The sequence below is a fragment of the Litorivita sp. NS0012-18 genome (assembly GCF_040371945.1).
In the GTDB taxonomy this organism is placed as follows: domain Bacteria; phylum Pseudomonadota; class Alphaproteobacteria; order Rhodobacterales; family Rhodobacteraceae; genus Litorivita.
Map to the genome: position 1 here is coordinate 1 of NZ_BAABWS010000003.1, position 225,843 is coordinate 225,843.

209 protein-coding genes, 2 tRNA genes and 3 pseudogenes are annotated in these 225,843 nt (G+C 61.8%); 94 read left to right on the forward strand and 120 right to left on the reverse strand.

Features of this window, described 5'->3' with window-relative positions:
- The first annotated feature begins 603 nt into the window (after nt 1–603).
- The 6 genes from ABWV64_RS13050 (at nt 604) to ABWV64_RS13075 (ending at nt 6,492) form a co-directional block, all read left to right on the forward strand.
- Complete coding sequence (locus ABWV64_RS13050; RefSeq protein ID WP_353345971.1) at nt 604–1,518, forward strand: hypothetical protein; 915 nt, start codon at nt 604–606, stop codon at nt 1,516–1,518.
- A gap of 638 nt (nt 1,519–2,156) precedes the next feature.
- On the forward strand, nt 2,157–3,977 hold the full coding sequence (locus ABWV64_RS13055; RefSeq protein WP_353345973.1) for a cation:proton antiporter: 1,821 nt from the start codon (nt 2,157–2,159) through the stop codon (nt 3,975–3,977).
- A gap of 244 nt (nt 3,978–4,221) precedes the next feature.
- Nucleotides 4,222–4,926 (forward strand): 3-oxoacid CoA-transferase subunit A, encoded by a 705-nt coding sequence (locus ABWV64_RS13060; RefSeq protein WP_353345975.1) that lies wholly within the window; start codon nt 4,222–4,224, stop codon nt 4,924–4,926.
- Nucleotides 4,923–5,594 (forward strand): 3-oxoacid CoA-transferase subunit B, encoded by a 672-nt coding sequence (locus ABWV64_RS13065; RefSeq protein WP_353345977.1) that lies wholly within the window; start codon nt 4,923–4,925, stop codon nt 5,592–5,594. The genes ABWV64_RS13060 and ABWV64_RS13065 overlap by 4 nt, the downstream gene beginning before the upstream one ends.
- On the forward strand, nt 5,591–6,019 hold the full coding sequence (locus ABWV64_RS13070; RefSeq protein ID WP_353345979.1) for a PaaI family thioesterase: 429 nt from the start codon (nt 5,591–5,593) through the stop codon (nt 6,017–6,019). The genes ABWV64_RS13065 and ABWV64_RS13070 overlap by 4 nt, the downstream gene beginning before the upstream one ends.
- Nucleotides 6,016–6,492, forward strand: coding sequence for a PaaI family thioesterase (locus tag ABWV64_RS13075; RefSeq protein ID WP_353345981.1), 477 nt, complete (start codon nt 6,016–6,018; stop codon nt 6,490–6,492). Before ABWV64_RS13070 ends, ABWV64_RS13075 begins: the two co-directional genes overlap by 4 nt.
- Here ABWV64_RS13075 and ABWV64_RS13080 read toward each other — a convergent pair.
- From ABWV64_RS13080 to ABWV64_RS13100, 5 genes are all read right to left on the reverse strand, one after another.
- Entirely contained in the window at nt 6,489–8,780 is a 2,292-nt protein-coding gene (locus ABWV64_RS13080; RefSeq protein ID WP_353345983.1) for a xanthine dehydrogenase family protein molybdopterin-binding subunit, read from the reverse strand. The two genes, ABWV64_RS13075 and ABWV64_RS13080, sit on opposite strands and share 4 nt — an antisense overlap.
- An 89-nt stretch (nt 8,781–8,869) precedes the next feature.
- Nucleotides 8,870–9,880 (reverse strand): NAD(P)H-dependent flavin oxidoreductase, encoded by a 1,011-nt coding sequence (locus ABWV64_RS13085; protein WP_353345985.1) that lies wholly within the window; start codon nt 9,878–9,880, stop codon nt 8,870–8,872.
- Between the two features lies 1 nt (nt 9,881).
- The gene (locus tag ABWV64_RS13090) at nt 9,882–10,676 is read right to left on the reverse strand and encodes an enoyl-CoA hydratase/isomerase family protein (protein ID WP_353345987.1); all 795 of its coding nucleotides are present in this window, start codon (nt 10,674–10,676) and stop codon (nt 9,882–9,884) included.
- A 3-nt stretch (nt 10,677–10,679) separates the two neighbouring features.
- Nucleotides 10,680–11,825: a thiolase family protein gene (locus ABWV64_RS13095; protein ID WP_353345989.1), complete on the reverse strand. Its 1,146-nt coding sequence runs from the start codon at nt 11,823–11,825 to the stop codon at nt 10,680–10,682.
- Between the two features lie 3 nt (nt 11,826–11,828).
- Nucleotides 11,829–12,233, reverse strand: coding sequence for a Zn-ribbon domain-containing OB-fold protein (locus ABWV64_RS13100; RefSeq protein WP_353345991.1), 405 nt, complete (start codon nt 12,231–12,233; stop codon nt 11,829–11,831).
- Between the two features lie 127 nt (nt 12,234–12,360).
- On the opposite strand from ABWV64_RS13100, the gene fabG reads away from it, so the two are divergent.
- A complete protein-coding gene (gene fabG / locus ABWV64_RS13105; protein ID WP_353345993.1) occupies nt 12,361–13,110 on the forward strand; it encodes a 3-oxoacyl-ACP reductase FabG in 750 nt (249 codons plus the stop codon).
- 69 nt (nt 13,111–13,179) lie between these two features.
- On the opposite strand, the gene ABWV64_RS13110 is transcribed toward fabG, so the two are convergent.
- From ABWV64_RS13110 to dctP, 10 genes are all read right to left on the reverse strand, one after another.
- On the reverse strand, nt 13,180–14,151 hold the full coding sequence (locus ABWV64_RS13110) for a Bug family tripartite tricarboxylate transporter substrate binding protein (protein WP_353345995.1): 972 nt from the start codon (nt 14,149–14,151) through the stop codon (nt 13,180–13,182).
- Between the two features lie 11 nt (nt 14,152–14,162).
- Nucleotides 14,163–15,692, reverse strand: coding sequence for a tripartite tricarboxylate transporter permease (locus tag ABWV64_RS13115; protein ID WP_353345997.1), 1,530 nt, complete (start codon nt 15,690–15,692; stop codon nt 14,163–14,165).
- Between the two features lie 3 nt (nt 15,693–15,695).
- Nucleotides 15,696–16,175, reverse strand: coding sequence for a tripartite tricarboxylate transporter TctB family protein (locus tag ABWV64_RS13120; RefSeq protein WP_353345999.1), 480 nt, complete (start codon nt 16,173–16,175; stop codon nt 15,696–15,698).
- Complete coding sequence (locus ABWV64_RS13125; protein ID WP_353346001.1) at nt 16,172–17,263, reverse strand: CaiB/BaiF CoA transferase family protein; 1,092 nt, start codon at nt 17,261–17,263, stop codon at nt 16,172–16,174. Before ABWV64_RS13125 ends, ABWV64_RS13120 begins: the two co-directional genes overlap by 4 nt.
- On the reverse strand, nt 17,260–19,386 hold the full coding sequence (locus ABWV64_RS13130; RefSeq protein ID WP_353346003.1) for an acetate--CoA ligase family protein: 2,127 nt from the start codon (nt 19,384–19,386) through the stop codon (nt 17,260–17,262). The genes ABWV64_RS13125 and ABWV64_RS13130 overlap by 4 nt, the downstream gene beginning before the upstream one ends.
- A 10-nt stretch (nt 19,387–19,396) precedes the next feature.
- Complete coding sequence (locus tag ABWV64_RS13135) at nt 19,397–20,545, reverse strand: acyl-CoA dehydrogenase family protein (protein WP_353346005.1); 1,149 nt, start codon at nt 20,543–20,545, stop codon at nt 19,397–19,399.
- Nucleotides 20,545–21,702 (reverse strand): iron-containing alcohol dehydrogenase family protein, encoded by a 1,158-nt coding sequence (locus tag ABWV64_RS13140; protein WP_353346007.1) that lies wholly within the window; start codon nt 21,700–21,702, stop codon nt 20,545–20,547. Before ABWV64_RS13140 ends, ABWV64_RS13135 begins: the two co-directional genes overlap by 1 nt.
- 3 nt (nt 21,703–21,705) lie before the next feature.
- Complete coding sequence (locus ABWV64_RS13145; protein ID WP_353346009.1) at nt 21,706–23,022, reverse strand: TRAP transporter large permease; 1,317 nt, start codon at nt 23,020–23,022, stop codon at nt 21,706–21,708.
- The gene (locus tag ABWV64_RS13150) at nt 23,022–23,582 is read right to left on the reverse strand and encodes a TRAP transporter small permease subunit (RefSeq protein ID WP_353346011.1); all 561 of its coding nucleotides are present in this window, start codon (nt 23,580–23,582) and stop codon (nt 23,022–23,024) included. The genes ABWV64_RS13145 and ABWV64_RS13150 overlap by 1 nt, the downstream gene beginning before the upstream one ends.
- 118 nt (nt 23,583–23,700) lie before the next feature.
- The gene (dctP, locus tag ABWV64_RS13155; RefSeq protein WP_353346013.1) at nt 23,701–24,738 is read right to left on the reverse strand and encodes a TRAP transporter substrate-binding protein DctP; all 1,038 of its coding nucleotides are present in this window, start codon (nt 24,736–24,738) and stop codon (nt 23,701–23,703) included.
- 231 nt (nt 24,739–24,969) lie between these two features.
- On the opposite strand from dctP, the gene ABWV64_RS13160 reads away from it, so the two are divergent.
- The gene (locus tag ABWV64_RS13160; RefSeq protein ID WP_353346015.1) at nt 24,970–25,584 is read left to right on the forward strand and encodes a TetR/AcrR family transcriptional regulator; all 615 of its coding nucleotides are present in this window, start codon (nt 24,970–24,972) and stop codon (nt 25,582–25,584) included.
- Nucleotides 25,585–25,607: 23 nt separating this feature from the next.
- Here ABWV64_RS13160 and tcuB read toward each other — a convergent pair whose 3' ends face one another.
- The 11 genes from tcuB to ABWV64_RS13215 form a co-directional block, all read right to left on the reverse strand.
- Nucleotides 25,608–26,711: a tricarballylate utilization 4Fe-4S protein TcuB gene (gene tcuB / locus ABWV64_RS13165; RefSeq protein ID WP_353346017.1), complete on the reverse strand. Its 1,104-nt coding sequence runs from the start codon at nt 26,709–26,711 to the stop codon at nt 25,608–25,610.
- Complete coding sequence (tcuA, locus tag ABWV64_RS13170) at nt 26,701–28,086, reverse strand: FAD-dependent tricarballylate dehydrogenase TcuA (protein WP_353346019.1); 1,386 nt, start codon at nt 28,084–28,086, stop codon at nt 26,701–26,703. The genes tcuB and tcuA overlap by 11 nt, the downstream gene beginning before the upstream one ends.
- A gap of 3 nt (nt 28,087–28,089) precedes the next feature.
- A complete protein-coding gene (locus ABWV64_RS13175) occupies nt 28,090–28,971 on the reverse strand; it encodes an NAD(P)-dependent oxidoreductase (RefSeq protein WP_353346021.1) in 882 nt (293 codons plus the stop codon).
- The gene (locus tag ABWV64_RS13180; RefSeq protein ID WP_353346023.1) at nt 28,968–29,918 is read right to left on the reverse strand and encodes an SMP-30/gluconolactonase/LRE family protein; all 951 of its coding nucleotides are present in this window, start codon (nt 29,916–29,918) and stop codon (nt 28,968–28,970) included. The genes ABWV64_RS13175 and ABWV64_RS13180 overlap by 4 nt, the downstream gene beginning before the upstream one ends.
- A 142-nt stretch (nt 29,919–30,060) precedes the next feature.
- The gene (locus tag ABWV64_RS13185; RefSeq protein WP_353346025.1) at nt 30,061–30,834 is read right to left on the reverse strand and encodes an IclR family transcriptional regulator; all 774 of its coding nucleotides are present in this window, start codon (nt 30,832–30,834) and stop codon (nt 30,061–30,063) included.
- Nucleotides 30,835–30,948: 114 nt separating this feature from the next.
- Nucleotides 30,949–31,800: a carboxylating nicotinate-nucleotide diphosphorylase gene (gene nadC, locus ABWV64_RS13190; RefSeq protein ID WP_353346027.1), complete on the reverse strand. Its 852-nt coding sequence runs from the start codon at nt 31,798–31,800 to the stop codon at nt 30,949–30,951.
- On the reverse strand, nt 31,797–33,362 hold the full coding sequence (locus tag ABWV64_RS13195) for an L-aspartate oxidase (protein WP_353346029.1): 1,566 nt from the start codon (nt 33,360–33,362) through the stop codon (nt 31,797–31,799). The genes nadC and ABWV64_RS13195 overlap by 4 nt, the downstream gene beginning before the upstream one ends.
- A 7-nt stretch (nt 33,363–33,369) precedes the next feature.
- Nucleotides 33,370–34,419: a quinolinate synthase NadA gene (gene nadA, locus ABWV64_RS13200; RefSeq protein WP_353346031.1), complete on the reverse strand. Its 1,050-nt coding sequence runs from the start codon at nt 34,417–34,419 to the stop codon at nt 33,370–33,372.
- A gap of 95 nt (nt 34,420–34,514) precedes the next feature.
- Entirely contained in the window at nt 34,515–37,397 is a 2,883-nt protein-coding gene (locus tag ABWV64_RS13205) for a cellulase family glycosylhydrolase (protein ID WP_353346033.1), read from the reverse strand.
- A 494-nt stretch (nt 37,398–37,891) separates the two neighbouring features.
- A complete protein-coding gene (locus ABWV64_RS13210) occupies nt 37,892–38,317 on the reverse strand; it encodes a GlcG/HbpS family heme-binding protein (protein WP_353346035.1) in 426 nt (141 codons plus the stop codon).
- A gap of 1 nt (nt 38,318) precedes the next feature.
- Nucleotides 38,319–40,457 (reverse strand): malate synthase G, encoded by a 2,139-nt coding sequence (locus ABWV64_RS13215; RefSeq protein ID WP_353346037.1) that lies wholly within the window; start codon nt 40,455–40,457, stop codon nt 38,319–38,321.
- Nucleotides 40,458–40,597: 140 nt separating this feature from the next.
- On the opposite strand from ABWV64_RS13215, the gene ABWV64_RS13220 reads away from it, so the two are divergent.
- The 5 genes from ABWV64_RS13220 to pseI all read left to right on the forward strand — a co-directional run bounded on the left by ABWV64_RS13220 (nt 40,598) and on the right by pseI (nt 45,859).
- A complete protein-coding gene (locus tag ABWV64_RS13220; protein WP_353346039.1) occupies nt 40,598–41,371 on the forward strand; it encodes an IclR family transcriptional regulator in 774 nt (257 codons plus the stop codon).
- 207 nt (nt 41,372–41,578) lie between these two features.
- Nucleotides 41,579–42,415 (forward strand): lysophospholipid acyltransferase family protein, encoded by an 837-nt coding sequence (locus ABWV64_RS13225; protein WP_502902670.1) that lies wholly within the window; start codon nt 41,579–41,581, stop codon nt 42,413–42,415.
- Nucleotides 42,416–42,496: 81 nt separating this feature from the next.
- A complete protein-coding gene (gene pseF, locus ABWV64_RS13230) occupies nt 42,497–43,201 on the forward strand; it encodes a pseudaminic acid cytidylyltransferase (RefSeq protein WP_353346043.1) in 705 nt (234 codons plus the stop codon).
- 3 nt (nt 43,202–43,204) lie between these two features.
- Nucleotides 43,205–44,797, forward strand: a complete 1,593-nt coding sequence (gene pseG / locus ABWV64_RS13235) for a UDP-2,4-diacetamido-2,4,6-trideoxy-beta-L-altropyranose hydrolase (RefSeq protein WP_353346045.1) — start codon at nt 43,205–43,207, stop codon at nt 44,795–44,797.
- Nucleotides 44,798–44,809: 12 nt separating this feature from the next.
- On the forward strand, nt 44,810–45,859 hold the full coding sequence (pseI, locus tag ABWV64_RS13240) for a pseudaminic acid synthase (RefSeq protein ID WP_353346047.1): 1,050 nt from the start codon (nt 44,810–44,812) through the stop codon (nt 45,857–45,859).
- Between the two features lie 3 nt (nt 45,860–45,862).
- Here the strand turns inward: pseI and ABWV64_RS13245 are convergent, their stop codons facing one another.
- The 6 genes from ABWV64_RS13245 to ABWV64_RS13270 all read right to left on the reverse strand — a co-directional run bounded on the left by ABWV64_RS13245 (nt 45,863) and on the right by ABWV64_RS13270 (nt 52,383).
- Nucleotides 45,863–46,948, reverse strand: a complete 1,086-nt coding sequence (locus ABWV64_RS13245) for a glycosyltransferase family protein (protein WP_353346049.1) — start codon at nt 46,946–46,948, stop codon at nt 45,863–45,865.
- Nucleotides 46,941–48,086 carry a UDP-4-amino-4,6-dideoxy-N-acetyl-beta-L-altrosamine transaminase gene (gene pseC, locus ABWV64_RS13250; protein ID WP_353346051.1) on the reverse strand — a complete coding sequence of 382 codons (1,146 nt, stop codon included), beginning with the start codon at nt 48,084–48,086 and terminating at the stop codon, nt 46,941–46,943. The genes ABWV64_RS13245 and pseC overlap by 8 nt, the downstream gene beginning before the upstream one ends.
- Nucleotides 48,086–49,084: a UDP-N-acetylglucosamine 4,6-dehydratase (inverting) gene (gene pseB / locus ABWV64_RS13255; RefSeq protein WP_353346053.1), complete on the reverse strand. Its 999-nt coding sequence runs from the start codon at nt 49,082–49,084 to the stop codon at nt 48,086–48,088. The genes pseC and pseB overlap by 1 nt, the downstream gene beginning before the upstream one ends.
- A gap of 119 nt (nt 49,085–49,203) precedes the next feature.
- Nucleotides 49,204–50,253 carry a putative sugar O-methyltransferase gene (locus tag ABWV64_RS13260; RefSeq protein WP_353346055.1) on the reverse strand — a complete coding sequence of 350 codons (1,050 nt, stop codon included), beginning with the start codon at nt 50,251–50,253 and terminating at the stop codon, nt 49,204–49,206.
- 54 nt (nt 50,254–50,307) lie between these two features.
- A complete protein-coding gene (locus ABWV64_RS13265) occupies nt 50,308–51,591 on the reverse strand; it encodes a 3-deoxy-D-manno-octulosonic acid transferase (RefSeq protein WP_353346057.1) in 1,284 nt (427 codons plus the stop codon).
- A 102-nt stretch (nt 51,592–51,693) separates the two neighbouring features.
- Nucleotides 51,694–52,383 (reverse strand): tyrosine-protein phosphatase, encoded by a 690-nt coding sequence (locus tag ABWV64_RS13270; RefSeq protein ID WP_353346059.1) that lies wholly within the window; start codon nt 52,381–52,383, stop codon nt 51,694–51,696.
- 322 nt (nt 52,384–52,705) lie between these two features.
- Between ABWV64_RS13270 and ABWV64_RS13275 the strand changes: the two genes are divergently transcribed.
- The 3 genes from ABWV64_RS13275 to gph all read left to right on the forward strand — a co-directional run bounded on the left by ABWV64_RS13275 (nt 52,706) and on the right by gph (nt 55,771).
- Nucleotides 52,706–53,659: an NAD-dependent epimerase/dehydratase family protein gene (locus tag ABWV64_RS13275; protein WP_353346061.1), complete on the forward strand. Its 954-nt coding sequence runs from the start codon at nt 52,706–52,708 to the stop codon at nt 53,657–53,659.
- A gap of 3 nt (nt 53,660–53,662) precedes the next feature.
- On the forward strand, nt 53,663–54,955 hold the full coding sequence (locus ABWV64_RS13280) for a flavin-containing monooxygenase (protein WP_353346063.1): 1,293 nt from the start codon (nt 53,663–53,665) through the stop codon (nt 54,953–54,955).
- 159 nt (nt 54,956–55,114) lie between these two features.
- Nucleotides 55,115–55,771, forward strand: a complete 657-nt coding sequence (gene gph / locus ABWV64_RS13285; protein ID WP_353346065.1) for a phosphoglycolate phosphatase — start codon at nt 55,115–55,117, stop codon at nt 55,769–55,771.
- Nucleotides 55,772–55,928: 157 nt separating this feature from the next.
- On the opposite strand, the gene ABWV64_RS13290 is transcribed toward gph, so the two are convergent.
- The 15 genes from ABWV64_RS13290 to ABWV64_RS13360 form a co-directional block, all read right to left on the reverse strand.
- Nucleotides 55,929–58,820, reverse strand: coding sequence for an ATP-binding protein (locus ABWV64_RS13290; protein ID WP_353346067.1), 2,892 nt, complete (start codon nt 58,818–58,820; stop codon nt 55,929–55,931).
- Between the two features lie 179 nt (nt 58,821–58,999).
- Nucleotides 59,000–59,392: a response regulator gene (locus ABWV64_RS13295; protein ID WP_353346069.1), complete on the reverse strand. Its 393-nt coding sequence runs from the start codon at nt 59,390–59,392 to the stop codon at nt 59,000–59,002.
- Nucleotides 59,393–59,850: 458 nt separating this feature from the next.
- A tRNA-Phe gene (locus ABWV64_RS13300) sits at nt 59,851–59,925 on the reverse strand.
- 80 nt (nt 59,926–60,005) lie between these two features.
- Nucleotides 60,006–60,200, reverse strand: a complete 195-nt coding sequence (locus ABWV64_RS13305) for a DNA gyrase inhibitor YacG (protein WP_353346071.1) — start codon at nt 60,198–60,200, stop codon at nt 60,006–60,008.
- Nucleotides 60,197–61,243, reverse strand: coding sequence for a ribonuclease E/G (locus ABWV64_RS13310; RefSeq protein WP_353346073.1), 1,047 nt, complete (start codon nt 61,241–61,243; stop codon nt 60,197–60,199). The genes ABWV64_RS13305 and ABWV64_RS13310 overlap by 4 nt, the downstream gene beginning before the upstream one ends.
- Entirely contained in the window at nt 61,240–61,818 is a 579-nt protein-coding gene (locus tag ABWV64_RS13315; protein WP_353346075.1) for a Maf family protein, read from the reverse strand. The genes ABWV64_RS13310 and ABWV64_RS13315 overlap by 4 nt, the downstream gene beginning before the upstream one ends.
- Before the next feature lie 63 nt (nt 61,819–61,881).
- Nucleotides 61,882–62,100 (reverse strand): translation initiation factor IF-1, encoded by a 219-nt coding sequence (gene infA, locus ABWV64_RS13320; RefSeq protein ID WP_085311012.1) that lies wholly within the window; start codon nt 62,098–62,100, stop codon nt 61,882–61,884.
- A gap of 78 nt (nt 62,101–62,178) precedes the next feature.
- Complete coding sequence (locus tag ABWV64_RS13325; protein WP_353346078.1) at nt 62,179–63,066, reverse strand: carbon-nitrogen hydrolase family protein; 888 nt, start codon at nt 63,064–63,066, stop codon at nt 62,179–62,181.
- 67 nt (nt 63,067–63,133) lie between these two features.
- Nucleotides 63,134–63,589 carry an arsenate-mycothiol transferase ArsC gene (locus ABWV64_RS13330; RefSeq protein ID WP_353346080.1) on the reverse strand — a complete coding sequence of 152 codons (456 nt, stop codon included), beginning with the start codon at nt 63,587–63,589 and terminating at the stop codon, nt 63,134–63,136.
- A 2-nt stretch (nt 63,590–63,591) separates the two neighbouring features.
- Nucleotides 63,592–64,071: a UPF0262 family protein gene (locus ABWV64_RS13335; protein WP_353346081.1), complete on the reverse strand. Its 480-nt coding sequence runs from the start codon at nt 64,069–64,071 to the stop codon at nt 63,592–63,594.
- 7 nt (nt 64,072–64,078) lie between these two features.
- Nucleotides 64,079–65,383, reverse strand: coding sequence for a histidinol dehydrogenase (gene hisD / locus ABWV64_RS13340; RefSeq protein WP_353346083.1), 1,305 nt, complete (start codon nt 65,381–65,383; stop codon nt 64,079–64,081).
- 226 nt (nt 65,384–65,609) lie between these two features.
- Entirely contained in the window at nt 65,610–66,119 is a 510-nt protein-coding gene (locus ABWV64_RS13345; RefSeq protein WP_353346085.1) for an anthrone oxygenase family protein, read from the reverse strand.
- A gap of 70 nt (nt 66,120–66,189) precedes the next feature.
- Entirely contained in the window at nt 66,190–66,663 is a 474-nt protein-coding gene (locus tag ABWV64_RS13350; protein ID WP_353346087.1) for a DUF2948 family protein, read from the reverse strand.
- Nucleotides 66,660–67,928, reverse strand: a complete 1,269-nt coding sequence (gene murA / locus ABWV64_RS13355; protein WP_353346089.1) for a UDP-N-acetylglucosamine 1-carboxyvinyltransferase — start codon at nt 67,926–67,928, stop codon at nt 66,660–66,662. The genes ABWV64_RS13350 and murA overlap by 4 nt, the downstream gene beginning before the upstream one ends.
- Nucleotides 67,929–67,949: 21 nt before the next feature.
- The gene (locus ABWV64_RS13360; protein ID WP_353346091.1) at nt 67,950–68,135 is read right to left on the reverse strand and encodes a hypothetical protein; all 186 of its coding nucleotides are present in this window, start codon (nt 68,133–68,135) and stop codon (nt 67,950–67,952) included.
- A gap of 99 nt (nt 68,136–68,234) precedes the next feature.
- On the opposite strand from ABWV64_RS13360, the gene ABWV64_RS13365 reads away from it, so the two are divergent.
- Nucleotides 68,235–68,309 (forward strand) — tRNA-Thr (locus ABWV64_RS13365).
- A 360-nt stretch (nt 68,310–68,669) separates the two neighbouring features.
- Here ABWV64_RS13365 and ABWV64_RS13370 read toward each other — a convergent pair.
- The gene (locus tag ABWV64_RS13370; RefSeq protein ID WP_353346093.1) at nt 68,670–69,179 is read right to left on the reverse strand and encodes a hypothetical protein; all 510 of its coding nucleotides are present in this window, start codon (nt 69,177–69,179) and stop codon (nt 68,670–68,672) included.
- Between the two features lie 327 nt (nt 69,180–69,506).
- Here ABWV64_RS13370 and ABWV64_RS13375 point away from each other — a divergent pair.
- Nucleotides 69,507–70,135, forward strand: a pseudogene (locus ABWV64_RS13375) (tyrosine-type recombinase/integrase); the annotation flags it as partial.
- Nucleotides 70,136–70,258: 123 nt separating this feature from the next.
- Here ABWV64_RS13375 and ABWV64_RS13380 read toward each other — a convergent pair.
- From ABWV64_RS13380 to ABWV64_RS13400, 5 genes are all read right to left on the reverse strand, one after another.
- Entirely contained in the window at nt 70,259–73,642 is a 3,384-nt protein-coding gene (locus ABWV64_RS13380; protein ID WP_353346095.1) for an error-prone DNA polymerase, read from the reverse strand.
- The gene (locus ABWV64_RS13385; protein ID WP_353346396.1) at nt 73,639–75,117 is read right to left on the reverse strand and encodes a Y-family DNA polymerase; all 1,479 of its coding nucleotides are present in this window, start codon (nt 75,115–75,117) and stop codon (nt 73,639–73,641) included. The genes ABWV64_RS13380 and ABWV64_RS13385 overlap by 4 nt, the downstream gene beginning before the upstream one ends.
- A complete protein-coding gene (locus ABWV64_RS13390; RefSeq protein ID WP_353346097.1) occupies nt 75,059–75,613 on the reverse strand; it encodes an ImuA family protein in 555 nt (184 codons plus the stop codon). The genes ABWV64_RS13385 and ABWV64_RS13390 overlap by 59 nt, the downstream gene beginning before the upstream one ends.
- Nucleotides 75,614–75,822: 209 nt before the next feature.
- On the reverse strand, nt 75,823–76,170 hold the full coding sequence (locus ABWV64_RS13395; protein ID WP_353346099.1) for an antibiotic biosynthesis monooxygenase family protein: 348 nt from the start codon (nt 76,168–76,170) through the stop codon (nt 75,823–75,825).
- Entirely contained in the window at nt 76,167–76,490 is a 324-nt protein-coding gene (locus tag ABWV64_RS13400) for an NIPSNAP family protein (RefSeq protein ID WP_353346101.1), read from the reverse strand. Before ABWV64_RS13400 ends, ABWV64_RS13395 begins: the two co-directional genes overlap by 4 nt.
- 74 nt (nt 76,491–76,564) lie before the next feature.
- On the opposite strand from ABWV64_RS13400, the gene ABWV64_RS13405 reads away from it, so the two are divergent.
- A complete protein-coding gene (locus ABWV64_RS13405; protein WP_353346103.1) occupies nt 76,565–77,248 on the forward strand; it encodes an ArsR/SmtB family transcription factor in 684 nt (227 codons plus the stop codon).
- A gap of 197 nt (nt 77,249–77,445) precedes the next feature.
- On the forward strand, nt 77,446–77,604 hold the full coding sequence (locus tag ABWV64_RS13410; protein ID WP_353346105.1) for a hypothetical protein: 159 nt from the start codon (nt 77,446–77,448) through the stop codon (nt 77,602–77,604).
- 387 nt (nt 77,605–77,991) lie between these two features.
- Here ABWV64_RS13410 and ABWV64_RS13415 read toward each other — a convergent pair.
- From ABWV64_RS13415 to mutM, 15 genes and pseudogenes are all read right to left on the reverse strand, one after another.
- Nucleotides 77,992–78,102: pseudogene (locus ABWV64_RS13415) on the reverse strand (IS3 family transposase); the annotation flags it as partial.
- Nucleotides 78,093–78,206, reverse strand: a pseudogene (locus tag ABWV64_RS15980) (transposase); the annotation flags it as partial. The pseudogenes ABWV64_RS15980 and ABWV64_RS13415, both read right to left, overlap by 10 nt.
- A 91-nt stretch (nt 78,207–78,297) precedes the next feature.
- Nucleotides 78,298–79,854 (reverse strand): polyamine aminopropyltransferase, encoded by a 1,557-nt coding sequence (locus tag ABWV64_RS13420; protein ID WP_353346107.1) that lies wholly within the window; start codon nt 79,852–79,854, stop codon nt 78,298–78,300.
- Nucleotides 79,855–79,938: 84 nt separating this feature from the next.
- A complete protein-coding gene (locus ABWV64_RS13425; RefSeq protein WP_353346109.1) occupies nt 79,939–80,526 on the reverse strand; it encodes a hypothetical protein in 588 nt (195 codons plus the stop codon).
- A gap of 37 nt (nt 80,527–80,563) precedes the next feature.
- On the reverse strand, nt 80,564–81,856 hold the full coding sequence (locus ABWV64_RS13430) for a rhomboid family intramembrane serine protease (RefSeq protein ID WP_353346111.1): 1,293 nt from the start codon (nt 81,854–81,856) through the stop codon (nt 80,564–80,566).
- Between the two features lie 6 nt (nt 81,857–81,862).
- Entirely contained in the window at nt 81,863–82,261 is a 399-nt protein-coding gene (speD, locus tag ABWV64_RS13435) for an adenosylmethionine decarboxylase (protein WP_353346113.1), read from the reverse strand.
- A gap of 212 nt (nt 82,262–82,473) precedes the next feature.
- Nucleotides 82,474–84,891 carry a DNA topoisomerase (ATP-hydrolyzing) subunit B gene (gene gyrB, locus ABWV64_RS13440; protein ID WP_353346115.1) on the reverse strand — a complete coding sequence of 806 codons (2,418 nt, stop codon included), beginning with the start codon at nt 84,889–84,891 and terminating at the stop codon, nt 82,474–82,476.
- A gap of 183 nt (nt 84,892–85,074) precedes the next feature.
- Nucleotides 85,075–85,695 (reverse strand): LysE family translocator, encoded by a 621-nt coding sequence (locus ABWV64_RS13445; protein ID WP_353346117.1) that lies wholly within the window; start codon nt 85,693–85,695, stop codon nt 85,075–85,077.
- A complete protein-coding gene (recF, locus tag ABWV64_RS13450) occupies nt 85,692–86,807 on the reverse strand; it encodes a DNA replication/repair protein RecF (protein ID WP_353346119.1) in 1,116 nt (371 codons plus the stop codon). Before recF ends, ABWV64_RS13445 begins: the two co-directional genes overlap by 4 nt.
- Nucleotides 86,808–86,884: 77 nt before the next feature.
- A complete protein-coding gene (gene dnaN / locus ABWV64_RS13455) occupies nt 86,885–88,003 on the reverse strand; it encodes a DNA polymerase III subunit beta (RefSeq protein ID WP_353346121.1) in 1,119 nt (372 codons plus the stop codon).
- A 197-nt stretch (nt 88,004–88,200) separates the two neighbouring features.
- Complete coding sequence (gene dnaA / locus ABWV64_RS13460; protein ID WP_353346123.1) at nt 88,201–89,610, reverse strand: chromosomal replication initiator protein DnaA; 1,410 nt, start codon at nt 89,608–89,610, stop codon at nt 88,201–88,203.
- Between the two features lie 582 nt (nt 89,611–90,192).
- Nucleotides 90,193–90,456, reverse strand: coding sequence for a 30S ribosomal protein S20 (gene rpsT / locus ABWV64_RS13465; protein ID WP_353346125.1), 264 nt, complete (start codon nt 90,454–90,456; stop codon nt 90,193–90,195).
- A gap of 216 nt (nt 90,457–90,672) precedes the next feature.
- Complete coding sequence (locus ABWV64_RS13470; protein WP_353346127.1) at nt 90,673–93,447, reverse strand: outer membrane protein assembly factor BamB family protein; 2,775 nt, start codon at nt 93,445–93,447, stop codon at nt 90,673–90,675.
- A gap of 95 nt (nt 93,448–93,542) precedes the next feature.
- A complete protein-coding gene (locus ABWV64_RS13475; protein WP_353346129.1) occupies nt 93,543–94,319 on the reverse strand; it encodes an enoyl-CoA hydratase in 777 nt (258 codons plus the stop codon).
- Nucleotides 94,320–94,395: 76 nt separating this feature from the next.
- Nucleotides 94,396–95,247 carry a bifunctional DNA-formamidopyrimidine glycosylase/DNA-(apurinic or apyrimidinic site) lyase gene (gene mutM / locus ABWV64_RS13480; RefSeq protein ID WP_353346131.1) on the reverse strand — a complete coding sequence of 284 codons (852 nt, stop codon included), beginning with the start codon at nt 95,245–95,247 and terminating at the stop codon, nt 94,396–94,398.
- Nucleotides 95,248–95,380: 133 nt separating this feature from the next.
- Here mutM and ubiE point away from each other — a divergent pair, with 133 nt between their 5' ends.
- The 7 genes from ubiE to ABWV64_RS13515 all read left to right on the forward strand — a co-directional run bounded on the left by ubiE (nt 95,381) and on the right by ABWV64_RS13515 (nt 105,281).
- Nucleotides 95,381–96,124, forward strand: a complete 744-nt coding sequence (ubiE, locus tag ABWV64_RS13485) for a bifunctional demethylmenaquinone methyltransferase/2-methoxy-6-polyprenyl-1,4-benzoquinol methylase UbiE (protein ID WP_353346133.1) — start codon at nt 95,381–95,383, stop codon at nt 96,122–96,124.
- Entirely contained in the window at nt 96,125–97,675 is a 1,551-nt protein-coding gene (ubiB, locus tag ABWV64_RS13490; RefSeq protein ID WP_353346135.1) for a 2-polyprenylphenol 6-hydroxylase, read from the forward strand.
- A 144-nt stretch (nt 97,676–97,819) separates the two neighbouring features.
- Nucleotides 97,820–99,919 carry a YjbH domain-containing protein gene (locus ABWV64_RS13495; protein WP_353346137.1) on the forward strand — a complete coding sequence of 700 codons (2,100 nt, stop codon included), beginning with the start codon at nt 97,820–97,822 and terminating at the stop codon, nt 99,917–99,919.
- Nucleotides 99,920–99,951: 32 nt separating this feature from the next.
- Nucleotides 99,952–100,650 carry a YjbF family lipoprotein gene (locus ABWV64_RS13500; protein ID WP_353346139.1) on the forward strand — a complete coding sequence of 233 codons (699 nt, stop codon included), beginning with the start codon at nt 99,952–99,954 and terminating at the stop codon, nt 100,648–100,650.
- A 263-nt stretch (nt 100,651–100,913) separates the two neighbouring features.
- Nucleotides 100,914–103,013, forward strand: a complete 2,100-nt coding sequence (locus ABWV64_RS13505) for a 3-hydroxyacyl-CoA dehydrogenase NAD-binding domain-containing protein (RefSeq protein WP_353346141.1) — start codon at nt 100,914–100,916, stop codon at nt 103,011–103,013.
- Nucleotides 103,014–103,016: 3 nt separating this feature from the next.
- Nucleotides 103,017–104,207, forward strand: coding sequence for an acyl-CoA dehydrogenase family protein (locus ABWV64_RS13510; protein ID WP_353346143.1), 1,191 nt, complete (start codon nt 103,017–103,019; stop codon nt 104,205–104,207).
- A gap of 3 nt (nt 104,208–104,210) precedes the next feature.
- Nucleotides 104,211–105,281, forward strand: a complete 1,071-nt coding sequence (locus tag ABWV64_RS13515) for an acyl-CoA dehydrogenase family protein (RefSeq protein WP_353346145.1) — start codon at nt 104,211–104,213, stop codon at nt 105,279–105,281.
- A gap of 166 nt (nt 105,282–105,447) precedes the next feature.
- Here ABWV64_RS13515 and ABWV64_RS13520 read toward each other — a convergent pair whose 3' ends face one another.
- The 10 genes from ABWV64_RS13520 to ABWV64_RS13565 form a co-directional block, all read right to left on the reverse strand.
- Entirely contained in the window at nt 105,448–106,476 is a 1,029-nt protein-coding gene (locus ABWV64_RS13520) for an NADP-dependent oxidoreductase (RefSeq protein ID WP_353346147.1), read from the reverse strand.
- A gap of 108 nt (nt 106,477–106,584) precedes the next feature.
- Entirely contained in the window at nt 106,585–106,998 is a 414-nt protein-coding gene (locus tag ABWV64_RS13525) for a PaaI family thioesterase (protein ID WP_353346149.1), read from the reverse strand.
- Between the two features lie 74 nt (nt 106,999–107,072).
- A complete protein-coding gene (locus ABWV64_RS13530; RefSeq protein WP_353346151.1) occupies nt 107,073–108,107 on the reverse strand; it encodes a phosphotransferase family protein in 1,035 nt (344 codons plus the stop codon).
- A gap of 15 nt (nt 108,108–108,122) precedes the next feature.
- Nucleotides 108,123–108,791: a histidine phosphatase family protein gene (locus ABWV64_RS13535; protein ID WP_353346153.1), complete on the reverse strand. Its 669-nt coding sequence runs from the start codon at nt 108,789–108,791 to the stop codon at nt 108,123–108,125.
- An 88-nt stretch (nt 108,792–108,879) separates the two neighbouring features.
- A complete protein-coding gene (locus ABWV64_RS13540; protein WP_353346155.1) occupies nt 108,880–110,082 on the reverse strand; it encodes an acetyl-CoA C-acyltransferase in 1,203 nt (400 codons plus the stop codon).
- A gap of 37 nt (nt 110,083–110,119) precedes the next feature.
- Nucleotides 110,120–111,049 (reverse strand): SDR family NAD(P)-dependent oxidoreductase, encoded by a 930-nt coding sequence (locus ABWV64_RS13545; RefSeq protein ID WP_353346157.1) that lies wholly within the window; start codon nt 111,047–111,049, stop codon nt 110,120–110,122.
- Nucleotides 111,046–111,513, reverse strand: a complete 468-nt coding sequence (locus ABWV64_RS13550) for a MaoC family dehydratase (protein ID WP_353346159.1) — start codon at nt 111,511–111,513, stop codon at nt 111,046–111,048. Before ABWV64_RS13550 ends, ABWV64_RS13545 begins: the two co-directional genes overlap by 4 nt.
- A gap of 2 nt (nt 111,514–111,515) precedes the next feature.
- Nucleotides 111,516–112,334: an SDR family NAD(P)-dependent oxidoreductase gene (locus ABWV64_RS13555; RefSeq protein WP_353346398.1), complete on the reverse strand. Its 819-nt coding sequence runs from the start codon at nt 112,332–112,334 to the stop codon at nt 111,516–111,518.
- A gap of 12 nt (nt 112,335–112,346) precedes the next feature.
- The gene (locus ABWV64_RS13560; RefSeq protein WP_353346161.1) at nt 112,347–113,480 is read right to left on the reverse strand and encodes an acyl-CoA dehydrogenase family protein; all 1,134 of its coding nucleotides are present in this window, start codon (nt 113,478–113,480) and stop codon (nt 112,347–112,349) included.
- 19 nt (nt 113,481–113,499) lie between these two features.
- Nucleotides 113,500–114,714: an acyl-CoA dehydrogenase family protein gene (locus tag ABWV64_RS13565; protein ID WP_353346163.1), complete on the reverse strand. Its 1,215-nt coding sequence runs from the start codon at nt 114,712–114,714 to the stop codon at nt 113,500–113,502.
- 142 nt (nt 114,715–114,856) lie between these two features.
- Between ABWV64_RS13565 and ABWV64_RS13570 the strand changes: the two genes are divergently transcribed.
- From ABWV64_RS13570 to ABWV64_RS13590, 5 genes are all read left to right on the forward strand, one after another.
- Nucleotides 114,857–116,092 (forward strand): branched-chain amino acid ABC transporter substrate-binding protein, encoded by a 1,236-nt coding sequence (locus ABWV64_RS13570; RefSeq protein ID WP_353346165.1) that lies wholly within the window; start codon nt 114,857–114,859, stop codon nt 116,090–116,092.
- 72 nt (nt 116,093–116,164) lie between these two features.
- Entirely contained in the window at nt 116,165–117,097 is a 933-nt protein-coding gene (locus ABWV64_RS13575; RefSeq protein ID WP_353346167.1) for a branched-chain amino acid ABC transporter permease, read from the forward strand.
- 5 nt (nt 117,098–117,102) lie between these two features.
- The gene (locus ABWV64_RS13580; RefSeq protein ID WP_353346400.1) at nt 117,103–118,365 is read left to right on the forward strand and encodes a branched-chain amino acid ABC transporter permease; all 1,263 of its coding nucleotides are present in this window, start codon (nt 117,103–117,105) and stop codon (nt 118,363–118,365) included.
- Nucleotides 118,362–119,135 carry an ABC transporter ATP-binding protein gene (locus ABWV64_RS13585; protein ID WP_353346169.1) on the forward strand — a complete coding sequence of 258 codons (774 nt, stop codon included), beginning with the start codon at nt 118,362–118,364 and terminating at the stop codon, nt 119,133–119,135. Before ABWV64_RS13580 ends, ABWV64_RS13585 begins: the two co-directional genes overlap by 4 nt.
- Complete coding sequence (locus ABWV64_RS13590) at nt 119,132–119,854, forward strand: ABC transporter ATP-binding protein (protein ID WP_353346171.1); 723 nt, start codon at nt 119,132–119,134, stop codon at nt 119,852–119,854. The genes ABWV64_RS13585 and ABWV64_RS13590 overlap by 4 nt, the downstream gene beginning before the upstream one ends.
- 72 nt (nt 119,855–119,926) lie before the next feature.
- Here the strand turns inward: ABWV64_RS13590 and ABWV64_RS13595 are convergent, their stop codons facing one another.
- The gene (locus ABWV64_RS13595) at nt 119,927–120,427 is read right to left on the reverse strand and encodes a PaaI family thioesterase (RefSeq protein WP_353346173.1); all 501 of its coding nucleotides are present in this window, start codon (nt 120,425–120,427) and stop codon (nt 119,927–119,929) included.
- A gap of 63 nt (nt 120,428–120,490) precedes the next feature.
- Between ABWV64_RS13595 and ABWV64_RS13600 the strand changes: the two genes are divergently transcribed.
- A complete protein-coding gene (locus ABWV64_RS13600; RefSeq protein WP_353346175.1) occupies nt 120,491–121,006 on the forward strand; it encodes a MarR family winged helix-turn-helix transcriptional regulator in 516 nt (171 codons plus the stop codon).
- A gap of 85 nt (nt 121,007–121,091) precedes the next feature.
- On the opposite strand, the gene ABWV64_RS13605 is transcribed toward ABWV64_RS13600, so the two are convergent.
- Nucleotides 121,092–122,726, reverse strand: a complete 1,635-nt coding sequence (locus ABWV64_RS13605) for a long-chain fatty acid--CoA ligase (RefSeq protein ID WP_353346177.1) — start codon at nt 122,724–122,726, stop codon at nt 121,092–121,094.
- A gap of 237 nt (nt 122,727–122,963) precedes the next feature.
- On the opposite strand from ABWV64_RS13605, the gene ABWV64_RS13610 reads away from it, so the two are divergent.
- A complete protein-coding gene (locus ABWV64_RS13610) occupies nt 122,964–123,947 on the forward strand; it encodes an NADPH:quinone oxidoreductase family protein (RefSeq protein ID WP_502902660.1) in 984 nt (327 codons plus the stop codon).
- 212 nt (nt 123,948–124,159) lie between these two features.
- Here the strand turns inward: ABWV64_RS13610 and ABWV64_RS13615 are convergent, their stop codons facing one another.
- The 4 genes from ABWV64_RS13615 to ABWV64_RS13630 form a co-directional block, all read right to left on the reverse strand.
- Nucleotides 124,160–124,984 (reverse strand): IclR family transcriptional regulator, encoded by an 825-nt coding sequence (locus tag ABWV64_RS13615; protein WP_353346179.1) that lies wholly within the window; start codon nt 124,982–124,984, stop codon nt 124,160–124,162.
- A 115-nt stretch (nt 124,985–125,099) separates the two neighbouring features.
- Nucleotides 125,100–126,785: a long-chain-fatty-acid--CoA ligase gene (locus ABWV64_RS13620; protein ID WP_353346181.1), complete on the reverse strand. Its 1,686-nt coding sequence runs from the start codon at nt 126,783–126,785 to the stop codon at nt 125,100–125,102.
- A 24-nt stretch (nt 126,786–126,809) separates the two neighbouring features.
- Nucleotides 126,810–127,586 (reverse strand): SDR family NAD(P)-dependent oxidoreductase, encoded by a 777-nt coding sequence (locus ABWV64_RS13625; protein WP_353346183.1) that lies wholly within the window; start codon nt 127,584–127,586, stop codon nt 126,810–126,812.
- A 207-nt stretch (nt 127,587–127,793) separates the two neighbouring features.
- Complete coding sequence (locus tag ABWV64_RS13630; RefSeq protein ID WP_353346185.1) at nt 127,794–129,347, reverse strand: class I adenylate-forming enzyme family protein; 1,554 nt, start codon at nt 129,345–129,347, stop codon at nt 127,794–127,796.
- Nucleotides 129,348–129,552: 205 nt separating this feature from the next.
- Here ABWV64_RS13630 and ABWV64_RS13635 point away from each other — a divergent pair, with 205 nt between their 5' ends.
- The 4 genes from ABWV64_RS13635 (at nt 129,553) to rpe (ending at nt 133,561) form a co-directional block, all read left to right on the forward strand.
- Nucleotides 129,553–130,308 carry an SDR family NAD(P)-dependent oxidoreductase gene (locus ABWV64_RS13635; protein WP_353346187.1) on the forward strand — a complete coding sequence of 252 codons (756 nt, stop codon included), beginning with the start codon at nt 129,553–129,555 and terminating at the stop codon, nt 130,306–130,308.
- 287 nt (nt 130,309–130,595) lie between these two features.
- The gene (locus tag ABWV64_RS13640; RefSeq protein ID WP_353346189.1) at nt 130,596–131,555 is read left to right on the forward strand and encodes a class 1 fructose-bisphosphatase; all 960 of its coding nucleotides are present in this window, start codon (nt 130,596–130,598) and stop codon (nt 131,553–131,555) included.
- A 159-nt stretch (nt 131,556–131,714) separates the two neighbouring features.
- Entirely contained in the window at nt 131,715–132,776 is a 1,062-nt protein-coding gene (gene fba / locus ABWV64_RS13645) for a class II fructose-bisphosphate aldolase (RefSeq protein ID WP_353346191.1), read from the forward strand.
- Between the two features lie 95 nt (nt 132,777–132,871).
- Nucleotides 132,872–133,561, forward strand: a complete 690-nt coding sequence (rpe, locus tag ABWV64_RS13650) for a ribulose-phosphate 3-epimerase (RefSeq protein WP_353346193.1) — start codon at nt 132,872–132,874, stop codon at nt 133,559–133,561.
- 54 nt (nt 133,562–133,615) lie between these two features.
- On the opposite strand, the gene ABWV64_RS13655 is transcribed toward rpe, so the two are convergent.
- Nucleotides 133,616–134,185 (reverse strand): LuxR C-terminal-related transcriptional regulator, encoded by a 570-nt coding sequence (locus ABWV64_RS13655; protein ID WP_353346195.1) that lies wholly within the window; start codon nt 134,183–134,185, stop codon nt 133,616–133,618.
- Between the two features lie 139 nt (nt 134,186–134,324).
- On the opposite strand from ABWV64_RS13655, the gene ABWV64_RS13660 reads away from it, so the two are divergent.
- From ABWV64_RS13660 to ABWV64_RS13720, 13 genes are all read left to right on the forward strand, one after another.
- Nucleotides 134,325–135,644 (forward strand): acetylornithine deacetylase/succinyl-diaminopimelate desuccinylase family protein, encoded by a 1,320-nt coding sequence (locus ABWV64_RS13660; protein ID WP_353346197.1) that lies wholly within the window; start codon nt 134,325–134,327, stop codon nt 135,642–135,644.
- Between the two features lie 5 nt (nt 135,645–135,649).
- Nucleotides 135,650–137,137, forward strand: coding sequence for an ABC transporter substrate-binding protein (locus ABWV64_RS13665; RefSeq protein ID WP_353346199.1), 1,488 nt, complete (start codon nt 135,650–135,652; stop codon nt 137,135–137,137).
- Nucleotides 137,138–137,238: 101 nt separating this feature from the next.
- Nucleotides 137,239–138,189 (forward strand): ABC transporter permease, encoded by a 951-nt coding sequence (locus ABWV64_RS13670; RefSeq protein WP_353346201.1) that lies wholly within the window; start codon nt 137,239–137,241, stop codon nt 138,187–138,189.
- Nucleotides 138,190–138,251: 62 nt separating this feature from the next.
- A complete protein-coding gene (locus ABWV64_RS13675) occupies nt 138,252–139,082 on the forward strand; it encodes an ABC transporter permease (protein WP_353346404.1) in 831 nt (276 codons plus the stop codon).
- Nucleotides 139,079–140,686 (forward strand): ABC transporter ATP-binding protein, encoded by a 1,608-nt coding sequence (locus tag ABWV64_RS13680; protein WP_353346203.1) that lies wholly within the window; start codon nt 139,079–139,081, stop codon nt 140,684–140,686. The genes ABWV64_RS13675 and ABWV64_RS13680 overlap by 4 nt, the downstream gene beginning before the upstream one ends.
- Before the next feature lie 24 nt (nt 140,687–140,710).
- On the forward strand, nt 140,711–142,174 hold the full coding sequence (locus ABWV64_RS13685) for an aldehyde dehydrogenase family protein (RefSeq protein ID WP_353346205.1): 1,464 nt from the start codon (nt 140,711–140,713) through the stop codon (nt 142,172–142,174).
- 3 nt (nt 142,175–142,177) lie between these two features.
- Complete coding sequence (locus ABWV64_RS13690; protein ID WP_353346207.1) at nt 142,178–143,335, forward strand: winged helix-turn-helix domain-containing protein; 1,158 nt, start codon at nt 142,178–142,180, stop codon at nt 143,333–143,335.
- Between the two features lie 77 nt (nt 143,336–143,412).
- Entirely contained in the window at nt 143,413–144,156 is a 744-nt protein-coding gene (locus ABWV64_RS13695) for an SDR family oxidoreductase (RefSeq protein WP_353346209.1), read from the forward strand.
- A 61-nt stretch (nt 144,157–144,217) separates the two neighbouring features.
- A complete protein-coding gene (locus tag ABWV64_RS13700; protein WP_353346211.1) occupies nt 144,218–144,979 on the forward strand; it encodes an energy-coupling factor ABC transporter ATP-binding protein in 762 nt (253 codons plus the stop codon).
- Entirely contained in the window at nt 144,960–145,568 is a 609-nt protein-coding gene (locus tag ABWV64_RS13705) for a CbiQ family ECF transporter T component (RefSeq protein WP_353346213.1), read from the forward strand. Before ABWV64_RS13700 ends, ABWV64_RS13705 begins: the two co-directional genes overlap by 20 nt.
- A 149-nt stretch (nt 145,569–145,717) precedes the next feature.
- Nucleotides 145,718–146,257 carry a biotin transporter BioY gene (locus ABWV64_RS13710; RefSeq protein WP_353346215.1) on the forward strand — a complete coding sequence of 180 codons (540 nt, stop codon included), beginning with the start codon at nt 145,718–145,720 and terminating at the stop codon, nt 146,255–146,257.
- Nucleotides 146,258–146,571: 314 nt separating this feature from the next.
- Entirely contained in the window at nt 146,572–147,594 is a 1,023-nt protein-coding gene (locus tag ABWV64_RS13715) for an aspartate-semialdehyde dehydrogenase (protein ID WP_353346217.1), read from the forward strand.
- Nucleotides 147,595–147,700: 106 nt separating this feature from the next.
- Nucleotides 147,701–149,359, forward strand: coding sequence for a DUF4139 domain-containing protein (locus ABWV64_RS13720; protein WP_353346219.1), 1,659 nt, complete (start codon nt 147,701–147,703; stop codon nt 149,357–149,359).
- A gap of 129 nt (nt 149,360–149,488) precedes the next feature.
- Here the strand turns inward: ABWV64_RS13720 and ABWV64_RS13725 are convergent, their stop codons facing one another.
- Nucleotides 149,489–150,133, reverse strand: a complete 645-nt coding sequence (locus tag ABWV64_RS13725; RefSeq protein ID WP_353346221.1) for a carbonic anhydrase — start codon at nt 150,131–150,133, stop codon at nt 149,489–149,491.
- Nucleotides 150,134–150,350: 217 nt separating this feature from the next.
- On the opposite strand from ABWV64_RS13725, the gene ABWV64_RS13730 reads away from it, so the two are divergent.
- From ABWV64_RS13730 to ABWV64_RS13740, 3 genes are all read left to right on the forward strand, one after another.
- Nucleotides 150,351–150,716, forward strand: a complete 366-nt coding sequence (locus ABWV64_RS13730; protein ID WP_353346223.1) for a hypothetical protein — start codon at nt 150,351–150,353, stop codon at nt 150,714–150,716.
- 98 nt (nt 150,717–150,814) lie between these two features.
- The gene (locus ABWV64_RS13735) at nt 150,815–152,221 is read left to right on the forward strand and encodes a leucyl aminopeptidase family protein (RefSeq protein ID WP_353346225.1); all 1,407 of its coding nucleotides are present in this window, start codon (nt 150,815–150,817) and stop codon (nt 152,219–152,221) included.
- Entirely contained in the window at nt 152,218–153,045 is an 828-nt protein-coding gene (locus ABWV64_RS13740) for a C40 family peptidase (RefSeq protein ID WP_353346227.1), read from the forward strand. Before ABWV64_RS13735 ends, ABWV64_RS13740 begins: the two co-directional genes overlap by 4 nt.
- Before the next feature lie 39 nt (nt 153,046–153,084).
- On the opposite strand, the gene ABWV64_RS13745 is transcribed toward ABWV64_RS13740, so the two are convergent.
- Entirely contained in the window at nt 153,085–153,438 is a 354-nt protein-coding gene (locus ABWV64_RS13745; RefSeq protein ID WP_353346229.1) for a DUF2794 domain-containing protein, read from the reverse strand.
- Between the two features lie 241 nt (nt 153,439–153,679).
- Between ABWV64_RS13745 and pcaF the strand changes: the two genes are divergently transcribed.
- Entirely contained in the window at nt 153,680–154,873 is a 1,194-nt protein-coding gene (pcaF, locus tag ABWV64_RS13750) for a 3-oxoadipyl-CoA thiolase (RefSeq protein ID WP_353346231.1), read from the forward strand.
- 100 nt (nt 154,874–154,973) lie between these two features.
- On the opposite strand, the gene ABWV64_RS13755 is transcribed toward pcaF, so the two are convergent.
- Complete coding sequence (locus ABWV64_RS13755; protein WP_353346233.1) at nt 154,974–155,345, reverse strand: I78 family peptidase inhibitor; 372 nt, start codon at nt 155,343–155,345, stop codon at nt 154,974–154,976.
- A 165-nt stretch (nt 155,346–155,510) separates the two neighbouring features.
- Between ABWV64_RS13755 and ABWV64_RS13760 the strand changes: the two genes are divergently transcribed.
- The 3 genes from ABWV64_RS13760 to ABWV64_RS13770 all read left to right on the forward strand — a co-directional run bounded on the left by ABWV64_RS13760 (nt 155,511) and on the right by ABWV64_RS13770 (nt 157,967).
- On the forward strand, nt 155,511–156,623 hold the full coding sequence (locus ABWV64_RS13760) for an S-(hydroxymethyl)glutathione dehydrogenase/class III alcohol dehydrogenase (RefSeq protein ID WP_353346235.1): 1,113 nt from the start codon (nt 155,511–155,513) through the stop codon (nt 156,621–156,623).
- A gap of 157 nt (nt 156,624–156,780) precedes the next feature.
- A complete protein-coding gene (locus ABWV64_RS13765) occupies nt 156,781–157,164 on the forward strand; it encodes a SecDF P1 head subdomain-containing protein (RefSeq protein WP_353346237.1) in 384 nt (127 codons plus the stop codon).
- A 71-nt stretch (nt 157,165–157,235) separates the two neighbouring features.
- A complete protein-coding gene (locus tag ABWV64_RS13770) occupies nt 157,236–157,967 on the forward strand; it encodes an NYN domain-containing protein (protein ID WP_353346239.1) in 732 nt (243 codons plus the stop codon).
- 9 nt (nt 157,968–157,976) lie between these two features.
- Here ABWV64_RS13770 and ABWV64_RS13775 read toward each other — a convergent pair whose 3' ends face one another.
- Entirely contained in the window at nt 157,977–158,615 is a 639-nt protein-coding gene (locus ABWV64_RS13775; protein WP_353346241.1) for a TetR/AcrR family transcriptional regulator, read from the reverse strand.
- 94 nt (nt 158,616–158,709) lie between these two features.
- Between ABWV64_RS13775 and mbfA the strand changes: the two genes are divergently transcribed.
- The 7 genes from mbfA to ABWV64_RS13810 all read left to right on the forward strand — a co-directional run bounded on the left by mbfA (nt 158,710) and on the right by ABWV64_RS13810 (nt 164,470).
- Nucleotides 158,710–159,684, forward strand: coding sequence for an iron exporter MbfA (mbfA, locus tag ABWV64_RS13780; RefSeq protein ID WP_353346243.1), 975 nt, complete (start codon nt 158,710–158,712; stop codon nt 159,682–159,684).
- Nucleotides 159,685–159,737: 53 nt separating this feature from the next.
- Nucleotides 159,738–160,670: an AEC family transporter gene (locus ABWV64_RS13785; protein WP_353346245.1), complete on the forward strand. Its 933-nt coding sequence runs from the start codon at nt 159,738–159,740 to the stop codon at nt 160,668–160,670.
- A 19-nt stretch (nt 160,671–160,689) separates the two neighbouring features.
- Nucleotides 160,690–161,409, forward strand: a complete 720-nt coding sequence (locus tag ABWV64_RS13790; RefSeq protein ID WP_353346247.1) for a nitroreductase family protein — start codon at nt 160,690–160,692, stop codon at nt 161,407–161,409.
- Nucleotides 161,410–161,413: 4 nt separating this feature from the next.
- The gene (gene fghA / locus ABWV64_RS13795) at nt 161,414–162,244 is read left to right on the forward strand and encodes an S-formylglutathione hydrolase (RefSeq protein ID WP_353346249.1); all 831 of its coding nucleotides are present in this window, start codon (nt 161,414–161,416) and stop codon (nt 162,242–162,244) included.
- Nucleotides 162,241–162,690: a YaiI/YqxD family protein gene (locus ABWV64_RS13800; RefSeq protein ID WP_353346251.1), complete on the forward strand. Its 450-nt coding sequence runs from the start codon at nt 162,241–162,243 to the stop codon at nt 162,688–162,690. The genes fghA and ABWV64_RS13800 overlap by 4 nt, the downstream gene beginning before the upstream one ends.
- Before the next feature lie 60 nt (nt 162,691–162,750).
- Complete coding sequence (locus ABWV64_RS13805; protein ID WP_353346253.1) at nt 162,751–163,371, forward strand: HAD family hydrolase; 621 nt, start codon at nt 162,751–162,753, stop codon at nt 163,369–163,371.
- Between the two features lie 181 nt (nt 163,372–163,552).
- Complete coding sequence (locus ABWV64_RS13810) at nt 163,553–164,470, forward strand: alpha/beta fold hydrolase (RefSeq protein ID WP_353346255.1); 918 nt, start codon at nt 163,553–163,555, stop codon at nt 164,468–164,470.
- Between the two features lie 6 nt (nt 164,471–164,476).
- On the opposite strand, the gene ABWV64_RS13815 is transcribed toward ABWV64_RS13810, so the two are convergent.
- Entirely contained in the window at nt 164,477–165,718 is a 1,242-nt protein-coding gene (locus tag ABWV64_RS13815) for an MFS transporter (protein WP_353346257.1), read from the reverse strand.
- A gap of 173 nt (nt 165,719–165,891) precedes the next feature.
- Between ABWV64_RS13815 and ABWV64_RS13820 the strand changes: the two genes are divergently transcribed.
- Nucleotides 165,892–166,890, forward strand: coding sequence for a hypothetical protein (locus ABWV64_RS13820; RefSeq protein WP_353346259.1), 999 nt, complete (start codon nt 165,892–165,894; stop codon nt 166,888–166,890).
- 70 nt (nt 166,891–166,960) lie between these two features.
- Nucleotides 166,961–168,022, forward strand: coding sequence for a cell division protein ZapE (gene zapE, locus ABWV64_RS13825; protein WP_353346261.1), 1,062 nt, complete (start codon nt 166,961–166,963; stop codon nt 168,020–168,022).
- A gap of 187 nt (nt 168,023–168,209) precedes the next feature.
- Here the strand turns inward: zapE and ABWV64_RS13830 are convergent, their stop codons facing one another.
- The 7 genes from ABWV64_RS13830 to ABWV64_RS13860 form a co-directional block, all read right to left on the reverse strand.
- The gene (locus tag ABWV64_RS13830; RefSeq protein ID WP_353346262.1) at nt 168,210–169,097 is read right to left on the reverse strand and encodes a LysM peptidoglycan-binding domain-containing protein; all 888 of its coding nucleotides are present in this window, start codon (nt 169,095–169,097) and stop codon (nt 168,210–168,212) included.
- Between the two features lie 56 nt (nt 169,098–169,153).
- The gene (locus ABWV64_RS13835) at nt 169,154–169,909 is read right to left on the reverse strand and encodes a rhodanese-like domain-containing protein (RefSeq protein WP_353346264.1); all 756 of its coding nucleotides are present in this window, start codon (nt 169,907–169,909) and stop codon (nt 169,154–169,156) included.
- A 206-nt stretch (nt 169,910–170,115) separates the two neighbouring features.
- Nucleotides 170,116–171,417, reverse strand: coding sequence for a bifunctional folylpolyglutamate synthase/dihydrofolate synthase (locus ABWV64_RS13840; protein WP_353346266.1), 1,302 nt, complete (start codon nt 171,415–171,417; stop codon nt 170,116–170,118).
- A complete protein-coding gene (locus tag ABWV64_RS13845; RefSeq protein ID WP_353346268.1) occupies nt 171,414–171,833 on the reverse strand; it encodes a hypothetical protein in 420 nt (139 codons plus the stop codon). Before ABWV64_RS13845 ends, ABWV64_RS13840 begins: the two co-directional genes overlap by 4 nt.
- Before the next feature lie 6 nt (nt 171,834–171,839).
- Entirely contained in the window at nt 171,840–172,832 is a 993-nt protein-coding gene (accD, locus tag ABWV64_RS13850) for an acetyl-CoA carboxylase, carboxyltransferase subunit beta (RefSeq protein ID WP_353346270.1), read from the reverse strand.
- A 139-nt stretch (nt 172,833–172,971) separates the two neighbouring features.
- Nucleotides 172,972–173,937, reverse strand: coding sequence for a CPBP family intramembrane glutamic endopeptidase (locus ABWV64_RS13855; RefSeq protein WP_353346272.1), 966 nt, complete (start codon nt 173,935–173,937; stop codon nt 172,972–172,974).
- On the reverse strand, nt 173,934–174,845 hold the full coding sequence (locus ABWV64_RS13860; RefSeq protein WP_353346274.1) for a CPBP family intramembrane glutamic endopeptidase: 912 nt from the start codon (nt 174,843–174,845) through the stop codon (nt 173,934–173,936). The genes ABWV64_RS13855 and ABWV64_RS13860 overlap by 4 nt, the downstream gene beginning before the upstream one ends.
- A gap of 220 nt (nt 174,846–175,065) precedes the next feature.
- Here ABWV64_RS13860 and ilvD point away from each other — a divergent pair, with 220 nt between their 5' ends.
- The 5 genes from ilvD (at nt 175,066) to ABWV64_RS13885 (ending at nt 180,316) form a co-directional block, all read left to right on the forward strand.
- Entirely contained in the window at nt 175,066–176,793 is a 1,728-nt protein-coding gene (ilvD, locus tag ABWV64_RS13865; RefSeq protein ID WP_353346276.1) for a dihydroxy-acid dehydratase, read from the forward strand.
- Between the two features lie 115 nt (nt 176,794–176,908).
- Nucleotides 176,909–177,730 (forward strand): hypothetical protein, encoded by an 822-nt coding sequence (locus ABWV64_RS13870; protein WP_353346278.1) that lies wholly within the window; start codon nt 176,909–176,911, stop codon nt 177,728–177,730.
- A gap of 125 nt (nt 177,731–177,855) precedes the next feature.
- On the forward strand, nt 177,856–178,668 hold the full coding sequence (locus ABWV64_RS13875; RefSeq protein ID WP_353346280.1) for a DUF6478 family protein: 813 nt from the start codon (nt 177,856–177,858) through the stop codon (nt 178,666–178,668).
- A gap of 62 nt (nt 178,669–178,730) precedes the next feature.
- Nucleotides 178,731–179,108 (forward strand): hypothetical protein, encoded by a 378-nt coding sequence (locus ABWV64_RS13880; protein ID WP_353346282.1) that lies wholly within the window; start codon nt 178,731–178,733, stop codon nt 179,106–179,108.
- Between the two features lie 302 nt (nt 179,109–179,410).
- Nucleotides 179,411–180,316, forward strand: coding sequence for a LysR family transcriptional regulator (locus ABWV64_RS13885; protein ID WP_353346283.1), 906 nt, complete (start codon nt 179,411–179,413; stop codon nt 180,314–180,316).
- A 147-nt stretch (nt 180,317–180,463) separates the two neighbouring features.
- On the opposite strand, the gene ABWV64_RS13890 is transcribed toward ABWV64_RS13885, so the two are convergent.
- The 4 genes from ABWV64_RS13890 to ABWV64_RS13905 are packed head-to-tail and all read right to left on the reverse strand — an operon-like array spanning nt 180,464 to nt 183,629.
- Nucleotides 180,464–181,558 carry an OmpA family protein gene (locus ABWV64_RS13890; protein ID WP_353346285.1) on the reverse strand — a complete coding sequence of 365 codons (1,095 nt, stop codon included), beginning with the start codon at nt 181,556–181,558 and terminating at the stop codon, nt 180,464–180,466.
- Between the two features lie 37 nt (nt 181,559–181,595).
- On the reverse strand, nt 181,596–182,162 hold the full coding sequence (locus ABWV64_RS13895) for a peroxidase-related enzyme (protein WP_353346287.1): 567 nt from the start codon (nt 182,160–182,162) through the stop codon (nt 181,596–181,598).
- Between the two features lies 1 nt (nt 182,163).
- Nucleotides 182,164–182,907, reverse strand: a complete 744-nt coding sequence (locus ABWV64_RS13900; RefSeq protein ID WP_353346289.1) for a GNAT family N-acetyltransferase — start codon at nt 182,905–182,907, stop codon at nt 182,164–182,166.
- Entirely contained in the window at nt 182,904–183,629 is a 726-nt protein-coding gene (locus ABWV64_RS13905) for a competence/damage-inducible protein A (protein WP_353346291.1), read from the reverse strand. The genes ABWV64_RS13900 and ABWV64_RS13905 overlap by 4 nt, the downstream gene beginning before the upstream one ends.
- Nucleotides 183,630–183,675: 46 nt before the next feature.
- Here ABWV64_RS13905 and sfsA point away from each other — a divergent pair, with 46 nt between their 5' ends.
- The 3 genes from sfsA (at nt 183,676) to ABWV64_RS13920 (ending at nt 186,642) form a co-directional block, all read left to right on the forward strand.
- Nucleotides 183,676–184,395, forward strand: a complete 720-nt coding sequence (gene sfsA / locus ABWV64_RS13910) for a DNA/RNA nuclease SfsA (RefSeq protein ID WP_353346293.1) — start codon at nt 183,676–183,678, stop codon at nt 184,393–184,395.
- A gap of 94 nt (nt 184,396–184,489) precedes the next feature.
- Nucleotides 184,490–185,299 (forward strand): type I methionyl aminopeptidase, encoded by an 810-nt coding sequence (gene map / locus ABWV64_RS13915; RefSeq protein ID WP_353346406.1) that lies wholly within the window; start codon nt 184,490–184,492, stop codon nt 185,297–185,299.
- 296 nt (nt 185,300–185,595) lie between these two features.
- Nucleotides 185,596–186,642 carry a TRAP transporter substrate-binding protein gene (locus ABWV64_RS13920; RefSeq protein ID WP_353346295.1) on the forward strand — a complete coding sequence of 349 codons (1,047 nt, stop codon included), beginning with the start codon at nt 185,596–185,598 and terminating at the stop codon, nt 186,640–186,642.
- Between the two features lie 57 nt (nt 186,643–186,699).
- Here ABWV64_RS13920 and rsmD read toward each other — a convergent pair whose 3' ends face one another.
- Nucleotides 186,700–187,260: a 16S rRNA (guanine(966)-N(2))-methyltransferase RsmD gene (gene rsmD / locus ABWV64_RS13925; RefSeq protein ID WP_353346297.1), complete on the reverse strand. Its 561-nt coding sequence runs from the start codon at nt 187,258–187,260 to the stop codon at nt 186,700–186,702.
- Nucleotides 187,257–188,468: an NAD(P)/FAD-dependent oxidoreductase gene (locus ABWV64_RS13930; protein ID WP_353346299.1), complete on the reverse strand. Its 1,212-nt coding sequence runs from the start codon at nt 188,466–188,468 to the stop codon at nt 187,257–187,259. Before ABWV64_RS13930 ends, rsmD begins: the two co-directional genes overlap by 4 nt.
- Nucleotides 188,469–188,564: 96 nt before the next feature.
- Here ABWV64_RS13930 and ABWV64_RS13935 point away from each other — a divergent pair, with 96 nt between their 5' ends.
- On the forward strand, nt 188,565–189,053 hold the full coding sequence (locus ABWV64_RS13935; protein WP_353346301.1) for a peroxiredoxin: 489 nt from the start codon (nt 188,565–188,567) through the stop codon (nt 189,051–189,053).
- An 88-nt stretch (nt 189,054–189,141) separates the two neighbouring features.
- On the opposite strand, the gene ABWV64_RS13940 is transcribed toward ABWV64_RS13935, so the two are convergent.
- The 8 genes from ABWV64_RS13940 to ABWV64_RS13975 form a co-directional block, all read right to left on the reverse strand.
- Nucleotides 189,142–189,747 (reverse strand): VPLPA-CTERM sorting domain-containing protein, encoded by a 606-nt coding sequence (locus tag ABWV64_RS13940; RefSeq protein WP_353346303.1) that lies wholly within the window; start codon nt 189,745–189,747, stop codon nt 189,142–189,144.
- Between the two features lie 169 nt (nt 189,748–189,916).
- Nucleotides 189,917–190,771, reverse strand: a complete 855-nt coding sequence (locus ABWV64_RS13945; protein ID WP_353346305.1) for a mechanosensitive ion channel family protein — start codon at nt 190,769–190,771, stop codon at nt 189,917–189,919.
- A 2-nt stretch (nt 190,772–190,773) separates the two neighbouring features.
- On the reverse strand, nt 190,774–191,070 hold the full coding sequence (locus ABWV64_RS13950; RefSeq protein ID WP_353346307.1) for a 4a-hydroxytetrahydrobiopterin dehydratase: 297 nt from the start codon (nt 191,068–191,070) through the stop codon (nt 190,774–190,776).
- Nucleotides 191,067–192,260, reverse strand: coding sequence for a GNAT family N-acetyltransferase (locus ABWV64_RS13955; RefSeq protein ID WP_353346309.1), 1,194 nt, complete (start codon nt 192,258–192,260; stop codon nt 191,067–191,069). Before ABWV64_RS13955 ends, ABWV64_RS13950 begins: the two co-directional genes overlap by 4 nt.
- Before the next feature lie 72 nt (nt 192,261–192,332).
- Nucleotides 192,333–193,103 (reverse strand): glycerophosphodiester phosphodiesterase family protein, encoded by a 771-nt coding sequence (locus ABWV64_RS13960; RefSeq protein WP_353346311.1) that lies wholly within the window; start codon nt 193,101–193,103, stop codon nt 192,333–192,335.
- Nucleotides 193,100–193,564: a RidA family protein gene (locus ABWV64_RS13965; protein WP_353346313.1), complete on the reverse strand. Its 465-nt coding sequence runs from the start codon at nt 193,562–193,564 to the stop codon at nt 193,100–193,102. The genes ABWV64_RS13960 and ABWV64_RS13965 overlap by 4 nt, the downstream gene beginning before the upstream one ends.
- Before the next feature lie 111 nt (nt 193,565–193,675).
- Nucleotides 193,676–194,938, reverse strand: a complete 1,263-nt coding sequence (locus ABWV64_RS13970; RefSeq protein ID WP_353346408.1) for an HlyD family type I secretion periplasmic adaptor subunit — start codon at nt 194,936–194,938, stop codon at nt 193,676–193,678.
- 158 nt (nt 194,939–195,096) lie between these two features.
- On the reverse strand, nt 195,097–196,833 hold the full coding sequence (locus ABWV64_RS13975; RefSeq protein WP_353346315.1) for a type I secretion system permease/ATPase: 1,737 nt from the start codon (nt 196,831–196,833) through the stop codon (nt 195,097–195,099).
- Nucleotides 196,834–197,022: 189 nt separating this feature from the next.
- Here ABWV64_RS13975 and ABWV64_RS13980 point away from each other — a divergent pair, with 189 nt between their 5' ends.
- From ABWV64_RS13980 to ABWV64_RS13990, 3 genes are all read left to right on the forward strand, one after another.
- On the forward strand, nt 197,023–197,796 hold the full coding sequence (locus ABWV64_RS13980) for an MlaA family lipoprotein (protein ID WP_353346317.1): 774 nt from the start codon (nt 197,023–197,025) through the stop codon (nt 197,794–197,796).
- A gap of 57 nt (nt 197,797–197,853) precedes the next feature.
- Nucleotides 197,854–198,462, forward strand: coding sequence for an MlaC/ttg2D family ABC transporter substrate-binding protein (locus ABWV64_RS13985; protein WP_353346319.1), 609 nt, complete (start codon nt 197,854–197,856; stop codon nt 198,460–198,462).
- Nucleotides 198,463–198,592: 130 nt separating this feature from the next.
- Nucleotides 198,593–199,288: a VPLPA-CTERM sorting domain-containing protein gene (locus ABWV64_RS13990; protein ID WP_353346321.1), complete on the forward strand. Its 696-nt coding sequence runs from the start codon at nt 198,593–198,595 to the stop codon at nt 199,286–199,288.
- Nucleotides 199,289–199,415: 127 nt separating this feature from the next.
- Here ABWV64_RS13990 and ABWV64_RS13995 read toward each other — a convergent pair whose 3' ends face one another.
- Nucleotides 199,416–201,578, reverse strand: a complete 2,163-nt coding sequence (locus ABWV64_RS13995; RefSeq protein WP_353346323.1) for a transglycosylase domain-containing protein — start codon at nt 201,576–201,578, stop codon at nt 199,416–199,418.
- Nucleotides 201,579–201,837: 259 nt separating this feature from the next.
- On the opposite strand from ABWV64_RS13995, the gene ABWV64_RS14000 reads away from it, so the two are divergent.
- Together ABWV64_RS14000 and ABWV64_RS14005 are read left to right on the forward strand one after the other, a co-directional pair.
- Nucleotides 201,838–202,176, forward strand: a complete 339-nt coding sequence (locus ABWV64_RS14000; protein WP_353346325.1) for a P-II family nitrogen regulator — start codon at nt 201,838–201,840, stop codon at nt 202,174–202,176.
- Nucleotides 202,177–202,202: 26 nt separating this feature from the next.
- Complete coding sequence (locus tag ABWV64_RS14005; protein ID WP_353346327.1) at nt 202,203–203,540, forward strand: ammonium transporter AmtB; 1,338 nt, start codon at nt 202,203–202,205, stop codon at nt 203,538–203,540.
- 167 nt (nt 203,541–203,707) lie between these two features.
- On the opposite strand, the gene ABWV64_RS14010 is transcribed toward ABWV64_RS14005, so the two are convergent.
- Nucleotides 203,708–204,619, reverse strand: a complete 912-nt coding sequence (locus ABWV64_RS14010; RefSeq protein ID WP_353346329.1) for a LysR family transcriptional regulator — start codon at nt 204,617–204,619, stop codon at nt 203,708–203,710.
- A 104-nt stretch (nt 204,620–204,723) separates the two neighbouring features.
- Here ABWV64_RS14010 and ABWV64_RS14015 point away from each other — a divergent pair, with 104 nt between their 5' ends.
- The 3 genes from ABWV64_RS14015 to ABWV64_RS14025 all read left to right on the forward strand — a co-directional run bounded on the left by ABWV64_RS14015 (nt 204,724) and on the right by ABWV64_RS14025 (nt 209,136).
- Complete coding sequence (locus ABWV64_RS14015; RefSeq protein ID WP_353346331.1) at nt 204,724–205,947, forward strand: urate hydroxylase PuuD; 1,224 nt, start codon at nt 204,724–204,726, stop codon at nt 205,945–205,947.
- A 106-nt stretch (nt 205,948–206,053) separates the two neighbouring features.
- The gene (mutL, locus tag ABWV64_RS14020; RefSeq protein ID WP_353346333.1) at nt 206,054–207,964 is read left to right on the forward strand and encodes a DNA mismatch repair endonuclease MutL; all 1,911 of its coding nucleotides are present in this window, start codon (nt 206,054–206,056) and stop codon (nt 207,962–207,964) included.
- Nucleotides 207,961–209,136 carry a DNA recombination protein RmuC gene (locus ABWV64_RS14025; protein ID WP_353346335.1) on the forward strand — a complete coding sequence of 392 codons (1,176 nt, stop codon included), beginning with the start codon at nt 207,961–207,963 and terminating at the stop codon, nt 209,134–209,136. The genes mutL and ABWV64_RS14025 overlap by 4 nt, the downstream gene beginning before the upstream one ends.
- A 112-nt stretch (nt 209,137–209,248) precedes the next feature.
- Here ABWV64_RS14025 and ABWV64_RS14030 read toward each other — a convergent pair whose 3' ends face one another.
- From ABWV64_RS14030 to ABWV64_RS14040, 3 genes are all read right to left on the reverse strand, one after another.
- On the reverse strand, nt 209,249–209,800 hold the full coding sequence (locus ABWV64_RS14030; RefSeq protein WP_353346337.1) for an ankyrin repeat domain-containing protein: 552 nt from the start codon (nt 209,798–209,800) through the stop codon (nt 209,249–209,251).
- A gap of 148 nt (nt 209,801–209,948) precedes the next feature.
- Nucleotides 209,949–210,620: a ChrR family anti-sigma-E factor gene (locus tag ABWV64_RS14035; protein WP_353346339.1), complete on the reverse strand. Its 672-nt coding sequence runs from the start codon at nt 210,618–210,620 to the stop codon at nt 209,949–209,951.
- Nucleotides 210,617–211,123 (reverse strand): sigma-70 family RNA polymerase sigma factor, encoded by a 507-nt coding sequence (locus ABWV64_RS14040; protein WP_353346410.1) that lies wholly within the window; start codon nt 211,121–211,123, stop codon nt 210,617–210,619. The genes ABWV64_RS14035 and ABWV64_RS14040 overlap by 4 nt, the downstream gene beginning before the upstream one ends.
- Nucleotides 211,124–211,592: 469 nt before the next feature.
- Between ABWV64_RS14040 and ABWV64_RS14045 the strand changes: the two genes are divergently transcribed.
- The 4 genes from ABWV64_RS14045 (at nt 211,593) to ABWV64_RS14060 (ending at nt 214,876) form a co-directional block, all read left to right on the forward strand.
- The gene (locus ABWV64_RS14045; RefSeq protein WP_353346341.1) at nt 211,593–212,888 is read left to right on the forward strand and encodes an NAD(P)/FAD-dependent oxidoreductase; all 1,296 of its coding nucleotides are present in this window, start codon (nt 211,593–211,595) and stop codon (nt 212,886–212,888) included.
- A 33-nt stretch (nt 212,889–212,921) separates the two neighbouring features.
- The gene (locus tag ABWV64_RS14050) at nt 212,922–213,689 is read left to right on the forward strand and encodes a DUF1365 domain-containing protein (RefSeq protein ID WP_353346411.1); all 768 of its coding nucleotides are present in this window, start codon (nt 212,922–212,924) and stop codon (nt 213,687–213,689) included.
- Between the two features lie 16 nt (nt 213,690–213,705).
- On the forward strand, nt 213,706–214,467 hold the full coding sequence (locus ABWV64_RS14055; RefSeq protein ID WP_353346343.1) for an SDR family NAD(P)-dependent oxidoreductase: 762 nt from the start codon (nt 213,706–213,708) through the stop codon (nt 214,465–214,467).
- A gap of 85 nt (nt 214,468–214,552) precedes the next feature.
- Nucleotides 214,553–214,876 (forward strand): DUF3775 domain-containing protein, encoded by a 324-nt coding sequence (locus ABWV64_RS14060; protein WP_353346345.1) that lies wholly within the window; start codon nt 214,553–214,555, stop codon nt 214,874–214,876.
- Nucleotides 214,877–214,891: 15 nt separating this feature from the next.
- Here the strand turns inward: ABWV64_RS14060 and ABWV64_RS14065 are convergent, their stop codons facing one another.
- Nucleotides 214,892–215,962, reverse strand: a complete 1,071-nt coding sequence (locus ABWV64_RS14065) for a saccharopine dehydrogenase (RefSeq protein WP_353346347.1) — start codon at nt 215,960–215,962, stop codon at nt 214,892–214,894.
- Between the two features lie 204 nt (nt 215,963–216,166).
- Here ABWV64_RS14065 and ABWV64_RS14070 point away from each other — a divergent pair, with 204 nt between their 5' ends.
- Nucleotides 216,167–217,399, forward strand: coding sequence for a hydantoinase/carbamoylase family amidase (locus tag ABWV64_RS14070; RefSeq protein WP_353346349.1), 1,233 nt, complete (start codon nt 216,167–216,169; stop codon nt 217,397–217,399).
- Here the strand turns inward: ABWV64_RS14070 and ABWV64_RS14075 are convergent.
- The 3 genes from ABWV64_RS14075 to ABWV64_RS14085 form a co-directional block, all read right to left on the reverse strand.
- Nucleotides 217,381–217,611 (reverse strand): WGR domain-containing protein, encoded by a 231-nt coding sequence (locus tag ABWV64_RS14075; protein WP_353346351.1) that lies wholly within the window; start codon nt 217,609–217,611, stop codon nt 217,381–217,383. The genes ABWV64_RS14070 and ABWV64_RS14075 overlap by 19 nt on opposite strands.
- Before the next feature lie 88 nt (nt 217,612–217,699).
- Nucleotides 217,700–218,407 (reverse strand): response regulator transcription factor, encoded by a 708-nt coding sequence (locus ABWV64_RS14080; RefSeq protein WP_353346353.1) that lies wholly within the window; start codon nt 218,405–218,407, stop codon nt 217,700–217,702.
- Nucleotides 218,404–220,386, reverse strand: coding sequence for a PAS-domain containing protein (locus tag ABWV64_RS14085; protein WP_353346355.1), 1,983 nt, complete (start codon nt 220,384–220,386; stop codon nt 218,404–218,406). The genes ABWV64_RS14080 and ABWV64_RS14085 overlap by 4 nt, the downstream gene beginning before the upstream one ends.
- A 248-nt stretch (nt 220,387–220,634) precedes the next feature.
- On the opposite strand from ABWV64_RS14085, the gene ABWV64_RS14090 reads away from it, so the two are divergent.
- From ABWV64_RS14090 to ABWV64_RS14110, 5 genes are read left to right on the forward strand one after another with little or no spacing between them, the layout of a single operon-like run.
- Entirely contained in the window at nt 220,635–222,608 is a 1,974-nt protein-coding gene (locus ABWV64_RS14090; protein WP_353346357.1) for an AMP-binding protein, read from the forward strand.
- 26 nt (nt 222,609–222,634) lie between these two features.
- Nucleotides 222,635–223,453 (forward strand): ABC transporter ATP-binding protein, encoded by an 819-nt coding sequence (locus ABWV64_RS14095; protein ID WP_353346359.1) that lies wholly within the window; start codon nt 222,635–222,637, stop codon nt 223,451–223,453.
- 13 nt (nt 223,454–223,466) lie between these two features.
- On the forward strand, nt 223,467–224,468 hold the full coding sequence (locus tag ABWV64_RS14100) for a branched-chain amino acid ABC transporter permease (RefSeq protein ID WP_353346361.1): 1,002 nt from the start codon (nt 223,467–223,469) through the stop codon (nt 224,466–224,468).
- A gap of 2 nt (nt 224,469–224,470) precedes the next feature.
- A complete protein-coding gene (locus ABWV64_RS14105; RefSeq protein WP_353346363.1) occupies nt 224,471–224,698 on the forward strand; it encodes a hypothetical protein in 228 nt (75 codons plus the stop codon).
- Nucleotides 224,699–224,704: 6 nt separating this feature from the next.
- Nucleotides 224,705–225,781, forward strand: a complete 1,077-nt coding sequence (locus ABWV64_RS14110; protein WP_353346365.1) for a branched-chain amino acid ABC transporter permease — start codon at nt 224,705–224,707, stop codon at nt 225,779–225,781.
- Nucleotides 225,782–225,843: the final 62 nt, after the last annotated feature.

The window sequence follows — 225,843 nt, forward strand, 5'->3', positions numbered from 1 at the left end:
AGTGGTGCTACGCTGGAAGCAGAATGGAAACAGGCAGAGCGAAGCCGCGAGGCGGAAAGTGGAAAGAAAGACCGGAAGCGGAGTGAATTGCCCTTAGATGTGTAGACGCTTTGCTTGGTGTTTTTGGAACCAAGGAGAGACGGATATGAATAAGGGAATACGGTCTACCGACGAGTTCAAGCAGGAACATGTAGCGCAGGTTGTCGAGCGTGGATATGCGGCCAGTGAAGTTTGGGGGCAAGCGCCAAATCGCTTTACACTTGGACGGCCTAATTTGCGACGATCATCTGGATGATTTCTCCGTCGGTGAAGTCGTCTTCAATGGTCCGTCCTTCAGATGATCGGACTCGGCACAAATCGAGAGGAGCTTGGGAGGTCAGGCCAATGACAGAGGCGTTGGGGGCATATGCGAAGGCATTCAACTCAAATTGATCGCGGTTCTCATCTTAGCGTTAAGTAATTGCTTTCACATATATATTCCGATCCGCAGAGCATTGCGTGGGCTCCGGTTGGCGCGTGCCACAGATCCGACTTAATTGAAACGCTTTTGCGCCCAACTCCGCATTCACCTTGTGCGCCAGCATCACAAACAAGGGACCTCCAATGAACACGATGTATTTTGAGATTACCGACGGCGCGGTCAAAGTGGGCGTCACGATTGCCGAACAATCGGACGGCTCGCTGCTCTTCGATTTGGACGTGTTGGACGACACCGGAGTCATCGGCGATCTCAACGGGTTGTTTTTCGATCTGGCCGACGATTCAATCACCGATAACCTGTCCGTGACCGGCGCAGATTTGACCGGCGAGAACCTCGATGCCAACTCGGTGACGAAGGTGGATGGCTACAACAACGTCAACGGGGAAGTCGTCAAGGAAGATGGCAAGTTCGACATTGGCGTGCAGTTCGGCACGGCGGGCATTGGCGCAGATGACATCCGGTCCACGTCTTTTTCCCTGTCGACTTCGGATGGATCACCTCTGGCAATCGCAGATGTCTTGGGACAAGACTTTGCTGTGCGTCTGACCTCCGTGGGAGAGATCGACGGAAATCGCAATGGCTCCGTCAAGATCAGCGGCACTTCCGATCCCATCATCACCGAGCCGCCCGAGCCAACAAACATCGCCGCGAACGATACGATGACGGTCACCACCGATGAGACCTTCAGCGATTTCGGAATTCCCGATCCGCTTGATAATTTGGTCTTCAGCCTGCTTGAGAACGACACCACCGCGGAAGGGCAGCCCTATGCGGGCGATGTCACCTCCGTAAATGGCGCGGCCTTGGACGAAAGCACGATCTATGCTGGCTCGAACGGCGGGTTGCTCATCGTCTATGCGGACGGAACGGTCGATTTCTCTGCCAATAACGAATTTGATCACCTCGGCGAGACGGAAACCGCGCATACCCAATTCACCTATGGGATTGAAGGGGGCTCAACCGCAACTCTGGACGTCGAGGTGTTCGTTTTCGATGGCGGTGGCGGTGGAGGCGGCGAAGAACTCTTCGTGATCTAACCGCCTTCAAACCTGAACGGGCGCCAACTCGATCCACGCGCAAGGGATCGGGTTGGCGCTTGCCGTTCGGCTGCTTGACGCCAGCAGCCAGCGGGGCCGTTCTTGACGGCATGAAAACGGCGGATTTTGGCGCGTCTTAGCCCCCAAGGCGGGCGGTCAGGCGAGAAATCGGAACGCACGCCGCAGACATCCGCCTCGGCGCCCGAACCCAACATTGGGCACACGAGGAGAACAAGGCCGCGCCGAAGGGCGTTAGGGCGCGAGGGCAAAATTTCCGCGCCGCGCCGCCGCACAGGCCATGCGCAAAGCCTTTCCTCGAGGCGCACAACGAGTTCTCGAACCCCAGCGCAAAACTCTTTCCCGAACTTCTGACCTGCCGGATCGGGATTGCCACTTCGCAGCTTGCCGATCAAACTCCTTCGAGCGCGGATGTGACACGGGCCGCGCGGCGCGTGGCTGCGCGGAGGCGGCGACAGATAACAATTTGAAATCGCGCAATTTTCCGCGCCTCTCATGGGGGGCTGGCCGGCCCTTTCTATTTGCCTCGGGTTTTTGACGCGCGTGGGGCGTCTACACAGCATATTGCCATTCCACCGCGAAGTTGAGACATTCGCAGCGCGAAACAGGAGAACCTCATCATGGCAATTGCAGAAACACAGGGTGCTTTGGACCCAATGATGGCGATTGCCTTGGTGGGTGCCTTGGGCGTCGGCTCACAATGGCTCGCGTGGCGGCTCAACATGCCAGCAATTGTATTGATGCTGGTGTCCGGTTTGATCATCGGTCCGGCAACCGGAATATTTGATCCTGTGCGAGACATCGGGGCGCTTACGGGGCCGATCATCTCGCTGGCTGTCGCGGTGATTTTGTTCGAGGGCGGTTTGACCTTGAACCGGAGCCACCTGCTCGACGCCGCGGACGGGGTCAGGCGATTGGTATTCATCGGCGCGCCCTTGGGGTGGTTGGTATCGACATTGGTGCTGCATTACGGCGCTGGACTGGGCTGGGAAAGCTCGGCGGTTTTCGGCGGCATCATGATCGTCACAGGGCCGACCGTGATCGCGCCGATGCTGCGCCAAGCGCGGTTGCCGCGGCGTCCCGCGGCGCTGTTGCAATGGGAAGCGATCGTCAATGACCCGATCGGCGCTTTGGCGGCGGTTCTGGCCTATGAAGTCGTGTTGGTCTTGCGTGCGACAGAAACGCTTTCCAGCGCCCTTGGCCAGCTTGCGGTTGGCATCGTCATTGCGTCGGGGCTGGGTATTTTGGGCGGCTGGGGCATCGCGGTGGCCTTCAAACGTGGCTATGTCCCCGAATATATGAAGGTGCCGATCCTTTTCACCGTGCTGATCGTGGTCTTCGCGATCTCCGACCAAGTGCTGCATGAAAGCGGGCTTTTGGCCGTCACGGTCATGGGGGTCTGGATCGCCAATGCGCGCTTGCCGTCCTATGAGGAGCTGCGCCGCTTCAAAGAACATGCGACGGTTTTGCTCGTCTCCGGCGTGTTCATCTTGCTTGCGGCATCGATGAAATTCCAACTGCTGACACAACTGGATTGGCGCGCGGCGGTGTTTGTGGCGCTGGTCGTTCTTGTGGCACGGCCCTTGACCGTTCTGGTGTCGCTTGCCGGATCTGACCTGCCTTGGAACGAACGCGTTCTGGTTGGCATGACGGGGCCGCGCGGGGTGGTCTTGGTCGCGGTTGCCGGCCTGTTCGGGGAGCGTCTTGGCGCAATCGGGGTCGAAGACGGCGCGTTGATTGCCCCCTTGGCCTTTGTATTGGTGGCAGTCACTGTGGTGCTCCATGGCTTTACCTTGATCCCCTTCGCGCGGTTGTTGGGGTTGGCCGACGGCGAAGAGCCGGGGTTATTGCTGATTGGTGGGTCAAAGTTTTCGATTGCTTTGGGCAAAGCCGTCACCAAAGCGGGCCTGCCGGTGCTTGTGACGGATCCTAACCTTAGCCGTTTGCGGGGCGCGCGCGCCGAGGGCTTGCCTGTATACTACGGCGATATCCTGTCCGAAGCTGCCGAACATTCCGTCGAGATTATCTCTTATGGGACGGTGATCGCCGCCACGGACAATGATGCCTACAACACGCTGGTCGCCACCGATTTGTCGCCGGAGTTCGGGCGCGCGAATGTGTTTCAGTTGGGGCGCCAAAAGAGCGACAGCGCCCGCCACGCATTGCCCAAAACGCTCGGCGGGCGCAATTTCGGCGGGGCTGAAACCTTGGACGAGTTGAACGCCAAACTGGCGGCGGGGTGGCGCATCGCTTTGACTCGTTTGACCGAGGAATTCGGCGCGAAAGAGTGGCGCGAGACAAACCCCGAGGCAAAGTTGCTCGGCTGGGTGACCGCAGCCGGAGAATTGAAAATGGTGCGCAGCGATGACCCCATAAACGGAGCCCCAGACACGCGTCTGATCGCGCTTCTCCCCGCCGAAGAGCCCGAGCAGGCCAACTAACACTCCGTTTGAAGCGGGCCGCGCCGAGGTGGCCGCCTCGTTTCTTCCCCCCTCGTTCCTATGCGGCAAGGTGGCCAACGCGCCACCGCGATGCCCTGCTGCGCCCAGCGGGCAGCTTGTCTCTTGCACCTTTGCACGGGCGCAGCAACGCGCGCGCGAAGACCTGACGACAACGGCATTGACGCATGGGTAGAATTAATGAACACTTGGAACAATTTTATGTGACCCGCGCGAGGGAGGGGCCATGCTGGACCGCAGATGTGAAGATATGGCGCAGGCGCTGGACGGCGTGCAGGATGGCGCCTGTATAGCCATCTCGGGCTTTGGCGAAAGCGGACGCCCGAACATGTTGATCAAGGCCTTGCTCGACCGCGGCACCCGCGACATCACGCTGATCTCCAACAACGCAGGTGAAGGCCATATGGGGCTTGCCTCCTTGCTTTTGGCGGGGCGGGTGCGGCGGCTGATCTGCTCCTTCCCGCGAGGTGCGATGCAGGGCGAGATCGAGCGTCTGGTGCGCGCGGGCGTGCTTGAGCTTGAGGTCACACCGCAAGGCACATTGGCCGAACGTCTGCGCGCGGGCGGTGCGGGAATACCGGCGTTTTTCACGCCCACGGGCTTTGGCACATTGATCGCCCAAGGCAAGGAAACCCGCGAGTTTGACGGGCGCGGCTATGTGATGGAACGCGCTTTGACCGCCGATTTCGCCTTGGTCAAAGCGCATCGCGCCGATCGTTGGGGCAATCTGACCTATCTCAATCTGGCGCGTAATTTTTGCCCGCTCGTTGCGGCGGCGGGGCGGCGCACGATTGTCGAAGCCGATGAGATCGTCCCCTTGGGCGCCATCCCGCCCGAACAGGTCATCACACCGGGCATCTACACCGATGTATTGATGCAATCACAGCCCGTGCCCGACGCCGCATGGCCAACGCCGGAGAAGGCCGCATGAGCCGCCTCGGGCGCAGCGCCATTGCCGCGCGATTGGCCCGCGACATCCCCGAAGGCTGGCACGTCAATTTGGGGATCGGCATTCCCGAACTGGTCGCCGACCATATCGGCGCGCGCGAGGTGGTGTTTCACTCGGAGAACGGGATTTTGGGCATGGGTCCGGCCGCCGCCGAGGGCGAGGAGGATTGGACGTTGATCAATGCTGGCAAAAAGCCGATCACCGCGCTCAAGGGGGCGAGCTTTTTCAACCACGCCGAAAGTTTCGCAATCGTGCGCGGCGGGCATCTCGACCTGTGTGTCTTGGGCGCCTATCAAGTGGCGGCCAACGGCGATATCGCCAATTGGTCGCGCGACGCCGACGATATCTTGCCCGCGATTGGCGGGGCGATGGACCTCGCCGCAGGGGCGCAGCGGATTTGGGTTTTGATGAGCCATACGGAAAAGTCGGGCGCGCCGCGCATCTTGGAGCGCTGCGCCTACCCCCTGACGGGGGCGGGGGTCGTGAGCCGCATCTACACCGATCTTGCGGTGATCGAGATCGGGCCGCAGGGGCCTTTGGTGACCGACATGGTTGCCACCGAAAGTCCCGAAAGCTTGCAGGAAAAAACCGGCGCGCAGCTTCGTTTCGCGCCAAAGGTGGCGACGCTTGAGGATATCGCAGATCGATGACGCCCTATAATCCGGTGACCGCCGACCCCTATCTTTTGCAAAGCACGCTGGGCTATCGCGTGACCGAATGGGAGGTCGGCCGCGCGGTGATCGAATTGCGGCTCACGCAGCTGCACAAGAACCGCAACAACATCCCCCACGGCGGGATCTACGCGCTATTGCTCGATTCCGTTTGCGGCTTTTGCGGCACCTGTCAGGGGCCCGATATGGACAGCCGCACCGCCGTGACCCTCTCTTTGGATTGCAAATTCATCTCTTTGCCCAAGGGTGACATCTTGATCGCCACCGGGCGCAAATTGGGCGGCGGCGCGCGCAGCTTTTTCGCTGAAGGGATGGTGCATGACGAAACCGGACATCTGATCGCGACGGGGCAGGCGGCCTTGCAATACCGTGCGCGACCCTCATCATCGGAGGCAAAACCATGACCAAGACCGAACCAAAGACAAGCGCCCAGACGGCGCGCGACAACCCTGCAAAATACGACCAAGGCGGATTTCACCGGCTGCTCGGTTTTGACATGATCGAGCGCGAAAAAGGGCGCATCGTCGGCGAGATCAAGATCGACGAGCGCCATTGGAACCGCGCGGATATCGTGCATGGCGGGGTCTATGCCACGATGCTGGATTCGGCCTGTTCGGGGGCGGGGCTATATTGCCCGCATGAGGGCCGCGTGCGCCAAGCCATCACCTTGTCCTTGACGGTGAACTACACGGGCAAGGTCAAATTCGGCACCTTGCGCGTGGTCGGGCGGGTCACCAATGCGGGATATAAAATCTATCACTCCGCTGGCGAAATACACGACGACAAAGGCCAGCTTATCGCCCATGCCGTCGGCACCTTTCGCTTTTTGCCAGGCAGCGAGAGCGAGGACGGCATCGAGGCGGCGGTCAAGCTTTAGCCGCGCGCCTCATGGATCGCCTGCCACACCCGTCCGGGGGAGGCGGGCATATCAAAGCTCTGCACCCCCAACTGTCGCATCGCATCGCGCAGGGCATTGAACCCTGCCGCCAAGGCGCCGACCGTTCCCGCCTCGCCAACGCCCTTTGCGCCCAAAGGGTTGACCTTGGTGGGCACCGGCTCGAAACCGGTGGTCAGAAACGGCACATCAGAGGCGCGCGGCATGGCGTAATCCATGAAGGAGCCGGACAATAGCTGCCCCTCTTGGGGCGAGAGGCGGATTTCTTCGCAAAGGATCTGCCCAAGCCCTTGCACGACGCCGCCGTGAATTTGCCCTTCGGCCAATTGGGCGTTGATCACCGTGCCGATGTCTTCGATGCCCGTATAGGACATGATTTCGCATTTGCCGGTTTCGGGGTCGATCTCGACCTCGCAGATATGGCATCCGTTGGGAAAGGTCGGCGCCGCGGGGGCAAAGCTGCCCTCACCGCGCAGTCTTATGCCGCGCTCGGCGGCGGTTTGCGCGAGGGCTTGCAAGGTGACCGCGCGGTCGGTGCCATCAATGCGAAAGGCGCCGCTTTCATAAACGATATCGCGGGTGTCGGCCTCCAATACATCGCAAGCCAGCGCGCGCGCCGCCTCAAGCGCCTTGGCCACGCCGTCGCGCAGCGCAGGCGCGCCTTGCGGCATCGCCGCCGATCCGCCCATGCCTTTGCCATGGTCCAAAATATCGGTATCGCCTTGGCGGTAGGTGATCCTTTCGGGGGCGATTTCCAAGGCGGTGGCGGCCAGATCGGTCAATGAGGTCTCAAGCCCCGATCCGGCGGAAAACGTGCCGACATCAAGGGTGACCGAACCGTCGGCAAGGAATTCCACATTGGTAAAATCCTGCCCCGGATTGCCGAAAATCCCGCCTGCAGTTTCAATGCAAAGCGCAATCCCGCGCCCGCGCACCTTCCCGCGCGCCGCGGCCCGCGCATGGCGCGCCGCGAAGCCCTCCCAATCGGCGCGCGCCAGCCCCTTATCCATCACGCGGGCGAAATCGCCGCAGTCATAGTCAAAGATAAACGGGCTTTTCCACGGCATCTCCTCGGCGCGGATCAGATTTTGGCGTCTAAGTTCGACGGGGTCAAAGCCGCATTGATGCGCGGCGGCGTCAATCAAGGCCTCGACCGCGAGCGTCGCCTCGGGCCGGCCCGCGCCGCGGTAAGGGGCGGTGGGCACCGTATGGGTCAACCATGCCGACATTCGCCCCGCGATCAGCGGCGTGCGGTAAACCCCCGCAACGCCGCCAAAATTGCTCACCATTACGATGGAGCGCAAAGAGGCATATGCGCCGACGTTGAATTCGGCGTCAAATTGCATCGCGGTGAATTCGCCCGTTTCGCTTAGGCCCAAGCGGCAGGTAAAGCGCATGTCGCGCCCCGCCTCGTCGATCAGGAAATCTTCGCTGCGTGTGGCGCACCATTGCACCGCACGGCCCAGCCGCCGCGCCGCCCAAAAGATCAATAATTCCTCGCGCAGCGGGCCGGATTTCATCCCGAAGGCGCCGCCGACATCGCCCGCGTGGCATTGGATCTGCGCGGGCTCCATATCAAACGCGGCGGCAACCGCCCCGCGCAATGCGATGGGGTTCTGGTGGCTGCAGTATAGCTCGAAGCGACCCTCACCCAAAGGCGCGGCATAGGCGTTGCGCGGCTCCATCGCGACCGTTGTTACCCGCGTGATCGGCACGGTGATCGAGACCTGATGCGCCGAGGCGTCGATCGCACTGCCTGCTGCCTCCCAATCGCCGTGCGCCCATTGGGCGCATAAATTTCCAGCGCGGCCCTCATGCACAAGGGCCGCGCCTTCGGCTCTGGCCTCATCCAAAGTGGTCACGGCGGGCAGGTCATCGAGATCGGCGGTGACGGCCTCGGCGGCGTCCATTGCCGCCGCGCGGGTCTTGGCGATGACCAATGCCAAAGGCTCGCCCACATGGCGAACACGGTCGGTGACCAGCAAGCTGCGGTCCGTTGATGTCCATACGCGGCCGTCCGGTCCGTCCATCTTGAACGGGACCTGCACCGGCCCGACGCCGTCGGCCGCCAGATCCGCGCCGGTCAAAACGGCGATCACCCCCTCCATTTCGCGCGCGCCCGATGTGTCGATGCCGCGCAGCAGCGCCGAGGCCATATCGGAGCGTACAAACACGCCGAAAACCGCATCGCCCTTGGGCCTATCATCGCCGTAGCGCCCCGCGCCGCGGGTGAGCCGTGCGTCTTCGATCCGGCCTTTGCGGTGTGCCATGTGATTGTCCTTTATGTTCGGCCATGCGCCTGAAATCGAGGCCACAGGCGGGCGGCGCTGCACCTATCTTAGAACGGCTATTGCCAAGTTCAAGCGCGCTGCGTTGCGGCGCGGTCGGCAATCCGGCACTGCGCCAAGCCGCGCCAAGCCGCCTCCATTTCCTGAACCAAAGTGGCGATGATCTGCTCGGCGCTTTCGACCTCTCGCGCCTGCGCTGCTCCGGCCGACATGGACATCAAACCGGTCTCGGCATCGCCGCCGATATAGGCATGGCGGCGCCCGTGGTCACCGCGCACCATATCGCCGAAGTCAGAGTGTTTCGCCGCGTCCCCAAGCTCTTTTTCCATCCGTTGGATGAGCTTGGCGGTCCGGTTGTTGAGCACGCGCCATGTGTCCTTGATCGAATGGAGCACGGCCACCGTATCATCCATCTGCGCCTCGACAATGCGGGCCTTGTAGTTGGGATGCGCGTCGATCTCGGCGCTGGCCAGAAAACGGCTGACCACGACAGCGGCATCGGCGCCCTGCGCCAATGCGCCGAGCACTTGGCGCCCCGTTCCAATCGCCCCGCCCATGGCCAAAGGAACATCGGTTTGCTCCAGAGCATTGGCCAAAATCACATGGCTGGGGTGCGGATTTGTGCCCGGATGTCCGCCCGCTTCCATCCCCACGATCGTCACCGCATCAACGCCCGAGCGCGCGGCCTTGAGGGCGTGGCGCAATTGCGTGGATTTATGGATGAGCACACCGCCGCCATCATGAATGCGCTCGATCATCTCGCCAGGGTGGCTGCCAGCGGTTTCGAACCGCGTGATGCCGTGGGATTGTGCGATTTTGAGGCATCGGTCGTTGATTTCATTGGACCTAAAGCGCGAGATTGAAAAATTCACACCAAAAGGCGCGCCCTCGGCCAACTCGATGCAGCGGATCAAATCCGCCTCGAAGCTTTCGGGATCGGGGTGGCTTTTGGGGGTCAGAAACGCCATGGCGCCCGCGCGCGCGCAGGCGGCGACAAATTCGGATTTGGAATGCCACATCATGCCGCCGACGATGATCGGATGGCGCATCCCGAAAAGCTCTGTCAGGCGCGTTCGAAACATCTTAGCGCCCCGTGAAGTTCGGTTTACGCTTTTCGAGGAAGGCGGCCATCCCCTCCTTGCGATCATCGCTGTCGATGAGCATGGCCGCGCCAAGGCGTTCATATTCCAGCCCTGCGTCCATCCCGACCTGCATTCCCGTATTGATCGCGTTCTTGATAAAGGCGACCGATAGGGGCGGTTTGTCGGCGATGTCGCGCGCGAGGGTCATGGCGGTCTCCATCAAATCCGCCTGCGCGGCGATCTGGCTAACCAATCCGCAACCAAGCGCCTCTTCGGCGCCCATCATCCGGCCCGTATACATCAGTTCTTTTGCCTTGGATTCGCCCACGATGCGCGGCATCCGCTGTGTGCCCCCTGCGGCGGGCAATACGCCAAGCTTGACTTCGGGCAGGCCAAAGCGCGCATGATCGGCCGCGATGCGAATATCGGCGCATAGCGCGATTTCCATGCCGCCGCCCAAGGCCACGCCATTGATCGCGGCAATTACGGGGCGTTCAAAATTCTCGATGGTGCGGGTCAGCTCATGGGTGAATTTTTGCCGCGCGAAATATTCGGCGGGTGGCGGGCGGTTGCCCGCGCGCTCCTTGATATCGGCCCCCGCGCAAAAGGCGCGATCCCCCGCGCCAGTCAGGATCACACAGCGGATCGAACGGTCGTTGAGCATCCGGTCGGTGAAGACATGCCACAGGTCCTGTTTCATCGACCCGCCCAAAGTGTTCATCCGGTCCGGCCGGTTCAACGTGACGGTGGCCACGCCATTTTCGGCGGAATACAGCAGCGTTTCGTAATCGCTCATCACTCAATCCTTTTGCAAAATATGGGCAATCGAGATCGACCCGAGGCCGATCATATGGGCCATGCCGATCTTGGCATCGGGCTGTTGCCGCTCGCCGTTCTCACCGCGCAATTGGCGTGTGATTTCATGGATTTGGCCAAGGCCTGTGGGGCCAAGAGGATGGCCTTGCCCGATCAGCCCTCCCGATGAGTTTACACAGCATTTCCCGCCGATCGCGCTGCCGCCATCGCGCAAGAAATGCTGTCCTTCGCCCTTGGGAGCGAGGCCGAAGGTTTCCGTGTAGAGGATTTCCTCGATGGCAAAGGCGTCATGCAATTCGACCACATCCAGCGCATCGGGAGTGATCCCTGCCTCGGCATAGGCCATTTCGGCAACCCTTTGCGCCAAGGTGACCGAGGGGATTTCGCGCCCCACTTGCGGCCGCTCCGATTGCAGGACCGATGCGGTGACGCGGATCGGTTTGTCGCCGTTGATCCCGAGGCGGTGGATCGCATCCTCGCTGGCGACAATCGCCGCGGCGGCCCCGTCTCCGCGCGGGCAGCACATCAAAGAGGTCGTCGTGCCCGCCACAAGGGTCGAGGCCAAGACCTGCTCTACGCTGCGCGGCTTTTGGAACTGCGCAAACGGGTTTTTCGAGGCATTGGTGTGGTTCTTGGAGGCGACACGCGCGAGATCTTCGGCGCTCAGCCCTTTTTTCTTTTTGAGGTATTCGGCCATGATCGCATATTTGACCAAGGGAATGCTCGCCGTGTCGGACAGCCGGTTCACCTTTTCCTTGGCGACGGCACGGACCTGATCGCCGTATTTGTCCACGCCCACGGCCAAAGCCACATCGCGCCGTCCTGCAGCAACCTCAAGCACCGCCATCTGGAAGGCCGAGGAGCCGGAGGCCGAGGCGTTTTCCACCTGCGTGCAGGCCAGTCCGGTTGAACCCAGATGGTTGAACATGATCCGCCCCGCGGCCATGCCAATGCCGGTGCACCCGATATGGGCGCTCTCGATCTGGGGGAACTCTATGCCCGCATCCGACAGCGCGCCGCGCACCGCCGTCAGGCCCATGTCGATATAGAGCGTGTCAGAGGCAAATTGGTATTTATGCATGCCAACACCGATCACATAGACAGGGCGCATGTCATTGAGGGTTTGCATGATCTAATCCTCCGCCGGTGCGAAACGGCAGGCCAGAACATTGCGCTCGCCGCGCGTGACCTCATGGGCCACGGCCTGAAGCGCCATGCCGTCGCGGTATTGCTCTGCCGCGCCCAAGAGCATGACCTCTTCGATCATTCCGTCGGCGATTTGCGCCTCTCCCACGATGCACGGCACCTCCAAAGTGGGCACGAGCTTTGCGTGCAAGGTTATGAAGGTCAAAAGCGTTGCGCGCCCCTCGCCAAGTTCGGAGCGGACATGTTCGGGCACCGCGCCGCAATTGGGACAGCCATAGCCGGTTTTCGGGAAATGATGCTTTTCACATTGCGTGCAGTGGCCCATAATCAAATGCAGCCGCCGACCGTCGTCCGCCAAGGTGTATAGGTCGGGTTTTTCCAACTCCGGCATTGCTTCTCCTCCGATTTTCTACTCAAGGGTAGAAATTTTTTACCCGCCATACAACTGCAATAATTGCATTGGGTGGGGTTAAGTGCAATAAATTTACTCATGAGTAAGTTTCATGGAGGGAAGGGCAATGGATTTAGGTCTGACAGGGCGCACGGCATTTATCACCGGCGGTGGCGGCGGCATCGGGCGCGCCACGGGCAGGATGCTGGCGGGCGAGGGGGCTTTGATCGCCTTGCTCGATATTTCGCAAGAGGCGCTTGATTCAGCGCGCGAGGACATCCTCAATGCGGTGCCACAAGCCAAGATCTGGACCGGCGTGGTGGACATCACCGATAAAGCGTCGGTCAACGCGGTATTCGCCGAGGCTGCACAGGCCTTGGGGCCTTGCGACATCTTGGTCAACAACGCCGGATTTGCGCGCGATAAATATATGCTCAAGATGGATGAAGACGATTGGGATGACGTTCATAACGTCGTGCTCAAGGGCGCGTTTCATTGTTGCCGCGCGGTGATGCCCGCAATGATGGAGCGCAAATGGGGCCGCATCATCAACATGTCGTCGATGGCCTATCTGGGCAATAAGGGGCAAACCAACTATAGCGCCGCCAAGGCCGGTTTGATCGGCTTTACCAATGCTTTGGCGCGCGAAGCCGGAGCGTTCAATATCACCGCCAATGCGATTGCTCCGGGATTGGTGGCAACGCCGCGGCTCAAGGCGCGGGCCGATTATGAGAAGCTCAAGCAACGCTCGTTGACTTTCACACCCATGCCGCGTCTGGCCGAGGCCGAGGATGTCGCCAAAGCGGTGACCTTCTTTGCCTCCAACCTCGCCGATATCGTCTCGGCGCAGCTGGTGGGCGTGACCGCAGGACGCTAAACCGCCTGACATGGAACGAAAAAGGGGGCCCAATAAGCAGGCCCCCTTTTGCATGTGCTGCGACGAGACCTAGCGTTTCTCGATCCCGGCTTTTTCGATGATCATGCTCCAGCGATCACGCTCTGCGGCGATGAAGGTGCCCATTTCTTCGCCGTCCATATCGACCATCTGGCTTTGAACGCGGGCCATTGCCTCGACCACAGGTGCGGATTTCATTGCCGTGTCAAAAGCGTCGATCAAGATTTTGATCCGCTCGGGCGGTGTGCCCGCAGGGGCCATGATGCCCGACCACGAACCGGTCGTGGCCTCGGGGATGCCCGCTTCGATCATGGTTTTCGCATCGGGGAAAAGATCGAGCCGCTGCTCCGAGGTCACGCCCAAGACTTTGACCGAACCGGATTCGACATGCCCCGCCGTCGAGACCGCATAGTCAAAAGCAATATCGAGCCGCCCCGCGATCAAATCATTGAGCATGGGCGCGGACCCCTTATAGGGCACCTGCAAGAATTCGACCCCCGCCGCATTGGCAAACAGTTCCGACGCCAAATGCGTCCCCGTGCCGATCCCCGCCAAACCGACGGTCACCTCACCGGGGTGCTCTTTGGCATAGGCGACCAATTCTTCGGGCGTATTATAGGGCCGGTCCTTGTAAGCGATCAGCGTATTGGGCGACAGGGCCATCATATGGATCGGGGCGAAATCCTTGACGCTGTCATAGCGCAGGGTCTTGTAAAGCGAGGGCGCCGCGGCGAAGGTGCCCAAAGAGCCATAGATGATCGTGTAGCCGTCGGGATCGGCGCGCGAGACATACTCAACCCCCAAAGTGCCCCCCGCACCGGGTTTGTTTTCGACGATCACAGTTTCGCCCAAGGCTTTGCCGAATTCATCCGCGATCAACCGCGAGCGCGTGTCGGTGATCCCGCCCGGAGTATAGGGCACGATCCATGTGATCGGCTTGCTGGGGAAATCGTCGGCGTAGGTCGCGGTGGCGGACAATACAAGCGCTCCGGCCGCGATGTGTTTCAGAAAGGACTTTAGCATTCTCTCTCTCCCTAGATTTGACCGCTCTGGGCCATTTGCGCGGCGATGATTTGCCGCCTTTTGCGCAGCGAACTGCGAATGGTGGAGGCCACGATGATCACTGCCACGGCCAAGAGACCCGCGCTGATCGGTTGCGTGACGAAAACAGTGGCATCGCCGCGCGACAGCAATAGCGAGCGGCGGAAATGCTCTTCGGCCATCGGGCCGAGAACGAGCCCCAAAAGCAGCGGCGCGGCGGGCAGTTGCAGCAGTTTCATGCCGTAGCCCATCAGCCCGAAGAAGATCACCAGACCGATATCAACCGGATTGCTGCGCGCCGAATAGGCGCCGAGGCAGATGAAGAACAAGATGCACGGATAGAGGATATGATAGGGGATCATCAGCATCCGCACCCATATCCCGATCAGCGGCAGGTTCAGCACGAGCAGCAGCAGGTTGCCGATCCAGAAACTGGCGATCAAGCCCCAAAACAGCTCTGGGTTGGTCGAGATCACCAAAGGCCCCGGTTGCACCCCGTGGATCAAGAGCGCGCCAAGCAAAAGCGCCATGGTCGCCGATCCGGGGATGCCAAGGCTCATGGTCGGGATAAAGGCGGCTTGGGCCGCCGAATTATTCGCCGTCTCCGATGCGGCGAGACCCTCGATTGCGCCATTGCCAAAGCGCTCGGGCGTTTTCGACATCTTCTTCTCGACCGAATAGGCGACGAAAGCCGCGATGGCCGCCCCCGCGCCGGGCAAGATGCCGATCACAGCGCCGATCACCGAGCCGCGGGTCATAGAGCCGGAGGTGCTTTTCCATTCCTTTTTGGTCGGCCACATCGCGGCCCATGAGGTGTCGACTTTTTGCCGTGTGGTGGCGAAATGCATCGAGGTGAAATTGACCAAAATTTCGGACACCCCGAACAGCCCCATCGCCAGAACCACCAAAGAAATCCCGTCAAGCAATTCGCGGCTGCCGAAGGTAAACCGCGCCACCCCCGATTGGATGTCGGTGCCCACCAGACCGAGCAAAAGCCCCACGACGACCATCGCAATGCCTTTGACCGGCGAGCCTTGCGAAAGCGTGGAGGCCGCCAGCAGCCCAAGGATCGTCATGGCGAAATATTCGGGGCTGCCAAAGCTTTGCGCCACGGCGACAAGCGGCGCGGCAAAGGCCATCATCAACACAATCGAGAAACAGCCGCCGATGAACGAGGCCAAGGTCGTCATCGCCAAGGCTTTGCCGGCCTCGCCCTTTTGCGCCATCGGGTAGCCGTCAAAACAGGTCACCGCCGAGGTCACCGATCCGGGCAGGTTGAGCAAAATCGCCGCCGTCGATCCGCCATAGATCGAGCCGTAGTAAATGCCCGCAAGCATCACAATCGCATCGGTCGCCGATTGGCCGAAGGTCAGCGGCATCAGCAAAGAAATCCCCGCCAAGGCCCCGACACCTGGCAAAACGCCGATGAACGTGCCCAGCGTCACGCCAATGAAACAGGCCCAAAGGCTCGACCACGAGACCGCCACCGCAAAGCCAAGCGACATATTGCTCCAAAGTTCCATTCGTCAGCCTCCCGGCAAAAGGTCCATATTCACCATCCCGCGAAAGCCGAAGACCAAGGCGGTGACAAAGCCGCACAGCGACAGGGCGATAATCAGCAAGGTCAGCGGCCGGAAGGTTTTGTCAGCCAGTCCGGCCAAAAAGATCAGCGCGAAAATCGCCGCATAGGCTCCGGCGCGGTCGATCAGAAATGCAAAGGCGCCAAGCGCGGCGCAGATCGCAAACATCGCGCGCCACGGCACTTTGGGCGCAACGGCCAATGAAACGCGGCCTTCAAAAATGATCGCCAGCCCCAGCGCCGACATCACAAAGCCGAGCAGCATCGGGAAAATCCCCGCGCCCACATTGCGCAAGCTGCCCATCGGATAGGTCATGCTCTCGGCGCTTACGATAACGCCAATGGCCAGAACCACGGCGCCCGCCGCAAGTTCAAGCACATTGAACCCCGCCAGCATCGGCGGTTTGGGAGGCTCTTCGGGCGTCATGAGGGCGCTCCTTTCATTGCGCCGAGCGCAGGCGCTGGCGGCATGTCGCGGCGCATCCCTTCGAGTTGCACGGGGAAGGGCGTCGCCGGCCCTGCTTTGGTTTGCGTGATCAGGCCGCGGGCTTTGAAATGTTCTGAGGCGGCGGCTTCATCGACGCTCAAAACCGGACTGGCGGGGACGTCATGCGCCTCCATCGCCTGCATGGCCTGCGCGCGTGTAAGCGGGGCGATGGCCTTGGCAATCGCGGCATTGATCGCCGCCGGTTCGGCGCGCCGCGCGGCCAAGCCGTCATAGGCCGCATCCGCATAGGCGCCCAAATCAATCGCTTGGCACAGGTTTTTCCAAAAATGCCCCTCCAGCGCGGCAATCGAGATGGCCCCATCCGCGCAGGCAAACACGCCATAGGCCGGACGGACCAAGGCGATTTGCCGTTGCTGGGCCAAATCGTGGACGGCGCCCGCGTTAAACACCCCGCGGCGCGGATTGACCCAATGGGCCAGACAGTCGGCAATCGACAGGTCGATAAACTGACCGCGCCCCGTGTTGGCGCGTTGCAAGAGCGCGGCATTGACCGTGGCCAGACCGTAAAGCGCCCCGCCCAAATCCGCGACCGGCAAGCCGAACGTATGATCCGGCGCCCCGTCGGGCGCGCCGCAAAGCGAGGTCACACCTGCCAGCGCGAGATAGTTCAAATCATGCCCCGGTGCGCGCACCATCGGCCCGCTCGCGCCGTATCCCGACATGGAGATATAGACCAGCTTCGGGTTCAGGGCCGCCATGGCCTCATACCCGAGGCCCAGTTTTTGCATCACGCCAGGGCGAAAGCCTTCGACCATCACATCGGCGCTTTTGACGATCTCGATGGCTTCGCTGCGCCCCGCCGCGTCTTTCAGGTCGAGCGCCACCGAGGCCTTGCCGCGATTGACGATCTCGAAGGTGCCTGGCGAGGTGTGGCGCAGGCTGTCGCCGCCCGGACGTTCGATCTTGATCACATCCGCGCCCATTTCGGCCATGGCCCCTGTCATAAACGGACCAGGGAGCAACTCGGAGAAATCGGCGACCGTTATGCCGTGCAGCGGGCCGCTCATGTCTCGACCACGATCACAGCGTCGAGCGCCATGACCCCTTCGCCTTCGGTGCCGACCCAGACCGGATTGATATCCATTTCGGTCAATGCAGGGGTGGCCATCACGAAATCGGATACTTTGACGATCAAATCGGCCAAGGCGGCCGTGTCGCGCTTGGGTTGCCCGCGATAACCGCTCAGCAGCTTTGACGAGGTCAGCGCCCCGATCATCTCTTGCGCCGCCATCGGGGTGACCGGCAACATGCGCCGCGTGACATCGGCGAAAATCTCGACGTAGATGCCGCCAAGGCCAAAGGTCATGACCTGCCCGAAAACCGGATCGCGCGAGACGCCGACGAAGGCTTCAAGCCCGCCTGCGGGGGCCATCGGCTCGATCAACACACCGTCGAGCGTCGCCTTCGGCGCAGCGATCTTGGCATTGCTCATGATCACGTCAAAAGCGGCGGCGGCCTCATCGGGTGCGACGCCCAATTTGACGCCGCCAATGTCGGATTTATGAGTGATCTGCGCGCTGACGATTTTCATCGCAACCGTGCCGCCCATTTTGGCCGCGATGGCTTTGGCCTCATCGGCGCTGCTTGCCACTTCGGGGGCGGTGACGGGCACGCCTGCGGCGGCCAGCGCGCGCTTGCCCTCGGCCTCTGTCATGGTGCGCGCCTCGCCCGCCTCGCCGCTCGAGCCTTGCGCGATGATCGCGGGGGACCAAGCATGATCGGCGGTGTTGAGCCATTTGCCATAATCGATCCAGCGCCGCACCGCCTTGCGCATGTTGCGCAGGCTGCGGAAGGGCACATGGCCCGATTTGGCCAAGGCCTTATAGCCATCGCCTTGGCGCTCGGACATCCAGATCGGCACAATCGGCACTTGCGATTGCGCCTGCGCGGCGGCGAGCGATTGCGCGTTGATCACCGAATACTGCCCGTAGTCCATCGGCAGAGGCGCCAGAACGATGCCGACATTTGCATCCTGCGCCACTGCCGTCAGCGCCTCGCGGTAGGCTTCGGGGTGGGAGATCGAGATTGAGGTCGTATCGACAGGGTTGGTCATCCCCGCATAGGCGGGCAGCGCATCAGCCAAGCGTTTGGCAGTTTCGGGGGTGAACTCGGCCATTTCGAGCGCGCTAATCCCGACATTATCGGCGCAAAGCGACGCCGCGCCGCCAGAGCTGGCAAAGACCGCGATCTTCTCGTCGCCCTTGGGCATCTTGCGGGTGAACAACATGGCCACATCCATCATCTCGTCGATGTCATCGACTTCGACCACGCCCATTTGGGCAAAGACGCATGAATTGACTTCGGCCGATCCGGTGATCGAGGCGGTATGGGAGGCGGCGGCTTTGGCGCCGTATTCCGACCGGCCCACTTTGAGGCCGACCACCGGCTTGCCCTGCCGCGCCGCTTCGGCGCAGGCAGCCGCAAAACGCGCACCGTCCTTGAAGCCCTCAATCAGGCAACAGATCACCTTGACCGCCGGATCGCCTGCCATGTGATGCACGAAATCTGCGACTTGCAGATCGCATTCATTGCCCGAAGACGACCAATTGCCAAACCCCATGCCGCGCACGTTGTGTTGGATCATATTGCGGCCCAAACCGCCGCCTTGGGTCGCAAGTCCGATCACGCCAGGGGCAATGTCATCCTTGAAAGCGGGGGAGAAGGTCATGCCCAGCGGCATCGTCAAATTCACCAAGCCAGGGCAGTTGGGGCCATAGATGCGGATGCCGGTGCGCTGCGAAATCTCGACCAGCTTGGCCTCTTCCTCGCGGCCCCAATCATCGGCCTCCGAAAACCCAGAGGTCAGGATCACCGCAAAGCCGCAGCCTTTTTGCCCTGCCTGCTCCACCGTCTCGCGCACGAAAGGCGCAGGGATGACCACCACCACTACATCGACGGCCTCGGGCAGCGAGGCCATATCGGGATAGCATTTGATCCCCATCACGCTGTCTTGCTTGGGGTTCACCGGATAGAGCGTGCCAGCGAATTTGGAATGCTCCACGATGTTTTTCATCGCGTGGTTGCCGATCGAATGCTCCTTTTCGGACGCGCCCACAACGGCGATCGAGCGCGGCGCAAACAGATGCGTCAAATCGGGGAACTGATAGGGGGTATAGGCGTCTTTGGGCATGGGTGCGTCCTCAGGTAATGGCGTTCAGGCCAAGAATTTCGCGGCCTGCGATCAAGGTCTGGATTTCGGATGTGCCTTCGGGGATCATCCCGCCGCGCGTGTCGCGGAAAATCCGCTCGATGGGGTATTCGGTAGAATAGCCAAGCCCGCCATGCACTTGCAGCGCCATATCGGCGACTTCAAAGGCGGCTTGGGTGGCGTAAAGCTTGGCGATAGAGCAATCCTCGCGCGCTTCCTCGCCCGCATCGAGCCGCGCCGCCGCGCTATAGGCCAGCGCGCGCGCCGCTTTGGTGCGAATGGTCATATCGACGATATGCTTCTGGATCAGTTGAAAGCTGCCGATGGGTTTGCCGAACTGCTTGCGCGTCTTGGCGTATTCGACCGACAGATCGAGCGCGCATTGCGCTTGGCCGACCGCGCCCATGGCGATATTCACCCGCGCGGTGTTCAGCCCCGCCAACGTGCCCGACAAGGCCGTGCCCTCATCGCCCAAACGGTTTTCCACCGGCACGATGACGTTATCGAATTCAAGCTCCGAGGTGCCCGTGGGGCGCAGGGTCATTTTCGACACCCGCTTGGCGGAAAACCCTTTGGATTTGGTCTCGACCACAAAGGTCGAAAGCGCCCCGTCGGTGCCGTTGCCAAAGCTGCGCGCCACCAGAAGGCAGATATCGGCATTGACCCCGTTGGTGATCCAAAGCTTGCGCCCGTTGATCACATAGTGGTCGCCCTTGAAATCGGCCCGCGTCTCGATCCCGCGCACGTTGGAGCCGACATTGGGTTCGGACAATCCGGTGCAGGTGCGGATTTGATTGGCCAAGAGCGGTTTGAGCCAGCGGTCCTTTTGCTCGGGCGTGCCAAAGCGCGACAGCTTCTGGATCGTACCATTGGTGATATTGACGATGGTGCGAAGGCTTCCCCAACAATAGCCCGCGCTTTCCATCAACATCCCCCATGTCATATAGGGCAGATCGAACCCGCCATCGGCTTCGGGGATTTTTCCACCCAGATAGCCGAACTCCTTGAGGTCATCGAGGATTTCGAACGGAAAGGTGCAATTTGCCTCATGCTCGGCGATCAGCGGGGTCACATTCGCGGCGAGCCATTTGTCGACATTGTCTTTGAGCATGCGCTGCTCGGCGTCCAATACTGCACTCATCAGATCATAGCCTCGTAAAGTTTGGTGATATCGGTTGCACCCATCGGGCGGCCGTTGCGCTCGGTGGCTTGGGACAACAGCGCCATTTCGGTCAGGCGCGGAATATCGCCCGCTGTGATGCCATAGTCGGTCAGTTTCTCGGGCGCGCGCGTGAGGGCCGACAGCTTGAGCGCCGCCTCGAAGAGCGCATCGCGCGCGACCTCGTCCTCGGGCGCATCGCTCAATCCCAAGCGGCGCGCGGCTTGCGCATATTTCGCCGTCATGGTCACCGCATTAAACCGCAAGATATGGGGCAAGATGGTCGCAAGCCCTTGGCCGTGAATGGTGCTGACCACGCTCTCGACCGGCGTGCAAAGCCCGTGGATCGCATCAACGCCCTGTTGCCCGATACAAAACCCCGCCAGATACGACGACATCATCACGCCCGCCCGCGCCTCGAGGTTTTGCGGCTCGGTCACAGCGGTTTCCAGATGCTCGAAGATCAGCCGCATCGACGCCAAGGCCATTTCATCGGCAATCGGGTTCACGACCTTGTTGGTATAGGCCCCGATGGCATGGGCAAAGGCGTCAAAACCGGTGCAGGCCGTCATCCCCGCAGGCAAGGACAGCGTCAGTTCGGGGTCCATGATCACGGTTGCGGGTTGCAACAATCTGCCGCGAATGACGAATTTGCGCTCGGGGGATTTGAGCACCGCGCCAAGCGAGCATTCCGATCCGGTGCCCGAGGTCGTCGGCAGCGCGTAGAACGGCGGCACAGCGGTCTTGGCGCTGTCCACATCGCGGCCAAAGCTGGCAAATGCGTCTTCGCCGGTGAGCAGCTCGGCCATCACGCCCTTGGCCGTGTCAATCGACGAGCCGCCGCCAAGCGCGATCAACGCGTCAAACGAGCCAGCCTGCCACATCTCGCGGGCCTGCGTGACATTGGCGGTGGTCGGATTGGGCAAGACGCCGCGATAGGCCGAATGCCGCACACCCGCACCGTCCAGCGCGGCCTCGATCCGGCCCAGAACGCCGGCTTCGGCCAACCCTTGATCGGTGACGATCAAGGCCGACAGCTGCCCGCGCGCGGCCAGTACGGCCCCAAGCTCGTCGCAGCGCCCCGCGCCGAACAGCGCATTTCCAGGCCAGTTGAGGGTGAATTTATCTGCCAATGACATGGCCTAGCCTCCGTAAAAGTAATTGGGCAGGAACAGCGCGATCTGCGGGAAGAGGACGATCAAGAACAGTCCGACCAGCGTGACCAAAACATATGGGATCACCGAGCGGTAAATATCGCCCATCGAGATTTCGGGCGGTGCCACGCCTTTGAGGTAGAACAGGTTAAACCCGAAGGGCGGCGTCATATATCCGACCTCCATCATGATGACGAAAAGGATGCCGAACCAGATCGGATCAAAGCCATAGGAATTCACAATCGGCAAAAATACCGGCAAGGTGATGAGCATGATCCCCACCGGATCAAGCACCATGCCGAGCAAGAACAAGATCAGCATCATAAAGGCCAAGGCGCCCCATTTTCCGCCAGGGATCAGGCTCATCAGGTTCTCGATCAGGCTTTGCGCGCCAAGCGCCGTATAAGCGGTGCTGAAGGCATGGGCGGCAAAGAGAATCCACATGACCAACGCCGTCAGCTTGAGCGTATCAATCGCCGCCGAATGCAGCCCGCTCCAATTGAGTTGTCCGTTGACCAGCGTTGCGACCAGCGCGCCGAAAACGCCCACGGCGGCGGCCTCGGTCGGGGTGGCATAGCCGCCGAAAATTGCGCCCAGAACAATCGCCACGATGAAGATCGGCAAGATCACCGCTCTGAGCGAGGCGAATTTCGCGCCCCATCCGGCGCGCTCTTCCTTGGGCAGGGCGGGGCCAAGCTCGGGCTGGATCCAGCAGCGGATGCCGATGTAGAGCGAGACCAGAGCGAACAGCGTCAAACCTGGCCCCACCCCCGCCGCAAACAGCCGCCCGACGGAGACTTCGGACAAGAGCGAATAGAGCACCATCAGGATCGACGGCGGGATCAAAATGCCCCAACCGCCGCCTGCGTTGATCGCCCCGACGGCAAGCCGCTTGTCATAGCCGCGCTCGAGCATCCGCGGCAAGGCGATGGTCCCCATGGTCACAACGGCAGCGCCGGAAATGCCGGACATGGCCGCGAAAATCGCACAGATTGCCACCGTGCCAATCGCCAAGCCCCCGCGCAGCCCGCCCCACCAGATATGCATCATCTTGTAAAGATCGTTGGCCACGCCGGATTTTTCCAAAAGGATCGCCATATAGACAAACAACGGGATCGCCATCAGCGTCGAGGATTGCATCGTGTCCCACATTTTTGTGGCGACAAGGAAAAAGCCCAAAGGCCCCATTTCGAAGAACAAGAAGATGACCGACACGCCGCCCAGAACGAACACCAAAGGCGTTCCGATCATGACAAAGGTCAAAAGTCCGCCGAAGAACAGGAGGGTGAGAAGTTCTACGCTCATTATCGGGCCTCGATTTCGCTGTGATCGGCTGGATCGGCTTGTTTGCCGAAGATCGCCTCGTCGACGGGCAGGCCCATGAGAATGCGGATATCACCCGTCAGACGCACAATGCCTTGAAGTAAAAGAAGAACGGCAGAGACCGGAATCATGCATTTGACTGGCCAGATGTAAGGCTTCCAAACCGAATTGGACCGCTCCCATCCCTCGACGGCTTCTGCGGCCAGAGACAGGCCCTGCCAAAGCAATACGCCGATAAAAAGCAAGAAGAGGAAGAATGTGGCGATATCCACCGTCGCTTTGCGCCGTTTGGAGAAGCTGCCATAGATGATGTCAACGTTGACATGGCCGCGCTCGGCCAACAGGTAACCGCCGCCGATGATCGCATAGACGCCAAAGATCATCGTCGCGAGTTCGGCCGACCACGTCGCGGGCCGCCCGACCAGATACCGCATCACAACATCCGCCAACAAAAGCGCGAATATCAACAACACCGCAAGCGATGCCCAACGCCCGATCCAACGGTTCAGTCGCGTGACCCCGCCAAGAAAACCTAACCACATTGTCCATACTCCTCCGGTGCGGCGCATGAACGCCGCCCGAGCCACTCTTCGCGGTGGCTCTGGTCTTTTGTGTCAAAAGGATGGGTCGGGGCCGTCGGCCGGCCCCGACGCGCCGACCTCAGAGGTATCCGAGATCGCGCATCAGCCCCGAGTAAGCCGCGGCCGCTTTTTCGGCCAGCGGACCGCGCGCGGCCTCTTTGGCGAGGATGTCGGAGGAGGCCGCGACAAGCATTTGCGAGACCTCTTCGGGCAGGTTGATCACCTCGACGCCGTTTTCCGCCCGTCCGGCGGCAAGCGCGATGGCCTCTTTGTGCAAATACTCAGCAGACCGCCGCCAGAACCGCTCTTCAAGCAGCGATGTCAGCAAGAGCTGCATATCATCGTCGAGCTTTTCAAGCTCCTTGATGTTGACGATGAACCCGTCGCCCGTCAGGCCAAGCGGGGGTTTGACGTGGTATTTTGCAACCTCCCAAAGCGACATGGATTTTGCGCCAATCGCGGCGCCCCAATGCGCGCCGTCCACAACGCCGGAGCTGATCGATTGATAAAGCTCGGCCCCCGCGATGTATTGCGGCGCGGCCCCTGCGGCCGCCAGATAATCGAGCATCGTGCCCGAGGAGCGCAGCTTGAGACCGGCAAAATCCGCGGCGGTTTCGATCTTCTTCGAGACGACCAACTCGGTCGGATAAACCTTTTCCGTCATGTAAAGCACGCCGGTCGGGTTCATTTGCTCGTTCATCAAATCCTCGATGCCGAGGTTCTTGATCGCATGTTGAAGCTGCCACGATTCGCGGAATGTGCCAGGGATGCCATAGCCGAAGCTGGCGGCCTCGACCTCGTCTTGAAAGTAGGACGGCGAGCAGGTGCCCATCGGCAGAACGCCGCGTTTGATCAATTGGTAGATGTCTTTGCCCTTACCGAATTCGCCGGCACCGAAGAGTTCGAGCTTGAACGCCCCCTCGGAGCGCTTTTCCAGCTCGGCAGCCAGAACGCCCAAGGAATCGTTGAAAGAGCCGGACGCTTTGGGCCAATGCGATTGGACGCGCCATGTGACGGCGCCCGCTGCGATGGCTTTGCCGATAAAGGCGGGTGCAGCAAGGGGCGCCAGCATGGCACCGCGCAAAAGTGCACGCCGGTTGGTCAGTGATTTTGTCATATTATCCTCCCTAAGCGCCGAAACGGGTCCGGCGACATTCCTCCTGTTATTGGATGTAACGGGGCGGCTCGGTTAACGATTATATGCCCTCGATACTTAGCAGAACATTTTTTTACTCATGCGTCAATAAAATACCCGTGTCGAATATGCGCGGTTGCGAGGCTTGTGATTTGACCCGATCCGTGAAACGATTTAATGCCGCAATGCGGCAAGACACGAGGAGCCCAGAGAATGGCAAACTGGAACGGCGCCGTTGCGAGCCGCGAAGAAGTGCGAGAGTTGAAACGGCGCGCGGCCCTGCGCGTTGCTGCACGCATTTTCAACGAGAAGGGCTACCATGCGACCTCCCTTGACGAGGTCGCCGAAGAGATCGGCGTAACCAAAACCGCGCTCTATTATTACTTTAAAAACAAAGAGCAACTGCTCTATGAGTGTTTGAAGCTGACCTATAACTGCGGGCAAACCGCGCGGCTTGAGGCCGAAGGTTTCGACGGCAGCGCTTTTGACAAGCTGAGTTTTTTGTACAAACGCTTCATGGAGCTTTTGATGGAAGAGCGCGGGGCCTATACGACGATGGCCAATATCCGCGCGTTGCCCGAAGAGGCCCAAGAGGAGCTGATCGACCGGCGCCGCCAATTGGACCGCTATTCGCGCATGCTGATCGAGAAGGCGATCCAAGAGGGGGCGTTGCGACCCGTTGATGTGCGCATCACGTCGAATTTTTTCTTGGGTGCCGTGAACTGGATTTTGCGCTGGCATACCGAAGATGACGCCATGTCGCCCGACGAGGTCTCGGCGCATTTTCTCGACCTGTTCATGAACGGGATCGTCGCCAAAAAGGCATAAGCGGATATGGCCCTGCGCGCGGCTCATGAGGTGCCTCCGCCGTGCCGGCGGTCGCGGGCGTATCGGGCCAACGCCAGATAGCGATAGAGCCCGTGCACGAATTTGCCGTAGGGCAGGGTGAGGAAAAACGTCAAAACCGCGCCAAGATGCAGCGCCAGAAGCGAGCCAAGCGCGGGCGTATGCCCTGCGGCGCGCAGGGCCAAACCGCTTGCGCCGGTGAGCAGCAAGATCGCGATGAACCCGTATTCCATGCCGCGAAACTCTTGCGCCTTGAGCGCGCCGAGCCGCGCCGCCTTGGCGCGGAGCAACCCGAGGCACCCGATCACGAGGCCGATGCCGCCGGCGATGCCCAAAAGCGGCGGCAATTGCCACCATGCATAGGGCGCTTTTGCGTCAAACCCGTAGTGGTAGAGCGTCGCAAGCGAGGTCGAGGCAAGGCAGAGCAAAAAGCCGTAGAACACCAGATGGTGCCACATCCTGCGCCGGTCCGTCGGTGCGTCGTCCTCATTGAAACACCCCATCCCGCCGCCATCCAGGTAGGTCAGCCGCGCCGCATCATGGCTGGCGCGAAGATGATCGCCCGCGCCCAAATCCCGCGCGCCGCAGTCTTTCCAAAAGGCCCGCGCGCCCATGAAAACCGCCACGAGCATCCACAAGAAAGCCGCGCCGAAAACCGCCACCATCGCGCCATGCGGCATCAGTGCGTAGAACCGCCCCGCCTCCAGATGCGCGGACCAAATCACACCGGGCGCATGTGCCGCGATAAACCCGAGCAAAAACAGCGCAAAGAAAACCGTGCATCCCAAGGCCAGAGCCAGCCCGTGTTTGTCAAAGATCGGCCGCGCCGCCGCAGGCCATGCGTAATGCCCATAGCTTTTGGACCTCACGCGGGCGAGGCTTTGCGGCAGGTTCACCGCAAATTCATGCGGCGGCGCGAATTGGCAATCGTGATAGCAGGCGCCGCATCCATGGCACAGGTTCGCCAGATGATTCAGATCACCGTCCGAGAATGCCCGCTGCATCTCCATCGCGGGAAATACGGCGCAAAGCCCCTCGCAATAGCGGCAAGAGTTACAGATCGTCATCAATCGATCCGCCTCGGTGAGGGCCGCAGTGCTATGAGACATGACGCGCCGCCTGCGTTCCTGCGATTTTGCCAAAGACCGCGCCGATGGTCATGCCGATGCCCGCCGCATAGCCTTGACCCAATATATTGCCCGCCATGATTTCGCCCGCTGCAAAAAGGTTCTCGGCGGGGGTGCCATCGGCCATGATCATCCGCGCATCCATGCCGGTTTTGACGCCCAGATAGGTGAATGTGATGCCCGGCTTGACCGGATAGGCATAGTAGGGCGGGGTTTCGATACGCTGCGCCCAATTGGTCTTATTAATGCGCAGCCCGCGCGTGGCATTGCCGTCCAAAACATTGGTGTCCAGCGGCTTGCCGCCGACCACGGCCGCATTAAAACCGTTGATCGTGGCGTCGAGCCGCGCTGGATCAAGGCCCAGCTTGCCCGCCAGCTCTGCCACGCTGCCTGCCGATATGGGCGGGTAGGGCGAGGGCATGAAGCGGGCGATATTGGGGGCGTCAAAAATGATATAGGCGGTTTGATCCGGTTGATCGGCGACCAAACGGCCCCAAATCGCATAGCGTTTTGGCCAGAGGTCTTCGCCTTCGTCATAAAACCGCTCGGCCTTTTTGTTGACCACGACGCCCAAAATCACGCAATCGAGCCGCGTGATGATCCCGCCGTCATAGCGCGGTGCGCGTGCGTCGATCGCGACGGCGTGGCATTGGCTGGCATCACCGATCTGCATCACACCATGATCAATCAACATGCGCGTGACCGTGCCGCGATTGAAGGGCGTGCCGCGTATAAGGAAGTTTTCGGCCCGCTCGCCCCATCCCTTCTTGAGCCAGTGGATATCGGCTTGAAACCCGCCGCAGGCGGCGACGAAAGCGCCCGCCTCGATGTCGGTTTCGCCGTCGGGGCATCGCACGCGGGCGCTGCGAAACCGTGCGCCGCGGATATCCAATCCGGTCACCTCATGCTCATATCGCACCTCCACCTTGAGGCTCTCGGCGGTGCGGTAAAGCGCGTTGAGCATCGAGCGCCCGCCGCCGAGGAAAAACGAATTGGTGCGGCCAAGGTTGATCGTGCCGCCCAAAGACGGTTGAAACCGCACCCCTTGCTCTTGGATCCAATCGAGCATCGGTTTTGATTGTGCGATCATCATTCTGGACAGGGGCTTGTCGGTGTTGCCCGCCGTCACGCGCAGCAAATCGTCGTAGAATTCCTCTTCGCCGTATGGGCCGGTGAGCGTATCGGTGGCCGCATCATGGGCGCAGCGCATGTTGCGTGTGTGGCGCGTATTGCCGCCGCGATAGAATTTCGGCGCGGCCTCAAGGATCACGACCCGCCGCCCCGCCCGCGCCGCCGCGATGGCCGCGCAAAGCGCCGCATTGCCGCCGCCCGCGATCAGGACATCGACCCGCTCCATCCGTCAGACCCGATCCGTCACCCGCGCAAGCACGGGGAAGTAAGCATCGGAAAATCCAGCCTCTTTGGCCTTTTGCATCCGCGCTTTGGCCAATTCGGCGCCTTGGACCTTGATCTTGCAAGAGGCCGCGAGATCAAGCGCATAGCCGACGTCCTTGAGCGCATAATCGGTCGGGAAGGCTCCGTCAGGAAAGGCATCCGCCAGCATGGCTTTGACCCCGTGATTGCGCAGGGCAAAGCTGTCGGCGGAGCCTTTGGACAGCGTGTCGAAGAGTAGCGCCGGATCCATCCCCGCCGCCTTGCCCAAGGCCAACGCTTCGGACAGCGCCACGACCGTCTCGAACAGCACCATATTGTTGAGGATTTTCACCACCTGCCCGCAGCCCACGCCGCCGCAATGGGTGATGTCGCTTGCCGCATGGGCCAAAAGCGGGCGAATGGCGGCAAAGATCCGATCATCCGCGCCCACCATGATCGACAGGCTGCCCTCTTCGGCGGCTTGGCGGGTGCGCGCGACGGGGGCATCGGCGAAGGCGATGCTCTTGGCCGCCAGCTTTGCCGCCAGATCGCGGGTCAAAACGACCGGTGCGGTGGACATATCCACCACCACCAGACCCGCCCGCCCATGAGCCAAAATCCCGTCCTCGCCAAGGATCACCGCCTCGACCTGCGCCCCGCCCGGCAAGGAGAGAAACAAGATATCCACCTTGGCGGCCAGATCGGCGAGGCTTGGCGCAAGCTGCGCGCCATGCTCGCGCATACGCTGGGCAGGGGCGGGGTCGAGATCAAACACATGCATGTCAAAGCCCGACTTGACGCGCATATTACGGCAAATCGGCTCGCCCATCACGCCCAGCCCGATGAAACCAAGGACCGGCGCGCTCATTGCGCCGCGCCTTGGCCGGTTGCAAAGGTCAAAATCGAGGTGCCGCAGAGCGAGCCGAGATATCCTATGTGACCATCGTGCGAAAACGCGATGCTGGCGATATTGCCCAAGGAGCTTTTGCCCGTGCCGTAAAAATGCTCGCGCCCCATATGTCCTGCGGCCAAGGCGCTCTCGACGGTTTGCACCCATTCGGGATCGCAATCCTCGATCACCAATTCCTTTTGCCCGTCCGGCGCGATACGCCACAATCGGTTCGACACGATACAGGTCACCCAAAGATAGCCCGCAGCATCAAACCGGATACCATCGGGGAAATCGCCTTGGCCAAAACTTGCAAAGACCCGCCGGTTGCTCAGGCCCTGATCGCCCAGATCGAAGCGCGTTACGGCGCGTGCAAATGTCTCGGTGACCAACAGCCCGCGCCCGTCGGCGGTCAGGCGGCATTCATTGGCAAAGCAGATATCATCGGCCAGTATCCGAGGCCCCTTGGCGTCCACCATGACGATCATCCCGTCGCGGACCTTGTCCGAATAGGCGTTGAAGCGCGGCAGGCTGAGCGTGCTGACGGTGATGAAATGTCGCCCCTGCGCATCCGTCATCACAAAATTCGCCGCCGCCAAAGCGACCCCGTCCACCTCCATCAGGTAGGGCGTCAGTTCCCCTTGCGCGGACAGCCGCCATATCCCGCCGCCCTCGCCGATATTGGCGATCAAAAAGCTGCCGTCCGCTTGCAGGGCGATGCCGTTGGGGATGAGCTCCGATCCGCCCGCCATCGCGGGGGAGGGGCCAAGCGTGCGGACCTCGCCCTCGGCGGAAATCATGCTGATGCCGCGCCCACGGTGCGATACGGCGAGCGATCCATCGGCGTAAACATGCACGGATTCGGGGCGTGCGAGGCCATGTCCCAAGGGGTGCAGGGCGTCTAGCGATAAGCGGGGCTGGGTCATCAGATCTCCTCTTCCCTTGAAAATAGACCGATAATTCTGTCACGCGCAACAAATGTTTCGCAGAGCCCCGAAATCCACGACAGGACGGGTGCACCCTTTGGGGGTGACCGAGCGGGAATAGGGAAATGTCGGGTAACTGCGGTTAGAGCGGATAACACGCGCCAAGGGCCGCGGATATCTCGCGCGCGGCGCTCAAAAGCTGCGGCGTCATGCGGGCGATATCCTCGGGGGTGAAGCGCTCTTTGGGGCCCGAAAAAGACAGCGCCCCGACAAGGCGGTTGGCACCGGAAAACACCGGCGCCGCGATCCCCGCGCAGAGCGGATCGCGCTCGCCAAGCGACAGGGCAAAACACGCGCGCCTGATGGCGGCCAATTCGCGGTGATCCGCACCCTCCGGCGCTCTGTCTGGCGCACTGTCTGGCCCGCCGCCCGCATCAAAGGCCAGCAAGACCTTGCCCGCCGCCCCGCGCTGCATCGGCAGGCGGTCGCCCGCATGCACACGGTCCAAGGTTGAATGGGTCGAGTTCACCCGAAACAGGCACAACCGCTCGCTCGGCGTCTGGCGCACATGAAAGGACGGGCTTTCGGTGCCCAGATCCACCAGCCTCTCCAGCACCGGCAGGATTTGGTGGCGCAACGGATTGGTGCGCTCATAGGCCAGCCCCAATTGCAGGATGCTGGGGCCGAGGGCGTATTTGCTCTCTTCGACGCGCACCACATATCCGGCGTCTTGTAAGGATTCCAAAATCCGCAGGATGGTGCTTTTGTAAAGACCCGTCGCGCGCGCGATTTCCGACAGGTTGCGCGGCATGCTCGCCGCTTCGATCGCGCCGATGATCGCCAAAGCGCGATTGACGGCGGCAACGCCGCGCGCGCCTTGCTCTGTGCTGTCAGCGGGATGGTTTTGCGACGTCACGGCGGGCCTCTTTATCGTTGGCGGGGCGGCGAAATTGCGCCCTGCCTAGCGCGAAAGGCGCAAAAATGCACCTCTAATCAATCTGCCCAAGCGGCGGATCGGGCGACGGGGCGCTTAAAAATCAAGCCCCAAATCCACAGTGCGCACCGAATGGGTCAAAGCCCCCGAGGAGATGTAATCAACCCCTGTCGCGGCGATCGAAGCAATGCGCGAGGCGGTCACATTGCCGCTGGCTTCGGTTTTCATCCGCCCGCCCACCATGGCGACAGCGGCGCGCAGCATCTCGTTGTCCATATTATCAAGCAAGACCACATCTGCGCCGCCGACCTGCAAAACCTCTTCAAGCTGGTCCAAACGGTCCACTTCGATCTCGACCGTGGTCATATGCGATCCATGCGCTTTGGCGGCCTCGAGCACGGCGCGCACGCCGCCGGCGGCTGCGATATGGTTGTCCTTGATCAAAATCGCATCGGAAAGCGAATAGCGGTGATTGAACCCGCCGCCATGCAGCACCGCCAGCTTTTCCACGCTGCGCAAACCGGGCGTGGTTTTGCGCGTGCAGGTGACCCGCGCCTTGGTGCCTTTGGCTTGCGCCACAAACTGGGCGGTTTGCGTGGCAATTCCGGTCAAACGGCCAGCGAAATTCAGCGCGACACGTTCCGCCGAAAGGATCGAGGCCGCCGATCCGTTGATCTGCATCAGCGTGTCGCCCTTTTTGCAGGCCGATCCATCGGCGCGCAAGGTCACCACCTCCAAGGCCGGATCGATCAAGCGAAAGGCCATCGCGGCGATTTGCATGCCCGACACCACCGCGTCTTCGCGCGCGTTGATCCGCGCTTCATAGGTCACCCCCGCAGGGATCACCGCGCGGGTTGTCACATCGCCATAAGCGCCAAGGTCTTCCATCAGCGCGCCGCGCACCATGGGCTCCAGAACCAGATCAGGCAGGCTTTGATGGGCCGTCATCGCGTATCCTCGCAAGCTTGGGCGCGCAGGGCGCGCGCCTCGGTCAATGTCATCATCGAACGTTTGCCGACCCCTGCGTGCATATCGGGGTAATCGGCGCGTTCATGCGCGCCGCGGCTTTCCTTGCGCACCCATGCACAGGCCGTGATCAAGGTGGCGGTGGCGCACATATTGGCGAAATCGGGGCTGTCGCCGTGGGCCTGTTCGAGCGCGGCAATCTCGCGCAGCGCGCTGCGCAATCCGGCATCGGTGCGCACCACGCCGACATTGGCCGTCATCGTAGCGCGCAGCTTGGCCACGGCGCTCGGGTCGGGGGCGCGCCCGCCCTCCTCGAACGCGAGGGTGATCTCGGGGGCGGCATTGGGCGCGACGCGTTCCGCCATATCGGCGGCGCAGATGCGCGCATAGACCAGCGCTTCGAGCAGCCCGTTCGAGGCGAGGCGGTTGGCTCCGTGCAACCCGGTCGAAGAGGCCTCGCCGCAGACCCAAAGATTGCCCAAGGAGGCGCGACCAAACACATCCGTGGCGATCCCGCCCATGTGATAATGCGCCGCCGCCGAGACGGGGATCGGCATGGTCGCGGGGTCGATGCCATTGCGCGCGCAGGCGCTGGCGACCGAGGGGTAGAGGGTTTTGATCCGCGCGCCGAGCGCGGCGCGCGTGTCGAGCATCGGGCGCTTGCCGGCTTGGGTTTGGGCATAAATCTCGCGCGCGACCACATCGCGCGGGGCCAGTTCGGCGTCGGGATGCACGCCGGTCATAAACCGCTCGCCCGCCGCATTGATCAAAATCGCTCCCTCGCCGCGCAGGGCCTCGGTGGCCAAAGGCGCAGGGTCTTCGCCCACGTCCATCGCCGTGGGGTGGAATTGCACAAATTCGGCGTCCGCAATCACCGCGCCCGCCCGCGCGGCCATGCCGATCACCTGCCCGCGAATGCGCGGCGGGTTGGTGGTCAGCGCATAAAGCCCGCCCGAGCCGCCCCCCGCGAACAGGTAGGCCGCCCCGCGCAACATCACCGGCGCAGAGCGCGCCTCGCCCGAGGCTTGGATTTCGATGCCGGTCACATCGCCGTCGCGGGTCTCGATCCCCAAGGCCATCGTGCCTTCGAGCACCTGCACCGAAGGCGCGGCGCGCACCTGTTCGATCAAGGCCGCCATGATCGCCGCGCCCGCCTGATCGCCCTTGACGCGCACAACGCGGGCAAAGCTATGGGCCGCCTCGCGCGACAGCACATAGTCCCCCGCGCCCGAGCGGTCGAAGGGCGTGCCAAGGTCGGTCAGCTCCAGAATATGGTTGCGCGCCTCATTGGTCACCAATTCGGCCACCTCGGGCACCACGATCCCAGCGCCGACACGGATGGTGTCGGTGGCGTGGGAGGCGGGGCTGTCCTTATCGGCCATCGCCGCCGCAACGCCGCCCTGCGCCCAAGCCGAGCTGGCCCCCTCGCCGAGCGTCTCGGGAGAGATCATCACAACGGGCAAAGGCGCAAGTTCGAGCGCCGCATAGAGCGCACCAAGCCCCGCGCCGATGATGACGATCCGGTCGGTTTTGATCTCTTTCATGATCGGATCACAGGCCCAGCTTGCGCGACAGATCGATCATCCGCTGCACCGAGATGCGCGCCTTGGCGGCGACCTCTTCATCGACCTCGACCTGATTGTCGAGCGTGTGCAGCACATAGAGAATTTTTTCCAGACTGATTTTCTTCATGAAGGGGCACATGTTGCACGGTTTGGCAAATTCCACCTCGGGCAATTCATCGGCAATATTCGACGCCATCGAGCATTCGGTCACCAACATCGCCTTGGCCGGTTTATTCTCATGCACCCAATTGATGATGCCGCTGGTCGAGCCGGTGAAATCGGCTTCGGCCACCACGGCGGGAGTGCATTCGGGGTGGGCAATGATCTTGACCTGCGGATCGCTCTCGCGGTAGGCGCGCAAATCCTCGGCGGTGTAAAGCTCGTGCACGATGCAAGAGCCCGCCCAATAGACGACCTTTTTCTTCGACAGGTTCGCGACGTTCTGTGCCAAAAACTGGTCCGGCGTCATGATGACCGTGTCGCTCTCCATCGCATCGACGATCTGCACCGCATTCGACGAGGTGCAGCAGATGTCGGAGGCGGCTTTGACCTCGGCGGTGGTGTTGACGTAAGAGACCACCGGAGCGCCAGGGTATTTGGCGCGCATCTCGGCCACGCCCTCGGCGGTGATGGATTCGGCAAGGCTGCACCCTGCCGCCATATCGGGCATGAGCACCATTTTTTCGGGGCTGAGGATCTTGCTGGTTTCGGCCATGAAATGCACGCCGCCCTGCACGATGATATCGGCGTCCACATCCGTGGCCTTCATCGCCAGTTGCAAACTGTCGCCAACGAAATCCGACACGCCGTGGAAGATTTCGGGGGTCATGTAATTATGGCCCAAAATCACCGCGTTTCTTTCGCGTTTGAGATCATTGATCGCTTTGACATAGGGGGCATAGATCGCCCAATCGGCGGGCGAGACAACCCTGTCCATTTTCTCATAGGTGCTTTGCATCGAAGCGGCCAAATCGACATTCGGCGCGAGGTCGTAGGTCTCGGCCAAAGTGGCGCGAAGTTTCGGCATATCAAGCATGGGTCGCCCTTTTCGATAAACGTGCGGTTGCGCAACTCTATCAAGCTTGCAAAGGGGTTAAAAGCGCCGACGCGGCGTTGCGCGCGGCCCTGCGCCTAGCGCAGCATCGAAAAATGGCTCAGTTCGATGAAATGGATCGGGCCTTGCAGGCGCGAGACGTCAATCGCCCCGCGCAGGCGGCGGCCCAAGAAAACCTCGGCCGCGGTGCATAGATCAGCCTCGAAGATCACGTTATCGCGCGCATCCAGACAGGTTAGACGCACCATGCCTGCCGCTGTGGTCAGGCGGAGCTCGCAAAATCCGGTCGGGTGGTCGGTATGGGCCTCGCCAACGGGCTTCATTGCGGCCTCGCACGTGCCAAATTCAAAGGCCAAGGCGCCGCTGCGGCCAACGATTTTTACCCGCAAGAACAACCCGTTTTGCGGATCGGCCAAGTTCAGGATCTGAAAACCCAGACCCATCATCTGGCTTTCTTGGTCAATCGGTTTGATGCGAAACCTGAGCCGCGCAGTCAGCTGGTTGCTCCGGTCGGCGGCCAAATGGCGTTTGGTTTCGATGCGAAAACGGCTGCCGAGCGCGCGCCCCGGAGAGATCAACAGCGCGCTGCCGTCGCCTGCGTTTGTATGTGCCGGTATCGCATAGGCGAAAGGTTCGGTTTTCTCGACGCTCCAGAACGAGGCGTCGACGCTATTGCAGTGCAACACCGCACCCGCGCCGAAATCGTCTTGCAAGCTGCGCAGCGCATCGGGCGCGGTGTAATCCAGACACCGCCGCCGGAAGCTGTAATAGGCGGGTTTTTTACGCCCTTCGTGATCCACAAGGCCAAAGGATTTTTCCTGTTTCAAATCCCAATCTTCATCGCGGTATTTATACCAAAATACCTTTTGTATGGCGCTGTCATGGGCGGCGTCGCCCATGAAGCTGCTGACGAAATCGGCCTGTGTCATCGCATCAAAATCATAGTTCTGCGCCAGATCGAGCGAACGCGCGCCAACTTCGGTGATCCATAGCGGCAGTTCGCCCAATCCCGCCTGCGCTGCCGCGCCGCGAAAGGCTTGGGTCAATTGCCAGCTATGGGCGGCAAACCCGTCGGGCGCCTCGCCGAAATAGGGGTAGGGGTGGAGGCCGATGGCGTCAAATGCCATGTCGCTGCGGTCGGGATCGCGCGCCGCAATGGCGGCGAAGACCTGTTTGGCGAAATCGGGAATGAAGTAGAACCCGTCGTGACCGGCATTATCGGAAAACTCGGCGGCAAATTCCTCGCGATAGTCGTGCAGCGTGTTGGCAAAGGCGGGGCGGGTGCGCGCATCATGGCCGACAAGGCCGTTCTCGGCAAAGCTTACGCCGCAAATCTTGCCAGCAAAGCCCACCGCCTTGAGGCTCTGCACGCCAGGGCGTAGCACCATGTCAACATATTCGGCGCCGGTCCACGGGCGATGGGTGCCGTCCTCTGCCTTGACGGAGACGTAGAAATCCGAGGCATTGGGCTCGTTCCAAAGCTCGAAATCGTCGATAAACCCGAAGGTTTGGGCCAAAGCCGTGACATATTCAGCGTATTTTTGGGAAAAATCCACCTCGCCCAGATAGGTCCATCGGGCCACCTCCGGATGGCAATTCATGATCACCGCCGTGATCTGGATATGTTTGGGCAAGAGCGCGACGAAGGCATGGTAATGATTGACCAGCCCCTCGTTGAGAACCATGTCGCCGCGGTCGGAGTATTGCACCAGATGCCGCCAATAAAACGGCAACCGGATCGCATTGAGCCCGCATTCGGCGATCACATCCATATAGGTCGCCATCCGGTCGGGATCGTCGAGCAATTTGCTGATGGTTTCGAAATTCAGCCCGATCTGCTCGATATTGCCTTGCTCTGGCGCGCCGCGTAGGGACGCGGGAGCCGTCTTGGCGGCTTGCGGCGCGGGGCGCGGCGGGGGGGAGTGATGGGCTTTGGTCTCGTCGGCGGGGGCGGGCGCAGAGGCCTCGCTTTGCGTGCGCGCGGCCATGATCTGCTGTATCAATTCAAGGCTGCGTGCGGCGCTGGGCGGGGTGGCCTCTACGGCATGGACCGAGGCCGCGGCAGCATGCGGATCGGCCAGCCACCTTGTGGTCGCATGAGGGATAAACCGCGCGCGCAAACGGGCGTTCGAGGCGGCGTAATGCGCCATAATCCGCCGCCGCGCCTCGGTGCCGAGCAGGTTTTGCCCGCGCTGCTCGCGCGCAACGGCGCGGTTGACCTTCCAGAAGGCCCCGCGCAGCGCCAGCTTTTCCTCGTCCGGCAAAGTTGCGTCGAGCATCCGCCGCACGGTGACGATTTCGGGCGAAAAGCTGACGTTTCGCGGCCCGCCCGCAGGCTGAGGTATCTTGATCCCGAGGGCTTTGCCAAAGCGGTCCACCGCATCGATCCCGAAAGCCGGATCGTCGTAGGGAATGGCCAGAACCCGCTCTGCGCCGACCAAATCCGCATAGCTCGCGATCAAGCGCTCGTAATCGGCGGGCAGCGGGGCGCGCAAGTCGACGCCTTTGAAATCGCTGAATATCAATAACGGGTCGCGGCGCAGGACAGCGTCAACAAACTCCTCCGGCTCGAGCGCGCAATAGGAAGATTTGCAAAGCTCGCGATACATGCTTTCGATGTAGTCGTCCTGCCGGCGCAGCAGGCACACCACAGTGGTTTCATAGCGATCCGCGAGCGCCGCGATCTGCGCGGGATCGATCACCGACAGCAATTCGGTGCTCACGATCACCGTGTCGGCCGGCGAGGCGTCGATGGCTTGGATCAATGCGCGATGCGGCGCGGCGGCCTCTGCGGATGGCTCGAGCACCATGAAATGATGGCCGGGGTTGTTGGGGTTGGCATAGAGCGGCGGGTAGAAGACCCCTTGCCGCGCCAAAGCAACATCAGCCCGCGCCAAGGCATACTGGATCGAGGTCGTCCCAGTCTTATGCGTGCCGATATGCACAAACAGCCGTTTCATTGCGCCCCTTCAAAGGCTTGGGTCATGGGTTGACACGTCCGGCTTAACCCAAGCACAGCGCCGCATCAATCAATGCAGCAGGCGGCGCGGCGCATCGTGCAAAGCCGGACGGGTCCGGCATAGGTCCGCGCGCGTTAAAGTGGCGTAAAACTGATGCTTGGGCAGGACGGCGCAAGCGGCGGCGTTGCGGCGCGATCTATGCGCGATGGTGGCGGGGTTTAATGCGGGCCGCTTTGAGGGTCTCCGTGATGCGATGCGCTGGGCCTCAGGCGGGGCAAAAGAAAACAAAAACAACGGGATGTCCCAAAAGTCCATGCAGTTTGAGGCGGCCCGAGGTCCGCTGCCGATTGAGGGCAGGGCGCATTTTGCCGCTGGGCGCGCACGCATGTCTCGCGCGATAAATGCTAAACCTTGAAGCAGTTTTCCAGAGGGCAGAGGGCAGAGGGCGCTGCGCCGATCTGAGACCGCGCGCCGCGCCCGAGCCGCCGGTTGGATCAGGCCAGCGCCGCAAGCAGGGCATCAATCCCTGCCTGCGCAACCTCTTGATCTTGCGCGGGCGTGCCCGAGCTGACCCCGATACCGCCAATCACATCGCCGTCAAAGGTCACGGGCAAACCGCCGCCGACCACCATCAGCCGCCCGCCAATGGCCGAGGAAATCCCGTAGGCCGGCGATCCGGGCTGGCTGGCAGCGCCATATTCATGGGTGGCCTTTTTGGCCGCCGAGGCCGTGTAGCTTTTGTCGATGGCGATGGTCGTCGAGGTGACCTTGCCGCCATCCATGCGCTCGAAGGCAACGAGGTTGCCGCCTTCGTCGGTGATGGCGATGCACATGGGCACGCCGATCTCGGCCGCCTTGTCGCGCGCTCCCGCGATCAATATCCGCGCCTCGGAAATATCCAGTCGTTTGATGGTCAACATCTTATGCGCCTTTCTGGGCTTTGGCCGCGCGCCGCGCCGCGTGAAGAAGGGGTTCGGTATAGCCGGAGGGTTGCTCGATCCCTTTGAAGATCAAATCGCGCGCCGCGTGAAAGGCGATCCCGTCAAAGGCCGGAGCCATAGGCACATAGGCCGGATCAGAGGCGTTTTGCGCGTCGACCTTCGGGGCCATCCGGCGCAGGGCGGCGTCGATCTCGTCGCCCGAGCAAATTCCGTGCAGCATCCAGTTGGCCAGATATTGCGAGGAAATCCGCAAGGTCGCGCGATCCTCCATCAATCCGACATCATTGATATCAGGCACTTTCGAGCAGCCGACGCCTTGATCGACCCAGCGCACCACATAACCAAGGATCGATTGGCACGCATTGTCCAATTCGCGCGTGACCTCGGCATCCGACAGGTTGCGGCCATGCATCAATGGCGGGGTCAAAAGCGCCTCTTTCGATGCTTTCTCGCGCGATTTGAGCTGCTGCTGCAATGCGGCGACATCGACCTGATGGTAATGCGTGGCATGCAGGGTCGCAGCCGTGGGCGAGGGCACCCAAGCGGTATTCGCACCGGCTTTCGGGTGGCCGATTTTCACCTCCAGCATCTCGGCCATCATGTCGGGTTTGGCCCACATGCCTTTGCCGATCTGTGCCTTGCCCGACAGGCCCGCGGCCAGACCAGTATCGACATTGCCCGCCTCATAGGCTCCCAGCCAAGGCGCGGCCTGCATCTCGGCTTTGGGGATCACTGCGCCGCCCTGCATCGAGGTATGGATTTCGTCGCCGGTGCGGTCCAGAAAGCCGGTGTTGATGAAAACGCAGCGGTTTTTGACGGCCTTGATACAGGCGGCAAGGTTGGCCGAAGTGCGGCGCTCTTCGTCCATCACGCCCAGTTTCACCGTATTGGCGGGCAGGCCGAGGATCGTCTCGACGCGGCCAAAGAGCGTGTCGGCAAAGGCCGCTTCTTCGGGGCCATGCATCTTGGGTTTGACCACATAGACCGAGCCTGCGCGCGAATTTTTGGTGTCGCTGCGCGCCAGATCATGCATCGCGGCCGCAACGGTCACGGCGGCGTCGAGCATCCCTTCGGGGGTTTCCTTGCCGCCCATCATCACCGCATCGGTGGTCATCAAGTGCCCCACGTTGCGCACCAAAAGCACCGCGCGCCCCGCATGGGTGACCGCATTGCCTTGCGGATCGGTATAGCGCACATCGGGGTTCAAACGTCGGGTCACCTCGCGCCCGCCCTTTTCGAAGGTCTCGCTCAAGGTGCCATCCATCAGGCCAAGCCAATTGGCATAGACGGCGCATTTGTCTTCGGCGTCCACCGCCGCGACACTGTCCTCGCAATCCTGAATCGCGGTCAGGGCGCTTTCGAGGCGCAGATCGCTGATGCCTGCCGGATCGCTCTTGCCGATGGCGCTTTCGCGGTCCACGACCACCTCGATCAACAGCCCGTTCTTGCGCAGCATAAGACCGCCGCCCGCCGTGGTTCCGGCAAATTGCGACGGATCGGCAAGGCCGGTTTCCAACCCTTTGGTGGTGATCAACACCGTCTCGCCCGTCGGCACGATCGCCTCGACATCGGCCCAGCTTCCGCCCGCCAAAGGCGCGACCTTGTCCAGATGCGCGCGCGCCCATGCGATGACTTTCGCGCCGCGCGCCGCGTCATAGCCTTTGCCCTCGGGCGTGCCCGCGATGGCATCGGTCCCGTAAAGCGCATCATAGAGCGAGCCCCAACGCGCATTCGCCGCATTGAGCGCAAAGCGTGCGTTCATCACCGGAACGACCAATTGCGGCCCTGCGATGGAGGCGATCTCTGCATCGACATTCTCGACCGGGATCTCAAAGGGGGCGGGTTCGGGCTGCAGATATCCGATCTTTGTCAGGAAGGCGCGGTAGTCCGCCGCGTCGATGTCCTGCCCCTTGCGCGCCAGATGCCACGCGTCGATCTGCGCCTGCAACTCATCGCGCCGCGCCAAAAGCGCCGCATTCACCGGCATCAAATCACGCAGCATTTCGGCATAGCCGGACCAGAACGCATCGGGCGTGACACCTAAAAGCACTTTGTTCTCAATCAGATCGGCAAGCGGGGCGGCGACCGAAAGGCCGAAGCGGTCAACATAATTTGTCATGGCACTCTCCTGTGTTGGGCATGTTGTAGGGCAGGGCTTGCCGGACTTCCCGTTTTGGGAATAAGTTTTTCACGATGCGGAAAGCTGCGCGCCGGCCGCCGCCAAACCGCCGCACAAACCAGCAACACGAGGTCACGATCATGCCAAGCCAGAAATCCGAAGGGGTGCAATCGGTGACGCGCGCCTTGCGCCTTTTGACGCTGCTGAGCCAATCGGACGAAGGCCAAAGGGTCAGCGATCTGGCGCGCGAGGCAGATTTGGCGGTCTCGACGGCGCACCGGCTTTTGACCACGCTGGAGCAAAGCGGCTTTGCGCAATTTGCCCCTGATGATGCGCTTTGGCATGTCGGGCGCGCGGCCTTTTCGGTGGGCGCGGCCTATACGCAGCGGCGCAACTTTATCGCGCCGGCCTTGCCGTTCTTGCGCCGTCTGCGCGACGAGACGCGCGAGACCGCCAATTTGGGGATTCTGGACGAGGATCAATTGGTCACCGTCTCGCAAGTGGAAAGCCGCGAGATCATGCGCGCCATCTCCCCTCCGGGCGGGCGGGTGCCGGTGTTTTGCTCGGGCATGGGCAAGGCGATTTTGGCCACATGGCGCGACGATCAAATCGCCGCATTCGCCGCGCGCACAGGGTTTCACCCGCTGACCTCGCGCTCGCATCGCGCGCTGCCAGCGGCCATGGCGGATATCGCGCGGGTTCGGGCCTGCGGCTATGCGGTGGATGACGAGGAGCATGTCACGGGACTGCGCTGCGTTGCCGCCGCCGTGCATGGCCCGCAAGGCGATGCGGCCTGCGCGATCTCGGTCTCGGGTCTGGCCGCGCGGTTGACGCCCGCACGGATCGAAACCATCGGCGCGCAGGTCGAACGCGCGGCGCAGGATTTGACGGCGGCCTTGGGCGGCGCGCGCTAGGCCTTAGCCGCAGGGGTCACCGAATTATATTTTCGCTTGGGTCGGGCCGGATTTGCCGCCATATAGGCTGCGATTGTGCGGCCCAACGGCCGCCGCGCCGCCCTCACAAACACCCGAGACCCGATGCCCGAGCAAAGCAAGAACCGCCCCAAACCAAGCCCCAAACAGCGCCTCGCAGCATTGGGCGAACGGCTGTCGGGTGCCGTCATGGTGGGCTTGGTCGATCTGATCCGCCTGTTGCCCTACCGCTGGCGTATCCCGTTCGGAGGGTGGTTTTTCTCGCGGGTTCTGGCGCCGCTGGTGGGCTATCGCCGCCGGATCAAGAATAACCTGCGCCTGACGGGGATCGACCTGCCGCCCGATGAAATCAAACGCCTCGCGCGGGCCGTGCCGGACAATATGGGCCGTTCGGTGCTGGAAATTTTTTCGCCCGAAAACCTGCATGACGTGACGCTTGCAACGCCCTTTGAGGGCGAAGGCATGTCGGCGGTCGAGGCGGCGCGCGCCAAGGGCCAGCCGGTGATCTTCGTCTCGGGGCATTTTGGCAATTACGATGTGATCCGCACCGGATTTGCCGCCCGCGGATTTCCGCTCGGCGGGCTCTACCGGCGCATGAATAACCGCTATTTCAACGACCGCTATGTCGCCGCGATTTCGGCGGCGGGCAGCCCCTTGTTCGAACGCGGGCGCAAGGGCATGGCGCAGATGGTCAAACACCTCAAAGAGGGCGGATCGCTGGCGCTGTTGATCGATCAACATATGGGCGCGGGCGAGCCGCTGACCTTCTTTGGCCAAACCGCCTATACGGCGCTCTCGGCGGCGCAACTGGCGCTCAAATATGACGCTTTGGTCATCCCGTGCTATGCCATTCGCCAACCCGACGGGATGAGCTTTCGGGTCGAATTGGAAGCGCCGATCGCCCATAGCACCGCAGCCGAGATGACCCAAGCGCTCAACGACAGCCTCGAGCGGCGGGTGCGCGAGAATATGGGGCAATGGCTTTGGGTGCACCGGCGCTGGAAAGGCGCGGGGCGCAAAGCCTGACGGCTGCGGCTTGCTCCTGCTTGGCGGGCTGGTAAACTTGCGCAAAACCATGGGGGCGCGGGCCTTCGCGAAAGGGATCACATGAGCGATAATCTACCCTCCGACGCGGTTGCGATTTTGCCTGCGCGCGGCGGCTCCAAACGCATCCCCCACAAAAACCACCGCCCCTTTGCGGGGCGTCCGGCGATGGGATGGCCCTTGGCTGCGGCGCAAGAGAGCGGATTGTTCACGCGCATCATCGTCAGCACCGATGACGCTGAAATTGCCCAGACGGCCAAGAGCTTAGGCGCCGAAGTGCCCTTCATTCGCGATCCTGCGCTCGCGGATGATTTTACCGGCACCACCGAAGTGATCCGCGATGCGGTCACGCGGCTTGGCCTCGCGCCCGATGTGCCGGTCTGTTGCCTTTATCCGACGGCGTTTTTTGTCACGCCCGAGGACCTCAGCGAAGGGCTGGACCTGTTGGCGGGCGGGGCGCGCTGGGTTCTGGCGCTGGGCGAATACCGCACCCCGATCCAGCGCGCCTACCGGCGCAGTGGCAGCGGGGCCAATGTGGCGGCCATGGACGCCGCGATGATGCCCAAACGCTCGCAAGACCTCGAAACCGCCTATTTCGACAGCGGGCAGTTCTATTGGGGCCGCGCCGAGGCGTGGTGCGACGGGCAGGCGCGCATTTGGGACGGTGCGGCGGGCGTGATCTTGCCCGCTGACCGCTGCGTCGACATCGACACGATGGATGATTGGCATTTCGCGGAAAAACTCTTTGCCCTGCGCGAGAAAGCCTAGGCCATGCGGCTGTTGATCCGCGCAGATGGCGATGGCCGGATCGGCGGCGGGCATATCATGCGCTGCCTGTCCTTGGCTGATGCGGCGCGCGCGGCAGGTCATGAGGTGACCTTTTTGATGATCGACGCGGGCGGCGGCATGGCCGATTGGGTGCGCGCGGCGGAGCATGGTTTGATCTTGATGCCAACCCAAAGCATGCCAGCGCAAAGCGCCGCCGATGCGGGGGGGGGTGGCGGCGCGGCGGGTCCTGATGGCTATGCCGACTGGCTGCGCCAGCCGTGGCAGCAGGACGCCGAACGCAGCGCTCTTGAGGCGTTGCGCGTGCAAGCCGATTGGGTGATTTTGGATCACTACGGGATCGACCGGCGCTGGGTTGCGGCGCTGCGCGCGCGGGTGCCGGAGGTGCGGTTGATGGCGTTTGACGATCTTGACGACCGTGCGCTTGGGGCGGATCTGCTGCTGGACCAGACGCGTTTGGGCGCCGCGCCGCGCCGCCATCGGGCCTTGGCGCGGCTCAGCGGGCCGCATTTCGCGCTATTGCGTCCCGAATTTGCAGCCGCGCGCCCTGCCGCTTTGGCGCGGCGCGGCGGCGAGATCGGGCGTATCCTCATCGCACCGGGGATGATGGACGCGGCAGGGCTTGCGCCGCTGGCGCTGGACGCTGTGGCGCGCTGGAACGTCCGAACGCGCGCGGCGCCGCTTCGGGCCGAGGTGGTGATGGGATCGGCGTCGCAAAGCCGCGAGGCCGTAGAGGCGCGCGCGGCGCAGGAGCGCGATTTTTGCCTGACGCTGGACGCAACCGATATGGCGGCACGCATGGGCGCGGCGGATCTGTGCATCGGCGCGGGGGGCACGACAAGCTGGGAGCGCTGCTGCCTCGGCCTGCCCACCCTGACCATCGCGGTGAGCGACAACCAACGCCCTGGCGTTGCGGCTTTGGCCGAGGCGGGGGCGGCGGTGGCGCTCTCGCTCGAGGACGCGCGCGATCCGGCGCGGCTCGATGCGGCACTGGCCGAGGCGATCAGCCGCTCGGCGACGCTGGCCGAGGCGGCGGCGCAAATCTGCGACGGGGGCGGCGCGGCGCGGGTGGTGGCGGCGCTCGGCGGGGCGCTGCGCCCCTTGAGGGCCGATGATGCCGAGCAGCTTTTCGCATGGCGCAACCAGCCCCATATCCGCGCCGCCAGCCTGAGCGCCGACCCGCTTGAATGGGACAGCCATGCCGCTTGGGTCGCCCGCGCGGCGCAGCGCGAGGACGCGGTGTATTGCATCTATAGCGAAGCGGGCCGCGATCTGGGGCTGGTCTCGGCGGTGCAGCGCGCGCAAGGCGATTGGCATTGGAGCTTTTACATCGGAGCAGCACAGGCGCCAAAGGGCGCGGGCGGGCGGATGCTGGCCGCCTTTTTGCGCCAGATGGCCGCCCGCCGCGATGTGCAGGCGCTCACCGCCGAGGTTTTGCCGCAAAATACCGCCTCGCTACGCTTGCACGAGACCTTGGGATTTACCCCTACCACAGCGGCGCCAGACAGCCGCGCGCTTGCCTTTCGCCTGCCTACATGGGATGTGCGAGACAGGCTGGCGCTGCCCGCCGCCAATTGAGAGGATGTCAGCATGAGCGCAGAATTCCACATTGCCGGACGCCCCATCGGGGCGGGTCATTCGCCCTATATCATCGCCGAATTGTCAGGCAATCATAACGGCGATCTGGCCCGCGCCTTGGCGCTTGTGGATGCCGCCGCCGAAACCGGCGCGGATGCGGTCAAATTGCAAACCTATACCGCCGATACGATCACCATCGACGCCGATAGGCCCGAATTTCGCATCAGCGGCGGGCTTTGGGACGGGCGCAGCCTCTATGAGCTTTACCAAGAGGCCAGCACGCCTTGGGACTGGCACGCGGCGCTGTTCGAACGCGCGGCGAAACACGGGCTGCATTGCTTTTCCTCGCCGTTTGACCATACGGCGGTGGATTTTCTCGAAGGGCTGAACGCGCCCGCCTATAAGATCGCCTCGTTCGAATTGGTCGACACGCCGCTGATCCGCAAGGCCGCGCGCACCGGCAAGCCGCTGATCATGTCGACGGGCATCGCCAATTACGCCGAGATCGAGGAAGCGCTCAAAGCGGCGCGCGAGGGCGGAGTGGCTTGCGTCGCGCTGTTGCATTGCATCTCGGCCTATCCGGCCAAACCCGAAGACATGCGCCTGCAAACCATCGAGGCTCTGGCGGCGGCCTTTGGTGTCACGGTGGGCCTGTCGGATCATACGCTCGGATCGGCGGTGACCGTGGCCAGCATCGCGCGCGGCGCGTCGATCATCGAAAAACACCTGACCTTGGCGCGCTCTGACGGCGGGCCGGATGCGGATTTTTCGCTCGAGCCGCATGAGTTCAAGCAATTGGTCGATGATGCGCGCATGGCCCATGCCGCGATGGGCGCGCCGCGCTATGACCGCGCCGGTGTCGGCGGGGCGAATGCGCAATTCCGCCGCTCGCTTTATGTGGTGGCCGATGTGGCCAAGGGCGCGGCGCTGACGGCTGAAAATATCCGCTCGATCCGTCCTGGTCACGGGCTTGCGCCCAAACATTACGAGCGCGTTTTGGGACGCACCGCCGCGCGCGATCTCAAACGCGGCGAGGCTTTGGCGTGGGATATGCTGGGCTAGAGCCTAGGCGCCCAGAACTTGGCGCTCGATGATCTCGGCGGCGCGGGTCAGGTTGCTGTCGAAGTTGCCGAACCGCGCGCGCACCGCGTCCATCACCGGATTGGGTTTGCCGATCGAGGCAACAAAAGCCTCCAGTCCCGCGAGATCGCCGATCTGCGGCAATTCGGAAAACACGCTGACGTTTTCGGCAAAGACCGCCGCCGGTTTGCCGCAATAGATGCAATCGAGCACCGTGGTCGAGGTGGGAGAGACCATCGCGTCGCATAGATCAATCGCGTCATGGATCGTCGCCTTGGCCAAAGGGCCGGAATAGTAATGCGAAAACATCACGTTGGGGTGTTTGTCGGCCAAGGCTTTGTCGAGCGCGCGGTGGTTTTTGCGCACCTTGCCGCGATGCGAGCGAATGATGATCCCGAGGTCCGGATGACGGGTCAGCATCGCATCCATCAGGTCATAGAAATGCTGGATATGATCGGCGCTATAGCGCCCGCCGCCCCAGCGAAACGATTGGCACACCAGCAGGCGGCGCGGATAGCGCGAGGCCCAATCAGCAAGCTCCGGCCCCCATGTCGCGGGCGGCAGGATGTTTTGTTTGGTGAAGCCGCAGACCTCGATTTTCTCGGGCACATCGGGGGTGAACAGGGCGCGGTTCTCGCCCAAAGGCTCCCAGAACAGCAGCTTTTGCGAATAGTAATTTTGCGGGTGATCGACCAGCGGTCCGTTCACGCCCAGCTGATAGGCGCCGTGCTGCAGGTAAATGCACTGCTGCCCGATCTTGCGAATATAGCTGCCGCGTTGTTTGCGCGTGGTGGTGTCCCAAAAGGGGTCGGCGATGGTCAAAACCGCACCGGCGCGGCGAATGTCGCGTTGATAGAGCAACTTCATGCGCAGTTTCGAGGCGGGCTGCGGCATGAAGCCATGGGCCTTGAAGGCCTCGGTGAGCCGCCGTTCCTTGCGCAGCAGTTTCGAATAGACCAAGGCTTTGACCTTGAGCCGCCCGCGCGCATGCACCCGCGCTAGCACCGGATAGGTGCTTTCGACATCCGGCATCCCGTTGAGATAGGCCAGAAGGGTCGGGGTCTCAGCCATCAAGCGCAGCCTTCAAAACCGCTTTCACCTCGTCCTGATCGGCCTCGGTCAAACCGGCATAAAGCGGAATGCTGATGGCGCGGTCGTAATAGCCTTCGGCATTGGGAAAATCGCCGCGTTTGAAGCCGAGATCGCGATAATACGGCTGCGTATGGACGGGGATATAATGCACGTTGACCCCGATGCCGCCCGCGCGCAGACGGGCAAAGACATCGGCGCGGCTTTCGACTTGGATCGGGTAGAGGTGATAGGCCGAATAGCTGTCGGTGCTTTGCGCGGGCAAGGTGATGGGCAGCGCCGCCAATATGTCGTCATAGCGCGCGGCCAGCGCATTGCGGCGGGCGACAAAGGCGCCCAAGCGGTCCATCTGGCTGACGCCCAAAGCCGCCTGCATTTCGGTCATGCGGTAGTTGTAGCCAAGCGCGACCTGCTCGTAATGCCATCCGCCTTGGCCCTGCGCGCAGGTCATCAAATCGGGCGAACGGGTGACGCCATGCGAGCGGAATAAATCCATCTTCTGCGCCAATGCCGCGTCTTGCGTTGTGGCCAATCCGCCCTCGGCGGTGGTGATGATTTTCACCGGATGGAAGCTGAACACGCAAATGTCGCTATGGGCGCAATTGCCCACGGGCGCGCCTTGGTAGCTTGCGCCAATCGCGTGGGAGGCATCTTCGATCACCTTGACTCCATAGCGTTTTGCCAATGCGCCGATCGCCGCCATGTCACAGCTTTGCCCCGCGAAATGCACCGGAATGATCACCTTCGGCAAGGTGCCGGAGGCCTCGGCCTCGGCCAGCTTTTGCGCCAAAGCCTCGGGGCACATGAGGTAGGTGTCAGGCGTGATATCGACAAAATCCACGCGCGCCCCGCAATACAGCCCGACATTGGCCGAGGCGACAAAGGTATTGGGCACGGTCCACAGCCGGTCGCCCGCGCCCAGCCCCAGCGCAAGACAGGCGATATGCAGCGCCGAGGTCGCCGAATTCACCGCAACCGCATGGGCCGCGCCGCAATGGGCGGCGATTGCCGCTTCGAACCGCGGAACCGCAGGCCCTTGGGTCAGGAAATCAGAGCGCAGCACCGCCACAACGGCGGCGATATCCTCGTCAGAAATATCCTGCCGACCGTATGGGATCATCAGAATTTACCGATCTTTTCGCGGTTGGCATTGACCCAAGCGGTCAATTCTTCGGGCTTCATCCACTCGGCGTTATTGTCCGACGCATAGGTGAAATCTTCGGGCACTTTCTTGCCGTCCTTGATCCGAACGGGGTCTTTCGACCAGTTGTGGATCGCGGGGATGATCTTGAAATGATCGGCGTATTCATAGGTATGCGGCGCGTCCTCGGCGCCGATCATCTGCTCGTGCAGCTTCTCGCCAGGGCGAATGCCGATGACCTTTTGCGCCGCGCCCGGTTTGACCGCCTCGGCGATGTCGGTGATGACCATCGAGGGGATTTTGCGCACGTAAATCTCGCCGCCGACCATATCGTCGAAGGCATGCCAGACCAGTTCCACGCCTTGTTCGAGCGTGATCATGAAACGGGTCATGCGCGGATCGGTGATCGGCACTTCGGTGCCATCCGGCAAGGTCAGGAAAAACGGAATGACCGAGCCGCGCGAGCCCATGACATTGCCGTAGCGCACCACCGAAAACCGGCATTTATCCGCGCCCGAATAGCTGTTGCCGGAGACGAACAATTTATCCGAGGCCAGTTTGGTCGCGCCGTAGAGGTTAACGGGGCTGGAGGCCTTGTCGGTCGAGAGCGCGACACAGCGTTTCACGCCTTTGTCGATACAGGCGTCAATCACGTTCATCGCGCCGTTGATGTTGGTTTTGACGCATTCAAACGGGTTATATTCCGCCGTCGGCACGATCTTGGTCGCTGCCGCATGCACCACATAATCCACCCCGTCCAGCGCGCGGTAAAGCCGCTCGCGGTCGCGCACATCGCCGATGAAAAACCGGATGCGCGGGTCGTCGCCGTAGGTCTTGGCCATTTCCCATTGCTTCATCTCGTCGCGCGAATAGATGATGATGCGGCGCGGGTTATATTTTTCGAGCGTCATCGGCACGAAACGCGAGCCGAACGAGCCTGTCCCGCCCGTGAGAAGAATTGTTGATCCGGTCAGCACTGGCCTGCCCCTATATTGCGAAGTGTCTGTCGGCGCGCAGATGCCCCGCGCGCGTGGTTGGCATGGTTTTACGCGCGCCTGCCGTGGTTGTAAATCATCGCCCGTGCCCGCAGGCACCGTCAGGCGCCGCGCCGCCCAAGCACGAGAACCTGCGAGACATAGCTGCCGCTGTCATTCATCTCGCCGTAAACGAAGGCATCGGCGGCAAGCGTGTCAAATCCTTGAAACTCTTGGGCAATAAATTTGGTCGTGACCTGTTCAAACACGCCGATATCGCCCGCCTTTTGCGCGATTTTCTTGCCCACGGCGGTGTTGCGCGTGATCACATGCCCCGCCGTCAGCGGCGCGACAAGCGAGATGTAGTTGGCCACCACATCCGGCTCCATCTCCTGAAACGACATGAAATTTGCGAAAAGATCGAACTGGCCTTTGAGTTTCGGCAATTGCCACGGGCAGAGCACCACCGCCTTGTAGCGCCCTTTGAGGGCCTCAAGGTCGATCTGTGCCATCTCGCGGCTGTCCGTGTAGCATAGCACCTGATCGGCGCCGAAAACCTGCTGCAAATAGTAGGTCGAAACCGCCGCCACAGGCGGAATATCGACGTTGACATAGAGGCTGCCTTCGGGCTGCGCCTTGAGCAATATCTCGCCCAATGTCCCGTATCCGCCGCCGATTTCCAGAACCGAGCGGATGCCCGAGGTGTCCACCGTCTTTTTCAACAGGTTGAGCGCGCGCATGTAGTTGAGCATCGAGCGGCTGTAGCTCTTGCCGTCGAATTCGAACCGCTCGCCGCCGCCCGCATTGCTTTCGCTGACGCTGTCGATGTCCAATCCGCCCGCCACCGAGGTGGCGCGCAATATCCGGTAGTCAAGCCGCGCGCGGTCCGAACGTGTCAATCGCACCATCGCCTTGGCGCGTTTGCGCGGGCGCATCCGGTCCACCAAGGGCAACAGGTATTTGCCATATTTGCGCAGGGTGTTGGAGGCATAGACCGGCACATAGAAAAACGCCGCCGACGGATGGGTGCGGAAATTTTCCAACCCCTCGGCCTCGATATCCTTGACGATTGCCTCAAGGCCGCTGTTCCAGAAATTCGTCGGCTTATAAAGGTCGGGCGCGGCCTCCATATCGGCTAGCATATGGCGCAATCCGCCGTCTTCTCCGCTCATGGCTTACCCCGCCCTTTATTCATTGAGGTCATATTCAGAACTTTGCCCGCGCGGTCAAGCATCGGGCAGCGCGCCAAGCACCGCGCCAAGGCAGGCATCGGTCGCGGGCGTGCCGGCGCCAAGCACCTCTTGGGCGGCGCGGGTTTGGCGCGCGCGCGCCTGTGCGCCCTCCAGCGCCGAGAGCGCGGCGGCGATCTGCGGGCTGCTGTGCGCTTGGAGCGTCCCGCCCGCCGCCGTCAGGCGCGCGTAGATTTCGGCGAAGTTGCCCACATGCGGCCCCGTGAGGATCGCCGCGCCGAGGCGCAGCGGCTCATAGGGGTTATGCCCGCCGATTTGCGCTAGCGATCCGCCGATAAAGGCGCGCGGCGCAAGACGATACCACAGGCCCATTTCCCCCAAAGTATCCGCCAGATAGACCTGCGTTTGCGCATCCGGCCCCGCGCCCGTGCTGCGCCTTGCGTATCGCAGGCCCTGCGCGCTCAAAATCGCCGCCACAGCATCGCCGCGTTCGGGGTGGCGCGGGGCAAGGATCATCAAACAATCGGGGGTCTGTTCGAGAACCCTCAGGTGGGCCGCGCAAAGCACCTCTTCCTCGCCCTCGTGGGTCGAGGCGGCGAGCCAGACGGGCCGCGCGCCAATCGCCATCTGTAGCGCCGCCAGCGCCTGCGCATCGGCCTCGGGCGGCGGGAGTTCCTCCTTGAGCGATCCGGTGACGGTCAGCCTTGGCGCCTCGACCCCGACCGCGCGCATCGCCTCGGCGGTGGCGCGCTCTTGGACGTAGATATGCCGGAAAGGCGAGAGCAGCGCCGCCGCCGTGCGCGGCAATTTGCGCCAATGGCGCGCGGTTTTGGCCGAGACACGCGCATTGATCAACAGCGCAGGAATATGGCGCGCCTCGATTTCGTGCAAAAGCCGCGGCCACAGCTCGCTTTCGGTGAAAACCGCCACATCAGGGTGCCAGTGATCCAAAAAGGCGCGCGTTGCGGCGGGCGTGTCGATGGGGGCATATTGATGGGCCGCGCGCGGCGGCAAATCGCGCGCCAAAAGCGCCGCAGAGCTGCGCGTCGTGGTGGTCACCAAGACCGCGATATCCGGCGCCGACGCGATCAGGCGGCGGATCAGTTCAAGCACCGATTGGCTCTCGCCGACGCTGGCCGCATGAATCCACACCAGCCGCCCCGCAGGGCGCGCCGCGCTGGCCGTGCCATAGCGCTCGCCGATCCGCGCCGCCTCTTCCTTGCCGCGCGCGATCCGGCGCCGGTGCGCCATCCGGTAGGCCCCGCCCGCGATCCGCGACAGGCCCAGATAGAGGCGCAAAAGAGGGGTGAGAGGCGTCATGTCGTCCGGCATATTTGGGATGCAGGCGCGCCGAGGCGGGCCACCTGCCTAAGGCTTTGGCCTAAGCCGCGCGGCGCGGCCCGTCAAGCGCCGCGCCCGCGCTCAGGACAGCTTCCAAAGCGGTTTGAACCCCGCTTTTACCGCCGCTTGGTCATAGTGATCGGCGAACCAGTCACGGATGGGGATCGGGCCAAGGCGGGCCATATCGGCCTCGTAACAATCAAGAATATGGTCCAAAATGCCGGTTTTCGTCGATTTGAGGTGCAAGAAGCGAAAGCTCAATTGCTTGCGCGCCACGTCGAGCGGCGCGCCCTCCACATGCAGCAAATAAAGCGCCGCCACCAATCCGGCGCGATCCGCCCCCGATTTACAATGAAAGACAAACGGTTTCTCGAGCCGGTCGAGCGTGTCGATGACCTCTAGGTAATTCTCTTTGGGCAAGGCCGCGCGGGCCGCCAAGGCGATGCTGACCAAGGTGATGCCAAAGCGCGCGCAGGCCTCTTCTTCGAGCAGGTAATGGCTGACCTTCGGGGTGCCGCGCAGGTTCAAAATTGTCTTGATCCCCATGGCGGCATATTTCTCGATCCGCGCCGGCGAGGGTTGGTTCGAGCGCCAGACATCCGGCGCGATCTCTTCGAGATTGGTCCATGCCCCGCGCAAAAACGCGTGATCAAACAGGTGGAAATGCCACATCGCCGCGCGGCGGTTTTCCGGCGTCGAGATGTCATTGCCAAAGCTACCGCGCCGCCCGCGTTCGAGGTCTTTGAAGGCGGCGGCAAGTTTCTTGAACATGGGCGTGGGTCCGGCGTTGTTGGCAACTGCCGAGGGATAGTCATTCGCGCGCTCTATTGCAAGCATGCGGCGGCGCTGGCCTGCGGGGGCGGGGACGGGCGCGAAGAGGGTGCGGCCGCGCGCGCCGCCCGCATCCCGCCGCCCGCGCCGTCGAAGCTGCGCGATCCAGCTATCGGTATGCTTGGCCCGCGCGGCCAAGCCTGCAGGCAATGCTGGTAATTTCTTTTTATATCGTCTTATCTTTGGCGCGAGGGCAGCGGATCTGCGTCGCGCTTTGAGGGTTGGGTATGGCGCTCCGGCAGGGCGGCAAGGGGGGAAAGCAATGAAAGTCTTGATCACAGGGGCGGCAGGTTTCTTGGGTCGCCGTCTGACGCGAGAGCTGATCGCGCGCGGATCGCTCACCGATAGCGCGGGAAAATTGCGCCAGATCACCCAGATCATATTGGCCGATCTGGCCGACATCGCGCCCCCGCCGAGCGGCGATCTCCCGATCGAGGTGATGCAAGGCGATCTGGCCGATCCGGCCTATCTCGCCCGCCTTGGCGGTTTTGACAGCCTGCTCCACCTTGCCTCGCAACTGACGTTGCAATCGGAGCAAGACCCCGACCACGGTTTCGCGGTCAACAGCGGCGCAATGCACCGGTTGATCATGACCGCGCAGGGGCGGCCCAAGCTGGTCTTTGCCTCCTCCATCGCGATCTTTGGCGCGGGGCTGCCCGAGGTCGTGGACGACCATGTCGAGCCGGTGCCATTGACCAGCTATGGCACCCATAAGGCCCTCAATGAATTGATAATTTCCGACTACTCGCGCCATGGCCGGATTGACGGGCGTGCCCTGCGTTTGCCGATTGTGGTGACCCGTCCGGGGGCGGCGCAACCGGCCGTGTCGGACCGCGTGGCGGCCTTGTTGCGCGAGCCGCTGGAGGGGCGCGATATCGCCGCGCCTTTTGCCCCCGAAACGCTGTTGCCTCTGGCCTCGGCGGGGGCGGTGGTGCGGGCGCTCATCGCCCTGCACGAACAGCCCGCCGAAGCCTTGCCGCCCAAACGCGCGCTCAACCTTCCGGCGCTCAGCGTGAGGGTGCAAGACCTCGGCCGCGCCCTCGCGCGCGCAGGGGCCAAAGGCGCGCTCAGCTATGCGCCCGAGCCGCAATTGCAAGCCATCGTGGACGGCTGGCCGCAGCGGTTCACCTCGCGCCATGCCGCCCGAATGGGCCTTGCGCCTGATGCGAGTATCGAGGCGATTATTGAAGATTATCAAATGAATAGAGCAGGTTGACAGATGGCGGATATTTGCATCATCGGCGCCGGATCATCGGGCGTCACCGTGGCCAAATCCTTGGCCGCAGAGGGGCTGGCCTTCGACATTTTCGAGAAGGGGTCGGACATCGGCGGCATGTGGCGATACGAGAATGATAACGGGCAAAGCTCCTGCTATGCCTCGCTGCATATTGACACCTCGCGGCCCAATCTGGGCTATAGCGATTTTCCGATCCCGCAGGACATGCCGGATTTTCTCAGCCACGCGCAATTCTTGCACTATCTGGAGCGCTATGCCGAGGCCTTTGGCATCCGCGAAAGGGTCACATTCAACACCGAAATCGAAAGCGTCACGCCCCAAGAGGACGGCGGTTTCAGCGTTAAAATAAAGGGCGGTGAGGCGCGCTCCTATGCCCATGTGATCGTCGCCAACGGCCATCTGTCGGATCCGCGTATGCCGCAGTTCGAGGGGCAGTTTGACGGGGCGCAAATCCACTCGCATCACTACCGCACAGCGGACCCCTATCAGGACGCGCGGGTGCTGGTGGTGGGGCTTGGCAATTCGGCGGTCGATATCGCCGTGGATATCGCGCGGCGGGCCGAACATGTGACCCTCTCCACACGGCGCAGCGCATGGGTCATGCCGAAATATCTCTTTGGCATTCCGATTGATCAAGTATCCGGTTTTATTGGCAAAAAACTGCGTCTTCCGACGCCGGTGACCCGCCGTATCATGGCCCGTCTGATCCGGCTCGGGGTGGGGGACCAGCGCCGGTTCGGATTGCCGCGTCCGGCTCATCCGATGTGGCGCGAACATGCGACGTTGAGCCAAGAATTGCTGCCCTATATCGGCCATGGCTATATCAGCATCAAACCCGATGTAGCGCGGCTGACGGGGGGCGGGGCGGTCTTTGCCGATGGCTCCGAAGAGGTGTTTGATGCGGTGATTTATGCCACCGGATACAACATCCGCTTTCCCTTTCTGGGCCCCGCGCATTTCGATCCGGAGCGGCAGGCAGGATCGCTTTACCGGCGGATGATATCTCTTGATTATCAAGGGCTTATCTTTGCCGGTCTGGTGCAGCCTGTCGGCCCGACGATCCCCTTGGTGGAAAAGCAGGGCGCGTGGATTGCCGCCCATCTTGCGGGCAAGATGACCCTGCCGGATGCGCCGGCCCGCGCCGCCGAGGTGGCCGCCCATCGCGCGGCGCAAGAGAAGACCTATCTGGGTTCGGCGCGCTATGTTCTGGAGGTCGATTTCAAGACCTATGCGGCGCAAATGGCGGGCGATCTGGCGCGCGGCGTGGCGGGGTAGGCGGGCGGCAAAAACCCGCCAAATCGGGCGTCGGTATCACGTCGGTATTTTGTCGGTATTGCGTCGGTGCGATTTTTCGCGCCGTTGGGGCGGGTCTATTGGCCTTGCGCCGAGGCGGGGGCGGCCTAATCTGCGCGCATCAAAGAAGGACGCGCAGCCATGGCACATATCGTTTTCGACCTCGACGGGACGCTGATCGACAGCGCGCCGGATATCCACGCCGCCGCCAATGCGGTTTTGGCCGAGGCCGGCGCTGCGCCGCTCAGCCTTGCCGACACACGCCGCTTTATCGGCAATGGCGCGCCGGTTTTCGTCGCCCGTATGCGCGCCGCGCGCGGCCTGCCCGAAGAGGCGCAAGCGCGGCTCTACGCGGCCTTTGCCGCGCGCTATGCTGAGGCGGTGGAATTGACCAAACCATACGCTAGCGTATTGGTCGCGCTTGACGCCCTCGCGGCGCAGGGGCACCGGATGGGCATTTGCACCAACAAACCAATCGTCCCTACCCGCGCGGTGATGAATCATCTAGGGCTGACGCAGCATTTCGCGGCGATCATCGGCGGCGACAGCTTGCCGGTGCATAAACCCGACCCCGCGCCGCTGCAGGCCTGTTTCCAAGCGCTGGCAGGAGGTGCGGACGCGCCGCAACTCTATGTCGGAGACAGCGAGGTCGACGCCGAGTGCGCGCAGCGCGCGGGGCTGCGGTTTTTGCTTTATACCCAAGGCTATCGCAAGAGCGAGGTGGCGCAGATCGCCCATCACGCCGCATTTGACGATTTCGCCGCGCTGCCCGACCTTGTGACGCAAATCTTAGGGTAAGCCTTAGGGTGAGCCGTGTGGGTCAGCGCGGCGCAAAGCGTGGCGGGCATCTTGTCGGGTGGTGAATGCATACGCTGGCGTATGGCGTCGGGCATCGCGCGTTAGATACGCATGCGTATGTTTCGCAGCGGCGCGGATCACTCCCGCGCCCGATCCGCTACTGCGGCGAAAAAACCCTGCGCAGCGCAGCGCCGAGCGCATCGCGCGTCACAGGCTTGCTCAGCCGGATGTCCTCGGCGCGCAACCCGTTGCCGTGCACCTGCGCCTCATTGGCATAGCCGGACATGAAAATCACCGGCATATCGGGGCGCAGATCGCGGACCGCGCGCGCCAGATGGGTGCCCATCAAGGCCCCTGGCATGACGATATCGGTGAGCAGTAAATCCACGCTTGGCGTTTCCAAGAATATCTCCAGCGCCTCGTCGCCGCTCGCGGCGCAAACAACCGTGCAGCCCAAGCGTTCGAGCGTCAGTTTGATGATCTTCGCCACTTCCGGTTCATCCTCGGCGAGCAAGATATGCAACCCGTCGAATTGCGCCTTGGGAGCAGGGGGGCGTTTGACCTCCTGCGCGGCGGCGTCCTGCGCGATGGCCTTGAAATAGATTTTGAAGGTCGTCCCGATCCCCGCTTCGGAATAGACATGCACCGAGCCGCCCGATTGTTTGATAAACCCTTGGATCATCGACAGGCCGAGCCCCGACCCCGCGCCCGCCACTTTGGTGGTGAAGAAGGGTTCGAAGACGCGGTGGATGATCTCTTTTGGGATGCCATGGCCGGTGTCGCTGACGCAAAGCACCACATAGGTGCCCTTGGTCAAGATCTCGCGGCTGTCTTCGAGCATATCCTCGCTGACCACCACATTGGCGGTCTCGATGGTCAGCTTGCCGCCGCCCTGCATGGCGTCGCGCGCGTTGAGCACGAGATTCAAAAGCAGGCTTTCCGCACCGGCGTTATCGACCTCGATCTGCCACAGATCGGGCGCCAAGGCGGTGTTGACTTCGATATTCTCCGGCAAGGTGCGCCCCAGCCAGCTTTGGGTTTCGGTGATCGCCTTGTTGAGATCGAATGTCGTCGGTTCGAGCCGCGCGCGGCGGGCAAAGCTGAGCATGCTTTTGGTCAATTCGGCGCCGCGCATGGTCGCGCCGATGGCGGCGTCGATAAACCCCATTTGAGGGGCGGGCAAATCGCCGTCCTTGAGAAGCTCCAGATTGCCCAATATCACCGCGAGCAGATTGTTGAAATCATGGGCCACGCCGCCGGTCAGCTGCCCGACCGCTTCGAGCCGCTGCGAGCGCACAAGCGCCTCTTGGGCGGCATGTTTGTCGGAGACGTCGATCAAGATGCCCTCAAGCTCGATCTCGCCCTGCTCGTTCGGCACCGGCCTGCCGCGTTCCAAAAGCCAGACCGGATCGGCGCCTTCGGAGCGTTTGACCGGATATTCGAATTCATATCCGGTGCCATCCTCGATCGCCTTGGCGACGGCGGCATTCATCCGCTCGATATCGGCGGGGGCGAGCACCTCGTGATAGTCGAAGCCGCTGGCGAATGGGTCGCGGGCGGCCTCAGGCCCCAAGAACAGCCCGTCAAACCCCGCGCTTTTGTAGATCGGCGTCCAGTTGTCGTCGTTCTTCACGCGGTAGATCGCGCCGGGGATATTGTCCATCAGGTTGGACAATTGCTCTTTGCTGCGCGCCAGATCGGCTTTGCGGGCCTCTTGTTCGGTGATGTCGAGCAAGACGCCCGAGGTCGCGATAAACCGCCCCTCGATATCGAACACCGGCTCGCAACGCTCGTGCAGAACGCGGGTCGAGCCGTCGTCCAAGATCACCCGATTGACGATCTCATATCCGGTTTCATTGCGCGAGGCGGTTTCGATCACCCGTCTGTAGCCTTCGCGATCCTCGGGATGGATATATCCGAGGTCCTTTTCGAACACCGGCCGCCATCCGGTGGCGGCTGTGCCTTCCTTGACCTTGCGCGCATGGGTGCGCGCCATCAACTCTTCGGGGGTGGTGCGATAGATCGCGGCCAGTTCGGGCGAGCAATAGGTGATCCGCCCCTCGATCTCGTCCCAGATCCATGTGCCCAGATGCGCAAGCCGCGCCGCGTTGCGGTATTTTTTCTCGCTCGACCTCAGGTCAATCTCGCTTTGAACGCGGGCAGTGACATCGCGCGAAAGCCCCCAATAGCCTTCGAACACCCCGTCATCGTCATAGACCGGCCGCGCCGAAAGCTCGCCATAGAGCACATTGCCCTGTGGGTCTTGGGTGGCGACGATAAGTTCAATAAGGTCGCGGCGATTTTCGAAAATCTCTTTGACCGCGCTCCACTCCACCGCCGTCGGGGTCAGATTGGGCACGTCCCAAATTTTTTTGCCAATCACCGCACGGGTCTCGCGGGCCTGCGGCGTTTTGACCCCCGTGAAGGTCACGATATCGAAATGCGCATCGAGCTCCCAATACCAATCGGCGGCAAGCTCGGTATAAAACTGGTAGCGCCGCCGCTGGCGGTGGGCTTGGGATTCTGCATCAACGCGCACGCGGTTCTCGAAGGTCAGCGACACAAGGCTCGCGATCGAGATTGCAAATTCTCTTTCCGCTTCGCTCCACTTGCGCTTGGGGCCGACATGCTCGACGCATAGAATGCCGGTGAATGCCCCGAAATTATGGATCGGACAATCCAAGAGCGAGGTGATGCCATTGGCGGGCAGATAGTCTTGGGCAAGCTCGGCGCAGCACGGATCGCTCATGGCATCGTCAACCACCAGCACATAATCGTTTTGAATGGCTTCGATATAGCTGCGCGCCTGCTCCAGCCCAAGCTCCGCACCTGGTTCGATCCGCCCGTCACCGGCGCTCCACATCGCAAGGGCGGTCAGGGTGCTTTTCTCCCCGTCCCATTCCCAAATGCCGACCCGTTCGGCCTCCACCGCTGCCGAGAGCGTCTGGCAAAAATATTCCAAAGCACCGTCGAACGTTAAATTCGAAAAGTGGCGTTTGTTAATCAATTCGCGAAGAATGGATTGGAATTTTTCTGCTTTGGACGTCAATGGGCCCCCGTGGTGCCAAAATGTCTTGTCACGTCAGGCTAGCCGTTGATGGCTCTCATGTCTTCTAAAATGCGTATATATGCGCGCTGCGTCCGGCGCCCTTTGCCCAGATTGCATTGGGCCGAACCCACCGTGACGGCGCCCCGATACAGGCGCGGCCCGAGGGTTTCGCGCCTGTGTTAATTCGAAAGCTGCAGGGCGTTTGCTTCTTCGCGCAAAATCTTGCGGAACGTGTCGAGGGGGACCGGCTTGTAAATGCTGCGCCCGACGGTGATGCTGCGCGCTTCGGCGATGAGCTTGGCCGCAATAAGGGCGGTTTCCATCGCGCCGGTCATAAAGCGCACCCGCAGCGGGAGGTCGATATCCGCAAGGCCCTCGATGGCTTCGATCCCGTCGACGTCGGGCATATTCATATCGACAAGCAATAATGCAGGCCCGTCCGCGACCTGTAGCTGCTCGATCAACACGCGCCCGTTCGCGCAAAGTTCAACGCACCATCCTTCCGCCTCGGCAACCGACGCAAGATATTTTGCGAACTCGAGGTTGTCGTCGGCGATATAAAGCTTTTGCATAAACTCAACGGCTAGGCCGCCGCCCCAAATTAACAAGTTGGTCCATAATAAGCAGCTTGAGTGAAATGTCCATAATACAACCTCTCCGAGAGGAGCCCAAAGGGCGGAAAATACGCCGCCTCACGAAGACGTGAGCGGCTAAAGGGACCGGCGTCGCAGATAAATTTCATGCGCATAGACGCGATCCAAGCCGCATAGAGTTCCGCGCAAAATGCCTGACCGCTTGGCAAACGGGCCTCGCAGGGCCAGCCCGAGCCGTCGGAAGCAGCCGCATGATCGCGCTGACACTGGCAAGCGGGGCCTTGCCCAAACACCTCGAGAGCCGCGCGATGGCGGGCCAAAGCACTCGGAGCAGGCAAGAGGCACCGCCGCCCGCCGACCATCAAAAACGGGGCGCAATACGCCATGACCCAAACGCCAGAGCATCCGGAGCGATTAGCAATTCATATGTGCAAAAATGGTGCCCAGGGGCGGAATCGAACCACCGACACGAGGATTTTCAATCCACTGCTCTACCCCTGAGCTACCCGGGCACCGGAGAACGCGATTGCGTTCGGGTGCGAGCGTTCTAGGGGAGGGTTGATGCGCTGTCCAGAGGCTTTTGACAAAAAAATCAGTGCGGTTTGCGCGTGGCCTTTTCGATCTCGGCCTCCAGCGCCTCGGCGGCCGCTTCGATGTCTTCGGGGTCGCGCGAGGGGACCGCATAGCTGCCGTTGAACCAGCGCGACAGGTCGATATCGGCGCAGCGCCGCGAGCAAAACGGGCGAAAGGCCGGATCGGTTTTTTCGTCGCAGATCGGGCAGCTCATTGCGCGCCCCCTCCTGCCACCTCGGCCAACAGATCGGCCAAGGGCAGGCGGGCGCGTTTGCGTTGCAATTCGTAGTTGCCCAGCGGCGTGAATCCCGCCATCACCGTGTCGATCCCGTCCTCGCGCAGCGCCTTGCGCAGGGCGCTTTCAAAGGCGGGGCGGTCTTTTTTCGGCATCGGCGCCAGATCAAGGATCACCTGACCGCCCAGCCCGCGCAGGCGCAATTGGCGCGGCACATCGCGGGCGGCGGCGATATTGGCCTTGGTCCCTGCGGCCAAAGAGGTATCGGCGCCGGTGTTCACATCAATGGCGACAAAGGCGCGGGTCGGCTCGACATAAAGCGAGGCTCCGCCCGCAAGACGCGCATAGCTGTCGGCCAATGCGTCAATCGCGTCCAACACGCCATGGGCCTCGAAACTGCCCTCGAAGGTCTCGACCTGCGCCTCTTCGGTCCAGTCGCGCCATGCCACCGCATGCGGGCCGTCCCCTTCGGTCAGCGCCTCCGCGCCGCCCTCGGCGTCGCCCATCACCGCCACGGCCAGATCATACATCGCGGCGATGTCCTCGGCGATCTCGCCCGCCTCGGCCCCCTCGCAGGAGGAGCGCAAGATCAAGCCCATATCGGCCCCCGCCATCACCTCATGGGCGATGCCGAGCAGCAGATCGCGGCTGTCCTCGTCGCGGATCTTGCGCGAGATATTCAGCCCCGGCGCATCGGGGGTGACAATCGCATAGCGGCTTTTGAACAGCACCCGTTCGGTCACGGGGATCGCTTTGCCCTCTTCGGCATATCCGGTGACTTGCACCAAAAGCGGCTGCCCCGGACGCAATCCCTTGATCTGGCGCAAAAAGGCTGTGCCGTCAGGGGTTTGCATGAACATCCCGCCTTGGCCTTTGACGGGGCGGTCGGCGATGGCGCGGTAAATCGCACCGGGGCGGGGGGCATCGGCGTCGATCAACAGGTCGATCAAACGCCCGTCCTCCATCAAGGCCGCCGCCTCGCGGCCCTGATAATGGTCCAGCACGATCATCCGGCCTTTCATAGGCGCTCCTTCCACATCGGGTAGCCCGCCGCTGTCAGCAGCGTGGCGGTTTCGGCAAGCGGCAATCCGACCACGGCGGTGAACGAGCCGTTGATCCACGGGATCAAAGCGCCCGCGGGCCCTTGGATGCCATATCCGCCCGCCTTGCCTTGCCAATCATTGCTGGCCAGATAGGCGTTCAATTCGACATCCGACAGGCGCTTCATCTGCACCGTGGTCACAACGTCGCGTTCCCAGATTTTATCGCCGCGCCGCACCGCCACGGCGGTGATCACGCGGTGACGCCGCCCCGACAGGGCCAGCAAAAACTCCGCCGCCTCGCCCGCATCGGCCGGTTTGCCAAGAATACGCCGCCCCAATGCCACGGTGGTATCGGCCGACAGGACAATATCGCCCGCATCCGCCGCAACGGCCAATGCCTTCTCGCGCGCCATACGCGCGCAATAGGGGCGCGGCAATTCGCGCGCGGCGGGGGTCTCGTCAATGTCGGGGGGGCGGATGTCGTCGGCCACAACGCCGATCTGCGCGAGCAATTCGCGCCTGCGCGGGCTGCCGGAACCGAGGATAAGTTTCATGTGCGCACCTGTGGGCCAAGGCCTGCATCGCGGGCGGCGCGCCACGTCAGTGCGCACATGGGATTATTTGAACCGGTAGTTGATCCGACCCTTGGTCAGATCATAGGGGGTCATTTCGACCTGAACCTTGTCGCCTGCAAGAACGCGGATGCGGTTTTTGCGCATCTTGCCTGCCGTATGTGCGATGATCGTATGGCCGTTTTCCAGCTCGACCAGGAATGTCGCGTTCGGCAGGAGTTCCTTCACGACACCGGGAAATTCGAGCGTATCTTCCTTGGCCATGTTCTCTCCATCGTTAATTCACCGCTCCGTTTGCGGGTCGTCGCAGTAAATGGGCGCATTTTTCCCGATTTTCAAGGCTTATCTGCCCGCACGCAGCGAAACTTGCGTGATGTTCAACCGATCCGCCTGTTCGCTCCAGTGTTTGAGGCCCAATACATTGCCATCGCGGCGCAATTCGGCCAGCGCGCCGAGCGACACCTCGCCATAGGTCCAGCCATCACTGCCGATCTGCCCCTCGGCCACGACCCCCGTGGGCGGCATGCCGCGATCGGGGGGCACGAATATGCCGCCCATGCCGGTTTGGCTCTCGATGCCCGCGATGCGCGCGTCCCCGCCGGTGAGCGAGGCCATGACGCAAGCGCATTGCCCCTCCAGCGCGCGCGCCATCGCGCCGATGCGCACCCGCCAATAGCCCTCCAGCGCCTCGGTGCAGGAGGGCACAAGGATCAATTCGACCCCCGCCTCGACCAAGGCGCGCGCCAGAAGCGGGAATTCGCTGTCGTAACAGATCAGAATGCCGATCTTGCCCAGTTCCGTGTCAAACACCTGTAGGGGCGCGCCGCCCGAGACCGCCCAATCGTCGCGCTCGAAACGGGTCATGATCTGTTTGTCCTGAAATCCGGCCTTGCCCTGCGGCGTAAACAGGCCCGCGCGGTTGACCAATCCGCCCTGCGCCGCGACGGGGGCCGAGGCGGCAAGGATATGCACCCCCAAACGCCGCGCCAGACCGGCATGCAGGTCCCACACCTGTGGCATCATATCCGAGACCGCCGCGCTGGCGCTGGCGATATCTGCGGCCGCCGCCGCGCCCGCCAAAGAGGCCAGCTCCATCGCGCCATATTCGGGAAAGACCAAAAGATCGGCGCCGTTCTGCGCGGCCTCTTCGCACCAAGAGGTGAGTTTGGCGACATAGCTTGCCCAATCGGGCAACCATTGGGCAGGGTAGGCGGCAGCGGCGATTTTCATGGCGCATCCTTCGGTGGGGCGGTCGCGCCGATTAGGGCCGGTTTTGGCCCCGAGGGCAAGCCCGCCGTCAGGCCGCAGGTTCGCCCCAGCGCTCAACGAAATGGGCGATGATCTGATCACGGCTCTGGCGGTAGGAGGCCAGCTTTGCCTCGCGGCTCTCGCCCAGTCCGGTCGGGTCCATGATCGGCCAATATTCGACCTCTAGGTGAAAAACCCGCGTCAGTTCAAGCGCTTGGCGTTGGCTGGCCGGTGACAGGGCGACCACCAGATCAAAGGAGGACAGATCATCGCCCCATTGTTGCATCTGCTCGAAACTGCGCGAGCGGTGGCGCGACAGCTCGACCCCGATCTCTTGGCACACGGCGATGGCAAATCCGTCGATTTCCAGATCATTCATCACCCCGACCGATTGCACATAGGTGCCCGCGCCGTAGAATTTCTTCATGATGCCCTCGGCCATGGGCGAGCGCACCGCGTTGTGATCGCAGCAAAACAGGATGGATTGGGGCAGGCTTTGCGTCACGCCTAGCCTCCGAAATGCAAAACGCAAATCAGGGTAAAGAGCCGCCGCGCCGTGTCATGGTCGATCTCGGCCTTGCCCTCGAGCCGCTCGGCGAGCACATTGGCGCCCTCGTTGTGGATGCCGCGCCGCGCCATGTCGATGGTTTCGATCTGGCTGGGCGGCATGTTTTTCACCGCGTCGAAATAGCTCTCGCAGATGGCCCAGTAATCCTTGACCACTTGGCGAAAGGGCGACAGCGACAGGTGGAATTCCGCCGCCGGATCGCCGCCATCGGTGCGGATGTCAAACACCAGACGCTTTTCGCGGATCGACAGGCCGACGCGGTAGGGGCCGTCTGGCACCACGCGGTCGTCGCGTTTGGGCAGATCAAAGCTGTTTTGCTCCATCAGATCATACACGGCGACCTTGCGCTCTTGTTCGATCTCCGGCGTCGGCGGGGGCAGGCCCGCATCGTCCAATTCGATATGGCTGATATGCGACATAATACTTCTACCCCTCGTTCAACCGGTCAAGACGCGCGCGCACCGACAGCCCGTGCGCTTCTAGCGATTCGGAGTTTGCCAGACATTGCGCCGCAGCGCCAATAGCGCCAAGCGCCGCGGGCGTCATTTGCGCCAATGTGGTGCGTTTCATGAAGTCCAGAACCGACAGGCCCGAGGAAAAGCGCGCCGAACGCGCGGTCGGCAACACGTGGTTCGGCCCGCCGATATAGTCGCCGATGGCTTCGGGCGTATAGGCGCCAAGGAAGATCGCCCCCGCATGCACGCATTTTTCCGCCAAGGCGGCGGGGTCCGCGACGCAAAGCTCAAGATGTTCGGGCGCGATGCGGTTCGACAATTCGGCCGCCTTGCCCAGATCGGCCACGGTGATCACCGCGCCGAAATCACGCCAGCTTGCCCCCGCGATAGCGCGCCGCTCCAGCGTTTGCAGCCGTTTGTCCACCGCTGCGGCCACCGCGCGGCCAAAAGCGGCGTCATCGGTGATCAGCAAGGATTGCGCGCTTTCGTCATGCTCGGCTTGGCTGAGCAAATCGAGCGCGATCCAGTCGGGATCATTGTCCTTATCGGCAATGACCAAGATTTCCGAAGGCCCCGCGATCATGTCGATGCCGACCTTGCCAAAGACCCGCCGTTTCGCCGCCGCCACAAAGGCATTGCCAGGGCCGGTGATTTTGTCAACCGGCGCAATGGTTTGCGTGCCGTAGGCCAGCGCCGCAATCGCCTGCGCGCCGCCGATGCGGTAAATCTCGTCAACGCCCGCGATTTTCGCCGCCAGCAAGACCAGAGGGTTCACCGCCCCGTCCGGCGTCGGCACGCAGATCGCCAAACGTTCGACCCCCGCGACCTTGGCGGGGATGGCGTTCATCAAGACCGACGAGGGATAGCTCGCCAATCCGCCAGGCACATATAGACCCGCCGCCGACACCGCGCTCCAGCGCCACCCAAGCGTCGCGCCCGCCTCGTCGGTCCATGACTGGTCTTGCGGCATCTGGCGCGCGTGATAGGCGCGGATGCGCGCCGCAGCGAGGTCCAAAGCGGCGCGTTCATCCTCGCCCACTTGGGCGCAATAGTCGTCGATCTCTTGCGCCGAAAACCGCATTGTCTCTGCGCTCAAGTCCAGCCGGTCGAACTTTGCCGTCAGTTCCAGAACCGCCGCATCGCCGCGATGGCGCACGTCTTTGATGATCTGCGCGACGATATCGTCCACATCGGGGCTGTCTTCGCGCTTGGCCCCCAAAAGGGCGGCAAAGGCGGTTTCGAAATCGGGATCGGTCGCGTCGAGGAAAATCGGCATTGGGGTCTCCGGAACTTGCGCCTTTGCACATAGCGCCCGCGCCCGCGCGCCTCAAGCCCCGCGTGCAGATGGCCGCGCGGGGCAGGGCAGTAGGGCAGGTGAGAAAGGGGGAGCCATCGGGCAGGGCCGCGGGGCGGGGCGCAAGCCTTATGCGCCAAGCCTCAATCGCGTGACCCGATGGCAGGCCCCGATCGCGTGCCCCGATCGAAGGCCCTGATCGCCAGCCTCAGGCGCGGGCCGCCGAGGCGCGCCCGAGCATGAACACCCCCAAAGCCGCCAAAGCCACCGAGACCCCCGACGCCCCCGTGCGCAGGCTGTTGAACAGCTGCCAGCGCGGCGAATATTCGGCCCAAACCGCGCGCGCCTGCGCCTCGGGCAGCGGCGCGGCCACCTCGGCCAAGGCCTCGTTCATCGGCACATTCACCGACATGGTCAAAAGCAGCCCGCCACAAAAATACACCAGCCCCGCAAGCGCGAACGCCCCCGCCGCCGCGCCCAGCCCTTGGCGGCGGGCCAAGGCGGCGGTGGCCAGCATCACGAAAGGCGTGGCGAAGAACGCGGGCGCAAACACCGCGTTGCGCACCGAGGCATTCATCCCCTGCATCGCCGCGATGGCCACATTGGGGTCAATCGCGTCCAGCCCCCACATGGTCGAGCAAATCCAAGCGTAGAAAAATCCGAAAATCAACGCGCCCAGCAACAGCGACAGCGCGGCAAAAATATAAAGCAGTTTCAAAACAAGTCCCTCACGTTCAATTTTTTGTTTGGTGGGGGATATACGCGCCGCGCGCGCGGCTCCGTCGAAATTAATCGGGATGGCGGGGCATTTTTTTCGACGGGGCCGCGTAGGGGCGGGTGACATCCTTGAGCGTGACTTCCAAAGCCTCGACCGACAGGCGGATCGCCCCGTCGCCCGCCAGCGTCAAAATCACATGGCCCGCGCCCTCGCTGCCCGCCTCGAACTCCACCGACAACAGCGACAAAACCTCATCGGCGTCGCCACGCGAGACCCCTTGCGAGGCCACGGCGAGCACCTGATCGAAGTTGAGCACGGATTGCACCCGTTCGGGGCCATGGCGCGCCGCGCCCGCGTCTTCCCACCGCATCCGGTTGAGCAAGAGCGCAAAGCGCCGCTTGCGCGGCTGCCATGTCATGTCATTGCCCGTAAACACCGCGTCCTGCGCCAGCGCCGACACCACTTTGAGGTCCTCGACGTCCAGCGCGCCAAGGTTCAGCGCGGATTCGCGCCCGTCCTCGAAACTGGCGTCCTTGCGGCTCATTTGTCCGAGACCCGCTCGATTTTCGCGCCCACCGCCGAGAGTTTGCGCACCACATGCTCATAGCCGCGATCAAGGTGATAGACGCGGCTGACCACGGTTTCGCCCTCGGCCGCCAGAGCGGCCAAAATCAACGAGACCGAGGCGCGCAAATCGGTCGCCATGACCCGAGCACCCTTGAGCCGGTCCACGCCGGTGACCGTGGCATGGCCGCCATGCACGTCGATTTTCGCTCCCATGCGGATCAATTCGGGCGCATGCATAAAGCGGTTTTCAAAGATTTTCTCTTCGAGCACCGACGTGCCTTGGGCGGTGCACAAAAGCGCCATCATCTGCGCTTGCAAATCTGTCGGGAAACCGGGGAAGGGTTCGGTGACGACATTGACGGCTTTGACACGCTCGCCGCGGCGGCGCACCTTGAGGCCTGCTTCGGTTTCGGTGACCTCGATCCCCGCCTCGTCGAGCTTCTCGCAAAACGCGCCGATCAGGTTCATCCGTCCGCCCAAAAGTTCGACCTCGCCGCCCGCAATCGCAGGGGCCAGCATATAGGTGCCAAGCTCGATCCGGTCGGTGACCACGGGGTGGGTGGCGCCGTTCAAACGGTCCACGCCTTGGATGGTGATGCTCGAGGTGCCGTCGCCCTCGATCTGCGCGCCCATTTTGCGCAGGCAATCGGCCAGATCGACGATCTCCGGCTCGCGCGCGGCATTGTTCAAAACGGTGGTGCCCTTGGCCAATGTCGCGGCCATCAATGCGTTTTCCGTCGCGCCCACGGAGGCAAAAGCAAAATCGACGATGCCGCCCTTGAGGCCCTTGGGGGCCTTGGCATGGACATAGCCTTCCTTGAGTTCCAGCTCGGCGCCCATGGCCTCCAGAGCCTTGAGGTGCAAATCCACCGGCCGCGCGCCAATCGCACAGCCGCCGGGAAGCGAGACAACCGCATGGCCGTCCCGCGCCAGCATCGGACCCAGCACAAGGATCGAGGCGCGCATCTTGCGCACGATGTCGTAATCGGCGGTGTGGTTGTGGATGTTGTGGCTCGACATCGCCAGAACCTTGCCGCCCTGGAGCGAGGTCACCTCGGCGCCCAAGGATTGCAACAGATCGGTCATGGTCTTGATATCCGACAGGCGCGGCGCATTGGTCAGCGTCAAAGGCTCTTCGCTCAAAAGCGTGGCGGGCATCAAGGTCAGGCAGGCGTTCTTGGCCCCCGCGATGGGAATTTGCCCTTTGAGCGGGCCGTTGCCCGTAACGATAATCGAATCCATGTCTTTACCCTTCCAACGCGCTCACGCGCCTTGATCACTGCCTCTATTATGTCCCGCGTCCGCATCATCGGGCGCGCTGCGCTCCTCGGCGCGCACCCGCGCCTGCGCCTTGCGCCGCGCCAGATTGGCCTTGAGCGCCGCCTTCAAACGGTCCTCGCGGGTTTGGCCGGTTTTCGGCCGCTTATGTGTGGTTTTTTTCCCATCCATATGCCCTCTGTAAAGCACATGTAAAAAACCGTCCAGATTGCCCTTGCACGAAGTTTGATTTGCGTCTAATCAGCCGCCCACACGATACGTCGTGACAGTGCTGTGGTAGCTCAGTGGTAGAGCACACCCTTGGTAAGGGTGAGGTCGAGAGTTCAATCCTCTCTCACAGCACCATTTCCTTTTGAAATGATATTCGGATGAATTCCCGCTCTACTGGGTTTTGTATTTGACCCACAGCGAGGGTGCGGCGAAGGCCGGATAAGAGCCCGACCCAACCATTTTGTTTTTATGCTGCGTGCGCTCGCAGCGGGAGAAATGCGGCATGAGCGAAAAACTTCATGCTGTCACGCAGCAGAACAACCGGCCATTCGTGCAGGTGGCAGCATGGATCAAGCGGCGAACTTACAGGTCGCGGACGAAGCGCCAATTCTCCTAAGAGACCTAAATGACCGCTGCCGGACCAAACCGGGCATTTGAGGTCGGAGATCATTGCCTCGATAGGCCGAGCGGGCAAATATGCTGGTCCCAAACGTGTTAGTCGCTACGGGAAAAAGATATGTCAAACTGGCTTTCCTCGCCCGAAGCAACCCGTGACAACCTCACCGATAGCTCGCCAGATGACGCGATAGTAACAGGCAAGTCGGGTGCGGATGGTTGTTCCATCAAGGGGCCTACCTCAATCTCCACCCATTTTGCGGCTTCGGCTGCGAAAGGTGTAACCAAGATATCCGGGTCCCAATAACTGAAGATTGCGGTCGTGCTTTTCGGTGAGGTCGTCTGGAACATGAAGACGGATGCATAAGGCTGTCCATTGGCCCAAAGATCGAGCACAATCTGATCAGTTCCTTGCTCCAGCAAATGGGTTTCTGGATAAAGCGCTCCAAATGCGTCAACCAAAGCCTTTTGATCTCCGAGACTATCACGTAAGGCGAATAGGACGGCTTCAGCTGCTGGGAGTCGCTCTTCTTCTGCTGTGGCCTCACTCATGGTTCCCCCAAACACGAACACAAAAACAATAGCAAAGATTGACCTCCAAATGCGCATCCAACCCTCCTACTTCTCCCGTAATCACGCGGGCCACTAGCCATCGTAACTGAAATTTTCCCATTCACATCTCTTTTCCGCGCCTGATATCAGTTGGCAGCACGAGCCGCCTGCAACTTTGTTATATTCGAGTGACCGCTATATTCAGACACCAGAAAATCCTCGACCGCGCAGTATGCCTCAGGTTGGGCTCTGTGCGGACGAATGCACTGGCAGAGAAACAGGGTTCCAACAGCTTCGGATAACGGCCATTCAGTTTGATGCTATGCTCTCTTTGTCAGCGCGGTGCCGATGTCTGGGTTTGGAGGGAGGATTGGAGGGCATATTATGCCAAGAGTCCAACTTCCCGCAGTTACCCCAAAACACAAAGCCTGGAACAAGGGCCGGATCATCGGCCAAAAACGTCCCCTTCTTCCTAAACAAGTGTGGGCGATCCGTGCGCGGCTTGAACTTTCGGGTTGTCTTCGTGACCTTGCGCTATTTAACGTTGCGATTGATAGCAAACTGCGCGGCTGTGATCTGGTCAAACTCGCCGTGGCAGATTTGGTCAAAGATGACCGCCTTCGCGAACGCGTTTCAATAGTCCAGAGAAAGACCAAAAAGCCAGTTCAGTTCGAACTCACTGAAAACACAAGAGATACCGTCATAGTGTGGGTGCGATCTCCTGAGATGATTGGGTGTCGGTTCATGTTTCCGAGCCGTTTCCACGACCGCCCGCATATCTCAACACGTCAATATGGTCGACTTGTTCGTGACTGGGTTACAGCGATTGGCCTGGAACCCAGCGGATACGGAATACACTCGATGCGCTGGACCAAAGCTGCGGAGATTTACCGCAAGACGGGGAACCTCCGCGCCGTGCACCTTTGTTGGGCCAAACGAAGGTCGATAGCACATTGCGTTATCTGGGCGTTGAGCTGGAAGATGCGCTAAGCATTGCTGAACGGATCGACATCTGTACCAAGTTGGCGTGCGGCTATTGCTGTTCGCCAATCAAGACCAGGCCTTCATGGTTCCCGCAGCGGTCGGCAGGACTGAGCCCAAAGTAGCAATTTCTGCATACGGCATGAACGGCGGCTTCAATGAAAATCGCGGCTTGGAAAGAGGCGCTTTGCTTGGTCGCGGGGATGCATGGCGCGGGAGGGATAGCGCGACCGCTTGGGTGTGTCGTCGGCGCGAGGGCCTTCGGTGGTTAGGGCTTCTGGCTCTGGGTGGCCCAGTTCGAAAAGCTTATGCGACATGTCCTGAATGTCCTGCGCGATCAGGTGCACGACGATGCCTTCGCGTTGCAGATAGCCTGTCACACGCAAGAGCCGCGCGCCCATGACGATACGCCGAAACCGTTCATAGACCTTGGGCCAGACCACCACATTGCTGACGCCGGTTTCATCCTCAAGCGTTAGGAAGATCACACCGGAGGCCGTGCCGGGGCGCTGCCTCGTGATGACAAGACCGCAGACGCTGTAGCGCCCCAGCGGGATGTCTTGCAGAGCAGCGTGGGTCACAAGCCCGGGGAGGCTGGGGCGTAGCAGCTCCATCGGGTGGGCGCGCAGGGTCAGGCGGGTAGAGACGTAATCTTCGACGACCTCCTCGCCCAGATGCATGGTAGGCAAAGTGACGGCGGGTTCATGGATCGCCTCTCCATCAATCGGATCGTTGAACAGCGGCAAGGGGTTGGGGCTTTGGATGGCTTTAACCTGCCACAATGCGTCGCGCCGCGTCAGCCCGTTATCTGTGAACGCATCGGCTTCGGCCAGCCGTGTCAACGCGTCTGGGCGCAACCCAGCGCGGAGCCATAAGGCCTGTGGGTCAGGATAGCCATTGCCCCGCGCTGCTACGATCCAGCCTGCATCTTCTTCTTTGAACCCCTTGATCTGGCGAAAGCCCAATCGCAGTGCCAAAGCCCCATCGGGGCGGCGTTCCAGCGTATTGTCCCATTCCGAATGGTTGATGCAGATGGGGCGCGTCTCCACCCCATGTTCACGGACATCGCGGACAATCTGCGCGGGCGCATAAAACCCCATGGGTTGCGAATTCAGCAAAGCACAGGCAAAGATCGCGGGGTGGTGGCATTTCAACCAAGCGGACACATAGGCCAGCATGGCAAAGGCCGCGGCATGGCTTTCGGGAAAACCATAATCGGCAAAACCCTCGATCTGGCCAAAACAGCGCTCCGCCACTTCTGGCGAATAGCCGTTCTTCAGCATCCCCGCGATGAACTTGTCACGATAGGTGCCAATCGTTCCCATGCGCCGGAACGACGCCAGTGAGCGACGTAGATGATCGGCCTCTTCGGGCGTGAAGCCCGCGCCGACTTCGGCGATTCTCAGGGCCTGCTCTTGGAAGAGCGGCACACCCAGCGTGCGTTTGGTCACTTCTTCCAGAGCAGGACCGAAGGGCTCTGCGCTTTCCTGACCGTTTCGCCGCCGGATATAGGGCTGCACCATATCGCCTTGGATGGGGCCGGGGCGGACAATCGCGACCTCGATCACCAGATCATAAAATTCACGGGGCTTCATCCGGGGCAGGAAATTCATCTGCGCCCGGCTTTCCACCTGAAAGACACCAATCGCATCAGCGCGACATAGCATGTCATAGGTGGCTCCATCGCCTTGAGGCACCGAGGCTATGCTGTGGCTGATATTGTCGTGTTCCTGCATCAGTGCAAAAGCCTTGCGAATACAGCTGAGCATCCCAAGCCCCAGAATATCCACCTTGAGAATACCCAAAGCGTCGATATCATCCTTGTCCCAACAGATGACGGTGCGATCTTCCATAGCGGCGTTTTCAATTGGGGCGAGTTCATCCAGCCGTCCTGCTGTGATAACAAAGCCTCCCACATGTTGCGACAAGTGGCGTGGAAAACCGATGATCTCGCCAATCAGGCGGATGGTTTGCATCAGGCGGCGGTCATTTGGGTCAAGGCCCAGCTCGCGAATGCGGTCCATATCAACGCCGCCGTCGGTCATACCCCATATCTGACTGGACAGGCCTGCGGTCACATCCTGACTAAGCCCCATGACCTTGCCCACCTCGCGGATGGCGGCGCGGGTGCGAAAATGGATCACGGTGGCGCAAAGTCCGGCGCGGTGGCGGCCGTATTTTTGGTAAATCCACTGGATCACCTCTTCGCGCCGCTCATGTTCGAAATCGACGTCGATATCCGGCGGCTCCCCGCGGTATTTCGAGACAAACCGTTCGAACACCATGGCGATCGTGTCTGGGCTGACATCGGTGATGCCCAAAAGATAACACAGAATGGAATTGGCCGCAGACCCGCGCCCCTGACACAAAATCCCCTGAGATTTGGCGAATTGCACAATGTCATGCACGGTCAGGAAATAGGCGGGAAAGTTCAATTCCTGCACCACCGCCAGCTCTTTTGCCATCAGCTCCAGCGCCCGCTCGGGCGGGCCATCTGGGTAGCGGCGCTTCAACCCCTCCTTGGCAAGCCGTTCCAGACGGATCTGTGGGGTTTCCCCTTCCGATTGTTCATGTGGGTATTCATAAGACAGTTCACCAAGATCAAAGCTGCATTTGTCGGCAATCTCTAATGTCCGCCTTAGGGCAGCCGGATGATCACGGAAAAGACGCGCCATGTCGTTCCCGGCCTTAAGGCGGCGCTCACCATTGGGCAGCGCACGCCTACCGATCTCATCGATGGTGATATGCTCACGCATACAGGTCAGAACATCAGCCAGTTGCCGACGATTGGCGCGATGCATCAGCACATCCCCCACCGCCACCATCGGAGCCGCAGTCTGTAATGCCGCATGTGCGCAAGACCTCAGATAAGCTTGGTCACTACCATCATACTTAGGAGCCGCTCCTAAGAAGACGTTGTGAGGAAACTTGCGGGCCATTTGGCGAATTTCAGGCACGGCCTCACCTAACGACCCTTGGGGTAACGCGATTAGGATCATGCCTTTGCAGGCCGAGATCATATCTTTAATGTAAAGATGACACTGCCCTTTATCCGCGCGGCGTTTACCCAAAGTGAGCAAGCGCGTCAGGCGCTCATAAGCTGCTCGATCTCGTGGCAGGGCAACCCAATCCACAGCGCTGTCTTGCAAAGACAACCGACAGCCGACAATAAGCTTGGGCAGCTTTGCCATGATAGGTTTATCAAGGGGCGTGCTAGGCCCTATAGCCTGCCGAGAGGAGGAATCCACCCGCTTATGTGACCGTATGTGCAAAGCCTCTTCGGTTTCGCGTTTCAGTTCTTTGAGTGCTGACCACGCCCGCACAACCCCCGCTAAAGAATTATGATCGGTGATGGCAACCGCCGACAGGCCCAGTTCAGCCGCACGCACGACTAGCTCTTCTGGGTGGGAGGCCCCGACCAGAAATGTAAAATTCGTGGTCACGCAAAGCTCAGCATAGTCTTGCGCTTGCGCATGGGCCTCAAACAGATCCCGCCGATCCGCGTCCACCGAGCGGTGGGCCTGATTGCCCTCGATCATGCGAACTCCCCTTGCACAAACCAGCCGGGATTCTGCGGCGTATAAAATAGCCAGAGCCGTCGCCCCTGTGTGGTTTCCACCCGCCAATAATCCCGCATACCAGAACGCCAGTTGTCATCCTCAAGCCACCATTCAGGCATAATGCGCTCTGGGCCAGTGGCACGGCCTGTGGTGAAGGGGATCCGCCGCCATCTAAATCGCTTTGGTGGCTGTGATCCGTGGCCTGCAATCGGTTCAGGTGCAAACAGGCAAATCGGGCGAGGTTGTGGGGTGCTCCAACCGCTGGCGGGTTCAGAATAGGCCGTCGGGGCGGTGATAAAACTACGTTCTGGAATATGGCTATCGGCTGGTAAGAAACGCTGAATGTTTTCCAGCCCGATCCGGGTGCCTAACCGCGAGATCAAATCATCCAATTTGTCTTTTCCGCCGTCAGCGACATGGCTGATCTGCTGCACCGACAAGGCCTCTACTTGTGTAGCTTCCAGCCGCAGTTGATCAATGCCGAAGCCTGCATCAATCTCGCCCAGCCCTCGCTCAAAGAGCGGCAGAATGCGCTGAGGGTCGCGTAGAGGACGCGCTAGCCGAAGATCAACCTGTTGCCGTTCTTGATCCACCCGTCGCAGTGTTATGCACAAGCCCCGCGCCCCCACCTCATGTGTTTTGAGCTTCGCACAGAGCTGAACAAGCAGCCTTTCCACACCAGCCATCACATCTGAAAGCAAGCCAATTGGTTCAGGCAAGGTCATGCGAGCCGCGTAATGCGGAGGCTCAGCGTGAGGCGAAATCTCTTCGGGCTGCGTACCCAAAGCCTGATCCAGACGCAGCAAAAGGCTAGGCCCAAACCGGCGTGTCAGAGGGCCGCGCGCGGCCCCAGCCAAGTCACCAATACTGCGCAAGCCTAGGCGCTGTAACGTGATCGATATATTGTCTTCGATCCGCAAGGCCGCAACCGGTAGGGCTGTCAGGGCAGCCAGTGCCTCACCGCTCGGCGCGACCCCTTCACCATAATGCGCTAATGCCCAGGCTGCCCCACGCGTATCTGCCAGACCGATCTGTGCCGAAATCCCAGCGCGCATCAGGCGCATGCGTATGTCGGTCAGCATGGCGGCCTCCCCGCCGAATAGATGCGCTGAGCCGGTGACATCCATCACCAGACCATCCGCGCCCTCTAGCCCCACCCATGGACAGTAGCGCGTTGCCCAGCGACGGAGCCTTTGTAAAAATCTCTGGTCCTGCTCAGGTTGCGCCATCTGGCTTTGCAGGTTTGGACAAAAGGCTCGCGCATCCGCGTAGGGCATTCCCTTATATAGGCCCTGCTGTGTCGCTGCGGTATTCAGGCAGTAAATCCGGTTGGCGTTCTTCTGCTTCAGCGTCAAGGCAAAAGGCCCTTCGATTGGGCGCTGGCGTAAAACCCGGTCACTTGCGAGCCGGGGAAACCATAATGATACGACGCGACGCTGTATCCCATCGAACATGCCAAACACCCAATGTTCCTGATTTGTTCTTAATAAGCTCCCACCGCTGCAGAGTCGAGTCTTTGGGATCGAACAACGGGCTACAACGCCATCGCGTTTCAGCCGCATTGCTGCCCATGCCTTCTGGAATAATTGCGAGCCCTGTACTTTTCCCATCCCTCGCCGCAAGCTGCAACCGCCGCCCGTCAGTCAAACCCAAAGGCTTATGCAGAGACATGATCACTGGCGATACAACGCCAAATCGCAGGGCCTCTTCGGCAACTGCAAGCGTTTCTGTTTGATTTGTGGTGTTACAGGTGGTCAGCGCTGAAGGGTCTACGAAATCAGCAAAACCTATTGGGTTGATTTGGGCATTATCCCAATTCTCGCGAACCCAGAGTGTGTGGCGAGCCAATCGTGCAGTAAGCGCAAAGGCAAACATATACGCACCTGCTCCACAAACCTCATGGGTCCGGGATGTGACAGGCGGAAAAAAAGGAACCTCGGCATTTTGCATGGGTAGAACGTAGCGAGAAACACTGGTGCAAAACAATACCACACCTTGGCGCTGTCGCAGCGAAATGACGCTTTGTCCGCGTTGCCGCCTTTGGAGGGCCAATGGTAAGCGAACAAGCCCGATCAAAAGCGTCGGATGACCGCAAAGAGCCCAACCTGCTCACTGGGCGGGCTGCAGCGAATGTCCGGTCATGAGTATGAGCACGTTTTTCATTTGGCATGCGCTTTCCGGCTGTCGGCCGGTGCCTGTGCGCGGTCGAACATGCCGTAGTCCCGAATGACGCTGGCGATGCGAAGCCGGTAGTCATCAAACACGCCGCCGCGCCCTTTTGTCTGTGCACCGCGATGCGCACTCAAATTGCGCCATTGGGCAATGGCCGCTTCATCCTCGAAAAAGGACAGCGACAGGATTTTGTGCGGGTTGGTTAGGCTCTGGAAGCGCTCGACTGAGATAAAGCCCTCGATCTCGTTCAGCATCGGGCGCATCTGCGCGGCAATGTCGAGATAGTCGTCCTTGCGGCCCGTCGCCGGTTCGACTTCAAAAATGACAGCGATCATGCGCTGTTTCCATGCGGCGCAGATGCGAGCTTCAGAAAGGTCCGGTCCTCGCGCAGCAGGAATTTTTCCTTCTGGGCAAACTCGTAGTTTTCGCGACCGAGCGGGTCGGCGGCCAGACGGGCGCGGTAGGCCTCGTAGCCAGAGAGGCTTGCCACGTTGTAGATGCCGTAGGCGAGCGTCGAAGACCCTTCATGCGGCGCATAGTAGCCGATCAAATCCGCACCACAGCGCGGTATCGCCCGACCCCAGTTACGCGAGTACTCTTCGAATTGAGCCTTCTTTGTCGGGTCAATGTGGTAGCGGATGATACAGGTCAACATGGCTTAGTCCTTTCAAGGTATTTTCAAACGTCTAGCCTATTGTGGTGATGAAATGCTTCGATTAGCATCGAACTATGAAAGAAGGTCCCGATATCGCCCATATCGCCGCCTTGATCGGTGATCCCGCCCGCGCGAACATGCTGACCGCCCTGATGAGCGGGAAGGCATTAACGGTGAGCGAATTAGCTGAAGAAGCGGGCGTCACGATCCAAACGGCGAGTTCGCATCTGTCGAAACTTGATCAAGGTGGGTTGCTCAGGCCGCGCAAACAAGGACGACACAAGTATTTTTCGCTGGCCAACGATGATGTTGCGCAGGTTTTGGAAGGTCTGATGGGGCTTGCCGCAGGATCGGGTCATTTGCGAACACGAACCGGTCCCAAGGATCTCGAATTGCGTCAGGCGCGTGTTTGCTACAACCATCTTGCGGGCGATATGGGCACCCAGATGTTCGACAGCCTTATGGCACAAGGCCATCTTGTCCTTGAACAAGAAGGCCTTCAATTGACCCCTTCTGGCGCTACATTCGTAAGAACTCTCAACATTGATCTTGACGCCTTAACCCAAAACAAATCCCCGCTGTGCCGGGAGTGTCTCGACTGGAGCGAACGCAGATCGCATCTTGCTGGAAGTCTGGGCCGCGCTTTGCTTAGCCGGTTCGAGGAACTGTCATGGGCGACGCGAAACCAGAAGACCCGCATTGTTTCATTTTCCGATGACGGCGCTCGAGAATTTGAACGCCTCTTTTCTGTCGGCTGATTTGCTTTGAATAGCTTAAAGCGGTCATCGGTACAGCCGCGGCGAATTCATACGCCGTCCCGCAGTGCGGATGTCGGTACGGATCGCAGCGAACGGCCGCTCTCCGCCCTTACCCCCCACCGATACCTTGCACCCGCCTTCCGAACCGCTCTGCCATGGTCATCGGATGCTCCCCAAGCGAGCTCTCTAGCACCTCAATGCGCGTCCATGAAATCGGGGAACTCGACCTCTGTGACCCCAGACGCCCCCGCGCGGGAGATGAACAGGCCAAGGAGCATGCGGTCCAGCATGCGGATGTGTTCGGCGTGATTGGCGGTCTTGATGTCTACGGCTTCTTCGTCATCTCGATCTCCTAATCGATAAGATGAACCAGAAATCCTCTGTTATTCAAATCCTCAAATCTGTCCCAGAGGTGCTGACGTAAGACACTTTAATGTAGAATTTTCTCAACCTTTCGAAGGAGTAATACTGCGTTTGGTCATTGACGAGAACGCCAAGTTGAAACGGTGGCTGGCTGAAGCGATGCTGGACAACCACCCTCCGCTGAAGCGCGGCGTGTGCTTTAGAAATTTGAGGGCTCCGCGCAGGCCGCGCTTACCCAAACTGAAACCAAGGAATATGGAAGCCAGACCCGCAGCCTCTCGTTATGAAAAAGCGAGCCTTGGGGGAGGTCATGCTGAAGTCAATACGGCCCGACTCTTAGCACAAACTTCATTATGCGTCTTTGTGGTTGGTGTTGCTGTCCGTCGTCGTTCGGATGACAGTTCCTTCAGACGCCCGCGCAGCTCGGTGTCTTCGGGCCGCTTCGGCCTACGCCGATAGACACGCGGATCTATCCCAGCCAAAGCGCAGGCATCTCGACACCAAGATCATCCGCCACCTGCTTACGCGTTAGCCCGCGGGCCAGTGCTAAGCGCACCGCATCAGCGCGGAATTCGTCCGTGCGTTTCAGTCCTATAGTTCATCTCCTTAGTTGCAATAAATGCTATCAAAGGAGCGGCATCAAAGCGCGACAGGTCCACATCTTCTCGCCTTGCTCTGGGGCGGGATTATGTCCCGCCGTGCAGGTCTTGGGCGTAAAGCTGGTAGATCACCGGATCAAAGATCGAATTGACGCCGATATCCTTGCGCGGCAGCAGGTCCTTGGAAAACACCTGCGCGGCGGCAAAGCTGGGCGCGCTGAGCGAGCGCAGCCCCTCGGGCAGCGGGCGCAGCCCCGCGTCGGGCGCATTGGTTGCCATATTGAACCCCCAGATGCCAAAAGACGGGATCGGGGTTTGGTAGCTGACGACTTGCGGGAAAATCTCCTCCAAGGTGCGCGCCACGGTCCAATAGCTATGCGGGGTGAAAAACGGCGAGGAGCTTTGCGAGACAAGCGTGCCATCGCGGGCCAGAATGGCCGCGACCATGGCGTAGAACTCGACCGAATACAGCTTGGACAGCGCCTCGTTATGGGGGTCGGGAAAATCAATGATGATCCGGTCGTAGGTCTTGTCCGTCTCTTTGACGAAAACAAAGGCGTCTTGGTTCACGACGCGTACTTTGTCAGAGGCGAGGCTGGCGCCGTTGAGCCGCACAATGGGCGCGAAATTGCGGCCCAGATCGGTCATCGCAGGGTCCAGATCGACCAGATCGATGCTCTCGACGCTGGGATGTTTGAGCACCTCGCGGATCGCCAAACCGTCGCCGCCGCCGAGGATCAGCACGCTTTTGGGCGGCTTGCCCCATGCCAGAACCGGATGCACCAAAGCCTCGTGATAGCGAAACTCATCGGATTGCGAGAATTGCAAATGCCCGTCAATAAACAGGCGCACGTCGTTGGTCTTCCACGTGTTGGTCACCACAAGCGATTGATATTGCGACTGTTTGCGCCACACCACGCGGTCGAAATACAAATGGTCCTGCGCAAAGGCGGTGATCTTCGACGCCATCATCGTCAGCCCGAACAGCAAGATAATCGTCGCAATCACGAACCCGAGCATCCGTTTGGGCGCATCGAAATGATCGCGCAGCCAAAAGACGTTCAAAAGCGCGACGGTGGCATTGATCAATCCGATGGCAAAGGAGGCGGTGATCAACCCCAGCGAGGGCAAGAGCAGGATCGGAAAGGCGACCGAGCCGATCAGCGCGCCGATATAATCGAGCGAGAGCACATCAGAGATCGATTGCCGCGTTGTCGAGCGTTCGGACAACACCCGCGTCAAAATCGGGATCTCCAGCCCCACCAAAAACCCGATGGTCGAGATAAAGCCGAACATGCCAGCGGCGTAGAACCACGGCGCGGCGGGAAACAGCATAAACAGCGAGATCGAGCACAGCCCGCCCACCAGCGCGAGGATCAACTCCACATAAACAAAGGCTTGGATCAGATTGCCGCCGATAAAGCGCGATACATAAGAACCGACCCCCATCGCAAACATGAAAAACCCGATGGTGAGCGAGAATTGATAGACCGAATTGCCAAGCAGGTAGCTCGACACCGTGCCGATGATCAATTCGTAAACAATGCCGCACAGCGCCACGATCAGGATCGACAGCAGCAAGATCACCGCTTGGCGTTTGGGCAGGTCGGCATAGTCGGGTTGGGATGAGGGGGGCAGGGACACGCGCGCGCTCCGTGAAAGGAAGGTCAAACAAAAAGGCCCGGCCTGCAACGGGTGCAACCGGGCCTTGGTCGATATGGGACCGGCTTATTTGCCCATGCGCGGACCGCCCGAACGGGCGCTCGACGGCGCGCGGTAAGAGCTGCGCGGGGTGACGGAGCGATTGTTGAAACTCGCGGGGGTGATGCCTGCGGCGCGTTGACGCCCGATCAGATTGCCGATCAAGACACCCGCAAGAAATCCGGTTCCCGAAAAACGCAGACCCGACGAATTGCCCGCCATATCCGTGGCAATCAGGCGGTTGTTGGCCTCGTCGATTTCCACGGTAAAGACGTCGCCTTCACCCTCGTCCTGCACGCCATTGGCATTGGCATCGGCATAGCCGAGGAATTTCGCATCCTGCATCACCGACAGGCCGAATGTCCCGTCATAAAACCGCGGTTCGGCGTTGAGAACTTCGGTGTAAAAACCGGTGAACTGCGCCATTTCGGTTTCGGCCACTTGGGTGATGCCGTTTTGCTCCAGATGGCCTTGGTAGCGCGTGAGAGCGAATTCCGTGCGGTCGAGCACCTGACCCAAATCGGCGGTTTGCTCGGACTTGCCGCCGAACAACAGCGAATAGCCGATGAAGGCGATGACCGCCAGAAATGCGATGCCTTTGATTTTCGAAAACATTTTAATTCCCTCTCACGTGCCGCGCGATGGCCGGCTATTAATTAGAACTCAACAAACACACCCACCAATGCTGGTGCAACCCTAAAGCGTAGTAATCGTCCAAACTCCCACGAAGGTCGAATTGGTGTGATTTTAGTGTCTCAGCATTCTCGTCGGACAGATCGCTGGGCAGGGCGACCACCAGCATTCGCGCGCCGCTCTCGCGGGCCTTGTCCACGGCGAAGTCCAATCCAGCAAGGCCGACGGGGGCCTCGGTCCATGTCAGCGCCAAAACCCCGTCGGTTTCGGGCTCCGGCGCCGATCCGGTCACGGCAATGCCGGTGTTTTCATGGGGCGCGGCGGGGGCGGCGGCCTCGTATTCGGGGTTTTCCAGCCCATAGACGATCTTGGCCTCGCCGATATCGTGATAGTCGGGCAGGCTCATTTCGACCTCTGCGCCGAATTCCTCATACATCTCGTGGGCGGCGGCATAGATCGGTGTGCCGTCTTCGGCATAGTCGCTGGTGGCGATGAACATCTTGCGCACGCCGTGATCCTTGAGCATCCCCAACAGATCGTTGAGCATCTGCCCGCCCAGCCCCTCGCCGGTGCGATCGCCGCGCAGATAGGTCCACGACAGCCAGACCACGTCAGGCACCTGCTCGTCGCGGCTATAGCCTGTCACGCCCAAAACCTCATTGCCCTGCGCCAGAACATACATGCCGCCGCAGCCTTGGCTTAGAAATTGCTCCTCGGCCTCGGCGGCATCGTCTTCGTCGGTCTCGTTGATGATCGCGATCACCTTGGACAGATGCGACAATTGCATCGGCTTGAGGGTGGGTGATTTGCTGCCGAATAGGGAATTGAACATGGCGAAGCCTCCTCCGAGAAAGGTTGAAAGGATATGGGGATAAAGCGCAAGCGTGGTCGAAAGAAGCGTGGCCTCGAGCGCCAAGGCGATCATCGCAATCATCGACAGGCCCCACCACCGCGCGCGCGGCGCCGTGGCAAGAACCGCAAAGCTGATCACGCCGTAAACGGGGCCGGATATGCCCAAAAACCGCGGGCCGACCATCACCAGTTGCGCCAAAGTGCCAACCACAATGCAGGCCGTGATCAGCGCCAGCATCCGGCGGGCCCCGAGGATTTTTTCGGCAATCGGTCCAGCAAAGCCCAAAAGCGCCAGATTGCCGATCAGATGCAGCAAGGAACCGTGATTGAAGACGTTCAAAAACACCTCGCCCAAGGGCACAGGTCCGCGCGCCACCACCACATTGCCATTCGCGGCGTAGCCCAACAGGCACAGCCCGATCAGCGCAAAAGTAACAGGCGCGGCGCGCAACATCCGCATGAAGGCTTAGGCCGCGCCCACAGGCAGGGCCGCGCCCGAAAAGCCGCGTTTGATCACCTGCAGCTTTTCTTCGGCGGGTTTGAAATAGCGCCGCAGCACATCAAGGCTCAGCATCGGGTCCACCTCGCCGCACATGAAAATATCAATCGCCGCATAGCCGTATTCGGGCCAGGTGTGGATCGAGATATGGGATTCGGCCAAAAGGGCGACGCCGGTAAATCCGCAGCGATCCCCGAAATCATGCAGGTTTATATCCAGAACCGTCGCCTCGGCGGCCTCGGCGGCCGCGCGCAATACCGGCTCGGCGGGGGCGGCGTCAAACAAGCCGCACGCGCCGTAGAATTCGGCGATCACATGATGCCCGAGCGCCGCTGGCGCCACTGGATGTTGGGCGATCATTGTCATCGTCGTCTCCGGATTACTCACATTACGGGTGCAGGCAACCGACCCTATATGCGCACAGATTGCAAACCGTTTGTGCCGCCGCGCCCGCGCCCCGCTCCCAAAGCGGCGTTTTAGCACCGCAAGCGCGCCGTGCAGGCGCGCGGCGCGCGCGGGACAAGAAAAAGCCGCCGCGATCTCTTCGCAGCGCCCCCTTCATACCAAACCCGCAAACATCAAAAATCGAGGTTCTCGACGCTCAATGCGTTTTGCTGGATAAACTCGCGGCGCGGTTCGACCACGTCGCCCATCAGCTTGGTGAAAATATCGTCAGCCTCGGCCATATCGTCGATTTTCACCTGCAACAATGTGCGCGCATCGGGGTCGAGCGTGGTTTCCCAAAGCTGGTCGGGGTTCATTTCGCCCAGACCCTTATAACGCTGCAAGGACAGACCTTTTTCGCCCTCGTCCAGAACCGCTTTGAGCAGGTCCAGCGGGCCGTAAATCATCTGGCTGCGATCCTTGCGGTGCAGCGCTGCGGGCAGGTTATAGACGTCTTGCAGGCTCTTGGTGAAGCTGCCGGTTTTGCGCGCCTCGCCCGAGCGCAGCATCGGCCCGTCGAGGGTGCGCACCTCTTCGACACCGCGCAAGATACGCGCAAGGCGGATGCCTTGGTCTTGGGTGATCCGGCCCTGCCAGCCTTTTTCATATTCCAGCGCGATCAGGTTGAGCCGCTCGGCGACCTTATCGGCGGTGCCTTGCAAATCATTGTCGACCACACCAGGCACGAAGGCCCCCGCAATCGCCGCCTGTTCGAGGATATGGCGCGGATAATGGGTCGGGAAGGCATCGAGCACGCGCTTGAGCTGGCGCGCCTCATCGACCACACGGGCCAGATCCTGACCGACGATATGTTCGCCATTGCCCTGCACCAAGGAGGCACCGTCGATCCCGTGCTGGATCAGATACTCTTCCATCTCGGCCTGATCCTTGAGGTAAACCTCTGATTTGCCGCGAGAAACCTTATAGAGCGGCGGCTGCGCGATATAAAGATATCCGCCCTCGATCAATTCCGGCATCTGCCGGTAGAAGAAGGTCAACAGCAAGGTGCGGATATGCGCGCCGTCGACGTCGGCATCGGTCATGATGACGATCTTGTGGTAGCGCAGCTTGTCGATATTGAACTCGTCGCGGCCAATGCCGGTGCCGAGCGCCATCACCATATTGCCGATCTCTTGGCTGCCGAGCATGCGGTCAAATCGCGCCCGCTCGACGTTCAAAATCTTACCCTTCAGCGGCAGGATCGCTTGGGTTTTGCGGTCGCGTCCCGTTTGGGCGGAGCCGCCAGCGCTGTCCCCCTCCACGAGGAAAATTTCGGTATTGGCGGGGTTCTTGTCCGAACAATCCTTCAGCTTGCTGCTCAGGAAGTTCATATCCATCGGGTTCTTGCGCCGCGTCAGATCACGCGCCTTGCGCGCGGCCTCGCGCGCCAAAGCCGCCTCGACGATCTTGCCAACGACGATCTTGGCCTCGTTCGGGTTCTCCTCGAACCATTCGGCCAGCTTCTCGCCGACGAGGTTCTCGACCGCGGGGCGCACCTCGGAGGAGACCAGCTTGTCCTTGGTCTGGCTCGAAAATTTCGGGTCCGGCACTTTGACGGACAGCACACAGGTCAACCCCTCGCGCGCATCATCGCCGGTGAAGCTGACCTTCTCGCGTTTGGCGATGCCGGAGCTTTGGGCATAGTTGTTGATCGTGCGGGTCAAGGCGCCGCGAAAGCCCGCCAGATGGGTGCCGCCGTCGCGCTGCGGGATGTTGTTGGTAAAGGGCAGCACATTCTCGTGATAGCTGTCGTTCCACCACATCGCCACCTCGATGCCGATATCGTCGCGCGTGCCGGTGACAAAAATCGGCTCGCTCATCACGGTGGATTTCGACCGGTCGAGATATTTGACGAACTCCTTGACGCCGCCCTCATAGAAAAGTTCGCTCTTGAGCGGCTCGGCGGGGCGCTCGTCCTCCAAGAGGATGCGCACACCGGAGTTCAAAAAGGCCAGCTCGCGCAGGCGCTTTTCGAGCGTCTCGAAGCTGTAATCGAGGTTCGAAAACGTATCGGTCGAGGCCAAGAACCGCACCTCGGTGCCGGTGCGATCGCCGCATTCGCCCACCACGCGCAGATGCTCGACCGTGTCGCCATGGCCGAATTTGGCGTAATGCTCTTTGCCGTCGCGCCACACGCGCAGCTCCAGCCAGACCGACAAAGCGTTCACAACCGAAACGCCCACACCGTGCAGGCCGCCCGAAACCTTGTAGGAATTGCTGTCGAATTTGCCGCCCGCGTGCAGCTGGGTCATGATGACTTCGGCGGCCGAGACGCCCTCTTCCTCGTGGATGCCCACGGGAATGCCGCGCCCGTTATCGGAAACGGAAACCGAGCTATCGGCGTGGATTTTGACCTTCACGTGGTCGGCGTGACCGGCCAATGCCTCGTCAATGCCGTTGTCGACAACCTCATAGACCATATGGTGCAGGCCCGAGCCATCATCCGTATCGCCAATATACATGCCAGGCCGTTTGCGAACGGCCTCCAAGCCCTTGAGAACTTTGATAGAATCCGCGCCATAGTCTTCGGGCGTCTTGGGGGTGTCGGACATCGGGTGTTTCCTTAATACGTTTGGCGGATTTATACCCATTTCTGGGGGCAATGTCACGTCTTCGACACAATATTTAGGGGTAAAACGGCGTGATTGCGCGCTGTGATCGTCGCAAGCGCGTGGCGGGCAAAACACCACTGGCGGCGCGGGTGGGCAGGGGGCGCAAACCGCACCAAAACCGGATCACGCGAAGGGGATGATCACCGCCACGCAAAGCATCAAAGCCCCCGCGACAAGGTTCGTGCGCCGCAAGGCTTTGGCCGAGGTCATCGCGCCGCGCACCTTGCCGATCACCGCCGCCATGACCAGATTGCCCAGCAAGGGCACCGCCGCCGAAATCGCGCAGATCGCGGCAATATCCGCGCCGGTGATCGCGGTCAGATCAAAGAACCCCGGCAAGAGGCCCATGTAGAAAAGGATCGCTTTGGGGTTGCCGAAGATCACCGCCAGTCCGGCGATAAACCCCGCCCATTTCCCCGGACGGGTCAAACGGCTGTCGGAGGTGATGGTTTTATCGGCATTGCGGATCAGCATCACGCCCATAAAGAGGAACATCAAGGCCGCGACATAGCGCAGCGCCTCCATCACCCACCCGTAGGTGCCGACCACCCAAGACACGCCCAGAACCGCCAAAAACGGCCAGATCACATCGCCCACCACCACGCCAAGCGCCAAGGGCCACGCCGCATGAAAGCCCCCCGACAAGGCCCGCGCCCCAAGCGCCAACCACACCGGACCAGGTGTCATGAACAGCACGAAAAGCGCGCCTGCATAAAGCAAAAGATCGGCAAAACTCAGGGTCATGCGGGCGACTGTGCCGCCGAAATCTTCGAGACGCCAGCCTCTTCTGTCACTTCGATGGATTGGGCGCGCCCTGCGAGGTCTTCGAATTGCTCGGCGCCGGTGCCGGTCATCCACGCCTGCGCCCCCAGCGCGCAAATCTCGTCATATAGCGCGCGGCGGCGGCTTTCGTCCAGATGCGCGGCCACCTCATCGAGCAGCAAAAGCGGCGGCGCGCCGAAATCGCGGGCAATGGCGCGGGCATTGGCAAGGATCAACGAGACCAAAAGCGCCTTTTGCTCGCCGGTGGAGCAATCGCGCGCCGCCACGCCTTTGGCGCTATAGGTGCCCAGCAAATCGGCGCGGTGCGGCCCGATCAAGGTCCGCCCCGCATAAAGATCCTGCCGCCGTCCCTCGGCCAACGCGGCGGCATAGTCTTCGGCGCTTTGGGGCATGTCGCCCTCGCTTTGCACCAATTCCAGATCCGCCTGCGGAAAGGCGGTTTGCGCATCGGCCTGCGCCTCGGCAACGCGGGCCAAGGCCTGTTTGCGGGCGGCATGGATCGCCGCGCCCGCGGTCGCCATCTGCGCCTCAAGCGCGCCATACCAATGGGCATCGCGCTGTTGGTCCTTCAAAAGGCGGTTGCGCTCGCGCATGGCTTTTTCAAAGGTCAGCGAGGCCTCGGCATGATCGGGCCGAAAGCTCAGCGTGATCCGGTCCAAAAACCGTCGCCGCCCCTCGGCCCCTTCGATCCAAAGACGGTCCATCGCCGGCACCAGCCACAGCACCCGCGCGATACGGCCCAAGGTGACTTGCGGTGCGGTCTTGCCGTCAATCCGCAGTTGGCGCGCGCCGCCCGCTTCGGCCCATATCTCGATCTCGTGCATCTGGTGCAAGGAGCGCAAAATTCCGGTGATTTTCCACCCCAAGGCCTCGGGCCTGCGCGCCATCTCCTGCGCCGAGGCGCGGCGCAATCCGCGACCGGGGGAAAACAGCGACACCGCCTCAAGCACATTGGTTTTACCCGCGCCATTGGGACCGTAAAGCACGACAGGGCGGCCATCGCTTTCGATCCGCCCGTGGTGATGCGAGCGAAAATGCGACAGGGTCAATTGGGTGAGGGCGAGTTTGGACATGGGATCAGATCAAATGCAAAGCGGCGGCGCGGGGGGTGCCCGCAGCCGCCGCCAATACCGTCAGGCGCAAGCGCCCGTCAAACCCGCATCGGCATGACGACATAAACCGCCGAGGTGTCATTGCCTTCGCGCATCAAGGTCGGATCGCCCGCCGAGTTAAAGAGGAACACGGCGTTTTCGCGGTCCACTTGGCTGGCGATTTCCAGAAGGTATTTCGCGTTGAAACCGATCTCCAAACGCTCGTCGCCGTAAGCCACGGCCAATTCCTCTTCGGCCGCGCCGCTGTCGGGGGCATTGACCGACAGGACCAAACGGTCCTCGTCGAGCGACAGCTTCACCGCGCGCGAACGCTCGGAGGAGACGGTCGCCACACGGTCCACCGCATTGGCGAAATCCTTGGCGTCGACTTCGAGCTTGCGCGTGTTGCCTTGCGGAATGACGCGGGTGTAATCGGGGAAGGTCCCGTCGATCACCTTGGAGGTCAGCGTGATATCGGGCGTGGCAAAGCGCACTTTGGTTTCCGACACCGAGACGGCGATCTTCATGTCATCATCGTCCAGCAATTTGCGCAACTCGCCCACGGTCTTGCGCGGCACGATCACGCCGGCCATATCCGCCGCGCCCTCGGGCAAATCCGCATCAATGCGCGCCAAACGGTGACCGTCGGTCGCAACGCAGCGCAAAACCTTGCCGCCATCGGCGTCCGAGACATGCATATAGACACCGTTGAGGTAATAGCGCGTCTCTTCCGTCGAAATCGCGAACTTCGATTTGTCAAAGAGGCGGCGCAATACCGGCGCGGGGCAGGAGAAATTCGAGCTGTATTCCGACGAGGCCATCACCGGAAAATCTTCTTTTGGCAATGTGGCGAGGTTGAAATTCGACCGGCCCGCTTCGACCGTCAGGCGGCCAGCGGCGGCATCATCGGTCAATGTGACCATCGCGCCATCGGGCAGCTTGCGCACGATTTCATGCAGCATCACCGCCGAAACGGTCGTTGCACCGGCGCGTTCGACCATGGCGTCGGCCTTGTCCACCACTTCGATGTCGAGATCCGTGGCACGGAAATTTACCGTATTGCCTTCGGCTTCGATCAACACATTGGCGAGGATCGGAATGGTATTGCGGCGCTCGACGACTGATTGCGCTTGTGACACCGCCTTGAGCAGGCTTGCGCGTTCGATGCTGAGTTTCATATCCCTCGCTCCTATCCGAGTCCCCTCTTGAGGACGGGAGGGTGAGGTTACCCCAATCCCCCTCATGCTCAAGTGTTTTTTGTTGTTTTCCGTTGTATTTTCGGGGGCGTCAAGGGCAGGGGCCATAGCATAGGGCCGCCAATGCGGTTGCACGGCGGCCCTATGGTAATTTTGCCATCAATCGCGGCGCGCGGCGCCTAGGCTTCGAGCGTGCGGCGCAGCAATTCGAGGTCTTCGGCGATTTGACCGTCCGAGACGCGCAATTCCTCGATGCGTTTGACGCCGTGCATGACCGTGGTGTGATCGCGCCCGCCGAAACGGCGGCCAATCTCGGGCAAGCTGCGCGAGGTGAGCTGCTTGGCCAGATACATCGCCACCTGACGCGGGCGGGCAAAGTTGCGCACCCGTTTGGGGCCAATCATATCGGACAGGCGGATGTTGTAATGCTCGGACACGCGGCGCTGGATTTCCTCGACGGTGATCTTGCGCTCGGAGGCGCGCAGCACATCGGCAAGGCAATCTTGGGTCAGTTCCATCGTGATTTCGCGGCCCACGAGAGAGGCAAAGGCGAAGAGGCGGGTCAAAGCCCCCTCAAGCACGCGCACATTGGTCGAAATGCGATGCGCAAGAAATTCCAGAACCCCATCCGCCATCACCAGATCGGGATATTGCAGGCGGAAGCTTTCGGTTTTGGATTGCAAGATGCCAAGGCGCAATTCGTAATCCGTCGGATGCAGATCAACCACCAGACCGCATTGCAGGCGCGATTTGATCCGCTCTTCGAGGTCCTTGATTTCACCCGGAGCGCGGTCGGCGGAAATGATGATCTGTTTGTTTTGATCGACCAGCGCGTTGAACGTGTGGAAAAATTCTTCTTGGGTGCTGTCCTTGCCGGCGATGAATTGCACGTCATCAACCATAAGCACATCGACCGACCGGAAGAGCGATTTGAAATCCATCATCTTGCGCTCGCGCAGGGCCTGCACAAAGCGATACATGAATTGTTCAGCCGACAGATAGACCACGTTGAGGTCGGGGCGGCGCTCTTGCAATTCCCACGCGATGGCATGCATCAGGTGGGTTTTCCCAAGGCCGACGCCGCCGTAAAGGAAGAGCGGATTGAAGGTCACAGGGCCGCCTTCGGCCACGCGTTTGGCCGCCGCATGGGCCAATTCGTTCGGCTTGCCGACAACGAAGCTGTCGAAGGTAAAACGCTCGTCCAAAGGCGCGGCGGGCAAAAGATCGCGGCCCGTATCGCGGGCTGCATCACGTCCATTCTCGCGCGCCGTCGCGGCGGCGGGCGCCCCAGCAGGGCGCGCGGCGTTGCCATTGGCGGGTTTTGCCGCCGACGGGCGCTGCGCCGTATTGGCGGGCACGCTAAAGCACACGCGCCGCACATCCGCGCCCGCATTGGTCATCTGATGCAAGATCAGGTCACCAAAATTTTGTTTTACATAGTTGCCAAGAAACGTTGTCGGCACGTGGAAGGTGGCCACGCCCTCGTTAATCTCGGAAAATTCGAGCGGCTCAATCCAGTTGGTGAAGTTATTACGTCCAACTGTCTTAAGCAGATTTTGTTTCAGCTCGCCCCATTGTTCTTGTGTCATCCGTCCCCGATCCACAGCAGAATTTTGTCCCAAGTCAGTCACCCCAAAAGTAAAATTCGAAAGCCTCCCACAGCTCTCGTCACATAAGAAGCCAGCGCACAAACCAACCAACCCCATTGCCGAGGGCAATGAGCGATAGAGTCCGGTCTGGACTAGCAAGCGCCGCGGTAAACGATGGTTCCCCAGCATCAGGACAGGCCCCCGATGCTCCATGCGTTAAGGCCGCGAAGCAATCTTGATCCGAAGGACGCGGGGTAATCCCCTCACGATCGGCATTCCGAAATCTCGGCAAGGCCCGTTGCGTGGTCCGTTCGTCTCAAGGCGACGTGAATCGCAAGACCGAAACTAGCAAGTCGTATGGGAGGGCGGCAACTGATCTTCGACCTTGACTCGGGTTTTGCGAAAAAGAATCTCTTTTACGTGAAAATACGCTCTGGGGAGTCAACTTTTATTGCTGCAAACGCGAAAAAGGCGCCCCTTGTGAGGGCGCCTTTTTTATCAGGTATTTAAGCTGTCCGGCGGGTCAAAACATGACTTGCATCAGGGCGCAGCAACGCGCCCGCGCGCCGGAGTGCCTAATGCTTAGCCGATTGCTTTGACGCGGGCCGAGAGGCGCGACATTTTGCGTGCGACGGTGTTCTTGTGGAAGATACCTTTGGTCACGCCGCGCATCAGTTCGGGCTGTGCTGCGCGCAAGGCGGCGGTCGCGGCGTCCTTGTCGCCCGAGGCGATGGCTTCCTCAACTTTGCGCAAATAGGTGCGGACGCGCGAACGGCGTGCTTTGTTGATTTGGAAACGCTTTTCGTTCTGACGGGCGCGTTTTTTTGCTTGGGGCGAATTAGCCATGGTGATCAGACCTTTTATTTTGGTTCGGTGTCTCTTGCGAGGCGAATGTGTAACGCAGAGCACCCTTCGCGACCGGATCTCTCCCGTCGGACTGATTCTAGCCTAAGCGGGCTCCACGCGCATGTATGGAGGCGGCATATAGCGGCTTTGGCGGCCGATGCAAAGCCAAAAACGCTTTGCTGCGCTGCGCCCCCTCATGGGGCGCAGCGCAGGTGATCAATTGACGCGGTTGCAGCTGAAATCCTTCTGGATATCCGTGCCAAGCATACGGGCCGTGACAAAGCCGCCCTGACGGCTGATTCCGATCACCGTATAGGTCGCATCGCCGATCCCGAAAAACCCGCCGCCCTTCACCGTGAACCGTTTGCCAGGCGCGACGTGATCACAGGCGGTGTTGCGGCGCGGCTGGCTGCGGGCTTGGGCCTGCGCGCGCGCACGCGCCTCGGCCTCTCTCGCGCGCGCTTCGGCGGCGCGGGCACGGGCATCTGCGGCCTCACGGGCGGCTTTGGCCTCGCGTTGAGCGGCGGCGCGGGCTTTGCTCGCTTGCTCGGCAGCGCGGCGCTCTGCCTCGGCCTTCTCGGCGTTGGCCTTGGCAATCGCGGCCTGCGCGGCGGCAAGGGCGGCTTCGCTTTCGGCCTGTTTTTGCTCCATCACTTCCATATCGTTCAGCGCGGTCAAACGATTGGCCGCATCAATCGCCAGATCATCCTCGGGGAAGCGGTTCATCACTTCGGTATAGAGCCTCTTGGCGCGGGGGCGGTCCTTGGCCGAATCGAACTTGACCGCCGCGAAATAGAGCTTGCGGGGGCTGTCGGTTTCCATCGCGACGGCCATGTCGCAATCGGCGCCGGTGTCCTTTGTGCCAAAGCGCGGCGCAAGCTCGCGCACCACGGCGCAATCCTTGGTTTCGACGGCGGCGAGGAAACGGGCCTGCGCGGCCGCCCGTTCGACACGCTCGCGGCATTTGGTTTCCTTGAACGCCGATCCATGGCCCTCACTGGCGCGGATCGCGGCGGCCTCGTCGCATTGCAGCGCCTCCAAAGCCGCCTCATAGCGCGCGGCGGTCTCGCGTTTGGACTTTGCCTCGGCGCAATCGGTTTTGCGGTCGGGCGCGCGCAATTCACCCACCCGCGCCTCATAGGCGTCGCAGCTGCCATCAGCGTAAAGCGCCCCGACCTCGCGCCGCAGCGCGCGGTATTTGTCGGCCACATCCTTTTTCGCCGCAGCGATGGCCGCGACGCGTTGGTTGGCGGCGGTTTTGGCACTATAGGGCACGTCCTTGAGCCGCTTGTAGCTCTCATAGCTGCGCGCCCAAGTCTCCAGCCCGCCCTTCTCTTCGACATGGCTGATCATCGCGCCCCCATCGCCAAGGTATTCGGTGCTGATCCGCCAGCCGCCTTTGACCGTGGGGTAGGTTTCGCTCACCTCAAGGCTTGGCCGTTTGAGAAACACCTGCCGGTCCTTGCCTGACAGGTAGAGTTCCGGACGGCTGGGATGCATCGCCATCACATAGGTGGTGCCGGTGCCGGATTTGAGGCTCTTGTCGATCTGCGCGCTATCGGCGCTCTCGCCGCTGGTTCCGGTGGCGATGGTCCCATCCTTATAAAGCGCATAGAAGCGGCTGCCGTCATCCTCGAAGCGCAGGTTGTAAACGCCATTGTCCTCGGCGGCGGCGGGGGCGTCTTTGACGGGGGTCATTTGGTCCAAGGCATCGGTGCGGCCCATGGCCAAAAGGCCCTTATCGGTGCCGATCAACACATGCCCCGCGCGCGAGACGGCGATATCGGCAATGCGTGAGGGGGCGGCCTGTGCGCTGTGCAATTGCGCGCCGGTCGCGCCGTCAAACACCGTTACGACACCCTCGTTATCGGCGACGTAGAGCCTGCCATCAGGGCCAAAGGCCAATTCGCTAAACGGCGTGTCGCCCGCGCGCGCATGCGTCCATCTTTCAAGGCCGGTCTCGACATCCAAGACCCAGACATCGCCCTTATAGGTGCCTGCCAGAGCCTTGCCATCGGCGGAAAACGCCATGTCGCGCGCAAAGGCCGGATAGGTGTCGATCTTGCTGCGCGCGGCGACGTCATAGATTTCGATGCTGCCTTGCTTGCTGCGGTTGACGGCGGCGGCGGTGCGGCCCTGCGGGTCCACCAGAACCATATGGTAGGGATCGCGCGACAGCCGCTCCAACTGGCGCGGTCCGGGCGGCGGCAGGTCTGCTTTGACCATATAGACCAATTCGGAGGTTGCGCTGCCCTTGGCGGGGCGGTGCCAGCGGATTTTGCCGTCCTGCACTTTGGGGGCGTAGCAGCCGTTGAGATTGGTCACCCCGCCTTCAGATTTGGGAAAGGTCATGCAAACCTCGCCTGACTTGATCCGATAACTCCCGCTTGCCTGTTTTCCCGTGCCCAAGGTGAAAAGCATCGTGCCGTCCGGATCGAAATAAACGCTCCACGCCGCGCCATCCCTGAGCGAGCGACCCACGACCACATATCCGGGCCATTTGGCCAGATCGGCGACAAAGCTGGCTTGATCCACGCTTTTGCGTCCCGCGTGGGAATAAACCATCTGCGACGAGCCGACCCGCTCGCCCTTGGTGGCCTTTTCATAGACGGTTTTGCCGTCTTTGGTCTTGAGGTTGACGGTCATCCAATCGGTGCCGCGACCGAGGGATGCGGCGCGTTTGCACACTTTGTCGTTGGGCCGGTCCTTGTTCAGACCCTTGAAACAAATGATCCGGCGCGAGATTTTTTCCCATGTCGCGCTGGCGGTTTTGCCCGAAGAAAAGGTGAAAAACACGCTCTTGTCACGGCCCAGATAAAGGCTCCAAGTTTTCGAGCTGTCGCGCGTGATGCCCACCGTGGTGCGCCCGATCATCTTGTTCAAGGTCAGCCCATCGGCGTTGTATTTATAATCTTTGTCAGGCTCGGCAACGGCAAGGGCAGGGGCGGCGATAAGGCAAAGGGCGGCGGCGGTCCGGCGGATGAAATTCATTAGGCTCACTTCAAAAAAGAATGGTCCGGCAGGTTTACACGCTTGCCGGACCAAATCAATCTTGTTCGGGTCCTATGCCGCGACCCGATGGGGCGCTATTTGTCGCGGAACTGCGCGGCGCGCTTTTCCATAAAGGCGCTCATGCCTTCCTTTTGGTCCTCGGTCGCAAACAGCGAATGGAACACGCGGCGTTCGAACAACAGCCCTTCGCGCAATGTGGTCTCATAGGCGCGGTTCACCGCCTCTTTGACCACCATCACCGAAATCATGGATTTCTCGGCGATTTTCGCCGCCGCGCCCATGGCCTCTTCCATCAGTTTCTTGCACGGCACAACGCGGCTGACGAGGCCGGAGCGTTCGGCCTCTTCGGCGTCCATAAAGCGGCCCGTGAGGTTCATATCCATGGCTTTGGATTTGCCGACAAGGCGCGTGAGGCGCTGCGTGCCGCCGATGCCCGCAACCACGCCGAGGTTGATTTCCGGCTGGCCGAATTTCGCGGTGTCCGAACAGATGATGAAATCGCACATCATCGCCAATTCGCACCCGCCGCCAAGCGCATAGCCCGACACAGCAGCGATGATCGGCTTGCGCACGCGCATGATCTGGTCGGTTTCGGGGGTAAAGAGATCACCGGCAAAAACGTCGACAAAGCTCTGCTCGCTCATCATCTTGATGTCGGCGCCCGCGGCAAAGGCTTTCTCCGATCCGGTGATCACGATGCAGCGCACTTTGTCATTGGCCTGCGCCTCGGTCAGCGCCGTGGCCAATTCGCTCATCAATTGAGCGTTCAGGGCATTCATCGCATCCGGCCGGTTCAGTTTCACAAGCGCAATGTGATCCGCGACGTCGACGATGATGGTTTCATAAGCCATGAGGATGCTCGATGTTGTTTCAGGTAGAGATGACTCCTGACCCATTCGGCGGCTTGGTTCAAGGTTTTCTTGCGCGCTACCGCTGACAGGCGGGACAATAGAACGAAGAGCGGCCAGATTGGACAATCCGGCGCACCAATTTACCGCATCCCTCGCTGCGGCAGGGCTCGCCCTCGCGGCCATAGACGTCGAAACTGTGCTGGAAGTAGCCCAATTCGCCGGAGGCTTGGCGAAAATCCTTGAGGCTGGAGCCGCCTGCGGCAATCGCATCGCCCAAAACCTCGCGGATGATCGGCACGAGGGATTCGATTCGGCGCTTGGACAGGCTTGCGGCCTTACGGGTGGGGTTGATGCCCGCGCGAAACAGCGCCTCGCAGACATAGATATTGCCCAATCCGGCGACGATCTTTTGGTCCAGAAGCGCCGATTTGATCGGCATGGCGCGCCCCTTGAGGGCGGCCACCAGATAGGCCTCGTGAAAGCTGTTGCCCAAAGGCTCCGGCCCGATCGAAGCGAGCAGTTTATGCGCCTCGGCCTCGGCGGTGGGCAACAGGTCCATCGCGCCGAAACGGCGCGGATCATTGAAGGTCACCCGCGCGCCGTTCTCCATGTGAAACACCACATGGTCGTGTTTTTCAGGCATCGGATGCGTATGGGCAAAAACGCCCAAAGGATCGCCCGATACGGTCATCCGCCCCGACATGCCCAGATGGACGAGCAAGGTCTCGCCGCTGTCCAGATCCGCCAATATGTATTTCGACCGTCGCCGCAGGGTGGTGACACGCACTCCCGTCAACCGCTCTGCCATCCGGTCGGGAAAGGGCCACCGCAGCCCCGCGCGGTTCACATCCGTGCGGGTGATCACCACGCCCTCCATCGCGGGGATAAGGCCGCTGCGGACGGTTTCGACCTCGGGCAATTCGGGCATCTGTCTCTCCGGCGGCGCACATTGGCGCGGCATTGTGGTCAAAGGGGCGCATTGCAGCGGGCGGCAAGCGCCCTATAAGGAAACACGACAGAAGCGAAGTGCAAGGCCCAAGCGGGCCGCGAAGGCGGAAAACATGGACGACAAGACCACACATTTCGGATTTGAGACCGTGCCCGAGGCTGAAAAGGCGGGGCGTGTGCAGGGGGTCTTTGGATCGGTCGCGTCGAAATACGATGTGATGAATGATGTCATGTCGATGGGCATCCACCGCATCTGGAAAGACGCGATGATGGATTGGCTCGCCCCGCGCAAGGGGCAACGATTGCTCGATGTGGCGGGCGGCACGGGCGATATCTCCTTCCGGTTTCTGGCCCGCGCGGGCGAGGCGCATAGCACGGTTCTCGACCTCACCGAACCGATGCTCATCGAGGGGCGCAAACGCGCCGAGGCCGAAAAAATGGCCTCCAGCCTCGATTGGGTCGTCGGTGATGCCATGGCTTTGCCCTTCGAGGACAACACATTTGACGTCTATACAATCAGCTTCGGCATCCGCAACGTGACCCGCCCGCAAGAGGCGCTGAACGAGGCGTTTCGCGTGCTCAAACCTGGCGGGCGGTTGATGGTTCTGGAGTTCAGCCAGTTGCCCAATGCGGCGATGCAAAAGGCCTATGACGCCTACTCCTTTAACGTCATCCCGCGCATGGGAAAATTGATCGCCAATGACGCCGACAGCTATCAATACCTCGTGGAATCGATCCGCAATTTCCCCGATCAAGAGACCTTCTTGCAGATGGTGAAAGAGGCGGGCTTCGAAAACGCCTCTTACCGCAACCTGTCGCTCGGCATTGCCGCGCTGCATTCGGGGTGGAAGATTTAAATGCGCGGTCCGCATAATATCTGGCGGCTGATCCGCACCGGCGCGACGCTGGAGCGCACCGGCGCGATGAAGCAGCTTCTCGATGCCTATGAGGCCCCCGCTTTGGTGCGCATGGCGCTGCGCGGTCTGGCATGGCCGTTCCAATGGCTTGGCGATAAGGGCGATGCGGCCTTCCCGCCGATCCCGCGCGCGCTGCAGGCCCTCGGCCCCGCCTATATCAAATTCGGGCAGATCATCTCGACCCGCCCCGATCTGGTGGGGGATAATCTGGCGGCAGAGCTGCGCGTGTTGCAAGACCGTTTGCCGCCCTTTGACATGGCCCGCGCCCGCGCGGCGGTCGAGGCCGAAACCGGCCGCCCGCTTGAAGAGGTCTTTGATGATTTCAGCGATCCGGTCGCGGCGGCCTCGATCGCGCAGGTGCATCGCGGCACTTTGAAGGACACCGGCGAGGACGTGGCGATCAAGGTCCTGCGCCCCGATATCGCCCGCGCCTTCCGGCGCGATATCGATGCCTTCTACCTTGCGGCCAATACCATCGAATTTCTTTCGCCCGCCTCGCGCCGTTTACGCCCGACCGAGGTCATCGACCATTTCGCGGGGGTCGTGGCCGGCGAGCTGGACTTGCGGCTCGAGGCGGCATCGGCCTCCGAATTTGCCGCCAATACGGAACATGACGAAGGCTTTGAATTGCCCCGCGTCAATTGGAACCTGTCGGGCCGGTCGGTCATGGTGATGACATGGGCCGAAGGCACGGCGCTGGGCGATAATGCGGCGCTGGATGGGGCGGGCCACGACCGCGCGGCCCTGTCAAAACGCGTGCTGCAACTCTTCCTCAGCCATGCGCTGCGCGACGGGTTTTTCCATGCGGACATGCACCAAGGCAACCTCAAGGTCGCGCCCTCGGGCAATATCATCGCCTATGATTTCGGCATCATGGGCCATATCGACGAATACACCCGCCGCGTTTATGCCGAAATCCTCTACGGCTTTATCAAACGCGACTACATGCGCGTCGCGCAGGTGCATTTCGAGGCGGGCTATGTCCCCGCCGACCGCGATGTCGATGAATTTGCCCGCGCCCTGCGCGCCGTGGGCGAGCCGATTTTCGGCATGGATGCGACCCGCATTTCCATGGGCAAACTGCTCAGCTACCTCTTCGAGGTGACCGAACGTTTCGGCATGGAAACGCGCACCGAGCTGATTTTGCTGCAACGCACCATGGTGGTGGTCGAAGGCGTCGCGCGCAGCCTTGATCCGCAAATGAACATCTGGGAAGTCGCCAAACCCGTGGTCGAGGATTACATCAAACAAAGCCTCGGCCCGCGCGCCTTGGCCCGTGATCTCAAAAAAACCGCGCAGGTATTGGCGCGCTTTGGCCCGCGCCTTCCGGCCTTGGTCGAAGCCGCCCTGATCCGCCAAGCCGAACCGCCGCGCCCTGCACCCGCGCCATCGGCTTTGCGCCCGCTGGCGTGGGGCGCGGGCGGCGCGGTGATCGGTGCTGCGGCCGTCGCGGCCCTATCGGCGAGCGGCGTTTTGGGCGCGATTTTCTGATCTTATGGCGGCGCATATTTGCGACACATGGGCAAATTGCCGTGGCGGCGGGCCGACGCACCCTGTTCACAGCGCCGATTGAGCGTTACTCTGCGCAAAAGGCGGGCCATAACCGTCCTGTAGACATCCGAGGTGGAGAAGCCGTTGTCCCGACTGTCCAAATTGCTTTGCGGCACCTGTTCGGTGGTGCTTATGGCTGCGGCAAGCCCGCAGGCCGAGACGCTGACCACCAGCTCGTTCAACATGTATGGCGGGCCGGGCGGCTTGATCGACATGCCGACGGCAGAGATGGCGCCCGATGCGCAATTCACCTCGACCATCGGATATTTCGCCGACACCACCCGCGTCACGCTGAGCTTTCAAATCGCGCCGCGCCTGAGCGGCAGTTTTCGCTATAGCGCGGTGAATGGCCTCAATATTCCGGGCTATACGCTGCCGACTTACTATGACCGCAGCTTCGATTTGCGCTATCAATTCCTCGATGAAGGCACCTATCGCCCCGCCATGGCCGTGGGCCTGCGCGATTTCATTGGCACGGGGCTTTACGGCTCTGAATATCTTGTGGCGACCAAAAGCCTTGGCGACAAATGGCGCGTGACCGGCGGCCTTGGTTGGGGCCGTTTGGGCAGCGCCGGAAGCTTTGCCAGCACCGGCACCCGCCCGACCGGATTTTTGGGCCGCGGCGGCTTGCCCAGCCTGAACAAGTTTTTCCGCGGCGATGTGGCGGCCTTTGGCGGTGTGACGTACCAACATAGTGACAAGTTGCGCTTCAAGCTCGAATACTCCTCCGACGCCTATGCCCAAGAGGCCGGTGACGGGCTTTTGACCCGCGACAGCGCGATCAATTTCGGCGCGGAATATGCCTTTGCCCAAGGCGCGCAATTGGGCGTCTATGCGATGCATGGCGGCGAGGTTGCGGCGATGGTCTCTTTTGCCACCAACCCCAAACTCGCCCCCGTTCCGGGAAGCTCGGACGTTGCGCCTTTGGCGGTTCTGCCGCGCGGTAAAAGCGCCCGTGATCTGGGATGGACCGCCGATCCCGCCGCGCCAAGCCAGACCGTTGCCAACCTCAAGACCTTGATCGAATTCGAAGGTCTGCGGCTCGAATCCTACAAGCTGACCGGCACCTCGGTGCGCCTTGTGGTGCGCAATCCGCGCTTCGAGGCCGGATCGCAGCTTTTGGGCCGCGTGGCGCGCGGCGCAACCCGCGCCTTGCCCGCCTCGGTCGAGACCATCACCGTGGTCCAAACCAGCCATGGCGTCCCGCTGAGCAGCGCAACCTTCCAGCGTTCGGATCTGGAGAAATACGAATACGCCCCCGCCGAGGTCATGTATGACCGTATGGTGCTGACGGACGGCGCGGATGCATTGGAGGGCACCGTGGCGATGCCTGATGCCTATCCGCGTTTTGAATGGGCGCTCACCCCCTATGTCAGCCTGTCGATGTTCGACCCCGAAAGCCCCGTGCGCGCCGATGCGGGGCTCAAGCTGAGCGGCGATTACCATATCGCCTCGGGTTGGGTCGCTTCGGGCGAGATCACCGCCAAACTGGCGGGCAACCGCGACGATCTCAAACCAAGCACAAGCACCGGCCTGCCTTTGGTGCGCTCCGATTTCGCCGAATATTCGCGCGGGCAAAAGATCGCGATGCCGAACCTGACGCTGACCCATTACGGTCGCCTTGGCGACAACCTCTATAGCCGCGTGACCGCAGGCTATCTGGAGCAAGGCTTTGCGGGCGTCTCTGGTGAAGTTTTGTGGAAGCCGGTGGACAGCCGCCTCGCGCTGGGCGCAGAGGTGAATTATGTCGCCAAACGCGCCTATGACAACGCCTTCGGTTTGCAGGACTATACTGTCGCCACGGGCCATGGTTCGGTCTATTACGATCTGGGCAAAGGCTATCACGCGCAGGTCGACGCGGGCCGTTATCTGGCGGGGGATTGGGGCGCGACCATCGCCATCGACCGCGAATTTGCCAACGGCTGGAAGGTCGGGGCCTATGCGACCAAAACCAATATCTCGGCGGCGCAATTCGGCGAAGGCTCCTTTGACAAGGGCATCCGCTTTACCATGCCGCTGGCTTGGGCTTTGGGCACCTCGACACGGGCGAAAACATCGGCCTCGGTTGCCTCTTTGACCCGCGACGGCGGCGCGCGCCTGCGGGTGCAAGGGCGGCTTTATGAACAGGTGCGCGGGGCGCATCGCCCTGAAATGGCGAAAAGCTGGGGGAAATTCTGGCGATGAGACAGGGGCGCGCAACGGCGATGGTTACGGGTATGACGACGGGCATGGCGACGGGGATCAAACCGGCAATCTTGAGTGCGGCGCTGGCCGCGATGATGGCCCTTGCGGGCTGCGGCAACGCGCCGGACCGTGCCAAGGCGAATAAGGCGCTGGCTCAAGGCGTGCTGCAATCGGTGGGGCTTGGCGCCAAACCCGCCCCTGCGCCCAGCGAGGCGGCGCAAGTGGCCGGTGCTATGGCCGAAAAATCCGGCGATCTGCGCATGGTGCGCATCGCCGTGCGCAACGTGGCCGCCGTGGTCTATCCGGTGCAGGAAAACCAAGGCGTGCGGCTTTGGGCCTCTGCCGATCAACGCGGGTTCTATTTTCGCAGCGGCGTTTTGGTCGCCACGCGCGGGCTGGGCGGCGATTTGATGCAGGCCGATGTCGGCCCGAGCCTTGCGCTGGTTCGGGCGCGCAAGAGCGGCAGCGCGCAGCGGGTGCACCGCTATCTGACCGGCGACAACCAAACCGATCTGCGCCGCCTGACCTGCACCATCGCACCACTGGGCCGCGAGGCGGTGCAATATGCCGCCATGTCGGCGCAGACCGTGAAAATGCGCGAGACCTGTGAGGGCGGGCAAACCCGCTTTGAAAACCTCTATTGGGTCACGGGGGCGGGAAAGATCGTGCGCTCAAAGCAATGGCAAGGCGATCTGGGCGGGATGATCGAGTTTATCGATATCCGCAATTGATCGGCGGGGCGGGGGAATCGCTTCGTGGTGTTTTGGGCCGTGCCATGGCCCGATGTCGGGCGGGCGGGGCCATGCCCCAAGGTGACGCAAACTAACGCCCCGTCATGCGCTAATTTTGCACAGCAAAATTCAATTCCATTTATTGACCCCTCGCTCTGGCCGCTCTAACTTACCCGTCGACAAGGGGGGAGGACCGGCAGACGCACATGCGCCTGCGGGCTTTCCCATGCACGCAGACTTCAGCAATGGGACACCGCAGGCAGATGGCCGATATCACCCAAGTAAATGACCAAATCTCGATCGAACGCGAAGGCGATGTTGCCCTCGTGTGCATCAATTTCCCGCCCGTGAACGCGACCGGCATCGGCGTGCGCCAAGGCCTGTGCGATGCGATTGCGCAGTTGAACAGCGAAGGCAGCGCCAAGGCGATTGGCATTTACGCCGCAGGCCGCACCTTTGTCGCGGGTGCTGATATCACCGAATTTGGCAAACCGCCGCTCAGCCCCTCATTGCCCGATACGCTCAATGTGATCGAGGCCTCGGATATCCCCGTGATCTGCGTGCTGCATGGCACGACCTTGGGCGGCGGTTTGGAATTGGCCCTTTCGGCCCATGCGCGCATCGCGCTTGAAGGCACGCGCATCGGTCTGCCCGAAGTCCTGCTTGGCCTTTTGCCAGGCGCGGGCGGGACGCAGCGTTTGCCGCGTCTGGCGGGCATGCCCTTTACCCTCGATATCGCCCTGTCGGGCCGTCAGGTCGGCGCGAAAGAGGCGCTGGAAAAAGGCGCCATTGATCGCATCGCTTCGGGCGATCCGCGCGAAGTGGCCCTTGCCGCCGCGCAAGAGGTGATTGCGGGCACATTGCCGACCCGCCGCACTCGCGATCTGGACGCCGAGCTGGACCAAGCGGCCATCGACGGCACCCGCGCCATGCTCAAGAAAAAGCAAGCGCACCTTGTCTCGCCGCACCTCATCGTGGACGCGGTCGAACAATCCACCGGCGATCTCGACGCGGGTCTCAAATTCGAGCGCGACAGCTTTATGGCCTGTATCAACACCCCGCAGCGCGCCGGTTTGATCCATGCCTTCTTTGGCGAACGCGCCGTTTCGAACATCCCCGAAGCCAAAGGCCCCACCCGCGAGATCGCCAAGATCGGCGTCATCGGCGGCGGCACCATGGGATCGGGCATCGCCACCTCCTGCCTGATTGCAGGATACGCCGTGCGCCTCATCGAAGTGGCGCAAGACGGGCTGGACCGCGGCATGGCGACCATCACCAAAAACCTCGAAGGCGCGGTCAGCCGCGGCAAGATGTCGGCCGAGGCGCGCGATGCGGCTCTGGCGCGTTTGCAGCCTTCGCTTGGTCTGGACGAGTTGGCCGATGTGGACCTCGTGATCGAGGCCGTGTTCGAGAAGATGGAAGTCAAAAAAGACATCTTCGGCAAGCTCGACACCATTTGCAAAAAAGGCGCGATCCTTGCGTCGAACACCTCCTATCTGGACGTGAACGAGATCGCCGATTGCACCTCGCGCCCCGGTGATGTGATCGGGCTGCACTTCTTCTCGCCCGCGCATGTGATGCGTTTGCTGGAGATCGTCCAAGGCGCGAAAACCGATGCGGATGTTCTGGCCTCGGGCTTTGCCTTGGCCAAAAAGCTCAAGAAAGTCGGCGTCTTGGCGCAGGTGTGCGACGGCTTTATCGGCAACCGCATTTTGGCGCATTACTCCAAAACCGCCTCTTATCTGGTGCTCGACGGGGCCAGCCCGCAAGACGTCGACAACGCGCTTGAAGGCTTCGGTTTCGCCATGGGCCCGCATAAGGTCGGGGATCTGGCCGGTCTCGACATCGGTTGGATGACCCGCAAACGCAAAGCCGATACGCGCGACCCGAATGAGCGCTACGCCGGCGATGTGGCCGACAAGATTTGCGAAGAGGGCTGGTTTGGCCGCAAAACGGGGCGCGGCTACTACGTTTATGACGCCGGTGCCCCCGTGCCAAACGAGGCGATTGCCGGATTCATCGACGCCGTGCGCGCCGAAAAAGGCATCACGCCCAAAGCCTTTACCAATGAGGATATCGTTGATCGCTACATGACGGCGATGATCGTCGAAGCCACCCGCGTGGTGGAGGACGGCACCGCAAAACGCCCTGTCGATGTCGATATGGTGTTTCTCTTCGGCTACGGCTTCCCGCGGTTCCGCGGCGGCCCGCTCCATTATGCCGACACGATCGGTGCGAGCGAGCTTGTCTCGCGCATCGAAGCCTACGCGAAAGAAGACCCGAACTATTGGCAGGTGCCGGACCTATTGCGGAAGATGGCCGCGGATGGCACCAGTTTTGCAGACCTGAACAAGGAGGCCTGATCTATGGATCTGAATTTTACCCAAGAGGAGCGCGATTTCCGTGAGGAAGTGCGCAGCTATCTGGCAGAGAACCTGCCGGCGCATATCTCGGACGCGGTGCGTTCGGGCGGCGAGCTGACCAAGGAAATGACCGAGGAATGGCACGCTATCCTCAACCGCAAGGGCTGGCTTGCGACGATCTGGCCCGTAGAACACGGCGGCCCCGGTTGGACGCCGGTGGAAAAATACATCTTCGAGGATGAATGCTGCAAAGCCTATGCGCCGCGCATCGTGCCTTTCGGCCTGTCGATGCTTGGGCCGGTGCTGATCAAATTCGGCAACGACGAGCAAAAGAAAACCATCTTGCCGCGCATCCTTGATGGGACGGATTGGTGGTGTCAGGGCTATTCCGAACCGGGCGCCGGATCGGACCTTGCCTCGCTCAAAACCCGCGCGGTGCGCGATGGCGACGAATGGGTGATCAACGGTCAAAAGACATGGACCACCCTTGGCCAGCACGCCGATAAAATCTTCTGCCTGTGCCGCACCGATCCGGATGCGAAAAAACAGCAAGAAGGCATTTCCTTCATCCTCGTCGATATGGATGCCCCTGGTGTGGAACTGCGCCCGATCAAATTGATCGAAGGCGGCCATGAGGTGAACGAGGTCTTCTTTACCGATGTGCGCGTGCCCATCACCAACCTTGTCGGCGAAGAGAACAAAGGCTGGACCATCGCGAAATACCTGCTGACGCACGAGCGCACAGGCATTGCCGGTGTCGGCTTCTCGATGCAGGCCCTCGAAGAGGTCAAAGCCCTGTCGCGCAAAATGATGCGCAACGGCAAGCCTTTGGCACAAGACCCGCTGTTTTCAGCGCGCATCGCGCAGGCCGAGATCGACCTTGAGGCGATGAAGCTGACCAACCTGCGCATGCTCTTCAAAGCGCAACAACAAGGCGCACCAGGTCCCGAAACCTCGATCCTCAAGATCAAGGGCACGGTGATCAACCAAGAGCTCAAAGACCTCGCGCGCCGTGCGCTCGGCCCCGTGGCCGCGCCCTTCCCCGGCCATATCACCGATGGCAACATCATGTTCGGCCCCGAAGACACGGCCTATAACGCCGCGCGTTATTTCAACAACCGCAAGACCTCGATTTTCGGTGGATCCAACGAGATCCAGCGCAACATCCTGACCAAGACTATGCTGGAGCTTTGACCTATGGATTTCTCTCTCACTGAAGATCGCCGCATGCTGCAAGATAGCCTGACGCGCTATCTGACCGAGCAATACCCCGTCGAGCACCGCAACAAGGTCGCCTATGACCTGCCGTGCCATGACGAAGCGAAATGGGGCGAGTTGGCCGAATTGGGCGCGCTGTTTGCGCTGGCCCCCGAAGAGGCGGGCGGCTTTGGCGGCACCGGTTTCGACATCTCGGTCGTGTTCGAAGCCTTGGGCCGCGGCATCACCTCCGAGCCGGTGCTCGGCGCCCTGATGGCCTCGCGCCTGATGACAGCGGCAGGCGCAGACCAAGAAGCGCTGCTCGCAGGGGCGACAAAATACGCCGTCGCGATCAGCGAGATCGAAGCGCCCTACGAGCTTGATTATATCGCCACCACGGCCTCCGGCTCGGGCGATAGCGTCACGCTCTCGGGCCGCAAATCCGCCGTCTATGGCGGTCAGGTGGCCGATGTCTTCCTCGTCGCGGCGAAAAACGGCGACAAGCTGGGTGTCTACGAGGTGCAAGCCTCGGATGCGCAGGTCGTCGGCTATGCGATGATGGACGGCGGCGGCGCGGCCGAATTGATGCTCGACGGCACACCGGCGAAACTGCTGATCGAAGACGGCGCCGCGGCGCTGCAAGACGCGATCAACGCAGGCATCGTCGCGCTGTGCGCCGAGGCCGTTGGCGCGATGGATGTGATCCACGACTACACGGTGGATTACCTCAAGCAGCGCAAGCAATTCGGCGTTGTCATCGGCAAATTCCAAGTGCTGCAACACCGCGCTGTGGATATGCTGACCGAGATCGAACAGGCCCGTTCCATCGTCATCAAAGCCGCCGCTGAACTCGGCGGTCCCGATGCGACGCGCTATGCATCGATGGCGAAAAACATGATCGGCCGCGCCGCGCGCCTGAACGCCGAAGAGGCGATCCAGATGCACGGCGGGATTGCGATGACATGGGAATATCCCGTCTCGCATTACGCCAAGCGCCTGATCATGCTCGACCACCAATTGGGCGACACCGATTTCCACCTCGCCCGCGTGGCCGCAGAAATCGCCGCCTGATCCTTGACCGGATGAGCATTGAAAAAGGCGCCGCTGATCGCGGCGCCTTTTTACTTTTATGCCTTCGGCGAGGATATTTTTGGAACCTGCAAGGCGCGAGCGTCCGGCTTTGCAGGTTCTGTAAATATCCCCGCCGGAGGCTCCTGTCCGCGCAGCGCGCGCGGATCTAGCCGACCTTGACGATCTGCTTGCCAAGGTTCTTGCCCTTGAGCAGCCCCATAAAGGCGGCGGGGGCGTTCTCCAGACCCTCGGCAATGTCCTCGATATGGGCGATCTCGCCCGAGCCGACTTTCGGGCCGACCTCTTTCATGAATTCGCCAAAGCGGCTGACGTGATCGGTTTGCAAAAGGCCCTGCACCGTGATGCGGTTGACCAGCACCATGCGCCAGAATTTTTGCAAGGGCATATCGCCGGTTTCGTCCGAGGCGCCGCTATACCATGCGATCATACCGCAGACGATGATACGCCCGTGCAGGTTGATGTTGGGCAAGATGCCGCCCAGCGTCGGCCCGCCGACGTTTTCGAAATAGATATCGACGCCGTTCGGGCAATGCTCGCGCAGGGCGCCGCGCATTTGCTTGGCTGTGGGGAATTCGCGGTGATCGATGCAGGCGTCAAAGCCGAATTTCTCGACCGCGATCTTGCACTTCTGCGCGCCACCCGCGACGCCGATGACGCGCAATCCGGCCTGTTTGGCCAATTGGCCGACCATCGAGCCGACCGGCCCCGTTGCGGCCCCCACGACGAGCGTCTCGCCCGCCTTCATCTTGCCGTAAGCCGTCATGCCCGCCCAAGCGGTGAAGCCGGGCATGCCGAGCACCCCAAGCGCGGTGCGCGGGTCTGCGACGCTCGGGTCAAGCTTGCGCAGGTGGTTTCCGGGCAAACAGCCATGTGTGGCCCAGCCGAACATGCCAAAGCAGTGATCGCCCTCTTTGAATTTCTCGTGGTTGGATTTGAGCACGACCCCCACGGTGCCCGCTTCCATCGTCCCGCCGATCGGCACGGGGTTGGCGTAGGATTTCGCGTCATCCATCCGCCCGCGCATATAGGGGTCGAGCGACATATGCGTCACCCGCACCAGAACCTCACCCTCTTTGGGTTCGGGCATGGGCAGGTCTTCGTAGGAAAAATCCTCGGCAACGGGGTCGCCATCGGGGCGGCGGGCCAAGGCCACGCGGTGCATCATTTCGGTCATGTTGATCCTCCTCTGAATCCGAGGATCATTGTGAAGGGCCAGAAAATATCGGCAAGGGGCAAGCGGCCCGCGCCGCGCTTTCGTCGCGTCACAAACGCGCGCCGCAGCCTAGCCGCGGCTGCGGTATCGAAACACGCCCGTGCCGCTGGCCACTTTGGTGCCCAGCTCGTCCATCACCGTGGCTTCGGCGAAGAATGTCTTGCGCCCGCCGCCGGTGCGCCGCCCTTCGGCGATCAAGAGTTTGCCCTTGGCCTGTCCGACGAAGTTGACGTTGAGCGAGAGGGTCATCGCCAGTTGCGGATTGGCGCGATCGCCGGTGTAGCAGCCGCAAAACCCCATCACCGTATCAAGCATCACCGCATGCACGCCGCCATGCGGGATGCCGTAGCGGTTCATCAAATAAGGCTCCAGCGGCAATTCAAAGCGCGCGTAATCGGGCGACCATGCCTTGATCTCGAACCCGAGGTGCTGTTGCAGCGGGTAGGCCTCTTCGACCAATGCGGGGTCAAGCTCTTGGGTCATGCGGGGGGTCCTTTTCGGGGTGGGGTCAATGAAAAAGGGCGCCGCCAATGCCGCGCCCCTCATGCTCTATTGGATCAGACGGTTTTGGCGGCCGTAAGCCCGTGCGCGGCAAATCGCGGCACCGCCGCGCCCAGTTTGATCGCCCGTTCGGGATTGGAGGCATTGCCGTCCAGCGCACGTTTGTAGACGCCTTGGATAATGCCGCCCATGCGGAACAGCGTGAAGGCCAGATAGAAGCCGAACTTGTCGATCCCGCCAATGCCGCGCCGCGTGCAATAGGCTTCGATAAATTCCTCATCCATCATCAGGCCCTCGGCCTTGCGGTCGATCCCCGCCAATCCGCGCCCTTCGGTTCCCGGAGGCATGCCCCATTGCATGATCACCGCGGCCAGATCGGCGTAGGGGTGCCCCGTGGTGGACAATTCCCAATCCAAGACGGCGGCGCATTTCGATCCCGTGGGTTCAAACAGCATATTGTCGATGCGGTAATCGCCGTGGACCAAGGTGCGTTGGCCGTCGTCTTCGGGGATATTGCCGTCCAGCCATGTGATCAGCTCTTCCATCTCGGGGATGTGGTCGGTTTCCGAGGCGCGGTATTGTTTGGTCCAGCGGTCGATCTGGCGGCGGTAATAATTGCCGTCCGGCCCGTAATCGGACAGCCCGCGCGCCTCCAGATCGACATCGTGGATCGCGGCCAGAACGCGGCCCATCTCGTCGAGGATCGGGCGGCGCTCGCTGGCGGGAATTTCGGGCATGGTGGGCAGGTTGAAATTGCGCCCCTTCACCTCGTCCATGACGTAGAACATCGAGCCGATGACATCATCATCCTCGCATAGGACATGCATTTTGGCGACCGGCACATCCGAGCCTTGCAGCGCCGATTGCACGCGAAACTCGCGGTCGACCGCATGGGCGGATTTGAGCAAGACACCGGGCGGCTTGCGGCGCAGCACATAATTGGCCTTGGGGGTTTTGAGGCGGAAGGTCGGGTTGGATTGCCCGACGTCGAATTTCTCGGCCTCGATCGGGCCTTCAAAGCCCTCCATATTGGCCGAAAGCCATTTGGCCACGGCGTCCGTGTCGAGTTTGGTGGGGTCGCTTTTCGTCATGATCGGCCCTCTTTCTTAGCTATAGGTGAGCATTGTGTCGGCGTTGGACGCATCGATATGGGGCGTCTCGTTATAGCCGTGCAGGTAGAAATTGCGCTCCGAGAACACAAAACGGTTCACGGCGCAGTTCTTCATTTGCAGTTGGAATTTGATCTGCTGGGCCGAGGGGGCCTCGACGCAGGCGGCCAGCATCTGCCCGATGGCGCCCCCCGACGAGACCGCCAGAACCGTCTGGCCTTGGGCCGCGACCAGCGTCTTGCGCGCGGCTTCGACGCGGGCGGTAAAGGCCTGCCATGTTTCGGGCGGGTCGATCACATCGCCGCGCTGCCATGCCAGAACCGTATCGCGCAGGGTGCGAAAATGGCTTTTGCGTTCGGTGTGCATATGTTCGGGCGGCGGCGTGTGGCGGTAATGCGCATCCAGCAGCGCCTTGAAGTCAAATTCGTTCAGGCCCGCATGGATCGTGGCGGGGGCCGCCTCCAATCCCATGCCGCGCGCGATGCCTTCATAGGTCTCGCGGTGGCGACGCTGCGCGCCGATGAAAAACGCATCGGGCCGCACGCCTTGGGCGGCCAGAGCCTTGCCAAGGGCGAAAGACTGCTCATGGCCAAGCTCGCTCAGAACGTCGTAATTGGCGGCGCCGAAAGAGGCCTGCGCGTGGCGGACGACGAAAAGCTCGGGCATGAATAGTCTCCAGTAGGGGTATAAGTTGGGGGGAGTAGGGAAGGGGCCGCAGCATCGCCGCGGCCCCAAATGATGTTTTGGCCCTGAGTTACAGAACCTCGAAGAGGCCCGCCGCACCCATGCCGCCGCCGACGCACATGGTGACGACAACATATTTCGCACCGCGGCGTTTGCCTTCGATGAGCGCGTGGCCCACCATACGCGCGCCGGACATGCCGTAGGGGTGGCCGATCGAGATCGCGCCGCCATTGACGTTGAGCAATTCGTCAGGAATGCCCAAAACGCGCTGCGATTGCAGAACCTGGCTGGCGAAAGCCTCGTTGAGTTCCCACAGGCCGATGTCGTCGATCTTCAGGCCATGGGCTTCGAGAAGCTTCGGCACCGCGTAGATCGGGCCAATGCCCATTTCATCAGGCTCGCAACCTGCGGCCATCACGCCGACATAGCGGCCCAGAGGCTGAAGCCCGCGCTTTTCGGCTTCTTTGGCTTCCATGATCACCGAGGCCGATGCGCCGTCCGACAATTGCGAGGCGTTGCCGGCGGTGATGAATTTGCCTTCCTTGACGGTCTGGCCGTCCTTGAACACGGGGGCCAAGGATTGCAGGTTTTCCAAAACGGTCGAGGGGCGGTTGCCTTCGTCCTTGGACAGGGTGACTTCCTTGAAAGACACCTCTTTGGTCTCTTTGTCCATCACGCCCATGGTCGAGGTCAGCGGCACGATCTCGTCGTCGAATTTGCCCGCTTCTTGCGCGGCGGCGGTGCGCTGCTGCGATTTGAGGGCGTATTCGTCTTGGTCCTCGCGCGACACGTTATACCGCGCGGCGACGATTTCGGCGGTTTCCAGCATCGACATGTACAGCGCCGGTTTGTGCTCGTGGACCCACGGATCGCGGGCACGGTCGGTGCGCATGTTCTGGTTCTGCACCAGCGAGATCGATTCAACGCCGCCGCCGATGCACACCTGCATGCCGTCATGGATGACCTGTTTGGCCGCTGTGGCAATGGCCATCAGGCCCGAGGCGCACTGACGGTCCATCGACTGGCCCGCGATGGTCACGGGCAGGCCCGCGCGGATCACCGCTTGGCGGCCGATGTTGCCGCCGGTCGAGCCTTGCTGGATCGCGGTGCCGATGACGCAATCAGAGATTTCCGACCCGTCGAGGCCCGCACGCGCAACCGCGTTCGAGACCGCATGGCCGATCAGTTCTTGCGCTTGGGTGTTGTTGAACGCGCCGCGATAGGCTTTGCCGATCGGGGTCCGCGCGGTGGAGACGATGACTGCGTCACGCATGGGATTATGTCCTTAATGGTTGTGAATTACGGGGTGATTATTTGCTCGGAAGGGTGATGCCGCGGATCGCGGCGGCCATCTGGGCGTATTTGCTGGTTTGATCGAAGGCGCCGGCCATTTCTTTTTGGCCCTTCGGATCGCGGATGTCGTCCATGCGGGCGACAATGCTGTCCACGTCAAGCTCGTCGTCGCCAAAGGCCACGCCGACCGTCTCGTAAATCTTGGTCTCGGCAAAGACACCGCCGCCCGCGCCAAGGATCATCTTGGTCGGTGCGCCATCGGTGACCAAAGCCATCAGGCCCGGCGTGATGGTTTCGGGCTGGAGCAGGTCAAGCACCTGCTGCGGCAGCAGACCTTCGGTCATGCGCGTCGCCGCCGTCGGGGCGAGGGTGTTGATCTTGATGTTATATTTCGCGCCCTCTTGGCACAGAACATTCATCAAACCGACAACGCCCATTTTCGCCGCGCCATAGTTGGATTGGCCAAAGTTGCCATACATGCCGCTGGCCGAAGTGGTATAGACGATGCGGCCGTATTCGCGCGCGCGGAAATGCTCCCAAAGGGCTTTGGTCGTTACGACCGACCCCATCAGATGCACATCCAGCACAAGGCGGAAGTCCGGCATTTCCATTTTGACAAAGGTCTTGTCGCGCAAAATGCCCGCATTGTTGACCAAAATGTCCACATGGCCCCATTCGGCAATGGCCTGATCGACCATATCCTTGACCTGCGCCTCATCGGTGACATTGGCGCCATGCGCGATGGCTTCGCCGCCCGCGTCGCGGATTTCCTTGACCACGGCTTCGGCTTGGGCCGAATTGGCCCCCGTGCCATCGGTCGCCACGCCCAGATCATTGACCACGACCTTGGCGCCGCGCGCCGCAAGGCCAAGCGCATGGGAGCGGCCGAGCCCGACGCCCGCGCCGGTGACAATGGCCACGCGGCCGGTGAAATCTACTTTGCTCATGCGGGTGCTCCGAAATAGCGGCGGCCCAGCCATTCGGCGACAAGGGCGGGTTTCTCTTGGCCTTCGATTTCGACGGTGACGGCCAATGTGGTTTGGATCTCGCCTTCGCGGATGTCATCCAAGGCCTGCAACACGAACCGGCCCCGCACGCGGCTGCCGGTCTTGACCGGCGAGACAAAGCGCACTTTGTTCATGCCGTAGTTGACGCCCATGACAACGCCGGTGATCGACGGCATCTCGTAAACCATCGCGGACAAAAGCGAGAGGGTCAAAAACCCATGTGCAATCGTCGTGCCGAACGGGGTTTTCGCCGCCGCTTCGGGGTCCACATGGATGAACTGGTGATCATGGGTGCATTCGGCAAATTGGTCGATCTGCTCTTGTGTGACCGTATACCATTCGGACACGCCCATTTCCTTGCCGACAAAGGCCTCGTATTCCGCGCGGGAGAGTTGTTTGGCCATGATCACAAATCCTTATTGAACAAAGAGCCGGGAGCATTGGATTGCATCCCGCCCGACAAAGGCAGGATCGCGCCCGACAGATAGGCCCCGCCGCGTCCGCACAGATATTGCAACGCGCCCGCGATGTCCTCGGGGCTGCCGACGCGGCCCAAAGGCACGCCCTTGGCCGATTCGGCTTGGCCCTCTTCGGTGCCGATGGCAAAGGCGGTCATTTTCGACACAAACGGACCAGGCGCGATGGCATTGACGGTGATCCCTTCGGGGGCCAGATCATTGCTGAGCACGCGGGTCATATGGTGCACCGCGCCTTTGGACACGGCATAGGAATAGGTCGATGTGCCTTTGGGAATATCGCCCATGACCGATCCGACATTGACCACGCGGGCCGGATCGTTCGGCGCGCTGGCGGCTTTGAGCAGCGGCAAAAGCTGCTGCGTCAGGTGGAACATGCCTTGCACATTGAGCGACAACAGCTTGTCCCACGCCTCATAGGGATGCTCGCCGATGGGCGCGCCCCATGTGCGGCCCGCGTTGTTCATCAAGATATGCAGCTTGCCGGTGCGGCTTTGCACTTCGGCGACCAAAGCATCAATGCCCGCCTCGGTGGCGACATCGCCGCCAAAGCCCTCGACGCTGCCCGCCACGCCCGAGGCGTTGATCTCGGCGGCGACGGCTTCGCAGGCGTCGGCCTTGCGGCTGGCAATCAGGACGCGCGCGCCCGCTGCGGCCAGACCCTCGGCGGCCATGCGGCCAATGCCGGTGGCGCCGCCGGTGACCAGCGCCACCTTCCCCGTCAAATCGAACAGGGCGCTCGGTGTCATCGTGCTCATATCTTAAAATCCTCTCGCGGCGGCGACGCGTGCGGCATGATAGCCGTAATCGCCGAGCCATTCGGTGCCCACACGGGCCCGTTTCATGAAAAAGCCCATGTCGAATTCATCGGTCATGCCGATGCCGCCGTGCATTTGCACGCCTTCGATCACGCAAAGCTTTGCGGTTTCTGTTGCCCGCGCCTTGGCCAAGGACACGGCCAGTTCAGCCTCGTCGAAATTGGCATCGAGCACGCGGCCCGCATTGGCGATGGCCGATGCGGTGACCTCGATTTCCGACCACATATGCGCAGCGCGGTGTTGCAGCGCCTGAAAGGTGCCGATCAATTTGTCGAACTGCTTGCGCTCCTTGAGGTAGCTCGCAGTCATCGCAAAAGAGCCCGAAGACAGGCCGGTCAATTCAGCGGCCAAAGCCGCCTGACCCGCGCGCAGCGCCCCGTTCAGCGCCGCCAGACCGCCGCCGACCTCGCCGACCACATCGTCGCCCGTGGCCTCGACACCGTCAAAGCTCAGAGCGGCGAAATCGCGCCCGTCCACGGTGTTGATCGCCTCGCGCGACAGGCCCGCGCGATCCGCGTCGATGTCGAACAGGGTGAGGCCCTCGGCCTCGCCCGCCGCGCCGCCGCTGCGCGCCAGAACCAGCACGCGGTCGGCATTGCGCCCCTCGGCGACAAATCCCTTCTTGCCCGAAAGCTTGAAGGCATTGCCGTTCTGCGCCGCTTCCATCGCGGTGCGTTCGGGGGCGAATTTGGCGCCCTCGTCAATGGCCAGCGCGTAGATCAGGTTGCCCTCGGCAATCGCCGACAGGCTCTCGCCCGCCCGCGCATTGGCCGCGTTGCGCAGCGCCGTTGCGGCGATCACTGCGGTCGAGATAAACGGCGAGGCGACCAGCGTCTGGCCCATTTCCTCGGCGATGATCCCCGCCGCGCGGTGACCCATATCGACGCCGCCGTGGTCCTCACCGACCAACACACCGGCCCATCCCATTTGCGCCATCTCGCGCCACAGGCCCTTGTCAAACCCCGTGCCCTCGTCACGCACCTTGCGAAAGGCTTTGACCGGCGCATTGGCGTCGAGGAAACCGCGCGTGCTATCGCGCAGCATTGTTTCGTCTTCATTGAGAAGAAGGCTTTCCATGCTCAGATTTCCTTATGTCTTATTTGTAGGGCAGTTCGAGAACGCGCTTGGCGATGATGTCGAGCATCACCTCCGTCGTGCCACCCTCGATCGAGTTTGCCTTGGTGCGCAGCCATTCGGAGGCAAGCTCGCCATGCGGGCTGTCCCATGCGGCGCCGTCCGATCCGGTCAGCGACATCAAAAGCTCATAGCCGCGTTTGTTCAGCTCGGTGCCCTCATATTTGAGCATGGCCGAAGCGTGACCCACACCGCCCTTTTTCGCCATATCCTTATAGCGGTCGAGCGTCAGGCCCATGGCCATCGAATCGACCTCGTATTTCATCGCCTCATAGCGCAGCGGCGCATTGTCCTGCAGGCCGTTTTCGTCATTCATGATCGCCCCGACCGAGCGCCCGCCAAGCGGTCCGGCGCTGCCCGAACTGCCGATCATTTCACGCTCATGCGTCAGCAGGTGTTTGGCCACATCCCAGCCGCGGTTCAATTCGCCGACGATGCGGCTCATGCCATTGGGGTCCTGTTTTGGGACTTTGACGTTCTCGAAGAAGGTTTCGCAGAAGGGCGATTTGCCCGAGATCAGCCGAATCGGCCGCGTGGTCAGACCTTCGCTCTCCATGTCGATCAACATGAAGGAGATGCCCTTGTGCTTGGGCGCGTCGCGGTCGGTGCGGATCAAGGCGAAAATCCAGTCGGCCTTATCGGCGTAGGAGGTCCAGATTTTCTGCCCGTTGATGATCCAGTGATCGCCCTTGTCCTCGGCCCATGTCTGCACATTGGCCAGATCCGACCCCGCACCCGGCTCGGAATAGCCTTGGCACCAGCGAATCTCGCCGCGGGTGATTTGCGGCAGGTAGTGTTTTTTCTGCTCTTCGGTGCCAAAGGCCAAGAGCGCCGGCCCGAGCATCCAGATGCCAAAGCTTTGCAAAGGCACCGGCGCGCCCGCAGCTTTCAGCTCTTCGTGATAAATTTTGACCTGAGCGCGCGACAGACCTGCGCCGCCATAGGCCTTGGGCCAGCTTGGGGCGGTCATCCCGACCTCGGCCGCGGCCTCCATCCAGTTACGTTGCGTCGCGGAGGCGAAATTGAAGTTACGACCCCCCCAGCAGATGGCATTATCGGTCCCAGGAGCGATGGCAGTAGCGTCCTGCGAACGCCCCCGAAGGTCGCTTGCGCAGTGGGCGTTAATCCACTCACGAATCTGTGTCCGAAACGCCTCTAAATCCTCAGAAAACTCCATCAGTCGGCTCCTCCCTGCGCGTGATGTTTCGCTGTGCAGAATAGAATTTCACTGATCTATTGACAAGCGGGCTTTCTCGACATTTGATCAGGGACGGAAGCGCCCGAACGGTTGGGCGTTTACGAAATGGGAGGACTACCAAATGAAATTGATGAAATCCGCGGCCCTCGCCGCAGCGATGGCATTCGCCGCAGCCGGCGCATCGGCTGATACACTGAAAATCGCCTTTATTGACCCGCTTTCCGGCCCCTTCGGCCCCTCGGGCGACGCTGGCTTGAAAGAGTGGGTTTACGCCGCAGACGTCGTGAACGCCGCTGGCGGTATCGGCGGTCAGCAGGTTGAAATCGTTGGCTATGACAACAAAATCAACCCCAAAGAATCGCTCGTCCAGTTGCAAAAAGCGCTCGACAACGGCATCCGCTACGTTGCGCAAGGAAACGGTTCGGCTGTTGCATCGGCTCTGATCGACGCAATCGACAAGCACAACAAGCGTAACCCTGGCGACGAGGTTTTGTTCCTCAACTACGCCGCGGTTGACCCGTCCTTCACCAACGACCGTTGCATGTTCTACCACTTCCGCTTTGACGCGGATGCGGACATGAAAATGGCGGCTGTGACCGACTGGATCAAAGAGCAAGAAGACATCAAATCGGTCTACATCATCGGTCAGGACTACTCCTTCGGTAAGGCCGTTGCCGCTGCTGCGGTGTCGAACCTCGAAGCAAAACGCCCCGACCTTGAAATCGTCGGCAACGAGCTGCACCCGCTGGGCAAAGTCAAAGACTTCACCCCCTACGTGCAGAAAATCATCTCGTCGGGCGCAGATGCGATCATCACCGGCAACTGGGGTGCGGACATGGTTTTGCTCGTCAAAGCCGCGATCACCGCAGGGTTTGACGGCCCGATCCTGACCTACTACGGCGGCTCGCTTGGTGCGGCTGTTGCAATGGGTGAAGGCGCCACGGGCCAAGTGATGGCCATCGTCGAGGGCAACACCAACCTCGAAACCACGCCTGAGCAAGATGCCTACATCGACGCTTACGAGAAAGCCTATCCGGACAACAACTACTACTACCACCGGATCCACAACGCGATGAACATGTTCAAAATGGCGGCAGACAAAGCCGGCAGCACGGCGCCCAAAGATGTCGCCTTTGCTCTTGAAGGCATGGAGTATGACAGCCCCTATGGTAAAGTCACCATGCGCGCTGACAACCACCAGATCCTTCAGCCGCTGTTCATGTCGACCTTCTCGGACAACGTGAAGCGCGGTGTTGAAAAGCTGCCTTTGGGTTGGGCTTCGGGTGACGGCGACCGTATCGAACCGGAAGCAACTGCTCTGGAAACCACTTGCAACATGGAACGTCCGGCCAAATAAGCCTTCGTTTCTACTGTAAATCAGGGTGTCGTGCGCCAGCCGTGCGGCACCTTCTTTTCTAAAGAGGTTTCTATGGAAACGTTCGTACCCTCGCTCCTGAACGGGGTGATCTACGGCCTCCTGTTGTTCATGCTGTCCAGCGGTCTGACGCTGATCTTCAGTATGATGGGAGTGCTGAACTTCGCCCACGCCAGCTTCTATATGCTTGGCGCTTATTTTGCCTTCACGATTACGCAAAGTACCAACTTCTGGTTCGCCCTGATCCTTGCGCCCATCCTTGTCGGATTGGTCGGTGCCGGTGTCGAGAAATGGGGGCTGCGAAAGGTCCATGCCAACGGGCATGTGGCCGAATTGCTGTTTACCTTCGGTCTGGCCTATCTGATCGACGAAGTCGTGAAAATCATCTGGGGCCGCAACGCGGTGGATTACCGCGTGCCCGAGTTCCTCGATTTCACCATTTTCGAACTTTACGGCTCGGACTATCCCGCATACCGGATTTTCATGCTCTTCGTGGCGATCTCGATGTTGGTGGCGCTTTGGTTCTTGCTCAAAAAGACCCGCGCAGGCCTGATCATCCAAGCCGCTTTGACCCACCCGCATATGGTCGGTCACCTCGGGCATAACGTTCCGCGCATCTTTATGACGGTCTTTGGTGCGGGCTGTGCTCTGGCCGGTCTGGCCGGTGTGATTGGCGGCAACTACCTCGTCACCGACCCCGCGATGGCGGCCTTTATGGGCCCGATTGTCTTCGTTGTGGTCGTGGTCGGCGGTATGGGCAGCCTCGAAGGAGCCTTTGTCGCCTCGCTTTTGCTTGGCCTCTTGCAGACCTTCGCCATCTCCGTAGATGCAACCTTTGCCGATATCTTCGGGTTCCTCGGCCTTGCGGCCACCAGCGAAGTGGGAAGTATCTCTATCTCCTCGCTCGCCCCGATGATTCCCTTCCTCCTGCTCGTTCTGATCTTGATGGTCCGTCCGCGCGGCTTGATGGGAGACCGTGAGTTTTGACCGATATGACACAAAAATACGCAGCTCTGGCGCCCACCTCGGCCCAGAAATTCCGTCAACGCATCGTGCCTTTGATCCTCTTGGCCGTCGTGTTGGCGATCATCCCGATGTTTGGACCGTCGCGCACGGTCTATTCCTTGCTCAACGCGATGGGCATCAACATCGTCTTTGCCCTCAGCTATAACATGCTGCTCGGGCGCGGCGGTCTGCTGTCCTTTGGCCATGCGGTCTATTTCGGGCTTGGCGGTTTTGCCGCTGTGCACGCGATGGGCGCAATCGGCGATGCCGAGAGCGGCTTTTGGGCGAACTATCCGGTGTTCTTCTTGCCCGTCATCGGCTTTGCCGGCGGTGCTTTGGCCGGTTTCATCATCGGTTGGCCCTCGTGCAAACGTGCCGGCACACCCTTTGCCATGATCTCCCTCGGCATTGCCGAATTGATCGCGGCGGCGGGCTTTATGTTCGGCTCGATCTTCGGCGGCGAAGAAGGCGTTTCGGCGGACCGTATGGTCGGCACGGAATTTGCCGGATTGTCCCTTGGTCCGATCAGCGACGTCTATTGGTTCATCGCCTTTTGGACCGTCGTCGGCGTGATGGGCATGTTCGCCTTCACCCGCACGCCTTTGGGCAAATTGTCCGAAGCCACGCGCGACAACCCCGAGCGGGTCGAGTTTATCGGCTATAACCCGACGCGCGTGCGCTATCTGGTGTTCATCTTCGCGGGGGCCTTTGCCGGTCTGTCCGGCGGGATGGCGGCCGTGAACTACGAGATCTTCACACCCGAAGCTCTGTCGCTCGCGCCCTCCGGTCTGGTCCTCTTGATGGCCTATATCGGCGGTATCCGCTACTTCACCGGTCCGATCCTCGGTGCGATCTTGCTGACCTATATGCAATCCATGCTGTCGGATTACACCGAAGCTTGGCTGCTCTATCTCGGTCTGCTTTTCGTGTGCATCGTGATGTTCGCACCTGGCGGTCTGGGCGGTGTGCTCTACGGCTTCACCGATGCGCTGCGCAGCGGCAAATTGGGCGAGATGATGGGCAAATGGGCCGGTCAGGTCTTCGGCGCGGCTTTGGCCTTGTTCGGCATGATCATTCTGGTCGAAGTCGCCGTCTATTGGTCCAACGGCTTTGGCGAGACATTCGAGCCTTACGGTTTGCACCTGACCTTTAGCAATCCGCTGACTTGGGTCTTGATCGTGGTGCCGCTCGCGGCAGGGATCTACATCCTGCGCCGTCTGGCCACTAAAGAAGAAGGGGTGATCGCATGAGCGAGAACGCAATTTCTCTCCAAGGTCTGACCAAAAGCTTCGGTCCGGCCAAGATCATCCAAGGCGTTGATCTGGACATCAAAGCCGGTGAACGCCATGCGATCATCGGGCCGAACGGGGCGGGCAAATCCACCCTCTTCAACTTGATCTCGGGTCTTTACACCCCCACCTCGGGCAGCGTGAAGCTGCGCGGGGAGGAGATCGGCGGCGTGCCGCCCTTCAAGATCAACCGCATGGGCCTGTCGCGCAGCTTTCAGGTCTCGAACATCTTCGCAAACATGACCGTGCGCGAAAATGTCCGTTGCGGCGTGCTCTACTCCATGGGCTATGGCTACAGCTTCCTGCGCAATATCGGTAATCTCAAGGAAGTGTCTGAAAAGACCGCTGAAATCCTTGAGAGCGTCGGGCTGATCGACAAGGCGAACCTGCCTGCTGTCCTTCTGCCCTATGCCGATCAGCGGACGCTGGAGATCGCGATCACCATCGCGGGCGGGGCGGATGTTATCCTCCTCGACGAGCCGACGGCGGGCATGTCCCACTCGGAAACCGACCGTGCGGTCGAGTTGATCACCAAGGCGACCGAAGGCAAAACGCTCATCATCGTGGAACATGATATGGGCGTGGTCTTCAACTTGGCCGACCGCATCTCGGTGCTTGTCTATGGCGAAATCATCGCCACCGGCAAACCCGAAGAGGTGCGCGGCGATCCCAAGGTTCGCGAAGCCTACCTCGGCGACGAAGCCGATGACATCGAAGGAGACGCGGCATGAGCACAGCAGCAGCCACAGAGCCGATGCTGAAGGTCAACGACCTGCATGCATTCTATGGCAAAAGCCACGTTCTGCGCGGCGTCAACATGGAGATCATGCCTGGTGAGGTGATCGCGCTTTTGGGCCGCAATGGCGTGGGTCGTTCGACCACCGCCAAAGCGATCATGGGCGAGGTCGCACCGCGCGGCGAGATCACCTTCAAAGGGCAGGTGATTTCGGGGTTTGAAAGCCACAAGATCGCCGGTCTCGGCCTCGGCTATGTGCCCGAAAGCCGTGACATCTTCCCGACGATGTCGGTGCGTCAGAACCTGATCCTTGGCATCAAGAACATGAAGGTGCCGGGGAAATATTCAGTCGATGACATGCTCGATATGTTCCCCAACCTGCGCGCGCGGGCGGATAATGCCGCCGGTGTTCTGTCGGGCGGGGAAAAGCAGATGTTGACCATGTGCCGGACCCTGATGGGCGATCCGGAATTGATCATCATCGACGAGCCGACCGAAGGCCTTGCGCCCAAGATCGTGCAGCAGATCGGCGATATGATCGCCGAGATTGCGAAAACCGGCGTGTCTATCTTGCTGGTCGAACAAAAGCTGTCGATTGCCCTGCGCATCGCGGATCGGGTCTATGTCATGGGCCACGGCGAGATCGTCTATGGCGGCACGCCCGAAGAGTTCAAAACCCGTGACGACATCAAAAAGGAATGGCTCGAGGTCTGATCCTCGCGCCCGACCAAACCGAAAACCCCGCTGGAAACAGCGGGGTTTTTTCGTTTGGGCGCGCCGCCCCGCCTAAGCGCCAGGCAGCTTCGAGATAAAGCAGCTTGAAGTGCCAAGCGCGATCAGCTTGCCGTTTTTGTCTTCGATCCGGCCTTCGGAATTGGCGATGGTGCGCCCGCGGGTGACCACGGTGGCGATGCATCGCACCTGTCCGGTTTTGGGGGTGAGGGGGCGGATGAATTTCACCGATGTGTCCATCGACACCATGCCTTCGCCCACGGCGCAGGTGCTATGGACCGCGCATCCGAGCGCCGAATCGAGCATCGACATGGCCCATCCGCCATGCACCATGCCCAGCGGGTTGAGATGCGCCTCGGAGGCTTGCCCGCGAAATTCGACCTCGCCCTCTTCGATCCTATGCAGCCAAGCGTTCATCGTCACGCCCATGGACGGGGCTGGGAGGGCACCCTCCATAATCGCTTGAAGATACGCTTGGCCGCTCAGTTGTGCGATCTGGTCAAAAGAGGTCATGCCAACGGCGTTTAACTTGGGTCTTGGAACTTCGTCGAACATGGCCTATTCCTTCATTAGATGCATATGCATCGAAACACATGTATATGCATGGAGTCAATGTAGATGAGTATGCATGGAAATACTGACGCTGCGTCGGATGACGCACCACAACTCAGCGACGCGATGTCGCCGGAGCTGGCCGAATTGATGTCGGGCAGCTGTTATTGCCTTGCCACGCGGCGCGCCTCGCGGCGGATGATCCGCATCTATGACGCCGAACTGGCGGCGCTGGGGCTGACGATCTCGCAACTGGCGACGCTGGCATGGGTCAAGGCGCTGCGCAAACCGACAGTGCAGCGCATCGCCGATTTGATGGAGATGGATCAATCCGCCCTGTCGCGCGGTTTGATGCCCTTGGAACGCGCCGAGATGATCACCTCGGCCCCCGATCCCGATGACAAACGCCGCCGCCTCTTGGGCCTGACGGCGGCGGGCGAGGCGGCCTTGGAGCAAGGCGCGGTGGCATGGGCGCGCGCACAAAGGCGCATCGAGGCCGAGCAAAGCGCGCCCGAAGGCGAATTGGCCGCGCTCTTCACCCGCATCAACGCGCTGGCCCAAGCTGGCCGCGCGGACGAATAGCGCACAGGGCCGCAAGAGCGCCCGCAGCGCCAAACGCAAAAGGGCGCCCCTTGGGGCGCCCTTCGCAAGATTGTGAGCGTCCGCCTCAGCGCAGATCGGGCAGAACGTAATCGGCCAATTGCTTGCGCAGGTTCAGCTTGGACACTTTGCCCGTCGCCGTCATCGGCAGTTCCTCGACCCAGATGATATCATCGGGCAACTGCCATTTGGCGAAATGCTCGGACATATGCGCGTGCATTTCTTCGACGCTGGGGCGCGCATCGCCCGCCGCAATCGCCACCAGCACGGGGCGTTCGTCCCATTTCGGATGGGGCATGCCGATGGCCGCGCAATTGGCGATGGCCGGATGCGACATGGCGGCGTTTTCCACATCGATCGAGGAAATCCATTCGCCGCCCGATTTGATCAGATCCTTGGCGCGGTCCTGAATGGTCAAGATGCCCTCGGCGCTGATCGAGGCCACATCGCCCGTGCCGAACCATCCGTCCGCATCCAAGGCTTTGGCCGTGGCTTCTTCGTTGTTGAAATAGCCGGACACAACCGCATTGCCGCGCACGAAAAGCTCGCCCACCGCTTCGCCGTCCTTGGGCAGGGTCTTGCCTTCGTCATCGACGATTTTCAATTCGACGCCAAAGACGCGGCGGCCTTGGGTCTGTTTGAAATCGATACGCTCCTTGAAGGGCGCATCTTTCATCGTCGAGGGCAATGTGCCGTGGGTGCCGACGGGGCTCATCTCGGTCATGCCCCATGCGTGGCCCACCGAAATGTCCATTTCCTCGAAGGTTTCGATCATCGAACGCGGCGCGGCAGAGCCGCCCACAACCACATCCTCAAAGCCTTTGGGCTTGCGGCCTTGGGCTTTGATTTCGGCCAGAAGACCCATCCAGATGGTCGGAACGCCCCATGCCGAATAGACCTCTTCGCTGTCCATCAGCTTGAACAGGCTCGGCCCGTCCATCGCCGGCCCCGGGAAGATCAAGGACAGCCCGCTCATCGGCGCCGCATAGGGCAGACCCCAAGCGTTGACGTGGAACAAGGGCACTACCGGCAAAACCTTGCGCCCCTCGCCAAAGGTCGAGGACAGGGTGACCGAAATCATCATCGCGTGCAAAACATTGGAGCGGTGCGAATACAGCGCGCCCTTGGGGTTGCCCGTGGTGCCGGAGGTATAGCAAAGACCGGCGGCGGTGTTCTCGTCAAACAGCGGCCATTCGATCTCGGAGGATTGCTCCGCCAGCAGCTCTTCATAGCACAGAGCATTGGGCAATTTCGTATCGGGCATATGCGCGCGGTCGGTCATGATCACATAGGTCAGATCGGCCGGAAAATGCGATTGCAGTGCTTCGAGGATCGGCACGAAGGTCGTGTCGACAAAGATCACCTTATCTTCGGCGTGATTGACGATATAGATCATCTGCTCGGCCGACAGGCGCGGGTTGATCGTGTGGCACACCGCGCCGATGCCGGAAATCGCATAGTAAAGCTCGAGGTGGCGATAGCCGTTCCACGCCAGCGTCGCGATGCGGTCGCCCATTTGCACCCCGTGAGCGCGCAGCGCATTGGCCAATTGGCCGACGCGGTCGCGAATCTCGGGGTAATTGGTGCGGTGAATGTCGCCCTCAGTGCGGGCGGATACGACCTCTGCCTTCGGAAATGCCTCGGCGGCATAGGTCAGAATGTCGGAAATCAGCAGCGGACGCTGCATCATCATACCTTGCATAGTCTCCTCCCAGTAGACTGTTTTGATGGGGGCAAGCTACTCCGCCGAGGGCGATTTCGAAAGGAAATTCCTTTTTAAATTCGGGCTCTGACGCTGCGTCTTTCGCTATGCGGAAAAACGCGGCGAAACTTTGCCCGCGTGGCGGCTTTCGCTGGATGCGCGCGCGCGCGCGGCGCTAAGGTGGGGGCAAGCCACGGCACATAAATGCGCCGCGCAAATACTCAAGGGAGAGAAGACATGACACAGAAAATGCACGCGGTGGTTTGCCGCGAATTCGCCGGTTTGGACAAGCTTGATTACGCCGTGGTCGACGCCCCGCAGCCCAAAGCGGGCGAGGTGCAGATCCGCGTTGAAGCGGCAGGGGTGAACTATCCCGACGGGCTTTTGGTGCAAGGGCTTTATCAGGTCAAACCGCCTTTGCCCTTCTCGCCCGGATCGGAGGTTGCGGGCACGGTCGAGGCCTTGGGCGAGGGGGTCACATCGCTCAAATTGGGGGATCGCGTGGTCACCGCCTGTTCGGGCGGCTATGCCGAGGTGGTCGTTGCCGAAGCGGACCGCTGCTTTGCGCTGCCCGAGGGCATGGACGCCGCCGATGCCTGCGCGATGATCGTCGCCTACGGCACCTCGCATCACGCCTTGAAACAACGCGCGAACCTGCAAGCGGGCGAGACTTTGGTGGTTTACGGCGCGGCGGGCGCCACGGGCATTGCCGCCGTGCAGATCGGCAAAATCATGGGGGCGCGGGTCATCGCCGTGGCCTCCTCGGACGAGAAAAAACAGATCGCAAAAGACGCGGGCGCAGATGAGGTGATCGGCTATGACAACCTCAAGGAAGAGGTCAAAGCCCTGACCGGCGGCAAGGGCGCGGATGTGGTTTACGACGTGGTCGGCGGCGACGCCTTCAACGCCGCGACCCGTTTCATGGCCCGCAACGGGCGGCTTTTGGTCATCGGCTTTGCGGGCGGCGAGATCCCGAAATTTCCGGTCAACCTCGCACTGGTCAAGGAATATGCCGTGGTCGGTGTGTTCTGGGGCAATTTCACCCGCGCCCAGCCCGAGGATTACGCCGAAAACATGCGCGAGCTGTTCGCATGGTATCAAGCGGGCAGCGTGAAGCCTTTGATCGAAGGGCGCTATCCTTTGTCCACGGCCGCCGATGTCTTGACCCGCGTGTTGGGCCGCGGCGCGGTGGGCAAAATCGCCCTGATCCCCGGAAGCTGATTTCTCTGGGCTGATTTACAGCGGCGGATCGCCAAGCGTAGATCGACAAAACCGATAGCGGACCGGCCTCTTCAGGCCGGTCCTATTTATGTGTCGGCGGGCAATGACCCAAATCTTGCACTGCCCGCAGGCCCGCGCAGGCGAGCAAAACCCGATGGCAATTGACATGGAAAAATCAGATCGCCGAAGCCTTGGCGCGCTGAGCGTCCGCCTCAGTAACCGATGCGCGCCACGGTGTTGACCAAGCTGACCAATTGCGGGCCAAGCTCGCCTTCGAGCCGCTCCTTGGGCAAGACATAGGCCGGACCGCCAAGGTTGAAGGCCATCAGAGGGCTGTCGCCTTGGGGCGCGCGGTAGGGCACGGACACCGCATGCACATCTGATTGCCAGCCGCCGATGTTGGAATAGAAACCGCGCGTTTTGATTTGCTCTTTGGCGTCGGCAATCCCGTCGAGGATGCGGTTCAAATCCGCCGGATCGGTGCGCTCATGGATGCGCTCCATGATCTCTTGGTATTCGGTCTCGTCGCAGCCCGCGATATAGGCGCGCCCCATCGCCGAGCGCGCCAAAGAGATACGCGAGCCGACATTGAGTTGCAGTGAAATCATCCCTGGCGAGCGGGCCGTGGCAATATAGGTCATCGCCATCTCATCGCGCCCGCCAAGCGCCACAAGCACCCCGTCGCCGCAGCGGTCGGCCAGTTGCTGCATATAGACCTGCGCCGTCTCGCGCACCCGCATCCCGCCAAGGCAGGCATAGCCGAGCGACAGAACCGGCACGCCCATACGGTAGCGTCCGGTGCCCTCGTCATAGACCAGATAGCCCAGCTTGAGCAGCGTGAAGGTCAGCCGCGAGACCGTGGAATTGGGCAATCCCGTGCGCTCGGCCAATTCGCGATTGCCAAGCCCCGCCTGATCGGAGGGACGAAAGGCGCGCAGAATTTCCAAGCCGCGGTGAAGGGCCGTGACGAATTGGCGATCATTGTCGCTTGTGCTCTCGGCGGCTTCGACGGCCGTATCGGATGCTCTTTTTCTCACGTCGCCCTACCTTGGTCCTTATTCGCGGTTTGCGAGTTGCCCGCGCTTACTTGAAATTCCGCACTGCGGTCAAGAAATTTACCTGACTTTGTTCACTATCCTTTGGTGCCACACTCTATTTTGCCGCTTTTGCCGCCCGCGCCGCGTCCTCTTCGGCCAGTTCGCGCCACAACACCTTGCCCGAGCCGGATTTGGGCAATTCATCGACGAATTCCACTGCCGTGGGGCATTTATAGGCCGCCATCTCGGTCTTGCACCATGCGATGATGCTGTCTTGGGTGGCGGCGCCGCGCGCGGCGGCGGCGGGCACCACATAGGCTTTGACCGTCTCGCCGCGGCGCGGATCGCGCGCACCGATGATACAGACCTCGGCCACCTCTGGGCATTTATGCATAAGCGCCTCGACCTCGGCAGGCCAGACCTTGAAGCCCGAGGCATTGATCATCCGTTTGACGCGGTCGACCATGAAGAAATAGCCCTCATCGTCATACATGGCGATATCGCCCGTGCGGAAAAACCGCTTGCCGTCCAGTTCGATAAAGGCCTCCGCCGTGGCCTCGGGGCGGTTCCAGTAGCCTTCGAAAACCTGCGGGCCGTTCATCACGATCTCGCCGGTCTCGTTGGGGCCAAGCTCGCGCAGATCGCCCTCAAGGCTGATGATCCGCGCATCCACATCCATCACCGGAATGCCAAGGCATTGCGCCTTGGGCTTGTGGGTCGGGTTGATATGGGTCGCGGCGATGGTTTCGGACAAACCGTAGCCCTCGATATAATCCAGCCCCGTCATCGCCTTGAGCTTATGGGCCACCGCCGCAGGCATGGCCGCCCCGCCGCCGCCGATGGCGCGCAGGGAAGACAGGTCATAGCTGTCGAAATCGGGATCATTGACCAGATCAATCGCCATGGTTGAAATCGACCGCCAGCGCGAGATGTTATAGCGCTCGATCAGCCGCGCGGCCAAAGTGCGGTTCCAACGGGTCATCACCACAATCGTGCCGCCCACATAGATCGGCCCGTTCATCCCGTTGGTCATGCCGGTGACATGGAAAAACGGCAAAACCGAAAGATGCACCGAGCTATGGTCCACGGGTTGCCATGTGGTCCCGCCAATCGCCGTGGTCTGCACCGAGCGGTGCAAATGCGTGCATCCTTTGGGTTGGCCCGTGGTGCCCGACGAATAGGGGATCAGCGCCAGATCGTTCAGACCCACGTTCAAAGGGGGCGGCGCGAGGTCGGCGCCGATCACCTCGGACCAACGCACCACACCTTCGCCCTCGCATTGGGTTTCGGACAGCGCACCCAAGGGATCGGGCAGGGGCAGATCGAAATCGCGGTCGGTCATATCGGCATAGGCCCCGACGATCAGATGCTCCAAAAGCCCGTCCGCGACCAGAGGCTGGATAAAGCCCAAAAGCTCCGATCCGACGATGGCAACATTCGCATCCGTATCTTTGGCCAGATGCTCCAATTCGGCGTGGCGGTTCATCGGGTTGACGGGGATCACGACGGCATTGGCGCGCATGATCGCATAGAACCCGATGATGAACTGCGGCGAGTTTTGCGCATAAAGCAGCACGCGGTCGCCTTTTTTGACGCCGCATTTTTGTTGCAGATAGCCCGCCATCGCTTCGACCTGCGCCAAAAGCTCGGCGTAGGTGATCTCGAACCCGTGAAAGATGATCGCCTTATGGTCCGGCAGGCGCGTCGCCGTATTGATCAGGTTTTGCGCCACCGATTGATCGGGCAGCTCAAGATGAAGCGGCACGCCTTCGGGCCATACGGAATGATGCAAGGTGTTCATAGGTTCGGTCAGGTCTTTCAAGGGTTAGACTTTCATGCCAGGCAGGTTGAGCGAGGCGGTATTGCCGCCATCCACGGGCAGGGCCTGTCCGGTGACATAAGAGGCATCGTCGCTGGCCAGAAAGGCGATGGCCGAAGCGATCTCTTCGGGGTGGCCATAGCGGCGCAATTCGCACCGCTTGCCCAGTTTTTCTTCCTTGCCCGCGCCGCGCGCGTAGTCGAACACGCGTTTGGTCATGCCGGTTTCGATCAATCCGGGGCACACCGCATTGACCCGCACGCCGTAGCCGCCCAAATCGCAAGCCGTGGTCTGGGTCAGGCTGATCACCCCCGCTTTGGAGGCCGAATAGATATTGCCACCCGCGCCCGAACGGATGCCCGCGACCGAAGCGGTGTTGACGATCGCGCCGCTGTTTTGCGCGGCCATGACGGCGCCGACATGTTTGATGAAATTGCCAACCCCGATCAGGTTGACCCCCAGAACCCGCAGCCAGTCGCCGGCGTCGACCTCCATGATCGGCGCATGGGAGCAGCTCACGCCCGCGTTATTGGCCAACACGTCGATGCGGCCGAATTTGGATTTGACCGTATCGACCAGAGCAATGATCTGCGCCTCGTCGGAGACATCGCAGGGCAGGGCGATATGACCCTCGCCTGCGGGCATCGCCTCTTCGAGCGCCTCGGCGTTGATGTCGACCAAAACGATGGTCGCGCCTTCGGAGGCCAGTCGCGCGGCGGTGGCTTTGCCGATGCCGCTGGACGCACCTGTGACGATGGCAATCTTGCCCTCAAATCTGTTCATAACGATCCTCCCTGTGGGCGAGACTGGCACAAAGCCCCGCAGTGATCAATATTGCGAAATAATTTTCCGCCCAGCGAAATGCGCGGTGATAGGGCACCAAGGCGCGGGCGCGGGCGCGCAACTGTGCGCGGGCCGTCTGGCAGGCAAATCGCGCGGGCAGGGCGGGCAGGGGCGCGGCGCGTTTTTACCCCGCCGCGCCCTTATCCGTCAGGCTTTGGGCCAGTATTCGTCGCGCAATTCACGCTTGAGAATCTTGCCGATTTCCGAGCGCGGCAAATCCTCGCGCAGCTCCACCTTGGACAGGCGCTGCGTCTTGCCAAGCTGCGCATTGGCGGCCTCGCAAATCTCTTCGGCGCTGTCGCTCGCGCCGGCTTTGCGCACCACAAGACCCAAGGGCGTCTCGCCCCAAGCTTGCGAGGGAATCGCAATCACCGCCACATCGGCCACCGCCGGATGGGCGCGCAATACCTGCTCCAGATCGGTGGCATAGATATTGAACCCGCCCGAAATGATCATGTCCTTGCGCCGGTCCAGAAGCTGCAAAAACCCGTCCTCGTCAAAGCGGCCCATATCGCCGGTGCGGATGAAATCATTGCCCTGCGCATCGCGCCACAAAATCTCGTCGGTCTTGTCTTGGGCGTTGTAATATCCGGGCATCATCGACCCCGACCGCCCGACAATCTCGCCATATTCGGTGGGCGGCAATTCGCGGCCCTCCTCGTCGATGATGCGCACATCGCACCCTTCGGCAGGCTTGCCCACAGTGTCGAGCTTGGTCGGGTTCTCGCGGCAATTGAGCACGGTCGACACCCCGCCCTCGGTCATGCCATAGACCTCGAACAACTCGCCGGGCCAACGGGCGAGAATCCGTTCGATCAACTTGCCCGGAAGCGGCGCCGAGGTGGACATTTTGGCGCGGTAGGCGCTCAGGTCATATTGGTCAAAATCGGGATGATCCATCAGCCGCATATATTGCACCGGCACCAACATCGCATGGCTGACGCGATGGGCTTGGCTCAATTCGAGAAAACGGCCCGCATCGAATTTGGGCATCGACACCACCGTGCCGCCCGCCGCCAGAACCGGCAAAGCCGCCACCAGCGTGGTGTTGGAATAAAGCGGCGTCGACATCATCAAAACCGCCTCGCCGTCGAGACCAAAGGCGGGCATGCGGGTCAATTGACGCGCGCGAAACCGGTGGTCATGGGCGATGCCTTTGGGGGTGCCGGTGGTGCCCGACGAATAGATCATGTCAAACAGATCATCGGAGGCGACATCGGCGGGCGCGGCAATCGCCTCCTCGCCAGCCCAAGCCGTCAGCGCGGCCAGATCGACCACGTCTTCGGCGCCCAATTGATCGGCCACCTCGCGCTGCGCGGCAGAGGTGAACAGCAAGGCCGCCCCGCAATCGGCGCGCATTTTCTTGAGCGCGGGCAGGGCCGCGCTTTGCGGCAGCGGCACCATGCAGGCCCCGCTGAGCAGCACCCCGCAATAGAGGGTCAGATAATCGCTGCTGTTCTCCGACAGGCCCGCGACCATATCGCCGCGCCCGAATCCGCGCGCCGTAAGCTGCCCCGCGACCCGCGCCGCGCGGGCGTAAAATTCGGCCCAATCGAGCACAACATCCCCGTCGATCACCGCCGCTTTCGACGGGTTGCGCGCCGCCGCCGCCGCCAAGGCAGGGCCGAAATACAGCACCTCTTCGCCCGCGATCTGCGGTGCGCGCAAACGGTTTTGCAATTCACGCTGGTGCGTGGTCATGGGGATATTCATAGACATAGGCCTCCCGTCCCGCCCCGCGAGAGCGCGGGGATGTCAGATTTACGCAAACGATGCACTGCGCGCGCGGGGAGGTCAATATTTCGCCTTGCGGAATCTGTTTCCGCATCGATTGACAGCCGCCCGCCCCTGCGTCACCCTGCGCCGCACCATCCTGTTTGCATCCACCATTGTCGGAGTGATCCCCATGATCGACCTCACCGGAAAAACCGCCATCGTCACTGGATCGTCGCGCGGCATCGGCCGTGCCATCGCCGAATTATTCGCGCGCTGCGGTGCCAATGTCGTCGTCTCCTCGCGCAGCGAAGAGGCCTGCACCCCCGTCGTCGAAGCGATCAGCGCCGCAGGCGGCGAGGCCCTCGCGATCCCCTGCCACATCGGCAAGAAGGACCAGTTGCAAAGCCTCGTCGACAAGACCATCGCCGCCTACGGGCAGATCGACATGTTGGTGTGCAACGCCGCGATCAATCCGGTTTACGGCCCGATGCAGGACCTCAGCGACGAGGCCTTTGACAAGATCATGGGCACCAATGTGCGCTCGACCTTCAACCTGTGCAACATGGTCCTGCCTGGCATGGCGCAAAACGGCGGCGGCACGGTGGTGATCCTGTCGTCCATCGCGGGGATTCGCGGCAGCCTGACCATCGGCGCTTACGGCATCTCGAAAGCCGCCGAAGCGGCCTTGGCGCGCAACCTTGCGCTGGAATGGGGGCCAAAGAACATCCGCGTCAATGCTCTGGCGCCGGGGTTGATCAAAACCGATTTCGCCAAGGCGCTTTGGGAGGACAAAGAGCGGCTTGACCGGATCGAACAGCGCACGCCGCTGCGCCGGATCGGCGCGCCCGAAGACATCGCGGGCACGGCGCTGTTTCTGGCCACCGACCTGTCGGCCTATGTCACGGGGCAAACCATCGTCGCGGATGGCGGCGAGACGATTTCCTGAGCCGGATCGCCTCCGGTCGGGGCGGGGCGCATCGGACCGCGGCGGATCGGGGCGGGGCCTGCCTGCGCCCGTGCCCCGATGATGCATTTTGCGCCGCCCGAGTGCGAAGCGGCGGCAATTCGCGGCCCCCAAGGACGCGCGCCGATTTTCCCGTTCAATCCCGCGCGAGATCGTGGTTTAACACCGCTTGAAGGCTTCGGCGCGCGCACCGACGCGATACCGACGCAATACCGACGTTATACCGACAGGGGTTTTTCGCCCCCCGTCGCGCAGTTTGAGAGAGCCACATGAGCCAGCCCGTCATCGCCCCCGACCATATTCCCGCCGATCTTTACGACGTGATCGCCGCCCTTTGCACCACCTCGATCGAGGTCGCGGGCATCATCGCCAAAGGCCCGCTCGGCCAGTCTCTGGGCAGCCTCGTGGGCGAGAATTCGGACGGCGACGGGCAAAAGGCGCTCGACGTTCTTTGCGACGAAATGTTCACCGCATCGCTCACCCGCGAGAGCGTGCGCTGGTATGCCTCCGAAGAGCAGGAGGTCGTTAACTTGCTGAATGAAAAGGGGAAATATGCTCTGGCGATTGACCCTCTGGACGGCTCGTCGAATATCGATGTGAATGTCTCCATCGGCACGATCTTCTCGATTTTCGAGGCCAAGGATGACGCCGAGGCCAGCTTCTTGCGCCCCGCCTCCGAGCAGCTTTGCGGCGGCTATGTGGTCTACGGCCCGCAGACCGCATTGGTGGTGACTTTCGGCGCGGGCACACAGATGTATGTGCTTGATCCTGAAGCGGAAAAATACGTTCTGACCAATGAGAAAATGTCGATCCCCGCGACCTCGAAAGAGTTCGCCATCAACGCCTCCAACTACCGCCATTGGGTCAAACCGGTGCGCGATTACGTGGACAATTGCCTCGCCGGTGTGACCGGTCCGCATGGCAAGGATTACAACATGCGCTGGGTCGGCTCCTTGGTCGCCGAAACCCACCGCATCTTGAGCCGCGGCGGCATTTTCCTTTACCCGTCGGATGAAAGAAAAGGCTATGAAAACGGGCGCTTGCGCATGATCTACGAATGCGCGCCGATCGCCTTTGTGATCGAGCAGGCCGGAGGGCGCGCCACCGATGGCGAGACCCCGATTCTGCAGCGGCAGGCCACCACCTTGCATGGGCGCATCCCGCTGGTCTTTGGCTCTGCCGACAAGGTCACCCGCGTTGCCGAGCACCACAATATGCCCGCCGTTTGAGCCGATTGTCGCGTCCCCGAGAACGACGGGAAAAATGGTAGCGTAAACATCGGGCGAAATGCCCTCATGCCTGTGGCGCAAAGGCGCATGACATTGTAATCGAAGGTCAAAGCCGCGCGGGATCACACCCCGCCAAGACCGGACAAAAGGGATTTCACCATGGCACTTATCACTCTGCGTCAATTGCTCGACCATGCCGCCGAATACGACTACGGCGTGCCGGCCTTCAACATCAACAACATGGAACAGGGCCTCGCCATCATGCGCGCCGCCGAAGCCGTGGACGCGCCGGTGATCTTGCAAGCCAGCCGCGGCGCGCGCAACTACGCGGGCGACATCATGCTGCGCCACCTGATCCAAGCCATGGCGGAAATGTTCCCGCATATCCCCGTTTGCATGCACCAAGACCACGGCAACAACGAGGCCACCTGCACCAGCGCGATCCGCCACGGGTTTACCTCGGTGATGATGGACGGCAGCCTTGAGGCCGATGCCAAAACCGCCGCAAGCTACGAATATAACGTGGAAATTACCCGCGCTGTGACCGATATCGCCCATTGGGTCGGCGCCTCGGTCGAAGGCGAATTGGGCGTTTTGGGCAATCTGGAAACCGGCGAGGCCGCCGAAGAGGACGGATCGGGCGCCTCGGGCAAATTGACCCGCGACCAGATGCTCACCGACCCCGAACAATCGGTGGATTTCGTGCGCAAAACCAAATGCGATGCGCTGGCCATTGCCTGCGGCACCTCGCACGGCGCCTATAAATTCACCCGCAAGCCCGATGGCGAAATCCTCGCCATGAGCACCATCGAGGCGATCCACAAACGCCTGCCCACGACCCACCTTGTGATGCATGGCTCCTCCTCGGTGCCGCAGTATTTGCAAGACCTGATCAACGCCCATGGCGGCGAGATGCCGCAAACCTACGGCGTGCCGGTCGAAGAGATCGAAAAAGGCATCAAAATGGGCGTGCGCAAGGTCAATATCGACACCGATTGCCGCATGGCGATCACCGGCACCTATCGCAAAATCGCGCAGGAAAACCCCGACGAATTCGACCCGCGCAAATTCAACATCCCCGCGATGGAAGAGATGACCAAACTTTGCAAAGACCGCTACGAGCGCTTCGGCACCGCCGGTCACGCCAGCAAAATCCGCGTGATCCCGATGGATGACATGGCCAAACGCTATGCGGATGGATCGCTCGATCCCAAGGTCTGAGGCGGCTTTGCATCTGGGCATTGCGCCTGATGGGTTCTATATGGGGGGTGCGCTGCGGCGCGCCCCTTTTTCTTATCCAACCAGAGGCCACGCCCATGAGCTTTGACCGTTCCATCAAAATCGCCCCCTCGATCCTGTCGGCGGATTTCGCCAACTTTGGCCAAGAAATCCAAGCGATCGAGGCCGAGGGCTGTGATTGGGTGCATGTCGATGTGATGGACGGGCATTTCGTGCCGAACCTCACCTTCGGGCCGCCGCTGGTCAAAGCAATCCGCCCGCATATCAAAACCGTCATGGATGTGCATTTGATGATTTCGCCGGTGGATCAATACCTTGAGGCCTATGCCGAGGCGGGCGCCGATGTGATCACCTCGCATCTAGAGGCCGGACCGCATATCCACCGCACGCTGCAAGCCACCCGCGCCTTGGGGGCCAAGGCGGGGCTTGCGCTCAACCCCGCGACCCGCGCCGAAGAGGCCGAATATCTTTTGGATATGGTCGATCTGATTTGCGTGATGACCGTCAACCCCGGTTTTGGCGGGCAAAAATTCATCCATAGCCAGATCGACAAGGTCAAGAAGCTGCGCGCGATGATCGGCGACCGCCCGATCCATATCGAGATCGACGGAGGCATCACGCCCGAAACCGCGCCCTTGATGGCGGCGGCGGGGGCCGATGTTCTGGTTGCCGGATCGGCGGTGTTCAAAGGCGGATCGGTGCAAAATCCCGCGCCTTACGGCGAGAACATCCGCGCCATTCGCGCGGCAGCAACGGCGGCGCAATAAGCGTCAAGCCGTTTGAAAACAGGGCAGGGCGCGCGGGAAGCCGCGCGCTTTTTGCTATCCCAGATGCGACAATCGCGCCAACAGCGCCGAGGCATTGCGCACTTCGAATTTCTTAAGCAACCTTGCGCGCACGTCCTCGATGCTGCGCGGCGAGAGGCCCAATTCGCGGGCAATCTCCTTGCTGGTCAATCCGCGCGACAGGCCCGAAATCACATCACGCTCGCGCGGCGTCAGGCTTTGCGCGGCTTCGGCGCGGGCCAAGGGGGCAAAGCTCATCACCACCCGCGACAAAGGCGCATCGGGGGTCAGGGTTTGCGCGCGAAAGCGGAACCAGATCGGCTTGCCGCTGGCATGGCGCATGATGCGCTCGTCGCTATAGGTCGCCGCCTGTTTGAGCGGCTCAAGCCCGATATCGCGCACGCGGTCGAAATCGCCGCCCGACGGGTAAAGCATCCGAAAGCTTTCGCCTAATAATGCGGCACGCGGATAGCCGAACAATTCGGCAAAACGCGCGTTACAGGCGCGGATCACGCGATCCTCGCTCAAGACAATCCCGACCGGCGCGGCGTCAAAGGCCAAGAGGGACAGGGTTTGATCCGATATTTCGGGCGCGGATTGGGACACTGCGAAGCTTCCATAACGGGGGGCGGCCAAAGGGCGCCCGTGTTCATACGGTATTGAGACCGTATCGCAACCCGCGCAAGCTTGACCAGAGAAAATCGACATCCGGCAGCAAAGATGCGGCATAGCGGAGGCGCAAGAGATGGTCAGCGATACCGATCTGGGACAACGATTGAGCAAGGCGGTTTTGGCCCGCCGCGACGATTTGATTGCGCTGACCGGTGATTTGATCCGCATTCCGACGCTCAACCCGCCGGGGGAAAACTACCGCGAGATTTGCGACTACCTTGATCGCCGGTTGCTCAAATCGGGGTTCGACACGCGTCTCATTCGCGCCAAAGACACCCCTGGCGATAGCGAGAAATACCCGCGCTGGAACATCGTCGCGCGCCGCGAAGGCACCCGCAGCGGCGACTGCGTGCATTTCAACAGCCATATCGACGTGGTCGATGTCGGCAAGGGATGGACCACCGATCCGTTCGGCGGCGCGCTGATTGACGGCAAAATCTATGGCCGCGGGGCCTGCGATATGAAAGGCGGGCTGGCCGCCAGCATCATCGCCGCCGAGGCGTTTTTGCAGGTCTGCCCCGATTTCGCGGGGGCGATTGAAATCTCCGGCACGGGCGATGAGGAATCGGGGGGCTTTGGCGGCGTCGCCTATCTGGCCGAGCAGGGGTATTTCGACCCCAAACGCGTGCAGCATGTGATCATCCCCGAACCGCTCAACAAGGACCGCATTTGCCTTGGCCATCGCGGCGTGTGGTGGGCCGAGATCGAAACCCATGGCGAAATCGCCCATGGCTCCATGCCCTTTTTGGGCGATTGCGCCGTGCGCCATATGGGCGCCGTGGTGCGCGAGATGGAAGACAGCCTTTTCCCCGCGCTGGCGCGCAAACGCACCGACATGCCCGTGGTGCCCGAAGGGGCCAAACAATCGACGCTCAACATCAATTCGATCCACGGCGGCCAAGCCGAGGGCGAGGCCGATTTCACCGGATTGCCCAGCCCCTGCGTGCCCGATAGCTGCCGCATGGTGATCGACCGGCGGTTCTTGATCGAAGAGGATATCGACGAGGTCCAAGAAGAGATTCGCAGCCTGCTTGAAAAGGTCCGCGAAGGGCGCGAAAACTTCTCTTACGACATGCGCGAGATGCACCGCGTCTTGCCGACCATGACCGAAAAATCCGCCCCCATCGTGCAAACCGTCGCCAAGGCGATTGCCGAAACCTTCGGGCGCGAGGCGGAATATGTCGTGTCTCCAGGCACTTACGACCAAAAACACATCGACCGTATCGGACGCCTCAAGAATTGTATCGCCTATGGGCCGGGGATTCTGGACCTTGCGCATAAACCGGATGAATATGTCGGGGTGGATGATATGATCCAATCCGCACAAGTGATGGGCCGCAGCCTGATTTCCTTGCTGGTTCAAGGGGATGGCGCCGCCACCAACGGGGAGTGAACGACATGTTTAACAAAACCATCAAAGGCGCGCTGATGGGCGCGAGTATTCTGGCATCCGCCGCGGGCGCGGCATGGGCCGAACGCAGCGATCTGACCATCGCGATGCAGCTTGAGCCGCCGCATCTCGACCCGACCAGCGCCGCCGCCGGTGCCATCGACAGCGTGGTCTATTCCAATATTTTCGAGGGGCTCACGCGGTTTGCCTCTGACGGTTCGGTCATTCCCGGTCTGGCGTCGGGATGGGAGATTTCCGAAGACGGTTTGACCTATACTTTCACCTTGCACGGCGATGTGAGCTTTCATGACGGCACGGCGATGGACGCCGAGGATGTGAAATTCTCGCTCGACCGCGCCCGCGCCGATGACAGCAGCAATGCGCAAAAGGCGCTGTTTGCGGGGATCACCGATGTCGAGGTGGTGGACCCGCTGACGGTCAAGGTGACGCTGGCCGAACCCAACGGCGCGTTCTTGTTCAATATGGCGTGGGGCGATGCGGTGATCGTCGCGCCCGAAAGCATCGCGGATATCAAAACCAAACCCGTCGGCACCGGCGCGTTCAAATTCGTCAACTGGGTGCAGGGCGACAAAATCGACATCATGCGCAACGAGGCCTATTGGGGCGTCAAACCGGCGCTGGAAAAAGCCACGTTCAAATTCATCTCTGACCCCACCGCCGCTTTTGCGGCCGTGATGGCCGAAGACATCGACGCCTTTGCCGGTTTCCCCGCGCCCGAGAACCTGCCGCAATTCGAGGCCGATCCGCGGTTTCAGGTGCTCGTCGGTTCGACCGAGGGCGAAACCATCTTGTCGACCAACAACAAAATGCCGCCCTTTGATAACGTCAAAGTGCGCGAAGCCGTGGCCCATGCGATTGACCGCCAAGCCATCATCGACGGGGCCATGTTCGGATATGGCACCCCGATCGGCACCCATTTCGCGCCCCATCACCCCGACTATGTCGATCTGACAGGGCTGAGCACCTATGATCCCGAATTGTCCAAGAAACTTTTGGCCGAGGCCGGTTTCCCCGACGGGTTCAAAACCACCCTCAAACTGCCGCCCCCCTCCTATGCGCGGCGCGGCGGAGAGATCATCGCGGCGCAACTGCGCGCCGTGGGGATCGAGGCCGAGATCAGCAATCTCGAATGGGCGCAATGGCTGGAGCAGGTGTTCAAGGGCAAGGATTTCGGCCTGTCGATCGTCTCGCATACCGAGCCGATGGATATCGGCATCTATGCCAATCCCGATTATTACTTCCAATATGACAACCCCGAATTCCAAGGGTTGATGGGTGAGTTGACCTCCGAAAGCGATCCGGCCGCGCGCTCGGCTTTGCTCAAGCAGGCGCAAGAGATGATCGCCGAGGATTACGTCAACGGCTATCTGTTCGAATTGGCCTATCCCACTGTTGCCAATGCGAAAATCAAAGGCCTTTGGAAAGACGCGCCGACGCAGGCCGTCGATTTGACCGGCGTAAGCTGGAGCGATTGATCGCGCCATTTCGGCGGCGCGCCGCAGATGAAAACGGGCAGGGGCGCACCATGCGACCTTGCCGCCACAAGGCCTAATTCCCCTCTCGCCATAGGACGCTGATGCTGCGCTATTTGCTCAAACGTGTGTTGTCTTTGGCGCTCTCGCTGGTAGTGGCCAGCGCGGTGATCTTCCTTTGCATCGAAGTCGTGCCCGGCGATCCGGCGGCCTATATGTTGGGGCTGAACGCGCAAGAGGACACTTTGGCCGCGCTGCGCGCCGAACTGGGCCTCGAAGGCTCGACGCTCTCGCGCTATCTGTCGTGGGTGGGCGGCATGGTGCAGGGCGATTTCGGCACCTCCTACACCTATCGCACCCCCGTGGCCGAAATGATCGCAGAGCGGCTTTGGGTCTCGCTGCCGCTTGCGCTTTATGCGTTGGCGCTCTCGACGCTGATCGCCTTTCCCGCCGGTATCTGGGCGGCCTCGCGCCGCGGCAGCCTTGCCGATTACGGGGTGATGGGCGTGACGCAATTGGGCGTGGCGATCCCGAATTTCTGGTTTGCGATGCTGATGGTTCTGGTCTTTGCGATCAATCTGCGCTGGATGCCTGCGGGCGGGTTTGCCGGATGGGATGCGGGGGCGTTTGCGGCGCTCAAATCGCTGACCCTGCCCGCGATTGCCTTGGCCTTGCCGCAGGCGTCGATCTTGGCGCGGGTCATGCGCTCGTCGCTGCTTGATACTTTGGGCGAGGATTTCATTCGCACCGCCCGCGCCAAGGGCCTCACCCGCGCGCAGGCCCTGTGGCGGCATGCGCTGCGCAATGCGCTGATCCCCGTTCTGACCATCATCGGGCTACAGTTTTCCTTCCTTCTGGCCGGTGCGATCATCATCGAGAATGTCTTTTACCTGCCCGGTTTGGGGCGGTTGGTGTTCAAAGCCATCTCGGCGCGCGATTTGATCGTGGTGGAAAGCGTTGTGATGCTTTTGGTCTTTGCGGTGATCATGGTGAATTTCGCCGTCGATGTCGCCTATGCCGTGGTCGATCCGCGCCTGCGCAGGGGGCGAGGATGAGCGATCTGCCCGCCAATACAGCCCCCGCTGCCGCCCCCGCAGCCGCCAGCGCGCCAAGCCTCATGCGCCGCGCCTTGGCCAACCGCTCGCTGGTGCTCGGGCTGGTCTTGACGGTGTTTTTCACCGGCATGGCGCTGATCTCGCTCATCTGGGTGCCCTACGACATCACGCAGATGCATATCGCCGACAAATTGCACCGCCCCGAAGCCGCGCATATCCTTGGCACCGACCATTTCGGGCGTGATATTTTCTCGATGATCATGGTCGGCGCGCGCACCTCGATTGCCGTGGCTTTGGTCGCGGTGGGCATCGGTATGGGGCTGGGCGTGCCGCTCGGGCTTTGGGCCGCCGCGCGCAAAGGATCCTTGATCGATGAGCTGATCATGCGCGGCAATGATCTGGTTTTCGCCTTTCCGTCCTTGTTGATCGCGATCATCATCACCGCGATTTTCGGGGCTTCTGCGCTCAATGCGATCATCGCCATCGGCATATTCAACATCCCCGTTTTCGCGCGGCTGACGCGTTCGGGTGCGCTGTCTTTGTGGACCCGCGATTACGTGCTGGCCGCGCGGGTGGCGGGCAAGGGGGCGGCGCGGATTTCTGTCGAGCACATCTTGCCCAATGTCACCAACCTGCTGATCGTCCAAGGCACCATTCAATTTTCGCTCGGCATCCTTGCCGAAGCGGGGCTGAGCTATGTCGGTCTTGGCGCGCAGCCGCCGGTGCCCAGTTGGGGCAGGATGCTGGCCGACAGCCAGACGATGATTTCCTTCGCGCCGCATCTGGCGATTTTTCCAGGATTGGCGATTTTGCTGACTGTGTTGGGGCTGAACCTCTTGGGGGACGGGCTGCGCGATCTGTTTGATCCGCGTCTGCGGCGGGGGCGCGAATGAGCGATCTTCTGACCATCGAGGGCCTAAGCTTGTCGATCCACGGCGCGCCGATCCTGCGCGACGTCTCGCTCGGCGTGGGCGCGGGACAGATTGTCGGCGTCATCGGCGAAAGCGGCTCGGGCAAATCCATGACCGCCTTTTCGGTGATGCAGCTATTGCCGCGCGGCGCGCGCACGGCTGGGCGGATCACCTTGGACGGGCAGGAGATTTTGGACCTGCCCGAGCGCGATCTTTGCGCCCTGCGCGGCGAGACGGTCGGCATGGTGTTCCAAGAGCCGATGACCGCGCTCAACCCGCTCAAAACCATCGGCGATCAGGTGGCCGAAACCATCATGATCCATGAAAACACCACGCGCCGCGCCGCGATGATGCGCGCCCGCGAGGCCCTCGCCCGCGCCGAATTGCCCGAAGAGAAATTCGCGCTGACCCGTTATCCGCATGAGCTTTCCGGCGGGCAGCGACAGCGCGTGGTGATCGCCATGGCCATCGCCTTGCGCCCTAAATTACTGATCGCCGATGAGCCGACAACCGCCCTCGACGTCACGACACAGGCGGAGATTCTCAAACTGCTCAAACGGCTTGTGCGCGAGGATGGTATGGGATTGTTGCTGATTTCGCATGATCTGGCGGTGGTTGCCGATATGGCCGATCACATCGTCATCATGCGCCGCGGCGCGGTGGTCGAAGACGGCCCGTGCCCCGCGATTTTCGGCGCGCTCAAACACCCCTATTCGCTCGCGCTGCTCAAGGCCTCCGATCACAGCCCCGCCTATTCGGGCAGGCCATCGGAGGCGCCGCTGTTGGAACTGCGCGCGGTGGTGCGCGACTATCCCACGCGCAGCGGCGGGATATGGGGCAAAGCGGGGTCTTTTCGCGCCGTCGATAACGTCAGCTTCACCATCCGGCGCGGCGAGAACCTTGGCCTTGTCGGGGAGAGCGGCTGCGGCAAATCCACCCTGACCCGCGCGATCCTCGGGCTTGAGGCGGTGCAGGGCGGCGAGATATTATTGGACGGCGCGCCGGTCATGCAAAACGGCCGCGCCAGCCGCGACATACGCCGCCGTATGCAGGTGGTGTTCCAAGACCCCTACGGCAGCTTTAACCCGCGCCACCGCGTCGCGCGGCTGATCTGCGAACCCTATCATTTGCTCGCCGATCCGCCCAAGGGCGCGGCGCGGCGCGCGGCGATCACCGAGGCGCTCGAAGCGGTGGGGATGCAGGCCAGCGACGCCGATAAATACATCCACGAATTTTCCGGCGGGCAGCGCCAGCGCATCGCCATCGCCCGCGCGCTGATCATCAAGCCCGACCTGATCATTCTGGACGAAGCGGTCAGCGCCTTGGATGTTTCGGTGCGCGCGCAGGTCTTGGACCTTCTGGCCGATCTTTCCGCACGTTTCGGGCTGACCTACCTGTTTATCAGCCATGATCTGAGCGTGGTGCGCAATGTGTGCGACCGCGTTTTGGTGATGCAACAGGGCAAGATCGTCGAGCAGGGCGAGACCGACCAGATTTTCGGCGCGCCGCGCCAAGACTACACCCGCCGCCTGATGGAGGCGGCGCCGCGTTTGCCGCAGGCGGCAGGAGAACAGACCGGCCCGTAATTTCGGGGCCAAAGGGAGGAAGACATGCGCGAGACATCGCAAGATCTGGATCTGTGGTTCGACCCGTCCAAATGCCTGATCGGCGGGCAATGGTGCGCGCCAGCGCTGGGCGGCACTTTGCCCCTGTGGGACCCGTCCATCGGCGCGCGGATCAGCCAGATCGCGCGCGGCACATCCGAGGATATCGATGCCGCCGTTGGTGCCGCGCAGGCCGCGCGGGCGGGCACATGGAGCAAATGGACGGCGGCAGAGCGCGGGCGGTTCCTGCTCAAGCTGTCTGCTGCGGTTCTGGCGCGGGCGGATGATCTGGCGCGTATCGAGGCGATCGACGTGGGCAAGCCGCTCAAACAGGCGCGCGCCGATGCGCTGGCGCTGGCGCGTTATCTCGAGTTTTACGGCGGCGCGGCCGATAAGCTGCACGGCGAAACCATTCCCTATCTTGATGGCTACACGGTCTATACCCTGCGCGAGCCGCATGGGGTCACCGGCCATATCGTGCCGTGGAACTACCCGATGCAAATCATCGGTCGGTCGGTCGGGGCGGCTTTGGCGGTGGGCAATGCCTGTGTGTTGAAACCGGCGGAGGATGCCTGCCTGACCGCTTTGGCGTTTGCCGATCTGGCGCGCGAGGCGGGGCTTCCTGATGGTGCGCTCAATGTGGTGCCGGGGCTGGGGGCAGAGGCGGGCGCAGCCCTGAGCGCCCATCGCGGCGTCAACCATATTTCCTTTACCGGATCGGTGGGCACAGGCATCGCCGTGCAAGAGGCCGCTGCGCGCAATGTGGTGCCGGTGACCTTGGAATTGGGCGGCAAAAGCCCGCAGATCGTGTTTGACGATGCCGATCTGGAGGCGGCTTTGCCCTTTTTGGTCAATGCGGGCATCCAGAATTGCGGGCAAACCTGCTCGGCCTCCTCGCGCATTTTGGTGCAGCAAAGCCGCTATGACGAGGTGCTGGAGCGGATGGCCGAACGCTACGCCGCCCTGCGCATCGGTGCGGCCATGGCGGATCTTGATGTCGGGCCGCTCATTTCGGCCAAACAAAAAGCCATCGTCAGCGGCTATCTTGATCAGGGCCGTGATCTGCAGATCGCGGCGCAGGCCACGCTCGGCGATCTGCCCGAGGGCGGATATTACGTGCCGCCCACGCTGTTTTCCTGCGCGTCAGGCGATCATATCCTCGCCCAGTCCGAGGTCTTCGGCCCCGTGCAGGTGGTGATCCCCTTTGGCGACGAAGAGGAGGCGATGGCCATCGCCAATGGCACCGAATATGGTCTTGTGGCCAGCCTGTGGACCCGCGACGGGGCACGGCAGATGCGGGCGGCCAAGGCCCTGCGCGCGGGGCAGGTCTTCATCAACAACTATGGCGCGGGCGGCGGGGTGGAATTGCCCTTTGGCGGCACCGGCCATTCGGGCCACGGGCGCGAAAAGGGCTTTGAGGCGCTCTACGGCTTTAGCGTGCTCAAGACCGTCGCGGCCTATCATGGGTAGCCCATGAGCGCGCGGCTCCATATCCCCAATGCGCAGGCGCGCCATCTGTGGCTGGCGGTCAATGATCTGGCCGCAGCTCCTGTGGGCGATGTGGATGCGTTGACGGCGATCCGGCGGCTGGGTTTTTTGCAGATAGACACGATCCGCAATGTCACCCGCGCCCATAACCATATCCTGTGGTCGCGCAACCGCCGTTACCGCGAGGGCGATCTTTGGCCGCTGCTCAAGGGGCGCAAGCTCTTCGAGCATTTCACCCATGATGCCAGCTTGATCCCGACCGAGACCTTGCCTTTGTGGCAAGTGCAATTCGCGCGGCTCGGGGCCAAGGTCGCGGCCTATGAGTGGTTCAAATCGGGGCTGGGCCAAAAGCAGATCGCAGAAATTCGCGCGCGCATCGAGCGCGAGGGCGCGCTATCGACCCATGCCTTTGATACCAAATCCGAAAGCCGCGAGATGTGGGCGCGCCCGCCGCATAAAAAGGCGCTCGATCAAATGTGGTATGCGGGGGATTTGGCGACCAGCCACCGCGAGAATTTCATCAAATTCTACGATCTGGGCGAACGGGTTTTCGCCCCCACCGAGGCGCCGCCCGAAGATGAGGCGCTCGGCGCGCTGCACGCCGATGCCTTGCGCCGCCTCGGGGCGGCGAGCACCGGCGAGGTGCAACGGTTTTGGGGCGTGGCAACCGCGGCGGAGACCCGCGCTTGGGCGGCGGCGGCGGATCATGTCGCGGTGCGCATGGAGGGCGCCGACGGGCGTTGGCACGATGCGATGGCCGCGCCCGATATCGAGGCGCGCCTTGCCGCGCTGCCGCCCTTGTCGGGGCAAATCCGCCTGCTCAATCCCTTCGATCCGGCGATCCGCGACCGCGCGCGGCTCGAGCGGCTGTTCGGGTTCGAATACCGCAACGAGATGTTCGTGCCCGCCGCGAAACGGCTTTGGGGCTATTATGTCTATCCGCTGCTTGAAGGGGACCGTTTTGTCGGGCGTATCGAAATCAAGGGCGACCGCGCATCGGGGCAAATGACGGTGACGGGGTTTTGGCCCGAGGCGGGGGCGCGTTGGGGCGCGGGGCGGCGCGCGCGGCTGGAGGCCGAGCTTGGCCGTTTCGCCCGTCTGGCGGGGCTGCGCCTTGTGATCTGGCAAACTCCGGCGCCGTAAAGACGGCAGAAACATCAACGGCGCACAGTGGCACGGGGCGCAGTGGCATCAAAGAGGCATCATTTAGGGAGAAGACCATGAGACTTGAGGGGAAAACAGCCATCGTCACCGGCGGCGCCAGCGGCTTTGGCGCGGGCATCGCGCGCAAATTCATCGCCGAGGGCGCGCAGGTGATGATCACCGATATCAACGAGGCGGGCGCGCAGGATCTGGCTCATAGCCTTGGCAAAACTGCCCATGCTCTGGGCGGCTCTGTCGCCGATCGCGGCGATGTCGAGCGGTTGCGCGACCGCGCGATAGAGGCGATGGGCCGCGTCGATATTTTGGTCAACAATGCGGGCGTCACCCATTTGCCAACGGCGTTAGAGGAGGTCAGCGAGGACGATTTCGACCGCGTGTTCGCCGTCAATTGCAAATCCATCTACTATATGGCGCAGACCTTCGTGCCGGTGATGAAACCGGTTGCTGGGGTGATCTTGAACGTGGCCTCGACGGCGGGGCTGAGCCCGAGGCCAAAGCTCAACTGGTATAATGCCTCCAAAGGCTGGGTCATCACCGCGACCAAGGCCATGGCGGTGGAGCTTGCGCCGCAAGGCATGCGGGTCAATGCCCTGTGCCCTGTGGCGGGCGATACGCCGCTTTTGGCCAGTTTCATGGGCGAGGACACCCCCGAGATGCGCGCCAAATTCCTCTCGACCATCCCCTTGGGCCGGTTCTCGACCGCCGAGGATATGGGCAATGCGGCGGCCTTCTTGTGCTCAAACGAGGCGAGCATGGTCACCGGCGTGTGCATGGAGGTGGACGGCGGGCGCTGTATCTAGCGTTGCAGTGCTGGCAAGAAGCCAGTGGCGCGGCACTGAAAATCACGCTATCTGGCGGCGCATGACGGATCACACCCCACAGCAAAGCGGCGCCTTTGTGCGCCTGCGCGGCCTGCAGTTGCAGCGAGGCGGCGCGGCCTTGTTTGACGGGCTGGACATGGCGGTGACGGCGCGGCGTGTGGGGATCGTGGGGCGCAACGGCGCGGGCAAAAGCCAGCTTGCGCGGCTCATCGCGGGGCTGACCGAAGCGCAGGCGGGCGAGGTGTCGGTTTGCGGCGTCAAGGTCGCCAAGGACCGCAAGGGCGCGCTGGGCGCGGTGGGGATATTGTTCCAAAACCCTGATCACCAGATCATCTTTCCCACCGTCGAAGAAGAATTGATGTTCGGCCTCAAAGCGCAAGGCACCGCCAAGGCGCAAGCGCGCGCGCAGGTGCGCGCGATGCTCGACACCGTTGGTCATGGCGATTGGGGCCCGCGCGCGGTGCATACGCTCTCGGGCGGGCAGCGGCATTTGGTTTGCCTGATGGCGGTGCTTTTGATGCAGCCCAAGGTGATCGTTCTGGACGAGCCTTTTGCCGGTCTTGATCTGGCGGCGCGGTTGCGACTGGCGCGGCTTTTGGAGGCGTCCGATGCGATGATCTTGCATATCTCGCATGATCTGGAGGCGCTGGAGGGCTATGACGAGGTGCTCTGGATCGACCGCCCTGCGGGGGCGAGCGCTCCGGCCTATCTGCGCGCGCAGGGCCCTGCGGCTGCGGTGCTGGCGGATTACCGCGCGGAAATGCAGCGGCGTGGAGACGGCGATGATTTCTCTGACCTCTGAGCAGCGCACGCTTTATCACGATTGGCGCGCGGGGCCGAAACTGGCGGCGATGTGCCTGTTTACTTTCGGGTTTTTCTTTATCGATGGGCTGCTTTGGGCGGGCGTGGCTTTGGCTGCCGTTGTTGCGCTTTATCTCGCGGGGGGGCTGCGTTTTGCGCGCGAGGGGCTGCGCAATTTGCGGCCTTTGGTGTGGATTTGCGCACTGATCTTCGGCTGGCAGGCGCTGTTTGGCGATGCGGTCTTGGGTGCGGTGGCGGTGGTGAAGCTGGCGGCGGCGGTGGGATTGGCCAACTTGGTGACGATGACCACCCAGCTCGCGGCGATTTTGGAGGTGCTCGAGCGCGGCATGAAACGTGTCGGCATTGGCGCGGCGGCGCGCGGGCGGGTGGCCTTGGCCGTGGCTTTGGTGATCCGCTTTATTCCGGTGCTGGGCGAGAAAGGCACGCATCTGGCGCAGGCATGGCGCGCAAGATCACCCAAACGCGCAGGCTGGCGCTTGGTCTTTCCCTTTGCTCTGGTCGCTCTGGACGATGCCGAGCAGGTGGCCGATGCCATCCGCGCCCGCGGCGGGGTGCCCGAGGCGGACTGACCTCTCCCCATCGACCGCTAGGGGGATGTTTGCGCAAACTTGCGGAAAATACGGTATTGGGTGCTGGGCATCCCGTCTGGAGTAGAGTAAACGGACGCTGAAACAGGATCGCGGGAATAAATCCCCCGCGCCGGACAAGGGACATCACCATGGAACGCAATATCACTCTTATCGCGCTTTTCGCAGCATTGATCGCAGCACTGGCCATGTTGCCGAAACTCATGTTGGCCAGCGGTGTGCCGATCACCGCGCAAAGCCTTGGCATCATGCTGTGCGGCACGATTCTTGGCGCAAAACGCGGTGCTTTGGCGGTTGTGCTCTATCTGGCGCTGGCGGCGGCGGGTCTACCGATTTTGGCGGGCGGCAAAGGCGGTCTGGCACCCTTCGTGGGCATCACTGGCGGCTATCTGGCGGGCTTCGTGGCGGCGGCCTTTGTGACCGGCCTTCTGGCGCAGGCATGGCGCGCCAAGGGCGGCTTTGTCTGGCCGACCGTTGCTGCCGTGATCGGCGGTATTGTCGTGCTGCATATTCTTGGCATTATCGGCATGGCGGCTTCGGCGAATGTCAGCCTCCTGACTGCTTCGGGCTGGGCCGTACCCTTCTTGATCGGCGATGCGATCAAGGCGGTTCTGGCGGGTCTGATCACCTATGCGGTGATGCGCGCGCGGCCGAATTTGGCACAGGCCTGAGAACCATCGCCTCAAGGCGCACTTGCGAGCGCGCGGTCCCCAAGTGGGCCGCGCGTTTTGCGTTTCAATGGGTATGGCTGCGCAGGTGGCGGCGGGGGGAGCCTCCGGCGGGGATATTTTTGAACCAGCAAGGCGGGCGCGGGGCGCTGCGGATTTGGCATGAGAGGCCGCTTGCCGCGAGGAGCGGGGGCGAAAGCGCAAGGCGCTGCGGGGCGCGCGGCCACGGCGCTGATGTGCAGGTGCAGAATCCCCTTTATTCCATGGCGCGGCTGCGCTATGTGCGCCCTTGCCTCTAAAATAAGGAGCACTCTTAGATGGGCTATAAAATTGTCGTCGTTGGCGCCACCGGTAATGTGGGCCGCGAAATGCTGAATATTCTGGCCGAGCGCCAGTTCCCCGTGGACGAGATCGCCGTCTTGGCGAGCCGCAAGTCTTTGGGCACGGAAGTGAGCTTTGGCGACAAGACATTGACCACTAAGGATCTCGATACGTTCGATTTCACCGGATGGGACATCGCATTGTTCGCTGTCGGGTCGGAAGCGACAAAGATTTACGCGCCAAAATCGGCGGCGGCGGGCTGCGTTGTGATCGATAACTCGTCGCTTTATCGCTATGATCCTGAGGTGCCGCTTGTGGTGCCCGAGGTGAACCCCGAAGCGGTTTTGGGCTATTCCAAAAAGAACATCATCGCCAACCCCAATTGCTCGACCGCGCAGATGGTTGTGGCATTGAAGCCTTTGCACGATCGCGCGCGCATCAAACGCGTTGTGGTCAGCACCTACCAATCGGTGTCGGGCGCGGGCAAAGAGGGGATTGACGAGCTTTGGGACCAGACCAAATCGATCTACAATCCGACCGATGACAAACCGGCGAAGAAATTCACCAAGCAGATCGCCTTTAACGTCATTCCCCATATCGATGTCTTTATGGAAGACGGATCGACCAAGGAAGAATGGAAGATGGTCGTCGAGACCAAGAAGATCATCGACCCGTCGATCAAGGTCACCGCGACCTGCGTGCGGGTGCCGGTTTTCGTCGGCCATTCCGAGGCGATCAACATCGAGTTCGAAGACCACCTCGACGAGGACGAAGCGCGCGATATCTTGCGCGAGGCGCCTGGTGTTATGGTGATCGATAAGCGCGAAGATGGCGGATATGTCTCGCCGGTGGAATGCGTTGGCGATTATGCGACCTTTATCAGCCGCATCCGCCAAGACAGCACCATCGACAACGGCATCAACCTGTGGTGCGTGTCTGACAACCTTCGCAAGGGCGCGGCGCTCAATGCGGTGCAGATCGCCGAAACCTTGGGAACGCGGGTTCTCAAGAAGGGCTGATTTTCGCCGATATGTGATTGCAAAGGGGGTGCCGCAAGGTGCCCCCTCTTGCGTTTTGGCGCGCCTGTGCGAGGCTGCAGTCAAGGTAATGCGAAAGGCGCGAGCGATGAAACGATTGAATTTTATGATGGGTCTGGCCTTGGCGGCATTGCCTGCTGCGGCCCCGACATTGGCTGCGGCAGAGGATTTCGTCATCGCCAGCCGCGTTGTCGCGGCGACGCTTTATCCTGACGGCGGATCACTGGAGCGCAGCGCGTCATTCGATGTGCCTGCGGGCACGCATGACTTGTTGATCGGTGATTTGCCGGTCCAGATGTCGGGCGATTTTCCGCGCCTGACGGTGAGCGGCGCGGTGATGGGGACAGTGCGCTTGCGGACCGATTATGTGCCGCCGCGCGATAAGGGCAAAAGCGCGGCGATTGCAGCCGCCGAGGATGCGGTGACGGCCGCCGAGGCAGAGCTTGCCGCCGCCGAGGATGCCCGCGCGGATGCCTTGCTCGCCCGCGACGCAGGTGAGGCGCGGTTGCAGTTTTTGGCCAAGCTGGGCCAAGGCGATGCCCCGCAGCCAAGCGATGAGTTGCGCGCACTCTCGCAGATGATCGGAGAAGAGACCGCCGCCGCGCGGCAATCCATTCTCGTGGCCGAGCGTGAGGCGCGCGCGCTTGAGCCTCGACTGGAGGATTTGCGCGAGGCTCTGGCCAAGGCAGAGGCGGCTTTGGCGGCATTGGATACCGAAGCGGGCCGCCGCGCGTTTTTGGCCGTGACAATCACCGCCGAGGAGGCCGCACAGGGCACGGTGACCTTGCGCTATGCCGCGCAAGACATGCGCTGGGCACCGGTATATGATATCCACCTGACGCGCGGCGACGCGCCGAAGATTGTTTGGGATCGGTTCGCCGTAGTCACCCAAAACAGCGGCGAGGATTGGAACGATGTCGCATTGACCCTGTCGACGGTGCGCCCCTCGGGGCAAACCGATCCGCGAGAGGTCTATGCGCAGCAGTTGCGGATCGAGGATCCGGCGGTGGCCCCAATGGTGCGCAAACTCGCGGCGCCCGAAGCAATGAGCGATATGGACATGAGCGGCATGGCTGTGTCTGAAGCGCCAGTTCTTATGGAGCCGGTAGCGGCCCAGATGGGGTTTGACGGGATCAGCTATACCTACCGCTACCCATCGCCGGTGAGCATCGCGAATAACGCGGATAATCTGCGCATCGGGATGGGCCGTTTGGAGGCCAAGGCCGGATTGATCGCCCAAGCGGTGCCGCGCTATGATCAAACCGCTTTCCTCGTGGCGCAATTCACCAATGATAGCGGCGAGTTGATCCTGCCGAGCGGTATGTCCTCGCTTTATCTGGACGGCACATTCGTTGGGCGCAGACCGACTCAGATCGTGGCGTCGGGAGCCCAGAGCAGCCTGTCTTTCGGGCCGCTTGAGGGGCTGCGTCTGACGTATCATGTGCTGGGCAGCGCCGAGGGCGACCGCGGTGTGATCAGCAAATCCAACCGCCGCGAAGAGAGCGTGCGCATGAGCGTCGAGAACCTGACCGCGCAGGCGTGGGACATGCGGCTTATCGACCGCGTGCCCTATAGCGAGCAAGAAGACCTCAAGATCACATGGCGCGCCAGCCGCACCCCGAGCAAGCAAGACATCGACGGAAAACGCGGCGTGATGGCGTGGGAATTCGAAGTGCCCGCAGGCAAGAGCGAAGAGCTGGAGTTGGAAACCGTGATCACATGGCCCGAGGGCAAAGCGCTGCGGTAAAGCTCTGCGCCGCGCGGGGCGCGGGCAAAAAAATCAATGGGGGCGACGGCTTGCCTGCCGTCGCCCCCATTGCATTCGCGTGTTGCGCGCGCCGCAGCTTTTGCACAGCGGCGGCGCTGGCGCGAGGGATCAGACGGGGCTGAACCCTTTGCCGTCATATTGCTCCAATCCGCCTTCGCCGATGTCGTTCCAAAGGCCGTGAAGGGTCAATTCGCCCGCATCCACGGCCTCTTTGACAAAGGGGAAGCTCATCAGGTTTTCGAGCGAAGTCACCACCGAGCGTTTTTCCAAGGCGCGCACGCGCTCTTTGGGGTCCGCGATGTCTTTGACCATCTCGTAGCCAGGGCGCAAGATGTCCATCCAACGCCCGACAAAGGAGGTTTTTTCCTCAAGCTCGGGCGCATCGCCAGTGCACATATCCATGCAGCCTTGCACCCCGCCACAGCTGGAGTGGCCCAGCACCACGATATGCGCGACCTTGAGCGCCGTAACCGCATATTCCACCGCCGCCGATGTGCCGTGATGATCGCCATCAGGCTCATAGGGCGGCACGAGGTTTGCAATATTGCGGTGGATGAAAAATTCGCCCTGATCCGCGCCGAAAATCGCCGTCACATGCACGCGGCTGTCGCAGCATGAAATCACCATGGCGCGCGGGCGCTGCCCTTCGTCGGCCAAACGGCGATACCAGCTTTTGTTCTCGTCATAGGTCGTGGCTTTCCAACCGTGATAGCGTTGAACGAGATAGGTGGGCAGCGGTTTGGTAAAGGGCATGGGTTTGTCCTCATGGGTCTCGGGTTGCCGCGCTAAAGCGCGCAGCCGCCTTATAAAAAGGCGGTTCCCTGCAAATAGGCGGCAGTTGTCCGGTATTCAATAAAAAATCGCGCAATATAGCGCGCGGCTTTCAACGTTTTGGGAACCTCTAAACGCGATGTTGGGCCTGCGCCGTGGGGGCGTGATTGAGAAGGGTGAGATATTGGAACAGGTAGTGATGCTTGCACAAAAAGAGAAAGTGCGGCTCGATCCCGACCGTCTGGGCGAGCTTTACGCGCAACTGGGTCAGGCTGGTGCCGAAGACGTGGTGTGCCGCGCGATGGAAGAGCTGGCCGTGCGGTTGTCGCATACAGAGCGGCTTTACCGGCAAGAATTGATGGGCGATATGCGTAAATCCGCGCGCAGCCTCGTGGCAATCTCCGAACAGATCGGGATGCATATGCTGGCCCGTGTGGCGATGGATGTGACCCGCTGCATCGACGAGGGTGACGCCACCGCGCTGGCGGCCACGCTGGCACGGCTCTTGCGCATTGGCGAACAATCCCTGACCGCGATCTGGGATTTGCAGGATCTGTCGATCTAGTCGCGTGATTTGAACCCTTGCGGGCGCTGGCGAAGCGGATAGGCTGAGGCGCAGATATACCCGCGCAGCCGCTGCGCGCCAGCCGCAAGGATCCGACCATGACCGACACCAACGCACTGCGTTTTGCTTCTGATGATGCGGCGGCTGTGCCGCTTTTCGTGATTGAGCAAGAGGCGCTGGAGGCGTGGTGTGCGGGGCAATCACCAGCGGTCGCCGCATGGGTCGAAACCGCAAATTTCACCGCCGCTTTGGGCACGAATTTGATTGTCCCCGATGCGCAGGGCGCGCCGGTCATGGCCCTTGCGGGCTATGGGACAGCACCGGCGCGCGCGCGCGGGCGCTTCCATCTGGCGGGCGCGGCCAAATCCTTGCCCAAGGGCACTTATCGGCTCGCAGGCGACTTGCCCGTAGCGCTCAGCGATATGCTGGAGCATGAGGCGCTTGGCTGGTTGCTGGGCGGCTACAGCTTTGATCGCTACCGCGCCCAGACCGGCGCGCCTGCGCGCTTGTTGGCCCCTGAGGGCATCGACGCCGCCCGCGTCGAGGTGATTGCCGAGGCCGAGGCCCTGACCCGCGATTTGATCAACACGCCCGCCGCCGATATGGGGCCGCGCGATCTTGAAGCCGCCTGCGTCACCGTCGCGGCGCGGTTTGACGCCGATATCACCGTGATCAAGGGCGAGGCTCTGCAGGAGCAAAATTTCCCGATGATCCATGCCGTCGGCCGCGCCGCCACGCACGCACCGCGCCTGATCGATATGCGGTGGGGCACGGCGGGGCCGAAGCTGACGCTGGTGGGCAAGGGCGTATGTTTCGACACGGGCGGGTTGAACCTCAAGCCTGCGGCCTCGATGGGGTTGATGAAAAAAGACATGGGCGGCGCGGCCACGGTTTTGGGGCTGGCGCAGATGATCATGGCGCTGGGCCTGCGGGTGCAATTGCGCGTGTTGATCCCCGCAGTGGAAAATTCGGTGGCGGGCAATGCCTTCCGGCCGGGCGACATCCTTGCCTCGCGCAAGGGGCTGAGCGTCGAGAACAACAACACCGATGCCGAAGGGCGGTTGGTGTTGGGCGATGCGCTCGCCTATGGGGCCGAGGACAATCCCGATCTGATGATCTCGATGGCGACCCTGACCGGCGCGGCGCGCGTGGCGGTGGGCCCCGATCTTGCGCCCTATTTCACCGATGACGCGAGCGTTTGCGCAGCTTTGGAGGCGGCGGCGCAGCAGGTCGGCGATCCGGTCTGGCGCCTGCCCTTCTGGGAGGCCTATGAGGCCGATCTGGAACCTGGGATTGCCGATCTCGACAACGCGCCCAAAGGCGGCTTTGCAGGGGCGATCACCGCCGCCTTGTTCTTGCGCCGCTTTGCAGGGACCGAAGCGCGCTATACCCATTTTGACATCTACGGCTGGAACCCCTCCGCCAAACCGGCCCGCCCCAAAGGCGGCGTCGGCATGGGTGCGCGGGCGATTTTGGCCGCGCTGCCTCAAATGCTGGACCTATGAGCGCCGACCGCCGGAGCCTGTTTTCCAACGGACGCGTCGCGCATGACGGCCTGCGCGGGCAAGTCGAGGCAGGCCGCTTTACCGCCGGTGTTTTGCGCCGCGTGAGCGCGCCGCTCGCGCCGATCCGCCCCGCGCCCCAAGGTGCGGCGCTCGACCGGCAAACACTCTACGGCCACCCGGTGCGCCAGCTTGACCCGCAAGAGGGCTTCGCGCGCGACGAGACCAGCGGCTATGTCGGTTACATCTCTGAGGGCGATTTGGGCGAATGGGCCGCGCCGACCCACCGGATCGCCGCGCGCAGCAGCTTTTTGTTCAATGCGCCCGATTTCAAAACCCCCGATCCCTTGCATCTGTCTTGCGGCTCGCTGTTGCAGATCGCTGAAGTCGAGGGCAAATACGCGCGCACCCATGACGGCCAATATGCCATCGCTGCCCATCTGGCGCCCTGCGACAGGGCTCAGCCCGACATGGCCGCCACCGCCGAAACCCTGCTCGGCACGCCCTATCTTTGGGCGGGCAATTCGGCCTTTGGCATCGATTGCTCCGGCCTCGTGCAACTGGCGGCGCAGGCGGCCCAGCTGCCCTGCCAAGGCGACAGCGACCTGCAAAGCCAAAGCTTCGGGCAGGCTGTGCCGCTCGGCACCGCGCCGCGCCGCAATGATCTTTTGTTCTGGAAAGGCCATGTGGCGATTGTCAGCGGCGAGGATGAAATCATCCATGCCAATGCCCATCATATGGCCGTGGCGCGCGAAGGATTGAAAGAGGCCATCGCGCGGATCGAACGCCAAGGCGACGGGCGCATCACCGCGCATCGCAGGGCGTAACGGCGCAGGCTCTTTTGCTGCGCGTCGTTTTACCGCGCGCTATTTTACGGCGCGGATCAGCTTGCGCTCCAGCACCTGCAAAATTCCGGCCAGATCATGCCCGCGTTTGAGCACCTGCCCGTCGGTGCCGATCAAGGCATAAAGCCCTTGTTTGCCGCGCAGCTTTGGGTGCTTTTCGATCCGGTAAAGCGGATTTTCCGCCGTGCGACGGAACACCGAAAACACCGCCACGTCGCGCAGGCATGAAATCGCGTAATCGCGCCATTCCCCTGCCGCCACCATTCGCCCGTAGAGCGACAGGATCGGGCCAAGTTCGGTGCGATGAAAGGCGATCTGCGGCGCGGGAAGGCCGCCGCCGGTTTTGGGAAAAGGAATGGGGGGCTCGAAGCTCATACCCCAGATTTGCGCCGATCCGCGCGCCGATCAAGAGATTTCGCGGCTTTTTTGCCGATAACCCGCTCTCAGATAGAGGATTTTGCCCAGAAACTGCGCGCATCGCGCCGCGGGTTTCGGGCAGAATTTGCCGCAGGCAGGCTTGCGGAATTTATTTCCGCTGATATCCATAGCCCATAAATTTCCCCGCCGCTCCGGCAGGCCGCGCGCCCCTATGCGCCCAAATCGAGGACCAAAACCCATGAGAGATGTCTACTTGTGTGAAGGGCTGCGCACGCCCATTGGCCGCTACGGCGGATCGCTGGCCGCCATGCGCCCTGACGATATGCTGGCCCATGTGATGCGCGAAGTGGCCGCGCCCTTCAAAGACCTGCAGATTGACGAAGTCATCATGGGCTGCGCCAACCAAGCAGGCGAAGACAACCGCAACGTGGCGCGCATGTCGGCGCTTTTGTCCGGTTTGGGCGAGGATGTGCCGGGTGTGACGATGAACCGTTTGTGCGGCTCGGGCCTTGATGCGGTCGGCACCGCCGCGCGCGCCGTGCGCTCCGGCGAGGTCGAGGTCGTGATGGCCGGCGGCGTCGAAAGCATGAGCCGCGCGCCCTTGGTGATGCCCAAGGCCGACAGCGCCTTTTCGCGCCGCGCCGAGATTTACGACACCACCATCGGTTGGCGCTTTATCAACAAGGCGATGCATAAGGCTTACGGCACCGATTCCATGCCCGAGACGGCCGAAAACGTCGCGGAGCAATTCCAGATCAGCCGCGAGGCCCAAGACGCCTTTGCCCTGACCTCGCAAAACCGCGCCGCTGCCGCCATCGCCTCGGGGCGTTTGGCGCGCGAGATCGCACCGGTTGCCTTGCCGCAGCGCAAGGGCGATCCGGTCATTTTCGACACGGACGAGCACCCGCGCGCCACGACGATTGAAAAGCTCGCCGCGCTCAAAGCACCGTTCCGCGAGGGCGGCTCGGTGACGGCGGGCAACGCTTCGGGCGTCAATGACGGGGCCTGCGCGATCATCATCGCATCGGCGGCGGCCGTGGAAAAATACGGCCTGACGCCGAAGGCCAAGATCACCGCGATGGCCACCGCGGGCTTGCCGCCGCGCATCATGGGTTTCGGCCCCGCGCCCGCGACGAAAAAGCTGCTCGAGCAAACCGGCACCAAGATCGGCGATATCGATACGATCGAATTGAACGAGGCTTTTGCCTCGCAGGGCCTCGCGGTGATGCGCGATCTTGGCCTTGCCGATGACGCCGATCACGTGAACCCGCACGGCGGCGCGATTGCTTTGGGCCACCCTCTGGGCATGTCCGGCGCGCGCCTCGCGCTTTCGGCGGCGATCACCTTGCAGGACAATTCGATGAAACGCGCGGTTTGCACCATGTGTATCGGCGTGGGCCAAGGCATTGCGCTGATGCTCGAAGCGGTCTGACCCGTCATTCATCACCAGATAATCGGGCGGCGCAGTATCCCTGCGCCGCCCTTTTTTGTTGGGTAGATCCGTGCCCCGCGCCCTGCGAGATCCCTCGCGCTCACCCGCAAAAAAGCCTGCGGATCATGCCTTTGCTGTCATATTCGATGTTGAGCCGGTTTGGCCGGTAGTCTTTGGTCACCGCCTGTTTTGGCCCGATGACCCGCACGATCGGGGCCAGCCCCTCAAAGCTGCGCCCATCGACATATTCTCCGACCAACATGATTTGCGCGCCCGCGCCGCAGGTGTCTTCGGGCATGGCCATCGAGGGGCTTGGCTTGGCGGCGGGCGCGCGCGGCGCAGCGTGGTCCGCAGCAGGCGCGTCCGGCGCGCGCTCTTCCGTCTCGGGCAGGCAGGCGGACAGAGCGAAAAACACCGCCAGCCCGAAAGCCAGCGGACGCAGGGCGGCAAATCGAAAGACGCAGGCTCTCATAGGCATTTCCTATTGTGACATAAATCTCTGATACGAAAACATTCCTTGCAGATTCTGCCCCAAAGCCCCCCGAAATAGCAAGGATTGCCCTCGGGGCAGTTGAAAACCGGCCTGCTTTGGCCCACGGTTGCTGCAACGAGAAGTGCTGTGCGGAAGGAATGCCAGATGCGAACAAGAGCTGCGGTTGCGATGGGAGCGGGCAAGCCGCTTGAGATTATGGAAGTGAACCTCGAAGGGCCGCGTGCGGGCGAGGTTTTGGTCGAGATCAAGGCGACGGGCCTGTGCCACACTGATGAATTCACCCGTTCAGGCGATGATCCCGAGGGTCTCTTCCCCGCCATTTTGGGCCATGAAGGCGCGGGCATCGTGGTCGAGGTTGGCGCGGGCGTGACATCGCTCAAACCCGGCGATCACGTGATCCCGCTCTATACGCCGGAATGCCGCGAATGCGACTATTGCCTCAACCCCAAAACCAACCTGTGCCAATCCATTCGCAGCACGCAAGGGCAGGGGCTGATGCCCGACGGCACCTCGCGGTTCTCGATGCTCGATGGCACGCCGATCCTGCACTATATGGGCTGCTCGACCTTCGCCAATCATACGGTTTTGCCGGAAATCGCTTTGGCCAAAGTGCGCAAGGACGCGCCGTTTGACAAAATCTGCTACATCGGCTGCGGCGTGACCACGGGCATCGGTGCGGTGATCAACACGGCCAAGGTCGAAATCGGATCGACCGCGATTGTCTTCGGCTTGGGCGGTATCGGTCTCAACGTGATCCAAGGCCTGCGCCTTGCGGGGGCGGACCAGATCGTCGGCGTCGATCTCAACCCGTCGAAAATCGAGATGGGCAAGCGGTTCGGCATGACCGATTTCGTCAACCCTGCCGAGGTCAAAGGCGATCTGGTCGGCCATTTGGTCGAACTGACCGGCGGCGGCGCGGATTACACATTCGATGCCACGGGCAATGTGGGCGTGATGCGCACCGCGTTGGAGAGCGCGCATAAGGGGTGGGGCGAAAGCATCATCATCGGCGTCGCGCCTGCGGGCGCGGAAATCTCGACGCGGCCCTTCCAATTGGTTACGGGGCGCAGCTGGCGCGGCACGGCTTTTGGCGGCGCGCGCGGGCGCACGGATGTCCCCAAAATCGTCGATTGGTATATGGAGGGCAAGATCGAGATCGACCCGATGATCACCCACACCATGCCGCTCGAAGACATCAACAAGGGCTTTGATTTGATGCACAAAGGCGAAAGCATTCGCGGCGTGGTGCTTTATTAACGGGCGTGCATCTCTAAGCGCGATCTGCGCGAAAGCGGGCCTCGCGATGCTCTTGGCCCTGTGCGTTTGTGCGGGCGGGTCATCCGCTCGGGAAGTCTTGGCGCCCGCTGTTGGCGGGATCCCGAGCGGCTTGCCTGCGCGCCTGCCGACCCCGCCGATGACACAGCAAGAACGCGAGGCCTTGGCCCGCGCACCGCAGGTTTTGCGCTTGGCCGTCGGTTTCAACGCGATCGAAGTGCCGGTATCGGAATTGCCCGCCGTCAGCTTTGATCGCTACGGCCCGCGCGGCATGGTCTATCTGACCTTGCCGGAGCGCAATGCCGCGCGGTTCTTTGCCCTCACAGCAGGACATGTCGGCGAGGTGCTGCAAGTCACTTTGTGCGGCATATTGATCAACGCGCCAAAGATAATGTCGCCGATCAGTGGCGGACGGGGGCAGTTGCTCCTAGACACATATGAAGAGGCGCGCATCGTCACCGACGTCATGTCGGGACGCGAAGGATGCGCGGCGCTGGCTGGGCTCTCCATCCGCGTTGATTAGCCTCAACAGATTTCGCCCGAACGGGCGCTGCGCCGATGCGTCAAATCGCAAGGCCAGCAACGAAAGACACCATGACTCCCAATTCCAACACCCAACTGCTTGCCGTTCTGATCGATGCCGATAACGTGCCGGCCAAATATGCCGAAGCGATCCTCAAGGAGGTCACCTCCTACGGCGAGCCGGGCCTGCGCCGCGTTTATGGCGATTGGTCCTCGGGCCAGTTGCAAGGATGGACCGCGACCAGCCGCGCTCTGGGCCTCGTCCAACACCAGCAAACCGCCAATACCAAGGGCAAGAACGCCTCTGACATCGGTCTTGTGATCGACGCGATGGATATTTTGCATGCAGGCCGTTTCGACGGCTTTGTTCTCGTCTCCTCCGACAGCGATTTTACCCGCCTTGCCAGCCGCATCCGCGAACAGGGCCTGACCGTGATCGGCATCGGCGAGGCCAAAGCCCCCGAAGCTTTGCGCAACGTGTGCAACCGCTTTGTGCAGATCGAAAACATCTATGACGAACCCGAAGCCGCAGGCACGCCGAAAAGCGCGCAAAAACCAGCGGGCAGCGGCAAGCTGTCGATCACCTCGGCGCGCCAGCTTTTCCTCGATGCGATGGACAAGCTCGACCAAGACGACGAGTGGTATTCGTTGGGCCGCATCGGGCAACAAATCCAAGCCGACAAGCCCGATTTCGACACGCGTTCCTACGGCAAACGCAAATTGAGCGATCTGGTGGCGGAGTTGAAAATCTTTGAAACACGGCGCGGGGCGAACAATCAAACCGAGCTGCGCCGGATCGATTAACCCCGCCCGTCAAGCGCCATAGCGGGCATAGATCATGTCAACCGCGCCTTGGGCCACGCGGGCGATTTCGGCTTCGGTAAAATCGCGGGTGATCCCGAAAATCATCCGCGGCCAGATATCGGCTTTGCACAATTCGGCGAATTGATCGGCGGCCAGTTCCAGATCATCAATGTGCAAACTGCCATCCGCATTGGCATCGCGGAACACTTCGACCAACCGGTCACGCGCCATCATCGGGCCGCTGGTGTAAAAATCGCGGCCCAATTCGGGAAAGCGCTCGCTTTCGGCCACGCAGATGCGAAACACGCCCTGCGCAAAATCGGACAATAAAAAGCGGATCATCTGCTGTGCTCCGCCCAAAAGCGCGACGCGCAGCGGCACGCCCTCTTGCAGCAGGTCAAAACAGGCGTCGGCCTGCCGTTTACATTCGGTTTTGGCCACTTCGAGGAAGAGCAGCTTCTTGTCGGGAAAATAGGCGTAGAGCGTGGCCTTGGAGACCTCTGCCACCTTGGCGATGTCATCGACAGAGGCGCCGTCAAACCCTTCGGCCATGAACACCTGCCGCGCGCCTTCGAGCACCTGATCGAACTTGCGCCCGCGCCGGTTCACGACTTTGCCCGCGCCCAATTGGCGATCTGCTGCGTTCATATGTCTCTCTCCTGACAGATTGAAATATAAACCACTTGGTTTAGTTTGAGCAAGCAAGACAGCGGCGCGATGCCGTTCACCTAAGGGTAGCCATATGCGTTTCATCACGTCCCGCCGCCGGTTTTCCGACCTGTCAGAGCAAGAGGTGCTGGCGCTGGCCATTTCCTCCGAAGAGGATGACGCCAGCATTTACCGCACCTACGCCAAAAAACTGCGCGATGAATATCCCGGCACGGCAAAGGTCTTTGACGGCATGGCCGAAGAAGAGGACCGCCACCGTCAGCGCCTGATCGATCTGCACAAGGCACGCTTTGGCGATGTGATCCCGCTGATCCGGCGCGAACATGTGGCCGGTTACTACGCGCGCCGCCCGATCTGGTTGATGGAAAACCTCAGCCTCGAGCGCATCCGCGAAGAGGCCGAAGGTATGGAGCGCGACGCCGAGAAATTCTATCTCGCCGCCGCCGCCCGAACCACCGACGCCGCCACGCGCAAGCTATTGGGCGATCTGGCCGCTGCCGAAGCGGGCCACCAAGAGGCCGCAGGCACATTAGAGCGCGCGCATCTGGACACGGACACCAAAGCCGCCGAGGCCCGATCGGCCCATCGCCAGTTTGTTTTGACATGGGTGCAGCCAGGATTGGCGGGATTGATGGATGGCTCTGTCTCGACCCTCGCGCCGATTTTCGCCACCGCCTTTGCCACGCAAGACACATGGACCACCTTCCTCGTGGGTCTTGCGGCCTCGATCGGGGCGGGCATTTCGATGGGCTTTACCGAAGCGGCCTCTGACGACGGGCAGCTTTCCGGCCGCGGATCACCGGTCAAACGCGGCATTTCAGCGGGGGTGATGACCACGCTGGGCGGGCTTGGCCACGCGCTGCCCTATCTCATTCCCGATTTCTGGACCGCGACGATCACCGCATTTGTTGTGGTGTTCATCGAGCTATGGGCCATCGTGTGGATCCAGAACAAATATATGGAAACCCCGTTTTTGCGCGCGACATTCCAAGTGGTTTTGGGCGGCGCATTGGTCTTTGCGGCGGGGGCTTTGATCGGCTCGGGATAGCGGCGCGCGGCGCGGGCGATTGACCCGCCGCCGCAGCATGCTACCAAGGGCATATGATTGATATCTTCTTCAAAACCCTGCCGTTTTTTGCCGTCATTGCTTTGGGCTTTGGCGCGGCGAAACGCGGGTTTTTCTCGCCCGAGGCGACGGGATATCTGACCAAATTTGTGTTCTACTTTGCGCTTTCGGCCATGTTGTTTCGCTTTTCCGCCAATCTCAGCTTTGCCGAAGTGTTCGATTTGCCCTTTGTTTTGGCCTATCTGGCCGGAACGATGGCGATCTACCTTGTCGCCACGGGTGTCGCGCTCGCGCGCGGCATCGGCGTGCAAGAGGCCGCCGTCGAGGCCCAATGCGCGGTGATCGGAAATGTCGGCTTTTTGGGCGTACCGATGCTTGCGCTGTTGATGGGCGAGGCGGCGGTGGGGCCGGTGATGATGGTGCTGGCGGTCGATTTGATCGTCTTCGGCTCGCTCATCGTGTTGATCATCACCGGCGCGCGCGACGGGCGGATGTCGCCGCGCATCATCGGCGCTTTGGGGTTGGGGCTGTTGAAAAACCCGATGATCGTTTCGATCACCTTGGGGCTTACGTGGTCGGCTTTGCGCCTGCCGATGCCCGCGCCGCTCAACGAGTTTGTCACCATTTTGGGCGGCGCGGCCACGCCTGGCGCGCTGTTTGCCATTGGCGCCTCGCTCGCGGGCAAAAGTGCCGAGCGGCTTTCGGTGGCGGGCTGGCTGAGCTTTTGCAAACTGGCGCTGCATCCTGCGGCGGTGGCGCTTTGCGCGCTGCTTCTGTTCGAGGTTGACCCCTATGCCAGCGCTGTCATGATCGCGGCGGCGGCGCTGCCTGTGGCGGGCAATGTCTATATCCTTGCTGCGCATTTCGGCGTCGCGCCGCAGCGCGTGTCGGCCACGATTCTGATCTCGACCGCCCTGTCGGTGGTGACGGTATCGGCGGTGATCGCTTGGGTGGCTGGGCTTTATTGAGGCATGAAAGGACGGTGCGATGTATAAATCCGGCGAAGTAAGCTATGCGCCGCTGCCCTTGCCGGATCGCGCCGATATGGATGACGCAGAGATGCGCGAGGCGGCGGCAGATTTCTTGGAGCTGATGAAAACCCGCCATTCGGTGCGCGATTTTTCTCCCCGCCCTGTCGAGGCCGAGGTGATCCGCGCCGCCATCGCCGCGGCGGGCACGGCGCCCTCGGGGGCCAACCACCAGCCGTGGCATTTCGTGGCGATTTCCGACCCCGCGATGAAGGCGCGTATTCGCGCCGCCGCCGAGGCCGAAGAAGAGAAATTCTATGCAGGCGGCGGCGGGGATGAATGGCTCAAAGCTCTGGAGCCGATCGGCACCGGCGCCGACAAGCCGCATCTTGACATCGCGCCATGGCTGATCGTGATTTTCGCGCAGCGCTACGGCACCACCCAAGATGGCGCGCGCTACAAGAATTACTATGTGCCCGAAAGCGTTGGCATCGCCACGGGGATGCTGATCACCGCGCTGCATATGGCGGGGCTGTGCAGCCTCACCCATACGCCCAATCCGATGCGGTTTTTGAACGATCTATGCGGGCGGGGCGAGAGCGAAAAGCCGGTGATGATCCTTGCGGTGGGCCATCCCGCCGAGGATGCAACCGTGCCCGCCGTTGCCAAGATCAAGAAACCGATTGACGAGATCATGACCGTCTTTGCACCCGCAGGCGAGACACAGAAAAAGGACTAAGCCCATGGAAACCCTTTCCGAAAACAAATGTTTTGGCGGCACGCAGGGCGTTTACAAACATAGCTCCGAGGCCACAGGCACCGATATGACCTTTGGCCTGTTTCTGCCCGCCGAGGCCGCCCATGGCCCCGTGCCGGTCCTGTGGTATCTGTCGGGCCTGACCTGCACCCATGAAAACGCGATGGTCAAAGCGGGGGCGCAAGGATGGGCCGCCGAGCAGGGCATCGCCTTGGTCTTTCCCGACACCTCGCCGCGCGGCGAGGGCGTGGCCGATGACGAGGGATATGATCTGGGCCAAGGCGCGGGATTTTACGTCAATGCGACCCAAGATCCGTGGAAGCCGCATTTCCAGATGTGGGACTATGTGGCCGAAGAATTGCCGCGGCTGATCACCCGCAATTTCGCCGTGGATGAGGAGCGCCAGTCAATCACTGGCCATTCCATGGGCGGGCATGGCGCGCTGACCCTCGCGATGGGCCTCAAGGACCGGTTCAAATCGGTGTCGGCCTTCGCGCCGATTTGCAACCCCACGGCGGGCGATTGGGGCCGCAAGCAGCTGCGCGCCTATCTGGGCGAAGACGAGGCCGCATGGGCGCGCCATGACGCGACATTGATGATGCGGCAAAACGGGCTTGATATCCCGCTTTTGGTGGATCAGGGCGCGGCGGATAATTTTATCGATCTGTTGATGCCCGAGGCCCTCTTTGCCGCCGCCGCGCAGGCCCGCGTTGACGGGCACCTGCGCCTGCAAAAGGGATATGATCACAGCTATTTCTTTGTCTCCTCCTTCATGGAGGATCACGTCGCCTTCCACGCCGAGGCGCTTTACGGATGAGCGCGCTTTACATCGACGCCGATGCCTGCCCCGTGAAGGCCGAGGCCGAGCGCGTGGCGATGCGCCACGGGATCAAGATGTATCTGGTCGCCAACGGCGGGCTGCGCATGTCGCAAAATCCGATGGTCGAGGTGGTGATCGTGCCCGACGGGCCGGACGTGGCCGACATGTGGATCGCAGAGCGCTGCGGCGCCGGAGATGTGGTGGTCACCGGCGATATTCCCTTGGCGGCGAAATGCGTCGAGGCGGGGGCGCGGGTTCTCAAACACAATGGCGAGGCCTTGACGCAGGCCAATATCGGCAACGTCTTGGCCACCCGCGATCTGATGGCCGATCTGCGCGCGGCGGACCCGTTTCGCCAAGGCGGCGGCAAGGCCTTTTCGAAGGCCGACCGCTCGCGGTTTTTGGAAAGTCTGGAGCGCGAACTCAGGGCGGCAAAGAAATAATGGCGGGCGTTGGGCCGATCGGCCCCGCAATGCCATCAGCGACAAAAGCGGAGCAATGATATGACCATCGAGGCGGTGATTTTCGACATCGGCAATGTGCTGATCGAATGGCAACCCGAGCGCTATTACGACGCGAAAATCGGCGAGGCGCGCCGCCGCGCGATGTTCAAGGAGGTGGACCTGCACGCCATGAATGACCGCGTAGATATGGGCGGCGCGTTCACCCAGACCATCTATGACACCGCCGAGGCCTATCCCGCGTGGCGCGACGAAATCCGCATGTGGCATGACGACTGGATCGAATTGGCCAGCCCGCCGATTGACCATTCGATCCGCCTGCTGCGCGCCTTGCGGGCGACCGGTATGCCGGTCTTTGCGCTGACCAATTTCGGCATCGGCAGCTTTGACTACGCGGCGACGAAATACCCGTTCCTAGCCGAATTCGACCGGCGCTATATTTCCGGCCATATGGGGGTGATCAAACCCGATGTGCGGATTTACGAGATGGTCGAGAAAGATTGCGGCATTGATCCCGCGCGGTTGCTCTTTGCCGATGACCGCACCGACAATATCACCGCCGCAAAGGCGCGCGGATGGCAAACCCATCTGTTTGAACATCCGCAAGGCTGGGCCGATTGCCTCGTCGGGCATGGGCTGTTGACGGCGCAGCAGGCGCGCTGAGCGGCGCAGCAATTGTCCCGATTGTGCGGCGTTAATGCCTCGATGCCGCTCAAATTTCATAATTTCCCTAGATCGCCGCGCCCACACGCGCAAATATATGGTCGCTTACCTAGCGGAAGCTTGGGGCGTGCGGCGCGTGAAACCGCCCACAGTATTTGTGATTTGGAAAGGTATCGTGGGAATGTGGATTGCAATTGCGATTTTGGCGGGTTTGGCGGCGTTGCCCTTTGTCATGGAGGCGCGCAGGCGCAAAATGGACGCAACCGCGCGGGCGTCGGCCAGCGGAGAGTTTGCCGAACTGTCGCAAGGCGTGACCTATTACCAATGGCATGGACAGGCGCGCGGGCCGGTTTGCGTTTGCGTGCACGGGCTGACCACGCCCAGTTTTGTTTTCGCCGCCCTCGCGCAGGGGCTTGGCGCGCTCGGCTTTCGGGTTCTGACCTATGATCTTTACGGGCGCGGCTATTCGGATCGCCCGAGCGGCGCGCAGAACGCCGAGTTTTTCTTGCGCCAGCTCGAAGACCTCTTGGCGGCACATGATATTCGCGACGACATCACCATGGTGGGCTATTCCATGGGCGGTGCGATTGCCTCGGCCTATGCGGCGAAATCGCCCGGCACGCTGCGGCGGCTGGTCCTGATTGCGCCTGCGGGCATTGAGATGCAGCGCGGCAAGGCCGTCGAGCGGCTCCTCGCCTTGCCGGTCTTGGGCGATTGGGCGCTGCGCCTTTTGCTGCCCGCCAGCATGCGCAAAGCCGCCCATGCGGATGAGGCGGCGAGCAAGGTTGAAGGATTGGCGCAAGGCCAGCGCGATGAAATCCTCTTTCGCGGATATGTGCCTGGGGTCATTGCCTCGATCCGCGGGATATTGGACGAGGCTTTCGAAGCCCGCCACCAAGCGATCAGCCGCGCGGACCTGCCGGTTATGGCGATCTGGGGCGAGCGCGATCAAACCATTCCGCTGCGGTCCATGGGCACGCTGACCAAATGGAACCGCATGGTGCATCACACGGTTGTGGAGGGCGCGGGCCACGGCCTGACCCATACCCATCCCGATGCGATACTCGATGCGATCCGCGCCGAGGTGCAGGGCGAGTGATCCGCGCTATTGGGCGGGCTGCACCGCCGCCGCGCGGTTCTCGCGCACCGGCAAATGCACGATGGCGCTAAAGGCTCCGACGCCGACGCCGATCCACCAAACCAACGTATAATCACCGTAAACATCATAGAGCCGCCCACCAAGCCAGACGCCCATAAAGCTGCCCAATTGGTGCGAGAAAAATACGATCCCGTAGAGCGTGCCCATGTAGCGCAGCCCGTAGATATGTGCGATCAGCCCCGAGGTCAGCGGCACGGTCGCCAGCCAAAGCGCGCCCATCCCGACCGAAAACAGCAAGACCGACGCCGGCGTGATCGGCATCAAAATGAAAGCCCCCGCCACCAAGGTGCGCAGAACGTAAATCCCCGACAACAGGTATTTCTTGCTAAAGCGGTTGCCCAGATAGCCCGCCGTGAGCGTCCCCGCGATATTGGCCAACCCGATCAGCGAAATCGCCACCGCGCCAAGCGCCGATGTCGTGGTGATGCCCAGATCGTGCAAAACTCCGCCGGGCATGATCGGCCCGCACAGCTCGGTCACAAAGGCGGGAAAATGCGCGGTGATAAAGCCAAGCTGGTAGCCGCAGCTAAAGAAGCCCAAAAAGATCAAGGCAAAGGTCGGATCGCGCAGGGCACGGCCCAAAATCGCCCCCATGCTTTCCTCAAGCTCGGCCTTGGTCGCCGCAGGGGCGCGCATCATCGGCAACATCAAAAGCGAGGCAAGGATCATCGCGGCAAAGACCAAAAACACCGATTGCCATGTCATCATGCCCAAGAGGAATTCGGCCAAAGGCGCGCCAAACACTTGCCCCGCGCTGCCCGCCGCCGTGGCGATGGCCAAGGACATCGAGCGGTTCGCATCCGACGAGGCCCGCCCGACCACGGCCAAAATGACCCCAAAACCCGTGCCCGCGATGCCAAAGCCGACCAAGACCTCATAGGCCTGCATCCCGAGTGGCGTTACCGCATAGGAGGACAGCACCAATCCCGCCGCATAGGTCAGCGCGCCAAGCACAATCGCCAAACGATCACCCAGCTTTTCCGCAAAAGCGCCGAAAATCGGCTGCCCGATGCCCCAGGCGAGGTTCTGGATGGCGATGGCGAGCGAGAATTCGGCGCGCGGCCAGTTGAATTCGGCGGCAATCGGGATCTGGAACACGCCAAAGCTGGCGCGGACCGCGAATGAAATCAAAATGATGATGCAGCCGGTGATCAAAACCGGTGTGAAAATCGACGGGCGAGGGGTCATGAGGCTCTCCGATAGGCGCTGGTGTGAAATCTGCGGCAAATCTGCGCGGCGGTCAATTGACGGTTTGTGATGGGGCCCATCACGCAACGGCGGGCTGGCGGGCGGGCGTGGCGCTTGAAGGCGCGCCGCGCCGCGCTAAGCTTTGACATGTTAGCTGCAGTGGGAGACGTCGAATGAGCCTATCAACGCGCGCCGCCACGCTCGCCGATGTCGATGCTCTCGCGGCGCTCTTGCTACGCGCGGCAAAGCAGCGCCATGCGCAGGATGCGTCCTTGTGGTCGCTGCCCGCCGATGCCAAGGAGCGGATCGCGCAAAGCATTCGCAGCTATCTCGAGGCAGAAAACCCGCCCTTCCGGCAGCAATGGTTGCTCGGGCTTGAGGGCGGCGAGATCATCGGCGCAGTGCACTCGATCCTTTTGCCGGTGCCGCCGATCTATGCGGGGGACTTCGGCCCGCCCGGTTTGATTATGGATGATTTTTATGTCCATCCGGATGCGCCCGCGGGCAGCGCTGCGCAGCTTTTTGAGGCCGCGCAGGAGGATTTGATCGCGGCAGGGGCACAGGTGCTATTGGCCGCCTGCGCGCGTGCGGGCGGGCCTCTCGATGTGATCCAAGAGGCGGGCTATGCACCTTTGACGCTGTATTTTGCCAAAACCGCTTTGTCGCGGCAGGACGGTGCGGGGCAAGAGATCCGCGATGCGGCGCCGCCCGACATTGCGGGTATCGTCGCGGCCAGCGCCGAGAACCGAAAGCTGCTCCATGATCTGAACAGCTTCTGGAAGCCGCATGCGCAGGCCGACGCGCGTTTTGGCGGCTGGATGACGCGCAGCCTCAGCTTGCCGGACCGCGATATGCGCGTCTCGTCCGAGCACGGGCAGATCAGCGGATATTGCGTCTCGCAACCAGCCACCGCCTTGCATTTCCCCAGCGCCCATAGCGTCCAAGGCATCGGTTTCATCGACGATTACTACCACAGCGATTTTGCCGATCCACAGGTTTTGGCGCAGGGCGGTGCGGGCGCGTTGGCGCTGCTGCGCGCGGGCGAAAGCGCCTTGGAAGCACGGGGAAATCACGCGGCTTTGCTGGTCTGCCCTGCGGCGTGGGCCTCGAAAATCGAGATGCTCGGCAAAGCCGGATTTGAGACCGCGTTGACGTGGTTCATCAAAGAGTAGCCGCGCGCAAGAACCCGCGCCGCGCCATCCCCTCTACACATCCGCGCCGCGCCGCGCTATGTGGCTTGCCATGAACCTGATGGACAAATACGCGGCCTTGACCGCGCAAGGCGCGCTGAAACGTGATCCCGTGCAAGAGGCGGTTTTGACCGAGCTGGAGCGCATTCGCGCTGCCTTGGCCGAGCCGCAAAAACGCGGATTGTTTCGCCGCGCGCCCGAGCCGCCCAAGGGGCTTTACCTGTGGGGCGGGGTGGGGCGCGGCAAATCCATGTTGATGGACCTCTTTGTCGATTGTCTCGACGTGCCTGCCCGCCGCGTGCATTTCCACGCCTTTATGCAAGAAATCCACACGCAGATGCATGAGGCCCGCAAAAGCGGCGTCGAGGATGCGCTTGCCCCTGTGGCGGGGTCGGTGGCCAAATCGGTGCGCGTGCTGGCCTTTGACGAGATGCAGATCAGCGACATCACCGATGCGATGATCGTCGGACGCCTGTTCGAGATGCTCTTCAAGGCCGGAGTCGTCGTGGTCACCACCTCCAACCGCGTGCCTGACGATCTCTATAAGGACGGGCTGAACCGTCAGCTTTTCTTGCCCTTCATCGACATTTTGAAGGACAAGATGGAGGTCTATGAGATGGTCTCCGCCACCGATTACCGCCAAGACCGGCTGGCCGGAAATCCGGTCTATTTCACCCCCGTCACCGCCCAGACCCGCGCCGAAATAGACGCGATCTGGCATGATCTCACCGGCGGGCGGGCCGATCCTTTGGTACTGCACGTCAAGGGCCGCGATGTGGACATTCCGGCCTTTCGCTCCGGCATCGGGCGGGCGAGCTTTTTTGATCTGTGCGGCAAGATGCTTGGCCCTGCCGATTATCTGGCCGTGGCCGAGGCCTGCCGTGTGTTGGTGCTTGAGGATATCCCCTCCCTGTCGCGCAGCAATTTCAACGAGGCCAAACGCTTTGTCACGCTGATCGATGCGCTTTACGAGGCGCGGGTGCGTCTGATCGCCTCGGCTGCCGCCGCGCCGGAAATGCTCTATATCGAGGGTGAAGGCACATTCGAATTCGAACGCACGGCAAGCCGTTTGCGCGAGATGATGAGCGCCGATTGGGCCGAGGGCGCCGCCTAGGCAGCGACGGTCAACCTCGTCACAAACCTGTCCCAAACACGAGTTAAACAAAAAGCGAGACCGTGGGGACGGTCTCGCTTTGAGATAAGATCTTGGGTGATCTTGGTGTGACCTTGGGACAGGTCGGGATCGGCCAAATGTGCCCGCATCGGCCTGTGACGCGGGGCGGATCGGCCTCTTCGCGCGATCAGATCGCGGGAATGATCAATGTCTGGCCCGCCTGAATTTTGTCGGGGCTGCTCAGGCTGTCTTTGTTGGCGGCGAAAATCCATTGATAGGCCGAGGTGCGGCCGTAATATTCATAGGCAATCGCCGCGAGGCTATCGCCGTATTTGACCGTATAGGTCACGGATTTTTCCAATTTGCGCGTGGTTGGACGGGCGTTGGGGCGCACACCGTCAGAGGCGGCGGCGGCTTCGTCCACGATGGCGGCGATCAAGGTTTTGGTGTCAACGCTGCCTTCGGGCGTCACCAGCGATTGCGGCACGGCGACAAGCCCCGCTTCGGCGGCCTCGTTGAGCAGGCTGTTGACGTATTCATCGGGGCGCCCTTCATTGATCGCCTGAACGATCAGCGAATGCAAAAGCCCCTGCATTTCCTTGGAGGTTTGCACTTCGACGTCAAACTCGGCCTTGCCAAGCTGGCGAATGGCGCCCGCCGTCATCCCGCGCAAATCGCGGCTGTCGGGGGTGTTGGGATCGGAATCGGCCAGACGGGTCGACAGGCCAAGACCGCTCAGCACGCCGCCCGCCAGTTCCTTGCGCTGCGCGTCATCGATCGCACCGGATGTCAATTCGCTCAGCGAGTTCTTATCGGCGTCCTCATCGGTCACCACATTGGGTTTGGTAAAGACGACTTTTTGCGCTGTGGGCGCGTCGGCTTCGGTTTGCACGGCGGGCTGCGCGGCCTCGGAGGGTGCCGGATCGGCGGCGATGGCGGCTGCGGCGCTCAGGGCGGTCAAATCGGTGCTGGCGCGGGTGGTCGCGGCGGTGGGGTTGCTGGTGGCAAATTCCACGAGGAAGACGCCCGCAGCGGCCAAAGCCAAGGTGCTGGTGATCATGGTCGTTCTATACATCGATCTTTCCTCTCATACGGATGGGCCCGAAGGGGGGCATAATTGCGGGTGCGGCGTCAGGGTTTGATGGTGGACAGGCCGAGCGAGCTCCACACCTGCATCCCGCCGCGATAATATTTGATCTTCTGTGCCGGATATCCGACCTTGCGCAGGGCGCGCACCGCCATCGGCGCTTGCAAGCACCACGGGCCATTGCAAAAAATAACCAATTGGCGCGCTGCCGAGAAATCCCACTTGTCGCCCTCTTTGAGCCCGCCCAAAGCCGTGACGATATCATCGCGGTAGGGGTTGCTTTCTTCGAGCGTGGTGAAGGGCACATTGACCGCGCCCGGAATGGTGCCTTGCTGGAACCAGCCGGGCAGGCGGGTGTCGAGCAGATAGCCTTCATTCTTCGCCGCAATCTCTTCGAGGAAATCCATCACTTCAAGCTCGCCGATGGTTTCGACGTCATCGGTGGCTTTCATCGGGGTGATGCAAAACGGCGGGCAGGCGCGCGAGGTCTTGGCATATTCGCCGGTCAGCTCGTGGGTCTCGTCCTGAATGCGGTCGATTGTGAAGCTGCGGCCGTTGATCGTAAAGCTGCGGTCATGGGCATCGACGGTCAGGCGCACGGCTTGGGCGCTGGCAGCGGCAGGGATCATAAAGGCGGTGAGCAGCGCGATGACCAGATAGGGTGCAAGCGCCGCCAAAGACATCGGCCGCGCGATCAGGCCCGCAGGCGGATTGGGCGCCAGATGCGCGCCGCGCGGGATGAAAAGCGGGGCGCTGCTGCCCTGCCGTTCGTATCCATCAATGCGCGCAAACCGCTCCATGTCCTATCCCCTCAACCGATAGCCGCTCCTTTGGTGCTGGCAGGCAGGAGCGATATCTAAATATCCTTCACAAGATATAGGCGAGTGGCGGCAAAACGGTCAACATGCAGTAGCTCCTCCAAGATGTAGGAGACGTCATTTTTCTGGGGATAACCTGCGTTTTTCTGAGGTTTTCAGAGCATTAACAGATGCCGTCTTTTCGGGCGTCAGCCGTTCTCGCGCAGCACCGCACCGGCCAGATAGAGCGATCCGCAGACCAAAATCCGTGCGTCGGGGCGATTCTGGGCAATCGATTCTATCGCTGCGGTAGAATCGGTTGCAATGCTGGCGGTGATACCGGCGCGGGTCGCGGCGGCGGCGGTCTCCTCGGCGCTCAAGGTCGCGGGCGCATCGGGGATCGGCACGGCGGTGAGCGAGGCCACATGCGGCGCGAGCGGGGCCATATATCCGGTGACGTCCTTGGTGTTGAGCATACCGCAAATCAAATGCGTCTCGCGCGGCGGCAAGCTCGCCAGATGCGCGGCGATGGCCTTGCCCGCAGCGGGATTGTGCCCGCCGTCAAGCCAGACCTCGGCCTCGGGCGCGGCATCGCACAAGGGGCCGTGGGAGAGCCGCTGCATCCGCGCGGGCCAGAATACATCGCGCATCGCCGCCTCGGCCACCGCGTCAAAAGAGGCCCCCGCCAGATCGTTTTGCACCATGCGCAGCGCCGCAATCGCCGCGCCCGCGTTCTCAATCTGATGCGCGCCGGGCAGGGCGGGCAGAGGCAGGTCCAAAAGCCCGCGCTCGTCTTGATAGATCAAGCGCCCGCGCTCCTCGAAAGCATGCCAATGCTGCCCGTGGGCCATCAGCGGCGCGCCGAGCTTGGCCGCGCGGGCCTCGATCACCTCCATCGCCTCCTCGGGCTGCGGGCCGACAACGCAGGGCACGCCGCGTTTGAGGATGCCCGCCTTTTCGCCCGCAATCTGCGCCAAAGTGGTGCCAAGGTATTGCTCGTGGTCGATGGAAATCGGGGTGATCACCGTCAGCGCGGGGCGGGCGACGACATTGGTCGAATCCACCCGCCCGCCAAGGCCGGTTTCGAGCAAAGTGTAATCGGCGGGGGTGCGGGCAAAGGCCAGCAGGGCGGCGCAGGTGGTGATCTCGAAAAACGTGATCTGCGCGCCGCCATTGGCCCTATCGCATTCATCGAGCAGCGCCGTCAGCGCCGCCTCGTCGATCAGATCCCCCGCCAAACGGATGCGTTCATGAAACCGCGCCAGATGCGGGCTGGTATAGGCATGGACCCGCTTGCCCGCCGCTTCCAACCCCGCGCGGATCATGGCTTGGGTCGATCCTTTGCCATTGGTCCCCGCCAGATGGATCACCGGCGGCAGCGCGTCTTGCGGATTGCCCAAGGCCTCCAAAAGCCGCCACATCCGGTCCAGCACCAGATCCATGACCTTGGGGTGCAGGGTCATCATCCGCTCCAGAATCGCGTCAGAGGGTTGCGCGGGTTCGGTCGTCATGTGGTCAATCTCCGGCTTTGCCAAAGGGCGAACAGCCCAAGGGTGACGTCATATGCGGCGCAAAACTGTGGCCACCAATGCGGCGCGCCAAAGGCCATGGACGGGCCGAACATGAGCGCCGCGTCGAAGGCTCCATGCGCAATCAGCCCAAAGGCCAACAGAGAAATGCCGCCGGAGCGGCCGCCGAGGACGCCGCGGTAGGCGCAGGCGCAAAACCCTGCCGCGATCAAAAGATGCAGCAGCAGTCCGAACAGCCCGCCATGGTCTACGGCGAAAACCGGATAAAAAGCGGCGATGGCGCACAGCAGCACAGCGATCGCCGCGCCCAAGGCGCGCCGGTCCGATGCAATGCCACTGCGCAGCAATACGGCGGATGATCCGATGCCCAGAAGCAGTCCCACAAGCGCGGCGAACACCGAAGGTTAGCTTTTGGCAGGCGCGGCGGTCGAGACGCGGGTGCCTTGCGCGGGCTTGCCTGCGTTGTCGTCGCCTTTGGTCGGGGCCGCAGGGGCAGCGGCAGCCGCCTCTTCGGTGCTCGGCGCGGGCAATTCGCCCGAAATCGCGGGCGGCAGGCCCATGAGCATGCGCAAGATGGTGACCAATTCGCCCTTCAATTCGGTGCGTTTCGTCACGCGGTCGAGCATCCCGTGATCAAGCAGGTATTCGGCGCGCTGGAAGCCTTCGGGCAGGGTCTCGCCGATGGTTTGCTCGATCACCCGCGGACCCGCAAAACAGATCAGCGCATTGGGTTCGGCGATATGCACATCGCCCAGCATCGCATAGGAGGCGGTCACGCCCCCCGTGGTCGGATGGGTCAGAACCACGATATAGGGCAGCCCCGCTTCCTTGAGCATCTGCACCGCCACTGTGGTGCGCGGCATCTGCATGAGCGACAAAATCCCCTCTTGCATCCGCGCGCCGCCCGCGGCGGAAAACAGAACCAAAGGCCGCTTGAGTTTGACCGCCTCTTCGGCGGCGGCAATGATCGCATTGCCCACATACATGCCCATCGATCCGCCCATGAACGAAAAATCCTGTGCGATGGCGATGATCGGCGTGCGGCCGATTTCGCCCGCGCCGATTAACATCGCTTCATGCTCGCCGGTGCTCTTTTGCGCGGCTTTCATCCGGTCGGGGTATTTCTTTTGATCGCGAAAATGCAGCGGATCGGCGATGGGTTCGGGCACCGCGACCTCGGCAAAGATACCGCCATCAAACAGCGCCTCGAAACGCGCGCGCGGCGTGATGTGCATATGGTGGTCGCAATTGGTGCAAACGTTCTGGTTTTCGGTCAATTCGCGGTGAAACAGCATGGTGCCGCATTCATCGCATTTGCGCCAAAGATTTTCCGGCACCTCGCGGCGCGAAAAGATCGAGTTGATCCGCGGGCGGACGTAATTGCTAATCCAGTTCATGCCGAAAGCACCCCATACTTCATACCGCGGCTGTGGCCCGTCGGGCCGCGCGAGGCAAATTGTCTCGCCTCAAATAAGCCCCCGCGCGCCGAATTGCAAACGGCGAAGCGGCGGGCGGCGGTGCAAATGCGCGCGCGGCTCACCGGCGCAAAGCCGCCCGCGCTGCGCCCCACATCAGCACGGTCATGAAAACCTCCATGCCGAGCGCGGGCGACAAAATCCAATCCGCCCCCGGCAGCATGTCGCCCATGTCCTCGCCGCCCGCATCCATGGCCTCGAACAGCATCAGGGCCAATCCCGAATCCGGCCCGCCCAATTCGCCAAAGAACAAGAATGCATAGGCGTTATTGGCCATGTGAAACCCGATGGCGGCCCCCAATGTGCCGGTGCGCGCGGTCAAATCCGACGCCGCCAGCCCGAAGAAAAACGCCCAGATCATATATTGCGCATTGCCGACGATCTCGCCGCCGCTGTCCCAATGGGCAGCGGCAAATAGCAGATTGGGCACGATCATCCATGCCAGCGGCGACGGCATGCGCGCGGCGATCTGGCTTTGCACATAGCCGCGGTAGAGAAGCTCCTCGGCCCCCGTTTGCAACAAGAGCCCCGCCAAAGAGAGCGGCAAAAGCGGCAGCCAAAGCGCCCACCGCATCTCGACCATTAACTCGAAGCTCCAATAGGGCGGCAGGCACTCGACCGCCAGAAACAACACAAGCAGCGCCGCAAACACCCGCACTCCGTGACCGGCCGCAAGGCGCAGCGGCCCGATCATGCTGAGCAGGCTTCGCCCTTGCAAAATCCGCGCGGCCCATGCCGTCCACAGCGCCAAGGCGCCAAAGCTGGTAAATTGCAAAAGCAATCCCGGCGCAGTGTTGCCCATATAAAACGCCTCGCCCAGCACCGGAAAAAACCGGTCCAGCCCCGCCTCGATCAAAGACAGGGTGAACAGATAGAGCATCTCGATCGCAAAGATCCCAAGCGCCAGACGCTCCCACTGCGGGCGCGCCAAGGCGGGCAGGACCAAGGCCTCATGCGGGCCATAGGCGCGGCGGCGCGGGCGCGTGCCCGAGGGCGGCATGTCGGAAGGGTGCAAAGGCGCGCTCACCGGCGCAGCCCCACGCGCGCCGCCAGCCATGCGACCAAAATCACCGCAAGCTCCGCGACCATCAGCGGCAAGATTTGCTCCACATCGCTCAATCGCACCGGCACATGGTAGAGCGACAGGCCCGATAGGTCCTGTTGCATCGAGGCATAGACAAGCCCCATATTATGGGTGAAATGCAGCGCGATTGCGGGGCCGAGCGAGCCGCTGCGCGCGGTCAGACCGGCGGTGATCAACCCGAAGATCGCCGCCCAAGCCACGATCAGATAGGCCCCCGCCCCCGCGGCTCCGTCATAATGCAGCGCGCCGAAGGCCAAGGACGGCAGCACCATCCAGACCCAGCGCGAGGAAAACCGCGCGGCAAGCTGGCTTTGCAAGAAGCCGCGAAAGGCGATCTCTTCGGCGCTGACCTGTATGAGCACGCCCAAGACCGCAAAGGGCAAGAGCCGCGCCCATGTGCCCAAGGGCAGATCGCTGCGCACCAATTCCATCCCCTCGGGCATCGGCATCGCCATATAGAGCAGATAGACCGGCGCCACCCAAAGCAGTGCGCGCAGCCCTTGCTCCAAGGCCTGCGGGCCGATCAAGCTGCGCGGACCGCGTGCGTGTAGCAGCTTGGCGGCGATCACCACCCCGAGGCTCATGAAGCCGAAAAAATACAGCAGGCCCAGCATCTGCGCGGCACTTGTCGCCCCCGCCTCAAGAACGAATTGCGCGCCCGCAAAGACCAAGGCCAAGCCCCAAAGGAGGCCGCCGAGCATCATCAAAGCCGTGGCCAGACCCACGCTGGCCGCCAGCCGCCAAAGCTGCGCGCGTCCATAGGCGTCGTCGCTCATGAGGGCTTGGCGCGCATAGGGCGGCGCAAAGCTGCGCGGGGTCGAGGATCGCGGCGGGGCGGGGACATTTGTCATGGGCGTCACGCTATCCAATGCCCCGACCCCTCGCAATGGTCCGCCGCGCTTTTCCGCTTTGTGCACCTAACCCCGCCACAGGCCTGCGTCCGTCCGCGCCGCGGGCGCTGCGATCTGTGCGGCGCAAACCGCTTGTGCAGGCGGGATGCGTGATTTATTCGTCTGGCAACATAAAACTTACCGGCGCCGCCATAGACCCGCGCCGCAACGGGAGGCCGACATGACCCAGTTCGACAAATCCAAATTGCCCAGCCGCCACGTCACCGAAGGGCCGGAGCGCGCGCCGCACCGCTCCTACCTCTATGCGATGGGCCTGTCGGACACGGAAATCCACCAGCCTCTGGTCGGCGTCGCCACCTGCTGGAACGAGGCCGCGCCCTGTAACATCGCGCTGAACCGCCAAGCCCAAGCCGTGAAAATGGGCGTCAAGGCGGCCGCAGGCACGCCGCGCGAGTTTACCACCATCACCGTCACCGACGGCATCGCCATGGGCCACGAGGGCATGCGCTCCTCGCTCGCCTCGCGCGAGGCCATTGCCGACACGGTGGAACTCACCATGCGCGGCCATTGCTATGACGCGATCGTCGGCCTTGCGGGCTGCGACAAATCCCTGCCCGGTATGATGATGGCGATGGTGCGTCTCAACACGCCATCGGTGTTTATCTATGGCGGCTCGATCCTTCCGGGCCGGTTGAACGGCAAGGACGTGGTTGTCCAAGACGTGTTCGAGGCCGTGGGCCAGCACCAAGCGGGCAATATGACCGATGCCGAGCTTGATATCCTCGAACGCGTGGCCTGCCCCTCGGCGGGGGCCTGCGGCGGGCAATATACCGCCAACACCATGGCCTGCGTCTCCGAAGCCATCGGCCTTGCGCTGATGAACTCCTCGGGCATGCCCGCGCCCTACGAGAGCCGCGACCAATATGGCGAAGCCTCGGGTGCGGCGGTGATGAACCTGATCGCGAAAAACATCCGCGCCCGCGATATCGTCACCAAGGAATCCTTGATCAACGCCGCGCGCGTTGTGGCCTGCACGGGCGGGTCGACCAACGCGGGCCTGCACCTGCCCGCCATCGCCCATGAGGCAGGGATCGATTTCGACCTCTTCGATGTGTGCGACATCTTCCGCGACACGCCTTACTTTGTGAACCTCAAACCAGGCGGTGAATATGTCGCCAAGGACCTGTTTGATGCGGGCGGCGTGCCTGTGGTCATTAAGGAGCTGGACAAAGCGGGGCTTATCTACCGCGATTGCATCACCGCATCGGGCGAATCCATCGGCGATGAAATCGACAAAATTACCCGCGAAATCGACGGCAAGGTGATCCATTCGGTCGCCGCGCCCTTGTCGAAAACCGGCGGCGTTGTCGGCCTCAAGGGCAACCTCGCCCCCGAAGGCGCGATCGTCAAAGTCGCGGGCATGGAAGCCCAGCACCAGCGTTTCGTCGGTCCCGCCCGCGTGTTCGAATGCGAAGAGGACGCCTTTGAAGCGGTGCAAAAGCGCGAATATAAAGAGGGCGAAGTCCTTGTGATCCGCAACGAGGGCCCCGCTGGCGGTCCGGGCATGCGCGAAATGCTCGCCACCACGGCGGCGCTGTCGGGGCAGGGCATGGGCAAGAAAGTCGCGCTCATCACCGATGGCCGTTTTTCGGGCGCAACCCGCGGCTTCTGCGTCGGCCACGTCGGCCCCGAGGCCGCCCATTGCGGCCCCATCGCGCTTATCAAGGATGGCGACATTATCACGCTTGATGCGATCAAAGGCGAGATCAGCGTCGATCTGACGGACGAAGAGCTTGAAGCGCGCAAAGCCGATTGGAAAGGCCCGCGCGAGACGATCTACACCTCCGGCGCTTTGCAAAAATATGCCGCTTTGGTCGGCTCGACCCGTCTGGGCGCGGTCACGCACCCCGGTGCCAAGGCCGAGCGCCACATCTATATGGATCTGTAAGCGCGCGATGCGTCGGATGTTGGGGCGGCTCGCCCCGCACACTTCGCAGACAACAAAAAGGCGCCCCGCAGGTCGCGGGCGCCTTCTTTGCGTTGCGGCGGGCTTGGCGCTCGCCATGCCGCTGTCGGGCTGCATCTCGCCCTTGGCCGGCGGGGCAGGCGGCGGCGTCAGCTTTGCCAGCCGCAGCGGCGACGACGCCTTTGATGCGCCCGCGCGCAAGGTGCGCGCCCGCGCCGACATCGTGCGCGGCGCGGTGGTGGTGCAGGGGCCAAAGGGCTATTGCATCGATGCCAAAAGCCTGACCTCGGGCGGGATCTCGGGCGGCTTTGCCTTGCTGGCCTCTTGCGAAAGCCTCTTGGGGCGGCCTGCCGAGTGGCCGGTTCTGCCCGCCGTGATGACGGTTACGGTCCTGCCCTATTCGCTCATACCCGTGCAGCCGCGCGCCCATGAAATGGCCGCCGCGCTTGCGCCGCACCGCGCGCTTGACCAGATCAACGGCGACGGATTGACCATCGTGCATCTGGCCACGGGCGGCGAAGGCCTCTCGCCCAAGGTCGATCCCAAACATTGGCGCGGGGCGATGGTGATCAACGGGCATATGATCGGCCTTGCGGTCTATGCGCCCAAGGGCAGCGATCTTTCGGGCAAGGATGGGCTGGACCTGCTCGGCAAGCTGGCCGAAACCCTGCGCGAGGCCAGCCCCGTTAAATCCGCCGCCGCCGTGCAGCGCGCGAAACCGCCTCTGCCTGCCGCCGCTGCGCCAACACCCGTGGCCGCGCAGCCCAAGCCCGAAACCACGGCCTCCGGCGTCCGGCGCCCGCCCCAATATCCTGCGGCCATGCAAACCACGCGCCCCGCCGCCGCGCAAAGCGGGACGGCAGATACACAGCCACGGGCAAAACGCATCAAAAAGCTGTTTCCGCGTTTGTTTCAATGACCTACTTTCGTTAATACGGAAACAGTCGGTAGGATTCTCGAAACAATATGCGGGTAAATCGGACCCGCAGGCTGCTCCAGTGGCGGGCCGCAGCGATCCGGCGCAGGGCAATGAGGCAAGGGGCGATGAGCAAAAGCAAGGATAACAGCGGAGCGTCAGGCGTGCTGGATGCGGGCAGCCTGTCCTTGCTCGACCGGCTGACCCACCGCCGCGCGTTGCGCCGTTGGGCGCGCTTTGCCCAAAACGCCGATACCGCCCCCTTGCACCGCCTGCGCGCACAGCGCGCCCGCGCCCGCGCGCTCAAGATCCACCTCGACAAATTGATCCACGTCGCCGAAAGCCGCCTCGCCTTGCCGATGATCGGCTCCAGCGCCTTTCAAAAGCCCCATGATGCCGATTGGTCATGGCGCCCCGAACTGTGGCGCGGCCCGCTTGCCTCGCCCGGCATGTCCTCGGTCCAAAGCAAATCCATGCTGGGCGAGGAGGTCACGCTGTTCCATGATTGCGCGCTGTCCGAACTGACCCTGCGCCAGATGCGCAACCGCCGCGAGGAAGATCTCGCACCCTTCGGCTTGCGCATGGATGTTTTCAGCTTCGACGGCTCGTTCCTGTCGTTGGTCGTCGATCTGCCCGAAGCGGCCACGACCGGATTGCAAAAGCGCCATCTGGTGCGCCTTGATGTGATCGTCGAGATGGAAAAGCCGCTCGAGATTTTCGCTCGCCTCAACATCAAGAACGGCCCCAACACCGAACAGATGGTGCGCGAACTGGAGGTGGTGGACAAACATGCCACCGTCGAATTCGACCTCGCCTACACCCACCTCAATGAAAAGCGGATCGAGCGGGCTTGGGTTGATTTGATCTTCGAAGGGCCGGAAATGAACCAAGTCGTGCTGCGCGATGTGACCTTCTCGCGCCGCCCGCGCGCCGAACTTTGACCGCCCGCCGCACGCCGGCCCGTTACCATTGCCCGCCCAAGACCGCTTGAAGGAGCCCCGCGATGACCTCTTTGACCCTCACCAAAACCCGCCTCTTCGAGGGCAAATGGGAAGGCATCATCACCACCGCAGGCGGCGAGAACCACCAACCCAAAATCGACGTGACCCATCTGGGCGAATCTTTGGCGGGGGTGACCTTGACCGAAGACCGCGACAAGGGTGAATGGCAATTGGTCATCCCGCTGCCGGTCAAATCCATCGGCGAGGGCGCGCATGTCTTCTTGATCCATGACGCGGAAACCGGCGAAACCCTCGAAAGCTTCTCGGTCATCGCGGGCGAGGCGATTGCCGACGACCTGCGCGCCGAGGTCGAATTGCTGCGCGAAGAGCTCGACATGCTCAAACGCGCCTTCCGGCGTCATTGCCTCGAAACAATGTAACGCCCCGCCCGCGCCCTGAGGCCGCGCCCCGCCGCCGTGCCCGGAGGCCCCGTTTTGCAGGTTCTCTAAATATCCCCGCCGGAGGCATCCTGCCCGAAAAAACGGGCGCCATGGCGACCAATTGCGCGCCGCGCCCGCGCCAAGCGCCTTGTCCATCGCACCCCGCGAAACATCTGTTTCCCTGTTTCCGTGCCATCAACGATCCGTGACAAAACCCCGATATTGTCCGCATCGCGCCCCAGTTGCGCCCCATTGTGCCGTCATATCTGCTCCAACAGATAAAAACGCAGAGGTAACGGGTAATGGATCGTTTGACGGAAATGGAAGCCTTCGCCACGGTTGTGGACCAAGGGGGCTTTACAGATGCCGCAAAGAAGATGGGGATTTCGAAATCCGCTGTCTCTAAACACGTCTCGTCGCTCGAAGCGCGCCTCGGGGCGCGTCTTTTGAACCGCACCACACGGCGCGTCTCGCCGACCGAAATCGGTCTGGCCTATTATGACCGCGCCCGCCGTGTTCTCAATGACGCCGGCGAGGCCGATGCGCTGGTCTCCTCGATGCAAAGCGACCCGTCGGGCCTTTTGCGCATCTCGGTGGCGACGGATTTCGGCGTCAATCATCTCTCGCCGGTTCTGGGCGAGTTTCTGGGCGATTTCCCCGATATCACCGTCAATATGGTGCTCAACAACCGCTATGTGGAATTGATCTCCGAAGGTTTCGATATGGCGATCCGCATTGGCGAGCTTGAAGACAGCACGCTGCGCGCCCGCAAATTGACCGAGACCACCAAACGCATGATCGCCAGCCCCGAATATCTGGCGCGCCATGGCCGTCCGCTCAAGATCGACGATCTCAACGAGCACAAGCTGTTGCATTACTCGAACCAATCGGCGGGCAATGTGTGGAAGCTGACCGCGCCCTCGGGCGAGAAGCGTCAGGTGCGCACCTCCGGCGGGCTGAGCGTCAATGACGGGCAATCGCTGCTCAATGCCGCGATCTCCGGCCTTGGCATCGCCTATCTGCCCAGCTTCCTCTACGCCGATGCGCTCGAAAAGGGCCTTGTCGAGGATGCGATGCCCGAGCTTCCGATGGAAACCCAAGGCATCTATGCGGTCTATCCCCCCGGGCGTTTCACACAGCCCAAGGTCCGCGCCTTTATCGATTTTCTGGTCCATGCCTTTGCCGACAAAGGCCCGACCGACTGGTAACACCAGACCCCGAGTTTCTTCCCCCCGGCCCAAGAGGCCACACCTCGCCCGGCATTTCGATGCCGGGCTTTTTTTCTGTGTTTTTCGTGCTGCGCGATATCTGCCGCGCCGGTTGCTGCGCCGCACGTCTTTGCGCCGCGCGCGGGCCTATTCGGTGTTGAGCAAGACCACTTCGACGCGGCGGTTGGCCTCGCGGCCCGCGGCGGTCAGATTCGCGGTGCGCGGCGACAGATAGCCCATGCCCTCGCCCTCCAACTGCCCGCGCGGCACGCCATAGGCGCTCACCAACCGTTCCACCACCGCGCCCGCGCGCCGTTTCGACAGGGCGATATTGCCCTCAAGGCTGCCGACCGTATCGGTATGACCGACCAAGGCCACTTTGAGCTTGGCATCCGACAAAAGCATGCCGGCCAGTGCTGCGAGCGAGGCAAAAGGCCCTTCGCCCAAGGTGGCCGATCCGGTCTCGAAGTTCAGATCATCCAAGATCACATGGCCCGCATGGCGCAGCGCCTCGGGCAGGGGCATATCGGCGGCAAGGGGCGCGCTCGCACCCTGCGCGCGCAGCGGCGTTGCGGCGGGGGCGTCCAATGTCACCGAGGCGCGGGCGGCGGCGGATTTGGCCGCTTTGCTGCCCACGGGGGCGATATGCACCATCTGAACATAGCCCGAAGCCCCCGCTCGGCTGACCAGCAGGACGACCACCTCGGTTTGCTCCACGGGCGCAGGGCTGGTCGCGGTTTCGGTGCCCGCGGGCACCGCCGGATCGCCTTGAGCCTCGCTTGCGGGCGGCGCATCGGCAGCGGCCGCCGGATCAGTGCGGCCCTGCGGCGGGATCGGGCGGGCAAAGGCGGCGTAGCGGTAATCGAACAGGTCCACGAACATATCGGGCGGGGCGATCACATCGAGGGCAAAGCGGAAATCATATCCGCCGCATTCCTGCGCGAAACAGCGGTGCAGCGCGGTAAATCCTTCGGCCTCCAGCTGTTCGGCCAAAGGCGCCATCAGTTGCAGCGTCTCCAGCCCCTCCGAGCGCACCCGCCATGCGGTCCGGCTGACGCGCCCCTCGGCGCGCTGCAACGGCACCAGATCGCCCGATTGATTGGCGCTCGCATAGGCATAGCTCGCCGGTGCGACGGTGTCGTGATAGGTCTCGCGCGCGTTGCTGGGCAGCGACAACTCAAAGGTCGCGGCCCGCTGCGCCGCCCCCATCGAGGCGGCAAAGGCCGCCGCCAGAAAAATCACAAATGAGCACTGATATCGCAAAACCCGCCCGATCTTTTTAGCGCGCCTGCGCGTGATAGGCATCATTGGGATGCATCGCCGTGGCCGAAGCCACGCGGTTCGACATGTTGAAAAACGCCGCCACATTGGCGATGTCCCATATGTCGCGGTCGGTAAAGCCGACATTGCGCAGGGCTTGGCGGTGAGGCTCTTCGATGGTGGCGCTGGCTTCGGTGATCTGCACCGCGAAATCAAGCATCGCCCGTTGCCGCGCATCCAGATCCGCGACGCGGTAATTCATCATCAATTTCTCGCCCAGCATCGGATCGCCCGACAATTGCCGCACCGCCGCGCCATGGGCGGTTAGGCAATAGAAACATTTGTTCACCGCCGAAACCACCACGGCGATCATCTCGCGCTCCAGCTTGCTCAGCGCGCTATCGCCCAGCATCAGGTCGTTATAAAGCGCGGTAAAGGCATTGAGCTTGTCGATGTCAAACGCATGGGCCTTGAGCACATTGGGCACCATGCCAAGCTTCTCGTCGCAGATGTCGAAATATTTTTGCGTCGCGGGCGGCAAGGGATCGACCATCGGCAGGTCGAGCGCGGTCGGCTCTTTGGGCATGTTATTCTCCTCCCTCAAGACTGCGGTAGTGATACTCTCCCACGGGCACCATCCCGATGGAAGAGTAGAGCCCGTTGGCGGCGGTGTTGTCTTTCACGCACAACAGCGCCATTTCCGTCGCCCCGTGCTCGCGCGCCCAGATCGCGGCGCGGCGCATGGCGTAGCGGCCCCAACCTTGGCGGCGCTGCTCGGGCAGGACCTCCATCGCGTGCACCATGGCAATGCCGTCATGGATCGCCACAAAGGCCGTGCCCGCAGGATGGTCCTTCATGCGGCCAAGGATCGAGGTTTTCGGCGCGCCCGCGCGCTCCATAATCGCCATACGCGCAGGGCCGATTCCCCCCGCCGCCCAGATATCGCGCTGGATCGCCAAAGGCCCCCAAATGCAAAAGGTCGAAACCTTGGGCGGCGGATCACCGACCAGGGCGTCGATCGGCGCGCCATAGAGCACCACCGGATCAATCACCCGATAGCCGCGCGCGGCCAGCGCGCTGTCGAGCGCCGTATCGCCCCCGCGGATCATGAAGAGCGGCGTTTGGTCCATCGCGCGCTGCGCCGCTTCGACGGCGTCAATATCGGCAGGATCGAACTGCGCGCCGGTTTGCGAGGCGGCGCTGACGCGTTTGCCGCCCGAGGCGCCGTCCGCGTCGCGCCCGTCGCGCACCAAAAAGCCGCCGATCTGTTGGGTGTTTGATGCTGGCCAAGTGGCGTCAATCACATCGAAATAGCGTGGCTGGGTCGTCATGCGGGGAAGGCCTCGCTCAATTCGATCATCGCCGCATCAATGCGCGCACCGTCATGGCCGCGGATCACGATATTCGCGCCGAACACCCCGTCTTTGACATAGGGGTAGGAGCCGATGGACAGATCGCCGTATTTCTCGGCCAGATCGCCGAGCGGCCCCGCGATTTCGCCCTCGCCGCGCTCGATCCGCAGGCTTTGGCTCAACAGCGGCGCGCCGCCCGTCAGGGTGGGCAGAACGCTGGCCACCATCGCCTCGAACACCGCAGGCACCCCCGCCATGACATGCACGTTGCGGATCGTGAACCCCGGCGCGATGCTGACCGGATTGTCGATCAGCGCCGCGCCGTCGGGGATGCGCGCCATGCGCAGGCGCGCCTCATTGATCTGCCCGCCGCTGCGTTTGTAATGCGCCTCCAAAAGCGCGCGCGCGTCATCGCGCACCGAAATGGGCGTGTCGAATGCAGCGGCCACGGCTTCGGCGGTGATGTCGTCATGAGTCGGGCCGATGCCGCCCGAGGTGAACAGGTTGTCATGGGCCGCGCTCAGCGCTTGCACCGCGCCGATGATCGCTGCGCGATCATCGGACACCACCCGCACCTCGCGCAAATCAATGCCCGCGCGGGTCAATTCGCCCGCCAGATGGTGCATATTGGAATCGCGCGTGCGCCCCGACAGGATTTCATCCCCGATCACAAGCATGGCGGCACTGGGGTTTGCGGGCATCGGCACTCTCCTTGAAACGTCTCCCGCACAGGTATAGGCCTGCCCCATGCGCTTTCAAACCCCTCTTGAGCCTGCCGTGCTGATCCGCCGCTACAAACGGTTTCTGGCCGATATCCGCCTGCAGGACGGGACCGAGGCCGTGGCCCATTGCGCGAACCCCGGATCGATGATGGGGCTGGCCGAGGCGGGGATGCGCATCTGGGTCGAGCGCAACGATGATCCCAAGAAAAAGCTGCGCTACGGCTGGCGGCTTGTGGACCACGGGGGCGGGCAGTTCACGGGCGTCGATACATCCGTGCCCAACCGCGCCCTGCGCGAGGCGTTGATGGCGCGGCAATTGGCGCCGTTCGCGTCGTTTGACGAGATATTGCCCGAACAAAAATACGGGCAAAACAGCCGCATTGATTTCCTGTTGCGCAAGGCGGGCGAGGCCGATCTTTATCTGGAGGTGAAATCCGTGACGCTGTCGCGGCAGCAAGGATTGGCGGAATTTCCCGACAGCGTGACCAAACGCGGCGCAAAACACCTTGAGGAGCTATGCGAGATGCGCCGCCAAGGCCACCGCGCCGCGATGCTTTATCTGGTGCAGCGCACCGATTGCACCCGCACGGGTTTGGCCGCCGATATCGACCCCGCCTATGCCGCCGCCTATGCGCGCGCCCGCGCGGCTGGGGTCGAGGCCTATGCCTATACCTGCAACATCACGCCGCAAGAGATCACCATCGGCGCGCCGCTGCCCGCGCCTGCGCCGGCGCGCGGCGCATGAATTGCCGCGCGCCTCTGGCCCTTCGCGCAAAACCGTCCTAAATAGAGGCCAAACGGGCCAAAGCGCCCAGCGATATGATGTGAGCGAGACACCTATGGGCGAAGAGCACCGCGGCCGCATGACCAAAGACGGCATCCGCATCCATGAAGAGGCGGATTTCGCCGGAATGCATCTGGCCGGAAAACTGGCCGCGACGATCCTCGACGAGATCGCCGAACATGTCTTTCCTGGTCAAACCACGGCAGAAATCGACCGTTTGATCGAGGAAAAGGTCAATGCGGCGGGGGCGAAATCGGCCACCATCGGCTATCGCGGCTATAAACATGCCTCGTGTATTTCGGTGAACCATGTCGTGTGCCACGGCATCCCGAGCGACAAGACCCTCAAAGACGGTGATATTTTGAACATCGACGTGACGGTGATCGTGGATGGATGGTATGGCGATACTAGCCGCATGTATGTGGCGGGTAAATTGGGCCGCAAGGCCGAGCGGCTGATCGAGGTGACCCATGATGCCTTGATGCGCGGCATCGAGGTGGTCCGCCCAGGTGCGACCTTCGGCGATATCGGCCATGCGATCCAAAGCTATGTGGAAAGCCACCGCATGTCGGTGGTGCGCGATTTTTGCGGTCACGGGCTGGGCCGCGTGTTCCATTCGCCGCCCAATGTCTTGCATTACGGGCGCGCGGGGACGGGGCCGGTTCTGGAAGAGGGGATGTTTTTTACCATCGAGCCGATGGTCAATCTGGGCCGCCCCGAGACCAAGGTTCTGGCCGATGACTGGACCGCCGTGACGCGCGACAAATCGCTTTCGGCGCAATTCGAGCATTCAATCGGGGTAACCACCGACGGGTTCGAGATTTTCACCCTGTCCCCCGCCGGAACTTTTCACCCCACATACTAATCACAACAGCACTGGTTAAATTACCGATGCACTGGTGAACCACCCGATAGGGCTACAGGAAATTTGTTACGATTTTGTGTGTCTGCGCGGCAGGGGAAAGCGCTTTTGCAATTCCCCTCTGATCGGGTTTTGCGCGTCTTTGCTGTTTTTTATCAAATGGTTAAATGCGTTTGATGCGCTTTTTGGCTCTTGATCGGGCCTTGTGGCTGGGCAATACCCTTCCCATCTTGATCCCGCTGCACCGCCGCATGGCAGTTGCAGCGATTCCAATGGATACCTCAAAAGGAGGCCAGCCTATGACCTTGATGAAATCCGCAGCCCTCGCAGCCCTTTTGGGCCTGACCGCCACCGCGTCCTTTGCGCAAGAGGTCACGCTTCGCTTTCAACATTTCGTCTCGCCCAATTCGGCGAACCCGAAATATTTCATCGAGCCTTGGGCCAAAAAGGTCGAAGCTGACAGCAATGGCCGCCTCAAGATCGAGATCGTGCCCTTCATGCAATTGGGCGGCAAAGCGCCCGAGCAATATGACTATATCCGCGACGGTGTGATCGACGGCGGTTGGGTTATTCCGGGTTATCAGCCGGGGCGTTTTCCCGAAGCCGAGGCGATGGAAATGCCCTTCATGACCACCAAAAGCGCCGAGGAAGCCTCGATCGCGGCGTGGGAATTCACGCAAAAGCACCTTGCCGATGATTTCGCCGATGTGCATGTGATCGCCGCCCATATGCACGGTCCGGGGATCGTGCACAAACGCGGCGCCGAGATCGACGCCATCGAGGATTTCGGCGGGCTCAAACTGCGCGGCCCGTCGCGCGCGGCAACGATGCTGCTCGACAAATTGGGCGCGACGCCCATCGGCATGCCGGTGCCGGCTTTCCCCGAAGCGCTCTCCAAAGGCGTGGTGGACGGCGGCGTGATCACATGGGAAATGGCCCCCTCGCTCAAGCTGGACGATCTGGCCGACAGCCACACCGATGTCGCGGGCGACAAGGCGCTGTATAACCTGTTTTTCATCTGGGCGATGAACAAAGAGGTCTATGAGGGGCTGCCCGATGATTTGAAGGCGGTGATCGATGCCAACTCGGGCGAGATGGCATCGGCTTGGGCGGGGCGCGCCCATGACACCGGCGACAAGGACGGCCGCGCCGCGATGGAAGCGGCGGGCAACACGCTTGCGGTGATCAGCCCCGAGCAGACCGCGCGGATGCAGGCGCTGGGCGAAGAGGTGGTCGCCGACTGGATCGTTGAAGCGGGCAAAAAGGGCCTCGACGGGCAGTTTTTGATCGACGATGCCCGCGCCATGGTCGCCAAATCTGCGGGCACCATCCGTCCGCTGAACTAAGCCGCGCCCGCCGCGCGATTGAGGGCCGCTTCCCGCGCGGGAGGCGGCCTTTCTGCGTCAGGCCTTTTCGAGCAGGGAAATCACCGTGCCGCCATATTTGCGCGCATCCAGAACCTGCCAGCCTTCGGGCGCGGTGATGGCTGCGCTTTCCTCCCACACGATCAAGGCCTGATCGTCGATCCACCCGCCCGCCAATGCAGCGCGCAGCGCGGCCTCGCCCATCTGTTTGCCGTAGGGCGGATCGAGAAACACCAAATCAAACGGCGCGCCCTCATGGGCGGGCAATTTGCGCGCATCGCGGCGGTAAACCTGACAGGCCGCCTTGGCCTCGCAAAGCGCGATATTTTGCGTGAGGATTTTTTGCGCCACGCGCCCGTCCTCGACAAAACAGACCTGCGCCGCCCCGCGCGAAAGCGCCTCCAGCCCCAAAGCGCCGGTGCCCGCAAAGATATCGAGCACCCGCGCCCCGCCGATGGGATCGCCGAACCGCCCGCCGCCGAGCACGTTGAACAGGCTCTCGCGCACGCGGTCCGTAGTCGGGCGCAGATGCGCGCCCGCATCGCCCTTGCCGACCGAGGCCAAGGCGCGGCCTTTGAATGCCCCCGCGATGATCCTCATTTCAAAAGGCTCTTGAGATCGGTGTCCGGCGCATCGATGAGCGCCGGATCGGGGGATTTGCCCGCGTCGATCAACCGCTTGCCGACCATATAGGCGCGCGGATCATTGGCCGCATCAACCGCCAGCAACCTGTCCGCGCGGTAATACCAAAAGGACAACGCGCCCTCCTTGTCGCCCCTGCGCGTGATCACGCGGTCATAGCCGCTGTTCAGCCCCGCAATTTGCAATTTCACGTCATATTGGTCGGACCAGAACCACGGCACGGGCACATAGGGCTGGTCCGCGCCCATCATGTTTTGCGCCACGCATTCGGCCATATCAATGGCATTGGGCACCGATTCAAGGCGTAGCACAGCGCCCTCATGCGCGAAGCTGGCGCAATCGCCCGCGGCCCAGATCGACGGATCGCAGGTTTGCCCCAAGGAATTGACCTTTATGCCGTTCTCAATCTCGATCCCCGCGGCCTCGGCCAAATCCGTGCAGGGGCGGATGCCGACGCCGACCACGGCAAAATCAATCTCCAGCGCGCTGCCATCGCTCAGCTCGGCGCCGCTGACATGACCCGCTCCGGAGAGCCGCGTCAGCCCCGTGCCCTCGCGGATATCGACCCCATGCGCGCCATGCAGGGCGCGAAAATAGGCCGAGGTCTCAGCGCAGGCGACGCGCTGCAAAATCCGCTCGGCCATCTCGACCAGAACCACCTTGAGCCCGCGCTGCGCCGCGACCGCTGCGGCCTCCAGCCCGATATAGCCGCCGCCCACGATCAGCACCCTTTTGCCCGCGGTGAAATAGGGCGCCATCGCATCGACATCGCGCAGATCGCGCACCGTGAACACCCCCGCCAGATCGCCGCCGATAGAGGCGGGCAGGCGGATCGGATCGGAGCCGGTGGTCAGCGCCAGTTGGTCATAGTCGAGCCTCTCGCCGTCCGCCAAACTCACGTATTTGTCTTGCGGGTGGATCGCCGCGACCGCGCAGCCCTTGCGCAGGGTGATGTCTTGATCGGCGTAAAAGCTCTCGGGGCGCAGGAACAAGCGCTCTTTGTCCATCTCGCCGAGCAGGTATTTTTTCGACAAAGGCGGGCGTTGGTAGGGCGGCGCATCCTCGGCCCCGAGCAGCGTGATCCGCCCGTCAAACCCCAAACCGCGCAGCTTTGCGCTCAGCGATGCCCCCGCTTGGCCCGCTCCGATCACGACAATATGGCTCATCGCGCCGTCCTCTCACATGATTTATCTGGCCCGCGCTCGCGGCGCACCTATATTGAGGCTCAAGACGTAACACACTCACAGACAGGATAAAGACGAATGACACTGAAGGTTGGAGACAAATTGCCCGATGCGACGCTTGTGGGCATGAGCGCCGAGGGCCCTGCGCCCGTGGCGTTGAGCGATAAACTGGGCGGGCGCAAAGTGGTGATCTTCGCCGTTCCGGGCGCCTATACCGGCGTGTGCAGCACGGCCCATGTGCCCAGCTTTATCCGCACCAAGGGCGATTTCGATGCCAAGGGCGTGGACGAGATCATCTGCATCTCGGTCAACGATCCCTTTGTTATGGGCGCATGGGGCAAGGATACCGGCGCGACCGAGGCGGGGTTGACCATGCTGGGCGATCCGCAAAGCGAGTTCACCAAAGCCGTGGGCATGGATTTCACCGCCCCCCCCGCAGGGTTGATCGCGCGCTCCAAACGCTATGCGATGCTGGTCGAGGACGGGGTGGTGACGGTGCTCAATGCCGAAGAAAACCCCGGAATGTGCGAAGTCTCGGCGGGCGAGGGGCTTTTGGCCTCGATCTGAGCCGCGCGGCCGTGATGCAAAAGGGCGCCCCTTGTGAAATGGGGGCGCCCTTTTTTGCGTTTTGCGCGCAGCAGCGCGCGGGCGCGGCTTAGACGGCGGCGCTCTTCTTGCGGCGCAGCATGCCCAAACCGCCCAAACCGCCAAGCAGCAAGGCCAAACCGGCGGGCAGCGGAACGGCGGCAGGTGTGTTGCCCTCCAAGGTCAGTTGATAGGCCGAATTGGGCGCGGTTTGCCCCGAGGCTGCGCCAACAACGATGGTATAGATGCCGGTTTGCGCCAGCGAGAAGCCCGACAAGAGCGGATCGCCAAAGGGGCCGGCGTGGGAAATCTGATCATCCGCGAAGGCCAGAAAGCTCATCGTGTCAAAATCGCTGCCGTAGAACGCATGGCCCGCCGTCAGACTTTCATCCGCCGAGGTGGTGCCGAAATACAGCCCGAAGCTGTGATCGAAATTGACGTCGACACGCGTGCCGGTGATGGTGATGCTATCGCCTGCGGTCCCCGAGAAGGACCAAAAATCCAAGGTTCCGGGGGTTCCTTCGCCGCAGATCCCGCAAACCGACCCGTCGACCGTCCCCGAAACCGTGGTGCCCGGCGCGATGGAGCCTTCATAGACGATCGGCGCGGCCATTGCAGCCGAGGCGGTCAAAAGGCCTGCTGTTGCGGCGTAAGAAAGTGTTTTCAAAATAGTCATCTGTATCCCTCGTTTTAAGCCCGCCCCCAACTAGGGGGCAGTTGCGGGACCGTATCACACATTAACGCTACGTTAGCGAAAGATTGCGCACCAATGCGTTTCGCTGGGCGCGACAATCTGGGCGGGGCCGCGATTCTCGCGCCCGCGCCGCCTCGCGCCGCAGCGGCGCTTATCCGTCCGTTTGCGCCGCTTGGTAAAAGGTCCGCGTCGGGAAGGGGATATCGATCCCGCCCGCGTCAAAGGCCTCTTTGATGGCGCGGGTCATATCGGCGCGGAAGGCAAAATAATCGGAGGCGTCACACCACACACGCACCAGAAAATCGACCGAACTGTCGCCCAGATTGGTCACCTGCACAAAGGGTTCGGGATCGCTCAGCGCGCGCGGATCGGAGAGGATCGTGGCGCGGATGATGTCGTCGGCATCCTTGAGGTTGGCGCCATATCCGACGCCAAAGGTCCATTCGGCGCGGCGGGTGTTGTTGCTCGAATAATTCGAGATCACATCGCCCCAGACCTGCGAATTGGGAATGATCACCTGCACATTGCTGGTATCGGCCAGTTCGGTGAAATTGAGCGAGATGTCCTTGACGGTGCCGGTCTTGCCCGCGACCTCGACGAAATCGCCGATCTTGATCGGGCGGAACAGGATGATCATCACCCCCGCCGCCACATTCGACAACGTCCCTTGCAACGCCAATCCGATGGCCAGCCCCGCCGCACCGATGACCGCCACAATCGACGTGGTTTGAATGCCAAAGGTGTTGAGAACGAACAAGACCGCAAAGGCGAGGATCGTATAGCGCGCGATATTGCCCAAAAACGCAAAGAGCGTGCTGTCGAGCCGCGCATAGGTCTCGCCCATTTTGACCAGCCGCCGCCGCGCCCATCCGGCCACGACAAACCCCAACAGCAAGATCACCAGCGCCGAGAGCACCGATCCCGCCATCGAGGCCAGAAATTCGAGGGTCAAAACATCGGCAATCGAAGTGCCGTTATAGATTTCGGTCGTCAGTAGCTCTTGCATGTTCATCCTGCCAGTTGGTCCATTTTACGCGCCAGCTTGGCATCCAGCGGCGTCAATCCGCCCGCGTCATGGGTCGTCAATGTGACCTCGACGCGGTTATAGGTGTTGCTCCATTCGGGGTGGTGATCCCATTTCTCCGCCCAGATCGCCGCACGGGTCATAAAGGCGAAAGCCTCGGGGAAATCCTCGAAAGTGAAGGTCTTGCTCAACGCATCGCGCGTCTGCTCGACCTGCCATCCGGTCGCCAATAGCGGCTCCAGCAGGGGGCCGCGTCCGGTGTCGCTCAAGCGGTCGGTCATTGATTTTCCTTGTCATTGTCGTGATGGGTTTTGCGAAACGGGCCGTAATCCGTCAGCACCTCGATGTCTTGGTCCACGGCGCGCGCCTCTTCGCCGAGAAACTGCGCCACGGCGCGGGCAAATCCGGCCTCGCCGATCCAGTGCAGCGAATGGGTTTTTACCGGCAGATAGCCGCGCGCCAGTTTGTGATCGCCCTGCGCTCCGGCTTCGACGCGGCCAAGCCCCTGCGCAATCGCGAAGTCGATGGCGCGGTAATAGCACAGCTCGAAATGCAGGCACGCGTGATCCTCTATGCAGCCCCAGTATCGACCATATAACGCGTCAGCGCCGATAAAGTTCAACGCGCCCGCGATAAATCGCCCGTCGCGCTCGGCCAGCACCAGTAAAATATCGTCTCGCAAATGCGCCTGCGCCTCGTCGAAAAACCCGCGCGTCAGGTAGGGCGTGCCCCATTTGCGCGCGCCCGTGTCTTGGTAAAAGGTCCAAAACGCATCCCAATGTTCGGGGCGGATCTGGTCGCCTGTGAGCATATGGATTTGCCCGCCAAACTGCGCCGCCTGCGCGCGCTCCTTGCGGATGTTCTTGCGTTTGCGCGCCGAGAGCGAGGCGAGAAACCCGTCGAAATCGGCATAGCCCGCATTGCCCCAATGGAACTGCTGGCTGGCGCGGGGCATCAGCCCCATCGCCTTGCCCGCCGCCGCCTCGTCCTCGGTGCAAAAGGTGATATGCAGCGAGGACAGATCGTTGGAGGCGGCCAGTTGCACTGCGCCCTGCACCAGCGCGCTTTGCGCTTCGATCTCATGGCCGCGCCGCACCAAAAGCCGCCGTCCCGTCGCGGGGGTATGGGGCACGGCGATTTGCAATTTGGGGTAATAGCGCCCGCCCGCCCGCTCAAACGCATGGGCCCAGCTGTGATCAAAGATATATTCGCCCTGACTGTGCGATTTGGCATAAAGCGGCGCAACGCCGATCACCTCTCCGGCGCGGCGCGCGACAAGGTAATGCGGCTCCCATCCGGTGCCGCGCCCGACCGATCCGCTGTCCTCCAGCGCCTTGAGAAACCGGTAGGTGGTAAAGGGATCATCGGGTCGCCCCTGCGCCGCCTCGGGGCAGGCGCAGGCGTCCCAATCGCGCGGCCCGATCTGGGCAATCGCGCTTACGGCTTCAATTTCAATGGCTGTCTCGCTCATGGCACCTATCTTTGCGCCTCGCGGCCCCTTTGCCCATCCTTGATGTCCCAAATGGGGCCTGCGGGCGCGGGATCAAGCGCGAATATCAGGCGCATAGCCCTCGAATGTGATGTTTTCGGCGACGCGGCGGGCGGCGGCCTCTTGCGCGGCCGAGCGGACGGTCCAGCACAAGACATGCGCCCCGCGCGCCTGAAGCTGCGCCACCCGAGCGCGGCTCAGGTCCGCGGCTTGGTGGCTGATGAAACTGGCGCGCGCCGTGTCATAATCCTCGATCTCGCGCAGCTGGTCGCGCCGCGCCTCGGCCACGCGCGGCCAATCCTCGGCGTTATAGTCACAGGTGACAATCCCGCGCGCCACGTCAGGGGCCAAAGCGGCCATTTTGATCACCGAATGCGGGTTGAACGACATCACCGCCGCCGCACCGTCATAGCCTTCAAGCGCCCTTGCCACCGCCTCTTCGAGCCGCCCGATAGCGGGGCCAAGCGCGCCGTCCTGATCCTTGATCTCGATCAGCAGCGCCGCGCGCCCCGCCACGATGCCGAGCACCTGCGCCAGCGTCGGGATGGTTTCGCCGTCCCCGCCTTTGAGGGCGATTTTGCCCAACTCCTGCGCGTCCTGCGCGGCCACCGGCCCCTGCGCGCCGGTCAGCCGCTCCAACGCATCGTCGTGAAACACCATCGCCTCGCCGTCGCGCGACAATTGCACGTCGATCTCGATGCCATATCCGGCCTCGATCGCCGCACGGATCGCGGCACGCGAATTTTCGGGGCGCCCTTGGGCTAGATCCCAATAGGCCCGATGGGCCAATGGCGCGCGCAAGAAGCGTTCGGGCAAGGGGGTCATTTGACTTGGAAGATCGCTTCGATTTCCACCGCCACACCCAAAGGCAGCGAGGCCGCCGAGACCGCCGAACGCGCGTGCCGCCCCGCATCGCCCAAGACCGCGACCATGAAATCGGAGGCGCCGTTGATGACCTGTGGCTGCTGGGTGAAATCGGGGGTGGAATTGACGAAACCGACCAGTTTGACCAACCGCACCAAGCGCGACAAATCCCCGCCGCAGGCGGCTTTGGCCTGCGCCAGAAGGGAGATCGCGCAGGTCTGCGCCGCCGCCGCGCCGTCCTCGACACCAAGATCAAGGCCAAGCTTGCCGATGATCAACCCGTCAGGGCCGTTAGAGATTTGCCCCGAGACATGGACCAGATCGCCGACCTGCACAAAGGGAATGTAATTGGCCGCAGGCGCAGGGGCCTCAGGCAAGGTGATGCCCATATCGGCAAGGCGGGTTTCGATCATATTGCTCATCGCGCGGCTCCAAATCGGCAGGCCCAAATCGGGCGGATCACCGCCAAGCTAACCCGCGCCGCGCCCCTTGCACAGGGGCAAATCACCCGCGCCGCCGCCCCCTTTGCGGCGCTATTCGCGAAAGGCTTTGGTGAAATAATCGGTGAAGGGTTTGACCAGATAGGCAATCGGCGTGCGGTCCGCCGTGCGGATAAACGCCTCCACCGGCATGCCGGGGATCAGCGGGGATTCGGGCGGCAATTTCGCCTGCTCGCCCTCCGAAATCACGATCTCGGCGCGGTAGTAGGACAGGCGCGTCGCGTCGTCCTGAAACGCATCGGCAGAGATTTGCACCACGCGGCCAACCAGTTCGGGCGTCGAGCGTTGGTCCAGCGCCGACATGCGCAAATTGACCTCTTGGCCGACGAAAATCTGGTCGATATGGATCGGTTCGATCTGCGCCTCGACGATCAGCGGGCGGTCTTGCGGCACGATGAACATCAGCGGATCGGCAGGGCGGATCACCGCCCGTTCGGCAAAGACCGACAGGCCGTAAACCACGCCCGAGACCGGCGAGGTGATCTCCAGCCGCGACAGTTGCTCGATCAGCGCGCGGCGCTGCTCGGCCAGTTCCAATTCACGATATTGCAGATCGCGCAGGCGGGTGATCGCCTCTTCGCGCCGCTGGGTGCCGAGCTTGAGAATCTCGAGGTCGATCTCGGTGATCCGGCCCTCGGCTTGGGCCTTTTGTGCCGTCAGATCGCCCGCCGATCCCAAAAGCCGCGCCTCCTCGCGTTGCAATCCCAAGACCCGCGCCGATTGCGCAAGGCCTCGATTCAAAAGCGATTTTTGATTGGCCAGCTCCTCGGCCAGAAGCGCCAGTTGTTTGCTCAGGGCCTCGCTTTGCGCGCTCAGCCCGTCGATCTGGTTGCCGATCTGGGCGCGGCGTTTTTGCAATTGCTCGGTGGCCTGTGCTTCGGAGAGCGCGCGCGCCTCCAAAAGCCGCATCTGGCCGCTGATCAGCCCCGCAACATCGCCGTTGCGTGCGCCTGCCGCGATGAGCAGCGGGTCGAAATCGGCGTTCAGCCGCCCATCGCGCTCGGCCTCCAGCCGCCCGCGCCGCGCCATCAATTCAAAAAGCTGCCCCTCGGTGATTGCCAGCCGCGAGCGCAATTGCGTGTCGTCGAGCCGCACCATCACGTCATCGGCGGCGACGCTTTGCCCTTCTTTGACCAAAACCGCCGCAACGACGCCGCCATCGGGGTGCTGCACGACCTGCCGGTTCTGATCGACCTTGATCTGCCCGCCCGCGATGATCGCGCCGGAAATCTGCGTGAAACTGGCCCATAGGCCAAAGCCGAAGATCAAGATCGCCAAGGCAATCAGACCGGTCATGAGCGGTGCGCGCGCGGGCCATTGATCGGCGCTCGCGCCGCCCGCGGTCTGGCGGCGCTGGGGTGCGGGGGCCGCGCCTGACGTCGCCTGCGCCCCAGAGGATTGCGCGGCGCGGTTTTGCGGCGCCGGCGCGCGGCTCGGGGCGGGTTTTGCAGCCGTCATCGCACACCTCCAGGGGTTTTGCTTGATTGGATTTGTTTATGGTTTTGAACCACTTCGCGCAAAACATCGTCTTTGGGGCCATAGGCCACGCGCCCGCCGTTCTCCAGCATCAAAAGCATATCGCATTCTTGGATCGCCGAAGGCCGGTGCGCCATGATCAGGATCGAGCGCCCTTCGGATTTCATCTGCCGGATCGCACGGTTGAGCGCTTGGCTGCCCTCGTTGTCGAGGTTCGAATTGGGCTCGTCGAGCACCAAAATCGCCGGATCGCCATACATCGCCCGCGCAAGGCCGAGGCGTTGGATTTGCCCGCCTGACAGCCGCCCCGAGGTGGCGCTCATTTGCGTGTCATAGCCTTGCGGCAGCTTGAGGATCATCTCATGCGCATCGGCCTTTTTCGCCGCTTTGACGACTTCGGCGGGATCGGGGGTCATCGACAGTTTGGCGATATTCTCGGCGATGGTGCCGTCGAAAAGCTGCACCCTTTGGGGCAGGTATCCGATGTGCTGGCCCAGAACATGCGGGTCGTAATTGTCTAAGGAGGCCCCGTCGAGGCGGATTTTGCCCGCCGCAGGCCGCCATGCGCCGGTGAGCGCGCGCGCCAGCGTCGATTTGCCCGCGCCCGAGGGGCCGATCACGCCCACCGCTTGGCCAGGGGCGACGGTAAAGCTGAGCATGCGCAGCGCGGCTTGCGCCTCGCCGGGAGGGACGATGGTGACCTGTTGCACTTCGAGCAAGGCTTTGGGTTTGGGCAAGGGGGTGCGCGCCGCAGGCGGGGGCACCTCGCCCAAAAGCTCGGTCAGGTTTTCCCACCCTTTGACCGCGCGCTGGACCAAGGGCCATTGCCCGATGGCCAATTCGATCGGCGCCAAGGCGCGGCCCATCAAGATCGACCCCGCGATCATCGCACCGGCGCTCAGCTCGTTTTGCAGCACCAGATAGGCCCCGAGGCCGAGCATCGCCGATTGCAAGAACAGCCGGAAGGTTTTGGTCGAGGCGGTGAACAGCCCGCCCAGATCGGCCGCTGCCACATGCTCTTGCAAGGCACGCGCGCGCAGCTTTTGCCAGCGGTCGAAAGCGGCATCGCGCATCCCCATGGAATGCACCATCTCGGCCTCGCCGCGCATCTGGTCGCTGACCGCTTCGGAATGGACATTGGCCATGGCGGCACGGCCTTGCGGCTGGCGTGTGGTGATCTGGTTGGCGATGGTGAGCGTCACCAGAACCACACCGCCCGCCAAGGCCAAAAGCCCCAGCCACGGGTGGAAGATCGCTATCGCGATCAAAAACAGCGGCGTCCAAGGCAGATCGAACAGCGCCATCAGGGCGGGCGAGGTCATCAACCGCTGCACCGCTTCGAGATCGCGCAGCCCCGTGGCGCTATTGTCATCTGGGCGCAGGGCGGATTTGAGCAGCACCGCCTCGAAGACCCGCCGGTCGAGCCGTGATTGGAACCGCGCGCCCACACGGGCCATGACACGCCCGCGCGCGTAGTCCAAAATCCCCATAATCGCATAGAGAAACAGCACCAGAACCGAGAGCGCGACCAGCGTCGCCACCGAACGCGAGCCGAGCACGCGGTCATACACCTGTAGCATATAGAGCGGGCCGGTCAGCATCAGAAGATTGGCAAAGAAGCTAAAGAGCCCGACGGCCCAGTAAAGCGTGCGGCTTTCCTGCCTTGCGCTGCGCAATTCGCGCTGGCCCGCTTCGATCTGTTGTTTGGTGCTCATGAGCGTGTTTTCGCCTTGTTGCGATTATTCGATTTTGGTCAATTGACGGGCAGTTTAAAATACAATCTGACCGATGGGTGGTTTCTGTCGCCAATTGGCCACATCTTGCCGCGTTTTCCGGCGCCAAGGGTGGGCATTGCGCGGCGTTCCTCTAGATAGGGTCATAAGCTCAATAGCGCGGAAATTCCATTGTCTTATTCACCTGTGCGCAAGCTGCTGCGTCCGATCCGCAACGCCTTGTTTCTAACCGGACTTCTTGGCCTGATGGCCTGCGCGACCCCCGAGGGCGCGCAGCTTTCCGATGGTGTGTGGGATCCTGACGAGGCGGCGAACCGCCGTGTCCACGCGTTCAACAAATCCCTCGACAAGGCGATTTTGGCCCCTGCGGGCAAAGGCTATGTCTCGATTGTGCCGGCCCCTGTGGTCTACGGCGTGTCGAATTTTTCCGACAATCTCTCCTTGCCTGGCACGGTTGTGAACAACCTTTTGCAGCTTGATCTGGGCGGCGCGCTCAAAAACACCGCGCGGTTTGCCTTCAATACGGTCGTCGGCGTGGGCGGTATTTTTGATCCGGCGGGCCTCATCGGTCTGCACGAAAAAGACACCGATTTCGGCCAGACCCTTGCGGTTTGGGGTCTGCCCGAGGGCAGCTATCTCGAACTGCCGGTGCTCGGCCCCTCGACGCAGCGCGCCGCCGCAGGCAAGGCCGTCGATCTGGTGACCAACCCTCTGTCCTATGTTTTGCCCGATCCTGAAAAATACTATGGCACCGGTGCCAGCGTCTTGTCGCGCCTTGGTGATCGCGGCCATTATGGCGATGCTTTGGACGATCTGTATAACAACAGCGCCGACAGCTACGCCGCCGCACGCTCGATCTATATGCAAAACCGCCGTTTCAATGTGGGCGAGGAGGAGGGGGCCTATGCCGATCCCTATGCCGACCCCTATGGAACTGCCGAGTAAGACGATTATATAAAGCCGGTATGCGCCGATCCGCGCCCCGTTTCGAGGAACCGAAGAATGAGTAAACTGTCACGCCGCCGCTTTTCATTGACCGCCTTGGCCGCGCTGGGCCTGTCGGGGGCGGCCTTGCCGCAAGCCGCATGGGCCTTGAACGACGCGCAGGCCAAAGCCTTGGTCGACAAGACCGTGGCGGAAATCAACCGCGTGATTTCCTCGGGCAAACCTTTGGGCGCGATGATTGCCGATTTCGAGAAAATCTTCATCCGCTACGCCGATGTGAACATCATCGCGCAATCGACGCTGGGCGCCGACAGCCGCCGCGCCAGCCCCGCGCAGCTGCGCGATTTCACCAATGCGTTTCGCGGATATGTGTCGCGCAAATATGGCAAGCGGTTCAACGAATTCGTCGGCGGTGTGATCACCGTCCAAGGCGTGCGGAAGGTCAAAAGCTATCACGAGGTGATTTCCACCGTGAAGCTCAAGGGCGAGGCGCCTTTCGAGGTGAAATTCCTCGTCTCCGACAAATCGGGCAAGGACCTGTTCTTTGACATGATCATCGAAGGGATCAGTCTGCGCCTGACCGAGCGCACCGAAATCGGCTCGATGCTGGACCGCCGCAAAGGCGATATCAACGCGTTGATCGCCGATCTGAAAAAAGCCGGCTGATACCCCGCGCGCCATGACGCATACACCGCGCGCGATGACGTAAAATAACGGCCCCCTCCCTTGCGGCGCGGGCCGTTTTTGTGCGCGGGTCATGCGGGCGGGTGGATTGTTTCGGTTCCGCGCTTGATTGATGACATTGAAACTTCTCGGCACCGTGGCGCTCTGTGCCACTGCGCTCACCGGCGGCACGGCGCAGGCCGCTTTGATCAACAGCTATGATTTCGACGGCTCCTATGCCGACACGCTCGGCGCGGGCAATGATCTTGTCGCCTCGGGCGGCACGATCTCGGGCGGCGAATATATCTTTTCGGGCAACCAAGGTCTGCGCCTCACCGATGCCTTGCCCAGCACCACGGATTACGCCATCGAGCTTGGCTTTTCGGTCACCGATTCCGTTGGCGGCTATAACAAGCTGATCGATTTTCAGGATCTCGCCTCCGATCTGGGGCTCTATATCTATAGCGGCACATTGGATTTCTACACCACCGGCGCCGGTGGCGGCTCGATCTCGGTGGGCCAAGACGTTGTGGTCGGCTTTGCCCGTTCGGGCGGGGTTCTGTCCTATTACCTCGACGGGGCCTTGATCGCGAGCGCGGCCGATACCGCCAACCAAGCCGTGTCGGGCGCCAATGTGCTGAACTTCTTCGAGGATGATTTTGCGACCAGCCAGAGCGAGAGCTTCGCGGGCGCGGTGGATTACATCCGCATTCACGACAATATCTCGACCTTCGGCGCCGAGCCGGCTCCTGCCGTGCCGCTGCCTGCGGGTCTGCCGCTCCTCTTGGGTGGTTTTGGTCTTCTGGGCCTGATGCGCCGCAAATCCTGAACGGCGACGTCGACTTGAAAACAGCGGCCGGTGCCTTGGGTGCCGGCCGTTTTGCTTTGCGCGGCTCATATGCGCCGATGCGCTCTCGCCCACGCGGCCGCCTCCGCCTCCGCCGTGCGGCGCGGGGCTAGCGGTTGCCCAAAATATCGCCCAACAGCCGCTCGATCGCGTTGCGCGGTCTTTGCGGTTGCGCCTGCGCGGGGGCGACTTGGCGCGGCGCGGCGCGCGGGGCAGGGCGCAGCATCGGCAAGGGGCGCGCTTCGGTGCCCTCATGCACGCGCACCATGGTTTCGTGCCAGATTTCCGCAGGCAGCCCCGATCCCGTGACCCCCGTCAGCGGCGTATTGTCGTCATATCCCATCCATACGCCGGTGACGTAATCGGCGGTAAACCCGAGGAACCACGCATCGCGCGCGGCCTGTGTGGTGCCGGTCTTGCCCGCCGCCTCGCGCCCCTCCAGACGGGCGCGCCGTCCGCTGCCGTTTTCGATCACGTTATGCATCATATAGATCAACTCGCGCGCCGCATCCTCGCGGATCACCCGCTCGCCGATGCCGGTGCCGCCATTGTCCATCAAGGCCTCGCTCTCGCCTTGCAGGCGCAATTCGACCAATCCGTAGGGCGTCACCGAGGAGCCGCCGTTCAAAATCCCCGCATAGGCGCCGGTCATCTCGATCAAAGTGCTTTCCGACACGCCAAGCGCCAAGGCAGGCCCCGCCGCCAGATCGCTTTGGATGCCGAAATCCTCCGCCACTTTGCGCACCATATCCAGCCCGACGCTTTGCGCGACCTTGATCGCCGGAATGTTGAGCGAATTGCGCATGGCCTCGTTGAGCGTCACGATGCCGTGGAATTTCTTGTCGTAGTTTTGCGGCGACCACGGCCCCGATCCGGCGATATTGATGGTCAAAGGCGCATCCTCGACCGTGTCGTCATAGCTATAGCCAAGCTCGAGCGCGGTGGCATAGACGAAGGGTTTGAAGGCCGATCCGGTTTGGCGCAGGGCTTGAGTTGCGCGGTTGAAGGCGCCCGACACTTTGGTTTTGCGCCCGCCCACCATGGCGCGCACCGCGCCATCGGCGCTCATCACGATGATGGCGGTTTGCGCTTTCGATCCCTCGCGCACCTTGTTTTCAAAGATGTAATTCATCGCATCTTCGGCGGCCTTTTGCAGCCGCTGGTCGAGCGTCGTGCGGATCACCACATCCTCGGTGGTGTTGCGGGTCAAAAACTCCGGCCCTGACGACATCACCCAATCGGCGAAATATCCGCCCGCCTTGGCCTCTGCGGCCTCGGACAATTCGGCCGGATTGTCGAGCGCATTGCGCGCCGCCGAATCCGACAGATAGCCTTGGTCATGCATCAACCCGATGATCAGCGCCCCGCGCTCTTGGCTCAGTTCGAGGTTATTGGTCGGGGCGAAACGCGTCGGCGCCTTGAGCAATCCGGCCAGCATCGCCGCCTCGGCGGGGTTGACCTCGGCGGCGGATTTGCCGAAATAGCGTTGGCTGGCCGCTTCGAACCCGCGCGCCCCCGCCCCGAGGAAGGCGCGGTTCATATAGACGGTGAGGATATCGTCCTTGGAGTATTTGACCTCCATCGCCAAAGCATAGGTCGCCTCTTTGATCTTGCGCCACAGCGAGCCTTGGCGGCAATCGTTCTCATAGGCGGTTTCACTTTTCCAATCCTCGGGCACATAGGGCACGCCCATGCACAAAAGCTTCGCGGTCTGCTGGGTGATGGTCGAGCCGCCGTTGCCCGACAAAGGTCCGCGCCCCGCGCGCAGGTTGATGCGCACCGCCGATGCGACGCCGCGCGGCGAGACGCCGAAATGGCGGTAAAACCGTTTGTCCTCGGTGGCGATAATGGCGTTGCGCAGATGCGGCGAGACGGTTTGCGCCGTCACCACGCCGCCGAATTGATCACCGCGCCAAGCAAAGACATTGCCCTCGCGGTCGAGCAACGTCACCGACCCGCGCGCCCGCCCGTCCAAAAGCGCGTCCAGATCGGGCAGGGTCGAGGCAAAATAGCCCACGCCAAGCGCAAGGATCATCGCCGTCACCGCGCCCACGCGCCACCCGATGCCCCAGATCATGCGAAACACGAACCGAAATACGCCCAAGACAAAGGCCGCAATCGGCCCGCGTTTGCGCGCGGGGCTGCGCCGTTTGGGGGCGGCTTTCGCGCGCGCCGGTTTGGCGGCCTTGGGTTTTGGCTTAGGCTTAGGCTTGGCCTTGGAATAGCGTTTGTCCGCCACCAAAGGCGGACGACGACGACCTGAATCACTCATGTATTGCCCTGCTCGGCATTGTTGTTTGGCGGCACAATACAGGCAAAGCGCGCGGATGTTGAGGCAAAGCCCGCGCTGCGGGCGTTAAAATTTCGATCAAAATTTGAGCAACAAAATTAATATGCACAAAAAATAGGCGCGAGAGGCGGGTTTTGCCCAAGACCAGCCCCGCATTGCCTTCCCCCACGGCGCAATAGCGGCTTTTCCTGAGCGGGCAATTCGCGGCGCAAGCTGTGACAAGTAACTGAAGGGGACCAAGGTGAAACTGATTATTGCAACAATCAAACCGTTCAAGCTTGAGGAGGTCCGCGAGGCGCTGACCGAAATCGGCGTGCGCGGGATGATGGTAACCGAGATCAAGGGCTTCGGCTCGCAATCTGGCCACACCGAAATCTATCGCGGCGCCGAATATGCCGTGAATTTCGTGCCGAAAGTGAAACTCGAAATCGTGGTCAGCGCCGCAATGGCCGATCAGGTTGTCGACACGATCACCAACACCGCCAAGACCGGTAAAATCGGCGACGGCAAGATTTTTGTTCTGGACGTCCAGCAGGCCGTGCGCGTGCGCACCGGCGAGACGAACGGGGACGCGCTGTAAGCGGCGCCGAGGGAAAGGAAAGACTTATGAAAACTCTCACGAAACTTGGGTTGACCGCTGCGCTGATCGCGCTGCCCAGCCTTGGCCTTGCGCAGGATGGCCCGACGCCGGGTGTCAACGCATCGACCGACACTGTGTTTATCCTTAACTCGCTGCTCTTCCTTGTTGGCGGTTTTTTGGTGTTCTGGATGGCTGCTGGCTTTGCCATGCTCGAAGCCGGTCTGGTGCGCTCCAAAAACGTCACCATGCAGTTGATGAAGAACATCGCGCTCTTCTCGCTCGCGGCGATCTTCTACTACCTTATCGGCTATAACCTGATGTATCCGCTGGGCACATGGTCGGTTGACGGCGTGCTTTCGGGCGTTTGGGGCCCTGGCGTTCTTGAAGCCGTCGGCGTGACCTCCGATGCGGCGGATGACTATTCCTATGCCTCCACGGGTTCGGATTTCTTCTTCCAGCTGATGTTCTGTGCCACCACGGCTTCGATCGTTTCGGGCACTTTGGCCGAGCGCATCAAACTGTGGCCCTTCTTGATCTTCACGATCGTTTTGACGGCGGTGATCTACCCGCTGCAAGCCTCGTGGAAATGGGGCGGCGGTTTCCTTGACCAAGCCGGTTTCCTCGACTTCGCCGGTTCGACCGTTGTGCACTCGGTTGGCGGTTGGGCCGCTTTGACCGGCGCGCTGATCCTCGGTCCGCGTATCGGCAAATACACCAAAGAAGGCCGCACCGTGCCGATCCCCGGCTCGAACCTGACGCTGGCGACTTTGGGCACGTTCATCTTGTGGCTCGGTTGGTTCGGTTTCAATGGCGGCTCGCAGCTGGCCATGGGCACCGTGGGTGATGTCGCCGACGTCAGCCGTATCTTTGCCAACACCAACACAGCCGCGGCTGGCGGTGCGATTGCCGCTCTGATCCTGACGCAGATCCTCTATAAAAAGCCGGATTTGACCATGGTTCTCAACGGCGCATTGGCGGGCCTCGTGTCCATCACCGCCGAACCGCTGACCCCCTCCTTGGGTGCGGCCACCTTGATCGGCGCTGCCGGCGGTGTGATCATCGTCTTCGCGGTTCCCTTCCTCGACAAGCTGAAAATCGATGACGTTGTCGGTGCCATTCCGGTTCACCTGATCTGCGGCATCTGGGGCACCATCGCGGTTGTCTTCACCAATGGTGATGCGTCGCTGGGCACCCAGCTCTACTCGATCATGGTTGTGGGTATCTTCACCGTCGTCACCTCCGGTGTGGTCTGGTTCATCCTCAAGGCCGTCATGGGTCTGCGGGTGTCCGAAGAAGACGAGATCAACGGTCTCGACCTCGCCGAACTGGGGATGGAAGCCTATCCCGAATTCTCCAAGGGCTGATTACCTCCTTCCGATCAGTCTTTGACAAGCACTTCCCGGGCGCTCGCGCCCGGGATTTTTGTTTTGAGGGGGTAGAGAGTGGGCCGCGGGCCGCTCCTGCGCGCTTTGGCGTGATGCACCGCCCATCGGCGTGATGCAGCGCCCTTCGGCGTGATGCGCCCGTCGGCTTACTGCGCCGCGGCCAGAGCCTCGCGGCATTTGGTAATCATGAATTCGGTAAATAGCTGCACCTTGGGATCGCGCAGCTTGCGGCTCGGCGTCAGGCAGGCCAGCCGCGCAGGCACCGGCGGCGTCGCGGCGGCCACTTCGACCAATGCGCCGCTGGCCAGATGTTCGGCCACCTCGAAACGCGGCTTCATCATGATCCCCGATCCGCCCAAAGCCCATCCGGTCAACACATCGCCATCGTCGCTTTCCATCGGTCCGCTGACCGCATAGGCGCGCGGGCCGCTCGCGGTTTGCAGGCTCCAGCGAAATTCGCGCGCCCCTGGAAAGCGCAGGTTCAGGCAATCATGCCCCGCCGCGATCAAATCCTCGCCATCCTTCGCCATCCCGCGCGCGGCGATATAGGACGGCGCCGCGCACAGCAGCCGCGCGCAATCGGCAATCACGCGGATTTTCAGATCGCTATCGCCCAGCGGCCCCAGATGAAACGCCAGATCAAGCCCTTCGCCCATCACATCCACCACCCGATCCGACAGGCGCAGCCGGATGTCGATCTCGGGGTAGAGCGCCTTGAACTGCGGCACCGCAGGCGCGATGAGCCGCCGCCCGATCCCCAAAGGCGCGGCGACGAACAACGTGCCGCGCGGGCTTTGGCTGGCCTGCATCACGGCGGCCTCTGCCGTGTCGATCGCCTCCAAGATCGCGCAGGCCCCGTCATAGAACAACCGCCCGTGCTCTGTCGGGCTGAGCGAGCGGGTGGTGCGGTTGAACAGGCGCACGCCAAGGTGCTTTTCCAACTCGCCGATCCGCGCCGAGGCCACGGCGGGCGAGCTGCGCTGATCACGCGCTGCCGCGCTCATGCTGCCCAACTCATAGACACGGACGAACATTTTGACGTTGTTCACATAGGCCATTTTCAATGCCTTCTTGAAACTGCTGGTGTTATTTGCAGGATTAACAAAAAGGCGGCCGCTGCGATAGCCTTGGCAAAACCGTGACCCGACAGGAGAGATGCGCGATGTATGATCTGGCAGCAATGGGCGAATGGATCGAATTTGCGGTGCGCTGGGTGCATGCGATCACCGCCATCGCGTGGATCGGTTCGTCCTTCTATTTCATCGCGCTGGATCTGGGCCTGCACCGCGACCGCAATCTGGCCTCCGGCGCGGATGGCGAGGAATGGCAGGTCCACGGCGGCGGCTTTTACCATGTGCAAAAATACCTCGTCGCCCCCGATGCCATGCCCGATGACCTGATCTGGTTTAAATGGGAAAGCTACTCTACATGGCTGAGCGGCTTTGCCCTTCTGGTGCTGGTCTATTACCTCGGCTCGGAATTCTACCTCGTCGATCCCGCCGTGGCCGATATCGCCGGATGGCAGGCGATCTTGATCTCCATCGCCTCGCTGGCCTTTGGCTGGCTCGCCTATGACCGCATCTGCAAATCGCGCTTTGGCGATGACAACACGCGGCTGATGGTGCTGCTTTATGTGATCCTTGTGGGCATGGCCTATTTCTACACATCGGTGTTTTCGGGCCGCGCCGCTTTGCTGCATCTGGGGGCATTTACCGCCACGATCATGTCGGCGAATGTGTTTTTCATCATCATGCCGAACCAGCGCATCGTCGTTGCCGATCTCAAGGCGGGGCGCACGCCGGATGCCAAATACGGCAAGATCGCCAAACAGCGCAGCACCCATAACAACTATCTGACCTTGCCGGTGATCTTCTTGATGCTGTCGAACCATTATCCTTTGGCTTTCGCATCAGAAATGAACTGGCTCATCGCGGCGCTGGTGTTTTTGATGGGGGTGACGATCCGGCATTATTTCAACTCGCTGCACGCGCGCAAAGGCAATCCGACGTGGACATGGTTGGCCACTGCCGTCTTGTTCATCGTGGTGATGTGGCTCTCCACCGCGCCGATGTTCCGTTCGGGCGAGCCCGAAGAGGCCAGCGGCGCCGCCTTGCGCTTTGCGCAGGCCGAGGGTTTTGCCGAGGTGCATGACATCGTGCTGGGCCGCTGCTCCATGTGCCACGGCGCAGAACCTGCGTGGGAGGGGATGCATTGGCCGCCCAAAGGCGTGCGGCTGGAGACCGAGGCGCAAATCGCCCGCCAAGCGCGCGAGATCTATCTGCAAGCGGGGTTGACCCATGCCATGCCGCCCGCCAACCTGTCCTATATGGAGCCTGCCGAACGCGCCAAAATCGTCGCGTGGTATCGCGCCGCCACCGGCGGCTAGGCGCAAGCAAGCGCAATTTTCGGGCGGTGAGCCGCGCGAAATCCACCGTGGATAACTCCCATCTTGTCATAGTCGAATCGCGCGATCCTATGCTAAGTCTTGGGGCATGTCCCAAGCGCACCCCTATATGAGCGATCCTACCGCCCCCGATGCCCCCGCCCCCGTGATCCGTCAACTCGATGAGGGGGCGATCAACCGCATCGCGGCGGGCGAGGTGGTCGAACGCCCCGCCTCGGCGGTCAAGGAATTGGTCGAGAACGCCATCGACGCGGGCGCGCGGCGCATCGAGGTGGCCTATGCGGATGGCGGCAAAACCTTGATCCGCGTCACCGATGACGGCTGCGGCATCGCGCCCGAGGACCTGCCCTTGGCCATGTCGCGCCATGCCACGTCGAAGATCGACGGCTCGGACCTTCTGGACATCCACACCTTCGGGTTTCGCGGCGAGGCCTTGCCCTCGCTCGGCGCGGTGGGGCGGCTGAGCATCACCTCGCGCGCCAAGGGGCAGGCCGCCGCCGAAATCCGCGTCGCGGGCGGCAAGACCGAAGCGGTGCGCCCTGCGGCTCTGGGCGCGGGGACGGTGGTCGAACTGCGCGATCTGTTTTTCGCCACCCCTGCGCGGCTCAAATTCATGCGCACCGACCGCGCCGAGGCGGGGGCGATCACCGCCACGGTCAAACGCCTCGCCATGGCCGAACCCTCGGTCGGCTTCACCCTGCGCGATGTGTCGGGCGGCGGCGAGGGGCGCGTGGTGTTTCGCGCCGATCCCGAAAACGGCGAATTGTTCGAGGCCCTGCACGGGCGGCTGGCGGCGATTTTGGGCCGCGAATTTGCCGAAAACGCCCTGCGCATCGATACCGAACGCGACGGGCTGCGCATGACGGGCTATGCCGCTTTGCCGACCTATTCGCGCGGCTCCTCGGTGGCGCAATATCTCTTCGTCAACGGCCGCCCCGTCGAGGACAAGCTGCTGTTCGGCGCCCTGCGCGCCGCCTATTTCGATTTCCTGAGCCGCGACCGCCATCCCGCCGCAGCATTGTTCATCGATTGCGACCCGCAGCTTGTCGATGTGAACGTCCACCCCGCCAAATCGCAGGTCCGTTTCCGCGATCCCGCCCTTGCGCGCGGGCTGATCGTCTCGGGGCTGCGCCATGCCTTGAGCGAAGCGGGCCACCGCGCCTCGACCACCGTCGCGGGCGCGACCTTGGGCGCGTTTCGCGCCGAGGGCGCAGCGCCCACGGCCAATGGCGCGGCGCGCATCTACCAGATGGACCGCCCCTCATTGGGCGCGCGCATGGCCAGCTATGCCGCCCAAGCCCCCGCCGCATCAGAGGGTGGATTTGCCGAATTCGAGAGCGGATTTTCGGGCGGGTTTCTGGGCGGCGCATCGGGCCGCATCGAGGCCCCCGCGCAAGAGGACGCCCCCGAGGTCCAAGACCTGCCGCTGGGCGCGGCGCGCGGCCAAGTGCATGAAAACTATATCATCGCGCAGACCGCCGATGGCATGGTCATCGTCGACCAACACGCCGCGCATGAGCGTTTGGTCTATGAAAAACTCAAAAAGCAGATGGCCGAAAACGGCGTCGCGGCGCAGGCCCTTTTGATCCCTGAAATCGTCGAAATGTCCGAGGGCGATGCGGCGCGTTTGATGGAACATGGCGAAGACCTCGCCCGCCTTGGCCTGACGCTTGAACCCTTTGGCGGCGGCGCCATTGCCGTGCGCGAAACCCCCGCGATCTTGGGCGAGGTCAATGCCCGCGCGCTGGTGCTCGATATTCTTGACGAATTGGCCGACCAAAACGAAAGCATGGCCGTCCAAGTCCGCATCGAAGCCATCCTCAGCCGCGTCGCCTGTCACGGGTCGATCCGCTCGGGCCGCCGGATGCGCGCCGAGGAGATGAACGCCCTGCTGCGCGAGATGGAAGCCACGCCGCATTCGGGCCAATGCAACCATGGCCGCCCCACCTATGTTGAACTCAAACTGGCCGATATCGAGCGGCTGTTCGGACGCACATGATCGAGATTTCCGGCCACAGCTTTGCGCTCAATGACCCGCTTGTCCTGCTGATCGGCGGGGCGGCGCTTTTGGTGTTGTTCTTGCTGGTCCAGACCGCCCGCGCCGCCGCGCGCAGCGCCCGCATGGCCGAACCTTTGGCCCAGCAGATGGTGGCCTTGGGCCAACGGGTGCAGACCCTTGGCGACGGGCAACAACAGCTTGCCGGCGGGTTGAGCCATGTTTCCGAAGCGCAGGCCGCCTCGCAAACCGCGATGCTGCAACTGATGGAAAAACGCCTCGCGCAGGTCTCCGAGCAGATGCAGGAAAACCTGCACGGCAGCGCGCGGCGCACGGCGCATTCTTTGGGCGAATTGCAAGAGCGGTTGAAAACCATCGACAAGGCGCAGGACAATATCACCAAATTGTCGGGCGATGTTTTGAGCCTGCAAGACATCTTGTCGAACAAACAGACCCGCGGCGCTTTTGGCGAAATCCAGCTCAACGATATCGTCTCCAAGGCCCTGCCCAAGGACAGCTATACGCTGCAAGCGACGCTCTCGAACGGCAAACGCGCCGATTGCCTGATCCATCTGCCCAATCCTCCGGGGCCGATTGTGGTCGACAGCAAATTCCCGCTGGAGGCCTATGAGGCGCTGCGCAATGCTTCGACGCAGGACGAATTGAACCGCGCGGCGCAGGGCATGCGCGCCTCGGTCAAGGCGCATATCAAGGCGATTTCCGATAAATATATCATCGAGGGCGAAACCGCCGACGGGGCGCTGATGTTCCTGCCCTCCGAAGCGGTTTACGCCGAGCTGCACGCCAATTTCCCCGCCCTTGTGCGCGAGGGCTTTGCCGCGCGGGTCTGGATCGTCTCGCCCACGACCTGCATGGCGACGCTGCACACGATGCGGGCGATTTTGAAGGACGCAAGGATGCGCGAACAGGCGGGCAATATCCGCCGTGAACTGGCGCTTTTGCACGGCGATGTGGACCGTTTGGGCAGCCGCGTCGAAAACCTCGACCGCCATTTCGGCCAAGCCAGCAAAGACATCGCAGAGATCAAGATATCGGCCGACAAAGCCGGACGGCGCGCGCAGCGTCTGGACAATTTCGATTTCGAAGAATTGGCCCCCGACACCCCCGAAACCGCCACCGCCGCTCTGGCGCAGGCCGCCAAAGCGGTGGAGTAGGGGGCGTCCGGCCCCGCAATCGGGCCGCATGCCCGCGTTCTGCCCCATTGAGCGATGCTGCGCGATGCGCGCAGGACCTGTTGGTGAATGTTCGGGATATTGTGTTGCGGCCTTACTGAGGGCGGGGTTGCATTGCCTGCTCAAGAACCGCATGTGCATCCCATCTTTTGAAGAACTTCGCGTAATAGACGGGTTGGCGCGGCTCATACTCGTGATCAAAGCGCATCGGATCCGCGCCACGAGCCAGAAGGTGGCGGATGACGCGCGGTGACGACCACATCGCCGCAGTATGCAAAACGCTTTCGCCCAATGTCGCGGACAAATTTATATCCGCCCCGGCTTCAATGAGCAGGTCGATCAAGCGCATTGTGACCTCGGCTCGCGCGCTCTGGCTGCGATTGTTCAAGGGATCCGGATCGCCTTCGATCTGCAGGACGTGCTTGAGAGGTGTAAATCCTTGATCATCAACAAAGTTGATTTCAGGTTTCTTGCTCAAAACCCATGCCACGCAGGCTTCGTTCGCCCAACCGATCGCCGTGCTCAATACCTCGCGCCCCCCGTCCCCGTCGGCCCAAGGCAGATCAGACACGCGTTGCGAAAGCTCATCCAGAAGGGCGATATCGCCATCGAAAAGGGCGTCGTAAAACTCGTCTTCGCTCGACATTTATGCGCGTTCCGGATTTGCGGTTTTCCCCGTTCTATCACGAAACCGCGCGTCATCTAACGCGCAATTGCGGCATCGCGCTCAAGGGTGCCATGGCGGGACCTCTGCGCTGTGCCTCGCATCGCGCCTGTTGCCCATGAGCTGCGCCCTAAATCTTGAAGAACGGTTGCAGCAAGCGGGGCAAAAATCCGTTGAACCGGAGCGGCGCGTCGGTGGCGGCGAGGCAGATGCAATCCTCGCCGATATCGGCGATTGGCGTGTGGGTGTCGGTCTCATCGGCGATCTCGATGTCACCGGCGGCAAAGCGGTCCTCTTCGTCGCGAAACGCGCCTTTGAGCACCAAGGTCAATTCTGTGCCGCGGTGGCCGTGGTCGGGCATCGCCGCCCCTGCGGGGATATAGAGCAAACGCACCGAGGCCTCTTTGGAGGTGGGCAAAATCGCCTGTTTCACACCCATGCCGAGCGGGCGCCATTTCACCGCATCCAGATCGCCGCCGATGTAATCTTGGACGGGGGCGGGCAGGGCGTTGGCGGATTTGCGCGCCGGATCGGCCGGTTTGGCCGCTTCGGCCTGCGCTGTGGGCGCGCCCGATTTGATCCGCGCCAACGTCGCGGCAAGGCTGCCCTGCGCCATCGCGCTTTGCGCATTGCCCTCCAGAACCGCGCCGCCAAGCGCATCAAAGCTCTGGGCGCGGGCGCGGCACTCGTCGCACATCGACACATGCGCCGCGATCACAAGGTTAAAGGCCTCGGGCAGGCTGCCCGCCGCATAGCCCATCAACAGGGCGTCATCGAGATGGTGTTTGATCTGGTCTGTCATGGCATCGCGTGGCGCAAACGGTCAAGCGCCAGCCTCAATCTGGATTTAATAGTGCCGAGCGGTAGCCCCGTCTCGGCGGCGATTTCGGAATGGCTCAGATCGGCGAAATAGGCCCGCTCGACCAAAGCACGTTGTTTTTCGGGCAGCGTCGCGAGGGCCTCGGCCAATTGCGCGCTTTCTTGTTGCAGGCCCAAAACCTCCTCTTGCGGCGGCTCGGGCTCATGGCCCCACGGCAGGTCTTCTGGCTCGGGGCGGCGCTGTTTGCGCAGCGCGTCGATGCGACGGTTACGCGCGATGGTGAAAATCCATGTCGCCAAAGAGGCCCGCGACGGATCGAACAGATGCGCCTTGTGCCACAGCGTCGTCATCACCTCTTGGGCGCATTCCTCGGCCAATCCGCCCTCGGCCCCCGACCGGATGAGATAGCCTTTGATGCGCGGCGCGAAATGGGCAAAGACCTCGGCAAAGGCGGCTTCGTCGCGGGCATCGCGGATGCGCTGCATCTGGGGGATCCAGTCGCGCTCGGGCTGGTCTTTTTGTCCTGTCACCCGTTTAGCCTTCGCCTTGGTGGTCCTCTTGCGATGATCCATAGCACAGGATGCCGCGCGCGGCGAGAGAGCCGCGCCGCTGTCTTGCGGCGGGCGGTGATCCAGAAGATCGCTCAACTCATGGGCGCGGCTGTCTTGTAACATGGGATGTCTACGCAGCCCGCGCCAAGGCGGATCAGTTTTGTGGCGATTTTTTTGCCCGATGTTTTGCTGGGCGTTTTGCTGCGCGGATTTGCGCGGGGGGCAGCGCGCGGGTGATCGGGCGCGCCAAACCTGTTCTTCGCGCCGCGCGCATGCGCAAGAAGATCGCCAAAAGTGATCCGAACCCGCCGCGCCCGCGTAAGTTTATTGCACCGATGCAATATCGACGTGATACCGACGTCATACAGACCGCCCGAAACGGGCCAATTTCAAGGACTTGCCCATGCCATTCGAACAGACCCCGACGCGCCGCCGCATCGCAATTATCGGCGCAGGGATCAGCGGCATGGGAGCGGCATACCGGCTCTCTATGCGCCACGACGTCACCTTGATCGAGGCCGAACCGCGCCTTGGCGGCCATGCGCGCACCAAGATTGCCGGACGAAATGGCGACCAACCCGTCGATACCGGATTCATCGTGTTCAACTACGCCAATTATCCCAATATGGCGCAGCTTTTTGCCGAGCTGGACGTGCCGGTATGCGAGAGCCGGATGAGCTTTGCCGCCTCGCTGGATGGCGGGGCATTCGAATACGGGTTGGACACGTTGAACGCGGTCTTCGGGCAGCGGTCAAATGTGGTTTCTGCGAGCTTTATCAAGATGTTGCGCGATATCACGCGGTTTAACGCCAAGGCGCTCGAAGCCGCTGACGACCCCGATATGAGCGTGGGTGATCTGATCGCCAAACTGGGGCTGGGGGCGTGGTTTCGCGACCGCTATTTGCTGCCTTTGTCGGGGGCCATCTGGTCCACGCCGAAAGAGAAAATCCTCGACTTTCCCGCCGCTGCCATGGTGCAATTCTTTGAAAACCATGCGCTTTTGCACCACAGCGGCCAACACCAATGGTTTACCGTCCAAGGCGGCAGCATCGAATATGTGCGCCGTCTCGAGGCCGCTTTGATCGCCCGCGGCGCCCGCCTGCGCCTCGGTGCGCCGGTAAGCGGCGTGCGCCGCCACGCCGGCGGCGTCGAGCTGCGCATAGGGGGCGGCGAATGGGAAGGCTTCGACGAGGTGATCTTTGCCACCCATGCCGACGATAGCCTTAATTTATTGAGCGATCCGAGCCCCGAAGAGCGTGCCGCCTTGGGCCAGATCCGCTATCAACCCAATGATATTGTGCTCCATGCCGATGCCAGCGTCATGCCCAAACGGCGCCGCGTCTGGTCGGCGTGGAACTACACCGAAGCGCCCCAGCGCCGCAGCGGACAGATCGATCTGACCTATTGGATGAACGCCTTGCAGCCGATCCCGCAGGACGATCCGATGTTCGTCACCCTCAACAGCCAACGCCCGATCCGCGAGGCGTTGATCTATGACAGGGTCACCCTGCGCCATCCGGTCTATGATGGTGCCATGTTCGCGGGGCAAAAAGCCGTAAGGCATTTGAATGGCACGCAAAATACATGGTTCTGCGGCGCGTGGATGCGCCACGGGTTCCATGAGGACGGGCTGACCAGCGGGCTTGAGGTCGCCGATCAGATCGAAGCGCGCCTGCCGCTGCCCTTGGCCGCAGAGTGAGACCGCACAGTGAGACCGCAAAGCGAGGCACAGATGGGCCGGATCGACCATATTGCAGGCCACACATGGCACGGGCGCAAGGGCGCGGTGGACAATAAATTCCGCTATGGCGTGGACTATGTGCTCTTGGACGCCGAGGCCGAGGTCAAAGCGCCACGGCTTTTCGCGCGCAACCGCCGCGCGCTGGTCTCGCTGCTTGACCGCGACCACGGCGGCGCGCCAAAGCGCGGGCGCGGCGCGGCGTGGGTGCGCGAGGTCTTGGCGCGCGAGGGACTGCAAGCCCCTGAACGTATTGAGATTTTGGCGCAGCCGCGGGTGTTGGGCCATGTGTTCAATCCGGTCTCTTTCTGGCTGTGCTCTGACGGAGAGGGGGCGCTGCGCGCGGTGATCGCGGAGGTGACAAATACCTTTGGCGACCGGCACAGCTACCTTTGCGCCCATGCGGACGGCAGCGCCATCACCGCGCAAACGCCGCTCATGGCGCAAAAGCTCTTGCATGTCTCGCCGTTCCAGCCGCAAAGCGGCAGCTATAGCTTCCGCTTTGACATCCGCCCTGATCACATCGGCATTCTGATCGATTATACCCGCGGCAATGATGCGGCGGCGGGCGGGGTGACGGCGACGCTGACCGGAGCGCGCAAGCCTTTGACGACAATGGGGATTTTGAGGATGCTCTTGCGCCGCCCCTTCGGCTCGCGCCGCGTGCAGGCGCTTATTTTCTGGCAGGCGTTGAAACTAAAGCTCAAGGGCGCGCGTTATCGTAGCAGGCCCGCGCCGCCCGCGCGCGAATTGAGCCGTTGATGCGAAAGGACCGCCCATGACCGACCACGCCACATCCGAAAAATCCGGCGCCGCTTGGGCGTCGAAACGCTATTGGCTGATCGGGGCGAGCGAGGGGCTGGGCGCCGCCTTGGCCCATCACCTGAGCCGCGCGGGGGTCGAGCTTGTGCTATCGGCGCGCAGCGAGGAGGCCTTGCAAGACCTTGCCGCAAAGCTGCCTGGTAAGGCCGAGGTGCAGGTGCTTGATGTCACCGATCTGGCCTCCGTCACCGCTGCGCATCAGGCGGTCGGCGAGGTGGACGGGGTGGTCTATCTGGCCGGTGCCTATTGGCCGATGAGCACGGGCGAATGGGACGCGGAAAAATCCGCGATTATGGCCGATGTGAACCTTGGCGGCGCGCTGCGCTGTTTGGGCACCATCGTTCCGCCGATGGTGGCGCGCGGCCACGGGCATGTGGTGGTGACCGGATCGCTGAGCGGTTTTCGCGGCCTTCCCGGATCGATCGGCTACACGGCCTCCAAGGCGGGGATCATGTCCTTGGCCGAATGTATGAAGGCCGATCTGCGCGGCACGGGGGTCAAGGTGCAATTGGCCAACCCCGGTTTCATTCGCACCCGTTTGACCGACAAGAACGATTTCAAAATGCCGCAGATCATGGAGCCCGAGGCCGCCGCGCGCGAGATCTTTGAACTGATGTGCTCAAGCAGCTTTGCCAAAAGCTTCCCCGCGCCCTTTGCATGGCTCTTTCGTTTGGCGCAATTTTTGCCCAGCGGGCTGTATTTCAGGCTCTTCTCCTGACCCGCGCGCATTTGCGCAGGATCAAAGACTGCACCGCCTGCCTGCCGCAAAATGGGGTCGACCCAAGCGCGAAAGGACGGTCGATATGTTGGAAATTTCGGTTAGGAAAGTCGCACAAGTGGCGCTTATGGCGCGCGAGCTTGGCCGCGCCGAGGGCGAGTTGCGCGGATTTATCGACACGCTCACCGAGGAAGAGGCGACAAGCCTCGTCGCGGTGATGTGGATCGGGCGCGACAGTTTCTCTGCGGACGAGTTGGAAGCGGCCATCGCCACCGCCGCCAATGAGGCCACCACCCCCGCCAGCGAATATCTCATCGGCACGCCGCTGTTGGCGGATCATCTGGAGGCGGGGCTGGAGGCGCTGGGCCTGTCGGCGTCTGAGGAAGAAGACGATCTGATGCGGCCCTGAGGCGCAGCGCCGCGATCAAAGCGCGGCGATATGCTTTGCAAACAGCGCCTCCGCGCGTTGCCACACCGGCCCCATGGCGGTCAGGTCCAAGATCGCGGGCAAAAGCTGCGCGGCGAAATCGGCCGAGGATTCGCGTGGCAGCATCGCGGGCAGGTTATCGATCGCCATAATGTCGAGCGGCGGCTGTTGCGCCACGCGCAGCACCGGCGCCTCCCATGTGGTGGCGCGCTGGTAGAGCGGCACGGGGTTGTAATCGCTATCGGGATCGCAGGCGATATCGCCAATCGCCGTCAGCGCGCGCGGGGCGTCAAGCGCATCCGGCCCGACGAAGACCGGCGTGCCAGGGCGCGCGTAGATACAGTTAAAGAAAATCTCATGGTCGAGGATTTGCGCAAAAGGGCCGCCCGATGCGGTCTCTTCCATGTCCCAAAGCGTGGTGGCAAGCCCCATCGCGGCGCATAGGTCCGCCGCCCCCGTGCCCACGCGCCCCTTGGCCCCGATGACCAAGGCTTTGGGCGATTTTTCCGCCGCCCCTGCCGCGCGCAGAGCCGCCGCAAGATCGGCGTTCATCGCTTCCTTGTCCGTATAGCTGCGCGCGGGCGGGCAGATCGCGCCGCTTTGCTGCGCGGCCCATGCGCGCAAGGTGACCGCCGCCCCCGCATAGCCCGCCCAATAGCCAAAGGCCGCGATCCGCCGCCCGTTTTCATCCGTCAGATACTCCAGATCGAGCAGCGTGCCGCCACCGGCGCGAAACCGCTCCAACAGCATGCGGCCCGAATGTTGCCCCTTATAGGCATGGCCGAACATGATGTGGCGATGGGGCAGGGGCGTGCCGTCATCGGGCAATTCCTTGAGGCCGAAAATCACCGCATCGCGCGGGGCATCGGGCCAACTGCCTTCGGGCGCGATGCGCGCTCCGGCGGCGCGGTAGCCCTCTATTTCGATAGCGCGCTGGCGGCTTTGCTCGACCGTCACGCGCAGCCCCGCCGCGATCAATTGCGCCGCCCCCTCGGGCGTCAGCCCCGTACGGGCCTCGTCGGATCGGGATTCGGCGCGTAGCCACAGGTGCAAGGCGGGAGAGGTCATGGATCGGCCCTTTGAAGGTGCAATATGGGACCGGCGCAAGGGCCGGATGGATTGGACCGCAATCTAGGGTCTCGGGGCGCAATGCTCCATCCCCGTAAAAGCCGCAATAAGGGTGTCGGTGCGGCGGGTATTTATCATGATAAATTGACAGCGCGCCAAAGCCGCGCCACAGTCACGCCAAACCGCGCGCCCGAAGGATGCCCCATGATACCCGTAAATCCCGACCGTTTTCTCGCCGATCTGCATGAACTGCGCGCCATCGGGGCCTCGGGCATCGGCAAGGGCGTGGTGCGCCCCGCCTTTAGCCGCGCGGATATCGAGGCGCGCCAATGGCTCGGCGCGCGTATGGCGCAGGCGGGGCTGTTGGTCGAGATTGATCCGGTCGGCTCGGTCTGGGGGCTGGCGCAGGCGGAAAAATCCCTGCTCATCGGCTCGCATAGCGATACGCAGCCCGAGGGCGGATGGCTTGACGGGGCGCTTGGCGTCATCGCGGGGCTGGAGATCGCGCGCGCCAGTATCGAGGCGGGCGGGCCGCCCGTATCAGCGGTGAGTTTTCAAGACGAAGAAGGCCGCTTTGGCGTTACCACAGGCAGCACGATCTGGTCCGGCGGTTTGTCGCTGGAGACGGCGGATGACTTGACCGACCGCGACATGATCAGCTTTGCGCAGGCGCGCGGTGCTATGGCGCATCTGGTGACGGGACCATTTGTCGATCCGGCGCGGTTCAGCGGCTTTTTGGAGATGCATATCGAACAAGGCCCGTGGCTTGATCAGGCGGGCGAGGCCGCCGCCGTGGTCAGCGATATCGTCGGCATCCGCGATATGCGCATCACCTTTGAGGGGCAACAAAACCACGCGGGCACCACGCCGATGCACCTGCGCCGCGACGCCTTCCAGGCGCTGGGAGCCTTTAACGCGCGCCTCGCAGAGCGGCTGCGCAATGTGGTCACGCCGCAAACGGTTTGGACCATCGGCCATGTGAACCTGAGCCCCAATGCCCATTCCGTCGTGCCTGGAAAAGCAGTGTTTTCGATGCAGTGGCGCGATGGGGATGCGGCGCGTCTGGCGCGGATGGAAGAGATCATCCGCGAGACCGCAAGCGAGATCGCGCAAGAGCATGGCATGGGCTTGGGCTATTCGTCGATGCTGGGCCTTGAGCCGGTGCCCATGGACGCAGCGATGCGCGCGGCGCTCGAAGCGGCGGCGACCGAACATGCGGCGGGGCGCTGGCGCAATTTGCAATCGGGCGCTCTGCATGATGCGGCAAACCTGTCGCGGCTCATGCCGGTGGGGATGTTGTTTGTGCCCTCAATCGACGGGATTTCTCATGCGTTTGAGGAGGACACCCGCGACGAGGATCTCACGCGCGGGCTGCATATCCTTGCAGGCGCGGCGTCGCGGATCGCGCCGAAGGGCGGTCAGGCCGCGCGGTCATAGCCGCGGCGCAGCGCGCTTTCGCGCCAACGGTCGGCGGCCTCGCTGGCATGGCGCAGATTGGCGAATATCGCCACTTCCATCCGGCCCCTGCCACCCTTGCGCCCCCATTCGCGCAGCACCGAGACCTCTTCAAACAGGTTGAACGCGATCTCGACGCGGTAGTAGCGCGCCGGACCTTTGGACGGTGTGTGATACATGAGGCAGCATGTCATGCCCCGAATCGTAGCGCCGCGCGATTCGCGGATCAAGAGCGCGCAGCGCGGCCTTCCGTAAGGTGAGCGCCAAGAGGACCCGCCCGCCTCAGCCCCAATCCACATCGCCCAAAAAGATATAGCCCGCGCCATAAATGGTTTTGATCAACTGCGGGTTCTTGGGGTCCTCGCGCAGCTTGGTGCGCAGCCGCGAGATGCGCACATCCATCGCCCGATCAAAGCTTTCGCCCGCTGCGCCGCCAAGGCTCTCTTGCATCATCACGCGGCTGATCAACCGTTTTGGCCGCTCCAAAAAGAGCCGCAAAACCTCGCCCTCGGCATGGGAAAACGGCGTCTGCTCCCCCGCCGCATCGGTGAGCAGATAGCGGTCGAAGGAGGCGGTCCAACCGGAAAACCGCGCGATCTGCCCGCTTTGTTCGGCCGGTTTGCTGGCGCGCAGACGGGCGCGCACGCGGGCCACCACTTCGGCGGGATCGAAGGGTTTGGTGATATAGTCATCCGCCCCCAGTTCCAGCCCCGTCACGCGGTCCTGCACCTGTGCGCGGCCCGAAATGATGATGACGCTCGCCCCTTGCTCCAGCGCGAGCCGGTGCACAAGGCCCAGCCCGTCGCGGTCGGGCAGCGACAGATCGACAAGGCATAGGTCCGGCACGGTGCGCTGAAGCGCCGCCTCGAATTCGGTCGCGCGGCCAAAGGCCATGGTGCGATAGCCCGCTTCTTCGAGCGCGGCGGTGAGCATGGCGCGGATCGCGGGTTCATCGTCCAAAATGGTGACGAGAGGGGCGGTTTTGGTCATGGGGCCTCGCGGTCAAAGCGGGATGCAGGCGCGGCGGGCGCGGTTTGGCGCAGGTCCAGAAAACCGGCAAGTTGCTCTGCGGAAAAGGGTTTTTGCAACACCGGCACACGGGCGATGGCGCGCTGGTGGTCGGGATGTTCGGGCGGCAGCGAGGTCATCAAATAGCATGGCGGCGCTTGCGGCGGCAACTGGTCCAACAGATCGTTGCCCGTGGCCCCGCCCTCAAGGGTGATATCGGAAAGGATAAAGGCGATTTGCGGCACTTCGGCGGCGATGATGCGCGCCTCTTCGGCGCTGGCGGATTCGATCACCGCATGGCCTTGATCGACCAACATGGCGCGGATCGAACGGCGCAGATCGGGGCTGTCCTCGACCAAAAGCACCAGCCCTGGCGAGGTTGGCGCAGGCGCGGGCCGCAGCGGCAGGCGAAGCGTGACCTCGCCGCCCTCGTCGGTATTGGCCAAGGCCACCCGCCCGCCCGAGAGCTTGGCCGTGTCATACACCATGGCCAGGCCAAGCCCCGACCCCTCGCCGCCCTTGGTGGTGAAAAACGGATCAAAGGCGCGCTCCAAGGCTTCGGCGGAAAAACCGGTGCCATTGTCGCGCAGGGTGAAATCGACCCAAGTGTCGGTCACCGGCGCGGCGGTCAGAACGATGCGGCCCTGCGCGCGCCCCGGGCTGTGGCCGCGGCTGCGTCCGGCTTTGCGGATCGCATCGCGCGCGTTGAGCACAAGGTTGATCAGGCAGTCCTGCACCATTCCGGGGTCAAGCATCAGCCGCGGCGCGGGGATCAGGTTGCTGATCTCAAGCGTCACGTCATCGGGCAGGGTCGAGCGCGCCAATGTGCCCAGATCGTCGAAAAACCCCGACATATCGGTCGCCACCGGATGCACCGCCCGCGCGCCGGTCATATCGGCGATGGAATTCAAAAGCGCGCCGCCGCGCCGCGCCGCCGAAAGCGTCGCCTCGATCAATTCGCCCGCTTGCGGCGGCAATTGCATCCGCCCGAGCCGCGCCTGCATCCCCAAAATGATGGTCAGAAGGTTGGAGAAGTCATGCGCCAGACCGCTGGTCATTTGCGCCGCCATTTCGCGGCGGCGGGTTTGTTGCAGCGCGTGGCGTGTTTGCGTCTCTTCGGTGATATCCATCGACAACAGATAGACGCCGCCATCCTCGTGATCGGGGGTAAAGGCCACGCGCAAGCGGCGCGAGGACATCACATCGGTAAACTCGAACACCGAGGCCTTGCCATGATGCGCGGCCTCCAGATGCGGGGAAATCGCCTCATAGGTCACCGCGCCAAGGGCCTGCGAGATATGCAGCCCGACAATATCGGTCGGCCGTCCGGGCATGACCACCCCGAGGCGGCGGTTGGTGTAGGTATAAATGTCGTCGCGGTCCACATGGGCGATATGTGCGGGCATCATTTCCGCCGTCAGCCGCGAGCGCGCCTCGGCCAAGGTGAGTTGCCGCTTGGCCTCTTCGAGGGCCTGCACTGTGCTCTCCAACTGGCGGTTCGCGGCGGAAAGCTCTTCGGCGCGGGCGATCACCTCTTCGGAGAGCGCACCGGCGCGCGCGCGCAGCAAGGCCTCTTGGCGTTTGGTGCGGGTGATATCGGTATAGACGGTGACCCAACCGCCATCGGGCAGGGGGCTGCCTTCGATCGCCAAGGTGCGCCCGTTCGAGCGGGTGCGCTCGAAATAATGCGGCTCGAAGGCCTTGGCATCCTCAATGCGCACCTGCACGAAGGCCTCGATATCGTCGACCTCGCCGTATTCGCCATGGGTGACGAGATAGCGGATCGTCTCTCCGAAATCGGCCCCTGCGCGGCACAGATCGTCGGGCAGGTCGAACATTTCCTGAAACGGGCGATTGCATTGCACGAGGCGCAAATCGCGGTCGTAGATCGACAAAGCCTGCTGGATCAGGTTCAGGCCGGCCAAGGTCATGGCTTGGGTTCTGCTGGGGCTTGTCACCATATTTTATTCGTCTTTCTGCCCGCATCCGGTCGGTTTGCCCGATGCAAAACGCGCGTTTCGCGGTTTATGGCTAACACCCTCAAGCGGCCTCGCAAAGAGCGCGCATCGGCTTGTTACAATTCGTTAGATTCGGGAAATGTTTACGAAAAAGTTGACGTAGAGTTTCAAACCCGCACCCTGAGGAGGGGAGAGAATCGCTTTTAAGGCGATCACCAGCCGGACCATACCGGCATTTGGGAGGAGAAAATTTGGCTCAGTCGCTCGAAGCGGCCGGTGGACTGACGTCCATACCGGCTTTGTTGCACCGTAACGCCACCGAGATCGGTGACAGGGACGCATATCGCGAAAAAGAATTCGGTATCTGGCAAACTTGGACATGGGCCGAGACTGCCGAAGAGGTAGAGGCCCTGGCCCTCGGCCTGCTGAATTTGGGAGTGGTCAAGGGCGATTTCGTCGCCATCATCGGCACCAACCGCCCACAGCTTTATTGGTCAATGGTCGCCGCGCAATCGGTCGGCGCGATCCCTGTGCCGGTCTATCAAGACAGCGCCGCCGAAGAGATGGCCTATGTGTTGGACCATTGCGGCGCGCGCTTTGTGATCGTCGAGGACCAAGAGCAGGTCGACAAGGTGCTCGAAGTGCAAGACCAATTGCACCAGTTCGAGCATATGATCTATCTCGATCCGCGCGGTTTGCGCAAATACGACCATCACCGCCTGCATCAATTCAGCCATGTGCAAGAGCAAGGCCGCGCCGCGCGCGACGAATTCGGCGCCGATCTGGCCGAACGCCGCGCCGCATTGGATTACGACAGCACCTGCGTGATGCTCTATACTTCGGGCACAACGGGCCGCCCCAAAGGCGTGGTTCTGTCCAACCGCAATATCGTCGAGACCTCGAAAAATTCGTCCGAATTCGACGATCTGAGCGCGGGCGAGAATGTGTTGGCCTATCTGCCGATGGCATGGGTGGGCGATTTCATCTTCTCGCTGGGCCAAGCCTATTGGACCGGATTTTGCGTCAACTGCGCCGAAAGCGCCGAAACCATGATGGTCGATCTGCGCGAAATCGGGCCGACCTATTATTTCGCCCCGCCGCGGGTTTTCGAAGAGCAGCTGACCACCGTGATGATCCGGATGGAAGATGCATCGCGGATGAAGAAATGGATGTTCGACAAGGCGATGGCCCATGCCCGCAAGGTCGGCCCTGCGATCCTTGATGGCAAATCCGTCAGCTTTATCGACCGTATCAAATATCTGCTCGGCGATCTGTTCATCTACGGCCCGCTCAAAAACACCCTCGGGCTGAGCCGCGTGCGCGTCGGCTATACGGCGGGCGAGGCGATCGGACCGGAGATTTTCGCTTTCTACCGCTCGCTGGGGATCAACCTCAAACAGCTCTACGGCCAGACCGAAGCCGGCGTGTTCATCACCCAGCAACCCGATGGCGAAGTGCGTGACGATACCGTCGGCGTGCCCTCGCCCGGTGTCGAGGTGCGCATCGGCGACAGCGGCGAGGTTTTCTACCGCAGCCCTGGCACCTTTGTGGAATACTACAAAAACCCCGAAAGCACCGCCTCGACCAAAGACGCCGAAGGCTGGGTCGCGACGGGGGATGCGGGATTTTTCGAGCCGGACACCGGCCATCTGCGCATCATCGACCGCGCCAAGGATGTCGGCAAATTGGCCAGCGGCGCGCTTTTCGCGCCCAAATATGTCGAGAACAAACTCAAGTTCTACCCCAACATCCTAGAGGCCGTGGTCTTCGGCAACGACCGTGACACCTGCACCGCCTTTATCAACATCGATCTGGCGGCGGTGGGCAATTGGGCCGAGCGCAACAATATCGCCTACTCCTCCTATCAAGAACTGGCAGGCCATCCGCAAGTGCTTGAAACCGTGCAAAAACACGTCGAGGAGGTGAACCGTTCGGTGGCCGAGGACCCGATGCTTTCGGGCTGTCAGGTCACGCGGTTCTTGATCTTGCACAAGGAACTGGACGCCGATGACGGCGAAATGACCCGCACCCGCAAGGTGCGCCGCCGGATCATCGAAGAGAAATACGCCGATCTCATCACCGCGCTTTATGACGGCTCGCCCGAGATTTTCACCAAAACCGAAGTGACCTACGAAGACGGCCGCAAAGGCGCGATCAGCGCGACCTTGCAGTTGCGCGATGCGGCGACCGTGCCGGTCAATCCGCAGAAGGTCGCGGCGCAATGAGTGCCGCACAACAGGGGAGCAGCCCGATGACAGAGCAGGTCGACGGATACACCACAGCAGACGGTCGCAAGATCGGCGCGGTGATGATGGAGATGCGCAATATCACCCTGCGCTTTGGCGGCGTTGTGGCGATCAAGGACATCAGCTTTGACATCCGCGAGGGCGAAATCCGCGCCATCATCGGCCCGAACGGCGCCGGTAAATCGTCGATGCTCAACGTCATTTCCGGCTTTTATAACCCGCAAGAGGGCGAAGTGTGGTTCCACGGGGCCAAACGTCCGCCGATGCGCCCCTTCCAGGTGGCCCGCCAAGGCATCGCGCGCACCTTTCAAAACATCGCCCTGTTCGAGGGCATGACCGTTTTGGACAACGTCATGACCGGACGTCTCAACGAGATGAAAACCGGCATGCTGGCGCAAGCGATCTGGAAGGGCAAAGCCGAGCGCGAAGAGAGCGAGCACCGCGAAGTGGTCGAGAAGATCATCGATTTCCTCGAAATCCAAGCGATCCGCAAAACGCCGGTGTCGCGCTTGCCTTACGGTCTCAAGAAGCGGGTCGAATTGGCGCGCGCCTTGGCCGCCGAGCCGAAACTCTTGCTGCTCGACGAGCCGATGGCGGGGATGAACGTCGAGGAAAAAGAGGACATGAGCCGCTTTATTCTCGATGTGAACGACGAATTCGGCACCACAATCGCGCTGATCGAACACGATATGGGCGTGGTGATGGACATCTCCGACCGCGTGGTCGTGATGGATTACGGCAAGAAAATCGGGGACGGAACACCCGATGAAGTGCGCAACAACCAAGAAGTGATCGACGCCTATCTTGGCGTGGCGCACGACTAAAGGGGACAGGGATATGCCAGTAGGATTACTCAATTTCGCCGAAGTCGCGCTCAACGGTCTGATGGCCGGTGTGCTTTACGCCCTTGTCGCGCTCGGCTTCGTGCTGATCTATAAAGCGTCGGGAATTTTCAACTATGCCCAAGGGGTTATGGCGCTTTTCGCGGCGCTGACCTTGGTCGGGATCATGGAAGGGCAGGTGCCCTTTAGCCATCTGATCAATGCGCTGTTCGGCACCGAGGTGCACCATTTCGGATGGCATCTTCCGGCGCTCGCCTCGATCGTGTTGACCATGGCGGTGATGGTGGTTCTGGCGTGGCTGGTGCAGCGTTTCGTGTTTCGCCATCTGGTCGGGCAAGAGCCGATCATCTTGTTCATGGCGACCATCGGTCTGGCCTATTTCATGGAAGGCTTTGGCGATTTGATGTGGGGCTCCGACATCAAAAAGCTCGATGTCGGTTTGCCGCAAGGCGGCTCGTTCTTCATCGAAGACCTGACGGCCACATGGGCCGCAGAGGGCGCGACATATTACGGCATGTATATCGACAATCTTGATATGGTGGCCACGGTTGTGGCGGCTTTGCTGGTGATCGCTTTGGTCGCCTTTGCCCAATACACCAAACAGGGCCGCGCCATGCGCGCCGTGGCCGATGATCACCAAGCCGCCCTTTCGGTTGGTATCTCGCTGAACTTCATCTGGGTTCTGGTGTGGTCGCTGGCGGGGTTTGTGGCCTTGGTCGCGGGCATCATGTGGGGCGCCAAATCGGGGGTGCAATTCTCGCTCTCGCTGATCGCGCTCAAGGCGCTTCCGGTTTTGATGCTGGGCGGCTTTACCTCCATCCCCGGCGCGATTGTCGGAGGTTTGATCATCGGTGTCGGCGAGAAGCTGTTTGAATACGGCTTTGGTCCGATGCTCGGCGGCGCGACCGAAAACTGGTTTGCCTATGTGCTGGCCCTCATCTTCCTCGTCTTCCGGCCCCAAGGCCTCTTTGGCGAGAAAATCATCGAGAGGGTGTAGCGATGAACAAGCTGATTGCCATCACCAATGTCATTGCGTGGTCGGGGTTTTGGGCCTTTGGCTATATCGCCCTGACCGCCGAGGGGCTGACCGCCAAGCAGGTCAATGTCGCCTTTATCCTCGCAGCGCTCGGATTTCTCAGCGGCATCGTCGCCTACACGAAGCTGAGCCGCGGCCACCGCATCAATAACAAAGCGATGGGTTTCACCCATCCACACCACGAAGGGTAGATCGAGATGTTTTATCGTGAAGCGGGGGACTACAAGACCTCCTACGCCGCCGACAACCAAACCTTTCCGATCAAATTTGATCGCTACCGCTATTATTTCGTGCTGTTTGTCGCGCTTGCGGTGATCCCTTTTGTGATCAACGACTATTGGGCCAGCGCGGTTTTGCTGCCCTTCTTGATCTATGCTATCGCCGCCATTGGCCTCAATATCCTCGTCGGTTATTGCGGGCAGGTGAGCCTCGGCACCGGCGGCTTCATGGCGGTTGGCGCCTATGCGTGCTATAAATTGATGACCGCCTTTCCTGATGTCAGCATCTTTTTCCACGTGTTGATTTCCGGTGCGATCACTGCGCTGGTCGGGGTGCTCTTCGGATTGCCGAGCCTGCGGATCAAAGGGTTCTACCTCGCCGTGGCGACATTGGCGGCGCAGTTCTTCCTTGTCTGGCTCTTCAACCGCGTGCCGTGGTTCTACAACAATTCCGCCTCCGGCCAGATCAGCGCCCCCGAGCGCACGGTCTTTGGCGTGCCGGTCACCGGCGCCAATACCGAAAGCTGGGCGACCTATCTGTTCTGCCTCGTCTTCGTGATCCTGTCGGCCGTGATCGCGCGCAACCTGACGCGCGGTTCGGTCGGACGCAAATGGATGGCGATCCGCGATATGGACATCGCCGCCGAGATCATCGGCGTGGACCCGCTGCGCGCGAAGCTGACGGCCTTTGCGGTGTCGAGCTTTTTCGTCGGCCTGTCGGGCGCTTTGTTCTTTAGCGTCTATCTGGGCGCGGTCGAAGTGGGCGAGGTCTTCGGGATCAACAAATCCTTCCTCGTCTTGTTCATGATCATCATCGGCGGGCTTGGCTCGATCTTCGGCAGCTTCGCCGGCGCGGCCTTCCTTGTGCTCTTGCCGGTGCTGCTCAAGAACGTTCTGGTCGGCACGCTTGGATGGCCGACCGATCTGGCGGCGCACCTTGAATTCATGATCGTCGGCGCGTTGATCATCGTGTTCTTGATCGCCGAGCCGCACGGATTGGCACAGCTTTGGCGCGTGACCAAAGAGAAATTACGGCTTTGGCCCTTCCCGCACTAATCGGGACGGGTTCAATCGAAAGGGGCCTGTCCGCAATTGCGCGGGCAGATCCGGAGGAGAAG

Excerpts from the sequence above, each read along its gene's own strand:
- ABWV64_RS13470 (WP_353346127.1), bottom strand. The coding sequence starts at position 93,447 with ATGAATTTCATCCGCCGGACCGCCGCCGCCCTTTGCCTTATCGCCGCC.
- ABWV64_RS13715 (WP_353346217.1), top strand. The coding sequence starts at position 146,572 with ATGGGCTATAAAATTGTCGTCGTTGGCGCCACCGGTAATGTGGGCCGC.
- nadA (WP_353346031.1), bottom strand. The coding sequence starts at position 34,419 with ATGCTTGATATGCCGAAACTTCGCGCCACTTTGGCCGAGACCTACGAC.
- ABWV64_RS13995 (WP_353346323.1), bottom strand. The coding sequence starts at position 201,578 with ATGAGTGATTCAGGTCGTCGTCGTCCGCCTTTGGTGGCGGACAAACGC.
- ABWV64_RS13335 (WP_353346081.1), bottom strand. The coding sequence starts at position 64,071 with ATGTCGCATATCAGCCATATCGAATTGGACGATGCGGGCCTGCCCCCG.
- ABWV64_RS13530 (WP_353346151.1), bottom strand. The coding sequence starts at position 108,107 with ATGACGAAAAGCGACCCCACCAAACTCGACACGGACGCCGTGGCCAAA.
- ABWV64_RS13720 (WP_353346219.1), top strand. The coding sequence starts at position 147,701 with ATGAAACGATTGAATTTTATGATGGGTCTGGCCTTGGCGGCATTGCCT.
- ABWV64_RS13390 (WP_353346097.1), bottom strand. The coding sequence starts at position 75,613 with ATGCAAAATGCCGAGGTTCCTTTTTTTCCGCCTGTCACATCCCGGACC.
- ABWV64_RS13270 (WP_353346059.1), bottom strand. The coding sequence starts at position 52,383 with ATGTTCAAGAAACTTGCCGCCGCCTTCAAAGACCTCGAACGCGGGCGG.
- ABWV64_RS13680 (WP_353346203.1), top strand. The coding sequence starts at position 139,079 with ATGAGCGATCTTCTGACCATCGAGGGCCTAAGCTTGTCGATCCACGGC.
- tcuB (WP_353346017.1), bottom strand. The coding sequence starts at position 26,711 with ATGTCTCATAGCACTGCGGCCCTCACCGAGGCGGATCGATTGATGACG.
- mutM (WP_353346131.1), bottom strand. The coding sequence starts at position 95,247 with ATGCCCGAATTGCCCGAGGTCGAAACCGTCCGCAGCGGCCTTATCCCC.
- dnaN (WP_353346121.1), bottom strand. The coding sequence starts at position 88,003 with ATGAAACTCAGCATCGAACGCGCAAGCCTGCTCAAGGCGGTGTCACAA.
- ABWV64_RS13225 (WP_502902670.1), top strand. The coding sequence starts at position 41,579 with ATGGTGGGCTTGGTCGATCTGATCCGCCTGTTGCCCTACCGCTGGCGT.
- zapE (WP_353346261.1), top strand. The coding sequence starts at position 166,961 with ATGAACCTGATGGACAAATACGCGGCCTTGACCGCGCAAGGCGCGCTG.
- ABWV64_RS13175 (WP_353346021.1), bottom strand. The coding sequence starts at position 28,971 with ATGAGCGCGCCGGTCCTTGGTTTCATCGGGCTGGGCGTGATGGGCGAG.
- ABWV64_RS13975 (WP_353346315.1), bottom strand. The coding sequence starts at position 196,833 with ATGAGCACCAAACAACAGATCGAAGCGGGCCAGCGCGAATTGCGCAGC.
- pseI (WP_353346047.1), top strand. The coding sequence starts at position 44,810 with ATGAGCGCAGAATTCCACATTGCCGGACGCCCCATCGGGGCGGGTCAT.
- ABWV64_RS13295 (WP_353346069.1), bottom strand. The coding sequence starts at position 59,392 with ATGCAAAAGCTTTATATCGCCGACGACAACCTCGAGTTCGCAAAATAT.
- ABWV64_RS13525 (WP_353346149.1), bottom strand. The coding sequence starts at position 106,998 with ATGACCCAAGAGCTTGACCCCGCATTGGTCGAAGAGGCCTACCCGCTG.
- ABWV64_RS13905 (WP_353346291.1), bottom strand. The coding sequence starts at position 183,629 with ATGCCCGCAAACCCCAGTGCCGCCATGCTTGTGATCGGGGATGAAATC.
- ABWV64_RS13275 (WP_353346061.1), top strand. The coding sequence starts at position 52,706 with ATGAAAGTCTTGATCACAGGGGCGGCAGGTTTCTTGGGTCGCCGTCTG.
- ubiE (WP_353346133.1), top strand. The coding sequence starts at position 95,381 with ATGGACGACAAGACCACACATTTCGGATTTGAGACCGTGCCCGAGGCT.
- ABWV64_RS13985 (WP_353346319.1), top strand. The coding sequence starts at position 197,854 with ATGAGTAAACTGTCACGCCGCCGCTTTTCATTGACCGCCTTGGCCGCG.
- dnaA (WP_353346123.1), bottom strand. The coding sequence starts at position 89,610 with ATGACACAAGAACAATGGGGCGAGCTGAAACAAAATCTGCTTAAGACA.
- ABWV64_RS13215 (WP_353346037.1), bottom strand. The coding sequence starts at position 40,457 with ATGACAAATTATGTTGACCGCTTCGGCCTTTCGGTCGCCGCCCCGCTT.
- ABWV64_RS13990 (WP_353346321.1), top strand. The coding sequence starts at position 198,593 with ATGACATTGAAACTTCTCGGCACCGTGGCGCTCTGTGCCACTGCGCTC.
- ABWV64_RS13675 (WP_353346404.1), top strand. The coding sequence starts at position 138,252 with ATGCGCCGCGCCTTGGCCAACCGCTCGCTGGTGCTCGGGCTGGTCTTG.
- ABWV64_RS13445 (WP_353346117.1), bottom strand. The coding sequence starts at position 85,695 with ATGACCCTGAGTTTTGCCGATCTTTTGCTTTATGCAGGCGCGCTTTTC.
- ABWV64_RS13260 (WP_353346055.1), bottom strand. The coding sequence starts at position 50,253 with ATGAGCGGAGAAGACGGCGGATTGCGCCATATGCTAGCCGATATGGAG.
- ABWV64_RS13800 (WP_353346251.1), top strand. The coding sequence starts at position 162,241 with ATGAGCGCGCTTTACATCGACGCCGATGCCTGCCCCGTGAAGGCCGAG.
- ABWV64_RS13325 (WP_353346078.1), bottom strand. The coding sequence starts at position 63,066 with ATGAAAATCGCCGCTGCCGCCTACCCTGCCCAATGGTTGCCCGATTGG.
- recF (WP_353346119.1), bottom strand. The coding sequence starts at position 86,807 with ATGTCCAAACTCGCCCTCACCCAATTGACCCTGTCGCATTTTCGCTCG.
- pseG (WP_353346045.1), top strand. The coding sequence starts at position 43,205 with ATGCGGCTGTTGATCCGCGCAGATGGCGATGGCCGGATCGGCGGCGGG.
- ABWV64_RS13815 (WP_353346257.1), bottom strand. The coding sequence starts at position 165,718 with ATGACCCCTCGCCCGTCGATTTTCACACCGGTTTTGATCACCGGCTGC.
- ABWV64_RS13595 (WP_353346173.1), bottom strand. The coding sequence starts at position 120,427 with ATGTTCGACGAAGTTCCAAGACCCAAGTTAAACGCCGTTGGCATGACC.
- ABWV64_RS13870 (WP_353346278.1), top strand. The coding sequence starts at position 176,909 with ATGCCGCTGTCGGGCTGCATCTCGCCCTTGGCCGGCGGGGCAGGCGGC.
- ABWV64_RS13830 (WP_353346262.1), bottom strand. The coding sequence starts at position 169,097 with ATGTATAGAACGACCATGATCACCAGCACCTTGGCTTTGGCCGCTGCG.
- ABWV64_RS13245 (WP_353346049.1), bottom strand. The coding sequence starts at position 46,948 with ATGGCTGAGACCCCGACCCTTCTGGCCTATCTCAACGGGATGCCGGAT.
- ABWV64_RS13630 (WP_353346185.1), bottom strand. The coding sequence starts at position 129,347 with ATGACCACGCACCAGCGTGAATTGCAAAACCGTTTGCGCGCACCGCAG.
- ABWV64_RS13565 (WP_353346163.1), bottom strand. The coding sequence starts at position 114,714 with ATGGAGTTTTCTGAGGATTTAGAGGCGTTTCGGACACAGATTCGTGAG.
- ABWV64_RS13210 (WP_353346035.1), bottom strand. The coding sequence starts at position 38,317 with ATGTTGACCATCAAACGACTGGATATTTCCGAGGCGCGGATATTGATC.
- ABWV64_RS13535 (WP_353346153.1), bottom strand. The coding sequence starts at position 108,791 with ATGCCCGAGCTTTTCGTCGTCCGCCACGCGCAGGCCTCTTTCGGCGCC.
- ABWV64_RS13685 (WP_353346205.1), top strand. The coding sequence starts at position 140,711 with ATGCGCGAGACATCGCAAGATCTGGATCTGTGGTTCGACCCGTCCAAA.
- ABWV64_RS14040 (WP_353346410.1), bottom strand. The coding sequence starts at position 211,123 with ATGCAGCGCATCCGCGATGCCCGCGACGAAGCCGCCTTTGCCGAGGTC.
- ABWV64_RS13745 (WP_353346229.1), bottom strand. The coding sequence starts at position 153,438 with ATGAGCTTCGAGCCCCCCATTCCTTTTCCCAAAACCGGCGGCGGCCTT.
- rpe (WP_353346193.1), top strand. The coding sequence starts at position 132,872 with ATGAGCTTTGACCGTTCCATCAAAATCGCCCCCTCGATCCTGTCGGCG.
- ABWV64_RS13700 (WP_353346211.1), top strand. The coding sequence starts at position 144,218 with ATGACGGATCACACCCCACAGCAAAGCGGCGCCTTTGTGCGCCTGCGC.
- ABWV64_RS14085 (WP_353346355.1), bottom strand. The coding sequence starts at position 220,386 with ATGGTGACAAGCCCCAGCAGAACCCAAGCCATGACCTTGGCCGGCCTG.
- ABWV64_RS13735 (WP_353346225.1), top strand. The coding sequence starts at position 150,815 with ATGACCGACACCAACGCACTGCGTTTTGCTTCTGATGATGCGGCGGCT.
- ABWV64_RS13610 (WP_502902660.1), top strand. The coding sequence starts at position 122,964 with ATGACACAGAAAATGCACGCGGTGGTTTGCCGCGAATTCGCCGGTTTG.
- nadC (WP_353346027.1), bottom strand. The coding sequence starts at position 31,800 with ATGACGGCCCATCAAAGCCTGCCTGATCTGGTTCTGGAGCCCATGGTG.
- ABWV64_RS13160 (WP_353346015.1), top strand. The coding sequence starts at position 24,970 with ATGGCAAACTGGAACGGCGCCGTTGCGAGCCGCGAAGAAGTGCGAGAG.
- mbfA (WP_353346243.1), top strand. The coding sequence starts at position 158,710 with ATGCGTTTCATCACGTCCCGCCGCCGGTTTTCCGACCTGTCAGAGCAA.
- ABWV64_RS13095 (WP_353345989.1), bottom strand. The coding sequence starts at position 11,825 with ATGCAAACCCTCAATGACATGCGCCCTGTCTATGTGATCGGTGTTGGC.
- ABWV64_RS13050 (WP_353345971.1), top strand. The coding sequence starts at position 604 with ATGAACACGATGTATTTTGAGATTACCGACGGCGCGGTCAAAGTGGGC.
- ABWV64_RS13695 (WP_353346209.1), top strand. The coding sequence starts at position 143,413 with ATGAGACTTGAGGGGAAAACAGCCATCGTCACCGGCGGCGCCAGCGGC.
- ABWV64_RS13625 (WP_353346183.1), bottom strand. The coding sequence starts at position 127,586 with ATGAACAGATTTGAGGGCAAGATTGCCATCGTCACAGGTGCGTCCAGC.
- ABWV64_RS13315 (WP_353346075.1), bottom strand. The coding sequence starts at position 61,818 with ATGAAACTTATCCTCGGTTCCGGCAGCCCGCGCAGGCGCGAATTGCTC.
- ABWV64_RS13115 (WP_353345997.1), bottom strand. The coding sequence starts at position 15,692 with ATGGAACTTTGGAGCAATATGTCGCTTGGCTTTGCGGTGGCGGTCTCG.
- ABWV64_RS13900 (WP_353346289.1), bottom strand. The coding sequence starts at position 182,907 with ATGACGACCCAGCCACGCTATTTCGATGTGATTGACGCCACTTGGCCA.
- ABWV64_RS13725 (WP_353346221.1), bottom strand. The coding sequence starts at position 150,133 with ATGCCCTTTACCAAACCGCTGCCCACCTATCTCGTTCAACGCTATCAC.
- ABWV64_RS13840 (WP_353346266.1), bottom strand. The coding sequence starts at position 171,417 with ATGACGACCGAACCCGCGCAACCCTCTGACGCGATTCTGGAGCGGATG.
- ABWV64_RS13430 (WP_353346111.1), bottom strand. The coding sequence starts at position 81,856 with ATGCGGATGTTGCGCGCCGCGCCTGTTACTTTTGCGCTGATCGGGCTG.
- ABWV64_RS13580 (WP_353346400.1), top strand. The coding sequence starts at position 117,103 with ATGACACAAAAATACGCAGCTCTGGCGCCCACCTCGGCCCAGAAATTC.
- ABWV64_RS13545 (WP_353346157.1), bottom strand. The coding sequence starts at position 111,049 with ATGAGCAAAGTAGATTTCACCGGCCGCGTGGCCATTGTCACCGGCGCG.
- map (WP_353346406.1), top strand. The coding sequence starts at position 184,490 with ATGGGCGAAGAGCACCGCGGCCGCATGACCAAAGACGGCATCCGCATC.
- tcuA (WP_353346019.1), bottom strand. The coding sequence starts at position 28,086 with ATGGAGCGGGTCGATGTCCTGATCGCGGGCGGCGGCAATGCGGCGCTT.
- ABWV64_RS13690 (WP_353346207.1), top strand. The coding sequence starts at position 142,178 with ATGAGCGCGCGGCTCCATATCCCCAATGCGCAGGCGCGCCATCTGTGG.
- ABWV64_RS14110 (WP_353346365.1), top strand. The coding sequence starts at position 224,705 with ATGTTTTATCGTGAAGCGGGGGACTACAAGACCTCCTACGCCGCCGAC.
- ubiB (WP_353346135.1), top strand. The coding sequence starts at position 96,125 with ATGCGCGGTCCGCATAATATCTGGCGGCTGATCCGCACCGGCGCGACG.
- ABWV64_RS14050 (WP_353346411.1), top strand. The coding sequence starts at position 212,922 with ATGGGCCGGATCGACCATATTGCAGGCCACACATGGCACGGGCGCAAG.
- ABWV64_RS14075 (WP_353346351.1), bottom strand. The coding sequence starts at position 217,611 with ATGACATGCTGCCTCATGTATCACACACCGTCCAAAGGTCCGGCGCGC.
- ABWV64_RS13635 (WP_353346187.1), top strand. The coding sequence starts at position 129,553 with ATGATCGACCTCACCGGAAAAACCGCCATCGTCACTGGATCGTCGCGC.
- rpsT (WP_353346125.1), bottom strand. The coding sequence starts at position 90,456 with ATGGCTAATTCGCCCCAAGCAAAAAAACGCGCCCGTCAGAACGAAAAG.
- ABWV64_RS13605 (WP_353346177.1), bottom strand. The coding sequence starts at position 122,726 with ATGCAAGGTATGATGATGCAGCGTCCGCTGCTGATTTCCGACATTCTG.
- ABWV64_RS13730 (WP_353346223.1), top strand. The coding sequence starts at position 150,351 with ATGCTTGCACAAAAAGAGAAAGTGCGGCTCGATCCCGACCGTCTGGGC.
- ABWV64_RS13055 (WP_353345973.1), top strand. The coding sequence starts at position 2,157 with ATGGCAATTGCAGAAACACAGGGTGCTTTGGACCCAATGATGGCGATT.
- ABWV64_RS13120 (WP_353345999.1), bottom strand. The coding sequence starts at position 16,175 with ATGACGCCCGAAGAGCCTCCCAAACCGCCGATGCTGGCGGGGTTCAAT.
- ABWV64_RS13860 (WP_353346274.1), bottom strand. The coding sequence starts at position 174,845 with ATGACAAATGTCCCCGCCCCGCCGCGATCCTCGACCCCGCGCAGCTTT.
- pseC (WP_353346051.1), bottom strand. The coding sequence starts at position 48,086 with ATGATCCCATACGGTCGGCAGGATATTTCTGACGAGGATATCGCCGCC.
- ABWV64_RS13520 (WP_353346147.1), bottom strand. The coding sequence starts at position 106,476 with ATGACCGAAATGATGCACCGCGTGGCCTTGGCCCGCCGCCCCGATGGC.
- ABWV64_RS13395 (WP_353346099.1), bottom strand. The coding sequence starts at position 76,170 with ATGATCGCTGTCATTTTTGAAGTCGAACCGGCGACGGGCCGCAAGGAC.
- ABWV64_RS14030 (WP_353346337.1), bottom strand. The coding sequence starts at position 209,800 with ATGTCGAGCGAAGACGAGTTTTACGACGCCCTTTTCGATGGCGATATC.
- ABWV64_RS13130 (WP_353346003.1), bottom strand. The coding sequence starts at position 19,386 with ATGCCCAAAGACGCCTATACCCCCTATCAGTTCCCCGATTTGACGCAT.
- ABWV64_RS13970 (WP_353346408.1), bottom strand. The coding sequence starts at position 194,938 with ATGACCGGTCTGATTGCCTTGGCGATCTTGATCTTCGGCTTTGGCCTA.
- ABWV64_RS14080 (WP_353346353.1), bottom strand. The coding sequence starts at position 218,407 with ATGACCAAAACCGCCCCTCTCGTCACCATTTTGGACGATGAACCCGCG.
- ABWV64_RS13540 (WP_353346155.1), bottom strand. The coding sequence starts at position 110,082 with ATGCGTGACGCAGTCATCGTCTCCACCGCGCGGACCCCGATCGGCAAA.
- ABWV64_RS13280 (WP_353346063.1), top strand. The coding sequence starts at position 53,663 with ATGGCGGATATTTGCATCATCGGCGCCGGATCATCGGGCGTCACCGTG.
- ABWV64_RS13090 (WP_353345987.1), bottom strand. The coding sequence starts at position 10,676 with ATGAGCGATTACGAAACGCTGCTGTATTCCGCCGAAAATGGCGTGGCC.
- ABWV64_RS13895 (WP_353346287.1), bottom strand. The coding sequence starts at position 182,162 with ATGCCCAAAGAGCCGACCGCGCTCGACCTGCCGATGGTCGATCCCTTG.
- ABWV64_RS13475 (WP_353346129.1), bottom strand. The coding sequence starts at position 94,319 with ATGGCTTATGAAACCATCATCGTCGACGTCGCGGATCACATTGCGCTT.
- ABWV64_RS13410 (WP_353346105.1), top strand. The coding sequence starts at position 77,446 with ATGCGCGTCCATGAAATCGGGGAACTCGACCTCTGTGACCCCAGACGC.
- ABWV64_RS14095 (WP_353346359.1), top strand. The coding sequence starts at position 222,635 with ATGACAGAGCAGGTCGACGGATACACCACAGCAGACGGTCGCAAGATC.
- ABWV64_RS13935 (WP_353346301.1), top strand. The coding sequence starts at position 188,565 with ATGACACTGAAGGTTGGAGACAAATTGCCCGATGCGACGCTTGTGGGC.
- ABWV64_RS13820 (WP_353346259.1), top strand. The coding sequence starts at position 165,892 with ATGAGCCTATCAACGCGCGCCGCCACGCTCGCCGATGTCGATGCTCTC.
- ABWV64_RS13875 (WP_353346280.1), top strand. The coding sequence starts at position 177,856 with ATGAGCAAAAGCAAGGATAACAGCGGAGCGTCAGGCGTGCTGGATGCG.
- ABWV64_RS13370 (WP_353346093.1), bottom strand. The coding sequence starts at position 69,179 with ATGCGCATTTGGAGGTCAATCTTTGCTATTGTTTTTGTGTTCGTGTTT.
- ABWV64_RS13060 (WP_353345975.1), top strand. The coding sequence starts at position 4,222 with ATGCTGGACCGCAGATGTGAAGATATGGCGCAGGCGCTGGACGGCGTG.
- ABWV64_RS13950 (WP_353346307.1), bottom strand. The coding sequence starts at position 191,070 with ATGACCGACCGCTTGAGCGACACCGGACGCGGCCCCCTGCTGGAGCCG.
- ABWV64_RS13920 (WP_353346295.1), top strand. The coding sequence starts at position 185,596 with ATGACCTTGATGAAATCCGCAGCCCTCGCAGCCCTTTTGGGCCTGACC.
- gyrB (WP_353346115.1), bottom strand. The coding sequence starts at position 84,891 with ATGTCCGACACCCCCAAGACGCCCGAAGACTATGGCGCGGATTCTATC.
- ABWV64_RS13220 (WP_353346039.1), top strand. The coding sequence starts at position 40,598 with ATGCCAAGCCAGAAATCCGAAGGGGTGCAATCGGTGACGCGCGCCTTG.
- ABWV64_RS14100 (WP_353346361.1), top strand. The coding sequence starts at position 223,467 with ATGCCAGTAGGATTACTCAATTTCGCCGAAGTCGCGCTCAACGGTCTG.
- speD (WP_353346113.1), bottom strand. The coding sequence starts at position 82,261 with ATGACAATGATCGCCCAACATCCAGTGGCGCCAGCGGCGCTCGGGCAT.
- ABWV64_RS13930 (WP_353346299.1), bottom strand. The coding sequence starts at position 188,468 with ATGAGCCATATTGTCGTGATCGGAGCGGGCCAAGCGGGGGCATCGCTG.
- ABWV64_RS13960 (WP_353346311.1), bottom strand. The coding sequence starts at position 193,103 with ATGACCCCCTTGCCCGAACGCTTCTTGCGCGCGCCATTGGCCCATCGG.
- dctP (WP_353346013.1), bottom strand. The coding sequence starts at position 24,738 with ATGACAAAATCACTGACCAACCGGCGTGCACTTTTGCGCGGTGCCATG.
- ABWV64_RS13070 (WP_353345979.1), top strand. The coding sequence starts at position 5,591 with ATGACGCCCTATAATCCGGTGACCGCCGACCCCTATCTTTTGCAAAGC.
- ABWV64_RS14105 (WP_353346363.1), top strand. The coding sequence starts at position 224,471 with ATGAACAAGCTGATTGCCATCACCAATGTCATTGCGTGGTCGGGGTTT.
- ABWV64_RS14055 (WP_353346343.1), top strand. The coding sequence starts at position 213,706 with ATGACCGACCACGCCACATCCGAAAAATCCGGCGCCGCTTGGGCGTCG.
- ABWV64_RS13305 (WP_353346071.1), bottom strand. The coding sequence starts at position 60,200 with ATGAGCTGCCCGATCTGCGACGAAAAAACCGATCCGGCCTTTCGCCCG.
- ABWV64_RS13145 (WP_353346009.1), bottom strand. The coding sequence starts at position 23,022 with ATGAGCGTAGAACTTCTCACCCTCCTGTTCTTCGGCGGACTTTTGACC.
- ABWV64_RS13380 (WP_353346095.1), bottom strand. The coding sequence starts at position 73,642 with ATGATCGAGGGCAATCAGGCCCACCGCTCGGTGGACGCGGATCGGCGG.
- ABWV64_RS13080 (WP_353345983.1), bottom strand. The coding sequence starts at position 8,780 with ATGGCACACCGCAAAGGCCGGATCGAAGACGCACGGCTCACCCGCGGC.
- infA (WP_085311012.1), bottom strand. The coding sequence starts at position 62,100 with ATGGCCAAGGAAGATACGCTCGAATTTCCCGGTGTCGTGAAGGAACTC.
- fghA (WP_353346249.1), top strand. The coding sequence starts at position 161,414 with ATGGAAACCCTTTCCGAAAACAAATGTTTTGGCGGCACGCAGGGCGTT.
- ABWV64_RS13150 (WP_353346011.1), bottom strand. The coding sequence starts at position 23,582 with ATGTGGTTAGGTTTTCTTGGCGGGGTCACGCGACTGAACCGTTGGATC.
- ABWV64_RS13110 (WP_353345995.1), bottom strand. The coding sequence starts at position 14,151 with ATGCTAAAGTCCTTTCTGAAACACATCGCGGCCGGAGCGCTTGTATTG.
- ABWV64_RS13100 (WP_353345991.1), bottom strand. The coding sequence starts at position 12,233 with ATGCCGGAGTTGGAAAAACCCGACCTATACACCTTGGCGGACGACGGT.
- ABWV64_RS13560 (WP_353346161.1), bottom strand. The coding sequence starts at position 113,480 with ATGGAAAGCCTTCTTCTCAATGAAGACGAAACAATGCTGCGCGATAGC.
- ABWV64_RS13555 (WP_353346398.1), bottom strand. The coding sequence starts at position 112,334 with ATGACACCGAGCGCCCTGTTCGATTTGACGGGGAAGGTGGCGCTGGTC.
- ABWV64_RS13570 (WP_353346165.1), top strand. The coding sequence starts at position 114,857 with ATGAAATTGATGAAATCCGCGGCCCTCGCCGCAGCGATGGCATTCGCC.
- ABWV64_RS13775 (WP_353346241.1), bottom strand. The coding sequence starts at position 158,615 with ATGAACGCAGCAGATCGCCAATTGGGCGCGGGCAAAGTCGTGAACCGG.
- ABWV64_RS14065 (WP_353346347.1), bottom strand. The coding sequence starts at position 215,962 with ATGACCTCTCCCGCCTTGCACCTGTGGCTACGCGCCGAATCCCGATCC.
- ABWV64_RS13705 (WP_353346213.1), top strand. The coding sequence starts at position 144,960 with ATGATTTCTCTGACCTCTGAGCAGCGCACGCTTTATCACGATTGGCGC.
- mutL (WP_353346333.1), top strand. The coding sequence starts at position 206,054 with ATGTCCCAAGCGCACCCCTATATGAGCGATCCTACCGCCCCCGATGCC.
- ABWV64_RS13360 (WP_353346091.1), bottom strand. The coding sequence starts at position 68,135 with ATGGATGGGAAAAAAACCACACATAAGCGGCCGAAAACCGGCCAAACC.
- ABWV64_RS14045 (WP_353346341.1), top strand. The coding sequence starts at position 211,593 with ATGCCATTCGAACAGACCCCGACGCGCCGCCGCATCGCAATTATCGGC.
- ABWV64_RS13880 (WP_353346282.1), top strand. The coding sequence starts at position 178,731 with ATGACCTCTTTGACCCTCACCAAAACCCGCCTCTTCGAGGGCAAATGG.
- ABWV64_RS13135 (WP_353346005.1), bottom strand. The coding sequence starts at position 20,545 with ATGAGTGCAGTATTGGACGCCGAGCAGCGCATGCTCAAAGACAATGTC.
- ABWV64_RS13405 (WP_353346103.1), top strand. The coding sequence starts at position 76,565 with ATGAAAGAAGGTCCCGATATCGCCCATATCGCCGCCTTGATCGGTGAT.
- ABWV64_RS13600 (WP_353346175.1), top strand. The coding sequence starts at position 120,491 with ATGAGTATGCATGGAAATACTGACGCTGCGTCGGATGACGCACCACAA.
- rsmD (WP_353346297.1), bottom strand. The coding sequence starts at position 187,260 with ATGAGGATCATCGCGGGGGCATTCAAAGGCCGCGCCTTGGCCTCGGTC.
- ABWV64_RS13575 (WP_353346167.1), top strand. The coding sequence starts at position 116,165 with ATGGAAACGTTCGTACCCTCGCTCCTGAACGGGGTGATCTACGGCCTC.
- murA (WP_353346089.1), bottom strand. The coding sequence starts at position 67,928 with ATGGATTCGATTATCGTTACGGGCAACGGCCCGCTCAAAGGGCAAATT.
- ABWV64_RS13945 (WP_353346305.1), bottom strand. The coding sequence starts at position 190,771 with ATGCAAGAGCTACTGACGACCGAAATCTATAACGGCACTTCGATTGCC.
- ABWV64_RS13590 (WP_353346171.1), top strand. The coding sequence starts at position 119,132 with ATGAGCACAGCAGCAGCCACAGAGCCGATGCTGAAGGTCAACGACCTG.
- ABWV64_RS13075 (WP_353345981.1), top strand. The coding sequence starts at position 6,016 with ATGACCAAGACCGAACCAAAGACAAGCGCCCAGACGGCGCGCGACAAC.
- ABWV64_RS13265 (WP_353346057.1), bottom strand. The coding sequence starts at position 51,591 with ATGACGCCTCTCACCCCTCTTTTGCGCCTCTATCTGGGCCTGTCGCGG.
- ABWV64_RS13790 (WP_353346247.1), top strand. The coding sequence starts at position 160,690 with ATGTATAAATCCGGCGAAGTAAGCTATGCGCCGCTGCCCTTGCCGGAT.
- ABWV64_RS13500 (WP_353346139.1), top strand. The coding sequence starts at position 99,952 with ATGACGACGGGCATGGCGACGGGGATCAAACCGGCAATCTTGAGTGCG.
- ABWV64_RS13400 (WP_353346101.1), bottom strand. The coding sequence starts at position 76,490 with ATGTTGACCTGTATCATCCGCTACCACATTGACCCGACAAAGAAGGCT.
- ABWV64_RS13350 (WP_353346087.1), bottom strand. The coding sequence starts at position 66,663 with ATGAGCCGCAAGGACGCCAGTTTCGAGGACGGGCGCGAATCCGCGCTG.
- ABWV64_RS14010 (WP_353346329.1), bottom strand. The coding sequence starts at position 204,619 with ATGGCCTATGTGAACAACGTCAAAATGTTCGTCCGTGTCTATGAGTTG.
- ABWV64_RS13770 (WP_353346239.1), top strand. The coding sequence starts at position 157,236 with ATGACTCCCAATTCCAACACCCAACTGCTTGCCGTTCTGATCGATGCC.
- ABWV64_RS13660 (WP_353346197.1), top strand. The coding sequence starts at position 134,325 with ATGGTCAGCGATACCGATCTGGGACAACGATTGAGCAAGGCGGTTTTG.
- ABWV64_RS13955 (WP_353346309.1), bottom strand. The coding sequence starts at position 192,260 with ATGAGCGAGACAGCCATTGAAATTGAAGCCGTAAGCGCGATTGCCCAG.
- ilvD (WP_353346276.1), top strand. The coding sequence starts at position 175,066 with ATGACCCAGTTCGACAAATCCAAATTGCCCAGCCGCCACGTCACCGAA.
- ABWV64_RS13205 (WP_353346033.1), bottom strand. The coding sequence starts at position 37,397 with ATGAAACGGCTGTTTGTGCATATCGGCACGCATAAGACTGGGACGACC.
- ABWV64_RS14025 (WP_353346335.1), top strand. The coding sequence starts at position 207,961 with ATGATCGAGATTTCCGGCCACAGCTTTGCGCTCAATGACCCGCTTGTC.
- ABWV64_RS13665 (WP_353346199.1), top strand. The coding sequence starts at position 135,650 with ATGTTTAACAAAACCATCAAAGGCGCGCTGATGGGCGCGAGTATTCTG.
- ABWV64_RS13085 (WP_353345985.1), bottom strand. The coding sequence starts at position 9,880 with ATGTTTCGAACGCGCCTGACAGAGCTTTTCGGGATGCGCCATCCGATC.
- pseF (WP_353346043.1), top strand. The coding sequence starts at position 42,497 with ATGAGCGATAATCTACCCTCCGACGCGGTTGCGATTTTGCCTGCGCGC.
- ABWV64_RS13755 (WP_353346233.1), bottom strand. The coding sequence starts at position 155,345 with ATGAGAGCCTGCGTCTTTCGATTTGCCGCCCTGCGTCCGCTGGCTTTC.
- ABWV64_RS13385 (WP_353346396.1), bottom strand. The coding sequence starts at position 75,117 with ATGTTCGATGGGATACAGCGTCGCGTCGTATCATTATGGTTTCCCCGG.
- ABWV64_RS14060 (WP_353346345.1), top strand. The coding sequence starts at position 214,553 with ATGTTGGAAATTTCGGTTAGGAAAGTCGCACAAGTGGCGCTTATGGCG.
- sfsA (WP_353346293.1), top strand. The coding sequence starts at position 183,676 with ATGCGCTTTCAAACCCCTCTTGAGCCTGCCGTGCTGATCCGCCGCTAC.
- ABWV64_RS13310 (WP_353346073.1), bottom strand. The coding sequence starts at position 61,243 with ATGAAAGGCCGGATGATCGTGCTGGACCATTATCAGGGCCGCGAGGCG.
- pcaF (WP_353346231.1), top strand. The coding sequence starts at position 153,680 with ATGAGAGATGTCTACTTGTGTGAAGGGCTGCGCACGCCCATTGGCCGC.
- ABWV64_RS13885 (WP_353346283.1), top strand. The coding sequence starts at position 179,411 with ATGGATCGTTTGACGGAAATGGAAGCCTTCGCCACGGTTGTGGACCAA.
- ABWV64_RS14015 (WP_353346331.1), top strand. The coding sequence starts at position 204,724 with ATGTATGATCTGGCAGCAATGGGCGAATGGATCGAATTTGCGGTGCGC.
- ABWV64_RS13125 (WP_353346001.1), bottom strand. The coding sequence starts at position 17,263 with ATGAGCGGCCCGCTGCACGGCATAACGGTCGCCGATTTCTCCGAGTTG.
- ABWV64_RS13180 (WP_353346023.1), bottom strand. The coding sequence starts at position 29,918 with ATGACCCAGCCCCGCTTATCGCTAGACGCCCTGCACCCCTTGGGACAT.
- ABWV64_RS13805 (WP_353346253.1), top strand. The coding sequence starts at position 162,751 with ATGACCATCGAGGCGGTGATTTTCGACATCGGCAATGTGCTGATCGAA.
- ABWV64_RS14070 (WP_353346349.1), top strand. The coding sequence starts at position 216,167 with ATGATACCCGTAAATCCCGACCGTTTTCTCGCCGATCTGCATGAACTG.
- ABWV64_RS13670 (WP_353346201.1), top strand. The coding sequence starts at position 137,239 with ATGCTGCGCTATTTGCTCAAACGTGTGTTGTCTTTGGCGCTCTCGCTG.
- ABWV64_RS13785 (WP_353346245.1), top strand. The coding sequence starts at position 159,738 with ATGATTGATATCTTCTTCAAAACCCTGCCGTTTTTTGCCGTCATTGCT.
- ABWV64_RS14005 (WP_353346327.1), top strand. The coding sequence starts at position 202,203 with ATGAAAACTCTCACGAAACTTGGGTTGACCGCTGCGCTGATCGCGCTG.
- ABWV64_RS13550 (WP_353346159.1), bottom strand. The coding sequence starts at position 111,513 with ATGGCCAAACAACTCTCCCGCGCGGAATACGAGGCCTTTGTCGGCAAG.
- hisD (WP_353346083.1), bottom strand. The coding sequence starts at position 65,383 with ATGCCGATTTTCCTCGACGCGACCGATCCCGATTTCGAAACCGCCTTT.
- ABWV64_RS13425 (WP_353346109.1), bottom strand. The coding sequence starts at position 80,526 with ATGTTTTCGAAAATCAAAGGCATCGCATTTCTGGCGGTCATCGCCTTC.
- fba (WP_353346191.1), top strand. The coding sequence starts at position 131,715 with ATGGCACTTATCACTCTGCGTCAATTGCTCGACCATGCCGCCGAATAC.
- ABWV64_RS14035 (WP_353346339.1), bottom strand. The coding sequence starts at position 210,620 with ATGACAGACCAGATCAAACACCATCTCGATGACGCCCTGTTGATGGGC.
- ABWV64_RS13515 (WP_353346145.1), top strand. The coding sequence starts at position 104,211 with ATGGATTTCTCTCTCACTGAAGATCGCCGCATGCTGCAAGATAGCCTG.
- ABWV64_RS13765 (WP_353346237.1), top strand. The coding sequence starts at position 156,781 with ATGACACAGCAAGAACGCGAGGCCTTGGCCCGCGCACCGCAGGTTTTG.
- ABWV64_RS13740 (WP_353346227.1), top strand. The coding sequence starts at position 152,218 with ATGAGCGCCGACCGCCGGAGCCTGTTTTCCAACGGACGCGTCGCGCAT.
- ABWV64_RS13065 (WP_353345977.1), top strand. The coding sequence starts at position 4,923 with ATGAGCCGCCTCGGGCGCAGCGCCATTGCCGCGCGATTGGCCCGCGAC.
- fabG (WP_353345993.1), top strand. The coding sequence starts at position 12,361 with ATGGATTTAGGTCTGACAGGGCGCACGGCATTTATCACCGGCGGTGGC.
- ABWV64_RS13810 (WP_353346255.1), top strand. The coding sequence starts at position 163,553 with ATGTGGATTGCAATTGCGATTTTGGCGGGTTTGGCGGCGTTGCCCTTT.
- ABWV64_RS13940 (WP_353346303.1), bottom strand. The coding sequence starts at position 189,747 with ATGACTATTTTGAAAACACTTTCTTACGCCGCAACAGCAGGCCTTTTG.
- ABWV64_RS13760 (WP_353346235.1), top strand. The coding sequence starts at position 155,511 with ATGCGAACAAGAGCTGCGGTTGCGATGGGAGCGGGCAAGCCGCTTGAG.
- ABWV64_RS13710 (WP_353346215.1), top strand. The coding sequence starts at position 145,718 with ATGGAACGCAATATCACTCTTATCGCGCTTTTCGCAGCATTGATCGCA.
- accD (WP_353346270.1), bottom strand. The coding sequence starts at position 172,832 with ATGAACTGGATTAGCAATTACGTCCGCCCGCGGATCAACTCGATCTTT.
- ABWV64_RS13195 (WP_353346029.1), bottom strand. The coding sequence starts at position 33,362 with ATGAAAGAGATCAAAACCGACCGGATCGTCATCATCGGCGCGGGGCTT.
- ABWV64_RS13835 (WP_353346264.1), bottom strand. The coding sequence starts at position 169,909 with ATGGAGCGGTTTGCGCGCATTGATGGATACGAACGGCAGGGCAGCAGC.
- ABWV64_RS13620 (WP_353346181.1), bottom strand. The coding sequence starts at position 126,785 with ATGAACACCTTGCATCATTCCGTATGGCCCGAAGGCGTGCCGCTTCAT.
- ABWV64_RS13505 (WP_353346141.1), top strand. The coding sequence starts at position 100,914 with ATGGCCGATATCACCCAAGTAAATGACCAAATCTCGATCGAACGCGAA.
- ABWV64_RS13640 (WP_353346189.1), top strand. The coding sequence starts at position 130,596 with ATGAGCCAGCCCGTCATCGCCCCCGACCATATTCCCGCCGATCTTTAC.
- ABWV64_RS13510 (WP_353346143.1), top strand. The coding sequence starts at position 103,017 with ATGGATCTGAATTTTACCCAAGAGGAGCGCGATTTCCGTGAGGAAGTG.
- ABWV64_RS13965 (WP_353346313.1), bottom strand. The coding sequence starts at position 193,564 with ATGAGCAATATGATCGAAACCCGCCTTGCCGATATGGGCATCACCTTG.
- ABWV64_RS13140 (WP_353346007.1), bottom strand. The coding sequence starts at position 21,702 with ATGTCATTGGCAGATAAATTCACCCTCAACTGGCCTGGAAATGCGCTG.
- ABWV64_RS13585 (WP_353346169.1), top strand. The coding sequence starts at position 118,362 with ATGAGCGAGAACGCAATTTCTCTCCAAGGTCTGACCAAAAGCTTCGGT.
- gph (WP_353346065.1), top strand. The coding sequence starts at position 55,115 with ATGGCACATATCGTTTTCGACCTCGACGGGACGCTGATCGACAGCGCG.